The sequence below is a fragment of the Tardiphaga sp. OK245 genome, from assembly GCF_900108575.1.
GTDB classification, from domain to species: Bacteria; Pseudomonadota; Alphaproteobacteria; order Rhizobiales; family Xanthobacteraceae; genus Tardiphaga; species Tardiphaga robiniae.
In genome coordinates, this window is record NZ_FNWZ01000003.1 from 225,859 (window position 1) to 453,365 (window position 227,507).

A 227,507-nucleotide genomic window follows, 5' to 3' on the forward strand; every position below is an offset into this window, starting at 1 on the left:
GATCCCCCTGGCGAATTCCGCCAGTCGCTGCTCGACGGCTGCACGCAGTTTGACCGTGTTGGCGACCTGGGCCGGATTGTCGTTGGCGAGGGCCACCAGTCTGTCGACGGCCGGCAGGATCGCGGTCGCCGAGGTTTCATATTCGGAAAGGAATTGTGGACCGCTGGACAGCAGATAGGCGCGGGTCGCGCTTTCGGTCCGGCGGATTTCCAGCAGCAGGTTCGATATCTGGTTCTGGACTTCGACGGTGTGGACCACCCACCTGGAATCGTCACGTGCCTGGTTCACCAGGATAACGGAGGCCGCGCTGATGGCGGCAAGCACCAGCAATCCCGCCAAGAGCACCAGGATTTGCCATAGCGCTCGCCTGCGGGCGGCGTCAGCGGTCACGTAATACTCGCTTGGATTGCCGATTGGACTTCAATATGGCCCCCGCCGCCGGACGTCTCCCGGCAGCACAAAAAACGCGGATCGAGGCGATTGGTTCCAGACTGATCCCAAATGTTTCAGGTCTTGGGAGGCTTGCCCGCGAGATACTGTTCCAGCCAGTGGATGTGGTAGTCGCCCTCGATAATGTCGCTTTCCCGGGCCAGAGCCCGGAACAGCGGCAGGGTCGTCTCGACGCCGTCCACCACGATCTCGTCCAAGGCCCGGCGCAGCCGCATCAGGCATTCCGGCCGGTTCTTCCCGTGAACGATCAGCTTGCCCACCAGCGAGTCGTAATAGGGCGGGATCTTGTAACCCTGATAGACCGCGGAATCGATGCGCACGCCGAGGCCGCCGGGGGCGTGATACTGGGTGATCGTACCGGGCGAGGGCCGGAAGGTCTCCGGGTTCTCGGCATTGATGCGGCACTCAATGGAATGGCCGATGATGTTGACCTCTTCCTGGGTGCAGGGCAGGTCGCCGCCGGCGGCGATGCGGATCTGCTCCAGCACAAGATCGATGTCGGTAATCATCTCGGTGACGGGATGCTCGACCTGGATGCGGGTGTTCATTTCAATGAAATAGAACTCGCCATCCTCGTAGAGGAATTCGATGGTGCCGACGCCGAGATACTGCATGTCCTGCATCGCCTTGGCGCAGATGCCGCCGATCCTGGCGCGCGCTTCCGGTGACAGGATCGGCGAAGGGCCTTCTTCCCAGACTTTCTGGTGACGGCGCTGCAGCGAGCAATCGCGCTCGCCGAGATGCAGCGCGCCGCCGCGGCCATCGCCCAGCACCTGGATTTCGATGTGGCGCGGCTTCTGCAAGTACTTTTCGAGATAGACCGACGCGTCGCCGAACGCGGCCTTGGCCTCGTTCGAGGCAGTGGACAGCGCCATCAGCAGATCGGCTTCGGTCTGTGCGACCTTCATGCCGCGGCCGCCGCCGCCGGCGGCTGCCTTGACGAGGACCGGGAAGCCGATCTCGCGGGCGATGGCTATGGCATCGTCTTCGGGGCCGACGCCGCCGTCGGAGCCGGGCACCACGGGAATGCCAAGCCGCTTGGCGGTCTTCTTGGCTTCGATCTTGTCGCCCATCAGGCGGATGTGCTCGGCCTTGGGGCCGATGAACTTCAGATTATGGTCGGCGAGGATCTCGGCGAAGCGCGCATTCTCGGACAGGAAGCCGTAACCGGGATGCACCGCATCTGCGCCGGTGATTTCACAGGCGGCGAGCAGCGACGGGATGTTGAGGTAGCTGTCTTTCGACGCTGGCGGGCCGATGCACACGCTCTCGTCGGCGAGGCGCACATGCATGGCGTCGGCGTCCGCTGTTGAATGCACGGCCACGGTCGCGATGCCGAGCTCCTTGCAGGCCCGCAGGATGCGCAATGCGATCTCGCCGCGGTTGGCGATCAGGATTTTCTCGAACATGGCGTTCCGAAGTCAGAGGACGTTGTGGTGTTACTCGATGATGACCAGTGCTTCACCGTATTCGACCGGCGAGCCGTCTTCGATCAGGATCTGCGTTACGGTACCGGCCCGCGGCGCCGGGATCTGGTTCATGGTCTTCATCGCCTCGATGATGACCAGAGTCTGTCCGGCAGCAACCTTGGTGCCGACTTCGATGAAGGCCGGCTTGCCGGGCTCCGGGGCACGGTAGACGGTGCCGACCATCGGCGAGGGCACGGCGCCAGGATGCTTGGTCATGTCGGCGGCGGCCGGTGCGGCAGCAGCTGCGGCGACAGGCGCGGGTGCAGCAGCCGGGGCGGGCGCATAAGCCGGCACAGCGGCAGCAACGCTGATGTTACGCGCGACGCGCACGCGCAGTCCGGCGCGCTCGACCTCGATCTCGGTGAGGTTGGTTTCATCCAGCAGCAGCGCCAGTTCGCGGATCATGCCGCTATCGTTGCTGGCTTTCGGCGTTGCGGTCTGTGTGTCGTCAGGCTTGCGGGCCATGGGCAATCCAATGTCTGAAGTGAAAGACGAATAATGAGCGAGGCGGGCGCGTCACGCGATGGCGTTGGCACCGATTTTTGCGGCCAGGCCGCTGATGGCAAGGCGATAGCCTTCGATGCCGAAGCCGCAGAGGCTGGCAAAGGCTGCCTTGGCGATGAAAGAATGGTGGCGGAAGCTTTCGCGGGTGTAGACGTTGCTGACATGCACTTCCACGGTGGGAATGCGCACACCGACAATGGCGTCATGCAGGGCGATCGAGGTGTGCGAATAAGCGCCGCCATTGATCACGATGCCGGCCACGTGTTTCTCGCGGGCCTGATGGATATAGCCGATGAGCTCGCTCTCGCTATTGGACTGCCGGCAATCTGCGGTCAGGCCATATTGCGCGGCCGTGGTCACGCACAACTTCTCGACATCGGCCAGAGTTGCATGCCCATAGGTGTCCGGCTCGCGGATTCCCAGCAGGTTGAGGTTGGGGCCGTTGAGCACGTAGATGGTGTTGGTCGTGGTATTGGCCATCGGACATCCCGGGCAATCGCGATGGGCGCGGATGGGCGCCGTTCTGCGGGGGTTATAGGTAACCTGACTGCGGAGGGGAAGCCTCTAGACCCCCGGTTCCCCCAGCCAAATACCTCACCCAATTCATAAAAATCCCGATGGAACCTATGGAAAATGCTTATTAACCAAGGTTAAAGCCACTGGCGCCATTTCCGGCAATCTGCCGGATCACGACAGGGGCGGAGCGTCCCGGATAGCAAACGGGCGGACCCTTTCGAGCCCGCCCGGTGTCACATCAGATGCGCCGCCTTAGGCGTCGAGCACTGCGACGATCTCGAGTGTTCGCGGGTTCACGACGATGATCTCGTTGCGAACCAGGAAGAACTCATAGCCGCGCCAGTCCGGATAGACGGTGATGATCTCAGCCGGAAGCGGGTGGAAGCGAACCTCGCGCGGCACACGGGTGCCGACCGAGATCGAGAAGTTCACATTGGTCACCGGCTGGATATTTTGCTGCTTGATGACCGTGGTGACCTTGGTGCGCTGCTCGGTGGTCAGCTTGGCGCCCGCGCCGGCCTGACCGGTGGTCGTGGTCGACTTGGAATCGGCCTTCATGTCCTTGCCGGCTTTTCCGCTGTCACGGGTCGAGTCGGTCGTACGCTTGTCGTCACGCTGCATCTTGTCGTCGGACTGCGTCGACTTCACCGCCGGCTTCTGCTCGGACTTGTTGGTAGTGTCGGTCGCTTCGTCCTTGTTGACTGGTGCGTTGCGTTCGGCCGGCGCAGCACGATCGGCAGCCGCGCCGCCTGCGGGCGCGCTCGTTGCGCCGCTACGTGCAGCACCGCCCGCCGGCGCCTCACGGGTCATTCCGGCACCTCCGGCGCCGCCACCCGATGTTGCAGCTCCTGCGCCGCCGGGATTTTGCGCGCTAGCCAAACCCGAACCTGCAATCAGTGCAGCGGCGGCGACGCTCATCAATAAACGGTTGTTCATCTTGGTTCTCCTCGCGATGCATTGCCCGCCGTACAACGGCATCGGCGGAGGGATGTTCCTGAGAAAGTGTAGTTCCATTGCTTTTGTTATGCTTGAGTATACGTCACGCCGCGTCAGGGCTTGATCTTCGTCTTGTAGACTTCATCGCCGTTGTCATCGATGACGACGACCTTCCGGTCACAGTCGCCTGCGATATCAACTGCGATTTGATGAGCAATATTCTTGGCGACATCCCTGGCTTGCGTGTCGTCGCTACAATCCAGACCTACGGGGTCCTCAAGCCGGAAACCATCGACAATCTCGAAATGATATTTTGGCATTGCTCTTTCTCCTCCTCCGTAAAGGGCAATCCACCACCGTTGGGGATGTTCCTAAGTCGGAAATGGAATGAAGACGGTCTCAGCCGGAACCAAATGGCAGCACGTGCATTGCACCATCGAATAAGGAAAATGCGATGCCAGCCTTTGTGGAGATGATCGTTCAGAAGATTGCGGAAGCGGGGCCGATCGAGAATTCGGTGTCCGATTTCATCGCCGGCGTCCTGGAAAATACGGCAAACAAGCTATCACGCTTTGAGCAGCGCCCGGAGGACGGCGAAACGACAATCGAGAACATCGCGTAACTATCGCTGTAATATTGATCAGGTTTCAAAGAGGCCGGCTGTTACGCAGCCGGCCTCTTTACGATGCGTTCGACATGGACAGGGCGGCCTCAACGACTAACATCAGATCGTATCGGTCGGGATCTGCGGAGCTGTGCTTCGATGAGGAATTGGATTGGAGGAATCCTGGCGCTCGTAGTCCTGTCGGTAGCACCTGCTCTTGGATGGGAGCATTGGGGTAGCGACCGTGGTGGCTCTCGCTTTGCGCCGCTTGACCAGATCACCTCCGACAATGTCGGCCGCCTGATCGAGGCCTGGCGCTTCCAGACTGGCGATCTCCTGCGTCGCACACCTGCACAGATGGCACGCACCAAATTCGAAGCGACGCCCCTCCTGGTTGAAGACAGCCTCGTCTTCTGTACGCCATTCAACGAGGTGATTGCACTCGATCCCGCCAGCGGTCGGCAGAAGTGGCGTTTTGATGCGCGGGTCGCAGCGGATGTGCGTCCGGCCAATCGATGGGTGTGCCGCGGCGTTGCCTATTGGCGTGACGATCGCGCAGCATCTGGCGCTACTTGTCGCAGCCGCATCTTCATGGGTACCAACGATGCCCGTGTCATTGCGCTGGATACCGCGACCGGACTGCCATGTGCCGACTTCGGCGCGCAGGGTGAGGTCAAGCTCGACCCGGGAATGCCGCTTGATGGCCCCGGTGAATTTCAGATCACATCGCCGCCGGTGGTCGGGCGCGACGTCGTCGTGGTCGGTTCTGCACTCGCCGACAATCGGCGTGTGAGCGCGCCCAAGGGGACCGTCCGCGCGTTCGATGTGCGAAGCGGCGCGCCGCGATGGTCGTGGGATCCGCTGGTCCATGACGGTATCGAAGCCGGCCACGCCAATGTCTGGGCGCCGATGTCGGTGGATGACGAACGCGGATTGCTGTTCTTGCCGACGTCGTCACCCAGTCCGGATTTCTGGGGCGGCAAGCGGCCCGGTAACAATGCGCACGCCAATTCGGTCGTTGCGCTGAAGATCGACACGGGTGAACTGGTCTGGTCGTTCCAGACCGTGCATCACGATGTCTGGGACTACGACGTGCCGGCGCAGCCGACGCTGGCCCGTATCGATCTGGCAAGCGGTCCCCGCGATGTCGTCATCCAGGCCACCAAGCAGGGCTTTCTGTTTGTGCTGGATCGCAGCAGCGGCACGCCGATCTGGCCGGTGGAGGAGAGGGCCGTTCCGCAAGGCGGCGTTGAGGGCGAAGCGCTGTCGCCCTCTCAGCCCTTTCCCACGCATCTTCCGACGCTGGTGCCGCAACGCGTAACACCGGATGACGCCTTTGGCGTGACATTCTGGGATCGCGGCAAGTGCCGGGATGAACTGGCCAGTGGACGCAACGAAGGCCTCTACACGCCACCTGCGACGGGGGGCGGCACCTTGCTGTTTCCGATGACCGGTGGCGGCGTCAACTGGGGCGGTGTTGCCTTCGATCCCGTCAGGCAGGTGCTCTATGCCAATACGAGCCGCGCTGTGCATCGGGTGACGTTGATCCCACGCGCCGAGGCGCAGAACTACAGGCCGCCGGCCGGTGCCGATTTCGGCGCGCAGCGCGGTGCGCCCTTTGCCATGACGCGGGCGCTTGTGACGTCGCCGCTCGGCATGCCCTGCAACAAGCCGCCATGGGGCGCGATGGTTGCGGTGGACCTCAAGGCCGGCAAAGTGCTGTGGGAGTCGAAGGTCGGCACCAGCGAGGACACCGCGCCACTGGGGCTCGCACTGGCCACCGGCATGCCGCTGGTCAATGGTCTGCTGGCGACGCGCGGCGGCGTGATCTTCACCGGCGCGATGGACGCCTACCTGCGTGCGTATGATGCGAAGACCGGCGCCGAACTCTGGCAGGGGCGGCTACCGGTGCCGGGCGTCGCCAATCCGATGACTTACGCCGCGAATGGAGAGCAGTATGTGGTCATCGCCGCCGGCGGTCATTCGGAAGTAGGCACCTCGATCGGCGACAGCGTCGTGGCGTTTCGTCTTGCGCACGACGGAGAGGCGCCATCGCTGCGCTCGCTTTACATCGATCGTCCCGGCGGCCGGCTTCGCGCCGACGCGATCGTGCTGGGCGTGGTGCTCGTCCTGTCTCTTGCCTTTGTTCTAGCCTGGCGTGTTCGGCACAAAGCGCGGGCGTGACTTACACCCAGCGCTTGTCGGCGGTGAAATCCACCGTCAGCCAATAACCCGGGCTGAGGCCGCCCATGGCCAAAGCGATCTCGGCGCGGATGGCGTCAAGTTCGGCGAAGGTCTTGCTGATCTCGCCGGACGGTGCCACCAGCCCGATCTCGATGAATTGCTGGCGGCCGGAGCGCATCACATGCGAGCTGCAGTCGCTGAAGCCATGCTTGTGCGCGATCGATTGCGCGAGCTCGCGAACCTCCTCGTCGAGATCGCTCGGTGCGACCTGCAGGATGTCGCGGCCGGCATTCCAGATCGTCGAAAGCGGAAACGGCAGCAGGCAGATCGCAACCACCAGCAGGATCAGCGGATCGACCAGCGGTGCATAGGCCGCTGCTGGGGTCGTCGCCATCACCGCTCCGAGCAGGAAGCTGATGCAGACCGCCAGACTGAGGACACCGCCCATCAGCCAGGCACGGGCATCGATGTCGAGCAGTTGCGAGCCGTGTTCGCCGGCCGAGCGGCGGATATAGATGCTCATGCCGAAGCTGATGGCACCCGCCACCGCGGCGAAGATAGCGCCGGGGCCGAATTCGATGGCGCGACCGCCGGTGATCAGCCCGTTAAGGCCGTCGATGAAGGCATAGGCGCAAGCGAAGCTGAGCACCGAGCCGTTGATCAGCGCGAGGATCGGTTCAAGGTGCCAGTAGCCATACTGGAAGCGGTCGTCTTCGCCTCTGCTGATCAGTCTTGCGGTCAGCAATGCAACGCCGGTCATGGCTGCGTCGATCAACGTGTAAAAACCGTCGAAGGCGATGGCGCGCGAACTGATGGCGAGCCCGAAAGCGATGCTGGCAAATGAAATGAGAAGCGTGACGTAAATCGAAATCTTCAGGAGCCGCTGCTCCTGTTTGGTATCGGTCAACATTGGGAACTTAGGCGGGGTGTCCGCTGCATCCTTTTACCGTTGGGGATAGGTTACCCTATCACAGATGGCGTTCAGCCGCTTTGACCGCTACCGCAAGATAAATAAAAAACCGGCTGCGATGCAGCCGGTTTGTCATATTTCCGAGATGTTCGTGTCGGCGCGGGCGACGGTATGAATCACTCTGCCGGAGTCTGGATTTACGAACAGAGCGCCTTGCCGCAGCGGGCCTGGTTGATCTTCTCCTTCAGCGCGTCTGCGCCGACGGCACCGATGATCACCTGCTTGCCGATGACGTAGCTCGGCGTGCCGTTCATGCCCATGGATTCCGCGAGCTTGAAGTTCTCTTCGATGGTCGCGCGCACTTCCGGGCTCGCCATGTCCTTTTCCAGTCTGGCGACGTCGAGACCTGCTTCCTTGGCCGCTGCCAAGGCGCGGGCCTTGTCGGCCTGACCGCGGCCGCTCAACAGCTTCTGGTGGAAGTCGAGATACTTCTTGCCGGTCGGGTCCTGCATGCGCACGGCGACAGCAACCTGGGCGGCTTCAACCGAGCCGGGCCCGAGCACCGGGAATTCCTTCAGCACGACCTTGAGCTTCGGATCGTTCTTCATGATGCCGACCATGTCGTCCATGGCGCGCTTGCAGTAGCCGCAATTGTAATCGAAGAACTCGACGAAGGTGACGTCGCCATCCTTGTTGCCGACGACGACGCCGCGTGGCGAGTTGAAGATGGTGTTTGCGTTCGCGGCGATCGCAGCCTGGTGCTTCTCGGCTTCGGCCTGGGCCTGACGCTTGGTGAGTTCGGCAGAAACCTCTTCGAGGATTTCCGGATGGGTGATCAGATAGTCCTTGATGATCTTCTGGATCTCGCCGCGCTGGGCGTCATTGAACGTCTGCGCCGATGCGACCGCGGGCGCGCCACACAGCGCGAGGGCCAAAGCCAGGGCCGGGCCGGCGGAGGCGAGAAAACGGAACGAAGGCATGGGCAAATTATCCTTTGGAAAAGGCCGAGTCAGAAAGCCACGTGTCATTCGGGAAGCTGCTTAGCATTTTGGGGGCGAAATACGCGTTATTTGTGAAGGCGTTCACGCGCAATTCATCCTGGCGCCGCAGGTCTCAGAAGCCGGAATGGTGGTGATCCGGCCCGGTCATTGCAGTGAGGGCATGCGGTGCCGGCAAGGGAGCGCTTCCGATCTCGTCATCGAAGATCGGTGCCAGCGGTGGTGCGGGCTCATAGAGCACGACCCGGTTCTTGCCGCTGTGTTTGGCCTGATACAGGGCGTGATCGGCAGCCGCCATCAATCGCTCTGGGGAGGCGATGAGGTCGGGGGACCACTGCGCGACGCCGATGGAGGCGGATAGAGTCCTCACTGTGTGTCCGGCATTGCCAAATTGTCGCGGGCAGGCCGCCAGCACGCGCCGCGCGATCTCGCCTGCCTGCTGCAGGTCGGTGTCGGGCAACACGATGCAGAACTCGTCGCCGCCGCATCGGGCCAGCGTATCGCCGGGGCGCAACTGATCTTGCGCTGCTTGGGCGAATTGCCTCAGGCAGTCGTCGCCGGCGCTGTGACCGAAGCCATCATTGACCGCCTTGAAGCCGTCGAGGTCGATCGCCAGCAGTGCGTATGGGCGTGCGGTCCGCCGCGCCATCGCACATTCCTCGTCCATCCGCTGCAACAGGCGGCGGCGATTGCCAGCGCCGGTCAGATCGTCGATCAGCGCCAGTTCGGCTGCGTCGCCGCGCAGGCGGTCGATCGCCATCATCAGCAGTCCGTAATTCCATGTCATGGCGAGGAATGCCGCCACCAGCATGAAGCCGGCCTGTACCGCATCGACCGTCACCATGGTCGTCTCGCTGCCGCCCAGATGAAGCAGCGCGGCGATCGCGCGGCAGGCAAAAGCAACAAGCAAGAGAATCGAGAGGTAGCCGGCCATCCGTGCGCCGTGATTGCTGCGCCGATGATCGCGCGACAGTAGCAGCGGTAGCGTCAGCGCCACGGGAACGCCCTGGCTCAGCGAGTAGACGACAACGCGCATCGCATAATCGTCGATGACCAGTCTGAAGAACATGAAGCCGGCGAGGCTCGCGGAAATTACCAGGGCGGTGGCGATCCAGGATGTAGGCCTGTCGTAAAAGCGGCGGATACCGACCTCTGACAGACAGTAAGCGAGAACTGTCATCTGCGCGGCGAACAGCAGGCCGACGGGATTGGGAAACAGCAGGCCGAGAGCAGGGCCGATCGACGCGCTCAGTGAAGCGGCGCTCCAGTAGCGGGCCGGGACGAAGTTCGGATAGCAGCGTGCGACATAGGCCCAGACGAGACCTGATGACAGGAAGTTGGCGAGCGTGAACCAGAAGATGGTCGTCGTGCTCATTGCCGCCGGCCCCACGTGCGTGTGACGCCGCTGTGTGCGGTTTCGTGCTCCGATGGCTGCATTGGTCTCCCCGCCGGACGCGATGAGCGCATCCATTTTCACTAAATGCAGCGAGTTCCGTTAACGGAACCTGACCGCTGCCGGCGAGAAGCTTGGGGTGGTTGTAAAAGGATGAAGATCATATCGGCGTGGACGGCAGCGCTCGGCGAGGCCACGCATCGGTCTGCTGGCGGGCAACCTTTGCCATCGGCCCGTGTCAGCCCTCCCTCGGACGATCTGATATACCCCCCTCCCGTCGGCTGTGCCGGTGGGAGGGACCATGAACGCCAGGCTTGAACGGAAACTAAGGGTCCTCACGACGATTATGGCCGCTGGCGCCGCCGCCGGCGTGGCGTTCAGTGCCACCCACGATCTGCCCATTCTGCCCGGGCTCGTGATCGGATTGGTGATCAGCACGGTTCTGGGCGGCTTCGAAATCATGGTGGCCGATGGTCCGATCCGGATCTGGCTGAGCGGTCGCTCGTTCACCGCCAACCTCCTGATCAAGAGCGCGTTCTACGCCGTCGTGATTTTGGCCGTGCAATGGTTTCGGCTTGCGGATGTGCTGATCGGGCGGACGGTCGAGATCGCGGAGGATACGTTCTGGTCGAGCCTGGTCTATTCGGTCGTCGTCTCCATCGTCGTCAATCTGGCTTTGGCAATCACCAATCTCGTCGGCGGACGCGCTTTGTTGAACTTCTTCACCGGGCGCTATCACACGCCGGTCGAGGAAGAGCGTTTCGTCCTGTTCGTGGATATTGCGGGCTCGACCAGCCTGGCCGAGCAACTTGGTGGCGTCGGTATCCACCGTTTCCTCGATCGGACCTTTCGCCTGCTATCGCTTCCGGTTGTCGACTATCGCGGCGAGGTACTTGCCTATGTCGGCGACGAGATGATCGTGACCTGGACGAAGCGGGACGGTGCGGTCGATTGCCGTCCGTTGCGCTGCTTCATCGCCATGCGCGACGAATTGGCACGCAAAGCGGGGCAGTTTGAACGTGAGTTTGGCGCAGCGCCCCGCATTCGCGGTAGCCTGCATTTCGGGCCGGTGATCATCGGCGAAATCGGCGACGTCAAACGTGCGATTGTCTTCAATGGCGACGTCATGAACACCGCCTCGCGGCTGGAAGAGCTCAGTCGTGGTGTAGAGGGCGGTTTTGTCGCATCGAAGGCGGCGATGGATTGCTTTGCCTCGGCACCGCCATTCACGGTCAGTGCACTCGGTCATCTTCCCATTCGTGGACGTGTGGATGGAATTGTCGCATTCGGTTTGCAGCCGCCGCGCGAAACATAATGAAATAAACGCGCAAACAAATGGCAAATCAACCGTGCAAGAGTTTCCGGACATGGAAACCCGCATGGCCCAGTTTTCAAGATTCACTTTGATCGTTGCAGAGCTCGCGTGATGCCTCGCGCGACGCTTACCATTATTTGCACGGCGCTGCTGCTGTCGGCCTGTGCGTCGCTGCCGCGCGCGCCGCTGATCGCAAGCGCGCGCGCGACGATCCCGCAGATTCCGTTGGCCAGGATATCGCCCGACGAAGGCTATCGCATCTTCGCGGGATCGCGGCGCGGTGCCGCACCGCTCACCATCCTTGCCTTGTCCGGCGGCGGCGCTGACGGCTCCTATGGCGCAGGATTCCTGAAAGGCTGGTCCGACTCCGGGCTGCGCCCCGATTTCGATATCGTCACTGGCTCCAGCGTCGGCGCCCTGATTGCGCCATTTGCGTTTCTCGGCCCGGGCTATGACGGCCGTCTCGAAGCGATCTTCACCAGCGGCGCTACTGAAAATCTGATGCGTATCGCGGGGATCAACGCCGTTGTTGGATCGGGCGTCTTCAAGGCGGGACCGATGAAAGACCTCATCTCAAAATATGCCGATGATCGGATCATCGATGCGGTCGGCGCACGGTATCGCAAGGGCAAGATGCTCATCGTGGCCACCACGAACCTCGACACCCAAGGGACGACGCTCTGGAATATGGGGGAGATCGCAAGCAGCGATAGTCCTGGCCGCTACGAGTTGTTCCGGAATGTTCTCGCTGCGTCAGCCGCTATCCCCGGGATTTTCCCGCCGGCCTTGATCGCCGTCGAGTCCGGCGGAAACATGTATTCCGAGATGCATGTCGATGGCGGCGTGACATCGAATATTCTGGCTGTGCCGGAAAGCGTGTTGACGGCCCATGCGGGATCGCTGGCTACGAAGTCTCGGGTCTTCGTGATCGTTAACGGCAAGCTGTCGCCCGACGCTTCCTATACGTCGGATCTGACGCTTCCGATCGTGGCGCGCTCGTTTCAGACCTCGGTGAAGGCCAATACGCGCAATGCGATGATCGCGACATACGATTTCTGCAAACGCAACAACTGGGATTTCAAAGCAACGGCCATCGACGCGGGCAAGCTCACCACGAGCGATCCAACCAATTTCGATACCGATTATATGAAAGAGCTCTATGCCTACGGTCGTGCCAGGGGCGGTTCGGCGAGTGGATTTCAATCCAACCTGGAAGGGTTGAGGGGGCAGGGTAGCTAGATGTGTCGCATCGCTCCAACAGCGTCCTGGGAACGCGCCCGAATACGGATATCCGTTCGGCGCCTCTGGTCTCGCACAAAAGACTTCGCATTCCTGAGCGTGGAGGTTGCGTATTATCCGTTGCTCGTCTTCGGGATCGCGATGATCCTGTGGTCCGGCTGAACAGGTGTTGCTTACGAAGGATCATTCTTCAGTGATGGTCTGCAGCGGCACCGTGTGGTCGCACGGCGAGCGCGTCGTTCAGGCTGCGACCGATGATACGTTTGCGATATCGATCTCGATGGAAAGCGTCTGCCTTAACCCGTGAGGCTGCCGGTTCTCGATTCCGAGCGTGCCACCCTGCCGCTCGACAATTTCCTTGGCGATGGCTAGGCCGAGCCCGGCGCCGGGAATGGACTGGCGGCGGGCTGGATCGACGCGAAAGAACGGTTCGAAGGCACTTGCCAGGAATTGTTCGGGAATGCCGGGACCGTTGTCATCGATCAGGACGACAGCGCGGCGATCGCGAACTCTCAGGCTTACGATGGCGCCGCCGCCATGGGTTGCAGCATTGATGATGAGATTGCGCAGGGCGCGCTTGAGTGCGAGAGGCGAGATCTTGACGATGCTGTGATCGAGTCCGGCAATTGTCACCCGCATCTTGATCAGGGTGAGTTCGGCGCAAACGTCCCCGACGAGTTCGTCTAGTCTGACGTGCTCGGTGCCTTTTCCGACGGTCTCTTCCCGAACGAGCTGGATGGCGCTGTCGGCAATGTGATCCATTTCATCGAGGTCATGCAGCCACTCCTCACGCTCTCGTTCGTTGAGAAATTCGGCGCGCAGACGCATGCGTGTCATGGGTGTCCGCAAATCGTGCCCTGCGGCAGCCACAAGTCTGATCTTGCTGTCCATCGCTTTTTTCAGACTTGCGCCCATCATGTTCAGTGCCTGAGCGGTTGCCTTGATTTCGATAGACCCTTCTTCTTTGAGCACGGGCAGCACGCCGTTCTTGCCAACGGACATCGCCATGCTCTGCAGCAATTTAAGCTGGTTCGTCGTCTGATGGGCGACCGTAAGAGCAACCCCGATGACGCCAACCGTGATCAGTACCATCCAGCCGGCGAGGCCCCACCACACTTCAGGAGGCGGCGCGTGCTCGCGTATGGGCCAGCTCAGCCAGCCGGGGCCCATCTTGATGGACGCCCATCGTTGGCCATCCGGCGTTTGCTTGACGAAAATGTCGAAATTGGCTTGCGATTTTTGAAATGCTTCCTGCAGAAGCTTGGTCGGCGCTTCCAGAAGCTTTCCCTCGATGGGCGCCGGCTGAAGATGAAAGACTGCATCGTTTCCGCGAAAGGTGATGCTGTTGGAAAATGCAGCGACGCGAGACGTCAATCCGTCACGAAAATCCTTTTCGACCAGCCCGAGTATCATTTGCGACATCACGGCGCTGGCCAGGATCACCACACAAAGGACCGAGCCCACCAGCATCAAGGAAAATCGAATGCGTATGGAGTTCATGTGTCTGCACCGATCGTTTCAACGCGTGCCGAGAAAATGTAACCGCCGTTGCGCACGGTTTTGATCAACTGGAAATCATCATTGTCGCCAAGCTTCTTGCGCAACCGGCTCATCAACACGTCGATCGAGCGATCGAACACGTCGTCGGAGCTGCGGTTCGTCAGTTCGATCAGTTGATCACGCGAGAGCAGGCGGCCCGGCCGTCTGACCAGCACGAGCAACAGTTCGAATTCAGCTGTCGTGAGATCGAACGGCTGCCCGTTTTCGTCCAGCAACTGCCGCGCGCCGGGATGGAGTTTAAATCTGCCGAAGTGATGTTCGAGTACCTGGGAGAGCTGGATATCCTGCGTCACCTTGCGGCGAAGCACCGCGCGGATGCGGGCGAGCAACTCGCGCGGATTGAACGGTTTGCCGAGATAGTCGTCCGCGCCGATTTCGAGACCGATGATCCGGTCGACATCCTCCTTCAGCGCCGTCAACAGGATGACGGGTATCTCAGAGCCCTCCCGCCGAAGATCGCGGCAGATATCGAGCCCCGACCCATCGGGGAGCAGGACATCGAGAACGATCAGGCTGACCTCGTTGGTCTGCAGCGCTTCCTTCATCGTTCGCTGGTCGGAGGCGATGGATACGCGGTAGCCTTGTTCGGTCAGATAGCGTCCCAGCAGTTTTCGTATGGCAAGATCGTCATCGACGATGAGGATGTGAGACATGGTCTGCATTGGGCGGCATCCGGCTCCAGGCGGTTGTTCGTTCAACGTGACTGCTGATGTCGTAGCATAGCTGTCTTGGGCGGAGGGACGGTAATCACTGTCATGCATGTCCGGTCATTCCGTCACCGGCATCGCGTCGTCGTTCCACTCGGGAGGTGCTCCCATTTTCCCGCCGATGAAGGCGGAAACGCCGGTGCGCCCGAAAGCGTCGCAGGCGGCGTATTTGGGCTTCCCCCCAAAGGCCGAGTTCACGCGCTGCATACTGGGCGCGGACAACTTCTTGTCGAATGGGTTTTCGCCGGTAGTCAGAAGCTTGCTGAAATCTGCGCCGAACTCGCCTGCCAGATCGTAAGCGTCCCCGGACGCGGCGACGCGCGGTGTGCTCGTCAACATGTCGGCATCGCGGGCCCAGACGAACGCGGCTTTCTGCTGGCCTTGTACGTCGCGGGCTTCCGCCTCGACCGACAGGCCGCCCATACCGTACGGGATTCTGGGCACGACGATGGGAAAGCCTGCACTGATGAACATAGGTGCGGCGGAGGCAACCTTGGCGGCCCCCGCGACATTCGGATCGGTGACGGTCACACGCGTCACGGTGACATGCACCGTCAGGTCGGCGGGTTGCCCGGATGGGACCACATTGAAGCGGTCGCTCAGTCCGATACAGACGGAACGGTCGACAGCATTCGCGATGACGCGACGTTGCTTGTCGGTGAGGGCGGCTCGAGATGCGGCATGAGAGAAGGACGTGGGTATGATGCTGACACTCCTGGCCGCCAGGACACCGGCCTTGTCGACGCGCATCTTGGATTTGGTAGTGATGCCGTCGGCCGGCGCGAGGTCGTTATACGAAGCGAGAGACCCTGATGTCTCCAACTGCGCCGTGGCGCATCCAGCGACAGTTGCTGTCAGAGCGTGCAGGCATATCAGTTTCAACACGTGGTTGATGGCGTTCGCGCGCATAGAGATGTCCCCCAATAGTCAGGGACACTGCGTACGGAGACAAATTGTCAGCCACATTGCGAAAGATTACGGATCGGCCGCCATTTGTTTCAGAACATTGCAGAGGGAGGCGCGCTAGTTCTTCCCCGGCATTTTCGCGGCGATGATGTCATCGGCCTTCACCCAGCCGGGCGTGCCCACGGCAAACCGGGCCTTGGCGCGCGAGGCAAGATCGCGGGCAGTCTTGTTGTCGCCGCGCAGGAAGGCCGCCTGGGCCGAGGCCAGGTCGGCCTCTGCGAGTTCGCCCTTGCGGCCATAGGCCATGGCTAGCTGCATGTAGCCGACGGGCGCTTCACTCTCACGCGCCACAGCAGTGCGCAGGATGCGGATCGCCTCGTCGGTATAGGCCTTGTTGTCGGAGGCGACGAGCGCCTGGCCGAGCATCATCTCGATCAGTGGCGCGTTGTTGGAGAGCTGCACCGCGCGGCGCAGCGGCGCGATCGCCTCATTGGGCTTGCCGCCTTCGAGCAGCGCCTGGCCGCGTAACTCGTAGAAATATGGATTGTTAGGCTGCGCCTTGATCAGCGCATCGATCTGCTCGACAGCCACGCGCAGATCGCCATGGCGATAGGTGGCGATGGCACGGGCATATTGCGCGGGCAGGCTGGTGTCGGATGGCGGATAGCGCCGCAGCACCGTGTCGCGCTGCTCCATGAAACCGGCGGTCTTGGCGCGCATCAACTCGTGGCGCAGCATCAGCGCCGGATCGTCCTTCTTGTCCCAATAGGGACTCGACTTCGCAAGCTCCTCGAGGGCGGCAACGCGCTCCCGGGGCATCGGATGCGACATCATATACGGGTCGCTTCCGCGTGCTGCGAACAGGCTGTCGGTGCCGAAGCGCTGGAACGTCTCGTACATGCCCTTGGACGACTGGCCGGTCTGGTTCAGGAATTTGACGCCGGCGCGATCGGCGTTTTCTTCCTGCTGCCGCTGATAGGACAGCATCGTATTCATCATCATCGCTTGCGGCGCGGCGACCGCTGCGGCGCCGATATTGCCGGCAGCACCATTGGAGTTACCGCCGCGCGCTCCGGCCGCCATGGCGCCGACGCCGAGCAGCATCGCCACGATCATCTGGGTCTGCGCCTGCGCCATGCGCTCGCGCAGCTTTGACAGATGGCCGCCGGCGAGATGGCCGGTTTCGTGGGCGAGCACGCCGATCAGCTGGTTCGGCGTCTGTGACTGCATCAGCGCGCCGTGATTGACGAAGATGCGGCGACCGTCAGCGACAAAGGCATTGAAGCTGGCGTTGTTGATGATGACGACCTGGATGTTTTGCTTTTCCAGGCCCGCAGCGCGCAGGATCGGGCGCGTATAGTCACGCAGCAGCTGTTCGATCTCGGCGTCGCGCAGCAGGCGCGGAGCGTCGCCTTGCTGCGCATGGGCGGCCATTGGCGTCAGCGTCAATGCCGCCGCGGTCAGCAGCGTGGTCAGCTTCGAGAACAATCGAGATGCAGCCCTTTTAGGCTGCAGCTGCAGGTCTTTCATCATTGGCCGAGGTTCGGATTCGATATAAGCCCTAACAAGTCAAATATTGCGGCGGGAGCGCGGCGTTGCTCCCATGCCGTAACGTGCATAACGCCGCGCAGATAGCAGATTTCCATGCCAGATACGATCCTCAAAACCCGGGCACACAGCCTTCTTGCGGCGTCCGGACGCAGCGATGTTCCCCCGTTCATGGTGATGGATGTGATGGCCGCCGCGGCGCGGATCGAGGCCGCTGGCGGGCATGTGATTCACATGGAAGTCGGGCAGCCGGCAGCGCCCGCGCCGAAGGTGGCCATCGAGGCTGCACAGGCCGCACTGGCGCACGGGCGGATCGAATATACCGCTGCGCTTGGCACCCCGTCGCTGCGCGCGCGGATCTCCAGGCATTATCGCGACGTCTATGGCTGTACGGTCGATCCGGAGCAGATCGTGGTGACTACCGGCTCCTCCGGCGCGTTCATCCTGTCCTTCCTGGCCCTGTTCGAGCCCGGCGACCGCGTCGCCGTCACCGTGCCTGGCTATCCGCCGTATCGGCATATTCTGACTGCGCTGGGCTGCGAGCCGGTGCTGATCGAAACCCATGCCGACAAGCGGCACGCTCTGACCGCCGAGGATCTGCTCGCCGCGCATCGCGAAAAGCCGCTGAAGGGCGTGCTGGTCGCGAGTCCGGCCAATCCTACGGGCACCATGATGTCGCGCGAAGCGCTGACCAGCCTGATCCACGCGGCCGATGACGCCGGCATCCGCTTCATCTCGGATGAGATCTATCATGGGCTCGATTATGCATTTCCGGCCGTGACCGCAGCCGAGCTGTCGCCGAACGCGCTGGTGATCAATTCCTTCTCGAAATACTTTTGTATGACCGGGTGGCGCGTCGGCTGGATGGTCGTGCCGAAACCGCTGGTGCGGTCCATGGAACGGCTGCAGCAGAACCTGTCGATCTCGGTGCCGACACTGTCGCAGATCGCGGCGGAAGCAGCCTTCGACGGCCATGCGCAGATGGAAGACATCAAGCATGGCTATCAGGAGAACCGCCGCATCCTGACCGCAGGATTGCCGCAAGCCGGCCTCACGGACTTCCTGCCGGCCGATGGCGCCTTCTATCTCTATGCAGACGTGTCGAAATTCACGTCGGACAGCTTCGATTTCGCCAAGCAGATGCTGGAACAGGCGCATGTCGCCGCAACACCCGGCAGCGACTTCGATCCGATCCATGGCAAGTCCTATATTCGCTTTTCGTATGCGAGCTCGACCGAGGACATGCATGAGGCGGTCGCGCGGATCAGCAAATGGCTCGGGCAGGGTGGTCCGAAGTGAGCGAGCCCATCTTGTCGGATGCATCCACCGCGAACGCGCGTCGTGTCCCCATCGCCGACGTGTGGTGGCCGGCCCGCCGCAAAGGCTTCGCCGTCGTACGGCGTGCCATAGTGCTGGCGGCGTTTGGAGTCGCGTTGTTGGCGGTTTCGGCGAAGATTAGTCTGCCACTGCCCTATGTGCCGATGACCCTGCAGACGCTCGTCGTTTTGATGGTTGGCGCCGTCTATGGCTGGCGCCTCGGCACGTTGACGATCATCGCCTATCTCGCCGTCGGCGCATTGGGATTGCCGGTGTTCGCCGGGCCCGTTGGCGGTCTCAAACCGCTCACGGGGGCCACGGCCGGCTTCCTGTCGGGCTTTGTCGTTGCTGCGTTCATCACGGGCTGGTTCAGCGAACGCGGATGGGATCGCTCGATGGTCCGCCTGTTCGTTGCCATGGCCATCGGCCACATCGTGATCATGGCCATGGGCTTTGCCTGGCTGGCTTACGGTATCAAGCTCGGCGCCGAGAAAGCCTGGTTGGTCGGCGTCATGCCGTTCCTGGCGGGGGCATTAGTGAAGAACACATTGGGCGCGATCCTGGTGCCCGTCCTGCGCGGAATGGTTGATCGCCGGTATCGCTGAACGCTCGGCGCGATATTTGTTCGTTAATCGCCCAAGTAATTCCGCGTGGCGGCTTGCAAGAGGCCGCCCATGTGACTAATGACCGCGGCAGTAAAAATGCTCAGGGAGTTGAAGCGGAATGTCTGCGGTAACGGCAACGGCGGGTCCGGGAGTGGCCGCTCCGGTCAAAAAGCCCTGGTACAAGGTTCTCTATATTCAGGTGCTGATCGCCATCGTGATCGGTGTGCTGGTCGGGTGGCTGGAGCCTCAGTTCGCCACCAATGAATGGATCAAGGCGCTCGGCGACGGCTTCATCAAGCTGATCAAGATGGTGATCGCGCCGATCATCTTCTGTACCGTGGTGTCTGGCATTGCACATATCCAGGACGCCAAGAAGGTTGGCCGCGTCGGCATCAAGGCGCTGGTCTATTTCGAGATCGTCTCAACCTTCGCGCTGATCCTCGGCCTTGTGATGGGCAACCTGTTCCAGGTCGGCCATGGTCTGGTGACCAAGACCGAAGGTAGCGCAGGCGCAGTCGCCAATTACGTCAAGCAGGCTGAAGCAACGAAGTCGGTCGATTTCGTGCTCAACATCATTCCCGACAGTGTCGTTGGCGCCTTCGCCAAGGGCGACATCCTGCAGGTGCTGTTGTTCGCGATCCTGTTCGGTTTTGCGCTGATGGCGCTGGGCGAGCGTGGCCACAGGTTGCGCGACATGATTGATGAGACGTCGCATGCCGTGTTCGGCGTGATCGCCATTGTCATGAAGGCAGCCCCCCTCGGCGCATTCGGCGCGATGGCCTACACCATTGGCAAGTTCGGCCCGGCGGCGCTCACCAACTTGCTGAGCCTGATCGTGCTGTTCTACGCGACCGCAGCGCTGTTCGTGGTGGTCGTGCTCGGCATCATTGCCCGCATCGTCGGCTTCAACATCTTCAAGTTCATCGTCTACATCAAGGATGAGCTTTTGATCGTGCTCGGCACTTCTTCGTCGGAAAGCGCGTTGCCGCAGCTGATGGAGAAGCTGCAGCGTCTGGGCTGTTCGAAGTCGGTCGTCGGCCTCGTGGTGCCGACCGGCTATTCGTTCAACCTCGACGGCACCAACATCTACATGACCCTGGCGACGCTGTTCATCGCCCAGGCGCTCGGTGTGGATCTGTCGTTCGGCCAGCAGGTGACTATCCTGATCGTGGCGATGCTGACCTCCAAGGGCGCTTCGGGCGTCACCGGCGCCGGTTTCATCACGCTGGCAGCCACGCTGTCGGTGGTTGATCCGCGTCTGGTGCCCGGCATGGCGATCGTGTTCTCGATCGACAAGTTCATGAGCGAGGTGCGCGCTCTGACCAACATCACGGGCAACGGCATTGCTACGGTGTTCGTGTCGTGGTGGGAAGGCGAGCTTGATCACGACACGATGCACGCCAATCTCAACAAGACCATCGATCCATCGGATGTCGAAACGGCAATCACCACGGACTGATCCGCAGGAGATCGCAGCACTAAAAAAGCCGCCCGGTTTTGCCGGGCGGCTTTTCGTTGTTGCGTTGGAAGGCGCTTAGTCGCTGCCGAGGACGCGTGACCACCAGCCGGCTTTGCGCGGCTGGGCTTCGACCGCAGGAGCCGGTGCAGCGGCTGGAGCAGGTGCCGGCTCCGGGGCTGTAGCGACAGGCGCTGCCGCGGGCTGTGGCTCCGGAGACGTCGAACCGAAGTTGACCTTCTCGCGCACCGTCGAGCGACGACGTGCTGCAGCCTTGTCATCTTCCTGCGGTGCCGCGGCTTCCTGCACGGGGGGAGGTCCTGCGACAGGAGCAGGGGCAGCCGGCGCCGGCTCAGGCGCTGCCGGAGCGAACATCGGCACGGCGTTGTGACGGCTCTGTTCGGCCTCTGGCTGTGGTGCGGCATAGGACGTCACGGCGTCCGGAGCTGCGTGCTGGTGCGGCTGTGCGTCGTTACGCGTGTCCTGACCTTCGAGATCGGCCACGGCATCGCTGGCTTCCGAGGTCTGCGTCGGTCCGAGTTCATCGGAGATCGATCCGGCCAGACCTTCGTCGTTACCACCACGCCGGCGGCGTCCGCCGCGACGGCCACGGCGACGCGGGCGACGCTCGCCATCGGCCGGCTGATCGGCACGGGCCTCACGAGGCTGATCGTCGGCCTCGTCGTCTTCGCCTTCGCTGTCGTCGCCAACGGTTTCGACGTTACCTTCAACCGCGCCTTCAGCGGCGTTCTGGAGATCGCCGCCCTCGCGACCGGGAGCGCCGCCTTCGCGGGTTTCACCGGAGCGACCGCGACGGCGCCGACGGCGCTTGCGCTTGCGGCCATCGCCGTCTGCATCGCCGGTGGCGCTTTCACCCGAGGTCTCGTCGTCGGTGAGACCTTCGGTCTCCTCGGTTTCGATTTCGGCTTCCGTCTCGAACAGGTCTTCGTCGTCGAAGGGTTCTTCTTCCAGCGGCGGCGGGAAGGCCGCAACCTGAGCCGCGAGAAGCGCCTTGGCGGCTTCCAGCGTATGGACCTGTTCGCCGCGGTCGATCACGAAGGACTGCTGACCGCTGACATTCGGATCGGCGATGACGGCGAGCGTCACCTTGAAGCTATTTTCGAGATCGCGCAGATGGCCACGTTTGTGGTTCAGCACATAGAGCGCGACATCGGTGCGGGTGCGCACGATCAGGTTATGCGTGGCGCCCTTCATAAGGGTCTCTTCGAGGCCGCGCAGCAACTGCAGGGCCACCGACGACACCGAACGAACGTGACCGCTGCCGCCGCAATGCGGGCAGATATCCGTGGAGCTTTCCAGCACGCTGGCGCGGATGCGCTGGCGCGACATTTCGAGCAGGCCGAAATGCGAGATGCGGCCGACCTGGATGCGCGCGCGATCCTGCCGCAGGCAGTCGCTCATCTTGCGTTCGACAGCGCGGTTGTTGCGCTTCTCGTCCATGTCGATGAAGTCGATCACGATCAGGCCGGCGAGATCGCGCAGGCGGAGCTGACGCGCCACTTCCTCGGCCGCTTCGAGATTGGTTTTCAGCGCGGTATCTTCGATGTGGTGCTCGCGGGTCGAACGGCCCGAGTTCACGTCGATCGAAACCAAGGCTTCGGTCTGGTTGATGACGATATAGCCACCGGAGCGCAGTTGCACGGTCGGCGAGAACATTGCGTCCAACTGGCTCTCGACGCCCATGCGCGAGAACAGGGGCTGGCCGTCGCGATACTGCTTCACCGCGCGCACATTGCTCGGCATCAGCATGTGCATGAAATCGCGCGCTTCCTGGTAGCCGGCTTCGCCCGCAACCTGGATTTCGTCGATTTCCTTGTTGTAGAGGTCGCGCAGCGAACGCTTGATCAGCGAGCCTTCCTCATAGACGAGGGTCGGGGCCTGCGACTTTAGCGTCATGTCGCGGACGGTTTCCCACATCCGGATCAGGTATTCGAAATCGCGCTTGATTTCCGGCTTGGTGCGCGAGGCACCGGCGGTGCGCAGGATGATCCCCATGCCTTCCGGCACGTCGAGGTCCGACACCACTTCCTTGAGACGCGAACGATCCTGTGCCGAAGTGATCTTGCGCGAGATGCCGCCGCCACGGGCAGTGTTCGGCATCAGCACGGCGTAACGGCCGGCAAGCGACAGGTAGGTGGTCAGTGCAGCGCCCTTGTTGCCGCGCTCTTCCTTGACGACCTGCACCAGCATGACCTGGCGGCGCTTGATGACTTCCTGGATCTTGTACTGGCGACGCGGACGGAAGGCGCGCTCCGGGACTTCCTCGAGAACGTCGTCACCGCCGACGGATTCGACCTGATCCTCTTCGGCTTCTTCCTCGCCGTCGTCTTCGTCTTCCTCGTCGTCGTGTTCGTCGCTGTCAGCGGCAGCGGTGTGCTCGCCCTCGGCACGCTCTTCGTGGTGAACGTCCTCGGCATGCGCCGCGTTCTCTTCGGCGTGAGCGGCCTGAATCTGTTCGTCATGCGCGTGATCATCATGCGCCTCGGCGGCGACTGGCGCCGGCGTCTCCGCAACGGCTTCGACCGGAGCAGGCGAGAAGCCTGCCGAAACAGGCTGTTCGGTCACAGGCTCGGATGCAACGACCTCTGACACGAGGACCTCGGGAGCCACAGCTTCGGCAGCGACGCTCTCGGACGCGACCGGTGCGGCGGCATGATCGTGATGATCATGGTCGTGCGCATGATCGCCTTCGGCGTGCTCATGCGCGTGGGTGTGCTCGTGACCGTCATGGTCATGATGGTCGTGATCGGCAGCGTGGTGTCCGTCATCATGGGTATGGCTGTGGACCTCGAAGGCCGGATCGCGCGGCTGTTCGGCCTGCGACGGATCGATCGCCGTCGTATCGACGACATCGCTCTGCACCCGCTCGCCACGGTCGCGGCGACGGGAGTTGCGATGACGCGAGCGCTTACGGTTGGAGCGGTTTTCGGTCTCTTCCTCAGCTTCGCGATGGGCCCGTTCATCCGCCTCGATCAGCGCCTGACGGTCGGCGACCGGGATCTGATAGTAGTCCGGATGGATTTCGCTGAAAGCGAGAAAGCCGTGGCGGTTGCCACCGTATTCGATGAAGGCGGCCTGCAGCGATGGTTCGACGCGCGTGACCTTGGCGAGGTAGATATTGCCGCGGAGCTGCTTGCGCTGCGCAGTCTCGAAATCAAACTCTTCGACGCGATTGCCGCGAACCACGACGACCCGGGTCTCTTCCGGGTGAGTCGCATCGATCAACATTTTGTTTGGCATTTGGAAGCTCATGGAGGCGGACGGCGTGCGTGGCGGCAAGCGCGTATCGCGCAGCCGGGTGACGCAACGGTCCACCTGATTCGGGGGTGAGGGGAAGGCCGAAACACAGCCCTGAACGCCGTGCCGATCGCGAGGTCAGTGCGGGGCGACGCGCGAGGCTTGGGCCTCGCATCGGCATAGTTCCCACCTGGGTCTCGGTCGGCATCACAGTCTGGCGCATCAAGCGTCGGCCCGTCTGAACATCTTGGCGGCAAAGGCGCCGCCTTTTGCTGACGTCCGGCGCGCCGCAGAACGCGGTCACCGGCTGTCGCATACTCCGCCCGTAAGGCCGGAATAATCGGTCATGAAGTGTCTAAAGCCGCCCCGGGAGCGAGAAAGGACCTGGGACCGGACACCGCCTGGGCTAAGACCGCCTCTCTGGGCAACCGCGCGCTGCGCTGGTTGTAGAGAGGAAGCCGGAAAACGCTGGATCCACCGATAGATGGTCGGGGGAACGAGCGTTGCACCGGGAGGCTGAACGCGACACAACCGGGAGTTAAACCGTCAGCTCTTCGTACATACGAGGAATGGGGGTCGCATGCAAGGGAAGCGTCACAAGGCTGCAACACTCAGGCTTATTCGATATGGCCGACTTAAGCTCCGGTTAACCCTGCAATCCTATTGGGTTAATGAGGGGCTGCTTCGGAGGCAGTGGATTCGTTGACGAGCCGCGCAAACCACATCGTCAGGCTGGCCACGGTGCTCTTCAGCGCCGGTTTCGGGCTGTTTTGGTGCCCGAATTCCGCCCAGGCCGCCGGCGAGACGCCACGCGCGGAAGTCGAGGGCGTTTTCCCGATCGCCTCCGACGTGCGCATCGCCGGTGACGAGAAACAGACCCGTTTCATTCTCGATCTCGACCGGAAGATCCCGCTGCGGGCCTTTGCGCTGGCTGACCCATATCGGGTGGTCATCGATCTTCCCCAGGTCAATTTCCATCTCGATCCCGGCGCCGGGACGGTCTCCCGCGGCCTGATCAAGGCGTTCCGCTACGGTCTGGTGATGCCGGGCGGGTCGCGCATGGTGTTTGACCTGACCGGACCTGCCAAAATCAAGAATTCCTACGCGCTCGATCCCGCCAACGGGCAGCCGGCGCGGATGGTGATCGAGCTCGAATCGGTCGATCGCACCACATTCGTACAGGCGCTGGCGGTTGAGAATCGCCCAGATCTGCGACCGGCCGTCGGAACGACTGCTGCGGCATCTCCGGTTGCCACCAAGGTGGTCGCCAGCGCCGCGCCCGATGCCGCGCCGGACGCCCGTCCAGTCATCGTGATCGATCCCGGTCATGGCGGCATCGACAACGGCACCCAGGCTGGCGGCGAGAGCGAGAAGGGGATCGTGCTGGGTTTCGGTCTGGCCCTGCGTGATCGTCTGGAGAAGCTCGGCAAATACCGCATCGTCATGACCCGTGCCGACGATACGTTCATCCCCCTGGATGAACGGGTGAAGGTGGCGCGCAACCAGTCGGCTGCTTTGTTCGTCTCCATCCATGCCGACGCATTGCCGCGCGGCGAGGGCGATGCGCAGGGCGCCACTGTTTACACACTATCCGACAAGGCCTCCGACGCGGAGGCGGAGCGGCTGGCAGACTCGGAAAACAAGGCGGACGCCATCGCCGGCGTCAATCTGACGGAAGAGCCAACTGACGTTGCCGACATCCTGATCGACTTGGCGCAGCGCGAAACCCGGACCTTCTCGAACCGCTTTGCCCGGCTGGTGGTGGGCGAGATGAAGACCACGGCGCGGATGCACAAGCATCCCCTGAAATCGGCAGGTTTCCGCGTGCTCAAGGCCCCGGACGTCCCCTCGGTGCTGATCGAACTGGGTTACGTGTCCAACAAGGACGATCTCCAGCAACTGATGTCCGAGAACTGGCGCTCCAAGACGGTCGGGGCGGTCGCCAAGGCGATCGACGGGTTCTTCTCCAAGCGGATGGTCTCTGCCGGCCCGGGAAACTGACGACCGGAACTGAAAATGACAAATCTTTCAGTACGAAAGCCCTGGCCTTCAGTATGAAAGCCCTAGTTTGGCCACAGCCGGAGCTCTATAAAAATTTCCGTGTGGCTGTCAGAATCGGTCAAGACTGACGGCCATTTCGGGTTGTCTCCTTGCTGATTTTTGCCGCGGGACTTGTTGCTGACTTCGCGCCCATGGGGGCCGCCGTATGCTATATTGCGGCACAGCGATTGAAACGGATCGTCGATAATGCGTCTGCTGGTGCGGTTTCTGGGTTTCTTGTTCGCTGCAGGAACCGTGGTGTTCCTGGTGGGCGTCGCCGCCGCAGCCGGGCTGATCTGGCATTATTCCAAGGACTTACCGGACTATTCGCAGCTTCAAGATTATGAGCCGCCGGTAATGACGCGCGTCCATGCGGCGGACGGTGCGTTGCTCGGCGAATACTCCAAGGAGCGCCGACTCTATCTGCCGATTCAGGCCGTGCCGAAGCTCGTGATCAACGCGTTCCTCGCGGCCGAAGACAAGAATTTCTACGAGCATGGTGGCCTCGATTATTCGGGCATGGCGCGCGCGATGGTGCTTTACGCGCAGAACCTTGGCTCCAACCGCAGGCCGCAGGGCGCGTCGACGATCACACAGCAGGTTGCGAAGAACTTCCTTCTGACCAACGAGGTCTCCTTTACCCGCAAGATCAAGGAAGCCTTGCTGGCGATGCGCATCGAGCGCACTTATTCGAAGGACAAGATTCTCGAATTGTATCTCAACGAAATCTATCTCGGCCTCGGTGCCTATGGCATCGCCGCCGCCTCGCTGGTCTATTTTGACAAGTCGGTGAACGAACTGACCGTGTCGGAAGCGGCATATCTCGCAGCTTTGCCGAAGGCGCCGTCGTCGCTGCATCCGATCAAGAACCGCGACCGTGCCATCGAGCGCCGCAACTATGTGGTTGATCGTCTGCTGGAGAACGGCTGGATCAAGCAGGCCGATGCCGACAAGGCGCGCAAGGAGACGCTGAGCGTCACCGGCCGCAACAGTTCGGGTCACATCTTTGCCGGCGAGTATTTTGCCGAGGAAGTGCGGCGCGACATCCTGGAACGCTACGGCGAAAAGAAGCTCTATGAGGGCGGCCTGTCGGTCCGCACCACACTGGATCCCAAGCTGCAGGTGATGGCGCGCAAGACCATGACCAACGGCCTGATCAATTTCGACGAGGTGCGTGGCTGGCGCGGGGCGACCAACAAGATCGATATTTCCGGTGACTGGGGCGTGAAGCTCGCCGAGGTCAAGGCGCTATCCGACATCGCGCCGTGGAAGCTCGCGGTCGTGCTGGATGTCAGCGATCAGTCGGCACGGATCGGCTTTCAGCCGGGCCGTGAACTCGGCGGTGCCGTGCTCAAGGATCGCCAGACCGGCATCCTGACGCTGGACGGCGTGCGCTGGGCCAAGCCCGCGGCCGGACCGACGAAGGGCAAAACACCTACGGCCGTGTCGCAGGTTTTGGCCGCGGGCGACGTGATCTATGTCGATCCGCTTACAAACAAGGACGGCTCGGTCGTCGAAGGCCAGTTCCGGCTGCGGCAATATCCGGAAGTGTCCGGTGCCATGGTTGCGATGGATCCCTTGACCGGACGTGTGCTCGCCATGGTCGGCGGCTTCTCGTTCGACCAGAGCCAGTTCAATCGCGCCACGCAGGCCTATCGTCAGCCCGGCTCATCCTTCAAGCCGCTGGTCTATTCGGCAGCGATGGACAATGGCTACACGCCGTCCACCGTCGTAGTCGACGCGCCGATCGAGATCGATCAAGGGCAGGGCGCCGGGGTGTGGCGTCCGGAAAACTATTCGACCGGCAAGTATTACGGCCCGGTGACGCTGCGTAATGCATTGATGCGCTCGCTGAACACCGTGACAGTGCGACTGGCGCAGGACGTCGGCATGCCGCTGATCGGCGAATATGCCAAGCGATTCGGCGTCTATGATGAATTGCCGAACTATCTCTCCTATGCGCTCGGCGCCGGTGAAACGACCGTCATGCGGATGGTGACGGCCTACTCGATGTTCGCCAATGGCGGCCGCCGCGTGAAGTCGACGCTGATCGACCGTATTCAGGACCGCTACGGGCATACGATTTTCAAGCATGACCAGCGCGAATGCCGCGGCTGCGACGCGCCGGAGGGTTGGAAGAACCAGGCCGAGCCGCAGCTCGTCGATCGCCGCGAGCAGGTGCTCGACGCCATGACCGCCTACCAGATCACCTCGATGATGGAAGGCGTCGTGCAGGGCGGCACCGCGACCGTGCTCCGCGAAGTTGGCAAGCCGATCGCCGGCAAGACTGGCACGACCAATGACGAGAAGGATGCATGGTTCATCGGCTTTTCGCCTGACGTCGTGGTCGGTATCTATGTCGGTTACGACAAGCCCCGGAACCTCGGCAACAAGGCCACCGGCGGTGCGCTGGCGGCGCCGATTGCGAAGGACTTCATGAAGCTTGCGCTCGCCGACAAGCCGGCCGTGCCGTTCCGCGTGCCTGCCGGTATCAAGCTGATCCGCGTCGACGCCAAGTCGGGCATGCGCGCCGGACCGGGCGATGGCGGCCGCACCATCCTCGAGGCCTTCAAGCCGGGCACCGCGCCGCCGGACAACTATTCTGTGATCGGTGTCGCCGATGCGGATGGTCGTTCGCTCTCGGTGTCGCCGGAAACCGACCGCAGTTTCATGCGACCGGGAACGGGCGGGCTGTATTGAGGCTCATCTGACCCACAGCAGATCCTTGCGGATTGCGCTTTGCCGCGCACGCCGCTACATCCCGATCACCATTCGTATTGCGGCTGATGCCGCCAGATCAGAGTTTCCATGCGCGCTGAAATCGAACGCCTCGTAGAAGAGATCAAGCAGTCAGTCGGGCTGCTGAGGAGGCATCTTTGACGTCGATGCATCCACGGCACGACTTGCAGAGCTGAACGCTCTCGCCGAAGACCCCAATCTCTGGAACGACCCGCAAAAGGCCCAAAGGCTGATGCAGGAGCGCACCTCGCTAGAGGATTCGCTTCAGGGCATCGGCAAGGTCATGCGCGAACTCGACGATAATATCGAAATGATCGAGCTCGGCGAGGCCGAGGGCGATCAGGGCGTGGTGACCGAAGCCGAGAATGCGCTCAAGGCGCTGAAGAAAGAGGTGGCGCGCCGCGAGCTGGAAGCGCTGCTCTCTGGCGAGGCCGATCGCTTCGACACCTATCTCGAAGTCCATGCCGGCGCCGGCGGCACCGAGAGCCAGGACTGGGCCTCGATGCTGCTGCGCATGTATACGCGCTGGGCTGAAAAGCACGGTTTCAAGATCGAATATCTCGAAGAGACGCAGGGTGAAGAAGCCGGCATCAAATCGGCGACCATCCAGATCTCCGGTCACAATGCCTATGGCTGGCTGAAGACCGAAGGCGGCGTGCATCGTCTGGTGCGTATCTCGCCTTACGACTCAAACGCCCGTCGGCACACGTCGTTCTCGAGCGTTGCGATCTTCCCGGTCGTGGACGACAGCATCAAGATCGATATCAATGAGTCCGATGTGCGCGTCGATACGATGCGTTCAGGCGGCGCCGGCGGTCAGCACGTCAACAAGACAGAGTCGGCCGTCCGTCTCACGCATATTCCGAGCGGCGTGGCCGTGGTCTGTCAGGCTGGCCGTTCGCAGCACAAGAACAAGGCCCAGGCCTGGGACATGCTGCGCGCGCGACTCTATGAGATCGAGCTGAAGAAGCGCGAAGAGAAGGCTGCTGCCGATCAGGCTGCCAAGACCGATATCGGCTGGGGTCACCAGATCCGCTCTTACGTGCTGCAGCCCTATCAGATGGTGAAGGACCTGCGCACCGGCGTGCAGACGTCGGACACCTCAGGCGTGCTCGACGGCGATCTTGATGAGTTCATGGCGGCGACGCTGGCGCAGCGCGCCTTCGGCACGTCGCCAGGTGCCATCGACGACGTGGACTGAGCCATGCCCCATGTTGCGTTCATCGGTTTGGGACGCATGGGGCACGGCATGGCCGGCTGCTATCTCGAAGCCGGCTTCAGCGTTGCCGTCTGGAATCGCAGCAGGGCGAAAGCAGAAGATCTGATCGCACGTGGTGCACGCTGGGCAGCTTCACCGGCGGATGCAGCCGAAGGCGCCGATGCCATCGTCACGATGGTCGCCGATGACGAGGCTTCACAGACTGTGTGGCTCGGCATTGATGGTGCCGGGCGAACCGCGAAGGCGGGCGCGCTGGCGATCGAATGTTCGACCGTGTCGCACCAGCATGCGCTCGACCTTGCCAGGGCGCTGCAGGATCGCGGCCTGATCTATATCGATAGTCCGGTCACTGGTCTGCCGGACGCGGCTGCGAGCGGCAAACTCACGCTGCTGGTCGGCGCGGATATTGCGGACCTCGACAAGGCCCGGCCGTTCCTCGCGCCGCTCGGATCGACGATCCGGCATTTCGGCCCCGTCGGATCGGGTACGGTTTACAAGCTGATCAACAACCTGATGGGCGCAATCCATATCGCTGGGCTCGCCGAAGGTCTGGCCATCGCAGAACATGCCGGGCTGGACATGAAGCTGGTGCTGGAGTCCATCGCGAGCGGCGTCGCGGCAAGCCCACAGGTGCTGCGACATGCGCCGCGGATGGTGGCCCGCGATTATTCAAGTGCATCCTTCACCGCTGCATTGCGCTATAAGGATGCGGCCTATGCTGTGAGATTGGCGGAGCAGCTTTTGCAGGCGAGGCCCCTGGTCGGCGCGGCGGCTGTTGAAGCCTATGAAAAGGCAAAGGCTTTCGCGCCCGACGATGACGAAGCCAAAATGATCGAGCTCATCTCGCAACCGAGAGACGGCTGAGCAAGCTAACCGCCCGCCAAAGTCTGCGGCGTCTTGAAACAGTCGCGTCGCTGCGTGGCCGCTTCCGTTCTTCCTTTCACCCGATATCATCCCGATGCCGGAACTCAATATCCGGCGCTGGCTTATCCTGACGCCGCATGTCGCGGTGTCACGAATTCAACGGGGTGTGGGGCATGAAGAAGATCATTCCAATTCTTGCTGTTGGCGTTGCATTGATGCTGGGCGGCTGCGGCCGCGATCCCGGACCAGCAGGTCCGAAGGGCGAAACCGGCGCGCAGGGGCCGGCCGGTCCGCAGGGTGCGCAAGGCGTTCAGGGCATTCCCGGCGCGCAGGGGCAGGCGGGTGCACAGGGACCTCAAGGTCCGCAGGGCACGCCCGGCGCCAAGGGTGACAAGGGCGATGCGGCACCAGTGAGCTTCCGCGCGGTGCAGGCAGATGGCGCGATTAGCTGCGAGGCGACGGAGACGCTGGTGTCCGTTGTCTGCCCGAGTGGCGGCGCACCGGATGGCACGAAGTGCACCACGACGCCAACCGTTGGTCTCTGCCTGAAGAAGTAATCGTGTGGCAGATTGAAATCGGCTGCTAGCCAACAGGTCCCTCGCTCGCAGGTGAGCGGGGGCCTTCAAACTTGCGGACGCGTGCTAGGCCTTGCCGTCGCTGCGTCGTCCGTAACTCGGAGGCACCGAAATCACGAGGTAGTATTCACACCGGCGCGCGGTCTTGTTCTCGAACCAGTGCTCGACATCGACTTCGAAATACAGCGAGTCACCCTCGTCCAGAACCGTCTCGGTATCCTTGGTGCGCACGGTGACGCGTCCGTGCGTGGCAAGGACGTGTTTGGATGTGCCCTGCGGGTAGGCGGGCAATTTGCCGGTCGAGGTTTTCGGGGGCAGGTGATGCAGGACGACTTCCACTGCCATGCCGGCCATGACGGGCGACAGCAGGAAGCGCTCGAAGCCCGTCTTTGAATCGCGAAAGATCTGGCGTTGATCCTTGCGCACCACAGCGAAGGCCCGGCGCGGCGCGTCGTCGTCGCCCATCAGCGTCGAGAACGATGTTTCCAGAGCCAGCGCGATACGTCGCGCGACCCCGATCGTCGGGCTCTTCTCGCCGCGCTCGACTTTCGACAGCATCGCCCGACTGACACCGGACTGCTTGGAGAACTGCTCCAGGGTCAGGTTGGCCTGTTCACGCAATATGCGAACCCGATCGCCGAATGCGCGACTGACGGGGTCTTCACGAACGACCTTCCGCGTCGCCGGTTTCGCCATATCGGGTGCTGCTCCAATGTCATTCGCGGATGTATCCGCCGGTGATTCCATCTTAGGCGCCGTTGCCCGCCATGTCACATCCTGCTGCGGCAGATGACCGCGTGCGTCTTCTAAAGAATAAATAGCCGGGATGATCAGCTTGCCAAAATCTTCTATCGAAGATAGGTGTATCTTTAGAAGATGCTGGCGATCCGTTCGCCGGACAAGCAGACATATCAGGAGGAAGAATGCACCTTGTTACTTTCCTGCATGAGGGCCGGGCCACGGTTGGCATTGCAGATCAGGCGCTCACTCAGGTCTCGCCGCTGCCGCGCGACGTTGCCCCCGATATGATCGCGCTAATTGCCAATTTCGATAGCCTGAAGGGTACGCTTACCGCTTCAGCGGGCGCGCCCCTTCCTATCGCCAGCGTTGAGCTTCTTGCGCCAATCCCGCGCCCGGCACGCAACGTGTTTTGCGTTGGCAAGAACTACCATGAGCACGCGAAGGAATTCGCGGGCAGCGGTTTCGACTCCTCGGCAAAGGAAGTCGTGCCGGAAGCGCCAGTCATCTTCACGAAGCCGTCGAGCACGGTGATCGGTTCCGGCAAGTCGATTCCGAATTATCTCGATCCGACCGACAGCACCGACTACGAAGGCGAGCTGACGGTCGTCATCGGGCGTGGCGGCCGCGGCATCAAGAAGCAAGACGCGCTGGCGCATGTGTTCGGTTACACGATCATCAATGACGTCACGGCACGCACGCTGCAGCACAAGCATCGTCAGTGGTTCATCGGCAAGGGCATCGACGGTTTCTGCCCGATGGGCCCGGCGATCCTGACCGCTGACGAGATGCCCGACCCGACGAAAATGCGACTGACGACATCCGTCAACGGCGAAAAGCGCCAGGATGCGTCGGTGACCGATCTCATCTTCGACATTCCGACGCTGATCGAGACGCTCTCGGCAGGGATCACGCTGGAGCCGGGCGATCTGATCGCGACCGGAACGCCGGCTGGCGTCGGCCTCGGTTTCACGCCGCCGCGCTTCCTGAAGAAGGGCGACGTGGTTACGATCGAGGTCAGCGGCATCGGCAAACTCGAAAACCCGGTCGGCTGATTAAGCCTACACAGGTTGCGGTTTTGATGAAGAGGCGCGGGGCATCATCTGCCCCACGCTCAATTCTGCGAGCTTCAGCAACTTAGAGCTTTGAAAGAGCTCCAAGGCGCGCAGGCGCTGTCTCCCGAGATGGTGCGTCGTCCCCTGGATGCGACTGAAACCAATGCGTTGCTCAAAAACAAAACGGGAGACAAATATGAAACGTCGTGACTTCATTGCCGGCCTCGGGGGCTTGTCGACGCTCGCTTTGACCGGTCAGGGTGTACGCGCGCAGGAAGCCTGGCCGAGCCGCAACATCACCATGGTCGTGCCATTTCCGGCTGGCGGGCAGGCCGACATCGCCGCACGTCCGGTCGCGAGCTATATGCAGAAGGTCCTCGGCAAGCCGGTCATCATCGACAACCGCAGCGGCGCTGGCGGCTCGCTCGGCAACGCGACCGTTGCCCGCGCCCAGCCTGATGGGCATACGCTGCTGATGACGCTGTCGTCGCTTGCGGTGCTGCCTGAGTCGGATCGCATCTACGATCGGCCGGTCGCCTATGAAGTCGATCAACTGCAGCCTGTTGCGCGCGTGCTCGCAGATCCAACCCTGTTCGCCGTGCCGGCCAGCGCGCCGTGGAAAACGATTCAGGAATTCGTCGCCGACGCCAAGGCGCGACCCGGAGCGATATCATACGGATCGTCGGGCCCGTTCGGTACGTTGCACGTCTCGATGGAGATGTTTGCGATCGCCGCTGGCATCAAGCTGCTCCACGTCCCTTATCGCGGCGCAACGCCTGCGATCAGCGATCTCCTGGGCGGCCAAATCCAGGCGCTGGCCTCGGCGCCGGGCACGCTCAAGCAACATGTCGATGCCGGGACACTGCGTGTTCTCGCGAACTTCGGCGGTGAACGCCTCGCTGCCTTCCCGAATCTGCCGACGTTCAAGGAACTGGGCTATCCCGATGTCGAGTTCTACATCTGGGCCGGTCTGTTCGCGCCGAAGGGAATGCCAGCTCCTGTCGTGACCAAATTGCGCGAGACCATGAAGCAGGCGATGAGCGATCCGGAAGTCACTAAGACATTCGAGGCTGCCGGCAACATGCCCGCCTATCAGGACTCGGAAGAGTTCGCGGCGTTCGTGGCCAAGGACAGCGCGCGTCTGGTTGCCGTCGCAAGGAAGATCGGCAAGGTCTAACTGCGGCTGCGTGTCCACTCCGACAGCCAGGCCGTGAAGCGGCCGCTGTCGCGGGTGCCGCCATGCCAGGCGGCAGTCATCTGACCGTCGCTCGCAACCATCAGCACCACGTCGAGACCCGCCGAACGGCGCAGGGTCTCGACGGCCTGCTGCGGCGTCTGTGCGATCGGGCCAGCGACGTTGAATGAGGTATTCACCGACAGCTCGACGCCGATATGGCGACCGAGCGCCTTGAGATAGGCATAGGTTAGTGGATCGTCCTCGGCGCGGACGATCTGGATACGTCCGGTGCCATCGGCATGGATAACGGCCGGAATTCTCTCCCGTGCATGCGGCTTCGATTGCGCCGTCAGCACCATGTAATTGTAGGCGTTGTAGTTCGCGTCAGACGCGCCTTCCAGCAAATCGAAATACTCGTGCGCCGCGTCAAGTGTCGCCATCGGCGCCAACGGGCGGATCGCCTCGCGATATTTCACGCGTTCATTGAGCCGTTCGCGCGTACCGGCATCGCAGGGATTGGCGAGGATCGAGCGATGGCCGAGCGCACGTGGGCCGGTCTCCGCCGCGCCTTGATAGAGCGCGATGATACCATTCTGCGCGACCATGAAGGCCATCAGGTCGGCAATTGCATCGCAGCCCTCAGGCGTTGAGATATTGCCGATCGTCTGTGTCTTGATGTCATCAGCCTGCAGTGCCGCGGTGATGTCGCCCTGCGTCGGCGCATCACCGCAATAGAAAGCATGCGTCATAGGGGCGCCGCGTGGTGCACCGACAAGATGCGCGAACATCCAGGCCGCGCCGATGGTCACACCGGGATCACCGGGTGTCGGCGGGATCCAGAGATGCAGTCGTTTTGCACGCCCCTGAGCCTGGGTGAACCAGTTCTCGTCGAAATGCTGCAGTAGTCGCATGTTGCCGAGCGCGTTCAGTGCCACGCCGCCGGTGAGCACCAGCCGATGCGCGCCGGTACTGCGCAGCAGATGATCGACGACGTGCTTCATCGCGTCCTCGAACAAAAGCTGCGTCGCTGCCGCTTTATCGAGGCGGTCCTGCGTATCCGGCCGGTGCTGGATATCTTCGACGCGCAGCACGGCGTCCGGATTCCAGAGCTGATCTGGTTTGAGCGGCTCGCCGAGAATCTTGATCAATGCGGACTTATAAGGCGCCTCGAACGGGTCGCAGTACCAGTTGCCCATGGCGCGGTTGAGCTGGATCTCACCATTTGCACCGAAATGCAGCACCTCGCGCAAGCGTGCGTAATACGGATTGCTGGCGCGGTCCATGTCGCCCCAGGCGGCCGCGCCCATATAGCGGCCCTCGCTGGAGAGCCAAGTCCAGCCGCCCTGTGTCGACGAGATGACGCTGTAGAACGCACCCAAGGAGTCGAAGACGCTGTTATTGCAATAGAGCCGCTGCATCTCGCCATGCTTGGCGACATAGAGCGAGACCGAGCCCAGATCCCCTGTACCGTCCAGCACGGCGATCGCGACCGGTTCGTCATCGGGGAAGGGCGATGCGGCAAAGGAGAACCAGGCGTGGTTGTCGTGATGGGGCACCATCAGCAGCGGGACACGCGCGGGCAGGCCGAATTGCTTGCGGAGCAGCTTCGGGGTCCGCGTCATCTGCTCGAGGCGCCGTGCGTCGAAGCTGACGGAGTTCTTGGTGCGCAGCAGCTTCAATCCGTCGGGAAGTTCTTCGACGATGCTTCGCACCAGCGTGCCGAGCAGATCGGGATAGTCCCAGGTCGTCATCCATGCATCGATATCGGCGACGTCACGGCCCATCGCTTGCAGCGTGACGCGCATCGCATCGAGTGCTGCGCGCGGATATTGCGTGGTGTGCTTGTCGCCCGAGAAGCGCTCTTCTTCGTTGTTGATGATGAGGCGCGGACCGTGAGCCTGCGTGACTTCGACCAGCGCCACGCCGGAATTGTGCGTGCCGGGCAGTCCGAGGCCGGCGAGCAGAACCGTTTCGCCGCGCGCCAGCTTGGCGCGGAGCTCCGAGATGCGACGGACCGTAAAGTGGGAGTCGTTGGCGTGAAATCCTGCCAGCGTCATCGCCCAGGTCGCGACCCGACGTGTGGCGCGGAAACAGAACCGGCCGAGGCGGGGGAAACGGGGACCGATGCGTTGGGGGGATTTCAACGGGCTGCCTCGGATTGACGGAGACCCGCTTCAATCACATCAAGGGCAGGGCAACAATGCCCCGCATGCCGCAATTAGCCTGCGTTGAGGCGCACGCCGGCGCGGAGAAATTTCTGCGGGTCGACGGCCTCGCCGTCAATCCGGGTTTCATAGTGCAGATGCGGACCGGTGGAGCGGCCGGTCGAGCCCACTTGGCCGATCACCTGGCCGATCTTGATGACATCGCCGACCTTGACGTTGATCACGGACATATGGCCGTAGCGGGTCGACAATCCGTTGCCATGGTCGATCTCGACCATGCGGCCGTAGCCGCCGGCGTAGGCCGCGGAGACGACGCGGCCATTGGCGGTGGCACGGATCGGATCCCCGGTAGCACCGCGGAAATCGAGGCCGGTATGCATCGCAGGACGGCCGAGGAACGGATCGCTGCGCACGCCAAAGCCTGAGGTGAATTCAACTTCGCCGACGACCGGCTTGCGGTAGGGCACCAGCGCCATCGTCCGGTTGAGCTTGTCCATCTGCGCGCGGGTCACGTGGATGCGGTAGAGTTGGCGTTCGAACGGATCCGCGCTCGATGACAATTTGACCGGCACAAACGGGCCGCCCATGGGCGCGCGCGGTGTGGCGGATTCGAGTTTCGCCATATTCAGCCCGAGGTCCGAGATCGCGCCGCGCATGCGACGAACCTTGGAGTCCATGGATTCTTCGGCCGCGGCGAGTGTCGCAATCTGGCGGCTCTCGACCTGATCGAGAGAGGCCTGCAGGCGACCAATCACGTTGTCGACGCCGCCTAGTTTGGCGAACTGGTTAGGTTGCTGGGCCGTGAGCGCAGGGGTGCGGGACTCAAGCCGCGCTTCGCGATCCGGCGGCGCCACGAAGGTCACCGTGTCGCTGATCGGCGACGGCTTGGGGATCGATGTCGTAGGCTCGATCGCGGCGCCACGGGCCGGCGGCTTGCCGATCGAACCTGTAACAGACAGATCGGGCATGGTGCCGAGCGCCGTGGCGCGCGATTCCAGCGTGGTCTGCCGGCGCATGACCTGATCGAGCTTTTGGTCGAACTGTTCCTGGTCCAGCATCTGGCGGCTGGTGGTACGGTCGATCTTTGCGCGGAGTTCGGCGATGCGATCTTCGTAGGCATATTGCATGTCCGCCTGGCGCGCGATGAGCTTGGTCAGCACGTCGTCGCGAAAGGCAAAGTAAGTGGCTGTGGCCGCAGACCATGCCCCCAGCACGGTCACCGTGCCGACGACGATCCAGAACACCACAGGCCCGATGCGGACCTGCTTGCCGCCATGAGCAATCGTATAGTCGCTTTGATTGGCTTTCGGGGGCGGCGCCTTGACCGGCCCGACGCGGCGCGCCTGTGGCCGTCCATGGTCATGTGCGTGGTGCTGAGGGTACTCGGCATATTGGGTAGGGCGGTTCGACATCAGCACTCCTGATGCCAGCCGGAGACTCGTCGGCTGGCTCAACGGAGGCGATTTGAGCCCTTCATGGTTAATTTTGAGCAAATGACATTGATCAAATCCGACGTGCCTCTTCGAGCACCGCGTCTGCGTGTCCGTCCACTTTGACGCTGTGCCAGATCTTCGCAACGTTGCCTTTTGCATCGATCAAAACCGTGGTGCGAAGAACGCCTTCGAAGGTCTTGCCGTACATGGATTTCTCGCCCCAGGCGCCATAGGCTTTCAGCATCGATTGTGTCGCATCCGACAGCAGCGGAACTCCCAGCGCGAACTTGTCGCGGAACGACTCCTGAGCCTTTAGCGGGTCGGCCGAGACGCCAAGCACGGCGGCGTTGGCTGCCTGAAAGTCGGCGGACAGGCGGGTGAAGTCGATGGCTTCCTTGGTGCAGCCCGGAGTGCTGGCGCGGGGGTAGAAGAAGATCACGAGCTTCTGGCCGGCATAGTCTGACAGCGAGACCGTGGCGCCGCCATCGCGGGGCAACTGGAAGGCCGGAGCCTTGGCCCCCTCGGCCGCGACACTAGGCGCCGGTGCGCTTTTCTCGCGAGTTGCTTTCGGTGCCGCCACGGAGGGCGGCGCAGGCTTCGCAACTGCTTTGGGCGACGCCTTCGCGGCGATCGTCTTAGTCGCTGGAGCCTTTTTGGCGACAGGAGCTTTCGCGACTTTGGCGGCTGGCTTGGCTAGCGCCTTGGACACGGCTTTCGCCACAGGCTTGGCTTGCTTGGCGGCAGCCTTTTTGGCTGGGGACTTTGTCGCAGCCTTGGCAGGCTTCTTCGCCTTCGAGGGAGAAGCAGTCTTGGCCGTTTTCTTGGCGGCGGCCTTGGCGGGTTTCTTGCTGGCTTTCTTGGCCATGGATGTTCCTTTCTTCGCGTTCAGCGGTTCAATTGCGCGGCGCGCCCGACGAGGCGCTTGGCCGCAGTTTCCAGCGTCAATCCGGCTTTCGCGCCCGATGCGTTTTCTGCCACTGTACAGATGGCTCGTTTCGAGGGATTCTTGCGCGATTTCTTGGACATACGCCTTCCTTTCGTCGCTTTCAGCGGCTCAGTGTGATGACATTGCAAAGCACCGGCGATCGGGTGGCGGCACGTTGCGGTGCAAATGCGCTGGCCCAAATATGCTGGTCTCGGAGTATGGTTACAAAGGATTCGACGCAACACACGTTCCGTGCGCCATAGGGGCGCCGCAACGACCGCACGACGAGTTATAATTCAAACCGAGGATTGGCAGCGATGCCGGCAGAAGAGCGCTCATCGGTTGTCGATGCGCGAAGGGCCGGTGACGATCATTCTCATAGTCAGCGCCAGCACCGAGAGGCAATGGCCAGAAATAAGCCGCCACAAGCGTATCGATCGCGCGCCGATGACGAGTCCTTGCAATGGGATGATGCCGATTGGGATCATCAGCATGACGAGGCCGGGCATCACCGTGCACGTCGCTTGCTGTCCAAGAAAGATAGTGGCTGGCACCGTTTCGGCGATCGACTCGTTGCGGTTCGCGATTGGCTGTTCGGCGGTCGATGGGTCAAGCGGATCGCGGCTGTTCTCGGCATCCTTCTGATTATTTTTGGCGTTTGCTTTGGCGCCTTGTGGGTCCGGCTGGGCGCAGGCCCGATCAATTTCGACATGGCCACACCGTGGCTGGTCGAGGCGATCCAGGACAATATCGGGCAGGGTAATACGGTCGAAGTTGGCGGCACGCAGATCGAACGCGCCGGGCGGGTCCGGATGGCTGTGCGAATCCGCGACATCGTCGTCCGCGATCGTGATCACGCCGTCGTGGCTAGTGCTCCGAAAGCCGAAGTCCGGCTCTCCGCTGCTGCCATGATGATGGGGCGCTTGCGTGCCGAAAGCCTCAACCTGGTCGATGTTGTACTGGCCGTGCGCATTACGCCGGATGGGCAGGTGACCGTGTCGACAGGCGAGAATGCTCGCCCGATCGCGACGGGCGTCGCATCGCCGCGCACACCAGGGTCGTGGCTCGGTCCGGGCAGGCAACCGGAACTGACCTTCCCGCGGCAGCCGCAGCCGCCAGTGGTCCAGATTCCGCAGCCCCCTGCTGACAAGCGCGAGGCCTCCACCGGCTTGCTTGCGGGTCTCGATTGGCTCGACAGCCTGACCCTGTCGGGCCTCGACGGACAGAACCTCAACGAGATCGGTCTGAAGAACGGCAAGCTGGTGGTCGATGACCAGCAGCGCGGCAATACGTGGGACTTCAACAATATCAGCCTGACCCTGCGGCGACCGAGCGGCGGCGGCGTCATGATGACAGTGGGCGAAGGCGGCAAGGCCCCGTGGACACTCGGCGTCACAGTCGGTGCGCCAGCCAATGGCGTGCGTGCGGTCAGTCTGCGGGCCGACAAGGTCTCGACCCGGAATATCCTGCTCGCGCTGCGCATGAAGGATCTGACTTACAGCGCCGATCTGCCGCTGACCGGTGAGTTGAGGGGCGAAATCGGGCGCGACGGCCTCCCGACCTATTTCCGCGGCAAGCTCACTGCAGGCGCCGGCAACATCATCGATAATGACACGCCGGATTATCCGATGCCGATCGATCAGGCGGAGCTGAGCGTCGAGTGGGATGCCGGCCGCCGCGTGCTGCTGGCGCCGTTCAAGTTCGTGTCCGGCGAGAACCGCATCACTTCGCTTGCCCATGTCGAGCCACCCAATGGCGCGACCGACTCGTGGCAGGCAGGGATCAGCGGCGGCACCATCGTATTGGGTGGAGGTCCGGGTGAAGCGCCGCTGATCTTCAACAGCATCGACATTGGCTTGCGTTTCGATTCCGACAACCGCCGGGTTTTGCTGACGCGGGCGAATATCAGCAACGGCGAGATCGGGGTCGCCGGCACAGGCAGCATTGATTATGCGGGCGAGCCGCGCATGACCCTCGGTTTTGCGGGCACGCCGATGTCCGCCTCGGCGCTCAAGCGCATGTGGCCGATCCTGATCGTGCCTGAAGTACGCGAATGGGTTACCGAACGCATCGAGGGCGGGCAGCTTCAGAGCATCGAGATCGGGGTCAATTCGCCGACCAAGAACCTGACACGGCGTGGGCCGCCAATCCCCGATGAGGGGCTGTCGGTGAAGATCCTCGCCAATGGGGTGGCGCTACGTCCGGTGGATGGTATGCCGGTGATCCGCGACGGCGATTTGCGCGCGCGCGTCACGGGACGGACCGCGACCGTGACCATCGGTCAGGCAAACTCCGAGACCGCGGGCGGACGCAAGCTCAATCTCAGCGATATCGTGTTCGAAGTTCCGGATATGGCGCCGAAGCCATCGCCAGCTCGCGTGCGTTTCAAACTGGAGGGACCGGTGGCGGCCGTGGCCGATGTCCTCAACTCCAACCGTCTGAGCGAAGTCACCGGCAACATGCTCGACCCGGCGACCACCAAGGGCAATGTGACCGCTCAGGTCGCCATGGGCATGCCGATCCAGCACGAACTGACCAAGGCCGATACGACCTACAACATCACCGCGGATCTGACGGCATTTTCCGCCGACAAGCTGGTGATGAACCAGAAGCTCGAAGCCAATTCGCTGAAGGTCACAGCGAACAATCAGGGTTATCAGGTCAAGGGTGACGTCAAGATCAACGGGCAGGCGGCATCGCTCGACTATCGCAAGCCAACCGATGGCGATGCCGATGTGCGTCTCAACGCGACGCTCGACGATGCAAGCCGCGCGCGGCTCGGTGTGGACCTCGGACCGGCGGTGGTCGGCAATCTCCCGATCAAGGTTGTCGGCAAGATTGGCTCCGGGGACCGTGACAGCAAGCTCGGGGTCGACGCCGATCTGACGCCGTTGAAGCTCGACAATATCCTGCCGGGCTGGATGAAGCTGCCCGGCAAGAGCGCTCGCGCTGTCTTCAACGTCGTGAAGAAGGGCGACACAACGCGTCTGGAAGATATCGTCGTCGATGGCGGTGGGGCTTCGATCAAGGGCTCCGTCGAAGTCGATCAGAACGGTGACCTCGTCGGTGTGAACTTCCCGACCTATTCGCCGTCCGAAGGCGACAAGACGTCGTTGAAGGCAGACCGTGGTCCGGATGGCGTATTGAAAGTCACGATGCGTGGCGACGTGTTCGACGGCCGCGGCTTCCTGAAATCGGCGATTTCAGGCAAGGATGGGGATCCCAAGAGCAAAACCAAATCGGTCGACTTCGATATTGACGTGAAGCTCGGCGCTGTTGCCGGTTACTACGGCGAGGCGGTTCGCAGCGTCGATGCCAAGATTTCGCGACGCAACGGTACGATCCAGAAATTCTCCCTGAGCGGAAAGCTCGGACGCGACACACCGCTGACGGGCGACATGCGCGGACGCTCCCAGGGCGCCGGCCGTGATGTCATCTATATCGAGACCAACGATGCCGGCGCCTTCCTGCGCGCGACCGACACCTATTCCAAGATGTCGGGGGGCCAGCTCGCACTGGCAATGGATCCGCCATCGTCGGACGCCCGCGCCAAGGAAGGCCTGATCAACATCCGCGACTTCAACGTCAAGGGCGAGGCGCAACTGGCCAGCGTCGCCGGGGGCGGGCAGAACGCGGCGCAGAGCAGCGTCGCGTTCTCGCGGTTGCGTGCCGAGTTTACGCGGCAGAACGGCCAGTTGACCATTCGGGACGGCGTCGTCAAAGGCCCGACCATCGGTGCGACCATCGAAGGCAGTATCGACTATCCGCTCAACCAGGTGCGCATGAGCGGCACCTTCGTGCCGATGTATGGGCTGAACAACATGTTCGGCCAGATTCCTGTGGTCGGTCTGTTCCTCGGTGGCGGCAGCAATGAAGGCCTGTTCGGTGTGACCTATGAAGTCGTCGGCACGCCGGGCGCGCCCGTCCTGCGTGTCAACCCGCTCTCGGCCATTGCGCCGGGTATCACGCGCAAGGTCTTCGATTTCGGCACCGGCAAGCAGAACAATTCGATCGAATTCCCGAACCAGAACAACAACAGCAACTAACGACGTCTGTGGCTTAAGCGCAGCGCTCGCCACATTGGGCAGTGCTTAGCTTGACGCGAGTTCGGATGCGAATCTCTGTATCAGCTTCTGGATGATGGCTGCCGTTTCGGGACGCCGTGTCAGGCAGCGCGACGTCGGACCGGCAACCACCAGCGACAACCGGCGATGTTGCACCGGCAAGGGCACGGCGACGCCCGCGAGGTCGGCGATATATTCCGATGAACTCTGCTGATAACCGCGCTCGGCCGCCTGCCTGAGTTCGTCCTCGATCGCTTCTGCCGTTGTCGGCGTGGTGTGGGAGAAGGCTTCGAACTTGATCTTGCGGTAGATCGCCTTGCGTTCCTCGGGCGAATGCTGCTCGAGAATGGCGCGGCCCACCGAACTCGCATGGACCGGAACGCGGTCGCCTATCTGCGCGAAGTAGCGCACCGAATGCGTGGACTCGACGACATCCAGGAAGATTGCTGACGTTCCGGCGAGGGCGGCGACGCCGGTCGTTTCGCCGGTCTGGTCGGCGATTTCGGTCACCAGCGCATGGGCCGCGTCCGGGAGCGGCTCGGCATCTGCGACAGCGCGGGCAAGCATTAGCCAGCGGGGGCTGGGATAGTAGCCGTTGCGCGCACGGGGCTCATAGAGCCAGCCCTTGTCGGCGATGGTGCCGACGAGATTGAACGTGCTGGAGCGCGGCCAGCCGAGGTCGTCCGAAATTTCGGCGAGTGTCGCGGGGCGTTTGCGCCGGGCGAAATATTCCATAAGTTCCAGGACGTTGGCAGCTTGTCTGACCAGCATTGGAATTCTCATTCTTCCTTGTTGGCACGTCACGCGTCGCGACACGCTTGCGATTCTGCGCGTTCTGGTTGGCCCCTGTATCGCCGAAACGTCCTTGAAGCCATCCAGATCGGCGGCGGCGGTCTTGACTTACAATTCACGTATAGGTCTTATAAATTCATAAACAAGAATTATTCACGTGATTGCCGGGCTGGCGCCTTGCCAGGGTGAATCACGGAATTTGTCAGGGGAGGAATAGATGACCATTCGCAATACTGTTGCCGTGTCAGCCGTGGCGCTGTCGCTCGGATTGCTGTCCGCGCAGATGGCGTCGGCACAGACGCCGGTGAAGCTCGGCGTCCTCGCCGACATGTCCGGCATTTTCTCTGATATCGGCGGCATGGGTTCGTTCGATGCCACCAAGATGGCCGTCGAGGATTTCAACAAGCTTCCGGGCGCCGACAAGTTCAAGGTCGAGGTGATCCAGGGCGATCCGCAGAACAAGCCGGACATCGCGCGCAACATCGCGCGCAAGTGGTACGAGACCGAAGGCGTCGACGTCCTCGTCGACATTCCGACCAGCGCCACCTCGCTGGCTGTCGCGCCGCTCACGGCGGAGCTCAACAAGGTCGCGCTGTTCACGGCATCAGGCACGTCGGACCTGACGGGCAAGGCCTGCACGCCGAACTCGGTGCATTGGACCTATGACACCTGGGCACTGGCGCACGGTACGGCCGACGCCATGACCAAGGCCGGCGGCAAGAGCTGGTTCTTCCTTACTGTCGACTTCGCGCTGGGCGCTTCGCTAGAGCGTGATGCTACAGCCGTCATCAATGCCAATGGTGGCAAGGTGCTCGGCAGCATCAAGCACCCGACCGATTCGAACGATTTCGCGTCCTATCTGCTGCAGGCGCAGGCCTCCAAGGCCGAGGTCATCGCACTGGCGAATGCCGGCGGCGATACCATCAAGGCGATCAAACAGGCCTCGGAGTTCGGCATCGTGCAGGCAGGCCAGAAGCTCGCCGGCATGCTGATGTTCATTTCGGATATCCATTCGCTTGGTCTCAACACGGCGCAGGGCCTGCAGCTCACTGAGGGCTTTTATTGGGATCTGAACGAGCAGACTCGCACCTTTGGCGAGCGCTTCGCCAAGCGCAACAACGGCCGTTATCCCAGTATGAACCAGGCCGGCGCTTATTCGGCGTCGCTCACCTATCTGAAGGCGGTCGCCAAGGTTGGCTCGCCGAAGGATGGCGCGGCGGTCGTGAAGGCGATCCGCGAGATGGGTACGTTCGACGATCCGCTGTTCGGCAAGACCACGCTGCGTGACGACGGCCGCGTGCTGCACGACATGTATCTGCTCCAGGTCAAGAAGCCCGCTGAGTCGAAGAAGCCGTACGATTATTACAATGTTCTGGCGACAATCCCGGCCGACACGGCCTTCCGTCCGCTCAAGGACGGCGGTTGCCCGCTGATCAAGTAACGGCTGCAGCAACGAACGATGAGAACGCGCAGATGTCGGTGACCCCGCGCTGCGCGTTTTTCTTTTTCTGAACCGCGATATCAAAACCATCACAAGGACAACAGAATGCGTCTCGCCAATAAACTCGCCGCCGTCACCGCCGCTGCATCGGGCATGGGACGCGCCGGCGTCGAACTGTTCCTCAAGGAAGGCGCCAAGGTCGCCGCCATTGACGTCAATGCGGACGCGCTCGCGGAGCTCAAATCCGACATGAAGAAGCTGGGTTATGAGCTCACCACCATCCAGGCCGATCTGTCGAAAACCGAACAGATGAAGAGTTCAATCAACGACGCGGCTGCCGCGCTTGGCGGTATTGATATCCTCTGGGCTCATGCCGGCACGCCGGGTCCGGCCGGCGTCGAGAATCTCGACCTCACGGCCTATGAATTTGCGATGGCGCTCAACGTCACCTCGGCGACGCTGGCGGCCGGCGAAGTGATCAAGCACATGCGCAAGCGCGGCGGCGGCTCGGTGATCTTCACCTCGTCGGTGTCGGGCATTGTCGGCTCCATGATGAGCCCGATCTATTCGGCTGCTAAGTTCGCTGTGGTCGGCCTCACCAAGTCGCTGGCACAGGCATTCGCTTTCGATCAAGTCCGCGTCAACGTGATCTGCCCGGGTCTTGCGGATACGCCGATGAAGCTCGGTTTCACCGGCCGCTCGGGCGTCGCAGTGGAAGCTGCGGCCAACGAGGCCAAGCTTTTGGCGGCGGTGCCCATGGGCCGTCTCTGCAAGGCCGAGGATGTGGCGCATGCCGCGCTGTGGCTTGGTTCGGACGATGCTTCCTTCATCACGGGCATCGCGCTGCCGGTGGATGGCGGCTTTACCGCGCGCTGATCTGCGATCACCGCAAAAATAGAGAAGGGCGCGGTCATGGCTGACCGCGCCCTTCTTGTTTGGCGGCAATGCGTATCAGGCGGCGCGTACGCCGGCGAGGAAGGTTTTGACTTCGCCGGAGAGTTGCTCGGCCTGTTTCGACAGGCCGGTTGCCGCACTCAGCACCATGCCCGCAGCGTTGCCGGTCTCGTGCGCTGCCGAGCTGACACCGCCGATATTGGTGGTGACGTTCTGGGTCGCCTGCGCCGTCTGCGTCACGTTGCGAGCAATTTCCGCAGTCGCCGTACCTTGCTCCTCGATGGCAGAGCCTATCGTGGTGGCGATGGCGCTGACTTCTTCGATCGTGGCGGTGATGCCCTGGATGGCATCGACGGCTTCCTTGGTCGCGCTCTGGATTTGCGCGATGCGCGTGCTGATCTCCTTGGTGGCATCGGCGGTCTGCCCGGCGAGGCTCTTCACTTCGGTGGCGACCACCGCGAAGCCGCGGCCGGCATCGCCAGCGCGTGCAGCTTCGATGGTGGCGTTCAGAGCGAGGAGGTTGGTCTGGGCGGCGATGGTTTGGATCAGCTCGACGACATGTTCGATCTGCTGTGCGCCATCCGCCAGCGCCCGCACGATGGTATCGGTGCGGCGTGCACTATCCACCGCGTGCGACGTGATCTTGGCGGACTGGGCCATCTGGCGGGCGATCTCGGTGATCGACGACGACAGTTCTTCGGCGGCAGATGCGACTGTCTGAACGCGTGTGCTGGCTTCGGTCGCAGCCGAGCTGACCATGGTGGCCTGCTGGTTGGTGCGATCGGCTGTGCCCGTCATGGACTGTGCGGTGGCTTCGAGCTCGGTCGACCCCGATGCCATCAGTCCGACAAGCTGGCCGACGGATGCGTCGAAGCGATTGGCAAGGGCGATCAACGCCTCGCGCTTCTCGGCTTCGCTCATCTGCTTCAGCTTGGACTGCTCGGCTTCGAGAGACCGTGCCGTGAGTGAGGTCTGCCGAAGCATTTCCAGCGTTTCCGCCATGCGGCCGATTTCGTCGCCGCGATCGGTTTCCTCGACCTTGGCGTCGAGCGCGCCGTTGGCGATGTCATGCATGCGTGACTGCAACCGGCGAAGTGCACCGAGGATGTCGCTGGAAATCAGCCAGGACAACAGCGCCATCAGCGCGAGGACGCCAGCACCGATAGCGCCGAGGCGCATCAGCAGCGCATTCATGTCGGCATCGAGGTCGTCCACATAGACGCCGATGCTGATGACGACGTTCCACGGCGCAAATTTGCGCGCGAACACGACTTTCGGCCGAGGCTCATCCTGTCCAGGACGTGGATACAGATAGGTCGCGGTCGCACCTTCAGGCTTGCTGTTGGCGGCGGCGATGACGGCGGAGGCGATCAGGACGCCGTTGGAATCCTTGCCGTTGGTGATGGTGCCTTCGAGTTTCGGAAGCGTGCCGTGGACCATCACGGTGGAGTCGGCGCGATAGGCGAGCACGTAGCCCTGTCCCTTGTCGAACAACATGCGCCGGCTGCGCAGGCGAAGCTGATCTTCAGCTTCCGGCAGCTTCATCTTGCCCGCTTCAACTTCGTCCTGGAGCGATTGCGCGAGGCCAGTGACGAGATCGACGGCGGTGCGGAGCTGCAAAATCCGATCCTCCATCATCCGCTTCTGACTAAGCGAAGCGGCGACCGCGATGACGGCGCAGACCGCAATGGCAGAGACCGCGACCATGCTGACGAGCTTGGTGCGGATCGTGAAGTTACTGAGCAGACTCATCTGGACCTCGGCATGAGAGTGACCAGACAATAATACCGTCAACCTGCTTACCAATGGTAAATCACGGGTTGCAATGCGCATCTTGAAGCGAGTTCAGCATGCGTCGCTTCGTCAGGTCCTGAAATGAAAAAGGCGCAGTCATTGCTGACTGCGCCTTTCATTCAATGGGGTTTAGTTCGTCATGCTTAGGCGGCGCGCACGCCCGCGAGGAAGGTGGTGACTTCGCCTGACAGTTGTTCGGCTTGTTTCGACAGGCCGGTCGCAGCACTCAACACCATGCCGGCGGCATTGCCAGTCTCATGCGCTGCCGAGCTGACACCGCCGATATTGGTGGTGACGTCCCGCGTCGCCTGCGCGGTCTGGGTGACGTTGCGGGCGATCTCTGCGGTCGCGGCACCTTGCTCCTCAATGGCCGAGCCGATCGTGGTGGCGATGGCGCTGACCTCTTCGATGGTCGCGGTGATGCCCTGGATAGCGTCGACCGCTTCCTTGGTCGCACTCTGGATCTGCGCGATGCGGGTGCTGATTTCTTTGGTGGCGTCGGCGGTCTGACCGGCGAGGCTCTTCACTTCGGTCGCCACGACGGCGAAGCCGCGGCCTGCATCGCCTGCGCGGGCGGCTTCGATCGTGGCATTCAGCGCCAGCAGGTTGGTCTGGCCCGCGATGGTGGAGATCAGTTCAACCACGTGTTCGATCTGCTGCGCGCCGTCAGCGAGGGCGCGAACGATGGTGTCGGTGCGGCGGGCGCTATCGACGGCGTGGGTGGTGATCTTGGCCGACTGCGCCATCTGACGCGCGATCTCGGCGATCGACGACGACAGCTCTTCGGCGGCCGCGGCGACCGTCTGCACGCGGGTGCTGGCCTGCGAGGCCGCGGTGCTGACGATATCCGCCTGGTCATTGGTGCGGGCGGCGGTGCCGCTCATCGACTGCGCGGTGGCTTCGAGTTCGGTGGAACCGGACGCCATCAGGCCGACCAACTGACCGACGGAGGAGTCGAAACGATCGGCGAGGGCGATCAGCGTGTCGCGCTTCTCGGCCTCGCTCATCTGCTTCAGCTTGGCCTGTTCGGCTTCCAGCGTACGTGCCGTGAGCGAGGTTTGGCGCAGCATCTCCAGCGTCTCGGCCATGCGGCCGATTTCGTCGCCGCGGTCGGTTTCGCCGACGTTCTCGTCCAGCGAACCATTGGCGATTTCATGCATGCGCGTCTGGAGTCGGCGCAGTGCACCGAGGATATCGCTGGCGATCAGCCAGGACAGCAGCGCCATGATGGCGAGAACGCCAGCGCCGACAGAACCAAGGCGAACAAGCAGGGCGTTCACGTCGGTGTTGAGGTCATCGACATAGAGCCCGATGCTGAAGGTGACGTCCCAAGGAGCATAGTAGCGTGCGAAGACCATCTTGGGGACAGGTTCTGTCTGACCCGGTCGTGGATAGTAATAGAAGGTGCTGCCGCCGGTCGGCGTCTGACGCGCGGCTTCGATGACGGCCTTGGACATCACGACGCCATTCGAGTCCTTGGCGCCCCTGTTCGTGTCTTCGAGCTTTGGGTTACCGCCATTTACAAACTGGACGCCATCAGATCTGTAAGCGAGGAGATAACCTTGCTTGTTGCCGAAGGTCATGTTGCGGGCCAGCTGGCGATAGCGCAACTGGGCGTCGGCCAGGCTCGTCTTTCCGGCGGTGACATCTTCCTGCACGGCATCTGCCAGGGTCACCATCAGTTCAGCCGCGGTCTTGAGCTGCTCCATGCGGTCCTGCTGCATGCGCTTCTGGCTGAGCGAAGCGGCGACGGCAACAACGGCGCAGACCGAAGCGACGGACACCAGCACCATACTGGTGAGCTTGGTGCGGATGGTGAAGTAACTGAGCAGACTCATCTGAACCTCTGAATGTGGCAGGCCGGACAATAGTACCGCAAATCTGCTTACCAATGGTGAATCACGGATTGCGACGCGCATCTTAAAGAGGGGCAGTGAGTGTCACTTGGTGGCAGGCGCTCAAAGCAGAAAGGCGCGGTCATCGCTGACCGCGCCTTTCATACAAGGATGTAGCTGCGTTTTAGGCAGCCCGCACGCCGGCGAGGAACGTCGTGACTTCGCCAGACAATTGCTCGGCTTGCTTCGACAGGCCGGAAGCGGCGTTGAGCACCATGCCGGCAGCGTCGCCGGTCTCATGCGCGGCAGCGCTGACGCCGCCGATATTGGTGGTGACGTCCTGCGTAGCCTGCGCGGTCTGGGTGACATTGCGGGCGATCTCCGCGGTCGCGGCACCTTGCTCCTCGATCGCCGAGCCGATCGTGGTGGCGATGGCGCTGACTTCCTCGATGGTGGCGGTGATGCCCTGGATCGCGTCGACAGCTTCCTTGGTCGCACTCTGGATCTGCGCGATGCGGGTGCTGATTTCCTTGGTGGCGTCGGCGGTCTGGCCGGCGAGGCTCTTCACTTCGGTGGCCACGACAGCGAAGCCGCGGCCTGCATCGCCGGCGCGGGCGGCTTCGATCGTAGCATTCAGCGCCAGCAGGTTGGTCTGGCCCGCGATGGTGGAGATCAGCTCAACGACATGCTCGATCTGCTGAGCACCGTCGGCGAGGGCACGCACGATGGTGTCAGTGCGGCGGGCGCTGTCGACGGCGTGGGTGGTGATCTTGGCCGACTGCGCCATCTGACGCGCGATCTCGGCGATTGACGATGACAGTTCCTCGGCGGCGGCGGCGACCGTCTGCACGCGGGTGCTGGCTTGCAAGGCGGCAGTGTTGACGATGCCCGCCTGGTCATTGGTGCGGGCGGCGGTGCCGCTCATCGACTGCGCGGTGGCTTCGAGCTCGGTCGAACCGGATGCCATCAGGCCGACCAACTGGCCGACCGAGGAGTCGAAACGATCGGCGAGGGCAATCAGCGCGTCGCGCTTCTCGGCTTCGCTCATCTGTTTCAACTTGGCCTGCTCGGCTTCGAGGGAGCGGGCGGTCAGCGAGGTCTGGCGCAGCATTTCCAGCGTTTCGGCCATGCGGCCGATTTCGTCGCCGCGATCGGTTTCGCCGACATTCTCATCGAGCGCGCCATTGGCAATCGCGTGCATACGAGCCTGCAGCCGGCGGAGTGCGCTCAGGATGTCGCTGGCCATCAGAAAGGACAGCAATGCCATCACAGCAAGGACGCCGGCGCCGAGCGAGCCGAGGCGGACGAGGAGAGCATTAACGTCGGCGTCGAGGTCATCGATATAAAGGCCGGTGCTGAACGTGATATCCCATGGGGCATAGTAACGAGCAAAGACCATTTTGGCGGTCGGCTCGGTCTGGCCGGGACGCGGATAGAGATAGTAAGTGCTGCCGCCATTTGCGGTCTGGCGTGCGGCGTCGATGATGGCCCTTGAGATCAGAATGCCATTGGAATCCTTGGCGCCCGTATTCTTGTCTTCCAGCTTCGGGTTGCCGGCATTCACCAGGAGAACGCCATCAGGTTTGTAGGCGACGAGATAGCCTTGCTTGTTGCCGAAGGTCATGTTGCGAGCCAGTTGGCGGTAGCGCATCTGGGCGTCGGCCAAGGTGATCTTTCCGGCTGCAATTTCTTCCTGCATGCTGTCGGCCATGCCAACCATCAGATCGACGGCAGTGTGAAGCTGCTCCATGCGGTCTTGCTGCATGCGCTTCTGGCTCAGCGAAGCGGCCACCGCGATGATGGCGCAAATAGACGCAGCAGAGACCAGCACCATGCTGGTGAGCTTGGTGCGAATGGTGAAACGGCTAAGCAAACTCATGTCGACCTCTGATCGGAGCACTACTGGCAAAGAGATACCAGCGAGTCGCTTACCAATCGTGAAAGCTGACAAACTCAGTGAGTTCGCTGTGCGAACGCGCGTGTAGCGATTTAGCGGCGCAAGGCAGGGACGACGAGAAACGGGATCATGCCGATCACGACGCTGACCAAGGCAAAGGCGAGCAGCGAGTTGTAGCTCTGGGTCCAGTCATGCAGCAGGCCACCGGTCCATGAACCGAGCGCGGATCCAAGCCCGCTGCCGAAGGTGATTGTCCCATAGATGGTGCCGACCCGCTTGCCGCGAAAGATCTTCATCGCAGTCGCTGTCAGCAGCGGGCCGCGCGAGCCGATCATGCTGCCGAAGCAGACGACGAAGCCAGTAAGCAGCGCATAGTTCGGATACCATTGCAGCAGCCAGAGCATGACGATGCCGAGGAGCGACAGGCTGTAGCTGAACAGAATGGACGGCCGTCGACCGATCACGCCGTCCAGCCAGCTGACACCGAGCATGCCGAATAGCAGCACCACGCCGCTGAAGCCCCAGGCGGTCGCCGCCTGCAGCGGCGGGAAACCGACGTCGATCAGATAGGCGACGACCTGCGGCGAGATCGCATACATGCCGATGGCAGTGAAGAAGAAGGTTCCGAACAAAGCCCAGAATGCGTGATGGCGCATGGCGCTAATCAGGGTCCAACCCTCGTCGATAAGCGTCTCGCTTGTCTGCGGCTTCTCGAGATGCGGTGAGCCTGCGCCGAACCTGCGCCATGGCAGAAACAGCAAGGGCACCAGCAGCGCCAGGACGCCAAAGCCGAAGATGCGATAGGCGCCGCGCCATTCGACGTGATCGATCAGCAACTGGGCGATAGGTAGCATCAACAACACGCCGGCGCCGGTTGCCGAATACACGACGGACATCGCGGTCGGCAACCGTTTGCCGAACCAGCGTCCGAGCAGCAGGGAGTTAGGCACATTGCCGATACAGGCGATTGCGAAACCGAGACAGAGGCCGAGCGCGAGTTGAAATTGCCAGAGTTTCTGCGCATAGGCTGCCGCGAGCAGCGAACCACCCAGAAGAGCTATGCCGGTCAGAAACACGGTGCGCGGACCGGACCGGTCGAACAGCCGTCCCACCAGCGGTCCCGCAAGGCCGACGCAGAGTGCGATGAGGGAGTAGATCGAGACGACCTCGGCCCGGTCCCAGCCGAAAGATTGCGAGATCGGGAGCAGAAAAACAGTGAAGCTTTCCTGCAGGCCGCGTCCCAGCACGGACAGTGTGAAACAGACACCGAGAACAGTCAGTCCGGTGCGTTGGGACGTCTTCAAATCCATCTGGCTCTTCTTCACGGCGTTTGCGACAGCTGCGCCATGGAGCGCGTTTCGGTCGCTGTGAACAAGTGCGCTGGATGAATGCGGCTATGCAGGCTTGAGCAGGATGTGACGTTTCTTGCCCATCGAGAGCTTGATGACACCTTCTATCAGCAAAGCCGGCGTCAGCATCATCTTCTCGTCAGTGACCGCGACATCGTTGACGCGCAGTCCTCCGCCCTTGATCTGGCGGCGTGCCTCGCCATTCGACGCGACGAAACCGGCATTGACGAAGGCAGCGAGGACGCCGACGCCTGCATCCAGTTCGGCGCGCGGAATATTGACGGTCGGCAGGCTGTCGGCGAGCGCGCCTTCTTCGAAGGTCTTGCGTGCCGTCTCCGCAGCGGCATTTGCTGCATCGCGGCCGTGCACCACCGCCGTCGCTTCGGTGGCGAGAATCTTCTTCGCCTCGTTGATCTCCGAACCGCCCAAGGCCGCGAGCTTGGCGATTTCGTCGAGGGGCAGGCGCGTGAAGACCTTGAGGAAACGGCCGACGTCTGCGTCCTCGGTATTGCGGAAGTACTGCCAGAAGTCATAGGGGCTGAAGAGATCGCCATTGAGCCAGACGGCGCCGGAGGCCGACTTGCCCATCTTCTCGCCGGATGACTTGGTGAGCAGCGGCGTTGTCAGTGCGTAGAGCTGCGGGCCGCCCATGCGGTGGCTGAGATCGACGCCATTGATGATGTTGCCCCACTGGTCGGAGCCGCCCATCTGCAGCAGCGTGCCGTAGCGGCGATTGAGCTCGACGAAGTCGTAGCCCTGCATGATCATGTAGTTGAATTCGAGGAAGGACAGCGACTGGTCGCGGTCGAGGCGCAGCTTCACGCTGTCGAAGGACAGCATGCGGTTAACCGAGAAGTGGCGGCCGACATCGCGCAGGAATTCGACATAGTTCAACTTCAGCAGCCAGTCGGCATTGTTGACCATCAGTGCGTCGGTCGGGCCGTCGCCATAGGTCAGCATCTTGCCGAAGATCTTCTTGATGCCTTCGATGTTCTCCGCAATCTTCTCGACCGTCAGCAATTGTCGCTGGTCGTCCCGGAACGATGGGTCGCCGACCATCGAGGTGCCGCCACCCATCAGCGTGATCGGGCGATGGCCGGTCTGCTGAAACCAGTACAACATGGTCACCGAGATCAGATTGCCGATATGCAGACTGGTCGCCGTGGCGTCATAACCCACATAAGCCGTGACCGGTCCCTTGCAGCAGGCGGCGTCCAGCGCCTCGGCATCCGAGACCTGATGGATCAGGCCGCGGCTCTGCAGGACGTTGAGAAAATCGGACTTGTAGGTGGTCATCGGTTTACGGCTCGGTTGGATAATTTTACGCTGTCTCAATGGATTGGCGGCAAGGTGGGGGCGTGCTGGCTGCCCCAAAGTGCCTGTGGCATTATAAGATTGGACGCTTCGACACAAGTTTTGACCGGAAATGAGGGCTTTGCCGTGTGCCTGATATGCTGACCGCGATCGGACTAATGAGCGGAACCTCGCTGGACGGGGTCGATGTCGCCCTGATCGAGACTGATGGCGAACGGGTCGGGTCGTTTGGCCCGTCGGGGTATCGGCCATATAGCGAGGCTGAGCGTGCCGTGTTGCGCCAGGCGCTGGCTGAGGCCGTGCAACTGAGCCGGCGCGATATCAGACCGGGCAGTCTGGCCGAGGCGGAGCGGGTGGTTACATCGGTCCATGCTGAGGCGGTCGAGGCGTTTTTGACTGATCATGGCATCGCACGAGGCAGCATCGACATCATCGGCTTTCACGGCCAAACCGTGCTGCATCGTCCCGCCGATCGACTCACCGTGCAGATTGGCGATGGGGCGAGTCTTGCCGGGATGGTCGGCCTGCCGGTGATCCACGACCTGCGCGCGGCTGATGTGGCTGCGGGCGGGCAGGGAGCGCCGCTGGTGCCGGTCTATCACCGTGCCTTGGCGCAGGGACTGCATCGTGACGGGCCCATGGCCGTGGTCAATATCGGCGGCGTGTCCAATGTGACTTACATTGATGGCGATATCGCGTTGATTGCCTGCGACACCGGTCCGGGCAATGCGCTGCTCGATGATTTCGTGTTGCGTGCAACGGGGCAGCCGTTCGATGCGGATGGCGCACTGGCGGCGCAGGGCCGTGTCGATGACGCGTGGATCGCAAGGGGGTTGCAGAATCCGTTCTTTGCGGCAGCGCCGCCGAAGTCGCTTGATCGCAATCACTTCGCTGCATTGCAACTGAGCGATACGACTCCCGCTGATGGTGCAGCGACACTGACGGCGTTCACCGCGGCGACCATCGCCAGCATTGCGCCGCTGTTACCAAAGCCGCCGCGCAGCTGGATCATCACCGGCGGCGGCGCACGCAATCCGACGATGCTGCGCATGCTGCGGGAGCGATTGCCGGCCGCTAGCGTCGAGAGTGCGAATGACCTGGGCTGGTCGGCCGATGCGATGGAAGCGCAGGCCTTCGCGTTCCTGGCGGCGCGCTCGCTTGCGGGCTTGCCGTTGAGCTATCCGGCAACGACTGGTGTGCCGGAGCCGATGACGGGCGGTGTGAGAGCGGACTACCTCGCGAGCTAGTGCGAAGTTCGCCATAGCTAAGGCGATTCGACTCACTCAACGAATCAGGTTGATCGCGAATAACGGCGTCGATGCCTGTGGTAGGCGGCAAGCTGCCGCGGACACGGATGCGTGATGACATCACCAAATCTCGTGATGAGTTCGGTACGGAAATGCCGCGGCTTGCCGATTATGTTGCCGAAAGCACACAGCCGGAAAATGATGCTGCGACAATCGACCGCGCGCATTGTTTCGCAACATGATCTTCCACAACTCTGCCTCATGAATGGCACGCCCGGGGCAATCGCGCGTGCCGATACGATCGGTACGGAGGCGACATGACCACCACGATGAAGCAAATGATACTTGGTTCCGCTGCAGCGTTGCTGGCAGCGGGCACTGCCCAGGCGGCGGACCTTCCGGTGAAGGCCAAGGCTGTCGAATACGTGAAGATCTGCTCGATCTACGGTGCCGGCTTCTACTACATCCCGGGCACCGACACCTGCATCAAGATCGGCGGCGCGATCCGCCTTGATACGACTTTTAACGGTGGCCCGTACGACGCGCCGTTCTGGCAGGGCGGCGCCGGTGGCAACAATCTCTGGACCAAGGATAACTTCCTCACACGCGAACGTATCAACATCACGACCGATACGCGCACGGCGTCCGAATACGGCGTGGTGCGTACCTATGCGAACATGCAGCTCGACTTCACGCAGAACCGAGACAGCATCGCCGGCGGCTTCACGGAAGTGGATTTCGCATTCATCCAGTTCGCCGGCTTCACCTTCGGTAAGGCTGTGTCGAATTTCGATCCGCAATGGGCGCTGACCAAACCCTGGATCTCATCGGGCTTCCTTGCGGGTTCGAGCAATACGACCGGCATTCCCCAAATCGCTTACACAGCTGAATTCGGCAACGGCTTCTCGGGCACCATCGCGCTTGAGAACGCATCGCCCTATCGCAATGCCGGCCTCTACAACACCGCGAATTTCATCGTGGCGCCGGGCGCGGGCTCGTTCACCGGTGCCTTCTACGGCACCAATTCGAACACGTTCTTCGGCAACGCCACGGGCGGCAACCATATTCCTGATGTCGTCGGCAACCTTCGGCTCGATCAGAAGTGGGGCTCGCTGCATTTCGCTGCGGCCATGCACACGTCGACGGCCGGCTTCTACGGGGCAAATGAATCCTTCGGGCATCCTGACGATGTCTACGGCTTTGCCGTCAGTGGCGCGGTGGAATTCAAGGTCTTGCCGACCGGTGCAAACGACAGCCTGAAGATCGAAGCGTCTTATGCCAAGGGCGCTGCGCGTTACGCCTTCACCGGCGGCTCGCTCGAAACGTCCGGCGGCGGTCGTTTTGCCAAATTCGATGGCAACACGGTTGGCTTCGGCTACGTGCTCGATGGTGTGTATTCGCCGGGAAGCTCGATCCAGCAGAGTGATGCCTGGGAAGTCAGTGCCTTCTATGAGCACTACTGGAACACGGCATGGCGCACCTCGGTGTTCGGCAACTACAGCCATATCTCCTATGGCGATGCCGGCAACGCGATGCTCGCCGCGGCATTCAGCCCGGCCGGCGGTCGCCTGGGAACGAGCAGTTCGTCCAACCCGGGCTCTACGGCTGGCAGCATTACTGGCACGACCAACAATTTTGATTTCGGAATTGCCCAGGTCGGTACACGTACTGCATGGACCCCCGTCAAGAACCTGACCCTGTCGGCTGAATTCACCTATAGCCGCCTCGATCAGAATCTCGACGGCACCTATACCGGCACGGCAACTGGCAAGCCCAATCAGGCCTACCAGATCAAGGATCAGAATCTTTACAACGGCTCGGTCCAGATCCTGCGCTCGTTCTGATCCCGATCAGGACCTAAAACTGAAACTGAAAAGCCCTCGGCCGATCCGGCCGAGGGCTTTTTGTTAGGTTGACATGAAGCGGCCGGCGTGAGGCCGATCGACGCCTCAGCGTACGTTGGCGAGGCGCATGTCGAGATAGCCGGTGACCGATTCCATCAGCGGCTCGAGCTTGTTATCGAAGAAGTGATTGGCACCCGGAATGATGTGCTGATCGATCACGATGCCCTTTTGGGTCTTCAGCTTCTCGACCAGCGTGTTGACGTCCTTCGGCGGCACGACCGCATCCTTCTCGCCGTGCACGATCAGGCCCGACGACGGGCAGGGTGCGAGGAACGAGAAATCATAGAGATTGGCCGGCGGTGCGATCGAGATGAAGCCTTCGACCTCGGGGCGACGCATCAGGAGCTGCATGCCGATCCAGGCGCCAAACGAGAAACCGGCAACCCAGCAGGCGCGCGCTTCGGGATTGATGGTCTGCGCCCAGTCGAGCGCTGCGGCTGCATCCGACAACTCGCCGGTGCCGTGGTCGAATGAGCCCTGGCTGCGGCCGACGCCGCGGAAGTTGAAGCGCAGCACGGAGAAACCGCGATGCACGAAGGCGTAATAGCACTGGTAAACGATCTGGTGGTTCATCGTGCCCGCAAATTGCGGATGCGGATGCAGCACCATGGCGATCGGCGCGTTCTTCTGCTTGGCCGGATGATAGCGGCCTTCAATACGGCCTGCGGGACCGGTAAAAATAACTTCGGGCATAGTGATCCTTAGGTCCCGTTCTTGGCGTGATCAGCCGGTTTCGCGCAGGGCTCAGCGAGAATGGCTCGGAGGGGACCCTGCGAGGAAAGGGCGATCGGGCACCGTCAGGTTGATGGCGGGCGGCACCGGGTGAAGTTGAGGCCGCGTTCTACCATGAGCGCAGGGGCGAAAAGCAAGCATATTGAACGTGTCCGCGGCCGTGACATGCGTTGCGCGGGCGCATTTGGTGAGCAATTGGGGTAAGAGAGACGGCGCGCGGCACCGGACGACGTCCGATGCGGCTATCGAGGCTCCAAGTCCCTCAAGGTAAAGCAGAATTGGCCAAAGACCGGGTCTATCTCGACTGGAATGCGACGACACCGCTACGCCCTGAGGCGCGGGCGGCGATGGTGGCCGCGTGGGATTTGGCTGGTAACCCGTCATCGGTTCATACCGAGGGCCGTCAGGCCCGCCGGATCGTTGAGGACGCCCGTGCGGCGGTCGCAGGCGCCTTGGGCGCAGATTCGCGAAACGTCATATTCACCTCAGGCGGAACCGAAGCCAATGTGCTGGCGCTAACGCCCGGGCTGGTGCGCAATCCAGGCGCGGCCGTGCGGCGGCTGATCGTCTCTGCGGTGGAGCACGCCTCGGTGCTGGCGGGAGGCCGCTTCGCCGCGGGAGACCTCCAGGTGCTGGGCGTGGACCGGGATGGGGTCGTGAAACCGGATGAGTTGCGGGCGCTCCTGGCGGGGGGGGAGCCGGCGCTGGTTTCCGTGATGTTGGCCAATAATGAAACCGGCACCCTTCAACCGATTCCTGAGCTTGCGGCCATCGTGCATGACGCCGGCGGCTTGCTGCATGTCGACGCTGTGCAAGCGTTCGGAAAGATACCAATAGATATCAAATTATTGCAGGCTGATCTTCTATCAATTTCTGCGCACAAGATCGGCGGCCCAAAGGGCATTGGCGCGCTGGTCTTGGCCAATGGCGTCGCCGGGCTCAATGCGCTGCTCAGCGGCGGCGGGCAGGAACTGGGGCGTCGGGCGGGAACCGAGAATGTGCCCGGAATCGCCGGCTTCGGCGCCGCCGTGACGGCCGCTATCGCGTCGCTTGATGACATGAAAGGGGTCGAAAAACTGCGTCAGCGGCTTGAGGCGGGCTTGCGGCAATCCAGCAACGGACTTGTGTTCGCCCAGGATGTGCCGCGTCTGCCCAATACGGTCCTGTTCGGCGCTCCCGGATTGCGCGCCGAGACCGCTGTGATTGGATTTGATCTCGAAGGTATTGCGGTATCGTCTGGTTCCGCCTGTTCGTCTGGTAAGGTGCAGCCGTCCCATGTGCTGGAAGCCATGGGTTTCGGGCCGGAGCTGACCCGGGGTGCTGTGCGTCTCAGTCTGGGCTGGTCGACCACCGAAGCGGACGTCGATCGGTGCCTGGAGGCTTGGCGAAAGCTCTCGGGTACACTACTTAAACATAGCGACGAAACACAGCTTGAACGGTTCTAAGAGGGGTGATTTCCCCGCGGGAACATCGTAAAGAACCCCGACAAGCTTTGAGTTTCACGTTTCTGGATTGATCCACCGCGGTCCTTGAAACCGCGAGCGGAGGATAAAATGGCTGCCGTACAAGAGACCGTCGATCGGGTTCGCCAGATCGACGTCGATCAATATCGTTATGGATTCGAGACCATCATCGAATCCGAGAAGGCCCCGAAGGGCCTTTCCGAAGATACCGTCCGTTACATTTCCGCCAAGAAGAACGAGCCGGCATGGATGCTGGAATGGCGTCTTGAGGCGTATCGCCGCTGGCTGACCATGGAAGAGCCGAAGTGGGCGCGGGTCGAGTATCCGAAGATCGACTTCCAGGATCTCTATTACTATTCGGCGCCGAAGCCGAAGAAGACCATCGGCTCGATCGACGAGATCGATCCCGAAATTCTCGAGACCTACAAGAAGCTCGGCATTCCCCTCCGCGAGATCGAGGCGCTGGAAGGTGTCGTGCGTCCGGAAGGCGAGCGCAGGATCGCCGTCGATGCCGTGTTCGATTCGGTGTCGGTCGCGACCACGTTCCAGAAAGAGCTGAAGCAGGCTGGCGTGATCTTCATGCCGATCTCGGAAGCCATCCGCGAACATCCCGATCTGGTGAAGCAGTATCTCGGCACGGTCGTGCCGACCTCCGATAACTTCTATGCCACGCTGAACTCCGCGGTGTTTTCCGACGGCTCGTTCGTCTATGTGCCGCCGGGCGTGCGTTGCCCGATGGAGCTGTCGACCTATTTCCGCATCAATGAGCGCAACACCGGCCAGTTCGAACGAACGCTGATCATTGCCGACAAGGGCGCCTATGTCAGCTATCTCGAAGGCTGCACGGCGCCGCAGCGCGACGAGAACCAGCTCCATGCGGCTGTCGTCGAGCTCGTCACCCATGACGATGCCGAGATCAAGTATTCGACGGTCCAGAACTGGTACCCCGGCAATTCCGAAGGCAAGGGCGGCATCTACAATTTCGTCACCAAGCGTGGTGACTGCCGCGGCGACCGCTCGAAGATTTCCTGGACCCAGGTCGAGACTGGCTCCGCCATCACCTGGAAATATCCGAGCTGCATCCTGCGCGGCGACAATTCGCGCGGCGAGTTCTATTCGATCGCGATTTCGAACGGCTATCAGCAGGTCGATAGCGGCACCAAGATGATCCATCTCGGAAAGAACACCACGAGCCGGATCATCTCGAAGGGTATCGCTGCCGGCAAGTCGCAGAACACCTATCGCGGCCTCGTCACCGCGCATCGCAAGGCGACGAACGCGCGTAACTTCACGGCCTGTGACTCACTCCTGATCGGCGATCAGTGCGGTGCGCATACCGTGCCGTATATCGAGGCGAAGAACGCCTCGACGCTGTTCGAGCACGAAGCAACGACGTCGAAGATCTCCGAAGACGTGCTGTTCTATTGCGTCCAGCGTGGCCTGTCGCAGGAAGAAGCCGTCGGCCTCGTGGTCAACGGTTTCGTGAAGGACGTGTTGCAGCAACTGCCGATGGAATTCGCGGTGGAAGCGCAGAAGCTGATTTCGATCTCGCTTGAGGGATCGGTGGGCTAAGTCCCGCCATCGCGGATGCCCGCACAGCGGCGCTTCCAGGATGTCGGCAAGATTGAAAACCATCCTTAGAGGCTCGCCGCGAATGGCGAGCACTCCAGGCTGAACCCAAGTGCGTTCAGGCGAGGATGACGATGATGATCAAAGGATAGAGACTGATGACCGCATTGCTTGAAGTGAAGGACCTGCAGGTTCGTGTCGAGGATCGCGAGATTCTCCATGGGCTGACGATGACCGTGAATGGCGGTGAAGTGCACGCCATCATGGGACCGAACGGTTCGGGTAAATCGACGCTCAGCCACGTCATCGCCGGCAAGCCCGGTTATGAGGTGACCGGCGGCGAGATCCTGTTCAAGGGTGAAGACCTGCTGGAGATGGAGCCCGACGAGCGCGCCGCCAAGGGCGTGTTCCTGGCGTTCCAGTATCCCGTGGAAATTCCTGGCGTGACGACGATGAACTTCCTGCGCACTGCGGTGAACGCGCAGCGCAAGGCGCGCGGCGAATCCGAATATCTGGTGCCGGACTTCCTCAGGAAGGTCCGCGAGGTCGCTGCTTCGCTGAACATCCCGATGGATATGCTAAAGCGCGGCGTCAATGTCGGCTTCTCCGGCGGTGAGAAGAAGCGCAACGAGGTGCTGCAGATGGCGCTGTTCCAGCCGAGCCTGTGCATCCTCGACGAGATGGACTCCGGTCTCGACATCGATGCGTTGCGCGTGGCTGCCGACGGCGTCAATGCACTGCGCAGCCCGGATCGCGCCATGGTCGTCATCACGCATTATCAGCGCCTGCTGAACTACATCGTGCCGGATCATGTGCATGTGATGTCGAAGGGCCGCGTCGTGAAGAGCGGCGGCAAGGAACTGGCGCTGGAACTCGAAGAGTCCGGTTATGCGCAGTATGAAGACGCGGCGGCCTGAGTGAGACAATCATGAATGTAGCTCTCGCAAAGACAACAACGGGCGCGGTGCTGGACGGCACATTCGCCGCTGCGCGCGGCCGGCTGCCGGGCGTCGGCACGGTGGCGGAAACGCGCCAGCAGGCGTTCGACGATTTCGCGCGCACGGGTCTGCCGACCCGGCGCATCGAAGAATGGAAATATACCGACCTGCGCAACCTGTTGCGTGACGTGGCGCCGCTGGCGCCCGCGCCGGATCAGGCCGCGCTGGCCCAGGCCGCGAAGCTCGTCGAAACGCTCGGTACGGGTGATACGCAGAAGCTGGTCATCGTCGATGGCGTCTTCGTGGCAGGTCTCTCCGATCTGACGTCGGGCGGCGGCGTGACCGTGCATGCGCTCAGCGCCATGCTCGATGACGCGACCAGTGCGACGCGTGCCGACCTGCTGCGCTCGCGCATTGTCGATCCGATGATCGCGCTGAATGCCGCCTTTGCGACCGATGGCATGCTGATCGATATCGCGGACGATGCCGTTCCGGCCCGGCCGCTGCATATCGTGCATGTCGCGACACGCCCGAGCGTGGCCGCATTCACGCGGTCGCTGGTGCGTATCGGCAATCGCGCGCGTGTGACGCTGGTCGAAAGCTTCGTCGCGACAGAATCCGCGAAGGCGTATCAGGCCCATGATGCTGTCGTGATCTGGATCGGCGACGATTCCGATCTGCAGCATGTGCGCGTGATGGAAGACGCCGGCGATGCAGCGAATATCGCAACGGCCATCGTCACAGTCGGTGCGCGCACCAAGTTCAACACCTTCAGCCTGACCACTGGCGGCGGCGTCAGCCGCTATCAGAGCTTCATCACGCTGGCTGGTGTGGATTCGGAGCTGTCGACCAACAGCGTTCATCTGCTGCGCGACAAGCAGCATGGCGACTGTACCTTCGTGATCGAGCATGCGGCGCCGAATTGCCTCAGCCGTGAGCTGTTCCGCGCCGTGCTCGACGATCGCGCGCATTCGGTGTTCCAGGGTCGCATCAACGTCCATCAGATCGCGCAGAAGACCGACGGCAAGATGATGTCACGGGCGCTGCTGCTGTCCGACGAGGCCGAGATCGACAACAAGCCCGAGCTCGAGATCTTCGCTGACGACGTGCAGTGCGGCCACGGCGCGACCATTGGCGCGCTGGATGACAGCCTGCTGTTCTATCTGCGGGCTCGCGGCCTGCCGGAGAAGGCGGCACAGGCGCTGCTGATCCAGGCATTCGTGGGTGAAGCGCTGGAGTCGATCGTGAATGACGATCTGCGCGACGTCGCGATATCGGCCGCAGAGCGTTGGCTGGAGTCGCGCGCATGACATTGCATCCCGCGGTCTCGAACGGGTCATATGACGTCGCTCGCGTCCGCGAGGATTTTCCTGCGCTCGAGATGAAGGTCTATGGCAAGCCGCTGGTCTATCTCGACAACGCTGCATCGGCGCAGAAGCCCTATGCTGTGCTCGACCGCATGACCGAGGCCTACAAGTCCGAATATGCCAATGTGCATCGCGGACTGCATTACCTCGCCAATGCCGCGACCGAAGCCTATGAGGGCGCGCGCATCAAGGTGCAGCACTTCCTCAATGCCAAGCGCCCCGAGGAAATCATCTTCACCCGCAATGCCACCGATGCGCTCAATGCCGTCGCAGCATCGTGGGGCGGCGAGAACATCAAGCCGGGCGATGAGATCGTGCTCTCGATCATGGAGCACCATTCCAACATCGTACCGTGGCACTTCCTGCGGGAACGTCAGGGCGCCGTCATCAAATGGGCGCCGGTCGATGACGAAGGCAACTTCCTGATCGACGAGTTCGAGAAGCTGCTGACCGATCGTACCAAGATCGTCGCCATCACCCAGATGTCCAATGCGCTGGGCACGCTGGTTCCGGTCAAGGACGTGGTGAAGCTCGCGCATGCGCGCGGCATTCCCGTCGTGGTGGATGGCAGCCAGGCTGCCGTGCACATGCCGATCGATGTGCAGGACATCGACGCCGACTTTTATATCTTCACCGGCCACAAGCTGTACGGACCGACCGGCATCGGCGTGCTGTATGGCAAATATGACCGCCTGGTCGCGATGCGACCCTATGCCGGCGGCGGCGAGATGATCCGCGAAGTGGCGAAGGAGTGGGTCACCTATGGTGATCCGCCGCACAAGTTTGAGGCTGGTACGCCCGCCATCGTCGAGGCCATCGGCCTCGGCGCTGCGATCGATTACGTCAATTCGATCGGCAAGGAGCGGATTGCCGCCCATGAGCACGACCTCCTGGCCTATGCACAGGACCGGCTGCGCGAGATCAATTCGCTGCGAATTATCGGAACTGCCAAGAACAAGGGCCCGGTGATTTCGTTCGAACTGAAAGGCGCTCACGCCCATGATGTGGCGACCGTGATTGACCGACAGGGCGTCGCTGTCCGTGCGGGAACCCACTGTGTGATGCCGCTTCTGGAGCGATTCAATGTCACGGCCACGTGCCGTGCATCATTCGGAATGTATAATACCCGCGAGGAGGTCGACCACCTCGCACAGGCGCTGATCAAGGCACGGGAGTTGTTTGCATGAGTGACATTGCAGAAGCCAAGACGCCGGACGCCACCCCCGAGGCTGAGAAGCCCGCTCACATGCAGACCACCTCGGCGCTCGATCCCGCCGAAACCGAACGCCTGGGCACCGAGATCGTCGCTGCACTGAAGACCGTGTTCGACCCGGAAATCCCCGCGGATATCTACGAGCTCGGCCTGATCTACAAGGTCGACATCAAGGACGATCGCTCCGTCCAAGTCGAGATGACGCTGACGACGCCGAATTGTCCGGCCGCCGAAGAGCTTCCGACGATGGTGGAGAACGCCGTGGCCAGCGTGCCCGGAGTCGGTCTGGTCAAGGTCGAGATCGTCTGGGAGCCGACCTGGACGCCGGACCGGATGACCGACGAGGCCCGTCTCGTTCTGAATATGTGGTGAGTTGCGTCTGGTTGCTGAATACGCCCAAGTCGCTTGAATTCCTATGGCGGCCTTGAACCGCCGAAGGGACTGAACACATGACTGAGATGACACCAACGCCAACCGCACCGGCTGCGAAGCCGAAGCCGCGTCCCCGCCCGCAGGTGATGCGCCTGACCGATGCTGCCGCAACGCGGATCCGGGAGCTGACGGAGCGTGCGGATTCCGAGATCGTCGGCCTGCGCGTCGGCATCAAGAACGGTGGCTGCGCCGGCCAGTCCTACACCGTCGAATATGCCCACGACATCAAGCCGACCGACGAAATCGTCGAGGACAAGGGCGTCAAGATCCTGGTCGATCCTAAGGCCGTTCTGTTCCTGCTCGGCACCGAGATGGACTACAAGACCGACCGCATGCAGGCCCAGTTCGTGTTCAACAACCCGAACCAGATCTCGGCCTGTGGCTGCGGCGAGTCCGTGCAACTGACGCCGGCGAAGATCGACGGCTGAGGGCGTTAGCCTTCGATCTCTCAATTTAAAACGCTGTCGTGCCCAGGCAAAGCGCGAAGCGCGGCTTCGCTAGATGTCCCGGGCATTCAGTTTGGGGCCTTGCTAAAGGGAAGATGGATGGCCGGATCAAGTCCGGCCATGACGTGGGGAGAGGGCATGTAGTAGTCGCTTCCGTAATTGCGCGGCTCATCCTACACTTCCGCCATGGACCGCGATTTCCTCAGTGAACTTTTCGCCGGCTTTGGCCCGGTAACGATCCGCCGGATGTTTTCCGGCTTTGGCATTTCCGCCGATGGCATCAACTTCGCGCTGGTGCTGCGCGGCGCGGTCTATCTGCGTGCCGATGAAATCTCGATCCCGCGTTTCGAGAGTGAGGGCTCGCAGTGTTTTCAGTATGAGATGCGCGGCAAGCTGCGGATGATCGGATCCTATTGGCAGCTGCCGGAACGGCTCTATGACGATCCCGATGAAGTCACCGAATGGGCGAGGGTCGCGCATGCCGCAGCGATCCGTGCATCGCTGGCAAAAGCAAGCAAGAAGCGGGCAACGAAGAAAGCGAAGGTCGTGAAGAAGACCGCGGCGAAAAAGAAGGCCGCCAAGAAGGCTGCGGTTAAGACGGTCGCCAGCAAGAAAGCCAGTAAAGCCGCAAAGAAGCGGAAATCCTCATCCTGAGGAGCCGTGCGCTTGCGCGGCGTCTCCTTGCGAATGGTGAAGCCAAGTGTGGGGCGTCATGCCACCTGAAACTGCAGCTCCGCAGAATATTCCGGATCGACTTCGCAGATCACGCGGTTGCGGCCGCTGCGCTTCGCGGCATAGAGACAGGCGTCGGCACGGCCGATGAGCGATTCCATATCGTCGCCGATCTGCAGCATCGAGACGCCGACGGAAATCGTGACGCGTCCCAGGATCTCGCCAGTCGATTTTTTCTTCAGCTCCTTTGACATCACGGCGCGGCGGATGTGATCGGCAACGGTGAGCGCCTGACGCAGCGGCGTGTTCGGTAGCACCACGGCGAATTCCTCGCCGCCATAGCGCGCGGTGATATCCTGGCCCTTGATGGTCTGCTTCAATGACTGGCCGACAAGACGCAGCACCTGGTCGCCGGTGAGATGGCCATAATTGTCGTTGAAGGACTTAAAGTGATCGATGTCGAGCATCAGGAGCGACAACGGTTCGCCGCGCTTCACCGCGGTATCGATTGCCGCCATCAGCGCACGGTCGAAATATTTGCGGTTGCCGAGCGCGGTGAGGGGATCAGTCAGGCTTTCGGCGCGGATCGCTTCGAGGCTCTGTTGCAGCGTGTAGACCTCGCTCTTCGAGGACAGTAGCCGCTCTTCCAGCGCCTTGTTGGTGTCATGCACTTCACGGGTGGATTTGACGAGCCTTTCGATCACGGCTTTCACCGCAGCGGGATCGTGCGCCCGCGACAAATCCTTGCTGGCACCATCCAGACTGGCATTGAAGTTCGTGGTCATGCCCAGAGCATCGGTGATGAGCGCCATCACGTCGTCGATCTCGCCGATGACGCGGGCGCCGACCTGATCGATGCGATCAGTGGTGCGAATTTGTGAGAGATAAGTGTCGTGGATCAGGTCGAGATCGGCTTCGGTCAGCCGGCCATTGCGTGCCAGCGTCTCATTGATGACTTTGTTGAGCGCCGAATTGTAGCCAGTCGCGTAGACGTACCAGATCTCATAATTGCGCGGAATCGCCGTCTGGCGGAGCGAGCGAATTTGGCCCAGCGCGACTTCGGCAAAGGCCAAAGTCCGCTCTTGTTCGTCCAGGATGCCGGTCACGTTCTGTGCCCTCGTGGACAGCGTGTATACGCGGTCCTCTGAAATGCAAATTCGTTAAAAATATCGCATTCAGATTAGGGGACGAGAGTGAACGGCAAGTAAACGTTCCTGGCGCGATACTACCTATGCGCGTGCCCGGATCGGACGCAACAGAAAGGCCGGCAGGTGCGAATGATCCGCCGGTTCGTTGTCTTCGCGGCGCGAACGTGGCGCTTCGGCGCGGCCGATGGAGGGGGGACGCTGCGCCTGCGGGGCTGCCGCTGCCACGACCGGTGCTGCCAAAGCGGCTTCCGCGGGTTGCGCCTGCGGGCTGCGCTCGCCGCCTTCCGAACGACCACCTTCACGGCGCGGGCCACGCTCACGGCGCGGTTTGCGATCCCGTCCGCCTTCGCGGGGCTGATCGTTGCGGCTGCTGCGCGGATGTTCGGCATTGGCTTCGCGATTGCTGGTGCGGTTGCGCGACTGGCGCGACGCCTCAGCGGTTTCGCCTTCGACAGGCTCGGAGATCGCTATGGAAGTTTCGACCTTGGGGATCGACTGGCCGATCAGTTTTTCGATCGCCAGCATGGACTTCTGGTCGGATGGGCACACCAGCGAGATCGCGGAGCCGGTGCGGCCGGCGCGGCCGGTACGGCCGATGCGGTGCACGTAGTCGTCCGAATGATGCGGGACGTCGAAATTATAGACGTGGCTGACGGCGGGAATATCGAGACCGCGGGCGGCGACGTCGGAAGCCACCAGGATCGGCAGCTCGCCCTTGCGGAACTGGTCCAGCGCGGCTGTGCGGGCCGACTGCTCCATGTCGCCATGCAGGGCGCCGACACTGAAGCCGTGCTTCTGGAGCGACTTGGCGAGCAACGCGACTTCACGTTTGCGGTTGCAGAAGATGATCGCATTCTTGAGGTCGGTGGCTTCGCGGAGAAGGGCCCGGAGCACTTCGCGCTTCTCGTGCGGCTCGCGGCCGACGGCCACTTGCGACTGGGTCACGGTGACGGCGGTGGAGGCGGGCTTGGAGACTTCGATCTTCACCGGATTATGCAGGAAGGTCTCGGTGACGCGGCGGATTTCGGCGGGCATGGTCGCCGTAAAAAAGAGAGTCTGACGGGTGAACGGCACCAGCTTGCAGATGCGTTCGATGTCGGGGATGAAGCCCATGTCCAGCATGCGGTCGGCTTCGTCGATGACCAGCAATTCGACGCCGGTGAGAAGCAGTCCGCCGCGCTCGGTATGGTCGAGCAGGCGACCCGGCGTGGCGATCAACACATCGACGCCGCGGGTGAGTTTGCTGTCCTGATCACCGAACGAGACGCCGCCGATCAGCAGCGCCACGTTGAGCTTCTGGCCGACGCCGTATTTGTCGAACTGCTCTTTGACCTGTGCGGCCAGTTCGCGGGTCGGTTCGAGAATGAGCGTGCGGGGCATGCGGGCGCGGGCTCGGCCCTTTTCCAGCATGGTCATCATCGGGAGAACGAAGGCAGCGGTTTTGCCGGTGCCGGTCTGGGCGATGCCGAGCACGTCTTTGCGCGCTAGCACATGAGGAATCGCTTGTTCCTGAATGGGGGTTGGGGTGGTGTAACCGGTGGCCGCAACGGCGGCGAGAACCTTGTCGGACAAGCCGAGATTGGAGAAGGACATTGAGCCTCTGTATGGGGGCATGATCTGATCCGGTATCCGGATGATCACCGTTCGGAATCACGCCTCAGGTCGAAACCGCCGCTTGGATTCTCGGGAAATACTGCAGCGCTTATCCCCGGAGCGGCACGCAAACATGCACGGAGACGCTGGGCGCTGACAGGCGGCTTACTCAAGATATCGCGTTTCGATACCGGGCCGCGTCGAGCCGGAACATAGGCTGGAATCGGCCAAAGTCAATCCGCCACACCCTGGAACATCCCAAAAAGCTTAATGTTTTAGCGGAAAAGGGCCAAAATCGGGATATTGGCGGGGGCTTGGGGCCCCGCCGGACGGCCGCTACGCGACGTTGCGTGTGACGTCGATGCAGCGCTGACTGTTAGTCGACCGGCCTGCGTTCGCGGCCGGGTGGACCGGCAATGGCGATGAGCGCGCCGCTCAGTAACAGCGCGGTCGAGATCACCATGAACATCGCGATCGGACCGTGGCTGCCGAGCAGCGGCAGCAGCGCGATCGGTACCAGCGCCGATACGACGCGGCCGAGGCCCCATGCGCCAGCGGTGGCCGAAGCGCGCAGATGCGTCGGCAGCAGCTCGACAGCGTAGAGGCTAAGCACGGCGCTGTAGACGGCACTGGCGAGGTTGAACACGATGCCGGTGACGATGAGCGGCGTTAGCACCGTGCTGACAGCGAAAGTCAGCCCAGTTGCGATCATCACCACGGCACAGGCGACCAGAGCGAGGCGCCGCGGGATACGATCGACGAAGGCCGATGCCGCCGCGATGCCGATCGATGGACCGAACATCGTAAGTCCCGCGAACAGCAGGGACTCGCTGACATGAAATCCCTTCTGCACCATCACCGCGGCGCTGAGCAGCGGGAAGCCAATGGTGGCCCAGGGTCCGAGTACATAGAGCGCGGCAAGGAGCGCTGTGCGCCGCAGGCTGATCCGATCGCGGGCGAGCGCTCGGAAGCCGCTGGATCTGGTCGCAATAGTTTCGGGAGCGGAGATCGCCGGCGGTGATGGCTGACGCGCGGATGCCTCGAAGCGGCGGCAGGCGGCATCAGCCTCGGCGTCGCGTCCGACCGATGCGAGCCAGCGCGGCGATTCCGGCACCAGGAAGAACAGCAGGGCTGTCAGGGTCGAGCACGCGCTGCCGAAGATCAAAGCCCAGCGCCAGCCCTCGATGCCCCATGGCGCGATGGGCGTCAGCCAGCGGATCATCAGGATGATTGCCGGTGCGCCGAGAAAGGCGAGCGCGCCGCACAGCATCATCAAAAGGCCGCGGCGCCGGGGCGGCAGTAGGTCTGACAGATAGGCCGATGTCAAAGGCGGATAGCCGCCGATGGCGAGGCCGGAGATGAAGCGGAAAGCCGTCATGGTTGCCACATCGCGACTGGCGGCGACGGCGAGCGAGCTCAGCGCCAGGACGGCAAGCGCGCTCTGCAGCGCGATCTGGCGGCCATAGCGATCCGCAATCCAGCCGAACACAGGCGCACCAACGGCGCCGCCGGCAAAGACCGATGCCAACAACAGCGAGAGCTCGCCGCGCGAGATGCTGTAGGGCGGCGCGAGGAAGATGCCGGAAAAGGCATTGCTGAGCGCCACTTCGGCGATGTCTGCGAACAGGCCGAAGGCACAGAGCGCGAAGATGCCGAGGTGAAGCGGCGAGACTGGCAGCCCGTCCAGGCGTGCCGCAATAGTTGGCACGGCTGCGCCCGCTGGCGCCCCGTGCGTCCGCACCTGGTCGTTCATCTGACGCCCCGCATCTCATAGCGGCAACGCAATGCGCGTCCTCCGCTGCCCGCGCGGACCATATGTCGATGGAGCTGGATGAGTCGAGAGGAGGGTATGTGGCGGCGAACCGCAGCGTCTCAAATCTGCGTCGGCGTTGCCGCGCAGCCATACAGGATCATCTCGCAGGTCTGGCGATAGCGCGCCGAGAAGTCATTCGCTGCGATCGGAGGGAGTGCCTGATTGACAGCCCGTCCGCCGTCGGCCAGCGCCTGCGCGATCTGCGCGGCCGTAAAACGGCCGGTCAGGATCAGCAGCTTGCTGTAGTGGAAATCGATAATCAGCTTTTCCAGCTCGGCCTGGAAGGCGATTGCGGACTCGATCATGAGATCGCGGCAGCGCCGAAAGGCTTCCGCATTGAGCTCGACGGTATGCGGTGAGAATGTCAGCATCCGACGGGTTTCGCCGTATCTCAGGTCGATGATCGTCGCAAAGATGTCGAGTGCGCTGCCGCCACTTTCCCGGATATTCTGGCCGGCCTCGAGTGCCTGCGCTATCGCGACTTCATTGCGATGGCCGATCGAGGCACGAAATGCCTCTTCCTTGTTGCTGAAATAGTAATAGAGCGCGCGCTGCGTGAAGCCGCACTCTCTCGCGAGACCGACCATCGACAGGCCGGCATAGCCGTGGTCGAGAAATGCCTTGTTGACCCGAAGCAGCAACTCGTGCCCGGGCGTAATCATCTTCTTTGCCATTGGTCGTCAGGTATCCAGTCGTAGCGGGCTTCGGGCGGGTGATTAAAACTGCCTGAAATCTTACAGTCTAAAAAATCCCATCCTCAAATCGCCAAGCTACGAGGAACGCAAAGTTCCTGAAGCGCGCTTCCTGACATTGGTTGCCTGTAGCAGGAGCCGGTTTTAGCAATTGCTCCCCGGATTGGCTCCGGACCTGATGAATTGTCACATAGCACATGTCGGGGCAATCATGTCGATGATTGGCCGCGTAACCCTTATCCACAGGACTTCGCGACATGTGGTACCTCATCACCCCTGATCGAGAGCGCACGCCGAGCCGTCCGGAAGTCGACTTATTCCGGCGCGCGTGAGAGGGATACCGCAGGCTGACTATTTGCCGTAAGTGCCTAGCTGCATCCCGAGATTCTGCATCACGAAAGCATTCATGCGCAGATGCACCTCGCTGCCGCTCTGTAGACGGGCATCGACCTCATACGTCGCCGGATCGACCTGGCGGATCCCGATGATCTGGTTGATATCCAGCACTTCCGGGGTGGTCTGTGCAGGCTTGGCGGCTACCGGGGCGCGCTTCGGTTTGGCGGCGGCAGCCGGCGGTTTCGCCGCGGTAGCGGGGGCCGCATCCTGCGCGAGTGCCATGGTGGGAAGCAACAGCGCGGCTGCGAGGACGAGTGATTTCACAACGATCTCCTGACTCTGATTGGGGCTCGGGCTAGCGGAGATTAAGGCGGAAAATGTGGCAGCGGGGCTGCAATCGGCAGGCAGATGATCTGCCTGAGCAGGCAGGACAAAATGGGTGGTAACGGCTAGACCTCGGTTTGAACCGGCCGCAGTTCTGCCTCGACCAAGGCAGACAATGACGCGGTCGAGCCACACGGATATATGTGCTGGCGGGGCGGGGATAGAACAATGCGACGGCTTTTGATTCTGCTGGCAACGCTGGCAGCGGCGGCACTTTCGACAGCGCCGGCTTTTGCTGCAAAACGCGTGGCGCTGGTCATCGGCAATAACGACTATCGCAATGTGCCGAAGCTGCAGAAGGCCGTGAATGACGCCCGCAGCATAGGGGACGCACTGAAGAATCTCGGCTTCAGTGTCATGGTGGCCGAGAACCAGACCCGACAAGCCTTCAGTCAGTCCTTGCTCGCTTTCGATTCGACGATTGAAAAAGGCGACACGGCCTTTTTCTTTTTTGCAGGGCACGGCTTTGAGATCGCCGGCCAGAACTTCCTGCTGCCCACGGATGTCCCTGCCGCCACGGAAGGGCAAGAAGAGCTGGTGCGCGACTCAGCGATTCTCGCCGACCGGATTGTAACGCGGCTGCAGATGCGCGGCGCGCGGACGTCGATTCTGGTGTTCGACGCCTGTCGCAACAATCCGTTCGAGCGCGCTGGCACCCGCGCTGTGGCCGGCAGCGGTGGCCTCGCTCCGATGACGACGCTCCCGGAAGGCGTGTTTTCGATCTTCTCGGCCGGGCCGCGGCAGACCGCGCTGGATCGTTTGTCGAACAACGACACCGATCCGAATTCAGTTTTCACGCGCGCCTTCATCAAGGAGCTGCAGGAGCCATCGCTGAACCTCGTGCAGGTCGCGCAGCGCACCCGGCGGACCGTCAGCGAGATGGCAGAGACCGTGAAGCACCGTCAGGTGCCGGTGTATTTCGACCAGATGGTCGATGACGTCTTTCTCAATGGTGTGGCGCTCAAGCAGGCCGATGCGCGGCCGGCCGAACCGCTGCAGCAGGTCGCTGCGCTGCCGCCTGTCAACGTTCCGCAACTGCCGCCGGCCAACGATGCGGTGAACGCGCCGATCGCCAGCTTCTCGCGCCACAATGGGGGCTGGACCGTGATGTTCTCGATCGCCGATCCGACGCTGGGTATCTCCTGGCGGATGGGCGAGGGAGGTAATTTCCGCGAGACCGGCTTCATGGACACGCTCGATCCGCGCACGCGCAAGCGAATGCCGAATCCGGCGGTCCAGCTCGACGCCGATGCAGCGGCGACGACGATCTATCTGCGTTACGTCGACGCGAACGGCGAGATGCAGGGCCCGTTTCCGATCCGCTTCGATCCCGAGGCGGCGCTGGTTCGCGACCAGCGCAAGATCCTCGATATGACCGCTGGAAGCTGGCTTGCCTTCGGTGGCTACAACACGCCCCTGATGTATTATACGCATCTGATGTCGTATCGCTGTGCCATTCGCGAGGCCCGCGTCGGGATCGATAGCGCCGTGCCGGACAAGCTGCTGAAATTCCCGCCCTGCGACCTGCGCGACCCCATTGCGACGCCGTCGGATGCCGAGACCTACATCAAAATCCCGGCCTCGACGAAGTTCGTATCGGTCGAATTGACGTTCCGGGACGGCAGCATCTCCGAAACCAAGAGCTTCCGACGTTCGGGAAATCGATGAGCATGATCGACACCGCCCTGCGAACCACGGCATTTCGACTATCGCAAGCTCGCATTCCTTGATCAAGAAATTCGACTCGCCGGAGGAGTAGCGAATGGCTGCAGGCGCGAACGAGAACTCGCTGACCGCGCGCTGCTGCATCGTTGGCGGTGGCCCTGCCGGAATGATGCTCGGCTATCTGCTCGGCCGCGCCGGCGTCGATACGATCGTTATCGAGAAACACGCCGACTTCTTCCGCGATTTCCGCGGCGACACCGTGCATCCATCGACGCTGCAGGTGATGGACGAGCTTGGCCTGATCGACGACTTCTTGAAGATCAAGCACGATCGTATCCAGAAGATGGATGGCTTCTTCGGAACGCATAAGCTGCGCATTGCGGATATCAGCCGCACCAGCGCGAAGTATCCGTTTATCGCCTTCATGCCGCAGTGGGATTTCCTCAATTTCCTGCGCGACAAAGCGCAGCGCTATCCGCATCTCAAGGTGATGATGAACACCGAGGCGACCGATCTCATCTGGTCGGGCGAGCAAGTGGTCGGCGTCAAGGCCATCACGCAGCAGGGGCCGGTCGAGATCCATGCCGATCTGACAGTGGCCTGCGATGGCCGGCATTCGATCGTGCGGCCGGCGGCGAAGCTGGAGGTCGAAGACATCGGTGCGCCCATGGACATCTTGTGGTTTCGCGTTGCCAAGGGCGCAGAGACCGAGAGCGTGTTCGCGCGGCTCGAGCCCGGCAAGATGATGGTGACCATCGATCGCGGGGACTACTGGCAATGCGCTTATGTGATCGCCAAGGGGCACTATGAGGAGATCAAGGTGCGCGGCCTTGAGGCTTTCCGTGCCGAAACGTCACGTCTGGCGCCGATCCTGACCGCGCATATCGAAGAGCTGAAGAGCTGGGACGACGTCAAACTACTGACCGTCGCGATCAATCGGCTCAAGCGCTGGACCCGGCCGGGGCTGTTGTGCATCGGCGACGCCGCGCATGCGATGTCCCCGGTTGGCGGCGTCGGTGTGAATATCGCGGTGCAGGACGCCGTCGCGACCGCTAACCTGCTGGCGGCGAAGCTGGCGAAGGGACCGGTGACCGAGGACGACCTCGGCGCGGTGCGTCGCCGCCGCGAATTCCCGATGCGCGCGACACAGGGCATGCAGGTCGTGATGCAAAACAACATCATCAGCCGTGCACTGGCCAAGGGCGGCGAGCCGCTGACGCCGCCGCTGATCATGCGCCTGGTCAGCGCGTTTCCGCTGCTGCAGGGACTGACCGCGCGCTTCCTGGCCATTGGCGTACGACCGGAGCACGTGCAGTCGCCAGAAGCCTAAGACAGATTATCCCTGCACCGAGAAGCCGCCGTCCACGGGGATTGCCGTACCGGTGACGAAGTCCGAGGCGCGCGACGACAGGAACACGGCAATGCCCGCGAAATCTCCCGACGCGCCCCAGCGGCCGGCGGGCGTTCGTGCCAGGACCTTGTCATGCAGGCCGTCGATTTCACGGCGCGCATTCTGTGTCAGTTCGGTATCGATCCAACCCGGCAGAACGGCGTTGCACTGGATGTTGTGCGGCGCCCATGCGACCGCGCAGGAGCGGGTGAACTGGACGATGCCGCCTTTGCTGGCGGCATAGGCTGGCGCGAAAGACGCGCCGAAGATCGACAGCATCGAGCCGATATTGATGATCTTGCCGCCGCCCGCGACCTTCATCGCGGGATGCGCCGCCTGCGAACAGACGAAGGCGCTGGTGAGATTGGTCTTGATCACGCTGTCCCATTCGTCGAGTGCGATCTCGTGCGGCGGCTTGCGGATGTTGATGCCGGCATTGTTGATGAGGATATCGATGCGGCCCAGTTCTTTCAGCACGCGTGCGATCATTCCATCGACAGCGGTCTTGTCGGTCACATCGGCCGCAATGGCGACCGCTCTGGCGCCGCTCTCGGTCAGCTCCGCGACGGCATCCTTGGATTTCGTCTGGTTGCGTCCGACCACGGCGATGGCGGCGCCGGCCTGCGCCAGACCCCGCGCCATGCCGAGCCCGATGCCGCCATTCCCGCCGGTGACGATGGCTACTTTGCCGGAGAGATCGAACAGTCCTGCAGTCATGGTGTTGTCCTCATTGCATCAGCCTTGAATTGAAAAGCCGCCATCGACCGTGAGCGCGGCACCGTTGACGAAGTCGGAAGCCGCGCTGGCCAAAAACACGGCCGCGCCCGCAAGATCATCAGGCCTGCCCCAGCGCTGTGCCGGTACACGCCCGAGAATGCGATCGTGCAGTTCGGGTCGGATGTCCTTGGCGCGCTTGGTCAGGTCGGTGTCGATCCAGCCGGGGAGAATGGCGTTGGACTGGATGTTGTCCGCAGCCCAGGCAGTCGCCAGCGCGCGGGTGAATTGCAGGATGCCACCTTTGCTTGATGCGTAGTTCGCCGCGCCGCCGGCGCCGAGCGTGGCCAACACCGAGGCGATATTGATGATCTTGCCGCGGCCTGCGGCTTTCATCGCCGGGTAGACAGCCTGCGCGCAGATGAAAGGCGCGGTCATGTTGACGTCGATGACCTGCTGCCAGTCGGCCAGCGTCATGTCTTCGATTGGCGCTGAGATGCTGATGCCGGCATTGTTGACGAGGATGTCAATGCGGCCGAACGCGTTCAACGTTGCGGACACCGTCTGCGCGATCGAGTTCGGGTCGGTAACATCGGTCGTCAATGCGAGTACCGGATGTCCTGACGTCTCCAGTTCGGCTTTTGCCTGAGCGGCATTATCGCTGTTGCGATCGGCGATCGCGAGGGTGGCACCGGCATTCGCGAGCCCACGCGCCATGCCGAGGCCAATTCCGGTGTTGCCGCCGGTGACGATGGCGACCCTGCCGGTGAGGTCGAAGAGATTGCTGGTCAAAAGATGTCCGCCCCCGCCATGCATTGTGTCCGACGCGTTCTATGGCGCGTCTGGGACGGATCATCGCAAGACTGGCGGGAAGATGGAAGGGGGCGTCAGCGCCGCACGAGCGCCAGTCCCATCAGTCCGACGCCAAGCGCGGCGAGGGCAGCGCCGTAATAGGCCCACTGCATCTGGCTGATCATGAAACTGGATTTCGGCCAGTTCACGAGCCCGGTGCCCTGGCCGATCCAGAGGGTGCCGATCAGAAAAGCGAGAATGCCGAGGGTAAGGAATGGTGCGCGCATGGGATAGATACGATGAATGGAGCCAAAGGTTTCAAGCGCCAGCTGTGGCGGTGACGAACCAACTGTTTGGTTCATCACCGCAGTTTCATTTCGGCAGGGCGATCAGAAGCGCTCGCCAACCACTTCCTCACTCTTGGCCCATAGCGCCTTGGCGCGTTCGGCATCGAGCGCGTAAGCGCGCACGCCTTCGCTGGCCGGATTGATCAGCCCGTCGACGATCTCCGAGACGTGACAGTTCTCGCAATAGCGGCCGCCGATCTCGTCCGCGCTGGCGACCACGCCGGCCCACACCGAAGTTGCAGCGCCTTGCGGAATGGTCTTCCATTGAAACAGCGGTTTACCCTCGGCAGCGAGCTCGGCATTGATGCCGTCGAGCATGGCATCGATCGTTGCTTCGCCGATATGGCGGCCGAGTTCTGTCTTGATGCCGCCGGGATGCAGCGCGGTGGCGCGCACGCCGCGCGCCCGATGCCGCCGGTCGAACTCGACGGCGAACAGGATGTTGGCGGTCTTCGAGCGGCCATAGCCGATGACCGGCTCATAGGACCCCTTGGTGAAATTGGGATCTTCGAGATCCACGTCGGCGAAGCGATGGCCGGACGAGGCGACGTTGACCAGCCGCGCGGTAGGCGACAGCAGTGACGCGATACGGTTGACCAATACGAAGTGACCGAGATGGTTCGTGCCGAACTGGGTCTCGAAGCCGTCTACAGTGAGGCCGAACGGCGGCGCCATCACACCGGCATTGGCGATCACCAGGTCGAATGGGCGGCCCGCCGCGACCAGCGCATCGGCGCAGGCGCGGACACTGGCCAGCGAGCCGAGATCGAGTGCAATCAGTTCGAGGCCACCGCCGCCAGTGGCATCGGCGCGCACTTGCGCGGTCGCCGCTTCCGCCTTGGCGAGGTCACGGGCGGCACCGACCACCTGCGCGCCCCGGGCGGCCAGGCTGCGCGCCGTCTCGACGCCGAGCCCGGCCGAGACGCCGGTGACCAGAATGCGCTTGCCGCGGAGGTCGACACCAGCGAGCACGTCGTCGGTGGTGGAAGTGGCGCTGAAAGGTCCTGCCATGATAGCTCCTTGTGTTTGGCACGACGCGCCTCCGAGCGGATCGAGCTTTGTCGAACGGCGCTTTGAGGGTATAAATGGAGGCCGTCTCCGTTTAAATACGGAGGCACCCTCCGTTTATCAAGAGGTGACCCGTAAAATGGCACAGGAGGCCAAGCCGAAGGCCGTTCGCGGACCACGGATCGATGCGCAGCGCAATCGTCAGCGGCTGTTGGAAACGGCAAAGGCGACATTTGCCGAAAAGGGCGAGGCGGCCGGTCTCGAGGAGATCGCGCGGCTCGCGGGTGTCGGAATCGGGACGCTATATCGCCACTTCCCCACCCGCGACGCATTGGTCGATGCGGTCTATCGCAACGAGACACAGCAGCTTGCCGAGGCCGCTGCGGAACTTGCGACCACACATGCCCCGGTGGAGGCCTTGCGCGCCTGGATGCGAATCTTCGTCGATCACATTGCGACGAAGCAACTGATGGCGGGTGTGCTGGGTTCGATTGTTGGCGACTGTTCGGACCTCTATGCCGATGCTGGCACGCAGATCAAAACTGCGATGGCAATGCTGGTCGACCGCGCCGTTGCCAATGGCGATATCCGCCTCGATCTCGATCCGCTCGACATGTTGCGCGCACTGGCCGGCGTGGCCAGTGTCAGCGCAGGTCCGAATTGGGAAGCCAGCGCCAAGCGGCTCGTCGATATCCTGATCGCCGGCGTTCGCACGCCGGGCGGCGAGGGGCAATGACTAAGTAGGGAATAAAAGATCGCTCCCGGCACGCGCCCGATGATTTCTGAAGCGTGAGCGCGTCCGAGAAACGAGCTTTTAAACGTCTAGCAATTCCTCGTTGGCGAATTCCGCCTTGTCCGAGATGAACGCAAACCGCGCTTCGGCCTTGGTGCCCATCAGGCGCTCAACGGAGTCAGCAGTGCCGTCGCGGTCTTCCGGCAGCAGCTGCACGCGCAGCAAGGTGCGGCGCGCCGGGTCCATGGTGGTTTCCTTAAGCTGCGCCGGCATCATTTCGCCGAGGCCTTTGAAGCGACCGACATCGACCTTGGCATTGGCGTTGAATTCGCTCTTCAGCAACGCGTCCTTGTGCGCATCGTCGCGCGCATAGACCGTCTTGCTGCCATGGGTCAGGCGGTAGAGTGGGGGGACTGCGAGATAGAGATGCCCTTCATCGATCATCTTTGGCATCTGCCGGTAGAAGAAGGTGATCAGCAATGACGCGATGTGGGCGCCGTCGACATCGGCGTCGGTCATGATGATGATGCGTGAATAGCGCAGGTCTTCTTCGCGGTAATGCGCGCCGGTGCCGGCGCCGATCGCCTGCATGAGGTCTGATATCTGCGCGTTGGCCGTCAGCTTTTCCTTGGTCGCCGAGGCGACGTTGAGGATTTTGCCGCGCAGCGGCAGGATGGCCTGGGTCTTGCGGTCACGCGCCTGCTTGGCGCTGCCGCCTGCCGAATCGCCCTCGACGATGAACAGTTCGGAGCCTTCGGTCGCGGTATTGGTGCAGTCGGCGAGCTTGCCGGGCAGGCGCAGCTTCTTCACCGCGGTCTTGCGCGAAGTCTCCTTTTCGGCGCGGCGGCGCAGACGCTCGTCGGCGCGCTCGAGCACGAATTCGAGCAGCTTGTTGGCCTGGACGGGATTGCCGGACAGCCAGTGGTCGAACGGATCCTTGATGGCCTGTTCGACGATCTTTTGGGCTTCGGCGGTGGCGAGACGATCCTTGGTCTGGCCCTGGAATTCCGGCTCGCGCACGAATACCGAGAGCATCACGGCGGCGCCGACCATCACGTCTTCCGAAGTGATGGTGCCGGAGCGCTTGCCCTGGCCGACGCGTTCGGCGTGGTCCTTCAACCCGCGCAGCATGGCGCTGCGCATGCCGGCTTCATGGGTGCCGCCGTCTGGCGTCGGCACGGTGTTGGTATAGGACGACATGAAGCCGTCGGCATCCGCGGTCCAGGCCACAGCCCATTCGCAGGCGCCATGGGCGCCGTTGCGGCCGGATTTGCCGGAGAAGATCTCCGGATGCACCAGCGTATCGGCATGGATCGCCGCGGCGAGATAGTCCTTGAGGCCGCCGGGGAAGTGGAATTCGTCCTCGGCCGGAGTGTCCTCGAGGCCCTTGAGCAGTTCCGGATCGCACTTCCAGCGGATCTTCACGCCGCCAAACAGATAGGCCTTGGAGCGCGCCATCTTGAACAGGCGCTGCGGCTTGAAGGCTGCCTTGGCGCCGAAGATGTCGGTATCCGGCTTGAAGCGCACGCGGGTGCCGCGGCGGTTATGAACCTTGCCGAGATCCTCAAGCTTGCCCTGCGGAATGCCGCGGGCAAACGTCATCTTGTAGAGCTGCTGATTACGCGCGACCTCGACCTCAAGCAGCGAGGAGAGGGCGTTGACCACGGAGACACCGACACCGTGCAGACCGCCTGATGTCTCATAGACCTTGGAATCGAATTTGCCGCCGGCATGCAGCGTGCACATGATGACTTCGAGGGCGGATTTCTTCGGATGTTTCGGATGCGGATCGACCGGGATGCCCCGGCCGTTATCGGACACCGAGAGGAAGCCGTCGGCGGTGAGTTCCACCTCGATGAAGGTCGCGTGGCCAGCCAGCGCCTCGTCCATCGAGTTGTCGATCACTTCGGCGAACAGGTGATGCAGCGCCTTTTCATCGGTGCCGCCGATATACATGCCTGGGCGACGCCGGACCGGCTCGAGGCCTTCGAGGACCTCGATGTCCGCGGCCGTATAGCCGTCTTCGGCATTGGCGGAGCGGGTAGACGCCTTCGGTGCCGCAGCCGATTTTGGCGCGCTGGCGCCACCAAAAAGATCAGCTTTCGCGTTTGATTTCTGTGCCTTGGCCATATGTCTTAAAGTTTTGTCTCGGTTGGCGCCGCGGGCGGCGCGGCGAATCGTTGCTGTGACTATGCCACGTTCAGGTTGGCAATGTGGCTGCGACCTCGGGGCTCATGCGGCCGTGCCGGAGCGCTCGGTGCGTAGCACAATCACAACGAAGAGGGCCATGGCCGCGAGCATGATCAGTGAACCGATGATCGGAATGGCCATATAGGCGTGGTTGGCGAGCAGGGTGATGCCGATGCCGACAGGGAACATGATGCCGCCGACGATGTGCAGCGTGCCCTGGACCTTGGCCAGTAGCGAGCGTCCGGCCAGGGGAATCAGGCGGTAATACAACCCGAACAGGAACAGCAGCACGCCGCCGACAAGGTTGAGATGCGCATGCGCGGGGCTCAGCAGGAAGTCCTGGCGTATGCCCATCACGATGCCGGCGACCATGCCGATCAGCAATACCAGCGCACTCACGCACATCATCAGCGATCCGATCATCTTCAGTCCTTTGCGTTCTTGATTTTGACAGCCGGGCGGGAAGTCAGCCCAACGGCGGTACTGAGTTGCCATTGGGTAAGCCGGCCTCTGACCTTGGACGCAGAGGCCTGGAAAAGGTTCAAATTTACCGGTGGGCACCCGCACCGCGGCTATCGGCCCTCAGATGTTGTGACTTGATGTGATCGGTGCCGCCGGATTACCTGTCCCGGGCGTTTGAAGGTTAAAGCGGTTCGCGGCCAATCAGGCCGGGCCAGAGCCGTAAAGGGACACTCTCCATATGGAAGGCTGGATGCACGGGCTGATCGAATTCGTGCGCCAGAACCAGGTCTGGGCGGCGCCGATCGTCCTGCTGCTGGCCTTCGGGGAATCGCTCGCTTTCATCTCCCTGCTGCTGCCGGCCTGGGGCGCGCTGGTGGCCATCGGCGCACTGGTCGGCGCGAGCGGGATCAGCTTCTGGCCGGTGTTGATCGCTGGCGCTCTCGGCGCGGCGCTCGGCGACTGGCTCTCCTATTGGTTCGGCTTCAGATACAAGGACCAGGTGGCGCAGATCTGGCCGCTGTCCAAATTTCCCGACCTGCTTCCGCGCGGTGAAGCCTTCGTCAAGAAATGGGGCGTGCCCAGCATTTATATCGGCCGCTTCTTCGGCCCATTGCGGGCTTCGGTGCCGCTGGCCGCCGGCATTTTCGAAATGCCCTATTGGCGCTTTCAGGTCGCCAACTTCACCTCGGCCTTTATCTGGGCGGGCGTGCTTCTGCTGTTCGGCGACGGCCTGTCCGTCGCTGTCGAATGGCTCTGGAAGCTGAAGTAGTCCGGTGGGGAATAACCGCTGCGCCCGGGTGTTCAACGGGCTGACATGTCGCGGTGTCTGAATGCCGCGATATCTCGCAGAAGTCATCGAACGCTGGTAGATAGTTCCGCCAGTCCCCGCCTGTCACTGCTTCACCCCGGAGAACATCATGGACTTGTCACGCCGCCACGCCCTTGCCGGAGCCGCCGCGCTCGCCGCATCTCCATTGCTCACCGCAGGCTCTGCCAAGGCGTCTGCTCCACCTGCCGACAAGCAGGCGCCGAGCTTCTATCGCTACAAGGTCGGCGATGCGCAGGTGAATGCAATCTCCGACGGCGCAAGCACTTTTCCGCTGGCCGACACCTTCGTGCTCAACGCCAAGAAGGATGAGGTCAACGCCGCGCTCGACAAGGCCTTCCTGCCGAAGGACAAGATGACCATCCACTTTGCGCCGCTGGTCATCAACACTGGCGGCAAGCTGGTGGTGATCGATACGGGCAACGGCCCCGGAGCCCTCGCGGCCACCAAAGGCAATGTCGGCCAGTTCGCCAACAACATGGCCGCCGCCGGCATCGACGCCAAGAACGTCGATATGGTCGTGATCTCGCATTTCCACGGCGATCACGTGAACGGGCTTCTTGCCGCCGACGGCACGCCGGCTTTTCCGAATGCCGAAGTGCTCGTCCCGGCCGCCGAGTGGAAGTACTGGAACGACGACGGCGAGATGGCCAAGGCCGCCAATGACCGCATGAAGGGTCTGTTCGCCAGCAACCGCAAGCTCTTCAACGATGGGCTGAAGAAGAAGGTCACGCCCTATGAATGGGGCAAGGACGTCGCGCCAGGCCTGCTCGCCGTGGAGTCGGTCGGCCATACGCCGGGCCACACGTCGTTCGTGCTGTCGTCCGGCAGCGACAAGCTGTTCATTCAGTCCGACGTCACCAACCATCCGTCGCTGTTCGTCACCAATCCCGGCTGGCACCTGATGTTCGACCAGGACCCGGCACAGGCGGAAACGACGCGCCGCAAGGTCTATGACATGCTGGTGGCCGAGAAGATGCGGGTGCAGGGCTTCCACTATCCATTCCCGGCCAACGGTTTCGTCGAGAAGGATGGCAGTGGTTATCGGCTGGTGCCGGCCCCATGGAGCCCGGTGATCTAAACGAAGCCTGGCAAATTTCCCGGCCTGCGCTGCAGTGCAGGCCGGCTGGCCTCGTAAACACCCATCGCCTCCGTCGGTGCGTCGTGCCAGTCTCTGCGCCGGAGTCGCGCCAACAGCGACCATGCAGAGCAAGGGGAGAAGACTTCATGGATCTGTCACGACGACACGCACTGGCGGGTGCCGCCGCGCTCGCAGCGACGCCACTGCTTTCATCGGCTCTGGCAAAGGCATCCGCACCGCCGGCCGATAAGCAGGCGCCGAGTTTCTATCGCTACAAGGTCGGCGATATCCAGGTGAACGCCATTTCCGATGGTGCGGCGACGTTTCCGCTGGCCGATACCTATATTTCCAACGCCAAACGCGATGATATCAATGCCGTGCTCGCCAGGGCATTTCTGCCGAAAGATCAGATCACCAACTTCTATGCGCCACTGGTGATCAACACCGGTGGCAAGCTGGTGGTGATCGACACCGGCAACGGGCCGGGCGCCTATGCCAGTAGCAAGGGCAATGTCGGTCAGTTCATTACCAACATGACGGCGGCAGGGATCGATCCAAAGATGATCGACATGGTCGTGATCTCGCACTTCCATGGCGATCATGTGAACGGCCTGCTGACGGCGGACGGCGTGCTGGCGTTTCCCAATGCCGAAGTGCTGGTGCCGGCAGTAGAGTGGAAGTTCTGGATGGACGACGGCGAGATGAGCCGTGCCACCGGCGATCGCATGACCGGTCTGTTCAAGAACAATCGGCGGGTGTTCGAGGCCGGCTTGAAGAAGAAGGTTACGCCCTATGAATGGGGCAAGGACGTCGCGCCCGGGCTGCTGGCTGTCGCCTCGATCGGGCACACGCCGGGCCACACGTCCTATGTGCTGTCGTCCGGATCGGACAAGGTCTTCATCCAGTCGGACGTCACCAACCTTCCGGCGCTATTCGCCGCCAATCCCGGCTGGCACGTGAATTTCGACCAGGATCCGGTGCAGGCCGAAGCCACCCGCCGCAAGGTCTATGACATGCTGGTCGCCGACAGGATGCGGGTGCAAGGCTTCCACTATCCGTTCCCGGCCAACGGTTTCGTCGAGAAGGATGGCAACGGCTACCGCGTCGTGCCGGCGCCGTGGAGCCCAGTTCTCTGAGGTCTGCGCTCTGGTGATCTTGACGGATCGCGGGTGCGGCCCTATGACCGCGCCCATGATCAACCTTGCGACCAGCATCATCGCCCGCCGCCGCCGCATTCTCGCGGCAGGTGGAGATATGCGCGCATAAGCGTTTCGATCTCTCACTGCCGCCGGATATGGTCCGCGGCAGTCTTTCTCCCAAACAGCAGCGCGACCCATCCGGCGGCCTTCACTCAGGAAGGAGCCCGTCATGTATACGCCGCCCAAATTTCAGACCGACCGGACCGACGCACTTGCGTTTGCGGACGCGCGCGGCTTCGGCACGGTCTGCGCCTTCGATGGCAGGAAGCCGATCGCCTCCGCGGTGCCTTTCTGCCTCGACTACGGCAATGACGGCACGCCGCGTCTGGCCTTTCACCTTGCGCGACAAAATCCGCTGCTCAAGCTTGCAGACGGCGTGACGCCATGGGCCATGGCCATCCTGGGCGCTGATGCCTATGTGTCGGCCGACTGGTACGTATCGCCCGATCAGGTGCCGACCTGGCTCTATCAGGCGGTCCATCTCACCGGACCGGTGCGCATCCTGTCGGGTGGTGAACTGGGCCCGCATCTTGACGCGCTGAGCGCAAGGTTCGAAACACGGCTGGCGCCGAAGAAGCCCTGGACCTCCGATAAGATGGCGGCGGGGCGGCTTGAGGCGATGAAGAAGGCGATCGTCGGTGTGGTGATGACAGTGGACGAGGTGGAGGGTAGCTCCAAGCTCAACCAGCACAAGTCAGATGCCGATCATCTGGCGGTCATGAGCGCACTGGCGCTGCGGCCGGAGCCTGCCGCGTTCGAGATTTCAAATGCGATGCGCAAATTGCGGCCGCATTTGTTTGCGGAAGAGACGACACAATTGACTGCTATGGCTGAGGCCGAAGGATTTATGGGATGAGCACGAAGAAGAAAATCGGCATTCTCGGTGCGTCCGGTTACACCGGAGCCGAACTGGTGCGGCTGCTGCTGCGCCATCCCAAGGTCGAGCTCGTGCTGCTGACGGCCGACCGGCGCGCCGGGCAGGCGATGGGCGATGTGTTCCCGCAATTCGCACCCTATGAACTGCCGACGCTCGTAAGCATCGACTCTGTCGACTGGACGACCATTGGCCTCGATCTGGTGTTCTGCGCGCTGCCGCATGCGACCACGCAGAAGGTGCTGCAGGATTTGCTGGCAAAGGCGCCGGAGACGAAGGTGGTGGATCTGTCGGCCGACTTCCGGCTCGAGGACGCAGCCGCCTATGCGAAGTGGTATGGCCACGAACATCATGCGCTGGAGCTGCAGAAGGAAGCCGTCTACGGCCTCGTCGAGCTCTATCGGCGCGACATCAAGAAGGCGCGGCTGATTGCCAATCCCGGCTGCTACACCTCGTGCGCGATCCTGCCTTTGGTGCCGCTCTTGAAGGCGCGCGCCATCGAGACCGACGAGATCGTCATCGATGCCAAGTCCGGCATGACGGGTGCAGGGCGTTCGGCCAAGGAAGAGATGCTGTTCTCCGAAGTGTCCGAAGGCTTCAACGCCTATGGCGTCGGCCATCACCGGCACATGGCGGAGCTCGATCAGGAGTTCTCCAAGGCTGCCGGCAAGGAGGTTATTGTCAGCTTCACGCCACATCTCTTGCCGCAGAACCGCGGCATTCTCTCGACCATCTATGTGCGGGGCCGGCGCGGCAAGACGGCGCAGGATCTCCACGAGGTGCTGGTTAAACAGTATGAGAAGGAGCCGTTCGTTCACATCCTGCCATTCGGCAAGACGCCGCATTCGCGGCATGTGCGCGGCTCCAACATGACCTTCATCGGCGTTGCCGCTGACCGTATCCCGGGCCGCGCCATCATCGTCTCGACGCTCGACAACCTCACTAAAGGCGCATCGGGGCAGGCGGTGCAGAACATGAATCTGGTGCTTGGTTTCGTCGAGACGCTCGGCATCGATCAGCCGGCGATGTTCCCGTAGAGCGCGCGCATACACCTTGGCCCGCATTACAGGCCGGGCGACGACAGCGAGAGACAACAGAAAAGGCCCGAATTTGCGTTCGGGCCTTTTTTCTATGCTCTTGTCACTTCGCCGATCCTGGCTTTTGTGCGCGCTCCTTGAACAGCTCACTCAGTGTCTGCGCCGCCTCAATGGCGCGCGGGAAACCGGCATGGACCGTCGTCAGATAGACGATCTCCTTCAGCTCTTCCTCTTTCACGCCAGCGTTGAGCGCGTAGCCCGCATGGATCTTCATGAACGGCCGATGTCCCAGCGCCGCGAAAGCGGCGACGGCTGCCAGCTGTCGCGTGCGCGCGTCGAGAACCGGCCGTGCCCAGACGTCGCCGAGTGCGTAACCCGTAATAGCATCGGCGAGAAAGGGAAACTCGGCGCGCAGGCCTTCGAGGGTCGGCTGGCTGCTGCCGGCATTGAGCGATCGAACAACCTCGTCGCCGCGTCGCAGGCGTTCTTCCGTCGTCTCCGCGCAAAGACTTGCTGCAGATGCCAGCATGCAGAATGCCGCAACGAAAGCGGTCGTTCGATATGACATGATCGCTTCTCCCTGTTTTCCTCGCCGCGCGAATGTTGCGACAGCGGACAAGCATTGGGGCATGTGGCGCGCTCGGCGTTAGACCGATCCTGCCGATCTCTTGTCCAATCCTCTAAGGCGGCGAAAGGACGCAGGGGCGAAACAAAACGGCCCGAACTTGCGTTCGGGCCGTTCATATTTGATCTGAAGTCAGACGCTTACGCGGCAGCCGACTTGGCGGTTGGGACTTCCGAGATGGTCTTCAGGATCTGCGAAGCGATCTGGTAGGGGTCGCCCTGGGAGTTCGGACGACGGTCTTCCAGATAGCCCTTGTACTCGTTCTTGACGAAGGAGTGCGGGACGCGGATCGAGGCGCCGCGGTCCGCGATGCCATAGCTGAACTTGTTCCACGGAGCGGTCTCGTGCTTGCCGGTCAGACGCTTGTCGTTGTCCGGGCCGTAGACGTTGATGTGGTCCATCAGGTTCTTGTCGAACTGGGCCATCAAAGCTTCGAAGTAAGCCTTGCCGCCGACCGTACGCATGTATTCGGTCGAGAAGTTGGCGTGCATGCCCGAGCCGTTCCAGTCGGTATCGCCGAGCGGCTTGCAGTGGAATTCAATGTCGATGCCATACTTTTCCGTCAGACGGAGCAGCAGGTAGCGCGCGATCCACATTTCGTCAGCGGCCTTCTTGGAGCCCTTGCCGAAGATCTGGAATTCCCACTGGCCCTTCGCCACTTCGGCGTTGATGCCTTCGTGGTTGATGCCGGCTTCGAGGCAGAGGTCGAGATGTTCTTCGACGATCTCGCGGGCAATTGAGCCGACGTTCTTGAAGCCGACGCCGGTGTAGTAGGGGCCCTGCGGCGCGGGATAGCCATCCTCGGGGAAACCGAGCGGACGGCCATTCTCGTAGAAGAAGTATTCCTGTTCGAAACCGAACCAGGCGCCGGCATCGTCGAGAATGGTGGCGCGCTTGTTGGTCGAGTGCGGGGTGACGCCGTCCGGCATCATGACTTCGCACATCACCAGGGCGCCGTTCTCACGGGCCGCATCCGGATAGATCGCAACCGGCTTCAGCACGCAATCGGAGCTGTGGCCTTCGGCCTGCATGGTCGACGAACCGTCGAAGCCCCACAGCGGGAGCTGTTCGAGGGTCGGGAAATCTTCGAATTCCTTGATCTGCGTCTTGCCACGCAGGTTCGGAACCGGCGTGTAACCGTCGAGCCAAATATACTCGAGCTTATACTTTGTCATGCGGGTCTCTCATGAGTTGGCGATGCGTAGGGCGTGAGCCCTGAGCTTGCCGGCGGGCGGACGCAAAATCCGCCCCCAGCGGCGCTGCATATAAAGCACGTAGTATGCCAACTTGTCGCGGTGCAACGCTTTTGTGACGAAAAGTGCGGCGCGTCCCCAGTGAGGCTGTCATTCGCTGTCTGGAGAGCGCATCGGAGGCCGGGAATCGGTCCGGATTCGTGGATTTTTCAGAGGAATTCGGCCGCGCGCGAAAATACCGGCTGCCCAATTCCCTTGCAGGCTATTTTTGACCGGAACTTTTCTGCCTTTCAGACGCTCAAATGAGAGGTCAGGCGCTGCGTAGGCGGCTTCAAAACCTGCGCGCCCAAAGCGCACGTCCATCGAGTGCGCATATTGTAGCCATTTGGATGCTTCTTACGAGGCAGTCGGCACAAAAGAAGGGCGCCTCTGTTACAATGATGATCCGAAAGGAAAAAACAGATCAGAGGAAGGAAGAGAAGCGATGCCGACGTCTCAAACGCATCACCCCCATACCGCTAAAATCTACCAATTCCCGGTTGGTGGCCGTGGATCGGTCGGCCCGCGGGGACGGCTCAGCAAGCCGTTGGACCTGCGTGCCTCGACCGTGAAAACCGTGGCCGACTATGACAGCTGGTACCACGAGGCTGCCATCCAGGAAGCCAACCGGACCTACGAACATTGACGGTGCTTGGCCGGACGCAAGGTTCACTGCCCCGGGCGCGGTTTATCGACGACGATCAAGGGCTGAAACAGCGATGTTTCAGCCCTTTTTCATGACCGGAAACCGGGTTGGCGTCAGACGCCGAAGATCGACCAGCCGAGCCGCTTCGTGAGCGCTTCGAGCGCAATGCGGCCGAGATGCGAATTGCCGTGCTTGTCGAGGCCTGGGGCCCAGACAGCGATCGACGCCTTGCCGGGCGCCACCGCGACGATGCCGCCGCCGACGCCGCTCTTGCCGGGCAGGCCGACCCGATAGGCGAATTCACCCGAGCCGTCATAATGACCGCACATCAGCATCAGCGCATTGATGCGGCGCGCGCGCTCCGAGGAGACGACCGAGAGGCCGGTCGAGGGATTGCGGCCGGAGTAAGCGAGATAGCGCGTGGCCATTGCCAGTTGGCGGCACGACATCGCGATGGCGCAGTGATGAAAATAGACGCCGAGCGTGAAGTCGACGGGGTTTTCGACCACGCCAAACGACTTCATGTAATTGGCGAGCGCGGTGTTGCGAAAGCCGGTGCGTTTCTCGGACGCGGCGACGGTTTCATCGATCACGATGGAGCTGTCGCCAGACAGAAACTGCATGAAACGCAGGATTTCGCCGATCGCCTCGCGCGGCTGATGGCCGGACAGGATGACATCGGTCACGGCGATGGCGCCGGCATTGATGAAGGGGTTGCGCGGCACGCCGCGCTCGCGTTCGAGCTGGACGATGGAGTTGAACGGATTGCCCGAGGGCTCGCGGCCGACATGTTTCCAGAGCCGGTCGCCGACCATGCCGAGCGCCAGCGTCAGCGTGAAGACTTTCGAGATGCTCTGGATCGAGAACGGCACATCGGCGTCGCCGCCGGCCGCAATCTGGCCATCGGCATCGATAACCACAAGGCCGAACTGGTTGGGATCGACACCCGCCAGTTCCGGAATATAGCTCGCGACGTCCCCGCGATCCGTTCGCTGCGCCATCTCGTCGGCAATTTCCTTGACGACGAGAGGGAGACTTGGGGCAGCGTGGTTCATTGCAGATCAATCTGGCGAGAAGAAGTGTTAGTACGGAATCCGCAGGATCGCGATGGCGAGCACCGCCTGGGCGATGAAGCCGACCACGAAGGCCAACGTGCGGAAAATCGGCAGGCCGAGCGTGTAGACGATCAGATGCACCACGCGCGACCAAAAATAGACCGCGCAGGCCAGAACGGTGGTCGGGGTCGAGACATCGGCGGCATTCAGGATCAGCACCAGCGGCGCGAAGATGATGAGATTCTCGACGGCGTTGTCATGGGCGAACATCATCCGGTTAGCCCATTCAGCCTGCGGCCTGTCGGTTCGCGTCGGATTGGCCATGACGCCGGTGACACCGCGGACCATGATGCGGTTCAGCATATAAGGCACCCAGAGTAGGCCGGTGAGAATCACGGTCAGCGTCAGCCAGAACAATTCGCGCGTCATCCGGGTATCCTTTCAGTCGAAATTCCCGCGGAAAACGCGGAGATGGTCATGCAAAACACACGCGCCGCAAGCGGATGCGACGCGTCCTAGCTGAAATCATAGACGTTTGCTGTGACGACGCCAAGCAAGCGCGGAGGAGGCGGGCCGTTACGCCCGCACCCGCACATAACTGCCCGGGGCGTCTTCCAGTGCGGGGAATGCGTCGGTGCCGACATGGCGGGCAGGAACTTCCTCACCATCGATGCCGGAGAGCCACTCCCGCCAGTTCGGCCACCACGAGCCAGCATGTTCCTGCGCGGTCTTCATCCAGTCGACAAGATCGGTGGCGTGGGCGTTGTCGTTGGTCCAGTACTGGTACTTGCCGGAGGCTGGCGGATTGACCACGCCGGCGATATGGCCGGAGCCGGACAACACGTATTTCACCGGGCCGCCGAAGAATTGCGAGCCGTACAGCACCGATTGCGCCGGCGCGATGTGGTCCTCGCGGGTGGCGAGATTGTAGACAGGCACCTTGACCTTGGAGAGATCAAGTCGGGTGTTGTCGAGGATCATGTTGCCGGTCGAGAGCTTGTTCTCGAGATAGCAGTTGCGCAGATAGAACGAGTGGTTTGCCGCCGGCATCCGCGTCGCATCTGAATTCCAGTGCAGCAGATCGAAGGCCGAAGGCGGCTTGCCCTTGAGGTAGTTGTTGACCACGTAGGACCAGATCAGGTCGTTGGAGCGCAGCATGTTGAAGGCCATGGCCATCTTGCTGCCTTCCAGCACGCCTGCCGCCTGCATGTCCTTTTCCAGCGCCGAGATCTGATCCTCGTCGACGAACACCATGAGGTCGCCGGCATGGGTGAAGTCGACTTGCGCGGCCAGGAATGTTGCCGATGCCACGCGGACGCGGCGCTTCTCGGCGAGCCAAGCCAGAGTCGAGGCGAGCAGGGTGCCGCCGACGCAGTAGCCGATGGTGTGGACGGTCATCTCGCCGGTGACCTGCTCAATGACGTCCATCGCGGTCAGCGGGCCTTCCTTCATGTAGTCGTCGAAGGTCTTGGCGCCGAGGCGCTTGTCGGGGTTGACCCAGGAGATCACGAACACCGAGACGCCCTGATCGACGGCCCACTTGATGAAGGATTTCTCGGGCTTGAGATCGAGGATGTAGAACTTGTTGATCCAGGGCGGCACGATCAGGAGCGGCGTGCGCAGCACGTTCTCGGTTGCCGGCTGATACTGGATCAGCTGCATCACCTCGTTCTGGAAAATCACCTTGCCCGGCGTCGTCGCCATGTTGACGCCGACTTCGAGGTTTTTCGGATCGGACTGGCGAATGCGCAGCGAGCCTTTGCCGGCCTCGATATCCTCGGCAAGCATGGTCATGCCGCGCATCAGGTTGCTGCCGTTCGACATCACGGTCTCGCGCAGTACTTCCGGATTGGTCAGCACGAAATTCGATGGCGCCATCGCATTGGTGATCTGCTGAACGTAGAATTCCGCCTTCTTGCGGGTATGCGCATCCAGACCTTCGGCATTCTTGACGAGATCGTGCGCCCATTGCGTGGTCAGCAGATAAGCCTGCATGACGAAATCGAAGAACTGGTTCGATTTCCACTCGGGATCGCTGAAGCGCTTGTCGCGCGGCGGTGCCTCGATAGCGGGCAAGCCGGCTTCGCCGACCATCCGGCGCATCGCCGAGCCCCAGAGGTCGAGATAGGCCTTGCCGAGCTTCATCTGCAGTTCGGCGGCGCGCTTGTCGTCGGACAGCCAGTAATTGGCGACGATGCTGAAGGTCTTGATCAGCTCCGTCAGCTCGTTCGGCGGCTTGTCGACGGTCTCGCCACTTTGGCGCGGTTGCAAATAGGCGGCCAAGGCCTTGCCGCCATTCTCCATCGCCTTGGCCATGTTGAGCGCAAAAGCTTCGGGATTGAACGGTTTGGCGGACGCGTCGCCCGAGATTTTGTCGTTAGCAGCTTTGGCGTCGGCGGCAACTTCGGTCATGGCGCAACAACAGCTTCATTCCAGTCGGGCAACGGTACGTCACCACGCAAATCGATGATGGCACAGTTCGCGGATTGCCGCAGGATTCGATGTGCTGCACCGCGTCATGTATTCGGCTTTGGGTCTTGCTTCCGTCATATTGAAGATCCAAGCCTTTAGCGTCTTCTCCCGGCATTAATCGTTTGTGACCAGATTGGTTGAATGGTGCGCTGCGATAGGGATGAAATCGATTCTAATGCGATGTAGGGTTGTGGCGTGACGCGTAGAGGCACATTCAGGGCAATTGGTGGTCGCAGCGGGCGGGCGGCGACAGCGGCCGCCTTGCTGGGGCTTGGCTTGCCTCTGGGCGGCTGCGCCTCGACCATCGCCGACATGCCCATGGTGGGGACGCCGGCGGGCGCTCCGGCGCGTCCGGCCGAGGTGGGCACCTATCTGCCGGTTCATGATCTGCCGACCACCCGCGAAGGCACCGCCATGGCGCCGGCGGATCAGGCCAAGATGCAGGCCGAACTGACTGCCGCCCGCGACCGCCAGGCCGTCGTGCTGCCGGCCAAACCGGCGGCCAAATAGTCAAAACTGCCCGTCGTGACTGGTGTCACCGGGCTTCCGTGATAAAAAGAAGCGATTCAACCGCATGATGAAGCGGTTCTGGAGCCCGATCCCATGGAAGAATTCTACCGCATCCGCCGATTGCCGCCCTATGTGTTCGAACAGGTCAACCGGGCCAAGGCCGCCGCGCGAAACGCTGGCGCCGATATCATCGACCTCGGCATGGGCAATCCGGATCTTGCGACCCCGCCGCATGTGATCGAGAAGCTCAAGGAGACCCTGGGCAAGCCGCGCACCGACCGCTATTCGGCCTCGAAGGGCATCACCGGCCTGCGCAAGGCCCAGGCCGGCTATTACGAGCGCCGCTTTGGCGTGAAGCTCAATCCGGACACCCAGGTGGTGGCGACGCTGGGCTCCAAGGAAGGCTTCGCCAACGTCGCCCAGGCGATCACCGCGCCCGGCGACGTCGTGCTGTGCCCGAATCCGAGCTACCCGATCCATGCCTTCGGCTTCTTGATGGCCGGCGGCGTGATCCGCTCGGTGCCCTCCGAGCCGACGCCGGATTTCTTCGCGGCTGTCGAGCGCGCCATCATCCATTCGATCCCGAAGCCGATCGCGCTGATCGTCTGCTATCCGTCGAACCCGACGGCGCAGGTGGCGACGCTCGATTTCTACAAGGACCTCGTCGCCTTCGCGAAGAAGCACGAAATCTACATCCTCTCCGATCTCGCTTATGCGGAGGTCTATTTCGACGACAAGAACCCGCCGCCCTCGGTGCTGCAGGTGCCGGGCGCGATGGACGTCACCGTCGAATTTACCTCGATGTCGAAGACATTCTCCATGGCCGGCTGGCGTATGGGCTTTGCGGTCGGCAACGAGCGCATCATTGCCGCGCTGACGCGGGTGAAATCCTATCTGGACTACGGCGCGTTCACGCCCGTGCAGGTCGCGGCGACTGCCGCGCTGAACGGCCCGGACGACTGCATTCGCGAGATGCGTGACGTCTATCGCAAGCGTCGCGATGCAATGGTGGAGTCTTTCGGCCGTGCCGGCTGGGACATTCCGCCGCCCTCGGCGTCGATGTTCGCCTGGGCGCCGCTGCCGGAGAAATTCCGCGAAGTCGGCAGCATGCAGTTTGCAACGCTTCTCGTTGAAAAGTCCGGCGTGGTGGTATCTCCCGGTGTCGCCTTCGGCGAGCATGGCGAAGGCTATGTCCGCATCGCGATGGTCGAGAATGAACAGCGCATTCGCCAGGCTGCCCGCGGCATTCGCCGCTTCCTTGAAAGCGGTCTCGAAACGTTGCACAACGTGGTTCCTCTCGCCAACCGGCGATAGGCGTGATCCCCGAAAACCGGCAACCGGTTTTCGGACCGGTCATCGCTCAACAAGAATTCCGACAGGTCTGAAGCTTAATGGTCGCACCCCTCAAAGTGGGTATCGCGGGACTCGGCACCGTTGGTGCCGAAGTTGTCCGTCTCATCGAACAGCAGAACTCGATTTTGGCCGCTCGCTGCGGTCGTGGCGTCAAGGTGGTTGCTGTCACCGCGCGCTCCAAGACTAAGAAGCGCAGCGTTGATCTGCGCGGCATCGACTGGATGAAGGATCCGATCGCGGTTGCGCAGCATCCCGATGTCGAGTGCTTCGTCGAATTGATGGGCGGCGTTGGCGATCCCGCGCTGTCGTCGATCGAGGCGGCGCTGCGCGCCGGCAAGTCGGTCGTGACCGCGAACAAGGCACTGATCGCCAAGCATGGCCTGAAGCTAGCCGCATCGGCTGAGAAGCACGGCGGCGCGCTGAACTACGAGGCCGCCGTCGCTGGCGCCATTCCGATCGTCAAGACCATCCGCGAAGGTCTCGTCGGCACCGATATCAATCGCGTCTACGGTATTCTCAACGGCACCTGCAACTACATCCTGTCCCGGATGGAGCTGGAGGGCCTGTCCTTCGAGGAATGCCTTAAAGACGCGCAGCGGCTTGGCTACGCCGAGGCCGAGCCGTCCTTCGACGTCGATGGCCACGACACCGCGCAGAAGCTGGCCATTCTCGCCAGCCTCGCATTCGGGACCAAGGTCGCGCAGAGCGCTGTTTCGGTCGAGGGCATTTCGTCCATCGCCGCTGAAGATCTGCGCGCTGCTGCAGAGCTCGGCTATCGCGTGAAGCTGCTGGGCGTTGCCATGCGCACCGCGACTGGCATCGAACAGCGCGTGCATCCAACCATGGTGCCGCTGTCGTCCTCCATCGCGCAGGTCATGGGCGTCACTAACGCCGTCACGGTTGATGGCGCAGGCATTGCGCCGATTACACTGGTCGGTCCCGGCGCTGGCGGCGCCGCGACGGCGTCTGCGGTTCTTGCCGATATCGCCGATGTCGCACGCAATGTGCGCGCGTTGCCGTTTGGTCGGCCGGTTGAGAAGCTCAAGACCACCACCAAGGCGCCGATGGAACGCCATGAAGGTGGTTATTACATCCGCCTGATGGCGCGTGATCTTGCCGGCACGGCCGCACGCATCGCAACGCGTCTGGCCGAGCAGAAGATCTCGCTGGAGTCGATCGTGCAGCGCCATCCGAATGGCGGCATCGAGCCGGTTGGCAAGAGCACGAAATCGTCACCAGTGCCTGTTATCCTGATCACCTACGCCACCACCGAGGACGCGATGCGTCGCGCCCTGCAGGCGGTGCAGAGCGACAAGGTGATATCAGGCAAGCCGCAGGTTATTCGCATCGAGAAGAACTAAATCCACGCGTTGAGAGTTGTACGGGGACATTCGTCCCACCGTAGAAGGAGCCCGCCAATGTCGACCCATATTACCGTCCCGCCGCAGCAACTGCTCGAGCGCATTCTGACGCTGGAGATCGTTCGCGTGACCGAGCGCGCGGCAGTGTCGGCTGCGCGGCTGCGTGGTCATGGGCAGGAGAAGGCGGCGGATCAGGCAGCGGTTGATGCGATGCGCCGCGAGCTCAACAAGATGCCGATCGATGGCACCATCGTGATCGGCGAGGGCGAGCGCGACGAAGCGCCGATGCTCTATATCGGCGAAAAGGTCGGCATCAATGCCGGCCCGAAGGTCGACATTGCCGTCGACCCGCTGGAAGGCACGACACTGTGCGCCAAGGACATGCCGGGCTCGATCGCCACCATGGCGATGGCCGACGGCGGCACGCTGCTGCACGCGCCCGACGTCTATATGGACAAGATTGCGATTGGTCCGGGCTACGCCAAGAACGTGATCGACATCGACGCATCGCCGGAAGAGAACATCAAGCGCCTCGCCAAGGCCAAGGGCGTGCCGGTGTCGGCGATCACCGCCCTCGTGCTTGAGCGGCCGCGGCACGAAGCATTGATTGCAGCGATCCGCTCGACTGGGGCGGCGTTGCGTCTCATTCCGGACGGTGACGTCGCCGGCGTCATCCACACCACCGATCCCGCCAAATCTGGCATCGACATCTATCTTGGCATTGGCGGCGCACCGGAAGGCGTGCTGGCAGCTGCAGCACTGCGCTGCATCGGCGGCCAGATGCAGACCCGATTGATCCTCGATACCGACGAGAAGCGCGAGCGTGCGCTGAAGATGGGTGTCACCGATCCGAAGATGATCTATGGCATCGAGGACATGGCGAAGGGCGACTGCTTGTTTGCCGCCACCGGTGTCACCGACGGCGCATTGCTGTCGGGCGTCAAGTTCCGCGGCGACGTCATCGAGACCGAGACCATCGTGATGCGTTCAGTGACTGGCACCGTGCGCATCATCAAGGGCGAGCACCGCCAGCTCGAAAAATTCCACCTGGATTGAGTTCGGTCACATGGCGAAGGCGAATGTTGACATCCACCCGGTCGACCCCGACGAGCGGGCTGCCTGGGAGCCGCTGTGGCAGGGCTATCTGACGTTCTACAAGGCGACGCTGCCACAGGCCGCGACCGATACGGCGTGGAAGCGTTTCCACGACGCCAATGAGCAGATGTTCCTGCTCGGCGCCTATGTGGACGGCAAGCTCACCGGCATCGTGCAGTTCCTGTATCACCGCTCATCCTGGACGCCCGGCAATTACTGCTATCTGCAGGATCTGTTCGTTGACAGCAATGCGCGTGGGCTCGGCGTCGGCCGCGCTTTGATCGAAGCGGTTTATGCAAAGGCCAAGGCTGATGGCTGCAGCCGCGTGCATTGGCTGACACAGAACGAGAATGCGCAGGCCAGAATTCTCTACGATCAGGTCGCGGACAATTCCGGATTTATGCAATACCGGAAGATACTCTAATTAAAGGCAATCCGAGCGCGCCAACATGCGCTCCGATTATTCGAATTAAAAACCAAGAAAACAAAACGGGGATGAGACCATGAGCGAGACCGATAACGTCAAGGCTCTGGTGTTCGACGTGTTCGGCACCGTGGTTGACTGGCGTTCCAGCCTGATTGCTGACTGTACCGCGTTCGGCAAAGCGCGCGGCATCACCGCAGACTGGACTGCGCTCGTCGATGCCTGGCGGCAGGCCTATATGCCGTCGATGGATGTGGTGCGCGATCATCCCGAACGCGGTTTCGTCAAGCTTGATACGCTGCATCGGCAGTCACTCGATGTGCTGGTCGCCAAGTTCGGCATCAACGGGCTCTCGGACAACGATCTGCATCACATGACACTCGGCTGGCACCGGCTGTATCCGTGGACGGATTCGGTCAGCGGTCTGACGCGCTTGAAGACCAAATACGTCATCAGCCCGTTGTCGAACGGCAATGTCGCGCTGCTGACCAACATGGCGAAATTCGCCGGCCTGCCATGGGACCTGATCATGAGCGCGGAACTGTTCGAACACTATAAGCCAGATCCGCAGGCCTATCTCGGCGCGGCCGCACTGCTCAATCTGAAGCCTGCGGACGTCATGATGGTCGCCGCCCATAACAGCGATCTCGATGCCGCACACAAACTCGGCCTCAAGACCGCCTTCGTGCCGCGGGTCACTGAATACGGCCCGCACCAGAACCGCGATTTCAAGGCCGAGGGCCCGTGGGACGTGGTGGCCGACGACTTCAACGATCTGGCGAAGCGGATGGGCTGCTGACCGGCTTGGGATTTGCCGAAAGCGGCTGCGCGGCCTATTGCTGATGCCATGACGCCACCGACCATCATTCCCGTCGAATCCCAGCAGGCCTTTCTCGGCGTTACCGAATCCGCCACCGGGCGGATCTGGCGCGACCGGGTGGATCAGCGCGGGGCGGCGCGGGCGCTGGCCATGGTGCAGCGTTTCCAATTGCCGGAAATGCTGGCGCGGGTCATCGCCGGCCGCAATATCGAGCTCGACGCGGTCGAAGACTTTCTCGATCCCACCATCCGCAAGCTGATGCCGGATCCCTTCACTATTACGCAGATGGAAGCGGCAGCGAAGCGTATCGCGGATGCCGCGCAGCGCCGGGAGAAAGTGGCGATCTTCGGCGACTACGACGTCGACGGTGCGACATCGTCGGCGCTGCTGGCCTGGCACCTGCGCCATTGCGGGCTCGACCCGCAGATCCACATTCCCGATCGCATCTTCGAGGGCTACGGCCCCAATGTGGATGCCATCAAGACGCTGGCGGGCAAGGGCGCCACGCTGCTCGTCACCGTGGATTGCGGCACGACCAGTTTTGAGCCGCTGGCCGAGGCCAAGAAGCTCGGCATGTCTGTGGTTGTCATCGATCACCATCAGACCGGCGAGGAATTGCCTGAAGTCGATGCCGTCGTGAATCCCAATCGGCTCGACGATATTTCCGGTCTCGGTCATCTCGCTGCCGTGGGCCTCGTGCTGATCACGCTGGTCGCGGTCAATCGCGAATTGCGCAAGCGCGGCTTCTGGACCGCGGAGATGCCGGAGCCGGATCTTCTGGGCATGCTGCATCATGTGGCCTTGGGCACCGTGGCCGACGTAGCGCCGCTGATCGGCCTGAACCGCGCCTTCGTCGCCAAGGGTCTCATCGCATTGCGCCGCCGCGATCACATCGGGCACACCGCACTGATGGATGTGGCGCGTTTGAACGGCCCGCCGGAAGCATGGCATCTCGGCTTCATGCTGGGACCGCGTATTAATGCCGGCGGCCGTATCGGGCGCGCCGATTTGGGCGTGCGGCTGCTGCTCGAAGGCGATATTTCCGAGGCTGCGAAGATCGCTGCCGAACTCGATCGGCTGAACATCGAACGCCGCGTGATCGAGCAGGCCGCGGAAGCGCAGGCCGAAGCGGAGGCGCTGGCGTCACTGGGGCTCGAAGACAAAGGCTCCGTAGTCGTGACCGCGTCTGAAGGCTGGCATCCCGGCGTCGTCGGTCTGGTCGCCTCGCGGCTCAAGGAGAAATTTGCGCGTCCGGCTTTTGCCATCGCGCTGGAGCCTGGCGGAATTGGCACGGGGTCTGGCCGCTCGATCTCCGGCGTCGATCTCGGCAAAGCCGTGCGGCAAGCTGTTGCCGATGGGCTTCTGATGAAAGGTGGCGGCCACGCCATGGCCGCGGGCATCACGCTACGCAAGGAACGGCTCGGCGAATTCCGCGCCTATATCGAAAGCGCGCTGGCTGCGGATGTCGGCAAGTCCCGCAACGAGAAAGAACTCTTCATCGATGGCGCTATCACTGCGCGCGGTGTGACGACGGATCTCGTGAATACGCTCAATCGCGCCGGGCCGTTCGGGCAGGCCAATCCCGAGCCGGTGATTGCGCTGCCGGCGCATCAGCTCGTCTATGTCGATGAAGTCGGGCAGGCGCATCTGCGGCTGCGCTTCAAGGCGTCGGACGGCGCCATCGTCAACGGCATCGCGTTTCGTTCAGTGGGGCAGAAGCTCGGCAACGCGTTGCAGGAGTTGCGTGGTCAGCCTGTCCATGTGGCGGGCTCGCTGACCGTCGATCGCTGGCAAGGTGCCGAGCGCGTGCAGATGCGCGTGATCGACGTGGCGGCGCCGGATCCCGGGCCGAAGATGATCAGGTAGCGTGATGTCGGAAGAAGCGCCGTCTTATGTGGGACCTCATGAAGGACGCGAATTCGATCTGATGATCGCCGGGCAGAAGCATCTCAGCATGTTTGTGTTCGAAGGCAGTGAAAAATACACGGACTATCCCGACCCTCGCTTCGATGAGTTCGTGGCGAATGGGCGCTTCGTCAAAGCCGAGAAGATTGAGAAGTATACGCTTTCAAACGGCAGAGAACTTTCCACGCGTTACGTACTCTATGCCGACGCCCAAGAGGCATGGCGCATTCCGGCGATGCTCATGGTGCAGAGCCTCTATCTCACCTTGCTGCCGGGGCGGCGCCCGGATCTGGAACGCGTGATTGGCGAATTGCTCGGATACGATCGGGCTGATGTCGAGCAGTTCATTACATGGCTTCGCCAGCCGTAACGTGACTTCAGCTGCATTCTCCCACTTTACTCCTGCACGCGTTCTCGCCTTAGCAGCCGCGTCGAATACCGATACCGGTCCGCCGGATGAATACTGAGCGAGACTTCAGCCAGCTCGTTTGACGCGAACAGATACTGCCGCCGAATGGACAGCGCATGCGCGCCAGCCGTTGCCTTCAGCGGCTCCGCCATCGCGTCCGACACGCCAACCGCAGAGATGTCCTGGCGGATCTCAACGAAGCGTCGTCCCGAGATTTTCTCGACGAGCGTGCCGAAGATTTCGTGATGCCCGCCCATCTTCGCGCGCACCTCGTCGGCGAAGGCGCCGTCGATATAGACATCGGTCCAGCAGATCGGCGTCTGTGTGACGTCGCCGGGAATCGTGCGCAGACTTGAGATACACAGCCAGCGGCGACCCGGTCGGCATCCGAGCTGGCTGGCCAGCTCGCTGTCCGCAACAATGTCGGCGACATGCTGCACGTGTCGTTCGGTCTCGGTGCCGAACTGCTGTACCGCCTCGATTGTATTGAGTGCCTGAGTAAAGCCATCACGGCCCTTGGCGGGAGAGGCCGCCTCGACGCGCGTGCCCGCATTACGTTTTCGGCTGACCAAGCCGGACGCCTGAAGCTCCTGCATCGCCGCGCGCACGGTTGATCGGCTCACGGCGAACTGGTCCGCCAGCTCGAACTCTGTCGGCAGCACGGACCCGACCGGATGCCGTCCGTCTGCAATGGCCTCGGTCAGTGCTCGGGCCACGAACGCGTAACGCTTTTCCACCGTCGTCCCTCGACCCCTAAGTCCCTGATCGCAGGATGGAAGCCTGATTGGCGACCATCCCGTCAAGGAAGGAGATTGACACACAGTTTATGTTCGGACAATTTAATATGTACGAACATAATAAGAGGAAGCGTTATGGGCAGCACGGTTTTCGATTCGGTCCTGTTTCGGGACATGTTCGGCACCGCGGAAATGCGGGCGGTCTTCGCCGACGTAGCCCTGGTCGGCCGCTACATCGAGGCCGAAGTCGCGCTGGCCCGCGCCCAGGCCCGTCTCGGCGTTGTCCCCAAGGAAGCCGCGCAGGCCATCGAGGCCGCCGCCAAATCGATCCGGATCGATTTCGACAAGCTCCGAGCTGAGACCGAAATCGTCGGCTACCCGATCCTGCCGCTGGTCCATCAGCTCTCCGAAGCCGCAGGAGAGGCGGGCCGCTACGTCCACTGGGGTGCGACCACCCAGGACATCATGGATACCGCCAACGTCTTGCAGATCCGCGCGGCCTTGCAGATCGTTGCGCGCGATCTGTGCGAGGTCCGCGACATCCTCGCTACCATGGCGAAAAAATATCGCGACACGCCGATGGCCGGGCGCACCCATCTGCAGCAGGCGCTGCCGGTGACCTTCGGCTACAAGGCTGCCGTCTGGCTGTCCTCCATCGATCGGCACATTGAGCGCGTCGATCAGGCATTGCCGCGCATCCTGCTCGGCGAGTTCTCCGGCGCCGCGGGGACGCTCGCATCGGTGGGCGAGGGCGGCCTGGAGATGCAAAAGCTGTTCTGCGAGGAGCTCGGCCTGCATCAGCCCTCGATCACCTGGCATGTCGCCCGCGACGGCATCGCCGAGGCGGTCACGCTGCTTGGCCTGATCACCGGTACGCTCGGCAAGATCGCTACCGACGTCATGCTGTTGTCATCGTCCGAATTCGGCGAAGTGTCTGAGCCTTTCGTGCCCGGTCGCGGGGCGTCATCGACGATGCCGCAAAAGCGTAACGCGATTTCAAGCGAACTGATGCTCGCCGCTGCCAAGGCGGTGCGCCAGCATGTCGCGACCATGCTCGACGGCATGATCCATGATCTGGAACGTGCAACGGGGCCTTGGCATCTCGAATGGGTGTCGTTGCCGGAGAGCTTCCTGCTCACTGCCTCGTCGCTGGCAAATGCCAAATTCATGCTGGCCGGACTCGTGGTTCACGAAAAGCGCATGCTGGAGAATTTGGATCTGACACGCGGCCTTATCGTCGCCGAAGCTGTGATGATGGCAGCGGCGCCGAAACTCGGCCGCCAGCATGCGCATGACGTCGTCTACGACGCCTGCCGCAAGGCGATCGAAGGCGGCGGACAGCTTGCGGATATCCTCGCCGAGGTTCCGGAAATTACCGAAGCGCTTGGCGGCAAGGATGCCATCCGGCGTCACTGCGACCCGGCCAACTATCTCGGCCTCTGCGGTCCGATGGTCGATCGCGTGCTGAGCATGAGCGGACACTGAAACAACACACACACAACAGGGGAGGAATTTCGATGACGAGGAACATTTTGACGACCACATTCGTGCTCGCCGGTGCACTGCTGGCCGGCCCAAGCCTGGCGCAGGATTATCCGACCCGTACCATCACCATGAACATGCCGTATTCGGCAGGTGGCCCCGGCGACACCATCGCGCGGCTGCTGGCGCAGGGCATGAGCGGCCCGCTGAAGCAGCAGGTCATCGTCGAGAACACGACGGGTGCCGGAGGCTCCATCGGCAGCGCCAAGGTCGCCGCCTCGCCGCCGGACGGCTACAATCTGCTGCTGATCCATATCAGCCACGCGACCAATCCCGCGCTGTATCCCAAGCTCAAATACGATCCGATCAAGGACTATGAGCCGATCGGCCTCGCTGTCGATCTGCCGTCAGTATTCGTGGCACGCAAGGATCTCCCGGCAGCCAATCTCGCCGAGCTGATCGCCTGGATGAAGACGAACAAGGAGAAAGTGAACTACGCGCATGCCGGCATCGGATCGGCGTCGCATCTGTGCGGTCTGCTGCTCAATGCAGCGACCGGTACGCAGCCTACCCAGATCGCCTATCGCGGCGCTGGTCCGGCGATGAACGACATGATGAGCGGACAGGTCGATGTCATGTGCGACCAGATCGTCAACGTGGTCGGCAATGTCGACGGCGGCACGATCAAGGGCTACGCCGTCACCAGCACCGAGAAGGCGCCGGCGCTGCCAAAACTGCCCACGACAGCCGAAGCCGGCTTGCCGGGCTTTACCTACACCGTCTGGTACGGCCTGTTCGCGCCGAAGGGCACACCCAAGCCGATCATCGACAAACTCGTTGCGGCGTTGAACGTGGCGCTGAAGGACGAGACTGTGAAGAGCCGGCTTGCCGGGCTCGGCGTGCAGCCAGTGGCGCCGGAACGGGCGACGCCCGATGCGCTGGCCGCGCATCTGAAATCCGAGATCGACAAGTGGACGCCGATCATCAAGGCGGCGGGCGTTGTCGGCGCGCAGTGAGCCAGACTCGTGAGTGACGTTCGCACGGAACATGACTCCTTCGGCACCATCGCGGTGCCGACGGACCGCTATTGGGGCGCGCAGACCCAACGCGCGCTTGAGGTCTTCCAGGTTAGCGATGAGCGTTTCCCGGTCGCGCTGATCCGTGCATTCGCCCTGCAGAAGATCGCGGCCGTTCGCGCCAATCTGCAACTCGGGACGATCACGCCGGAGATCGCAGCGCCGATCGAAACAGCGGCACTCGAACTTCAGAAAGGCCGTTTCGACGATCATTTCCCGTTGCCGATCTGGCAGACTGGCTCCGGCACCCAGACCAACATGAACGCCAATGAGGTGATCGCAAACCGCGCCAATGAATTGCTGGGCCAGCCGCTTGGGACCAAATCACCCGTTCATCCCAACGATCACGTCAATTGCTCACAGTCATCGAACGACAGCTTTCCGACCGTGATGCATGTGGCAACGGCGCTGGAGTTGCGCGGGCGCTTGCTCCCGGCCTTAAAGACGCTACGCGATGATCTTCGCGCCAAGGCGGACGCGTTCTCTGACGTCGTGAAGATCGGACGCACGCATCTGATGGATGCCGTGCCGATGACCATGGGGCAGGCCTTCGATGCCTTCGCCCGTCAGATCGGCCATGCGATTGACCGCATCGAAGCAGTGTTTCCGCGTCTGCTGATGCTGCCCCAGGGCGGCACGGCCGTCGGCTCGGGGCTCAATGCGCCAAAGGGATTCGACAGCGCCTTTTGCGAGCACCTGAACGCACTGACCGGCGTTGCATTCGTCCCGAACCCGAGCAAGTTCGAAGGCATGGGTGCACATGACGCGCTTGTCGAAGTGTCAGGCACGCTTAACGGCCTGGCTGTGACGCTGCTGAAGATCGCGAACGACGTGCGCTTCCTCGGTTCGGGTCCGCGCTGCGGACTCGGTGAGCTTGTCATCCCGCATGACGGGCTGACGTCGTCGATCATGCCAGGCAAACGCAATCCCACCATCGCTGAGATGCTTGCGCAGGTGTGTTTTCAGGTGACGGGTAACAACGCCGTCGTCACCGCAGCCAGCGCATCCGGCAATTTCGAGCTCAACGTTGCCAAGCCGGTGATCATCTACAATGTTCTGCAGTCGATCCGCATCCTCGCCGATGGCATCGATGTCTTTACGTCCCGATTAATCCGCGATCTCGACGTCGATCGGCGACAGCTCGCCGCGAATGTCGCCAACGCGCCGCTGCTCGCGACAGCGCTCAATCCGGTGATCGGCTACGACAAGGTCGCGCTCATCACAGCCAAGGCGCTGGACGAGTCCATCACACCGCGCGAAGCAGCGATCGCGCTAGGACTGCTCTCGGGTGAAGACTACGATCGTTACGTCGATCCGCAGCGGATGGCGTGCATTTGACGGAACGGCTCAGCCGCCTTGCCGCAACCGCGCGAGCACCTTCAGCCCGCCATAGCCATCCGCCGGCAGCAGTCCCGCCTTCGTCTGGAAATCACGCACCGCCTTCATCGTGTCGTTGCCAACGCGGCCATCCGTGCCGCCGGTATCAAAACCGGCGCGGGTGAGGCGTGTCTGCACTTCCTGCACTTCGGCGAGTGTGAGCGCGCGTTCCGAGCCGGGGAACGGCTGGATGAAAGGCGGCGCGCCGAGAATGCGATCGCCGAGATGGCAGATCGCCAGCGCATAATTCATCGACGGGTTATAGCTGCGCACGGCGTAGAAGCCCTGGCCGAGCAGGAAGGCCGGACCGCCCTGCACAGGCACCCAGAGCTTGGCATTGGCAGTGGCCTGCGGGAACGGCTGTCCATCGGCGCGCGTAACGCCGGCTGCGGACCATGCTGCAAAACTGCGATTGCTATCCGATGAGCTGGCGCCATTGGCGCGGACTTCATAGCCCCAGTGTTCGCCGCGCGGATATTTGCCGCGATTAACGAGGAAGCGTGCGCTTGAGCCCAGCGCATCGTCAGGCTTGCCGAACGGCGAGACGCGGCCGTCGCGGTCATAGTCGATGCCGACATTGAGCCAGACTTCCGGCATCCATTGCGTGTGGCCCATTGCACCGGCCCAGGAGCCGCGCATCTCGTCGGGCGTACCCCAGCCCTTATCGACGATCTTCAGCGCGTTGATGAGTTCGGTTTCCCAATAGGCGCGGCGGCGCGGCTCGTTCCACGCCAGTGCGGCCAGCGACGGAAACACCGGGCGCATATGGTTCTGCTGCACGATGGGATCGCCATAGGCGGACTCGACGCCCCACAGCGCCAGCAACGTGCCGCGCTCGACGCCGAAGTCGCGCTCGATACGGTCGAACACGGCTTCGTTCTTGCGCAGCGCGTCCTTGCCGGCGGCGATGCGCCAGTCGGAGGCGCGGCGGTTGATGTATTGCCAGAGCTGCTCGTGAAATTCCGGCTGCTTCTGCATCTTGGTGAACACGGACATGTCCGGCTCGATACGGCCCATCACGCGCGAATAGGTCGCGTCGGAGACGCCTTTGGCAATTGCCTTTGCACGAAAGCCGTCGCGCCACGCGTCGAAGCCCGCGGGGGCCGCAGAGGCGGTCCCGGGCATGGCCAGCAGCGCGCCAGCACCCAGGCCGGATCGGAGCAGGCGGCGTCGGTCGATCAGGGAATCGCGCGTGGTCATGCCCCATTGTAGCCGCATGATTTGCGCGGCGGCAGGGGCAATGCGTCGCGGCGCGGGGAGGCCGTCAACATATTGAAGTCACGCATGAAAAAGACCGCCGGGGGCCTTTTTTGGCTTCCGGCGGTCTTGCGAAAAAGGTGAGGCCGACTTGCGGCAATCTTGCGACGGCGGGAGCTGTTAGTCCTTGGCGCGTTCGATGTAGGAGCCGTCCTCGATCAGCACCACGATGCGGGTGCCGGTACCAACATGCGGCGGCACGTTGGTGCGGACGCCGTTGGACAGCATGGCAGGCTTGTAGGACGACGACGCGGTCTGGCCCTTGGTCACCGGCTCGGTATCGACGACTTCGAGGGTCGCGCGCTGCGGCATCTGGATCGCCACCGGAACGAGGCCGTGCAGCGACAGCTTTACGGTCATGTTCTCCTGCAGATAGGGCTCGGCATCGCCGATGACGTCCTTCTGCACCTGAACCTGGTCGTAATTGTCGTTGTTCATGAAATGGAAGCCGTCGGCATCCTTGTAGAGGTAATTGAAGTTCTGGTCTTCAATCGTCGCCTTTTCCACCTGGTCAGTGGTCTTGTAGCGCTCCGAGATCTTCACACCGTCGCTGATTCGGCGCATTTCGATCTGGCTGACCGGGGTTCCCTTGCCGGGGTGGATGTTCTCCGCGGACAGAACCACGTAGAGCTTGCCTTCCTGCTCGATGACGTTGCCCTTGCGAATAGAACTGGCGATGACTTTCACAGATATGTTTCCTAGATTTCAGGCCCGGGACCGATCCGGACGTGTGTGTCCTGTGGCCAGCGAAGCGGTTTCGGGGGGCAACATACTGATTTCACGCGGCGATGCCAGCGTTTTGCAACCCAAAAGGGCCGTTTGCCGATGACTGGAACCGACCGTCCGTCGCCCTGGTGGAGCCCGGCGCGGCACCAGGACCGCCGGGGCTTCCTGCTGGCGCGGGGAGCGATCACGAAGAGTATCCGGACGTGGTTTGAGGCTCAGGGCTTCCTGGAGGTCGAGACTGGCGTCCTGCAGGTCTCACCGGGCAATGAGACCCATCTGCATGCGCCAAAGACGACATTGATCGACCGCGACGGCGAGCGGTTCTCGCGGTATTTACGAACATCGCCGGAATTCGCCTGCAAGAAGCTGCTGGCGGCGGGCGAGACGAAAATCTTCGAATTCGCCCGGGTGTTTCGCGACCGGGAGCGCGGTGACAAGCACCTGCCTGAATTCACGATACTGGAATGGTATCGTGCCGAGGAGAGCTATGAGGCTGTGATCGCCGATTGCGTAGCGATCATTGCATGCGCGGCGCAGGCGACAGGCATCACGCAGTTTACGTTTCGCGGTCAGGTTGCCGATCCGTTTGCCGAGCCGGAGATGTTGACCGTGGCAGCGGCCTTCACGCGTTTTGCGGATATCGATCTGCTTGCGAGCATCGATGGCGCCGAGGGCGATCGCGCTAAGCTGGCGGCGGCTGCAACTGGCAAGGTGCGGATCAGCGATGACGATACGTGGTCGGATATTTTCAGCAAGATTCTGGTCGAACATGTCGAGCCGCATCTCGGGCTGGGACGGATGACCGTGCTGTTTGAATACCCGTCGCCGGAAGCGGCATTGGCGCGCACCAAAGAAGGTGACCGACGCGTGGCCGAACGCTTCGAGGTCTATGCCTGCGGCGTCGAACTCGCCAACGGTTTTGGCGAGCTGACGGATGCTGACGAACAGCGCCGCCGCTTCACGGAAGCCATGGACGAAAAAGAGCGTCGCTATGGCGAGCGCTATCCGCTCGATGAGGAGTTTCTTGAGGCCGTCGCAACGATGCCGCCTGCATCCGGTGTTGCACTCGGATTCGACCGGCTGGTGATGCTGGCGTCGGGCGCGACGCGGATCGATCAGGTGGTGTGGACGCCGCCGGCAGGTGTGTCATGAACCGTCACGTGAAAGTTGCGACGACCCTGCGGCAAGCCAGCGACCTGATCGAAAACGGTCTCGCGCCAGCCTCGACGCTGGCCGATCTGGAGAAAGTCGCCGCGCGTTATGCGGTCGCGGTGACGCCGGCCGTAGCCGCACTGATCGACAGCAGCGATCCCGACGATCCGATCGCGCGCCAGTACATTCCGAGTGTGGATGAACTGAACGCGCAGCCCGAAGAGAACGCTGATCCGATCGGTGATCACGCCCATGCGCCAATCGACGGCATCGTGCATCGCTATCCCGACCGTGTACTGTTCAAGCTGGTACATGTCTGCGCGGTGTATTGCCGGTTCTGTTTCCGCCGCGAGATGGTGGGGCCGGGCAAGGAGACCGCGCTGTCGCGTGAGGCTTATGCAGCGGCGCTGGATTACATCCGCAGCCATGACGAGATCTGGGAGGTAATCCTCACCGGCGGCGATCCCCTGATGCTGTCGCCGCGGCGATTGAGCGAGATCATGGCGGATCTCGCTGATATCCCGCATGTAAGGATCATTCGATTGCATACGCGGGTCCCCGTGGCTGATCCCGGCCGCGTGAGTGCGGAAATGGTGGATGCATTGAAAGTCACGGGCGCTAGCACATGGGTGGCGCTGCATGCCAATCATCCGCGCGAGCTGACGGATGCTGCACGTGCGGCCTGCGCGCTGATGGTGGATGCCGGCATTCCCATGGTGAGCCAGTCGGTATTGCTGCGCGGCGTCAATGACGATGCGGCGACGCTGACGGCACTGATGCGCGGTTTCGTCGAGTGCCGCATCAAGCCCTATTATCTGCATCACGGCGACCTCGCGCCTGGCACCGCACATTTGCGCACCAGCATCGCGGAGGGACAGGCCTTGATGCGCGCTATTCGAGGCAATGTTTCCGGATTGTGCCAGCCGGATTATGTGCTCGATATTCCCGGCGGTTATGGCAAGGCGCCGATCGGTCCCGAATATTTGTCCGAGAATTCTTCAGTCAACCTCAAGCCTGACGGTGAAGCTTCTGCGGAATCGGTCTATCGTGTTGTGGATTACTGCGGCGACGTTCATATCTATCCACCGAAGCCGTAGCGATCGGCTTACACGCGCCACCTGGTGTCGGAGACAAAAAATGAAAACATTGTTCGTGATGACGGCAGGCCTGTTCGTTCTCGGCCATTCGCTGGCTCTGGCGCAGGATTCGTCCCGCAACCTGCCACCCAAGGGCCTGCGCTCGCAGCCGACCACACAGACCAACAGCGGCGGTGCTCTGCCAGAGGCTCCCGTCGGCCATCGCCAGCCGCGCCCGGGCGATTTGCCGCCGGAGACCGGCAAGAACGATCCGTCCCGCATCGACGCGCAGGATCGCGAGCTTGATCGCATGATCAAGAATATCTGCAAGGGCTGCTGAGTCCCTGCAGACAGTTGGCGGGGTCAGGCCTTCTTGCGGGCGGCCATCGCCAAGCCGATCAGCGAAGCGCCGCCGATCACCAGATTGATGCCGACCATCAAGCCGATGGCCCAGGCTGCCGTGCCGGGCAGGCCCGAGATGATGATGAAGGCGATCACGATATCCATCAGGCCGGAGAAGGCCATCCAGCTCCAGCGCTCCGACAGTTCCTTGCGATGCTGGAGCGCGTACATGATGGTCGCTACGCCCTCGGCGAGGAAATAGACGCCAACCACGAATGTCAGTGTCAGCGTGCTTTCGGCCGGGCGCGTAAGCAGAATGATGCCGGCGCCGATGCCGAGGATTGCTGAAATCAGCGACCAGATGAAGCCTGGTGTCTGACGGGCCCAGAAAGTCATCAGCAGCGCGGCAACGCCCGAGATGAAGAACATCCAGCCCAGCATGACGGTGACGGCGATGCTGGCCACCTGCGGCACGATCATTGCGGCGAAGCCGAGGATCACCAGCACTATGCCCTCGATTAGAAATGCCTTCCAGTGCGCGCGCACGGCGTCGCTCATCTTCGATTGCAGCTCGGCGAGGTTGGGCGGCATGGTCATGGCGGCAATGTCCTGATCGGGCCGGCAGCATGCTGGCCGTAGCTTGCATTTATCCGCTCACACGCGGAAGCGTGCAAGTTTGTTGATCGGGAATAGCTCGAATGTCGCGTGAGGTCTTGAACGTTACGACTGCGCGGTCATGGCTGGCGCGGCCGTGCGCATGCGGTTGCGCCCGAGAATATAGGCTGTCGTCGTCAGCACCAGCAGCACGGCGCCGATGGCGATGGATGCCAGACCGAGTGGGATCAGCACCATGGTGACGTTGCGCGCCGGGTTCGTAAACCAGTGATGAATCGAGGTCAGCAAAAAGGCTGTGCCGGCAAAGCCCGCGCCGCCGCCGGCGACCAGCAGCGCCCACATGCCGCGCAACTGGCTGAGCCGCTCGCGTGACACCTCGGTATGTGGCGCATGATGCGCGCCGATCCGCCTGACCAGCCGCGCCGCCAACGCAATGGTGCCGAAGCCGATCACCACGCCGGCGGCCTCGAGCACGCGGCGCATCACGCCGACGATCTCCGGATGTCGCTGCAGCGTCAGCAAAGGAAGATCGAAACAAGCATGCAGCGTCACTGGCGCGAGAACAATGAGCATGGGCGTGCGAATGAAGGCCCAGCCGTCGCGGCGATGGGCGCCGAGCGCACGGCCGGAGCGGGTGATGGCGATGTAAGCGCCGGCGATGACGCCGAGCGCGCCGTGAAATGGTACGGTCAGTACGCTGCGCAGCACCGCGAGCGTCCGCCACATCTCGGGATATTGCAGGAGATAGACGAGATTCTCGTAGGCGGCGAAGCCGAGGCCGGCGGCGGCGCCATAAACCACCGTGTCCATTGGATCGGCCGTCCGGGCGCGCTGGGTGGACACCGCGATGATGACGAAGATCTTCACGATCTCCTCCGGCGCGGCGACGCCAAACACAGCGTGGAGCACCATGGCCAGGGTCGGGTTGTCCGTAAGACCCGGAATTGCTGCGAACAGCGCGCGGGCATAGCCGAGCAGGGAGATGCTGGCGGCCCCCAGCAGGAATGACGCCCAGACCAACCCGGGCGGCCCCGGCCGTTCATCGGCAGCAATCACCAGCCACAGCAACAGCAGAGCTGGTGCCACGGCGGCGATACCGATCACGGTGGGGAGCGATTCGAGCAGGTTCATGGAACTTAATTATAGACGGCCGGGCAGACCGAAAAGAGTGACTCTTGCGGGAGCCGCCTGCGACAAAAGAGAAGCTAGCGGGCCCGGGCCAGGGCCGGAACCAATCAGTGTTCGGTCGATTGGGCTGACACAGCTCATGCCGCACGGGAAATGACCATGGCCGACGACGCAAAGACACCCCCCTACATCTACGAAGGCGTCGAGCCCGTGCCTGAGGCCAGGTCGACAATCACAGAAACGATCACGGATGTGAAAGAGGCGGTGACCGAGACCGCGCACCGCATCGGCGGTGCCATCGAGTCCGGCAAGAAGCCAGGCATGCCCTTGAGCATCCTGGCCAATGTTGCGCGTGAAGCGCCGCTGGGGTCGCTGCTGGTTGCTTTTCTGCTCGGCGTCGCCGTGGCGCGCCGGCGCTAGGCGTCAGCGAATCCGGGCCGGCACCAGATTGACCGGCTTCGTGGTCCGTAGCGATGCCGGCTGATAGGCCGAGGCAGGCGCAAAGACCGACTTGCAGCCATCGCTTAGCTGAGACTTGTTGCGGATCATGCAAGCCGTGACGCGATCGACATCCGGGATTTCCGAACTGCACAGTCGCATCGCATCGCCCGTGCAAAGCTGTTCCTGTTCGGCGCTGTAGGCGTGGCAGACGGTGGTCAGCATGCCGAATGCAAGAACAGTGGCGGCGGCGAGCTTCGCGGTGGTGAATGTCATCGTGTGTCCCTCGATCTTGTGTCCATCCGTGCGCCGATCGGCGCGTCGTTGGAGCAATGGGATAGAGGGCGTTCGCTTCAGGCAGTTTGCGCGGAGGCGAGGAAACGGTTTCTTCGACCGCGGTTTTGTTTCATTGCTGGTGATGGACGAAACACAGCGCGCCGGTTCGGAATCTCCTCCCTGATGGACATCATTCAGAAAATCTCGGCGCTGATCGCGGCGCAAGCCGATTGGGCTGGGCCGCTTGGCTTCGTCATCGCCTTCTTCGGATGTCTGGTCGGCTCCAGTTTTGTCGTTCCGGCTGCGGCCATCGTGACGGCGACCGGCGTGCTGATCGGCGCCGGCGTGGTATCCTGGACTTTCGTCCTTTGGGCCATCGGCGGTGCGGTGCTCGGCATGAGCGTGTCCTATGAGCTCGGCAAACGGTGCGGGCCGAGGCTGCTGGAGATGCGGATGCTCCAATCGCGTCAGCAACTGGTGGCGCGGGTACGCGGGCTATTCGAGCGCTACGGCATCGCGGCGATCATGGTCGGTTATCATATCGGGCCGGCGCGCGCGCTGGTCACCAGCGTCGCGGGCATCGCCGGCATGCCGCGTCTGAAGTTCGAAACCGCCAGTATCGTGTCCGCAATGGTCTGGATCGTCGATCATGCCTTGATCGGCGTCATTCCCGGCACACTCATCGACGCCGACAGTCCATGGTTGCTCCCGGTGACACTGGGAGCGCCGGTCGTCGTGATCGTCCTCACCGTGTTGTTGCTGCGCAAGGCGTTCTAGCCACAGCGCCAACGCGTCGCATCACGCCGCCTTCGAGATCTTCTTCTTGAGATGTCCAGTGTCGTGATCGCGGCGGAGCTGACTGAGCGACGTGTCGTTGAGCTTCGGCAGCACTTCGCTGAGCGTGAGCGTGTCGGGATGCCCGGCTGCGAAGAACTTGCCGTAGATCTTGCGGAGTGTTGCCAGTGTGGTGCTGCCGTATTTCTCGGTCATCGCGCTGTCGTGCGCGTGAAGGTGATCGCCGCCGTCATGCTTCATGTCTCGCTCCCTGCCGGTATCGCATGATCTCGCACCTTGAGCAGTGCAGATTGCGTTCGGCCAGACAGACTAGGCGCGGTGCTGTGGAGAGTACAAGCAGTTCACGTGTGCTCGGGAACAATCGCGCGGGATGGCTTAGCCGCGCGCCCCGGGGCGCTTGCGCTGCACAACGATCTTCATCTTCTGACGGCCCTTGTTGGCGGCAGCGCGGGATCGTGAACGGCGCGGCTGCTCACGCGCGGCAGGCTTGTCGTCAGTCGCCGAGGTGCTGGCAAAAGACTGCCGGAGAGTGTCGAGCGTGGAGGTGAGGGCGCCGACCTGCTCGTTGAGCTTGCGCGCTTCGTTCTGCTGCGCTGTCATCAGACGCTGCATGGTCTGCAACTGATCCTGCACGACCTGAAGCTGATCGATCGACTGCTGCTGCGTGGCCTCGATGCCTTTGGTCTTTTCGATCAGCTGTTCGGACGCCTGCGCCACACGGGCCTGTTGCAGGCGCGATGCGGTGAGCCGCTCCGGCTCCGGCGTTGCGCCGCTATAGCTGCGCCACGTAAAGATGCCGCCGATGCCGATCACGACCAGAAACAGGGCCGCAGCCGCAACCATGATCGGCTGCTGGCTAATGCGCCAGGTGTGACTGGGTTCGGACGCGTAACTGTGCTGGGAAGCGCTCGGCATGATTTCGACCATGAAGCTCGAAGTCCTATGGCGTGTGATCGTTCCAATCCGCGACAAAACCATCCAGAACGCGTGAATTTCGGGAGGTTCGCGGCCAAGTTCAACGAAAATAAGGCTCGGGTGGCAATAACGTGGCCTAACCCAGGGCAGTGCGCGAATGGCGCTCCCTAGCAGTGCCAACGGGGGTGTGCATAACATCTTGAAGTAGCGAAGAAAAGTGCGAATTGTTTGACATTTTTTGGGTCTTCGCCGACAAAAACGTCCAACAAAACGTCCAACATGGGGCAGGGATGGGCGAACATTTGACTAAGCGCAACGGGACCTGGCACTTCGTGCGCCGCGTGCCGGAGGAGTTCGCGAGTTATGACAAACGCGGCATCGTGAAGCTGTCCACGAAGGTGCGCATTGCTCGTGACAGGCACGGACGGCGCGCCTCCCTGATCGCCGATCGGATGAATCTGGACCTCGAAGCCTACTGGCAGAAATGCGCCGCCGGTGAAGCTGGCAGAGCGGCTACGGACCACGCCGAAGCCGTCCGGCGGGCGCGCATCCTCGACCTTTCATATCGCCCCGCTGCGGTCGTGGCATTGGAAGCGCCGGCCGAGCTGAAGCGACGTATCGAAACCCTGGCTGAGGGCGACCGGCTGCATGATCCCGCGACGCGCGCGGCCGTGCTCGGTGGTGTCACTGAGCCGCTTATCAAGCTTTCGACCCTGTTCGCCGAATTCGAGGCGGCCACGGCAACTGAGCGGATGAACTATTCACCGAAGCAGCTTAAGAAATGGAAGGCTGGCAAAGAGCGCGCTATCGATATCCTGATCGAAGTGGTGACCGATAAGGCGCTGCAAGAGATGACCCGCGACGATGCCCTTAAGTACCGCGATCACTGGCAGGCCCGAGCCGTGAAGCGCGAAGTTGCCATCGGCACCGCAAACAAAAACATCACTCATATTCAGCGCATGGTTCGAACCGTCAGCCAGCGGCATCACCTGGACAAAGAGAGTTTGTTCGCCGGCCTGCGCCTCAGCGGCGGTGAGCGCGGGCAGCGCAAGCCGTTCGAGACCGCTTTTATCGTAGACACGATCCTGCGTTCGGGAGGCTTCGACGCGCTGAACGATCAGGCGACGGCAGCGGTGCATATCCTAATCAACACCGGCGCGCGACCCTGCGAGGTGCTGAACCTATTGCCGGCGAATATCGTGCTCGATGCCAATATTCCCTATATCCGAGTGGTTCCCGACGGACGCGTGCTGAAGACGGAATCGTCGGAGCGCGACATTCCTCTGGTCGGCATCGCTCTCGAAGCGATGCGACGCTTTCCGAAAGGCTTTGCGCGCTACTTTGACAACGAGGACAGTTTCTCGGCGGCGGTCAATAAACACATGAAGAAACACGGCATGAAGCCGTCGTCGCGCCATTCTGTCTATTCGTTCCGGCACAGCTTCAAGGATCGGCTGCGGGCGCTGGAATGTCCAGACGAATTGACGGACGAACTCATGGGACATTCTAGCGGTAAGCCACAATATGGCGACGGGCACGGCCTCCATCTCAAGCTCAAATATCTGCTGATGACCGCGCTTGCGCCTACCGAAGCGAGCGCCCCTTTGGAGGCGGTCGGCTGACCTCCACGTCGTCTGTACTAAAGTTTATAAGGCACACCGAATTCTGACTACGACGTCCTTGTTTTACGCGACGGCGGAGATCCGTCGCGAAAGCCGCGCTCAATGGCGGCGCAATGCTCTGAAGCATCGATGAGGTTCCTGATGCAGGCTAGGGGAGTACGTCAGTGTTTGTGTTTATCTCTGCGGCCCCGATAGGTTCACCTCACGCTCAGCCCGAAAAACATTGCTGTGCAGGCTGGCGATCCATTGTCGGCCGCTAGAGGTAACATTGAGATACCGGATCGCGAGCTGGATCTGCGGTGCAACGTTAGTCCAGTAGAACTGAGGAAATTTATAGACGATGTCAGCTGGCGTTGCATAGCCGAGTGCCTTGTTCAGTCCGATCTCCTCGAACTCATGGAATAGGGCGTTTGATTTCCTTATGTAATTGGGATCGCCGAGCTGACCGATCAGATCCGCAGCACGCAACAGCAATCCTTCTTCCTCGTCGAGGTCATCACCTTCTCCGTTTATCGCGTCGACGTAGGGAAAGCGCGTGTATTCAATGGCCCGGGCAATCCGGGCGGCGTCGACTTCCTCTACGGCATGGAGCCGCTCAATTACGAAGAGCTTTGAGCGGTCGACATGGTAGGGTGCGAGCGCGGCATCGGAGGATCCAACCGGCAATTCAATTTTGCGCCCAGTAAGGTCCGCAACATAAGCGCCGTCTTCATCGCCTTGGATAACGCCCCGCACATATCCAATGTCATGGGTAAGGCAGGCCATAATGAAGTTCGCATAGTCGGTTGCGGTGGTGGTACGTTGCAGGGCACGCCCAGCCAGGATGTCGTTCCCGACCAGCGTAACCAGCATGGTATGTTCGATATTGTGATAGAGTGCGTCACTATTCCCGATGCACTCCAATGCCAGCCTAGCTGCAAAGGGCAGCAATTTTGTCAAATCGGAATGCGAGGAGCGGAAGCGGTCTTCGGTTTCCCGCGCGAGAAATGAGCCAAGGGCTTGCGCCGTCAGTTGAGGAATTGTGATCATCTCGGCTCCCTATCTTGCCTAGTTGTTGTTGCACCATAATCGCCGGGTCCTCAGCGGTATCCTTCAGCATCGGCAAAGCCCTGAGTGCCTACGGATTTCAACGGATGCTGCTAGCGAGAGTCCCCTGAGAGTTGATTTCAATCAATGCTCTGAAAGTCAGGATCCGAAGCGTTCGATGTCAAATAGAGCTGAGCGCTAGCGCCCCGCTGTCCCCACCGAGCGCGTACTTCACCCCGCCCCTTGGCCCGTCGGCGGGACTACATACAGCGTCAGCGCAAAAACTGCATAAATGAAGATGAGCAGGGCGCCGACGAACCAGGCCGAGCGGCCACTGCTCGTAATGAAGCTCGCCGTCACGGTCGCAATCATGACCATGGTGACGGCGCCGGGCCAGAATTGCAGGCTCATCGGCATTGGCCCGACGACATAGCTGAGTAGCACCAGGGCGGGGGCGACGAAGAGCGCAATCTGGGAGGCGCTGCCAAGCGCGATGCTAACGCTCATGTCGAGGCGGTCCTTGCGTGCCGCAGAAAAGGCTACGGCAAACTCGGCGGCGGCCCCGACCATTGAGACAATGATAAAGCCAACGAAGGCCGGACTCATTCCAAATGTTGCTGCGGCCTTCTGCACTGACTCGACGAAAATCTCACTTACAAGTGCAACCAGCAGAGTGACAACAAGCAGTGTGCCCACCGCAAGGGCAATCGGCCAATGTTCCTCGCCTTCGCTATGCGCGGCGCCTGCGAACAATTCCTTGTGGGTCTTCAGCGAGAATAGCAGGCCGAGTGCGTAAGCAATGATGAGCAGGATGGCGAGGCCGATGCTGAGCTTCTGCATGACGGTCTCACCCTGCACAAGATCCAGGTCGGCGACTGCGGATGGGGCAAGCAGGGCGACGGTCGCCATGAGTAGGAGACCGGAGTAGAGCCGCGCGCCGGAGCGATTATATTCTTGGACATGGTAGCGCAGGCCGCCGAGGAGCAGACAGGCACCGAGCATGAAGAGGGCATTGGTGACAATCGCACCAGCAATTGACGCCTTCACCAGCATGTACTGGCCGGCACGTAGCGCGGTGATCGCAATGATCAGCTCCGTTAAGTTTCCCAGCGTCGCATTGAGCAATCCGCCGACGGCGTCACCGGTCTTGGCGGCAACCGCTTCGGTCGCGTGGCTGAGCAGGGCGGCCAGCGGCACGATGGCGAGAACCGAAAGCATGAACAGCAGCGTATGGGAATGCGGCGCTATTGCTTCCGTGACGAGTACGGCAGGCACGAAGATTAACATCCAAAGCAGCGGTGTGTGCTGAATTTGCTTGAGCAGGGGTTTCATGGCGGCGCCGTCTCCATATCGAATGCGACGGCGGAAACTCCGATCCCATCGCCGGACCGGTATTGATCTAGCTCAACAAGACCTCGAAGCTGGAAAGGCGCGGCCGCATCCGCGTTGCGTCAGAAGCAGTCGGAAGGGCCAGATTTCTTCTGACCGCGCGAGGGCGGCGCACGTCATTAATATCTGGATGGGTCAAGACTTGTCGATTTTAGATCTTAAGTGAGCTTGAGCACCAGACTGACGATCTGGGGGTCCTTTCGCGGCGCTGCCTTGAAGCCAAACCTGGTGAAAATCTTTCGCATCGCGGTGTTTTCCGGTAGAACTTCCGCGGTCAATTCTTTGAGCCCGGCGTCGCTACCCAGTTTGATGAGATGACGCATCAAAATCGAGCCTACGCCACGCCCCTGCCAGCCATCGACCACCATGAAGGCCATCTCGGCGCGGGCTGGCTCGGAAACGATATATCGGCAACCGCCCACCAGGACATTCCCGCCTGCTTCCTCGGCACGCGCAATCAGCGCGACATGATTCTCGAAGTCGACGTCCATGAAGAAAGCCCGCTCTTTGTCAGAGAAATGGCGCTTCATGACGAAGAAGCGTCGTTGCAGCGATTGTACGCTGGCCTGAGCCAGAGCGGCGAGCATGTCGGGCTCGTCCTCGTGCCGAAGTGCACGGATATTCACTGGGCTGCCATCGCGTAAGAGTTCATGCGCGGCAAAGGTGGCGGCGTCGGACATGGGAACTCCGCTGGCATAGTCGTGTAGACCGGCTCGGACTAGCGCAGAGCAAACGGCGGTAGTCGGACGGGTGCTTGATCTGGATCAAGACCAGGGGGGGAATGCAGCGGCAACGCTCTCGCAACCTGAACAGATCAAGGCGTGTCCGTGAGAAACGTCCGGCAACTTCTATCCGGAGACGACGTCATCCAGCTTGTAGTCCGGCTGGGACTGCTGGCGCTGCTGGCGATCTGGACATTTATCGTGATCCGTCCATTCGTGCCAATTCTGGCCTGGAGCGGTGTCCTCGCAGTCGCCTTCTATCCCGCCTTCAACTGGCTGACCAAATTGCTTGGCGGTCGTCCAAAGACCGCCGCGGTCATCCTCACCGTCGTCAATCTTGCAATTGTCGTGGGGCCGGCGACATGGCTTGGCTTGAGCGCAGTGGAGGGGGTGAGGCAACTCGCCGGTGAACTGACCGCCGGGAATTTGGCCATTCCGTCACCGCCCGAACAGGTCAGGGAATGGCGGATTGTCGGGCCCAAGCTCTACGAATTCTGGGGCCGGGCATCCAGTAACATCCGGACAGTCTTGCGTGAGGTAGCACCGTATTTGAAGCCCTTGGCAGGGACGATGCTCACACTTGCGGGCAGCGCTGGCGTTGGGACGCTCAAATTTCTCCTGTCCGTCCTTATAGCCGGGTTCCTCTTTCCCTATGGCCCTCAACTGGTCTCGGGCGGCAGGCGCCTTCTGTCACTCATCGTTCACGAGCAGAGCGAACATCTGCTGGATTTGGCGGGGGCGACAATCCGCGCCGTCTCTCAAGGCGTGATCGGCGTCGCGGTCGTGCAGGCCTTATTGGCCGGCATAGGCTTCAAGATGGCCGGCATTCCCAGCGCCGGCCTTCTGGCTTTCGGGGTCATGTTGCTGACCATCGTTCAAATCGGTGCGGCAATCGTCCTCTTTCCCGTGATCATCTGGATCTGGATGGATAAGGATTTCACCACAGCGCTGCTGCTGACGTTATTTCTCACCGCCGTTGGCATTCTCGACAATATACTGAAACCACTCGTGATGGGCCGTGGACTTACCACGCCAACAATCGTCATCTTCATCGGAGTGATAGGCGGAACACTCGCGCACGGAATTGTCGGTCTCTTCATCGGGCCGATTATTCTATCGGTTGCCTGGGAGTTGATCGCCGCATGGATTCGTGAAGATCGCTCCCAACCGGCGCCGAACTCACTGTAGACCCTTGACCTAGATCAACGTTGCGCGCCGGGAAGCCCCTTGAATGAGCTTGCGCGACGATGAGGTCGGAACATGTCGACGGAAACGCCAAACCTGCCGGGCGGCCCCATGTCCGGGCTTGTTGCCTCGGCAGTGGAATACATGGTCGATGCGGGGCAGCGGAGTATGCTGTTCCTGGACGTCATGCGCCAACGCGGCGATCAGTATCGTGAGCACGTCGCACAGACAGCGCCGCATGTATTGCAATATGCAGCCGAATTGATCATCGATGGTCGCGAACTGATCGAACCCGTCAACTATGCACTGGTCCGCATCGTTCCGCCAGACGACGTCGAAATCGATATCGAGCGGCGCCCCTTCATCGTGATCGATCCTCGTGCTGGTCACGGTCCGGGAATCGGCGGATTCAAGGCTGACAGTGAGATCGGCGTAGCGATGAGAGCGGGGCACTCCTGCTATTTCATCGGCTTTCTCCCCGAACCTATGCCGGGACAGACCATCGAGCGCATTGCGCGCGCCGAGGCGCAGTTCATCGAGAAGGTCATCAGCCTGCATCCCAAGGCCGACGGCAAGCCCTGCGTCATCGGCAATTGCCAGGCCGGTTGGGCCGTCATGATCCTGGCGTCACTGCGACCCGAGCTATTCGGGCCTCTGATCATTGCAGGGGCTCCGCTGGCTTATTGGGAAGGCGTGCACGGCAAATATCCGATGCGTTATTCGGGTGGCCTCATGGGCGGCAGTTGGCTCACCGCAATGACCAGTGATCTCGGTGCGGGAAAATTCGATGGCGCGTGGCTGGTGCAGAACTTCGAGAGTCAGAACCCTTCGAACACACTGTGGACCAAGCAGTATAACGTCTACTCCAATATTGATACCGAGGCGGATCGCTATCTCGAGTTTGAGCGCTGGTGGGGTGGGCACGTTAATCTGAACGCCGAGGAAATCCAGTTCATCGTCGACGAGCTTTTCATCGGCAACAATCTTGCCGCCGGTAAGGTCGAGATGTCAGACGGACAAAAGGTGGACTTGCGCAACATCAGGTCACCGATCCTGGTGTTCTGTTCCGAGGGTGACAACGTTACGCCGCCGCAACAAGCGCTGAATTGGATACTGGATTGCTATGCTGATGTGGATGAGATCAGGGCGTATGGGCAGACGATTGTCTATACCGTTCACCAAAGCATCGGCCATCTCGGCATTTTCGTTTCCGGTGGCGTCGCCAAGAAGGAACACGCCGAATTTTCTAGCAATATTGATCTCATAGATGTGCTGCCACCGGGTCTCTATGAAGCGACCTTCGAGGCGAAGGGCGAGGAGACCACGAACTCCGACCTTGTCGTAGGCCAATGGGTGATGCGCTGCGAGGCGCGGACGCTCGATGATATCAGGGCCATGGGTGGCAATTCGCCTGAGGACGAACGGCGTTTCGCTGCGGCTAAGCGCGTCTCTGAGATGAATCTCGCAGCCTACCAAAAATTTGTTCAACCCTGGCTTAAGAACGCAGTGACGCCGCGGATGGCGGAGATGATGCGTAATCTGCACCCGTTACGACTGCAATATGAAGCCTTCAGCAGCAAAAATCCGTGGATGAGCGCCGTAAAGTCCGTAGCCGAAGACATTGAGGATAACCGTAAACCGGTTTCGAAGAGCAATCCCTTCCTCGCATTCCAGGAGCAGATGGGAGAGCAAATCGTTCATCTGCTGGATAGCTGGCGTGACTCTCAGGAGGCGCTGAGCGAAGCCATGTTCCTCAACATCTATGGTTCGCCGGCGTTGCAGGCGGCCGTCGGCATTGATCCGAAGTCCGAGCCGTCGCGTCGTCGGGAGATGTCGGATGAACACCGCGCGATGCTCGACAAGAGGATCGCTGAGTTAAGATCGAAGATTTCCCAAGGGGGCTTACGCGAAGCGACCTTGCGCTCATTGCTCTATGTGGGTTCTGCGCGGGGAATGGTCGATGAGCGAAGCATCGAGGCACTGCGTCAGGTTCGGAGCGATCACGCTGGAGCACGACTGACGCTGCCTGAGTTCAAGATGTTGGTGCGCGAGCAGTTCTTCATGTTGTTGCTCGATCCCGAAGGGGCGCTGGCCGCTATTCCGAAGTTGTTGCCCGCGGACAGTGCTCAAAAGCGCTCGGTCTTTACGGCAATGCGTGAGGTTTTGTCCGCCAGCGGTGACATCACTGGCGAACGTGCGGGCCGTTTGGCGCGGATCGCCGGGTTGTTCGGTGTCGACGCAGGAGAGGCGGGAGCGTCAAACGTTGGCACATTCGACCCTGAGACACGAGCGTCGTAAAGAAAGTTCAAAAGAGATTGGGAGCAACACTATGTCAACCGATGCGAACCAAGCACGATCTCCCAGTAAATATGATCGATTGATCGCGTCGGCGAAGGCCGTGCCACCGGTTCCTACCGTCGTTGTGCATCCTTGCGACGAAACCTCACTGCGCGGGGCGGTCGACAGTGCGCAGGCCGGCATCATCCGGCCGATCCTGGTCGGCCCGGAGCAAAAGATCAGGGACACCGCGGCACAGGGTGGGTTTGACATCACGGGCTTTGAAATCGTCAATGCCGCGCATAGCGAAGATGCTGCCGCCAAAGGCGTTGAGCTGATTCATGCAGCTAAAGGAGAAATGCTGATGAAGGGCAGCCTGCACACCGACGAGCTCATGCGCGCGGTAACGGCAAAGACAGGCGGCCTGCGCACCGATCGGCGCATCAGCCATGTTTTCGTGATGGACGTGCCGGCCTATGCCGAGACTATTTTCGTCACAGATGCTGCAATTAACATCTTTCCGGATCTCGCAGCCAAGCGGGACATCATCCAGAACGCCATCGACCTCTATAATCAGGCCGGGTTCGGCCAGTCTCCTCGCGTGGCGATTCTGTCCGCGGTAGAAACCGTCACCGCCACGATTCCTTCGACGATCGAGGCGGCAGCGCTGTGCAAAATGGCAGACCGAGGTCAGATCACCGGGGGATTGCTCGACGGACCGCTGGCATTCGACAACGCCATCGATGTTGACGCGGCGCGGATCAAGGGCATCAAGTCCGAGGTCGCAGGCCGTGCGCAGATACTGGTTGTTCCTAACCTTGAGGCCGGCAACATGTTGGCAAAGAACCTGGCGTATTTCGCCAAGGCCGATGGTGCGGGAGTTGTGCTCGGTGCCCGAGTGCCTGTTGTGTTGACGTCACGAGCCGACACGGCACGCGCGCGGATGGCGTCTTGCGCCATCGCGTCGCTATATGCGCATGCTAGGCGTCAACGCGCGCCAACAGTTGCTGGGTGATGGCCATGGACACAATCCTTGTCGTCAATGCTGGCTCGTCGAGCGTCAAGTTTCAGGTCTTTTCGGTCGAGGGAGAGGGGAACTTATACAGGCGGATCAAGGGCCAGATCGATGGAATCGGCAGTCGTCCGCGGTTACGTGCGAACGGGCCTAATGGTGAGCCGATGGCCGATCGTGCCTATCCGATCGAGGCCGTGGCTGACGTGCCAGCTGCGATGTCCGTTGCCGGCGCGTGGCTCCGCGAAGAACGCAATATCAACCCCGTCGCCGTCGGCCATCGCGTCGTCCATGGCGGGCCGGATTATGCAAATCCGGTATTGATTGATCACGGCGTCGTGGGGCGCCTGGAGCGATATGTTTCGCTGGCCCCGCTACACCAGCCGCATAACCTGGCGCCGATAAAAACGATCCTGAACAACTTCCCGGCTCTGCCGCAGGTCGCCTGTTTCGACACCGCCTTTCATCGTGACCATAACGCTCTCGCGGATCACTACGCGATCCCTTACCAGCTCCATGCCGAAGGCATCAGGCGTTACGGTTTCCACGGCCTCTCGTACGAATATATCGCCAAGCGCCTGCCGCAGGTTGCGCCCGACGTCGCTGGCGGGCGCGTGATCGTCGCTCACCTCGGCAGTGGCGCCTCGATGGGCGCGATCAAGAATGGAAAGAGTGTCGAGAGCACAATGGGCTTTACGGCGCTCGATGGGCTCGCGATGGGAACGCGTGTCGGCCAGCTCGATCCCGGCGTCGTTCTGTATTTGATTGCAGAGAAAGGCATGTCGATATCGAAGGTACAGGATTTTCTCTATCGGGACTGCGGCCTGAAAGGGCTATCCGGCGTCAGCAATGACATGCGTGAACTTGAAAGCAGCGAAGATCCGCGCGCAGCGTTTGCGATTGAATACTTCGTCTACCGGGTGGGGCTCCACGCCGGCATGCTCGCTGCCGCGCTGCAGGGCCTCGACGCCTTCGTGTTCACGGCCGGAATCGGTGAGAACTCGGCATCGATCCGCGCACGTATTGGCGAGAGGCTTGCCTGGCTCGGAGTCATGCTTGATCCGGGAGAGAATGCTGGACACGCCAGCAGGATATCGCGAGTCGACAGCCGTGTTCCCGTCTATGTCATTCCCACCGATGAAGAGCTGATGATTGCGCAGCATACGCTGTCGTTGTTGGTGAATCCGAAAACGCACGATCAGAAACATGAGAGAGTGTCATGAAGATTCCGGTATATCCCGAGACCAGTATCGCGTTGAAAGGCAAGAAGGGACTCGTCGTCGGTATAGCCAACGACCAATCTATCGCGTGGGGCTGCGCCAAAGCGTTTCGAGCGCTCGGCGCCGACGTTGCCGTTACATATCTCAACGAAAAGGCCAAGAAGCACGTCGAGCCGCTTGCGGAGGCGCTGGAGTCTCCAATCTTCATGCCGCTTGATGTGATGGTTGAAGGAGAAACCGAAAAGGTGTTTGAGCGGATCGGCAAGGAATGGGGGCAACTCGACTTTCTTTTGCACTCCATTGCTTTCTCACCCAAGAATGCATTGCATGGCCGTGTGGTTGACGTGGATCGTGAGGGCTTTCAGAAGACCATGGACGTTTCCTGCTGGTCGTTTATGCGGATGGCGCATCTGGCAGAGCCGCTAATGAAGAGCGGTGGCACGATGTTTACCATGACCTATTACGGTAGTCAGATGGTGGTGAAGAACTATAACGTCATGGGTGTCGCGAAAGCGGCTCTGGAGGCCGCAGTGCGCTATATAGCAGCCGAGCTTGGTCCAAAGGGCATTCGCGTACACGCGATCTCGCCGGGGCCGCTGGCAACGCGCGCAGCGTCCGGCATTCCCGAGTTCGACGAATTGATGGACAAGGCGCAGTCGCAAGCGCCGTCGCGCAGTCTTGTCAGCATTGACGATGTGGGGAGGGCGACTGCATTCCTCGCGCTCGACGGCGCCAAGCTGATCACTGGAAGTGTGCTTTATGTCGATGGCGGATACCACATTATCGATTGACGCGTGGCCTTCTTGCTTCAGCTGAAGTGTAGACCGATCACCTCAGCGACGCAGGCAGGGCGCCTGCCGCCCTCGATCTCGATTGTTACGCGATAGTGGGTGCGCAAGCCGTTGGGTGGTACTTCCTCGGCTTCCGCTATGCTGACGCGGCCACGCAATTTTGAACCGGCCGGCACAGGCGAGAGATAGCGGACGCGGTCCGCGCCATAGTTCAGGGTATTCTTCAGCCCCTTCAGACCCATCACTGAGCGGATAAACATCGGCGTCAAGCTCAGGGACAGCAGGCCGTGAGCGATAGTCTTACCACCCGGCATCTCTGTCTCCGCGCGCTCCTGGTCGACATGAATCCATTGCTCGTCGCAGGTCGCTTCCGCGAACTTGTTGATGCGATCCTGCGTTACCTCGATCCAGTCGCTAACGCCGACCTCTGTCCCGACGGCGGCCTTCAGCTCTTCGAATCCGTTGAAAATTCGCATGGATTTGATCCGATTCTGCATTAGTTACAGTTTCATTTCGGCAACTTTGTCTGGAACGGCAAGCTCGGCCTCCGTGACCGCCAGCACCTCGGCGACGGTGACGCCAGGCGCTGTCTCCTGCAAAGTTGCGATGCCACCGGGAAAGGCGATGACCGCCATATCGGTGACGACGAGATCGACTGGCCGAGCCGACGTGAGGGGCAGGTTGCATCGGGCGACGATCTTGGACTTTCCCTTCGCCGCGTGCTGCATGGCGACGATTACACGTTTGGCGCCACTAACGAGGTCCATCGCGCCGCCCATACCTGGCACCATCTTGCCGGGGATCGTCCAGTTGGCGAGGTGCCCGCCGGCATCGACCTGCAGACCACCAAGTACAGTGATATCGACATGGCCGCCGCGGATCAGACCGAACGACATCGCACTGTCGAAAGTGGCGGCGCCGGGCAGCGCGCTGATCGGCTTGCCACCGGCATCGGTCAGCAGCGGGTGGGCCATCCCCTGCTCGGGGATGGGACCCGTGCCAATCAATCCGTTCTCAGACTGAAAGAAGATGCTTAATCCCGGCGGCACATAGTTTGCGACCAGCGTCGGAATGCCGATGCCTAGATTGACGAGGTTGCCCGGTCGAAGCTCTTGCGCCACGCGGCGGGCGATAATGGTTTGTGCATCCATAGATCACCCGTTCGCGACGAGGTAATCGACCAAGGGGCCGGGGGTAATAACGTGGTCGGGCGCAATGACGCCGACCGGGACGATATGTTCCGCGGTGACGATGACGGTGTCCGCGGCCATCGCCATGACCGGATTGAAGTTGCGGGCCGTGAGGGCGTAGGACAGGTTGCCGGCATAGTCGGCAAGAAATGCATGCACAAGCGCAAAATCGGCGCGTAGGGCGGTCTCGAGCAGATAGGTCTTCCCGCCCACATCGATCTTTTGTTTGCCTTCCTCGACCAGCGTCCCGACGCCAGTCGGCGTCAGTACGCCACCCAACCCACAGCCCCCGGCGCGAATGCGCTCGACGAAAGTGCCCTGCGGGATCAGATTGACGGTGATTTGTTTGCCCAACATTTGCTGTTGGGCCATCGGATTGAGGCCAATGTGGGTCCCGATCATATGGGTCACCTGTGCGCCATCGAATAGTTTCCCGACCCCTTTACCGGGGGTGGCTGCGTCATTGCTAATGAGAGAAATGTTCGACTTCTTCTGCCGCACTAGTTCGTCAAGCAGGCGTTCCGGCGTTCCCACACCCATGAATCCGCCGACCATGATGCTTGCGCCGGTCGGGATCATCGCAATGGCTTCTTCCAGAGAAACAGCCTTCATAATGAAGCTCCGGTCAACAGTTGATCAGGAAAGCCGACGGTGAAGAAATGTTGGTGTATGAAGCCGGGGCTCCTTTGATCTGCGTCAAGACTTGTCATTATTTCCTTCGCGAACAGAGACTCCCACGCCTTCGAGGGCTTCCGCCCAGAGCTTGCGAACCTCTGCGTGGCGCTGTTCGAGGGTAGCGCTCACGGCTTCACGGAAGGGCGTTAGAGTCGGGCTTTTCAGAAGAAGTATCTGTGCTTGCAGCAGGCGGCCGCTTTCAAATTCGATACGGCGCAGTGCCGTAACGAATGGATCATGCGTGTCGGCTTCGAGGGGCAGGAGGGCGGCGGGCCGAATTCCAGCATGTATGGCATGCGCGCGGGCGGCCAAATCACCCGCCAGTGCCAGGGGGTGATCGTCAATGCCTTCGATGGGCCTTGGGAGCCATGTGGTTTCCCAAGACGCTGCCAAATAGCTCAGTGCAAGATCGGGTATCCATGATGTCGCGCGCAGCAACAGGGAAACGATTTCGGCTTCTCGATAGAATTGCGCATTCAGTTCGGTCTGCCAGGCGGATTCGAGCTTGAGTGGCACGGCGAACGCGAAGTGTCGCGCCAACGCGGCGTGGGCCGAGATCAAGAATGCTGCGACGCGTGTTTGCTGATGTAAGGGCACGCGGCCTTCGGGGTCGAGTGGTCCGAGGTACGCCCTCATCGTTTCGTTTCCTGTACCGGTATCGCTCGGAGATGGTCGTAGCCGGCCGGAAATGGAACGAGCTGCCCGCCGGCTTCTTCCGGAGCAATCCAGACTTCTTTGTTGCCTTGCCAGCCCCCCGCCAGCACATCCTCTGCAAAGCGTGCGAGCAGGTCGGCCGTGAGCGCGGGTTTCTCCAGCGTAAAGGCGTGGTAGGCGCGTTGAACGATGACAAGCGAGCTGTCTGGAATTTGGATACGCAGGGTCTCGTGGAGTGCACGTGGCGTCAGAAAGTCGAATTCGCCGTTAAGGATCATCGTTGGTACGCCGATTAGAGGGAGTTGCGGCGTCAAAGGCTGGAAGTCGAGGAAAGACTCCATCAGATTCTGCAGGGCGTAAACGTCATTGATAAGCCAGCCTTGCCGCTTGACGTTGTCGAGCGTTTCCAAAACCGGCTTCAGCCACTGGTCGCTGACGTTCATAGGCAGCAGTAGGTCCTGAAGATAGCCGGTGCCGCCAAGGATCAGCCCGGTTCGCAAGGCATTGCCGAGCAGATACAGTTGAGGCGGTAGCTCGGCAAAGCAGCTCATCGGCACCAGACCGGCCAGCCGATGGCCGTGTTCGATCGCATAGCGCAGTGCGATAAGGCCGCCGAAGCTGATGCCACTCAGAAAAATGGGACCGTCGCCGAGTTCTCCAATCAGGAGATGCAATGCGGCGACGTGGTCGTCCTGACGGATAAACAGCGCGGGCTTATCGGACGCACCTTGGCCGAGCAGATCGAACGTCGCGACGCGGAAGTGACGCGCCACCAGTGCGTCGCGATAGGCCGTCCATAATTCAGCGTATTGCGTCAGTCCGTTGACCAGAACGTAGACGGGCGCGTCCGTCGGTCCGTCGAGCTCATAACGTATCCGATATGAACCGTAGCTTAGGAAGGGCATTGCGCTGACCGGTTGGCGATTTGATCGTCGCAATGATCAGTGGTCGAAGACGAATTCTATTGAGCTAGATCAAGCATTTCCTGATTGAGCCCCTCAAGATATGCACAAAACATCATCGGGAGGAGACCGTCATGACCGGTAGAGCTGCCATGAAACGTTGCCTCGTAAGCCTGATCCTGTTGCTGGTTGGCACTGCAATCGCGGTTGCGCAACCCTTCACACGCCGGTCGTCGCAAGTGCAACATGATGGGCTGAAGAAGTACTATGAGGTGCCAAACTTCAGGTTGGGCGGTAAGTATGATCTGAACGATCCGACCAAGTGGGAGAACGGCGGAGAGGGCGGGGTCACGCTGGAGTCGCTCGGTGGCGGACAACTGCGCACCGCGTATGTCGCGATTGGGAAGGCACGCCGCAATGCGGCGGGCGAGATCACCAACGCCGTTGTCATCAATTCCTATTATTCCGGTGACTCCACTGACATGTATGAGCAATGGGTCAAGGGCGCTGCCCTGTCGGGCGGCGTGCCGATTATTGGTCCGGGTCGACCGATCGATACCGACCGGTACTATGTCATTATGGTCGATCCGCTGGGGACTTGGGGTGCTAGTAAGCCATCAGACGGTCTAGGCATCAAATTTCCGCAATACAGCTATTTTGATATGGTGCAGGCTAACTACCGCATGTTGCGTGATCACCTGAAGGTCGCGCGCGTGGCGCTTGTTGCTGGCGTCTCGATGGGCGGCACGCAGACCTACGTTTGGGGTGTGCTGCATCCAGAGTATATCGGCGCACTTATGCCGATCGGCGGAACGACCCAGTCCGACGCCGAGGACCCCGTCGGTAATTGGACTTTTCAGTTGATGACGGCCGCGATCCAATCTGATCCGGTATGGCAATCCACCAAAGGTGATTACTACAAGCTTCCCAAGGAGAAGCACCCCTTGCCGGGCATGGCCTTCGGCTGGTCGGTGCTCGGCCTGACCGGATATGATTTCGGCTTCAGGACTACTCAGAGTTTCGCATCGGTACAGCCCGAGGTCTTCTATTGGGATCCACCGAACGAGAAGGCCGGTCTCAGTGTCAACAATCGCTCCAAGATGTATGATGCGGTCGACCTTGTCTGGCGCAATCGAGTTGGTGAAACCTACAACGTCAATCCGTACCTCGGCCGAATTCAGGCGCGCACATTGGTGATGCACATCACCAATGATCTCTGGCTGAACTTCAAGCTCGCCCAGCGCGCCGTCGATCGCGTGCCGGGCGCGGACCTCATTTCCGAGGAGAGTCCGGTCGCACATTACGGCGTGTTCCCGATTATCAACAATCGCAAGAACGATCCGAAGTTCGTGGCTTTCATGGACGACGTGGCGAGCCTTGATCGGGCGCAGAAGTTCGTCGACAAGAATTATCGTGTTCCTGGTGTTGCCGAGAATGTGGATAAGACAAAATCATTCTGGAAAGATCATGTGACCTATCCTTATCCGGTCAAATACGCGACCGCGAAGGACAAGCGTGGAACGCCCTGGCAGATCGGCTACATGGACGAATATGCTGGCACCGACAGGGAACCGAAAGTTCTTGTCGTCATTCACGGGAAGGGCGCGTTTGGCGGGCACTACGGCAATATCATGCAGTATGCGCTGCGCAGCGGACTGCGCGTGATCGTTCCGGATTTACCTCATTACGGCATGTCAGGGCCCGGCAATCTCGATAAGAGCCCGGCGCGGACCATGCAGGACATGCGCGAGGTGATTTACGATCTCGTTGTCAATCAGCTCGGCGTCAAAAAGGCGCATTACCTTGGACACTCGCTTGGTGGTCAGTTTGTGATGGGTTACGCGCTCACTTGGCCGGATGCAGTGCAGGGCCTTGCGCTTGAAGCGCCGTCTGGTCTTGAGGAGTATCCGCGCGACATCACGATCGCCAAGGACAAGAAAGCGCGCTTGTTCGATGAGGCCTTCGGCCGCGATTTCGACAAGTGGAAGCAGAGCTGGGAGCAGACCGGAATTCTTAAAGCGGAAATGGGGCGATCTGAGCCGAACATCCGCGACTTCTTTTACTTCAAGAAACGTGACCCTGAGACCGGCGTGGTGTCGGCAGCCAAGAGCGGATACTTCTTTAGCGACAGCGAATATGCCCGCTTCCATACGGAGCAGCGTGTTGGGTTAACGAAGGGAAATCCCAAGGAGCTCGAGCAGTGGTGTAACGTCTTCATTTTCGACGTCTACACGATCGGGGCGGAGTTGCAGCAGGACGATCCGAAGAACCTTTACGACCGGCTGACGGAGATCAAGGCGCCGATCTTCCTCGCGTTCGGGGACAAGGAGCCATTTATCCCGACGCCTGCTTTTAACGGGCTAACCGACCTGGGACGTGACGTCATTACGCCGTTCATGTCGCGCATGACCAATGCCGGCAACAGGCCGTTGCTCAAGATATATCCGGAGACGGGACACTTCATCCACACGGATAACCCGGTTGAATATTCCGCCGACGTGGTGGATTTCGTCACCAAGGGAGTGGTCGATACCAGCTCCCCGCTGGGCACCGACCGGATGATCAAGGGAGCCGTTGTATCGGCGTTGCCGGTGGCGCCCACGCCGGCTGGTTCGGCGCCAACCGCTGGTCTCAACAAATAGGTCTATCTCATGTCACGAGTGCAGGCGGGCGAGGTTTCGTTGGGGTGGCGGGAATGGGGGCGGGGCGATGTTACTGTCGTCTTCATTCACGGCAATCTCGCCAGCAAGGACTGGATCGAGCTCGCTGCGCCGCTGTTTCCCTCGGGGCTGCGCGTGATCGGAATCGACTGGCGTGGCTGCGGCGAAAGCGATCAGCCGAAACCGATGGCCGACTATAGTAACTACTCCATGCAGCAGCATGCGGAGGATATGTTAGCCGCGCTCGACGCTCTAGGCGTTAAATTCGGCCATCTCGCTACGCACTCGACGGGCGGCATTATTGCCGCGCGTATGTTGTTGATGCAACCGGAGCGCTTTGGGAGCGTATTCGCTTTAGATCCGGTTTCACCACTCGGTATGGCCTTCAATGCCGATCAGATCAACGTTTTCCGGGCGATGATGGCAAGCAAGCAACTCACACGGACGGTAATGGCAAGCGCGGCGTCCTCACTATTCTTGCCGGAGAGCTTGGCGCCAAATGCGATCCCAAGTTTTCGCGAAGGGCTCGAGGAGATTCAGGCGCTGTTTGAACGCATCATTGAGCAGACCTTTGGCGTTTCTGAGGGGATCTGGATCGGCACGCCGCTCAATCTCACCCGCGAACGAGAGAGTGGAGAACTCAAGCGCCGCATGCCGGATATCCGGCATCCCCATCTGGTGTTGTGGGGGGAACAGGATGGCTGGATTCCGCCAGCCGATCTCTGGGCGATGGCTGCGGTAATGCCAGATTGCCGGCTCGTGTTTGTGCCCGGTATCGGGCATTCGATGAATCTTGAACTGCCCGCGCTCTACGCAGGCTATTTTGGCGCATGGTTCGGAGGGCGTTCGAAATAGCAGGGATCTGGGCAGGCAATGGCAATTCAGTTTTTCGTCGGTACGATCGTTACCGTGATCACCATCATGGTTCATGCGCTGGTCACCGTTGGTGCGGTGGGCATCGCCCGCTCAGCAGGGCTACGGCACACCACGCGACCGAGAGTTCACCTGATGGCCGTGATGGTCGGGGTCGCTGCCGTGCTCATGATTGCACATACGCTGGAAATGCTCGCTTGGGCGCTCGCCTATGCAATAGTCGGCGCAGCCCCAGACGACAGCGACCTTCTTTATTTCGCGTTCGTTAATTACACCACCCTCGGCTACGGCGATATAACGCCGGTGCAAGCTTGGCGGCTGATCGGGCCGATGACCGCCATGAATGGCATTCTGATGTTTGGCTGGTCGACTGCGGTCCTCTTCGAAGTGTTGCGTAAGACGCTGGATCATCTTGCCGCGATCGGTGCGCGCGGCTTCAGTCCTGTAAATCCAGACTAGCGAGTCTGCTTCGGTCCAAGAGTATAATCTGACGCTGAGTGTTGCCGATGAAGCCGAGAGTCCTCAGTTCGTGCAATCGCGACAGGACGCGGGAAACAGTTTCCAGCGTCAAGCCCAGGTAGTCGGCGATATCGCGGCGCGACATCGGCAGGGCCATAGTGCCCGCGGCAGACAACCGCTTGTCCATCTCAAGCAGGAAGGCTGCGACCCGCTCTAGCGAGGTCTTGCGGCCAAGCAGAAGCATATGATCCTCCGCGTGTTGCAGATTGCTTGTGGTCATACTGAGCAAGTTGCGCGCGACCATGGCGTCGCTTTCGGCCACGTTCTCTAAACTTTGTCGCTTAATGAGGCGAACAGTGGTGTCTACAATCGCTTCCGCAGTGAACCGATGCTCGCCACCGTTCTCAAGCCCGAAGATGTCTCCGGCGAGGTGAAATGCGCCGATCTGACGGCGGCCGTCGGAGAGCAGCTTGTAGCTTCGCACGGCACCGGATTTCACCTGATATACGTATTCTGCAGGCTCCCTCTCCCCGTAGATCTCGGTGCTCTTTTTGTAAGTAAACTCATTCAAGCTGACGATGGGATTCGAGTCACTAGCCATGCCGAACTCTCGGAGGGAATTTGGGCGAGACGTCGGATTCGTAGTCGTGCGAGCAAACATGGGTCAACTCCCCTCACCAAATGATTGCCAGAACAACGTTGCATTGCAGGGAAGTGTTGAGCTTTTCGCTTCCTCTAGAGCTGATCTAAGACTAGGGTGGAACCTTAGGCTATTGGTCCAAAGGTCATTGTCCCAAAGTACAATGCGCGAGACCTTACGTCGCCAAAGGCATTACGCTTGGAGTGAATCATTTGAGCGGATGGACGGCGCACTCGCATGGTCGATAAGCGACAATGCGAAGGTCGGTCGGGCAAAAAAATTCAAGGCTGTCTGTCATTAGAGAAACTTGATCTCAGAGGGCAAAATGCCTGGTTTGATCCATGTAGTGGATGACGACGCGTCCTTTAGAGCTGCGATCGAACGTCGGCTCAGGGTGGCCGGGTATGAGGTTGCGGTATATGCTTCGTCACAGCAGTTTCTGGATCGATCGCCAGATGTTAATCCGCGTGCCTGTATCGTGCTGGATGTTCAGATGCCGGCACTTAACGGCCCGCAATTGCAGAGCCGCTTGGTCGAGCTAGGCTCGAGTATGCCGATCATCTTCGTTACGGGACATGTCGATACCGCGATAACGGTGCGAACGATCAAGGCCGGCGCGGAAGACTTTCTGACCAAGCCCGTGACATCACAGCAGTTGATTGATGCGATTGAACGTGCGTTAGCGCGTCAAGATTCTACGGGAGGTCAGCAAGAGAAAACCGCTTTATGTCGCCAGCTGGTTTCATCTCTTACGCCACGTGAGCGACAGGTGTTCGATTTAATGGTGCGTGGAAAGATCAACAAGCAAATCGCCATCAGTCTGGGAACGACGGAGCGCACGATAAAAGCGCACCGCCATCAGGTAATGGAGAAAATGCGTGTCCTTTCATTCGCAGAACTCGTTTCTATCGCTGAGCGGCTGGGGATGTGCGACCGAGTTTGAATCGCAGCGGCCGCAGCCTTCGCTACTCATCGATATCCTGATTAAACATCTGCGTGGGCGGGCCTTCATGAGCGGTGGCGAAGCGACCGAGAGCTAGCGAGGTCGTCAGTCGTAACAGACTGGAATCCACAAACTGCAGATACAGAATCTGCCCCTCAGCCATGCGTTTTACCAAATTTGGTTCGGCGATAGTTCCTGCGATGCAGGCATTGGTAAGACACCAAGTGTACGGAACTCTGTAGGTCACGCCTTGATCGATCGTGAGTTCGACCGGATTTTGCAGGTACATACCTACTGGGGAGAATATTTGTATCCGCTTGGCGGCATCGCCTTCGCGTTCGATGATGTCCAGCCGAACCGCCATTTGACCAGTCGGGAAAGTACCGGTGATCGATGTGCGACAAAGTGGTTTTGCCCCGCCAGGCTTGAAGCAGACTTTGCTCCAGTCCCCGAAGGTGATGTCCTTCACTTGGCGCTGACCGCGGGGGCGAACTTCTCCTCCAGGAGCGGTGGCCGCCGGGTCTTGTTGTGATACTGCGGGTTTGTTGAGCGTGAGGCTGGCCAGCGCCGCAAGTAGGAGCGATCGGAAGGCGTTCAACGGATGCTTGCGTTGTGGTTTATTGGGATCGGAATATGTCACAGCTGACCTCCGGCATTCGTCTCATTTCTGGTCATCCAAAAACTTCGCTACAATTGGCGACCAAATCGGGATAGCTTCCGGCGATCCGATGAGAAAGTGCCCCTCATCACCAAAAGGCGGTATCAAGCGGTACTCTGCTTTACCGCCGGCGGCCGTGAAGGCCTCGTGCATACGTTTCGATAGTGCCGGTCCGAAGAACGTATCGTTTTCGATGTAGATCCACAGCATTGGCATGCGTGATGTGCGGCCGAAATTTGCCGTCGCTTCGACGAGCCTGTCCGGCGCGCAGTTGTTGTTTGGCTTGCCGTCGACGCGGCCACCGCGGCCGGCGGCGAAAGTAATGACCGCTTTAACCTGTGGCGGATTTACGCTCGATAGCGCAATGGATGCCCAACCTCCGGCGGATTGTCCAACGACGATGACATCTTTCGGCACGATGCGGTTTTCTGCGATCAAATAGTCAATAATCCAGAGGTTAACTTTTGCGACTGCAAGCCCGGCGTCGTGGAAGTTTGGATTTTCGCATTTTCCGATCTTGGAGAAGAAAGGGCCGTAGATGGCACGCTCCGGAATGTCGATGGCGGAAGCCCCATATCCGGTGCCGACCGGCGCCACCACCAGATAACCGCGCCTCGCAAACCATTTGGCCGCATCGCGGAATTCAACCAGGGGAAAGAAGCCGCGGTCGGTCGGATTGAGCGAGACGCCGTGGTTCATGATAACCAGCGGGAAGGGGCCGTTGCCTATCGGGCGCACCAGATAGGCAAACATCGGCAACGGCAGCGGCAGCACCCAGAGCTCTTCCTGGATTCGCGCAGCGTCGGGCTTGTCGGCGGCTTGCATCGGCGCGGCAGGGGCCATGGATATAAGGAGCGCCGCCGTGACGAACGCGTGAATGGCATGCATGGTAGGTGCCTTTCCGGATCGCTTCATATCGCGATCCGACAGCCAAAATTCTGAAGGGAGTTGATTCAGATCAATCGTCATTACCGGAGCCAGCGCCTGTTGGCCCGATGAGCTCGAATATTTCTGCGATACGTGCGGTTAATGTGCCGATGCGCCGCGAAGAGACCCTGCTGGTCGCGTTGCTGCTGGGCTTCGCAGGCGGCTACCTCGATGCCTATACGTGGATTACGCATGGCGTTCTGGCGAATGCGCAGACAGCCAACTTGGTATTCTTATGGGTAAAAGCGACTGCCGGGAAGTGGACGGAGGCATTTCACTTCGTGCCATCGCTCTTCGCTTTCGTCGTCGGCGTGGTGATCGCCTCATGGCTGCGGCGTGCAGCCGGAGATCGAGCCGGCCCGATCAGCATTCTCGTAGAAGCTGGCGTTCTGATCCTTGTCGGTGTGCTGCACAATCGCGTGCCTGACGTTGCGGGCACGCTGGGCGTCTCGATGGTGGCCGCAATGCAGACTTCGATTTTCACCAAGGTTGAGGGTTCAAACTACAGCTCCGTGATGATCACAGGAAACTTTCGCCAGGCGATTGAGGGAGCAGTCGCACTGGTTGCTGGAGATATCCAGGTCGGTCTGTTGCGTAAGTCCTGTATATTCATGGGGGTTTGCGCTGCATTTGGCACAGGCGCCGCTGTCGGTTCTTTCATTACAGAGCGGGCGCCAGCACTCACTCTAACCGTTCCTGTCGGTGCGTTGCTGCTGGTTCTTTTATGCTGCGCCGGATTCCGAGGTGTGATGCGGGATCGCGTTGATCGAAGGGAGGGGGCATGACGTCGCACGGGATCTTTCCGCCGACGCGCTGGCTTGCCGAATATCGCGCTGACTGGCTTCGCTGTGACATGATCGCTGGCGTCACGCTGGCCGCCTATGCGATCCCGGTGTCGTTGGCCTATGCTGCGCTCGCCGGCATGCCGCCCCAGATCGGGATCTATGGCTACATGCTGGGCGGCATTGGCTATGCCCTGTTGGGCTCTTCGCGGCAACTTGCTGTCGGCCCGACTTCGGCGATTTCGCTGATGATCGCCGCTTCGGTCGGGGGTCTAGCGGCAGGCGATGCGCTTCGCTATGCGCAGATTGCGAGTGTAGCCGCCCTTGGCGTGGCGGCTCTCTGCCTGATTGCCTGGGTCTTTCGACTAAGCATGCTGGTACGCTTGATCAGCGATACCATTCTGGTCGGCTTCAAGGCTGGCGCGGGTCTCACCATTATCATGACGCAGCTGCCCAGCCTATTTGGCGTTGCTGGTGGCGGGCGAAATTTCTTCGATCGCCTTGTCGTGCTTGTTGGGCAGATCGGTGGTGTTCACTGGATCGTGCTTGCGATCGGACTTGTTGCGATCCTGCTGCTCCAGGGCGAGCGTCTATTGCCCGGCAGGCCGGTAGGACTTGCAGTCGTCATCCTATCGATCGTTGTCGCAACAGCGCTCGGCTTGCCGGCGCTTGGCATTCCCGTCACCGGCGAAATTCCGAAGGGCTTGCCGAGCCTTGCCATGCCGACCTTCGGGCTTCTTGAATTCGATGAACTATTTCCTCTCGCTGCCGGCATCATGTTGCTCGCCTATGTCGAAGGCGTCGCAGGTGCGCGAAGTTTTGCGGCGAGGCACGGCTACCCCATCGACGTTCGGCAGGAGTTTCTGGGGTTGGGCGCCGCCAATCTGGCGGTAGCGCTCGGCCATGGTTACCCTGTTGCGGGAGGATTGTCACAATCCGCCGTTAATGATCAGGCCGGCGCGAAAACGCCGCTCGCTCTGATCATTTGTTCAGCCACGTTGGCGATCTGTCTACTTTTCCTCACGGGGATATTGACCAATCTGCCTAAGGCAGTACTTGCTGCGATCGTTTGCACGGCTGTCTACAAACTAGTTGACATCGCCGCGCTCATGCGGATGTGGCGTATCAGTCGGATCGACTTCTATGCTGCGGCGATCGCCCTTGTCTCCGTGCTGATGCTGGGCATCCTTCAGGGCATCCTGCTGGCTACGCTAGCGTCCATATTTCTGTTACTGGCGCGTGCCTCGCAGCCAAACGTCGCGATTCTCGGGCGCTTACCAGGAACAGGCCGATATGCCGATAGTGCGCGATACCCTGACGTAGAGCCCCTTGCTGGTGTTCTCGCTTTCCGCCCAGAAGCCTCGTTACTTTACATCAATGCGGAAACGGCGATGGAGAACGTGATGGCAAAGGTTCGCGCATCACCGGACACCAAGGTTGTGGTCTGCGGGCTCTCTTCCTCACCCTTTATCGATCTTGCGGGCGTGAAAATGCTTCACGACCTCCATGGCGAACTTGTCTCGCGCGGCATCGCTTTTCAGATCGTCGGCGCCCGCGGGCAAGTCCGAGATGTTCTGCAGGCTGATGGCCTTGCGGAGAAGACCGACAGCGCCAACTGGACCCGAAGGATGGATAGTGTACTCGACGATCTGAGGAAACGTTGACCGTGTTGCGGTGCCAAGCGGGGCGTTGTTCACAACATCACGTTGCATTGACTTGGATCAACAGGCGCCACTGGGAACGGCTTCAGCATTGCCTACACGCCATCAACTTCCCGGATTTTTTACATGCCGAAGGACGGCAACGCCGCAACAACCGATCTGCCGATATTGGCCGCGGGAACGATTATCGGCTTCCTCGGCATGAGATCCGGAGTTCGGTACCGTGGATTGGCTTCCCGGTCGGCCATGCCATGTCCGGCATACTTTTCACCGTGTTCGGATACTTCGCGATGATCTTGGCCCAAGAAGTTAGTTTCACAACCAGAAGGGAATGAACCATGCGAAAATTTAACGTCTTTGCCGTTGCAGTCGCGGTGCTTGCTGGGGTCGCTGGCTTCGCCACGCCATCAAGCGCGGATATGGGCCAGGTTGCTGTTATATTTACCAAGGGCGGCTTTATTGTCGGGGTCGGCGGCGGCGAGGGCGTGTTGAGGTACCGCGGAAAAACCTATCCCTTTACCGTCTCGGGCATGAGCGTGGGTTTCACGATTGGTGCATCTACCACCAAGCTTGTCGGTCGCGCGATCAATTTGAAGGGGCCCACATCAATTGAAGGCACCTACGGAGTGGTCGGAGCAGGTGGGGCGGTGGTGGGTGGCGCTGGAGGCGTGCAGTTGCAGAATGGCAATGGCGTGATCCTGCAGCTCAGCGGCCCCAAAGTTGGCGCTGAACTATCCGCCGCTGTTGGCGGCGTCACGATACGGTTGAAGTAAGCTAGCGTCGAACGGGGCCGCGCACGCGCGGCCTCGTTTCTTTCAGTAACGATTTTCGACGAACTTCATCCGACGGAGGCTGACCTGATCGTTGTAGCGGCCCTTGTTGGAACGCTTCGACAGCCTAATCTTCTTTCGCGCAATCTTCTTGTATGGGATCGTCTTGAGGATATGCGATATGATGTTGAGCCGAGCCCGCCGCTTGTCGTCGGAGCGGACCAATCGCCATGGCGCATGCCTTGTATCGGTCGCCTTGAACATCATGTCGCGCGCTCGGGAATAGTCATACCAGCGCCCAAATGACTCGGTGTCCATCGGGCTTAACTTCCATTGACGGAGAGGATCCTCGATGCGTGCCTTGAAGCGCAGCTCCTGCTCCTTCATGCCGACCTCAAGCCACAGCTTGATCAGGATGATGCCAGCATCCACCGCGAATTTCTCGACCAGCGGGCACAATTCCAGGAAACGTTTGTGTTCAGCCGGGCTGCAGAAGCCCATGACATATTCGACGCCAGCGCGGTTGTACCAGCTGCGGTCGAAGATCACGATCTCACCGCTTGCCGGGAACTGCTCGATGTAGCGTTGAAGGAATAATTGAGACTTTTGGCGGTCAGACGGTGTGGGCAGGGCGCAGACGCGGAAAACCCGCGGGCTAACCTTCTCCGTGAGGGCCTTGATGGCGCCGCCCTTGCCAGCGGCATCGCGTCCCTCGAATAGAACGATGACCTTCAGACTTTTGACCTTAACCCATTCCTGCAAATGGCAGAGTTCGACCTGGAGCTTTCCTAGCTCCTTCTCGTAGTCCTTGCGCTTCAATCGCTCCTTTGGCACGTCAGGTGACATCTCACAGCTCCAACAAGAATCCGATGCGAACCACGCTCAATCTCCCCAAGAAATTGTGATGGCAATGTCGCCGGGTATGCCTCCCGGATAATCGATGGTCTGGTAGCCTATGCGATAGCCGCGTGGCCGCAGATAATCGCTCCAGAGCTGGAAGATCTCGCTTGGAATTCCCGTTAGCGTTTTCTCCCACCCCTTTTCTTGTTGATTGATCGCGCGACCCTTGTCGGTGCACAGCGAGTTGGGAAAGCGATAGACCTGAACTTCCGTCAAGCCATTTCGCACCGCCCTCTGGATTACGGTCGACGCAAGCTGGACCTTTTCGGCTTCGCTCTTGCCGGAAGGTTGGCTGAGCCGTTCGATCAGCGCGCGCTTCTCAGCCTCAGCCGCTGCAGCGAGGCGTGCATACTGTTCCGCCGCCTCGGCTTCCTTCAGGGCGGCCTCCTTGCGGATCTGCGTGGCGTTAGGGATGAGATCGTCGATGCTGCGGGACATGATTGATGGCTCCTGGTCGTTGTCGGCGCTGCCACAGGGTGATGTAGGCCCGATCGAGTTTTATTGATCCAAATCAAGCAAACCGCGCCGTGAGGAGGCACGGTGCAGCGCATAGCTGCGGAGCGCCCCGGGGCGTCCGGAAGGGAGAGAGGACTTGAGCGAACAGTTGCACCCCGCGGCCCCTCATCACCTGCCATTCTTCGTGCCCGGTGCCGATGGAGCGGATACACTGATGGTGGTGATGGGCGTTTTTCTCGTAGCGACGCTGCTATGGGCGGGTACGATATACTGGAGACTGCACAGCCTGCCTGAGCGCATGGCGCACAAAACGCAGAAACTACAGATGGAGATTGTTGCAGTCCTCGGTCTGATCTCGCTGTTCACTCACAGTCATATTTTTTGGATCGCGGGCTTGTTGCTCGCCATGATTGACCTGCCGGATTTTGGTACGCCGATGCGCAGCATCGCGGAGTCTGTGGAGCGCATTGCGAATGCGACGCCGGGTGCGCTTCCCGCTGACGTCGTGGTTAAATCTGAAACTGACGCCAAGCCCGATATTCAGCCCTCGATGAGGCAAGGGGTGCACGACCATGCTTGAACTCATGATCTGTTCGCTGGTTACCATCCTTCCTGATTATCTCTACCGCCGCTATCGGCAAGGAAAGCGGTTCGGCAAAGAGATCACGTTCTTCTCTGTCTGGTATGAGCTGAGGTGGGGAATCACCGGCTGCCTGATGCTGACGATCGGGTTGATCACGATGATCTTCTATTTTCATCCGTCCACAACGTCGGCGGCCATCTACTTCCGGACGGTACCAATTCTCCCCGAAGGCTCGGGCCGTGTGGCGGAGGTGAATGTCGGATTCACTGCTGATGTTAAAAAGGGCGACGTTCTATTTCGGCTGGATAGTTCGAAGCAGGACGCGGCACTGGAGACCGCCAAGCGAAAGATCGCCGAAGTGGAGGCATCTCTCATCTCGGCGCGCACCGACATTGCCAAGGCGGACGCCCAGATCGGTGAAGCGAGAGCGTCACACCAGCAGGCCAAGGATGAGCTGGAGGTCAAGACCGAACTGCAACGCCGAAATCCGGGGATCGTGCCGCAACGCGATATTGAGAAGCTGCAGGTGCTGGTCGATCAACGACAGGCCGGTATCGATGTCGCGACTGCTGCGAGAGAATCTTCGCTACTGCGTGTTTCGACGCTCTTGCCGGCCGAGAGGGCGAGCGCTGAGGCCGCGCAGGCGCAAGCGCAGGTGGATGTCGACAAGACCTATGTGCGTGCAGGCGTCGATGGCCGTGTCGAGCAATTTCTCGTTCGCACAGGCGACGTCGTCAATCAACTAATGCGACCAGCCGGAGTGTTGATACCCGACGGAGCGGGCAGGCGCAGCGTGCAGGCCGGCTTCGGCCAGATCGAGGCTCAGGTCATGAAGCCTGGCATGGTCGCGGAAGCCACCTGCATCTCGAAGCCGTGGACCATCATTCCGTTAGTCGTCACAAGTGTGCAGGATTTCATCGCAGCAGGGCAGTTCCGGACTGGAGAGCTGCTGATTGATCCGCAGAACTTGCAAAGACCCGGTTCGATTCTCGTCTTCCTGGAGCCGCTTTACAAAGGCGGCCTGGAGGGGGTCACGCCAGGCAGCGCCTGCATCGTTAATGCCTACACCAGCAATCATGACATAATTTCCGATCCAAAAACTGGCGCGTTGAAGGGGGTTGCCCTGCATGCGGTAGATGCGACCGGACTCGTGCATGCATTGCTGCTGCGAATCCAGGCGCTGCTGTTGCCAATCAAGACACTGGTTCTGAGCGGTCATTGAGAGGAAAGAATATGGCCATACTGCAGAGACTTGTCGTTGCTGTCGTGATTTTTGCTTCCTCAGTAGTGTTGTCACCGCGAAGCGCAAAGGCAATCGAGCTTGCTGGTGCATGGGCGACAAGCGCGGACCAATGCAACAAAGTGTTCACGCGCAAGGGTCGTGCGAAACAGATCGCGTTCACGAATTTCTCCGGCGTATACGGCGGCGGTTTCATCGCTGAAGCAGATCGTCTGAGGGGAAAACACGAGATCTGCAAGATCAAGTCGAAGAAGGAAAGCAATGAAACGATCAACCTGATCGCGGCTTGCGCCTCGAGCATTATGCTTTCACACGTCCAGTTCATCCTCAACGTGGTCGATGAAAATACGATCTCTCGAGAGTTTCCGGGAATGGTGGATATGAAAGTGTCCTACCATCGTTGCGATATATAGCGGATTAGCATCCGACGGTGCGATTGCCTGGATCACAGAAAGTGCCGCGCGGGGTGGCTGGATAGAGTTGACCAATGGAGTTACGCCATGAATGAGAGAAAGTCAGCGAGTAACAAGCCCAATAACCTAGTAAATGTGGCGCTGGTCGCTGCTGTCGCATTTGCGGCGCAGCCGGCGAGGGCGGACGATCCGGCGAAGTTGCTCAAGGCGATGGCCGACTACACGGCCGCGCAAAAGTCGATCTCCGCAACGTTCGAAAGTGATATCGAGGTCGTGACTCCCGAGCTGGAGAAGATCCAGTTTGCGAGTTCCGGAAGAATGCAGCTCTCGCGACCGGACAAGCTTCGGATCAGCCGAACGGGAGGCTATACCGACGTCGACTTTATCTACGACGGAAAGACTGCGTCGATCTATGGCAACAATGCCAAGGCATATGTGCAGGCCGACCTTGTAGGATCGATCGATCAGCTTGTCGATCTGATCCAAGCGAAATCGGGTGCTGCGATGCCGGGCACGGACTTGCTGCTCACAAATACCTATGACGTGTTGATGTCCAATGTCGTCCAGGCCCAACACATCGGGCAAGGTATGATCGATGGCGTCGAATGCGAACATCTTGCGTTCCGTGGCGCGGATATCGATTGGCAAATCTGGATCGAGAGTGGAGCGCGGCCTGTTCCTCGAAAATATGTGATCACCAGCAAGACAGTAACCGGGGCACCGCAATACACGCTCAGGATCAGGGACTGGAAGAATGACGCCGTCGTTGAAGCCGACACATTTGTATTCAAGCCACCGACCGGTGCGACAAAGGTCGATCTCGATTCCGGCGCAATGGCAGAGTTCGACGAAATTCCCCCCGGCACGCCATCAGGAGCAAAAAAATGAAATCAATGCGAAAAGTGCGCATGGTAGCGGTCGCGCTCATGTCTTTTGTAGCGGGATGGTGCTGGAGCGGCAGTGACGTCACAATACATGGGGTGTTCTCCGTCGCTGAAGCGAGGGTTGGGCGGCCGCTGACACCGATGAGCTATGCCGGGGTTGCGCGCCGGACCACCCGCCGAGCCGTTGCAGTGGGGGCTGCGGCCGGCGCCGCGGGCGCCTATTATGGCTCGTCATGCAGGCAGGTCGTGGATGCCTACGGGCGGGTCACGACGGTCTGTTGACGTCAGCGCTGCCTAGCCGGGCTGTTGCGGAAATGCGCACACGCTGACACTGTGTCGTAGCGACTGTTCGCGAGTCTCCGACGGTTGGGGAAGAGGATGAACCGCTGCATCCCCGTTGCTGTCATGGATCGGTTGCGCCTAGTCGTGGGTCTCTGCGTCTGTGCGCTGCTCTGGACGTCCGTCCCGGTCGACATCGCCGGAGCTACTGAACGTAGTGATGTGAAGCGCGTGCTGCTTCTTCACTCGTTTGGTCGGGAATTTCGACCCTGGAGCGAGCATGCAAGGAGCATTAAGGCTACGCTCGAGCGGCTATCGCCGTGGCCGCTGGACATCCAGGAACATGCGCTACTCACAGCGAGGTTCAATAACCCGGGTCCGGAAGCGCCGTTCGTCGACTATTTGAACTCGCTCTACCATGGCCGTCCACCCGATATCGTGCTGAGCATCGGGGCGCCAGCGGCAAGGTTCGTTCAGAAGTATCGCGAGGAGCTTTTTCCTGAGACGCCAATGATTTTGACGGTGGTAGAGCAGCGGCTGGTGAACCGCGTGGACCTCACAGACAATGACACCGTCATTTCGGTCCGCAATAATTTTCTGGCCGCGTTCAAGAATGTTCTTCAGGTCATGCCGGAGACTCAGACGATCGCCGTTGTGATCGGTGCCTCAGCGTTAGAGAAATTTTGGCTTGAGGAGCTAAAAAGGGAACTGAAGCCGTTAGAGAACCGCGTTGCCTTGGTCTATTATGCCGATCTTCCGTTCACGGAAATTCTTAAGAGAGCGTCTGCGCTTCCGCCGCACACCGTCCTGTTCTGGGGCTTGATGTCTGTCGACGCTGCCGGTGTCAGCCATGAAGGCGACCTTGCCTTGCGTAGCCTTCATGCCGTCGCCAATGCGCCGATCTTCTCCTACCAGGAAGCCTTTTTCGATCCAGAAACGGTCGGCGGCCCGATGCATTCGATCGCCGAAACCAGCGAGCAGACTGTCAACGCTGCGATTCGAATCCTTGGTGGCGAGAAACCGGGGAACATCAAAGTCGAGCCGATTGAATTCTCTGCTCCGAAATTCGACTGGCGGCAAATGCGGCGCTGGGGCATCAACCAGAGTAATCTGCCGCCAGGCAGCGAGGTCCTGTTTCGTGAGCCCGATGTTTGGGAGCAGTATCGCTGGCCGATTCTGCTGATTGCAGCCGTGATTCTGATCCAAGCGGGGTTGATCAGCGGCTTGTTGCACGAACGTCGCCGGCGGCGTCTTGCTGAGGTCGAGTCCCGGCAGCGGCTGGCGGAACTTGCGCACGTCAACCGCTATTCAGCTGCCGGAGAGTTGACGACCTCTATTGCGCATGAGTTGAGCCAGCCACTTGGCTCCATTCTCACAAACACAGAGACAGCAGATCTGTTGCTGAAGGGCACCTCTCCAGATCTCGCCGAAGTTAGGGAAATCCTTGCCGACATCAGGCGTGACGATCAACGGGCCAGCGAAGTGATCCGCCGACTTCGCAGCGTACTGAAGAAAACACCGTTCGAGGTCCGGGACATCGATTTGAACAATACGGTGCGGGAGGCGATCGGGCTTGTAGAAGCAGTGACTGATCGACGCGGCATTGCGCTAAGGTTCGCTGCCGCTTCGGGCGATTTGTACGTCAAGGGCGATCCGGTTCAGCTGCAACAGGTCATTCTCAACCTGATCATTAATGCAATGGACGCAATCTCCGATGCCGACGATAAAGAGCGCGAAGTCAACATATCGACGGCCCGGCTGAACGCGCACGCCGAAATCAAGATTAGCGACACCGGTCCAGGTATCGTGGTCGCGGATATCCGGTGCATCTTCAACCCATTCTTCACGACCAAGGCGCAAGGCTTGGGTATGGGACTCGCCATCGCCCGTACTATCGTAGAGGCGCACCGAGGGGAGATCTCTGCTGCAAATCAAGTATCAGGCGGCGCGCTGTTTGTGATCAAAATCCCACTCGCTCTCGCGCAGTCGTCCACCGCATGAAGTCAGAGATCCGCTAACGTCGCGGTCACTGGAAATTCGGCTTTCCTTGATCTTGATCAAAGGACCTTCCTCCCTTCCGTCGATGCTTGCTGCAGGGAACCCCGAAGGAGGGTGTGATGTTCTGCTGCCGCAAGATTCTGTTCGCGCTCGCACTGGTGACGGCGATCCCTGTCGCGGTCTCGGCCCAGACGGTTGATAAGGTAGCCGCTCCAGAAGTTCCGGCGAGCCAACCAATGCCGAGCGTCGAGCTGCTCAAGCCAGAGCAACTTGAGGCGCTGGTCGCACCCATTGCGCTTTATCCCGACGAACTGCTCGCGAATGTCCTGGCAGCATCGACCTACCCGCTTGAGGTAGTGCAGGCGGATCGTTGGGCCAAGGAACGCAAGTCGCTCAAGGGTGATGCGCTGAAGGAAGCGGTCGACAAGCAGGCGTGGGATGACAGCGTCAAGGCTCTGGTCAGCACTCCGGACGTCCTGGCGATGATGAGCGACAAGGTCGATTGGACAAAGAGCCTCGGCGATGCGGTGCTCGCGCAACAGCCGGATGTCATGGATGCGATCCAGCGGCTGCGGGCGAAAGCCTATGACAACAAAAAGCTCGTGACCACCAAGCAGCAAAAGGTCAGCGTTAAGACCCAGGAGAGCAAGCAGGTGGTCGTGATCGAACAGGCGGATCCCGCGGCGGTTTATGTACCGTATTACGATCCGGCAACGGTGTACGGGACCTGGCCCTATGCGGAATATCCACCGTATTACTTCGGGTACCCGTCCTATATCGGCGCGGGTGTTGTTGCTGCAGGTGTCGCCTTCGGCACCGCATGGGCAATCGGGCGTTGGGGCAACTACTGGGGCGGTGGCTTCAACTGGGGTAACCGCAACGTCTATGTCAACCATCGCACGACCAATGTTGGAAACGGTTGGCAGCACAATCCGGCGCACCGCCAGGGCGTGCGCTACAACAACGCCAGCGTTCAGCAGCGCTTCAGCAACAACAATCTCAAAGCGGGCGCCTCCAACCGGATGGATTTCCGTGGTCGCGACGGGCAGCAGGTGCTGCGTCCGAACCAGGGCGCTGGCGATCGCGCGGGAGATCGAGGCGGCGGTGGCGCCGGCACACGAGATCGGCCGGGAGGTGGAGATCGCGCCGGCGTCGCGGACCGGGCCAAAGGCGGCGCCGATCGCACGAAGGCTGGCAATCGCGCCAAAGGCGGCGGTGATCGTGCGAAGACTGCCAACCGCGGCGGGGCCGGCGCGGCCGGGCGTGGCGGTGGAAATCGTGGCGGCGCAATGAATGTGTCGTCCGGCCGCGCGGCGGCGGCAGCGTCTGCACGCGGGCGAGCCAGCATGGCGAGCATGCCGCGCGGCGGCGGCACAAGCTTCGCTGGTGCCCGCGGAGGCGGCGGCTTTCATGGCGGTGGCGGAGGTGGTTTCCGTGGCGGTGGTGGCGGCGGTTTCCGAGGCGGCGGCGGTGGGCGGCGGTCTGACATCGCTCTGAAGCATGGCGTTGTTCTGCTCGGCCATCTCGCCAACGGTCTCGGCTACTATCGCTTCAGCTATCTCGGCGGCCAGAAGGCCTATGTCGGCGTGATCGCGCAGGAAGTCGAAAACGTGGTGCCAGATGCCGTGAGGCGGGGCAGCGACGGCTACCTGCGGGTGAAGTATGAGGCGCTCGGTCTGACGTTCCGCACCTATCGCGATTGGCTTGCAAATGGCGCAAAAATCCCTTCGGAGGTGTCGCCATGATCGTTTGGACGTCAATCCATCGCGCTGCATCGACAACTGTGGCGGCTGTCGTGGCACTGGCTCTTATGGGCTCGGTGTCGGAAGCGCAGCAATCCTTTCCAACACCGGAGGCCGCTGCAGGGGCGCTCGCCGTCGCGGTCAAGGGTGGCGCTAGCGATATTCTAAAGGTCCTCGGCAAGGCAGCCGATGACATCGTGTCGTCCGGTGACGAGGTGGCCGACGCTGACACGCGTCTGCGCTTCACGTCCATGTATGACGCCAAGCATGCGATCAAGACGGAGGGCAACAAGAGAGCTACCTTGATGCTCGGCACGGACGACTTTCCGTTCCCGATTCCACTCATCAACACCAAGAAAGGTTGGGAGTTCGATACTGAAGAGGGCCGCATCGAGGTCCTGTATCGCCGGATCGGCCGTAACGAACTCGATGCGATTCAAACCAGTCTCGCCTATGTCGACGCCCAGAACGAATATGCCGAGAAGGATCGCGGCGAGGGCGCTGGCGTTTATGCACAGCGGATTGTATCGACGCCGGGCAAGAAGGACGGGCTGTTTTGGCGTGATGATGGCGATCCGAGCCCGATGGGTGCGTTGGTCGCAGAAGCTTCAACTGAAGGCTACCAGGTCGGTGAAAAGCCGCAGCCGTATCACGGCTACTACTTCCGCATACTGAAAGGACAGGGGGCCAATGCTCCCGGCGGCGCGCTGATCTATTTGATGAAAGGCAAGATGATCGGCGGCTATGGACTAATCGCCTGGCCTGCCGAATACGGAAATTCCGGCGTCAAGACGTTCGTGGTCAATCATGGCGGGACGGTTTACGAAAAGGATCTCGGACCGCAGACCGACCGGATCGTGAAGCGCATGTCCTTGTTCGATCCGGACCAGACCTGGAAGAAAGTCGATGCAGAAAAGCCCTGAGCACAGGTGGTCTGCGCTGCGTCTGTTCGCAATGCACATGACGGCGGTTGTACTGCTCACATTGACCGTTCCGGTGACGCCTTCCCGGGCTCAGGCATCCGGCTATGTTCGGGTGAAGTTGGTCAAGGCGGGACTGATCCTGGGAGCCGGCGGGGGAAATGGCATCGTGACATATCGCGGCCGCGACTATCCATTCAGAGTATCCGGCCTGAGTCTCGGCTTTGCAGCGGGAGTGTCCGTCATTCGACTGACAGGATGGGCCTCGGGCATAAGGCAGATCAGGGACTTTGCCGGCACCTATAGCTCTGTTGGGGGCGGGGGCGCCTTCGTTGGCGGGATGGGCGGCGTTCAGCTAACGAATGGGCAGGGTATAAGGATTACCTTGCGCGGCCCCCGCGCGGGAGTGGAGCTTGCTGGAAATATCGGCCAGATCACGATTTCCCTGAAGGAGTGACAAGCGGATAGTCACGACCTAATCGGCGTGATTTCGTATGAGGTGCGCACTCAGCATGAATTTATCGAAAGCGCCTAGAAGACTTTATCCGTTCTTGGAGTCGTTCGCAGAAATTGGCTGGGGACTAGTGCTGTCACGTAGACTGTCCCCTATTCGCGGCAACGCCTTGATCTGCCGACAGTGCCTCTGCGTGTTCCCATTTCTGCTGTTCGCGCCATCGGCTGTCACTGCTCTTCCGCTTACTTCGTTTCGCTATGAGACGCAGGCGCGGGAGCATTGCCATGAAGATACTGTTGCTTGGCTCGATTATCGCAGGGGGGTCTATTACCTCAAGCGGCAGAAAAAGTACGGGCGAGGCATGACGGGAAGTTTCGGTTGCGAGAAAGAAGCTCGGGGTAGTGGTTTTCGACGATCGCTTCTTGGGAGACGGTGAACGCCGATTCGCCGGGACGACCGACTACAGCGGGACGAGTATAAAATCTATCCTACTGGCGATTCAGACGCGTGCGGCGGGCGCTGACGGTTCTCGTCCAAACCTCATGAAATTTCCTGGCTGAAATCTTGTCGATATGCGGACCGATCAAGGCCGTCATAGCGAATGTGAGATCGTCGTAGTCGATCTCGCAGGTTTCGGCTCGCTGCTTGGGCAGGATGTCGTTCGCGACGATATCGGCAAACAGCTTCTTGTCCGCGCCGTAAGCGATACACAAAACATTGAAAGCTCGCTGGGCCGGCATAGAATGCTCGTCCGAGAACTTATCGCGAGAGGACAGGGGCTCCGGTTCCGGAAGCTCCTTTGCGCGAAGATAGGCTGCGCCGAGGATCATTCTGCGGGCCTCGGCTTTGCTGAGCCGGAGCATGACGTAAGCGGAGAACTGATCTGCCGCATCCTCCTCCCGGCCGAGGACAGGGATTTGCAGCATGTCGAAAACAGCATGGCCGGTCTCGTGTAGGAAAACATCGAACGCTGGACCGAGAATTGTGTCGGCTTTGGAGACCCCAGCAGGGAGATCGCGCGTCGTCGCGTTCTTCAGAATCTCTGCCAGCAGTTCGTAGCACAACGTGACGACTTCATTTCCGTACCAGGCATCGGGAACGCCGTCGCAACTCGCGACTTTGAGTGTGAGTGGATGGGGAAGGCGGAGAGGGCTCAGCAATTGCTGGAGGAGCTCAAGGGCTCGGCCTTGCTTGATCTGATCGTAGATCGCTTGGTGCGACGGATCTGTTGGCCGAACATACTTATATCGAATCTGGTCAGGCTTGGCTCGCGGCGCAGCATCTGCACTGCCGATGGCGGCCATGGCGCCGAGGAGTATTGCGGTCACTGCGGCAAGCGTTCGGCTCAACAAGCCGCTCCGCGTCTCATCCGAGGCGGTCGTCCGATAGGATTGCCGATGGTTGGGCTGAGGCGACATGTTGGTAGGCCGATTCGATTTTGGAAATTTCGCCTGCTATTTCTGATCTCGATCTGATGCGCCGAACGCGGCGCGGTAGATTGCCCAGTAGGCCGCACCGACAAAACCGGCGCCGCCTACGATATTGCCGAGCGTTACCGGCAATAGATTGTGAAACATCCCCGAAATGGTGATGGATGAGGCATCAAAATTCGGTGGCACATGGCCCGTCTGGACCAGCAGCCATGCCAGGGGGAGGAAGTACATGTTAGCAACACAGTGCTCGAACCCTGCTGCTATGAAAGCCGACACAGGCAGGATGACTGCAACGATCTTGTCGGTGACGGAACGACCGGCGTAAGCAAGCCAAACGGCCGCGCAAACGAGCACGTTGCAAAGAATGCCTTTGAAGAACAGTGTCATCATATCAGGCCGAATCTTTCCGGCGGCCGTATTCAGGATCGAAAGGCCGACGCGGCCATCATTCATGTCCGGGTGATGTGAGAGCAAGACCAGCATAACCAGGCCAAGTGATCCGAGGATATTTCCGAAATAGACGATAGCCCAGTTGCGGATCATCGCTGCCGTAGAGACCTTACCGCTCGCCCAGGCCATGACGATCAAGTTGTTGCCTGTGAACAGCTCAGCGCCTCCAACTAGAACAAGCACCAGTCCAAGGGAAAACACTAACCCTCCGACGACGCGCACAGTGGCGAAGCTGAGATCTGCGTCACTGGCAATGATCGTATAGTAAAGGGCGCCGAAGCCGACGCTGCCGCCTCCGATGACGGCGAGCATGAAGGAGGCCAGAAATGGCAAGGTGGCCTTCTTTATCCCGACCTTCTCGACAGCCTCCTTGATCTCGGCGGGGCTGTAAGCCTGCAGATTGAAGATAGGTGGCTGCGGCGCGGGTGCTCGATCAGACATCTCTGTGGTCCTCGCCGGCAGTTGTCCGCGTTACTGCCCGCCCGTGCTGCCTGTCGCCATAAGTCCGACGATTTGCGCTGCAATGACCTTCACAAGCGTCATGGACGGAAAGATCATGGCGTAACCGATGTCCGGGCGTTCGGTGGGCGCCATCTTCGTTGAGTAGACCAGGATGGCGGGATTTCCCGTTGCCCCTGATGCCACGCCGACCAGATCGTCGTATGGAATTTTCATAATGTAGTGACCGACAATGAGCACGATGAACACCGTCGTCAGAAGTATGGCGACGCCGATGAACAGCATTGTGAACCCCGATTCCGCTACAGTGCGGACAAATGGCTGTCCGGAATTTACCCCAACGGTCGCGAGAAAAATCGCGAGACCAAAGTTCCGAAGAACGATATTCGCGGGCAAAGGCATGGTCCACAGCATAGGTCCGGTGCGGCGGAGCTTGCCAAGAATGAGAGCCACGATCAGCGGACCGCCGCCGATTCCGAGCGTTACAATACCCACGCCCGGAATTGGTATGGGAATTAGACCGAGAAGGACGCCCATCACCATACCGAGACCAAGCGAAACATAGCTGAAATCCGCGGTCGCTTTGATTGAGTCACCAAAGTGTTTGCGGATGTCTTCTTTCTTGTCAGGCGGCGTCAGGACTCCGACACGGTCGCCAAACTCCAGCATGAGGTCGGGGGACGGAACGAGGTCGGCATCGTAGCGCCGCACGTGCAAGATATGCGCTGGCACGCCGGGCGGCATCGGCAGCTTGGAAAGTGGTACGCCCACCGTGCTGGCCTTTCCAACGAAGACCCGGATGTAATCGAGGTCGGCGCGGTCGCTCGCGAGCCGGCCCGGTTCGAGTCGGCCAAGACGTTCAGCCGCCAGTGCGATTTCCTCTTTGCGATCGGCGACGACGAGCAGCGCGTCTCCCGCATTCAGAATGGTGCCGTCGGTCGGAACGACGTTGCGGCCGTTCTGGCGGACCATCGTGATCTGCAGCTCGGCGAGAGAGTCAGCGGCGAGGTCTCCAAGCGTCACACCGGAAAAGTTCTCGCCGATAGTGATTTCGCCCATATGAAAATGCTTGGCCTTGGCCGGGAACTTGGGCTTAACGAGCCTGGTCATGAAATAGATGCAGAGAATTGGACCGATGACGCCAAACGGATATGCGATTGAGTATCCGATCGACGGGTCCTTGTTCTTCATGACGTCGAGCGCGGCCTGTAGTGATGCTGTGCTTGTCATCGATCCCGCATAAAGCCCAAGGGTATGACCAATTTTGATGTTAAATATGTGCCCCAGCCCGAGCGCTACGGCCAAGCCGGTCAGGCACGCAACGAGGGCGAGCAGATTGTATTTCTGCCCAACTCCACTCATGCCTTCGAAAAACTGACGGCCGTAGAGGATGCCGATCCCGTAGAGGAACATGATCAGACCGGTCAGTCCGATCGGACCAATGATCTGGGCTTTTGGCGCAAAGGCTCCGATCCCGAGGCCGACAAAAAGAACGGCTCCGACGCCCATGGAAAATCCGGCGATGCTGATCTGGCCGACGAGGTAGCCTAATCCAATCGCCAGAAAAGCCGTCAAGATTGGCTGGCTGCCGATGATGTCGCGCGCAAAATCCAACATGTGTCTTACTCCCAAATCTGCCGAACAATTGTTTGATCAGCGTGCTTGACATCCCGCAGCACGGAACTGTCCGAGCACCCGGTTCACCAGATCCGGACTGGGCGGTAGCGTGTCAGCAAGTTTGTATTCGAGACCCATCGCTTTCCACTTGAACGCGCCCATCTGGTGGAAAGGTTGCACTTCCACCCATTCGACATTCTTCATCGGCGCGACAAATCGCGCGATGCCATCGACATTCGCCGGATCGTCATTCTCGCCGGGAACGAGGGTGAAGCGGACCCAGACCGGCTTCGACATCGACGCCAAGCGCTCGGCAAAACGAAGCGTTGGCGCGATGTCGCGGCCGGTAGTTCGACGATATGTTTCGGGATCCGAACTCTTGATGTCGAGAAGAACGAGGTCGATCTCGGACAGATAGGTATCGTCCGCGTGATCGCCGAGGAAGCCGGAGGTCTGCACAGCCGTGTGCAGGCCCATCTTCTTGGCGCCGGCAAATATTTGCTGGGTAAACGCGCGCTGTACCATCGGCTCGCCACCCGAGATGGTTAGTCCGCCGCCAAGTGCCCGAAGGGAGGGCGCGAAATCGGCAAGGCGGCGGAGCACGTGGGCGGCCGAGACGTAGGTGCCGTCCTTAAGGTGCCAAGTGTCCGGATTGTGACAATAGGTGCATCGCAGAAGGCAGCCCGAGACGAACAGCACGGTGCGCAAGCCGGGCCCGTCGTAGCGAGAGGACGTCTCATAAGAATGGCAGTATCCGAACGTGCCTTCCTGGTCCTTGAATTTGTCTTCATCGGGCGCGTCGGGTGAAATCCCGACCCGGAGGTCATGACGACTTCCCGGCTCCAGTGTCTGCACCGTTGACATGGTGCACCTCGCTCAGATCTGGCCGTGGAAGGTGCGGCTGATCACGTCGCGTTGCTGCTCTGGCGTCAGTCGGACAAAATTCACGGCATAACCCGAGACCCGGATCGTAAGTTGCGGATACTTGTCGGGGTTTTTCATCGCGTCCTCGAGCGTCTCCCTGTCGATGACGTTTAGGTTCATATGGAAGCCGCCTCGATCGAAGTACACGTCGAATGCCTTGACTGCTTCATCCACGAGTTGGTCTTCCGACAGATGAGCCTTCTGGGGAGCGACCGAAACTGTGTAGCTGATGCCGTCCTGCGCATCCTTGTAGGGTAGCTTTGCGACCGAGAGGCAGGACGCGAGCCAACCGTGGCTATCGCGTCCATGCATTGGGTTCGCGCCAGGTCCGAACGGCTCTCCTTTCCGCCGTCCGTCCGGGGTGTTTCCGGTGGCTTTGCCGTAGACGACGTTGGACGTAATCGTGAGCACGCTCTGGGTGTGTGTCGCGTTCCGGTAGGTCGGATGCTTACGGATTTTCTCCATGAAACGCGTGACGAGGCTAGAGGCGATCTGATCGACCCGGTCGTCGTTGTTACCGAACTGCGGCGTCGACTTGTTACCCTCGTTCTGGTAGTCAACCACAAGTCCCGTCGCGTCTCGCACGACGCGTACTTTCCCGTACTTCATAGCGCTGAGACTGTCGGCAACCACCGAGAGGCCTGCTATGCCGAACGCCATCGTCCGCAGGATGTCGCGGTCGTGAAGCGCCATCTCCAGACGCTCATAGAAGTACTTGTCGTGCATATAGTGGATGCAGTTCATAGCGTGGACGTAGATCTTGGCGAGCCACTCCATCGTCGTATCGAACTTGCCCATCACATCGTCGTAGTCGAGGAAATCACCCGCAACGGGCTGCGACTGAGGCGCGACCTGCTCGCCAGATACTTCGTCTCGGCCGCCGTTGATGGCATAGAGCAGTGCTTTCGCCAGATTGACCCGCGCTCCAAAGAATTGCATCTGCTTTCCGAGGCGCATTGCCGAAACACAGCAGGCAATGCCGTAATCATCCCCCCAGAAAGGTCGCATCAAATCGTCATTCTCGTACTGAAGTGATGAGGTGTCCTTGCTGACTCTCACGCAGTATCGCTTGAAGGGCGCGGGCATCTTGGTCGACCAGAGCACCGTAATATTCGGCTCGGGCGCCGGACCGAGATTGTAGAGCGTGTGCAGCATCCGGTAGCTGCTTCGGGTCACCAGAGCCCGCCCGTCCAAATCCATGCCGCCAACGCATTCGGTCGCCCAGTAGGGGTCGCCGCTGAACAACGCATCGTAGTCAGGGGTACGGAGGAAGCGGACGATGCGGAGCTTCTGGACAAGCTGGTCCCAGAGCTCCTGGGCCCCGGTTTCGTCCAGAATGCCGCCTTTCAGGTCGCGCTCGATGAAGATATCGAGGAAGCTCGATATACGGCCGATCGACATCGCGGCGCCGTTTGCCTCCTTGATCGCGCCAAGATAGGCGAAATACGTCCACTGGAATGCTTCATGTGCATTCGCTGCTGGCTTGGATACGTCGCTCCCGTAGAGCTTCGCCATGGCAGCCAGATCGCCGAGCGCACGCATCTGCTCCGAGAGTTCTTCGCGCATCCGAATGATTTCGTCGGTCGGCCACATGTCGTCGATCTGGGCGCGTTCTGCCTGCTTGACCTCAAGGAGACGGTCGATCCCGTAAAGAGCCAAACGGCGATAATCACCAATGATGCGGCCGCGCCCGTAAGAGTCGGGCAGACCGGTAACGATCCCGGATCTCCGACAGTTCATGATCTCGGGCGTATAGGCGTCGAACACGCCATCATTGTGCGACTTACGATATCTCGTGAATGCCTCGTGCACGCGCGCGTCAGGTTCGAAGCCGGCAGCTTGCAAACCGTTCTCAACCATCCTCAGGCCGCCAAACGGGAAGATCGCTCGCTTGAAGGGCTCATCCGTCTGCAGGCCGACAATGACTTCGTTGTCGCGATCGATATAGCCAGCCTTGTGTGCCAGCATAGTGGAAGGAGAGGCCGCATCTACCGCAAGCACGCCCTTCTTTCTCTCATTCGAAAAGTAAGGCTGCAGTTTCGCCCATACCGCCTTTGTGCGCTGCGATGGAGCTGCCAGGAAAGTCTCGCTACCGGTATAAGGCGTAACGTTCCGGACAATAAAATCGCGCACATTGATCGAAGTCTGCCAGTCTCCTGGCCGGAACCCCTTCCAGCAATCTTTGGTGTCAGCTTCCTTCCTGAGAGCAGCACTTGCTTTCATGGTTTCCTCCGGTGCTTCCTCGGTTGCTGTGCCGATGGGGTGAATTTTGCGCGAGCAAGTGTCTCGGATGTTGGTCCAGCCGGGCTACCGATGCTTGATCTAGATCAAGCCAACGCTGAGCCAAGCGCAGTTGTGTCCACAGAGTTCTTGCCTCTCCGTCGACCCGCCCGAGCGGTCACTCAGTTTAGGGGGGCTGGTCTTGCAGCGATGCGGCGGGACCGCCTGATATGTGCTGCGAACTTGTAGGGGAGAAACGGCTCTTGGCGTTGTGTGAATTGAAAGAGGGTTCCGAATGGCTGAAACACCCAAACTCTCCGTAGAGAAAGCGTTGAGTAAACTGCGTGAGAACGATGCAAAATCGGATAGCGCAGTACGCGACGAAAAGAGCGATGCGCTGAATGAAGAGATAAAACGAATGAGAGCGCAGCGTCTGCGGCTAGGTCAGCAGCCGCCCAAGCGCGACTAGTGCGTGCGAGACAAAGACTTTCGATCTCTTCCTTCTCGGGAGCTTCGCTGTGATTCCGAGCGAGCCGCCTTTAACGGACGCCTATCTGAGAACGCCAAAGGCCGCGGCGTTTGCCGGGATCATATTCTCGGTCCTGTTGTTTGCAGTGTTTGGGCTCATGCGACTCTCAGTCCCCTCCGATCCTTTTGAACGGGGAGCTTGGCTTGCGGGAGACACCGGTTATGTCACGCTGGCCATGAACCTAGTGCCATTCGCCGGGATAGCTTTTCTATGGTTCGTGGGAGTTCTTCGCGATCGACTCGGGGCACGGGAAGATCGTTTTTTTGCTACTATCTTCTTAGGAAGCGGATTTCTGATGTTGGCCATGCTCTTCGCCGCGGCCGCGGTTGTTGGTGCGATCATCATCGCGTTCCGCGCGGCGCCCGATTTGCTCATTCACTTTGCGACGTTTCACTTCGGGCGCGGCTTAGCCTACGGGATGGTCAACATCTATTTGGCGAAGACGGCGGCCGTCTTCATGATCACGACATCGACTATTGCTATCTATACCCGTTTGACGCCGCGTTGGCTGGCGGTCGGCGGATATATCATCGCAGCTCTTCTTCTGCTTGGAAGCAACTACTTCGATGGAAGCTTGCTCGTTTTCCCACTGTGGGTCTTGGTAGTCGGCGCGTCGGTCTTGTACGACAGGCGGCCCGTTCCTAGTTCGGAGGCGCTGCCGCCGCAAAATTAAGGCGTATTGGGTTTATTGATGGTAGCACAGACGCAAGGTCATCATCGCTATCACATCATAGATGGAGCACGTCGATGTGGATTTTGATGTACGTCTTTTCCTACTCAGTTAGCCCTGCGGTGACAAACGACAGATCGGAATGGAGACTTCTTCCAACTGTCGTGTTTCAGGAGTTCTCCAACGAGGAACGATGCAAGAGGGCCAAGCTGATGCTTGAAGGCAGCTTAAAGGAGGCGGGAGCCAAGTTGAAAAGTGGGCTTGAAGACCTTAAGAGTGTCGGTAAGGCGGACCCTGCGCAGATCATCATTGCATTTAATGTGGAATGCCTTCCGAAATAGATTGTGCCGCCACGATATCGGTATCGTCTTACTCGACAGCCAATACCGGCGATGAATAGATGAGCTCCACGAAATCATGACGTGCCTAAGGCGGTCACTCGATTCTCACTTCTTGTCCGTGCTTAGGTGTCAGCAGCGATACTCTCTACCGCGGTCGTGGCATCTTGATGCCGAGCGCTCGTTCAACGCCGGACACCACCGTTGCGCTCGGGTTTGTCGAACAATAGTCTTTCACCACCTTAGCGGCCTGCGCGAATTGATAGAGGTCGATGGTGGTATTGCGAACGCTCGCATTGTAGTAGCCGCTCAGCCACATGGCGATGCCGGAGAAATCCTGGAAGCCGAGCTTGGCCAATTTGCTGCAGCTCATCTTGCTCATGTCGACGACCATCTTGTCTTCTGCAGCGGCTGGCGCAGCCAATAATGATATGATCGTGGTCGCAACCAGTAATTTATTCATGCAGCCCTCTGCGTCATTTCATTCGCGACCAAGCGGCCGCGTTGTGCCTCGGCGGCCAGATTCCGCTGGTTGCGGCTACCCGGACTTGATCTGAATCAATGGGCGGCCTGGTCAGGAGTCCATTAGTGTCGGTCATTTCCTGGCAGCAGGCTGACATTCCTCTTTTTACGGTCACAGAGCCGCAGCGGAGGAGTTTTTGTGCGAGACACGCAGCATGGACGCGATCAGGCTACCCATCTGGCTGCGGATCACTTTGGTCGCAGGCGCTGTCGTTCTGATGACGAGCGCCGGGCTATTTGCCTGGCACTTGCATGGCCGGCCTACAACCCTCTCCATCGCGGCGGGGTCACTGGATGGCGAGGCGAGCAGATTGGTCGCTGCATTGGCTAGCAAGCTGGCGCAGCAGAAGGCGCCGGTGCGGCTCAACATCGTTGAGGCAGCGGGCGCTGCCGAAGCGGCCGATGCCTTTTCTTCCGGCACGGTGGATCTAGCCGTGGTCAGGGGGGACGTTGGCGACCTCTCGCATGCGCAAGCGGTCGCCGTTGTGGCGCATACGGTGGCTCTGCTGGTAGCCCCGTCCGGCTCTCCTATTGCTGACATCGCAGGCCTGAAGCGCGCCAACGTCGGCGTGGTTGGCGGCGATATTAATCAGCGGCTCGTAAAGGTCTTGATCGACGAATATGACCTCACGCGATCAGGTGTCGTCTTCAAGAATATTGGGTTGGCTGACGCGCGACGCATGATCGACTCCAAGGAAGTGCGCGCGATACTGATCGTGATGCCACTTGCGGAAAAGTATCTGTCGCTTCTGCGCAGTCTGTTCCCGCAGGCCGGGAAATCCGGCCCAACACTGATCCCAATCGAATCGGCTCCGGCTATTGCCCAGAAGGAGCGGGCGTATGAGTCCTTCGACGTCCCAAAAGGTACGTTGCGAGGCGCTCCGCCCAATCCGGCGGAAGACGTCACGACGCTGCGGACCTCATTCTATCTGGTTGCCCAAAAGACGTTGAGCAGCGATCTCGTGGCAGACCTCACGGAATCCGTGATGAAAGCGCGGCGTGACTTATTGGCCGAATTGCCGATCATGGCTCAGGTCTCGGCGGCCGATACAGACGCGTCTGCCTATCTGCCGGCCCACCCGGGGGCGGCGGAATTCTACAACGGGACGCAGGTGAGTTTTTTGGACAAATGGGGCAACATAATCTTTTTGGTGCCTATGATCGTGGGCGCGCTCGCGTCCGTGTTCGCCGCATCCTGGAAATTCCTGTGGGCGAAGCCGCCGCTGACCCAAGAGGAAGCGCTGGATGTACTCTATGCACTCGGACGGCGTATCCGTGGCAGCAGCGATGAGGCCGAACTCGACGAAATCGAGCGCGAGATCGACGGCGTGCTTCAGACGCAACAATTAAAGCGCGCGTCGAGCGATGAGGAGGCCCGCGATGTTGTTGCGCTAAACGTGGCAGCCCATCGGCTGGAAAACCTGATCCATGATCGCAAGCTGTTGGTGGGGGCGCAGCGAACTGGCGCGTCTGGAGAACAGGCTTAATGCAAATCCGCCCGCGTTGCCCGAGCGCACGCCGCTCTCGAGGTTGCCTGCCATGTGCGGCGTACCGCTCGTAGCTTCGGTCGACCGAACGCAATCAGGAAAAATTGCTAGCAGGGCGAAAGGTAGTCGACTTCCATCGTTTCAAGAACATGAAAATGCGGGGGGCCTCGCTGGCATCACCTCAGCCAGACCCCGTGGATTTCGTGACTCCGGTTTCAGAATTCGGGAACGTCTCGGGCAGCGCCATAACTGCCGTCGGCCCGGTCGAGAATGATCCAGAACGAATGTCGCGACGTATTTGTAACTGGCGCTCTAGCTGGGGATTGCCTCCCATGCTTTGATGTTAGGGCAGGGATCGTTCCAAGACGGAGGCGCTTTTGACTGGCAATGGCGTGGGGCGGCTAGGGGCAGTTGATCCGACCCGGCAATGGGTCACCGCGATTGGCGTGACCGTGGCGGTTGGCTTCGCGTTTTTTCTAGCGGCGCGGCTCGGTCTTACTCTGCTGACAAAGCCTGATGGCGTGGCCGTGTTCTGGCCGGCTTCCGGTGTTGCCACCGGAGCCCTGATAGCGCTTGGTCCCCGTGCCAAATTGCCAGTTGCGATCGGGACGGCCGCGGCAACGATTGCAGCCAATATGTCAGGAGACAGAACCTTGGCAGGCTCTGTCATCTTCGCTCTGTGCAATGCCGGTGAGGCATTGCTTGCCGCTGGCCTTATTGAGCACAGATTTGGTTCGGGTTTCGCTCTCGACCGGTTGCGACATGTCCTCGAATTGCTCGCGGCAGCGGTTTTCGCGAGCGCTATCTCGGGGATCGGCGGGACCTTGGGGTTCAAATTATTCCAGGATTCGACAGCACCGATCTTGACCATTTGGGAGCACTGGTTCGCGTCAGCCTCGCTCGGCATCGTAACCTTTGCGCCGTTGCTGATCGGAACGGGCGCGGCCGTGCGCAATCCGCCGTCGGCAAACGAGGCTGTGGAAGGATCATTACTGCTCTTGGCAATAACTGTGCTGGGCGCCCTTGTAGTCTTTCCGCCGCACGGATCATGGGCGCATTTGGTGCCCATCGCGCTGCTGTTCCCGCTATTGCTGCTGCTGACGGCCCGTTGCCAACCGATGTTCGCCGCGGCAGCAGCATTCATCTTTGCGCTGACAATCGTGTGGACCATAGCCTTTGACATTGGATATTTCGGCACCCCTTATCTGCCGATAGACGAACGCGTCGTGGGCGCGCAAGCCGCCATCCTGACAACGTCGCTCTGCGCGCTGGTTCTTGCCTCTCTGTTCGCAGAGCGGCGTGAGCACGAGGCAGCGGTCAGCGAGGTTGCGGCCCGGTTGGAAGAGGCGTTGGAGGCCGGTGCGGTAATGGCCTTCGAATGGGACGCTCGCACCGGCTTGTCGCGTCACAGTGAAAACGCTGCGAACGTACTTGGCTGCGACCCACAAGTTCCGTTAACAACAATTCGCTTTTTCGCGCTGGTTCACCCTGATGACCGCGCTGCCTTCAAGTCGCAGGTGAAAAATGTCCGGCCGGACAAACCTTCGTATGCAATCACCTTTCGAGTGATGCACCCCGACGGTCGGGAAATGTGGCTTGAAGAAACGGCAACGGCCGAGTTCGACCAAGCCGGGGAATGTATATGCATCAGGGGCCTGACCCTCGATGTAACGGAACGCAAGCGAGCTGAGGAACACCAACGATTGCTGGTGGCAGAGCTTGATCACCGCGTCAAAAATGTGCTTGCGCGGGTCGGGGCGGTCGCCATGTGCACGAGACAGGGCAGCAGTACGATGGATGAATTTGTCCAATCCCTCGATCAGCGCATTCAAAGCATGGCAATTGCCCACGAGTTGCTAAGCCAGAATAAATGGGAGCGAGTTCGCGTCGCGGATATTGTCCGCCTCCAGTTGGCGCCCTATGCGACAAAAGCAAACACGACGACTTGCGGACCCGATATCGCGCTCAACGCCGTGGCAGTTGAGGCGCTGGGGATGGTGTTGCACGAGCTTGTGACGAATGCGTCCAAATATGGCGCACTGTCGATCCCGGAAGGCCGGGTGTCCGTAAGCTGGGCCTCCCGCAGTAATGGAGGCGCCGCCAAACTTTTGAACATCGCGTGGCGCGAGACAGGGGGGCCACCGATAGAGGCTCCGCCTCCGCAAGGATACGGAACAAGCCTCATTTGCAGTCTCATCCCGCATGAGCTCGGTGGTACGGTCAACCTTGCATTTTCGTCCGAGGGTGTATCCTGTACAATCGAGATACCGCTCAAAACAGGCATAGCCGATGTCACGTGAAAGGACCTCTCATCGTTCTTTCTGCCTATTAAGGATAGGGCGCAACGTCGCGAGAAGTGTTTCCGCTCTCACAGGTTTCGTCAGAATGGCCTCGGCCTTGCCGGGAGGTAGCGAGACGGTCGAGTAACCTGTGACGACGAGAACGGGAATACAAAGTTCGTGCAGGCGATCAATCAAGTCGTTAGACCGTTCGCCGTCTCGGAGATTGATATCGATGATGCCTACGTCGGGAGTATCTTCGGCAATCAGGCGCTCGGCGTCGGCTATGGTAGCAGCTGGACCGGATACATCCGCTCCCAATAAGCGAAGCAGTCGTTTCATAGCATTGCCGAGTTGCCAAGAGTCTTCAACCAATAGGATATGCGTGCCTTTCAGTTCCGACGATCCGCTTGCAATGGGTTGGTGACCGATCAGTGCCATGCTGGATCCCTGCGCAATGGTAAATGTTGTGACCTGTCTTCAGGCGGCCAGCATTCCACACGTCTCGTCATCGTTCAGAGCGTAATCCGCTTCGATGACGTTGTTGAAAGATGTCGTCGCCAGCGAAGCGTCGGGCACGGAGCGCGTTAAAGTCTCTTGTATCGCAATCGTCGGGATCAGGCCGCCGTTCTGGCAGAATATGTCAGCCTGGAGCCCGACGTTCCAGCTATTGTTCGTGAATGCGCTCTAGGCGTCAGCGCCTGCATGGGTGGCGGCCGCGCACCGCACCAGGCGCATCCGAGTCACGTCACGGTCACGAACAAGAGAAGCGGGCGATCGGCCCGAGCCCGGATCACGGACCGGGGGCAGTTTATCAAGGGGCGCTGCATTTATCTGTCTCGAGCAGCCGCCAGCGCAAATCGGCTGGCGGCATCGCCAACGTGACCGTTCTGCGGGAGGTCACGGGAGGCTCGGTCAGAGTTATACGTGGAAACACACGTGTGAATGCGTGCACGCGTGTACCGCTTGCGAGGTAATCTACTGACAAAATGCTAGGGGCTGCGACCCCGTGTAACACGAAAAACCGGGCATACGGTCCCTACACCGGGGGGGGCGTCTGCGCAACATGCTAGCAGGCTCTGTCCAGTCGCGCGATGCGGGAGCGGTGGAAGCCCACGTTCGACATCAGAAGGGGTGTGGAACCGACCAGCTCGCTGATGCGCTAGCACTCACGTTCCGCCCAATCGCCTACTTCGTCAGCGCACGTCGGTCGCTGCGGATCAGGTGGGGCAGGACGAACCACCACCCGCATGACGGTTGACTTTTCCGCTTGCCACGCATCGAGCAGCGTCAGACCGAACTGAGCATTGACGTGGTCAGCGATGAAGCTGGTCGGTGCAGTCAGCGTGACAACATCCGCCCTCTCGCCTTGGAAATTCAGCTTCGCGATCCACGCGCGGCACACCTCATCGCCAAGCCTCTTCCGTAGACGCGCCACCACTGCGGCCAGCAGTGGATGCATGTCCGGCCGATGGAAAGGATTGGGTTGAGTGGCGGGCGCCGCGTCTGACTGGGCCGGGTTGGATGAGCGCACGGCATCGTCGATGACGTGCACGAAACCCTTGATCAACTTCGCCAAGAACTTCGCATCGGCATCATCGACCTTGTGAAGGGTGTCTGCCAGGCGCGATAGTCGATCCATTGAAATGCTACCCTTCATGCCGGTGTCCGACTCATCAATTCGAGACGCACCCTTGCGAGGCTTTCTTCGGAAAGGCTGCCAGATCGCTGTTGTGCGGTCAGTTGGTCCAACCGGCTTGGAGCGAGTTCGCCGAGCAATTCCCAGCCAAGGGCAACGTCACCGCGACCCAGACGGCCAGCAATTTGAGACTGCAGCGCCTCAGATCGGACAGGAGGCGGTGTTGAAGGAGGTCGCGCGCGTGCAGCAGTAGAGCTCTCGGTATAAGAAGAAGGTTTAGTATAATCAGTATTTAGTATCTTCATTCCTTTATATGCAGCCGCCCTAGCCGGCGCCGGGTCGGCCGGAGCCGGGTATTCAGGCTGCGGTGGAAATGCCACAGCGTGTCTTGCAATATCGCCTGCGTCATCATCGGCGTCCGTCACGGGTGCGGGCTTGTCACGGATCACATACTCGAGGGCGACGAACGAACCATTTTCATTGCGGATCGTTTCGCGCGTGACGTAACCGGCAGCAATCAGGGTGCGAAAGATTCGCTGCATGCGATCCTTGCCAACACCCATGACGCGTCCGACCTGCGACAGATGCACACTCCAATTCGGAGGTCGTGACAGCAGATATCCCAGGACGCCTTTTTCATCGACGCCGATCCTGCCGTCTTCCCAGATCGAATTTGGAAACGACGCGTAGCGGGAACTGTGCTTTCTTCTGATTATAGTCATCGACGCTCGTTCCGATTGAGCAGTTTTTGGGATTTCCGGCCGTTGCGTGACGCATTCAGAGGCGGCGCCCGTAATAGGGGCCGCGACGTCCACGCAGGAATGACCGAGAAGCGTGGAACAGAGCCCACACACCATGCTCTAGAAACGCGAAAGCCCGGCGATGAGCCGGGCTTGAGCGAAATGCATTTTGTTTCGCCAAGCTCATGGAGCCTTGGCGTTGCGCCTGGATCTTTATCTGATCCACGTTGACCTGTCCTTCGTACCGGTCGGCACGTCTTCCAGCTCAACCTGACTCTCTTCCAGTTGGAAAAGGCGTCTCGCGCGAGAATGCGTGGATGAAAATACTGAGTCCGTCCTTCGTGTCAACGCTGTTGATAGCAGCAGCTGAACGACATGCGGGATCAGCACGCTTCACAATGAAGTTGCATTCTGCAGGAGAATTCACGGCGCGCTTCGCGCGTCTCATTGCCTCCGCGAGGCCGATGAGTGCGCCGAAGCCGTATGGCTCCTCACGATCCGTTCCGACATCCGTGGGATGTAAGACCGGATAGATCTGCTCCTCGGTGACGATGACCGGTTGCAGGCGTCCGAGGTCGGATGAAAACACTGATTCGGCGCTTTTTGTCGAGCGCCGTAATACCTAAAGGTTCATTTGCAGATTGCCGTCATGCGCATCGAAAGGGCCGCCCGAGATGCTCGCTAATGAATGAATTTTTGCAGCGCTAATCCTGGCCGGAGAAAAGAATTGTTCAATTGAGGAACATTTCTTGGAGCGATAGCGAGCGATATCGGCCGAAACTGTTCCGGGAGGAGTTTTATTGCGTGAATCCGGGCAGGGGTGGCGGTTCAGTAGTGTGCTCCGTTCTAAGCTGCAAACCAATGCGGCCTGTCACCTCTGCGGGAAAGCAAAAGGCCCGGCACGATCGCCGGGGTTTTTGCGATACTGCTTGGGGTACTTCACCGATTTTGCAGAGAATCGGTTTGCTCCAATCCACCATCTGCGAGACTCGCTTTCGAAGAAGAGCAACGAGAAGAGGCGCACGGATCATCCCGGTCAGCCGTTCCCTCGGACCTTAGAGAAGGGCAATTATGACAGGCCGTTGTCGTACTTCGAATAACGCGAAGAACTGATCGGGGGTGCAGGAACTGCGCGGCCATCGCCACCCTGCATTACGACAAGATCGGCTTTTACCCGTTCCGCAACGGAACAGGTAATTTAGGAAATGAGGGCGGCGAGCTGCGACCCGGCCGTCACTCGACCATAATAGACCCACGTGAACAAGGCGAGAACAAAGTTCGCTGAAAACGTCCAACAAAACGTCCAACATGGCAAACGGGCGTCGGCTGCGTGCTTGATTTTGTTGGTGAATTTCTTAGGAACAAGAGCTTTGGCGCTCCCTAGCGGAATCGAACCGCTCTCTCCACCGTGAAAGGGTGGCGTCCTAACCGATAGACGAAGGGAGCAAAAAACCCCGGCCGATCCAGCGGCCCGAAATCAGGCCAAGGATACCGCGGTTCTGCACGGCTATTTCTAAAATCGCCGCAACATCAAAGCTTTAGAGCTGATCTATCGCGGGCGGCACCGACCGAAAGCAAATCAGTTTGGTGCCAGCGGCCGAACGTATAGTGACGTTTGTTCAGGTCGGCAAGTGGGCGGTGAGGGATCAGGTGGATGATCCCCATGCGCGGCGCACGGACCTTGTGCACAGGACATTTCGAACTCTTCTGCACCTCTCAACGGTTCTTAAAGCATGCGGGCTTAAGGCTCTCTCCCGGGGGCGTGGAGTGATGCGATGGCAGTGACGAAAAAACGCGACACACGCCGGTCCGTACACCAGGCCGCATGGATCACGCTGGACGGTGGATTCGCGGCCCGGCAATGCAATGTACTGGATCTCTCGACTTCCGGCGCGAAAGTCGTCGTCGACGATCCCACGTCGGTCCCCAACAAGATGAAGCTGGCCTTCTCGCGCGACGCACGCACCGGGCGTATGTGTGAAGTGGTCTGGCGCCGCGGCAAGACGCTGGGCGTTCGCTTCATCGCGTAGGGCCCCACGATCGTGCGCCCCGATATCGTCATTCCCGTGTTGATGGGCTGCGCGCTGCTGTGGTGGATCGGCCGTGGCATGAACTGGACCATGCGCCTGGTCGTGGCCGGGATCACGCTGGTGGTGATCATGGGCATCCTGCTGCTCGAACGTTCGTTGAACTAACGTTCAAGCGAACGCCTGCGCTCAGGAGAGCGGCGGCGCGACATAGGTCTGGAAGCCAGGCCGTGCCGAGATCACCTGATACCAATGTTGCAGATGCGGAAATGCAGGGCGCGTGACACCCTCGACGCCGAACCAGCGCCGCGCGTAGCAACCGATGGCGATATCGGCGAGGCTGAAATCGTCGCCTTCCATCCAGGTCTGACGGGAGAGCTGCCGGTCGACCATCTCCCACAGCGCCGCATTGGCGTCCGCGGCTTTCTGCAGCGCGGCCATATCGCGGTCGGCGACGGGCGTCCGCACCAGTCCCCAAAACAACGGGCGCTCGGCCGGCTGCAATGTCGTCAGTGTCCAGTCGAGCCAGCGCTCCATCCCGGCGCGCACTTTTGGCGTGGATGGGTAGAGGGGCGATGTAGCGCCATAGGCCAGGGCGATATAGCGCATGATGGAATTGGATTCCCACAGCACGAAATCGCCTTGCACCAAGGTGGGTACGCGGCCGTTGGGATTCATCGCCAGATAGTCGGCCTCGCTGTTGCGGCCAAATTGCATGCCGGCATCGATGCGCTCATAGGCGACGTCGAGTTCATGGCAGCACCACAGAACCTTTTGCACATTGACCGAATTGGCGCGGCCCCAGATCTGCAGGGATGGAGTGGGAGTCTGTGGCACGATGAACCTCGCTGGCGAATAAGCGCCGCAGGTTTAGCCAGCAACGCGCCGCCATCGCAAGGCCGGTCTGGTGCCGACCTCTCACAAAGGAGCGAGCCCGCAAACAAAACAGGCCCCGCGTGAGCGAGGCCTGTTCATGGGTTCAGCTTGGGAGGCGTCAGCGACCGAAGAAGAGCCACAGCAGAATGATCACCGGAATCGGTACACCCAGCAGCCAGAGCAGAATTCCACGTCCCATTGTCTCAGCCTCCATGAAATCAGTATCGCATCAACAACGCGGCACTGCTCATGGCGTTCCACCGCTGCACCTGCAGCGATGCGTTTTGTGAGTTACCAATGTCCGGTGTTGGGCATTGATGACCACGGCTCCTGCGGCGGCAGTGCGTCGCCTTTCTGCAGAAGCTCGATGGAGTGCAGATCGGGCGAGCGCACGAAGGCCATCTGGCCATCGCGCGGCGGACGATTGATGGTGATGCCGAGCTTCATCAACCGGTCGCAGGTCGCATAGATGTCGTCGACTTCGTAAGCGAGATGGCCGAAATAGCGATCCTCGCCGTATTTCTCTTCGTCCCAGTTGTAAGTGAGTTCGACCAGCGGCGCGCCGCGTCCCTTGGTCTTGGCAAGCAACGCCTCGTCTTCGGCGGCGCACAAGAACACCAGAGTGAATTTCGCCTTGTCGTTGTCGACCCGGCGGACTTCCTTGAGCTCGAGCGCATCGGCATAGAATTTCAGGGCCGCATCCAGATTGCGGACGCGCAGCATGGTGTGAAGGTAGCGCATTGGGATTGTCTCCATGGGATCGACACAAGCGTGCAACCACTAGGGCAGCGGCGCTTGCCATAGCAGCTAAACAAGACAAATGGCAGATGTCGTCTTGAGAAAGAGGGCGCACCATCTGAATTGTGAAGAGCGTTGCCCTCAGGCGCTGACATCCACGATGGCGGGCGTATCGATTTCCCGCTTGTGCCAGACGGTCAAATCCTTGCGCGGCTTCACCCACGCATATTCGTCACCGTTTTTTTGCAAATGCTGAATGGCCGCCACATGGGCGTCATCGGCGCTCTTGGCTTCCACGACGATCTCCACGGATTCCTCGACGGAGCGAACGACGACGACGCTAAAAAATTTCCTTGCCATGCGGGCATAACCGGCAGCGCAAGGCTACGTTCCCGGCGACGATGTATTAAGCCGTGACCGCAGCATTTTATCGGCAACGCTGTCGTAAAGGGCAATCTCGAACCGTGCGGGATTAGGTCGGGACGATGCTGAAATGATGGTCATCGATCTTCTCCCGCGTGATGTCGACGATGGCGCCGGGAAACCGAACCGCCTTGCCCGACGAATCGAGCGTGCACTTGCCGCGCGCATAGACCCAATGCGTGTCGCCGTGAGAGACGACGCGATATTCACGGGAGAACACCTGACCGGTCGTCAGTGCGCGATTGATAGCGGCGGCGACATCATCGATGTCGTCTGGATGAATGGCATCCAGCCAGTCTTGTAATGGCGTGCCCCGCGAGGCCAAATCCGCATTGACGCCGAACAGACGGGCGAATTTGCTGTCTGCATAGACGCGGTCATTGGCGATGTCCCAGTCCCAGGTGCCGACCAATCGATCCTGGATACTGGAATCGCCTTCATGATGACGCACGCCGCTCTGGGCGGCTTCGAGCGAAGCCATCCGCAGGATCTGCGCGAGAACTGTCTGATGGCTCGCCTGCGCCGAGATGGCGAGCTCCCTGCAGATCTCCGAGATGGGCCGACCGACAATCATCACCGCTCCCGGAACTTATTGGCCAACTGATCGTAATATTGCGTATATTGATGGGCATTCAATTCAACGTACAGGGAAAAGGTTCCGAAACCTTTCTGTACAACTTGGGAGTGTTACTCGTGTGGCGGTTTGGAAGGGCTTCGGACGAGGAGGCCTTAAAAATGGTTGTGACTTACCTCACGATTAACGAGCCGGAGCGCCGTCGCGAAATATTCGAACTCGCTGAGAAGTATGCGAAGGAGACCTGCGCTCCCCCGATCTCGCAGGACAACGTCGATAAGAAGTAACATGCCGAGGAAGTAACGAACCAGGCAGCAACGCTTCACGATGCGGCCTGTAGTTTAGTTTGATCGCGGGAGCGCCGAAATTAACAGTCCACAACGGCTTCGTTAAAATCCGAGCGGCCAAGTAACCTTCATCGGTTAGGTTAAAACCAGAGTATGATTGCGCGGAAATAAGAGTGAGCTATTCATTCCCCATCGAGGGAGTGACCATGTCCGCTTCGTTTCACAATGCCGACAAGCCGACGCATCGACGGGTGATGCTGGTAGGATTTTTGTTCTGCACAGCCTTTGTCGCCGTGAGCTTCTTTGCACGGCCGCAGCCGACAACCGACCATGTCCTGCTGAAAGCCGACAAGCTCACTCGCACCGCCGGCCAGCCCGTGGCTGCCAACTAGCCAAGCAAACCGTCAACGCTGGCTTGGCGTGGTGTTTGGGGTGAAGGGTACGATCACGCGTACGGGCTCTGGCAATGTGGGTCGCTCATAGGCGACATGCTGGGCGCCTTTATCGGCAACAGCGGGTGTCGGCTTGAGGAGCCACGGTACGAAGGCGATCATTCCGCAGACAAGCGCGACCGCGCTGAGCAGGAATACACCATTATCTTCTTCTCTCGGTCCCATGCCATGGAAACACCGCACTGCAGCGTTCGTTCCAATGAGCTATGCGACCGCATGCAAGCGGCGAGGGAAGACCATGAGAATTGTCGCTGTTGGACTGCTGATCGCTGTCATCCCGCTGCAGGCCTTCGCTGCGGCGTCGAAGAAGCCAGTGGCAACGAAGCAGAGCATGACGCCGGCACCACGAAAAGCAGATCCGTGTAAGCAATACGGCGCCGGCTTCGTCCAGGTTGAGGGGACGTCGACCTGCATCAGGGTCGGCGGGAGCGTCGGCATTGGTGGGGGTGTTTCGCACTAGAGCGTGGATCGCCGCGGACTGCTGGCTACCTCAGACCTTCTTGTCGAGCTCGACCGGCGCCTCCGGCGGCTCGTGATGGTCGTCATAGGCCCGTTTCGCCTGCAACTGGTCCCATGCCCCCGTGCGCAATGACAGCCGACCGTAAGGCGGCGGGTTCGGCCTCAGTTCGACGGTTTGAACGACAAGGGCTGTGGACATCATCTCCCATAATGCCGCGGGTGCGATTGGGTTCTCCGAGCTCTGGAAGTGCAGTTAAAGCCGGGTTGGCGGAATCTCCGGCATTTGAACAATTGCTTGTGTGGCAGGTGAGCGGCGCCCGGAACAACTCACGATCGTGCATGTTTTGCACTCACCAAACGGCATATGGGACACCTTGCGTGGACGAAGATTTCAATGACGCCGGCGAGCAGCTCGCCATGTACATCAACCAGTTAATTGAAGAGGCCGACGACGATGGACGACCGGAAGAACAAGGGTCAGCCGGATCGCAGCAAGATCAACATGCACGAGGCGCATGAGGTGAAATACTGGACCCATCAGCTCGGCGTTTCCCGCGAGCAGCTGCAGGCGGCGGTGGAGAAAGTTGGCAATGCGGCTGCGGCAGTGCGCAAGGAACTGGCGCACTAGAGCCGATGCATCGGACTGGGTGAACAAACAAGAACGGCACCCGATTGGGTGCCGTTCTGCTGTGTGGTATATCCCGGGCGTCAGATGCTCATGGGAACGCCGTAGTAATCGTTCACCGCGCGGGCCCGCGATGTGTCAGCCCAATTCCAACTATTGTCGTTGCCATATTTGGGAGCGTTCTCCAGCTGCTGCTGCGTTACGCCAGTGCGATAACCGCCCAGTGCGGTATCATATTTCAGCGACTGCCATGGCAGGGGATAGTGATCGTCGCCGATGCCGAGAAAGCCGCCAAAGCTGAGCACAGCGTAGGACACCCGGCCACTCTTCTTGTCGATCATCACGCGCTCGATTGAACCGATCTTCTGGTCGTCAGCGCCGAACACTGCGGTGCCTTCGACCTTGTCGCTGCCAATCAGGTTACCTTGTTCACTTGCTTCGATGGGCATGTAGAGCCTCCCTTTTGGTTGTGTCTGGCCAACAGGTAAAAGGGAGAAACGTTCCTACGTCGTTGCCCTGCAAATGTTCTGGGACGTCCAGCGTTGTCAGCGACTGGCCACGAGACGCAGGCGCGGCTTCAGCGTATTTTGCAAGTCGTCAGCAAGCTTGAGGACCCGCGGATCGCTGGAGCGGGCTGCGCAGGTTGAGAACTGATTGACTGAGCGGACAAGAGCCTCGCGTTCCTCGCGCGTACGCGTGACATGCGGACTCGACAGGCGCAGCACCATCTGGCCAAGGCCGACGAGCAATTCATCGAGCGCCTTGTCGATCTTTGCGATCTGTTCAATCATCGCCATTACTCCACTGCTCGCACGCGTGTCCGTGCGACACCACGTACATTCATGGAGAGGAAAGCGTCGGCTTTGCGAGCCGTTCCGATAACCGGCCCCTCATGGTGAATGAAACGTGAAGGCGGTATGGGGCGCGTTAAGGCTTCACCCCGAGCTAATCGGCGCCTTGTCGCGGGGGAGCGTAGCCAAGCGACGCGTATAGGGTGACGGTTTCATTTTGCGATGCGTCACGGGAATCATCTTGTCGCGTCCGTTGTGTTCATCGAAAGCGCGAAGCCGCTCTCTGATGAATTCGGGGTGCGCCGCGTGAAAGGCCTGAAGCTGGCGGGCGAGCTGCGCACGGCGATAGCGAATGGGCATCATGACGCACCTCCGGTCTGGAACCCGAGCGGTGAAATCTTACAGGCCCTGAAACCAACAAAAAAGCTTGGCGTTATTTGGCCGGTGGTGAACAGAAAGGGTATCACATGAAAAAGGCAGCATTGATCCTGGCCACTGTCGCAGCCATCGGCACGACCGCCGTTACGGCGCCTGCTGAAGCGCGCGGATGGGGTAGAGGTTGGGGACCGGGTCCCGCAATCGGCTTTGGTATTGCCGCAGGTGCGCTGGCCGCGGGGGCCTATGGTGCGTACGGGCCGTACGGATACGGATATGGCCCACGCTATTATGGCTACGGTCCCGGCTACGGCTATTACCGACCGCGCTATTACCGTCCGGCTTACTATGGCGGTTACTATGGTCCCGGCCCCTATGCCTATGGCCTGCGTTACTATCGCAGCTATGGCTATTGGTAGGGCCGAACACGGCCCGGAGCATTGCTTCGGGCCTATTGCGCTGCACGCGCGTGACGCGCATTCAATAAAAAGCCCGCCAGAAATGGCGGGCTTTTTATTGGTCGCTGCTGCGAGCAGATCGTAGCTAGTGCCGTACACGGCGCTCCTGACGGGGTGTCACGAACTCGTTCCAGTCGGTTGCCCGTACCTTTTCGATCGTGGTCTCGTAATAGTCTTCACGTTCGCGCTGAAACTTCGCCTGTTTCTCGCGAAATTCTGCCACCCGGCGTTCCATGTCGGCGCGTGCCGCTGAAATTCTTTCTTCGTTCATTCTCTTCTCTTCGTTTCGCTCCCCAAGGAGAGCATCGATGCCGAATGCGGCATCAATCCGATCTTTGCAAGGCAACCAGTGGATAAGTCGCAGCGCGCGACGCTCACGCAAGCTGAGATCTCCCGCGCCGAATCACCGGCAAAACAAAACCTCGCATCACCGCTGTGAAGCGAGGTTGGATATTCCAGCGCAGACGTAACGCCGCCGACGCCAAAGGGTTCCGTTATTCAGCACTCTCCAACGCGAGCGCCTGTTCGAAATCCCGCATCCGCGCGTTGACCCAGTCTTCGTCCTGACAACTCAACAGCAGCATTTCTCGTTCTGCCTTGCGGCAGAATTCCGGATCCGGATCGATGCTTTTCCAAAGGTCGATACGTGCCTGCAAATCCATGTCAGTCTCCCTGTTCTCCAGCCGCGTATGCCCCGCCAACCCGGCGGTTCCTGTGACGTCCCGATAAAACATTGGCGAATGATGTTCGCTATTTGTTCTAGTTCAGGTCAGCCATTCTGTCCATCGGGATCTCGCTGCGGCAGATTGGAATACACGGAAATTCTGCAGGGGAATGGTGCGATCCGGGGCTCCCGATTTTGATCGCGATGGAGAGTGTCATCGTCATCGGTTATAAGGCCGCTCGATCGGGGCCTTTTGCTTCGGCGTCTGTCAGGAGAGCTGCATGAGCAAGCAGGCAATGCGCGAAGAGGCCGAGCGTCTGATCCGCGAGACCATGGAGCGCAAGGCGCTGGTGGTGAAGCAGGGCGACACACGGATTATGACGACCTGCGGCAAGTGCGGCGCGGCGAACAAGGTCTCGGCGCCAAAGGGCGTCGCGCGGGTGTCTTTCACCTGCAAGGAGTGCGGTCACGAGCAGGTCACGCTCTGACCCTATGCTGAGACCGGAAATCGGCGCGAAAATTGCTTTGTGTTTCGCGGTGGTCGGGGCAATAGTTGCGGTAACGGCTCGGGGAGAGCTGACTGCAAAAATTGAAGGGCGTGAACGATTACCCTTGGACCGGTGCGTATTTGCTGTGTTGGGGACGACCATGCGTTTTTGGGTTTTGGGGACTTTCGGAATTTCTCTGGTGGCGTTGGCCACACCTTCCGCCGCTCAGTCCATTCGGACAGCTGAACCGCTCATTCTGGCGCCTTACGAGAGCGCGCTGGTCCAGGACGGGTCATGTGCGGCCGGCAAGATCTTGAAGGTCACCGGCGCCATTCGCGGCCTGCGCCGCAAAAAGCTTTGCATCCCGCTCAATGAGATCCAGGCCTCGCTGGGCTCGGTGGTTCAGTAGCCGCTCGCGGCAAGGCTTGCTTTGGCTGGACGACTTTCCGAGATCGCATCAATCGCCTGTTAACGTTGGAGCGAGCGCTCGCTTGGGCTGTGCGGGCGACGTGTTACCCTGCCGGCATGATCAGTCTCGTCCCAGTCGCCGTCGTCCTGGCGTCCGAACGCGGCGTCCGGCCGGCGCCGGTGATCGATTCCAGTGATGCTTCCCAACGCGACTATTGGGCCTATCGGCTGAGCGTCTCGCCGACCGAATTGAACGCCGCGATCGAAAAGGTCGGCTCGTCGGTTGCCGCCGTGCGGCGACACCTCGGCAAATAACCCGAACCGACAGACCGTCTCCTCACGTTGAAGCCCGCAAGGCGAAAGCCCCGCCGGGGGAGGACGGGGCTTTCTGAAAACAGAGCATCGGGGAAACTGCTCCGGCTTTACAACCGGTCGCGCCCGGAATCGTTCCGCAGCGTTGTTCGGATACGCGTCTGCATGGCTTCGTAGTAGACGTCGCGCTCATGGATCATCTGGGCCTGGCGAGCCTTGAACGAAGCAACGCGCTTGAGGATCTCGGCCCGCTCGGATGGGCCCGAATAAAGCGGATCTCTCCGGGCAGGAGATGGTGTGTTGGTTGGACCTGCAACAGGAAGGTCCTGCGAACTACGCTCCGAGGTTTCAATTGCCGCGTTCGCCGCATGTACAATCAATGTAGGGGCCGTCAAGCGATCGGCGCCCGCGATGGCGGGCGAGGTGACGGTTTCCGTTGGATCGGATGCGTGCGACGGCGCGTGGCTCGGCGGTTGCCAGATGTTCAGTCGCTGGGCCGCGACCGGATGCGCGGCGGCGACCTCCTGTACGAATGCGAGCGTCTGCGCGACCAGTCGGTCACGCTCTTCTTTCCAAGATGCCATGACGCGTTTCCCCAATCCCGCATCCATTCTCTGCGAAGCGTGAGCTCGACGTCAATTGAATTGCATCCATCATGATGTCTTCGGTGGATGATCCCGCTGCCGCGCTTGCGGCGCATGGGCGTTACCGCTAGTTCGGAACAAACGGAGATTTCCATGGCCAAGATCGATCTGGACTCACTGAGCATCGAGGAACTTGCTGCACTGCGCGATCATGCATCCGACAAGCTGGCAGAAAAAGTTGCTGCGCGTCAGGCTGAGCTCGAAGCCGAGCTGGATAAGCTCGCGCAGTACGGCAAGTCCGTGAAGAAGTCTCAGGCAACGCCGGTGGCAAAGCCGAAGAAGGACGATCTGCCGAAGAGCGAGCTCTCCGCCGATGTCTCGCGGGCTGCATAAAGATTTCGCAAATCGGTATTTAATTACTTAAGGGCGGAGCTCATTTCAGCTTCGCCCCGATATTTGATTTTGATGTGGTGTTTTGACACCGCCCGCATTTCATTTAATTGACGCACGCTGGCGCGTATTTTGCGCGCCTTGGGAAGGAGTGCGGACGCATTTGATCGGAGCTTGTTTATGCCGGCCCTTGATATCAAGTCTCTTTCGGTTCCCGAACTCCTCGCATTGCGGGAGGATATCGACAAGCAACTGCAAGCCCACCGTGCCGAATTGCAGGCGCAACTCGCACAGATCAGAAGCGTCGATGGCAAAACCAGCCGCGTCAAAGGCATCAAGGTTCCGGCGAAGTATCGCCATCCCAAAACGGGAGAGACCTGGACCGGGCGCGGCGGTGTTGCGGGCTGGCTCGCGAAGGAGATCGCCGCCGGTCACAAGCGGGAAGACTTTTTGATCGACAAGCCCGCCAGGAATGGACGCGCCAAAGCGAAATAGATCCTGGAAACGTGGCGACGAAGCAAAACATGCGTTGATCCCGGCATGGCACCGGATCCCGGTCTGCGGCATTGTCGTCGGATCACTTCCTCTCGGACCTTCCAATGATTGCAACTGACCTTCGCACTGGCGTGGATCGTCTTGGCGAGATGATCGCCGAAGCCAGAACCATCGTGCCGTTCACCGGCGCGGGGATCTCGACCGAAACGGGCATTCCCGATTTCCGTTCGCCTGGTGGCTTGTGGACCCGTAACCGGCCAATTCCGTTCGACGAGTTCGTCGCCAGTCAGGATGCGCGCGATGAAGCCTGGCGCCGGCGCTTTGCGATGGAAGAGACATTCGCTGCGGCCAAGCCTGGTCGCGGGCATCGCGCACTCGCCTCGCTCTACAAGGCTGGCAAGATTCCTGCTGTGATCACCCAAAACATCGACAACCTGCATCAAGCGTCCGGCTTCAAGGCTGACGCTGTGATCGAGCTGCACGGCAATACGACCTATGCGCGCTGCATCGGTTGCGCGAGGCGCTATGAGCTCGATTGGGTGAAGAGCAGATTCGATTCCGAAAGACAGGCGCCAGACTGCACGGTATGCGGCGAGCCCGTGAAGGCTGCGACGATCTCATTCGGTCAGGCGATGCCTGAAGATGAGATGCGTCGCGCAGCTGAGCTATCGCAGCACTGCGATCTGTTCATTGCGATTGGATCGTCGCTCGTCGTGTGGCCCGCAGCGGGATTCCCGATGATGGCGAAACATGCCGGTGCACGCCTTGTTATCATCAACAATGAGGCGACCGAGCAGGACGATCACGCTGACCTTGTCATTCGCCATGATATCGGCGAAACGCTCGGACCATTCGTCGGAAATTGATGCGCATCTGATTCGTTTGAGCGCAAGCTGTTCATAGCTGTCACTGTGTTCGTTTTTTGTCTTTGCTGATCAGGCGACAGTGTTATCTTCGAATCGAAAGATTCGCACCGCGCCATCGTGAATTAGCTTCGATGGGGCATGTGAGATGGCGCTGACAGGGCTGACAGCGCAAATGATAGTGGGATCCGGGGCCATGGGGTCGGACGCATTTGAGTCCAAGCGGTTGGGGGGACTGATTCCCGGAGCGGGTGGTCCGCGACCAGGGAATGAGCTTTCAGGCAACGCAAGCCGCGACGCACTCGACCCCTTTGCGGGTGTCGGCGAAGGCAACGCCGTCGATCTCGTCGAGATCAGCGGTGTTATCAAGTGGTTCGATGCTTCCAAGGGTTATGGCTTCATCATTCCTGACAATGGCGCAGCCGACGTGCTCCTGCATGTGACCGTGCTTCGCCGCGACGGCTACCAGACGGCCTATGAAGGTGCCCGTGTGGTCGTTGAATGCACCCAGCGGTCCAAGGGCTATCAGGCTTTCCGCGTTGTTTCGATGGACGAGTCGACTGCCATCCATCCCGCGCAGATGTTGCCGCCGCGCACTCATGTCAGCGTGACGCCTACCAGTGGCCTCGAGCGGGCGCAGGTGAAGTGGTTCAACCGGCTGCGTGGCTTCGGCTTCCTCAGCTGCGGCGAAGGCACGCCGGATATCTTCGTCCACATGGAAACCCTGCGCCGCTTCGGCATGACCGAGCTGCGTCCCGGCCAGTATGTGCTGGTGCGCTTTGGGCCCGGCTCCAAGGGCATGATGGCTGCCGAGATCCAGCCCGAAGGGGGTACGCCGGGTCTTTCGTCGCACTAAGCCGTCTACGGTTTTCCAAGTTTCTTGCGGGTTTCCTGCCAGCCTTACCGTCCGAGGGCCATCACGCGGCTGTGCATCACGACCGTCTGGCGCTGGCACGCGTCGTCAGGCTAGGGTCGCGCCGCCCGGCGTCGTGACCGGGCTCTTTGCGTGGATTGCCCTTCATGAGTCTGTTTCGCTTCGCCGCCCGCTGCCGCCTCTCGATGCTGGCGGTGATCGCCGCTCTGGCCCTTGTCGGCCCTTACAAGCCAGCCGCAGCCGCCGAATTCCAGCCGCTCGAAATCGTCACCAAGTCAGGTGTGCGGATGTTCTCCGTCGAAATCGCCAAGACCGACGAGGAGCGGGCGACCGGTCTGATGTACCGCAAGGAGCTCGCGGACGGCCGCGGCATGCTGTTCGACTTCACGCCGGAGCAGCAGGTCTCCATGTGGATGAAGAACACCTTCGTTTCGCTCGACATGGTCTTCATTACCGGCGACGGCCGGGTGCTCCGGATCGCGGAGAATACCGAGCCACAATCCCTCAAGATCATTTCATCGGGAGGCCCCGCACGGGCTGTTCTCGAAGTGGTCGCAGGCACCGCCAAAAAATATGGAATCGCGCCCGGGGACCAGGTGGTCCATCCGCTGTTCAAGAAGCGCTAAGTCATTGAATATAATGGGGGATGGTCGGGGCACTAGGATTCGAACCTAGGACCTGCGGTACCCAAAACCGCCGCGCTACCAGGCTGCGCTATACCCCGACGATGCGGTGTCGATACACGCTTAGGCCGGGGGCAGCAAGGCATCTGCCGGCGATTTCTCGCCTGTCCCGCACCATGTTCGACAACGGGTCTATTCTGCGGCTTTCGACGGCGATGCCTGCTGTTCTGACGTTGCTGGAGCTGCCGGCTTCGGCAACGGCTTGTCCTGCTTCTTCGACCACGAGATGTAATAGGCCACGCCGGTCATGATGCCGATGCCGGCGGCGCTGACGAATATTTGCGCCAGCAGCGAGCCCGACGACATCATCAGCTGGAAGTGGCCGACGAAGGACAGGAACACGCCGACGCAGAATACGGCGAGCGACTGCTGGCCGCATTTGATGAGCGGCTGAAACACCGGCCACTCCAGGCCTTTCCATTCCTTCGGCACGAAGCGGGTGACGAAGAAGGCGATGATCACGAAATGCAGCACGCGATAGGGCGCGAGGTTGGTCTTGTCGTTTGGATTGAACGCGTCGAACAACCAGTCCGGCATGATCATGTGGCCGGTGTCCGGGAAGCGACCGGCCATGGTCATGACAAGCGAGAACAAGAGATAGGCGATGCCAAAATACAGCAGCACCTTGGAGCGGATCACCGAGCGTGACTCGAGCGCGCCGCCGAGCGCGAACCAGGCGCCGAACACAAACAGTAATTGCCAGGTGAACGGGTTGAAGTACCAGACGCCGTAGGGATAGGCGGGCAGATTCCAGCCGAACTGGCGTGCCGCGAAATACAGCGCCAGCGACGCCAGCATCGTCAGATCCGGCTTGCGCAGCATCATCCACAGCACCGGCGGGAACAGGCCCATCAGCACAATATAGAGTGGCAGCACGTCGAGATTGAGCGGCTTGAACTTGAGCAGCAGACCTTGCGTCAGCGTCTGGATCGGATTGTCGACCAGACCGGCAACGTTGAACTCGTTGATGATGTCGGGGTCGTTATAGCGCTGCGCCACATAGCCGATGGCGGCGATGTAGATCACGAACAGGATAACGTGGGCGACATAGAGCTGCCAGACCCGCTTGGTGAGGCGCGTAGCGCCGACGATGAAGCCGCGCTCCAGCATCATCTTGGCGTAGACGAAGGACGCCGTGTAGCCGGAGATGAAGACGAACAGGTCGGCGGCGTCGGAGAAGCCATAGTTCCGGGTGGTGACCCAGTTCACCACATTGTCGGGGATGTGATCGAGGTAGATCGCCCAGTTGGCGATACCGCGGAACAGGTCCAGCCGAAGGTCTCGGCCTTTGGGGGGAAGGATGGCGTGAATATCCATGGGTGCCGCTTCAGGAGCCCTTCGTGATGCCGAATTGCGAGATCAGATAGACCGCTTCGTGCCCCGATTGTCACGACGCCGTAGAACGAATATACACAATAACGAAGCCGCCAAACGACGGAATCACGGATCAAATTCGTGACAATTGGATATACCAGCCCCGCCGTTTTCACCAATTTGTCGCAGTGTCGCAGCTGACCAAGGCCGATCCCGAGACGCTAATCCCGAGACGAAGGCCCATCCTTAAAAGGCTATCGCATTCCATGACCGCACGTATCTTCAAAGCCCCCAAGAATGCCATGCAGGCAGGCCTCGCCAAGACCAAGGACTGGCAGCTCGATTATGAGCCGGAGCAGGCGCGGGTGATCGAGCCCCTGATGGGCTGGACGTCGTCCGGTGACATGAAGCAGCAGCTGTCCATCCACTTCGACAGCAAGGAAGAGGCGGTCGCCTACTGCGAGCGCGAAGGCATTGCCTATCAGGTGATCGAGCCCAAGGTGCGTGCGCCCCGGACCATCGCCTATGCCGACAATTTTGCGTTCCGCCGCTCGGAGCCATGGTCGCACTGACGACCGGTTTGCGGGCAAATCAGCCTCCGTAACGCTCCAAATCTCACCCTGACCAGCACCGAAAGTTAGGGTTGCGTCCCGCCACGACGGGGTGACACCATCATGGCAGGCCCGTTGCCGGGCCGCCGTGCAAACAAGAAACAGACCCTGCAGGAAACGGAAGCCGATGTCGCTTCGCTCCACGATCGATCCCACCTCGGCCGAGTTCAAACGCAATGTCGATGTGATGAAGGCGCAGGTTGCCGAGCTCAAGGACAAGCTCGGTGCGGTCGCCGGGGGCGGCGGCAAGGCGTCCCGCGCCAAGCACACCGCGCGCGGCAAGATGCTGGCCCGCGAGCGTGTCGATCTGATGATCGATCCCGGCACGGCCTTCCTCGAACTCTCGCCATTGGCCGCCAACGGCCTCTATGGCGGCGATGTCCATTCCGCCAGCGTTATCACTGGCGTCGGCCGGGTGTCGGGCAGGGAGTGCATGATCGTCGCCAATGATGCGACCATCAAGGGCGGCACTTACTATCCGATGACGGTGAAGAAGCATCTGCGCGCGCAGGACATCGCGCGGCAGAACAATCTGCCGTGTATCTATATGGTGGACTCCGGCGGTGCGTTCTTGCCGCAGCAGGACGACATCTTTCCGGATGAGCGCCATTTCGGCCGCATCTTCTACAATCAGGCGCAGATGTCGGCGCAGGGCATTCCGCAGATTGCTGTCGTGATGGGCTCGTGCACTGCCGGCGGCGCTTATATGCCGGCGATGTCCGACGAGAGCATCATCGTGCGCAATCAGGGCACGATCTTCCTCGGCGGTCCGCCGCTGGTGAAAGCAGCAACCGGGGAGGTGGTCACCGCGGAAGAGCTCGGCGGTGCCGACGTCCATTCACGACAATCGGGCGTCACCGATCACTATGCGCAGAACGATGGTCACGCCATCGGCATCGCGCGAAAAATCGTCGCGACACTGAAGCCACCACAGCGGGCCACACTGAACATGCAGGCGCCCCGCGATCCTGTATACGCGGCTGAAGAACTCTACGGTGTCATTCCTGCCGACGCGCGCAAGCCGTTCGACATGCACGACATCATCGCGCGCATTGTCGACGGCTCCGAATTCGACGAATTCAAGAAGCTCTACGGCACGACTCTAATCTGCGGCTTCGCGCATATCTGGGGCTTCCCGGTCGGCATCATCGCTAACAACGGCATCCTGTTCAGCGAGAGCTCGCTGAAGGGCGCGCATTTCATCGAGCTCTGCTGCCAGCGCAACATCCCGCTGGTGTTCCTGCAGAACATCACCGGCTTCATGGTCGGCAAGAAATACGAAGCCGGCGGCATTGCGCGCGATGGCGCCAAACTGGTGACAGCTGTCGCCACGGCCAACGTCCCGAAATTCACCGTGGTGGTCGGCGGCTCCTATGGCGCCGGCAATTACGGCATGTGCGGCCGCGCCTACAGCCCGCGCTTTCTGTGGATGTGGCCCAATGCCCGTATCTCGGTGATGGGCGGTGAGCAGGCAGCGATGGTGCTGAGTCAGCTGCGCCGCGACAATATCGAAGCCAAGGGCGGCACCTGGTCGACCGAAGAGGAGGAAGCGTTTCGCAAGCCGACACGCGACCAGTTCGAGACCCAGGGCAGCCCGTATTACGCAACGGCGCGCCTCTGGGATGATGGCGTGATCGATCCCGCAGATACGCGCCTGGTGCTCGGACTTGGTTTGTCAGCATCGGCCAATGCGCCGATCGAGCCGACGCGCTTCGGCCTGTTCAGGATGTGATGATGGCCAAAGCCGAAATCTCAAAAGCTTTATATCGCCGCTTTCGCACGCTCCTGATCGCCAATCGCGGCGAGATAGCCTGTCGCGTCATCCGTACCGCGCGGGCCATGGGCTTGCGCACCGTCGCGGTCTATTCCGAGGCAGATGCCAATGCGCTGCATGTCGCGGAAGCCGACGAGGCCGTGTTGATCGGCCCGGCGCGTGCGCGCGACAGCTATCTCAATATCGAGCGCATTCTCGAAGCTGCAAAGAAGACCGGCGCCGAGGCGATCCATCCCGGCTACGGCTTTCTCTCCGAGAGCGCCGAGTTCGCGCAGGCTTGTGCCGATGCCGGCCTGATCTTCGTTGGACCTACTGCGGAGATGATCACTGCGATGGGCTCGAAGTCGGGCTCCAAGGCGCTGATGGAGAAGGCTGGCGTGCCGCTGGTGCCGGGCTTCCATGGCGAAGCGCAGGACGACGCGACATTGGCCAAGGCAGCCGACAAGATCGGCTTCCCGGTTCTGGTGAAGGCCTCAGCGGGCGGCGGCGGGCGTGGCATGCGCGTGGTGCGCTCGGCTGTTGAACTGGCTCCGGCCATCGTCAGCGCCAAGCGCGAAGCCAAAGCAGCGTTCGGCGACGACCGCATGCTGATCGAAAAGTATGTCGACAATCCCCGCCACATCGAGGTGCAGATCGTCGGCGACAGCCACGGTAATCTGGTCTCGCTGTTCGAGCGCGAATGTACGTTGCAGCGACGGCATCAGAAGGTGATCGAAGAGGCGCCGTCGCCGACGTTGAACGGCGCGCAGCGTGAGGCGGTTTGCGCGGCTGCACGCAAGGCCGCAGGCGCGGTGAACTATGTCGGCGCCGGCACTATCGAATTCGTCTCTGACGGCAAGGACGTGTTCTTCATTGAGATGAACACGCGCCTGCAGGTCGAGCATCCCGTCACTGAACTGATCACCGGCATTGATCTGGTCGAATGGCAGCTCCGCGTGGCGTTCGGCGAAAAGCTGCCGCTGTCGCAGGACCAGATCAAACTCAACGGCCACGCCATCGAGGCGCGGGTGTACGCCGAGAACCCGCACAAGAATTTCATGCCGTCGGTCGGCAGGATCCGCACCTGGCGCACGCCCGCTGAGACGAACGGCTTGCGCATTGATGCTGGCTATCGCGAGGGCGATGCGGTGTCGCCGAACTACGACGCCATGCTCGCCAAGGTGATCGCCTGGGCGCCGACGCGCGATGCGGCGATCAACCGGCTCAATCGTGGGCTGGAAGAAACTGATATTCGCGGCATCGTCACCAACACGCCGTTCCTGTCGGCGCTTGTGACGCATCCGGATGTGCGTGCCAACACCATCGACACCGGCTTTATCGAGCGTGAATTAAAAGTGTTGACGCCGGACTCGGCGGTGCCCGGCGATCTCGAACTATGCGCGGCCGTCGCCGCCATTGTCTCGAGCGAAGAGCAGGCAGCACGGGCCGCCGGTGCCTCGCCCTGGCTGACGGCTGGCTGGATGCCGGTCGGGCGTCGCCAGCGGGTGTTCAAATTCAAGCATGGTTCGGACGAGCAGCGCGTGACGTTGAATTACGGCAGCGGTCCTGCAACGATTTCGATCGGCACTCGCGAACTGGGGTTTGAGACGGCTGCGGCCGATGACGGGCATTTCGATCTGACACTGGACGGAGCACGCTCGCACATCGTTTCGGTGATCGAGGGCCACGAACTCTACCTGCGTACGCGTCACGGCCGTTTCGACATGCATTGGGTCGATCCGTTCGGCGGCGACGATGAAGAGCAAGTCGGCGAGGACAAGATCGTTGCGCCGTTGCCGGGCACTGTGGTGGCGCTGCTGGCCGAGGAGGGCGCGACCCTTGAGAAGGGCGCGGCCATCCTGACCTTGGAAGTCATGAAGATGGAGCAGACCTTGCGCGCGCCGTTCGCAGGCGTGCTCAAGCGCATCAAGTGCAAGGTTGGCGATATCGTTGGAGAAGGCGTCGAGCTTGCGGAAGTCGAGCCGAGCGCCTGATCTTCTGAAAGACGTGTGAGATTGAAACAAGCATGAGTGATCAGGTTCGTATCGTCGAGGTCGGTCCGCGCGACGGTCTGCAGAATGAAAAGACGCCGGTGTCGGTCGAAGACCGCATCGCCTTCGTGAAGGCTTTGGTCGGGGCTGGCCTGCATACGGTCGAGGTCGGCTCGTTCGTGTCGCCCAAGGCGATCCCCAAAATGATGGGTTCGGATCAGGTATTTCTCGGCGTGCGCGATTTGCCCGGTGAATTCCATGTGCTGGTGCCGAACGAGAAGGGCTATGAGGGCGCGAAGGCGGTCGGCGCGAAAGTCATCGCGGTGTTCGCCTCGGCCTCGGAAGGCTTTTCGCGTGCCAACATCAATTGCTCGGTCGCCGAATCCATCGAGCGCTTCAAGCCGGTGATCGAGCGCGCCAAGGCCGACGGCATCCGCGTGCGGGGTTACGTGTCCTGCGTTCTCGGTTGTCCCTATGATGGCGACGTCGCGCCGCAGGCGGTCGTCGATGTCTCGAAGACGCTGTTTGATCTCGGCTGCTACGAAGTCTCACTCGGCGACACGATCGGTGTCGGGACGCCGTCGAAGGCGCGGCAGATGCTGCGCGCCGTTGCTGGCTCGGTTCCCATGCCAAAGCTCGCTATGCACTTCCACGACACTTATGGTCAGGCGCTGGCCAATCTCTATGCCGGGATGGAAGAAGGCTGTCGCGTTGTCGACAGCGCTGCCGGCGGTCTCGGCGGCTGCCCCTATGCGCCCGGTGCGACCGGCAATGTCGGCACCGAAGATGTGGTCTACATGCTGGAAGGCATGGGGATTGCGACGGCCGTCGATATGAACAAGCTGCTCGCTGCGACCAACACCATCAGTGCTCTGATCGGCCGCCCGCCGGTCAGCCGTGTCGCTTCGGCACTCAACGCGAAGACGCGCTGAGAGCCAGTTGGCGGACGACAGGATGGGTCAGGCCGGGACGTCCAGCGCGAGCTTGAGGAGGTTCGCGGTGAGCGGCGTCTTGGCGACATAGTCCTTCCACGCCGTATCGCGCGCGATATCGCGCCACTTGCCGACGGTCGCAGCGTCGAGCGCGCTGACCTGGGCGCCGGCCTTCTCATAGACCCTGGACACTTCGACATCGTCTTGCTGCGCGCCCGCCTTGCCGAAGGCTTCCATCTCGGCGCCGACCGAGACCAGAATATCCTGGTGTGCTTTCGGCAATTTGTCGAACACAGCCTTGGACATCATCAGCGGCTCAAGCATGAACCAGTAGGACGCACCCGCGCCGGAGGTCAGATGCTTGGCGACTTCGCTCAGCTTGAATGAGATGAGGCTGGTCGATGAGGTGATGCCGGCATCGCAGGCGCCGCTCTTCATCGCCGCGTAAATTTCGTTGGACGGCATTGAGAGCACGCGTGCGCCGGCAGTCTGCAACATCATGTTCATCTCGCGCGAACCGCCGCGTACCGTGAGACCCTTGGCGTCCTCGGGGACAACCAGCGGGCGCGAGCGGCTAGCCACACCGCCGGCCTGCCAGACCCAGGTCAGCAGCACGATGCCCTTGTCGGCGAGAATGTCGCTCAGTGCCTTGCCGATCGGCAGGTTCTTCCAGCGCAAGCCCTGATCGTAGGTCGAGACCAGACCGGGCATCAGGCCGATATTCGCTTCCGGCAATTCATTGCCGGCATAAGGCAAGGGATAAAGGCTGAGATCGAGAGTCCCTTTGCGCATGGCGGAAAATTGCGCATCTGCCTTGATCAGCGACGAATCCGGATAAACCTCGGCAACGAGGTCGCCGCCACTCTGCTTGGCAATGGCGGCGGCGAAAGTCCGGACCAGACGGTCGCGGAAGTCGCCGTTATCGATGGTGCCGCCGGGAAACTGGTGCGAGATCTTCAGTGTAGTCGCTGCCTGCGCCGTACCGATACCGCAACGAAGGATCGCAGGCACGGCGAGGGCCGATCCAAGGATGTGGCGGCGAGTCAGCATGCGTAACTCCTGAAAGTGTTCGTCTGGTGCCGGGCGGGACAAAATGCGCCCGCGTCCTGTTGCTCCGTCACCGCGCGTCCCTTCGTTTATACAATCCGAACCGGCGGGCAAGTGATGTTGCGTCGCACGCAATGGCTATCGGATGCATCATCAAGACTTTTTTGATGCGACGTAACAAACCGCGACCTCCGTACGTCTGGTTCATAGCGACAGACGTCGCGCTTCAGAAATGGATCCGAGGAAAAACATCATGACCATCTCCACCAAGTTTGCGCTCGGCGTGTCCGCCGCGCTCGTCTCGCTCAGCCTTGCGCTGGCACCTGCCGCGTTCGCTCAGGACAAGATGAGCAAGGATGACGGCATGAAAAAGGACACTATGTCGAAGGGCGACGGTATGAAGAAGGATGCCATGTCTCACGACGGTATGAAGAAGGACGATGGCGTGAAGAAAGACGGCATGATGAAGAAGGAAGACGGAATGATGAAGAAGTAACGTCTTCACCCGCATCGCTGTGACGGGCCCGTCCGTGCGGCGGGCTTGTCATGTTGCGCTGCTCGTTGCTGGATCTGAAAACTCGGCATAGCCTCCGCGCACAAGAAAATGCCTGGGAGGCCATGATGAAAAAAGAACGACGCCTCGTCGTTGCGGCGACTTGTCTGATCGCGGCAACGCTCTTTCCAAGCGCGACGACATGGAGCGCCACTGACGAGATGGGCTTTGTGCGCATCAATCAGGGCGAGGAAGTCTGGAAGAATCCGTTCGGTGTCGGCGTTGAAGTTGCGACGCTCTATGGCGATCCCTCGAAGCAGGGCATCTATGTGCTGCGGATCAAATGGCCGCCCGGCATCATGAGCAAGCCGCACAAGCATCCCGAAGATCGTCACGTCGTGGTGCTGTCGGGCACCTGGTACACCGGCACGGGCGAAGCCTTCGTGCCCGAAAAGTCGATCCCGATGAAGACCGGCGGCTACATGGTGCATCCCGCCGGTGCGGTGCATTGGGACGGCACACGGGAAGAGGGCGCGGTGATCCAGATCACCGGTTACGGCCCGAGCGGCAACAAATTCGTCAAACCCGACGAGCCGCAATTCGGCAAAACGAACTGACCTCGGACAATCAATTCAGGCAGCGTGCCATCGGATGATGGCACGCTGATCTCGTGCTTATTTACGCTTCTTGCGGGCGGCGTAGCGGGCGTCGCGGGCAGCTTTCTGCTGGGCTTCCAGCGCGGCCTGGGCAAGCGCGGCTTCTTCCTTCTCGCGCGCAGCCTGGACTAGAGCAGCGGCGGCTTCCTCGGCTTCGCGGGCCTTCTGGACGGCCTTCTCAGCGTCGCGGATGGCCTTGGCTTCCGCGCGTGCGACGGCAGCGGCTTCGCGCTCGGCGGCGCGCGCCTTCACGGCAGGATCATCGGGCCCCGGTGCTGCCTTGAATTTGTTCAGAATGTTCTTCTTGGCTTCGATCGCAGCCTTCTGGCGATCCGCGAAGCTGGGTTCCTTAAATGACATGAACGAGGCCTTGTCGCTTTCTTTGGTTTGGGGTGGGTCATTGTCGGGTGCGGCAGCCGGGCAAACACCCAGGCAATGGCCGAAACTCCGCTGCGGTTTACAGCCGACAGCGCGGCAACGCATCAACTATCTGCGATTTACGGCAATCTTACGCATGATTTGCCGGCAAGGAGGCCTGCGCGAGGCTGGGGCGGAGCTTGTGCCGGGGTGATCCGCGTATATCCGCAAATCCCGGGAATCGGGCATGTTTTGGTCATCCGGCGATTTGGAGCGCGCGGAGCAGGCCGCCTGTGCGGCGCGAGGACCGATATGGATGCCCAGAAGACAGCCGTCGATGCCGTGGTCATTCTGACCGGCTGTGATCGCGACATGGTGACCCACTTCATTCGCGGCCTGTATCTGGCGGGCGTTCGCGACCCCAAGCGACTGACTTTCAAAGGGCTGCAATTCGCAGCAGAAGCAGGCGCTTAGCAACATTTGTAGCCAAAATGGCCATGTTGCGGCTTTCCAGCGGCCGTGGTGCTGCCTTGAACCTGCGGTGCCCTCCGGCTGACTGATCAGGAACTTTCCGCGAAATGCGGAGTTCCTGTCGCCATCGGGAGTTATCCATGCAAGCAGCCATCGATCGCGTCATCCGCTCGTTCAGCTTCAAACATCCGGCCTCGCTCGCAGAGCCGATGTCGGACAGTCGCTCAATCCAGGCAAGCGATGAGGCGACAGAGTTGGCGACCCGGTTGCTTGAAAATTACAAGGGTCAGCTGGCCCGACGCAGCTCGAAGCCTGACTGAGGGCCGATTCAAGCATCCTCATTGAGCGATTTCCATGGATCGCGGCTTCGGGATTCGGCATTGCCAGGACTTGCGTTGCGGTGCGATGAGGGGGCATGACTGCGCCGCTCGCAGACCCAACCATCCAGGAGACATGATGCGAAACTCCCAGCGTGCCGTTAGAGCCACGGCCGTCGCGCTCAGTGCGGCCATGATCGTGGCCGTGTCCGACGTCTCCCTTTCTTCCGCCATGGCGCAAGCGCCTCAAAAACAAGCGCCGCAGAAAATGGCGCCAGCCGCAGGAAAAACCATGACCACAGCTTCAGGCCTCCAGATCGAAGACACCATCGTTGGCACCGGCGCCACGCCGGCCAAGGGACAGACCTGCGTGATGCATTACACCGGCTGGCTTTATGAGAACGGTGTCAAGGGCAAGAAATTCGACTCGTCGGTCGATCGCAACGAGCCGTTCGAGTTCCCGATTGGCATGTCCCGTGTCATCAAGGGCTGGGACGAAGGCGTCGCCACCATGAAGGTCGGCGGCAAGCGCACGCTGATCATTCCGCCGGATCTCGGCTATGGCGCGCGTGGTGCTGGCGGCGTGATCCCGCCAAATGCGACGTTGATCTTCGACGTCGAACTGCTCGGCGTCAAATAAGCCCGATCAAACGACCTATGCCTGCGCGATTCTGCGCAGCAACGTCCGTGACGCTTCCTCGCCGGCATAGATGTCGGCGAGGGGCGCTGCCTTTGCGATGAAGGGGGCCTTGTCCGGCGTGACGAATGTCACGCCCATCGCTTCGACCTGCAGGCGCGTTTGCGCCTCGAATGCGGTCCACAGCTTGTTCATGTGATGATAGGACAGGGCGGCGGCTTCGCGGATGATCTCCCGCTGTTTCGGCGTCATGCTGTTGAGCCGGCCGGCGCCTACCAGCAGTACATCCGGGATCATGGTGTGTTCGTCGAACGAGTAGTGCGTCGCGACTTCGGCATGTTTGCCGACGATCAGCGCCACCACGCTGTTCTCCGCGCCATCAACGAGTCCCGACTTCAGCGCGACATAGACATTGCTCCATGACAGCTCGATGCCTTCGGCACCGAACAGCTGCATCAGCTTGACCATCGTCTCGGACGGTTGGATGCGGATCTTCATGCCCTTGAGATCATCGGGATGCAGAATCGGTTTTCGGCCATAGAAGCTGCGCGCGCCGGCATCGTAGAAGGTCAAGCCGGTGAGGCCCTTCGATGTGGTCGAGCCCAGAACGTCGCTGCCGATCTCGTTGCTCGTCACCTTCAGCCAATGGGAGCGATCGCGGAACGTGAAAGGCAGGTTGAGAACCTTGTAGGCGGGATGGAAGCGCTCGAGCACGCTGGCGCTGACTTTCAGGAAATCCAGTTTACCGGCCTGCACCTGCGACAGCAGGTCGACTTCCTGACCGAGCTGCCCGTCCGCAAACAGCGCGATGTCGAGTTCGCCCTGCGAACGCTCGCGTGCCAGATCGGCAAAGTGCTGCATGGCCGGGTGGACGGGATGGGTGGTCGGCAGGCTATGGGCGAGGCGCATCTTCAGCGGCTCGGCGCGCAGGACTGCAGGGCAGGCGATCGCCATTCCCGCAGTCAGCAAAAGTCGGCGCCGAGAAAGCATTGTCTGCCCCGTGTCCTGGCTGGAATCTGATGCAAGCGTCGGCGCGTCCCCTGCGCCGGACACCATGTTACGTCGGAACCGGAGAAGTTTAAAGTCTGCCGCCAGCTACTTTGGGGCGATTGGCCTGGAGCAGGGCGACATAGCGGTTCTTGGCATCGGGCGCGACCGCACCGCGGCTGGTGAGATGATGCACGCAATTCAGCGCCAGATCGAACGAGCCGTAGCAATGATGCGCGATCAGTGCGAGGTGCTTGAGCTGCTCGCTCTCCATCGCCTCGGCCTGGATGAAATCCCGGACATAGACGACGTCGGCCTCGACGAGTTGATTAATGGCAGCAGCAGGGTTGGGGCCCATCATCGGCGCGATCATCTTCTTGTTGATGGCCGCGAACATGTGCGGAATGAAGCCGAGGCTGCGCAGTTCGAGATCGATGTCGCCGAACACCGGCTGCTTCTCATAGAGCGGCACGAAGGAGACTTCGGTCTGAATGGCGACGGCCTTTGCCAGTTTGCTGCGACCGTTCCTGAACACCGACAGTTCGCCACCCTGAATGTCGATCTTCAAGAGATCGATGTGCTCGATCTCGGCGATATCGTCGAGCCGCCGTGTATCGAGCGGGAGCCTGTCGAGGATACGTCCGAGTTCGGTAAAATTCGGAAAGTGCGTGAGTGTTTTCGGCTCAGGCTGCAGCAGGCTGGCAAAGCCGATGCCGCGGCAGATGTTCAGCGTATGGCTGCCGCCATCGCCGACGGCATAAGGAAGATAGGTCTCAAACGCGCCCTTGCGCGCCTGCAGTTGCGCCAATGCCTGCGGATGCGGATCGAAACCGGTAACGCGGCAAAGTCCGCTTTGCAGCATCGGCTTGTAGGGCGGATCGCCATCGATGGGATTGGCGCCGATATCGACGACATCGGTCAGCTGTGCTGGCTGGAGCAGCGCGGATAAACCATCATCGTTGCGTCGAATCGCGCCGTGCATGCGTACCTTTCCTGCGAATGGTGCGACAATGCGTGCTTCAGCGAGCCTGATCTGTGTGTCAGAACGTCGCGCGACAATTCGGACGGTCTGGGCGCTTGCGCCGAAAATGGGGGATGGAATGAAGCACGAACAGAGAGACGACACCGCGCGCCGCCGCCCCATCCATCATTCGCCACTGTTCTGGATTGGCGTGGTTCTGTGCCTGGCTGCGATCGTCATCTACGTGATGTCCTACGACCTGTCGTGGCCGGTCGCCAGATAACGACGCTCACGCTTTCTTTGGCTTCTTCTTTGTCGAGGTGTTCAGCGCCACCGCAGCGCGGATGAGCGCCTTCAGCGCCTTTTCATCCAGCTTCTCGCCTTCGTGAATATCGATGGCCCGCCGAGTGTTGCCGTCGAGGCTGGAGTTGAACAGGCCTGACGGGTCATCGAGCGATGCGCCCTTCGCAAAGGTCATCTTCACGACCGCCTTGTAGGTCTCGCCGGTGCAGATGATGCCTGCGTGTTCCCAGACCGGAACGCCGCGCCACTTCCATTCCTCGACCACGTCCGGGACAGCCTGCTTGATGACCTTTCGGACGCGAGCGAGCATCTCACCGCGCCAGTCACCCAGCTCCTTGATCTTCGTGTCGATCAGCGCGGAGGGAGAACCTGCCTCGTTGATCTCCGTCGATTTGCTGGACGTCTTTTTTGCCATGCGCTCCCCCTCAGACGTCCGGCGCCATATAGCCGTGTCGGTGGTGCTTATCTACGTGTCGTGAAAATAACCCCGGCCTGTTTCCGGCGTCCAGCCTTCCACCACAGGCGGACGAGAAATCGCTGCGTATTGCGTATTCCGGATCGCGAACCAATTCCGGTGTCACTAAATTGCGTATAGCCTTGAGTCGCCGGCGCTTTGCGTGATTCGTAGCGTTTTTCTTATCCAGTTCAGTCGCGTTCGAGAGCATTCCGCCCGTCACGGCGTGTTTGCTGTCGTCAACTATGTCGCGACCATTTCTGCTGAATGGAAAGGCAGATTTTTAAGATGTGCTGCGTTAGTCGTGACAGTAGCAGTCGCCAAGATGACTCGGAGGAGTCCGGATATGACGTATCGCCACGCTGTCGCTCTCGCAGCTGTCCTGTTGGGGGGCGTCGGCGCCGCCCATGCCCAGACGCTGCCATCCTATATGGCGCCGATTTCCGGGCTCACCGCGACAACGCCTGCCGAGACCGCCACCAAGGACATGCTCGCGCTCAACACCGGCATGTTCGAACTCTACGGCGATGCAGCGAAAGTCTTCCGCACCAATATTCTAGCCAAGCATCCCGTGATCCTCGGTCTGTTCTCCGGCGCCGGCGGCAAGTTCACGCTGTACCAGCCCGGCAAACCGCCGCTCGACGCGCCCTCGGTGCCCATAGTCTATCAGCTGCTCAAGTCGGTCGGTCATAGCACCATGGCGCTGGCCGAGGTGGTCGGCCCCTACGTCAACAATCCCGATAACAAATCCTGGCTCGGTTCGATGAAGGCCTATCGCAGCCGCATGCAGTCGGCGCTGGATGGCCTCGATCTCACGCCGATGCAGGCCGACTGGCGCGACAACAACCGTACCATCCTGCAGAATAACCTGACGTTCATGGACGAGTGCATCGCTAAGGGCGTCATCCCCTTCGATACGCTGGAGACATTTGGCAAGAAGCAGGCGCCGTTCCTTGCGAAGAACGTGACTTGGGCCGCGCAAACCCAGGTCAATCACTGGATGACCGTGCTGGGCGACTGGAAGAAGATGCTGGGTCCCGATTGGGACAAGGCCTATGCCGCGAGCAACACGATTTACGTGGCACGGCAGAACAACGTGCTGTTCAGCGTGCTGGCACAGTTCTTCCCGCCGGAAGCCATCAATGATCGCCTGCTGCTGATCGAGACGGTGTCGTTCACCACCACGCAGGCCGATATGCTGGAGTCGCTGACGCGCATCATCGCGGATCGCTCCGTGGGGTCGCTGTTCTTCGGCAACTATCACCTGATGGATTATGAATTGATGGGGGGCGACGCCCGCGCGGCCATCATCGCCGAGAGCGCCAAGCGCGGCATGACGCCGTTCCTGCCGCCCGTGGTGCCGTTCGGCTCCAACCAGTGGCCGACGCTGATCACGACCGGGCCGGGGCCGGCCACCATCGCCGATCTCAAGTAATAGGCGCAGCGGCGGACGGCTGTCGATCAGGGGTGGAAGCATGCGGACTTCGCGTCGCGAGTTCATGAAATGGGTGTCGGCGGGCGGTATTTCGCTCAGCCTGTCGCATCTGGCTGCGGCGGAGCCGGTGGCGTTCCCGGCACGCGAGACACTGCCGGGGCGGGGCAAGTTGAATCCCGCTATCGGCGGTGCCGGCCGTGTCGATGGCGTCGCCAAGGTCACCGGCTCGAAACTCTATGCGTCGGATTTCCGGGCGAATGACCTGCCGGGCTGGCCGGCCAAGACCTCGCACGCAATTCTGGTGCGCGCGCCCGATGCCACCCATGTCTATCTTGGCATGGACCTCGCGCGGCTGAGCGGCGCGCTGAAGCCGACGGTGATCGTCACCGCGGCGGATCTCGGCAAGATTAACATCCGCGTTCCCGCCTACTATGAAGGCGATCTGTTCTGTCCCGTCGGCAAGACGCCGCTCTATATGGGCCAGCCTGTTGCGCTGCTGATCTTTGAGCAGTTCGACACCTATGACCGCGCGCGGATGGCCTTGCGCGATGGTACCTTCGTGCAGTTTGGCGAGGAGACCGGCCCGATCGTAATGCCGAATTATGCGGCGTATCGTTTCACCCGCGTTGCCGGCGCCACGCCCGATGCGCCCGATGTCTACTCGCCGGTCCTTGCCGGCTGGGTCACGCCCGGCCGTACCCAGGCGTCCGCGCTGCCGGTATGGTCCTCGACCGCGCACAAGAACGAGGCCGGTTACGAGAAGGCTGCGGTCTATGGCGACCAGATCCGTGCCGAGATCGCCGCCAGCGAGTCTTCGGCTCTGGTGCTGGACCGCACCTTCGATACGCAGTCTGTCGATCCGATGTTTATGGAGCCGGAATGCGGGCTGGGCTGGTACAGCGCAAAAGACAAGGCGCTCGAACTGGTGCTGGGCGTGCAGTCGCCCTATGAAGCTGCGGAATCAATCGCGTTTCTGCTTGGCGAAACCAAGGCGCCGTTCAAGCCGAGTGCGATCAACGCGCAATTCGCTTATGTGGGGGGCGGTTTCGGCGGCCGCGACCATACGCCATTCATTTTCTATGTGACGCTGGCGGCGATATTCTTTCCGGACCGTCCGGTGCGGCTGGCGCACGATCGGTATCAGCAATTTCAGGCTGGCATCAAACGCCACGCCATCAAGATGCGCTCGCGCATGTCTGTCGATCGCGCCTCTGGCAAGATCACGGCCTTCGCCGCCGATCACGTGCTAGATGGCGGTGGTCTCGCCAATTTCTCGGCCAATGTCGCTACCTGCGCCGCAACGGCCGCGATTGGTATCTATGACGTGCCGAAGGTCGATGTGACGACTGTGGCAGAGCATACCCGCGGCGTGACCGCGGGCTCGATGCGCGGCTACGGTTCGCTGCAGACCATGACCGCGCTGGAAGTTCTGATCGACGAGGCGGCGCTTGCGCTGAAGCTCGATCCCATCGACTTCCGGCGACGCAATGCCCTGAAGCAGGATGGCCGCACCATGACCGGCAATCCCTATATCGTCTCGGTGCGGAGCTTAGAGGTTCTCGACAAGCTCGAGCAGCACGCGATCTGGAAGCAACGAGCTGCAGAGAAGGCGCGCGCGACCAGTGGCATACTGGTGGGCACCGGCGTCGCCTGTGTGACCAAGGACTACGGCACCGGCGGCGATAGTTCTAACGGTCGCGTTGAACTCAGCCCCGACGGCAGGATCGCGATTTTCTGCGACCATGTCGAGATGGGTAACGGCATCGGCACGGCGCTGGCCAATCGCGTCGCATTGCATCTCGGCAGCATCGCTGACGAGGTGGCGGTGTCGCAGGTCGGCGTGTTCGATGCGCTGGAGCTGGTGACCTCCGGCGATTGCTACACCATGGACCAGAAGACCCAGGACAAGGCCGAGAAGGATCCGCGCTGGGTGCCATCGATCAGTTCGGCCACGTCAGCCTCCATCGGCGCCCATGTCGGTACCCATGCCGCGGCGGAAGCTGCGCGGGTGATCTTCCGCTTCGGTCTGTGGCCGGCGGCGCTGGCGCTATGGAATATCGGCCCACGCGATCCACGCGCCAAGGACTTTGCCAAGGCGCAGTGGAAGGGCGGACAGCTCACGATGGCGGGCCTGCCGTCGCTGCCGTTGGACAAACTCGCCGCCGCGGCCCATGCACGCAATCTGGTCACCGGCGCCGTGGCGCACGGGTTCTCGCGCTGGTCGTGGGCACGCGCACGTTTCCCCATTAATGGCGAGCAGTATCGCGCCGAGATCGACGGGCTCGCGCTGCGTCGTGGCGCCGGCAAATTCACGCGCATCAACCGCGCCAGCGTGCTGTTCCCGCCAACCGATAACAACCGGATGGGCACGGCCTATACAGCGGCATGCGGTGCAACAGTCCGGGTCGAGATCGAGAAAGCGACCGGCGTGCTGCGCATCGCCAAAGCCTATACCGCATTCGAATGTGGGCAGGCGCTGGTGCCGGAGGTCGTGATTGGCCAGGCACAAGGCGGCTTCGCCATGGGCGTCGGTTACGCACTTTTGGAAACGCTGCCGCCGTTTGAGGGCGGACCCGGCAACGGGCAATGGAATCTCGGTCAATATCTGGTGGCGCGAGGATCGGATCTGTCGCTGCGCGACGTCGAGATTGAGCTGATGCCGCCGCTGACACCGGACGAATTGCCGAAGGGCATGGCCGAGGTGGTGATGATCCCCATCGTGCCGGCATTGCTCAACGCCATCCATGACGCCATCGGACACCGCTTCGCGGCGCTGCCGGTGACACAGGCCATGCTCAAGGGAGCGCTCGCGTGACGACACTGGGCATCACCATCAACGGACAGGTCCATGCGCCCACCGAGGTGCGCGACGATCTCTCCATGAACGACTTCCTGCGCGAATATCTGGGCATGACCGGCACCAAATTCGGCTGCGGCGCCGCGCAGTGCCTGAGCTGTGTCGTGATCGTCGACGAGCCCGACGGCACCTGCCACACCAATCCGACCTGCGTGACCTCGGCGGCAAGCTTCCACGGCAAGACCATCCGCACGGTCGAGGGCCACGCCAAGAACGGCGAGCTGTCGCCGTTGCAGAAGGCCTTCATCAGGCATTTCGCGTTCCAGTGCGGTTACTGTACCGCCGGTTTTCTCAATGAAGGGCAGGTGCTGCTCGAGCAACTGGCCAGGACGCCCGTGCCGCGCGCGGGCCTTGAAGAGAGGATCGCCGAGGCGCTTGACGGGCATCTGTGTCGCTGCACCGGCTACTTCAAGTATCATGAGGCCGTGCTCGATGTGATCCTTAGCGACGCGAAGCGCTATCTCATTCAGGAGCCGCGCGGATGAGAGCCGAGACACGCGTCAAGACTCTGGTTGTCGTCGCGACGCTCGGGATGAGCATACTCACGGCCTATGCGGCCGGGCAGGGCGCGTCGAAAGGGCTGGCGAGCCCGGAGAGTTTCAATCGCATCGCCGATATCAATGCACGCTCGGCGGCGATCTTCACCGAACTCGGCAAGGTGCTGACGCATCCGCGCTGCGTGAACTGCCATCCCGCCGGTGACGTGCCGCGGCAGGGCGATGCGCGACGTTTGCATCAGCCGCCAGTGACGCGTGGGTCCGATGGCCACGGCACCGCGGCGATGCGCTGCAACTCCTGTCACAAGGATGCCAACTTCGAACCCGGCCGCATCCCCGGCCATCACGAATGGCACCTCGCGCCGCGCGAGATGGCATGGGAAGGCAAGACCGTCGCCGAGATCTGCGCGCAGATCAAAGACCCCGCGCGTAATGGCGGCCGCAAGGTCGAGGATCTCATCGACCACATCGGCAAGGATACGCTGGTCGGCTGGGCCTGGGCGCCGGGTTACGGACGTGCGCCTGCGCCGGGCACACAGGCGGAGGCGGGTGCTCTCGTCGAAGCCTGGGCGAAAACAGGCGCAGCCTGTCCGGGCTGATGCCACGACGTCATTTCTGACCCAGTCCCGTTTGTCTCTGTAGAGTGGCCAACAGATTGTATGTTCGTTACGCGGGAACTCTCTGAACAGAAATCCATTATCCGGTCTGAAAAAACCGGAGGTGTGTCATGAAGCAAGTGCCCGACGCTGAAGAAAACCGCCGGCTGGGGAAAATCCAGTCTGACAAGGCTGGCAAGCTACCCGAGGGCGATGCCAAGCAGGCTCACTTGAAGAAAGCTCGAGACTACGAAGCGGATGCTCGTTCGAGGGCTTGGCGGGACTCCAATCTCAAGTCTCCGAAGTGATGATCGGGAACGATTGTACGCTGACTAACTTAGGAGGAGTGCCATGTTGGCTCTCGAGGTTTCGGAATGCCGACGGTGCTGGTTGTTGAGGATGAAGCCCTCATTCGGGATTTGATCAGCGAAGAATTGGTCGAATCAGGCTTCGATGTTTTGCAGGTCGGCGACGCCAATCAGGCAATTGCCGTCCTAGAGGCCCGCCAGGATATCCACCTCGTGTTCACGGATATCGATATGCCCGGCTCCATGGATGGCCTCAAGCTAGCTGCTGCTGTTCGTGACAGGTGGCCACCGATCCACATCATTATCACAACTGGGAAGGCGAGGCCCATGACGATTCCGGCCAACGCGCTTTTCATTCCGAAGCCCTACCTGACCACGGCGGTGATATCTGCGATGCGGACGTTCGAGAACATGCGTTAGGTGGCTGGCGTCGGCAATTCGATTCCGGTACCGCAGCGTCTGCTGCGCTGGTGGAAGCCTCTGCCTAAATCATACGGATAACCTTCTCGGCATCCGTATAAGCCTCTTCTTCTGATGGGAAATCCTCAGACGTGACAACGCTTTTCAATGCAACGCCATTCATGGTCAGGACGGCTCCATCTTTGCGGGAAATAGCTGCACGCCAGAATCCTGGCCGTCGCTGGTAAGCGAGAATGGAGAACTGAGCTTTATTTGCCATTGTAATGTTCGGCGCCTCAAAGGCGGCCGTGTCAAGGCCGGCTAATTTGGCGAAGTCGCGCGCGCCGCAGCTGGGCTTGATGTGAGCTAAGTGAACTCTCCTAAGGGCATATGATCGTGCGGAAAAGCGACGCATCTGGCGCGTCGCCTCAGGCTCTTTATCAAGAAGGTATTCGCGGCCTTAGTTTCCGAGCGAGTTCGGAACTTGGCGTCATCGGGCCGGTTAAGGCAAAGGCCGGCCTCCTCGCGAGGGCGTGGCTATGCCGGCCTTACCCAAGGGAGAGGCAGATGAAAGTAACACGCCAAGTTGTACTAGTTTGTGCAGCCACGCTGGGTCTCGGTAGCGCGTCGGTCCAAGCGGGTCCATGCAACACCAGCAAAACGACTGAAATGCGCGACGCTGGTTCGGGCCCGACTCCAGGCAACACCGGCTCGACTGTCGGTGCAAATTCCAAAACTGATCAGCACCCGCCGACGAGCGCCATGAACCAGCAGTCCGGGAATATTCCTGCTTCATCTGAGGACGCCCAGAAGCAAATGCAAGGGAAGCCAACTGCGGCGCAGCAGGCCGAGGGGGCGAAGGCTCAAGGCAGCGACTGCTGATGTTCATGACGAACCGGCCTTCAGCACGCGGGGCATTCATCGCTTAGGCTGTCGAGCACGTTCTACTCTTGCCTAAGAACGTGCAGTGTTCCGCGAGCGACAGAGCGTAATCTACTTGGTGCTGTGTCGCGGCCACGTGTAACCGGCTCGTCGCATGACGCGATCGCTTGGGCTTCCATCAGTAAATCGGCCGCCGGCATTCCAGGCCATGGTCAGACCTTCTCGCCTGAAATCTATCCGCTCGAGGGCTCGTCGGGATCCCCTCCGTTCAAGTGCAGTCCAGCGCGTTCCTCAACCTGCCAAGCTTCTTCCTGGTATTTCGCCGCCAAAGTATTCAGCCGATCTGATACTGACCGAAATCCGACGAATTTGGCGAACTCTTTGCACCTTCGAGACATGGCCCTCAGTTGAACTGCTGTTGCGATCGCTTTTCGTTGGAGCTTTGTGGGAGCCATCGACGTTCTAGGTTTCACCGCGCGACAAACACTCCACCATTTCGCAAACAGCGGGCGCGTTGAACCAACGACAAGAAGATGAGTGTAGTTCCATGAGACAAAGTATCGCAAGGCCCGCGAAGAGCGGGCCTATCGATATCGGGCCGTCAGCTTTCGCGTGCTAGTTCGAAAGATGCGGCGCAGCTCGCATTGATACGCGAAGAAAAGTTCCAGCGTTGCCGAAATGAAAGACCTAGCGTGACGCGTGAATGTGAGAAGGTTCAGCAGCATCTGGCAGAGCTGGCTGGTTACAGTCAACGTGATGGTCGCTGATCAAATCAAGCGCCCGATGCTTCCACCTTTCGGCTTCGGCTAGAAATTTCCAACTTTCCTCGGGAAAAAACGAGGCGCGCTGTCGACACATGCTCTCCATTGCTCGTGCATGTAGAAGCTCTTTCATCGCTTCCTCCCCACTTCAGAACAGACCTCATTCTGCGCTCCACAAATCAGACGTAAAGAGCCTCGGAGAAATAAATCGCCCGAAATACCGTAGGGGATCTGCATCGGGAGCGCTGCTTTCGTGCCGGTATGATCAATCTCAGCAATCGAATATCGTTCCGAGCCGAATCCGGCGCCATAGGTCGCTCTGCGGCGCAACAAATTCGCGGTTGTGAAGGAGGTTACCTCCGAAGCCGGTTTGGCACAGAAAGCGGTGCCAGAGCCGGCCCGACCGGCGCGCTTCACATGGATGGTCAGAAGATGCTGTCAAGCGACACTGCTGCGAGCGGTCTCTAATGCATTGCTGAGCTCGTGAAGCTCGTAGGGTTTGCGCAATAGCAGAAACTCTGAACCTGATTTCCGGGAGGCGTCGCTATAGCCCGTCGCAAGCACCACCGGCATGTGCGGGTGACTCCGTCGGAGATTGCGAGCGAGGCCGAGACCATCCAACTTTCCCGGCATCACAATATCACTAAATACAATGTCGATGCCGTCGCGTTCAATCTCGCGCATTGCGGATTCTGCGTCAGTTACCCATTTCACGCGATATCCCAGCTCTTCCAAAAGAACGGTGCTGGAGGTTGCGACATCTGGATTGTCTTCAACGAGCAGAACGGTGCCGGCACCTTCGGCCAGAACCTCTGCTTCATGCACGCCAGCATGGCCCTCTCCGCGCGGGAGCCGAATGACGATTTCCGTGCCTGCGCCGAGCTTGCTTTTGATTTCTACACTGCCGCCAGCCTGGTTGACAAAGCCATGGACTTGCGAGAGCCCCAATCCCGTTCCCTTGCCGACAGGCTTGGTCGTGAAAAAGGGATCGAACACCTTCGCAATGACATCCTCAGGAATACCTGCGCCGGTATCGATCACTTTGATATTCACATGCTCGCCTATATCTTCTCCGTCCGCGACACGATGATTTTCTGCTGTGATCGTCAACGTGCCTCCGTCGGGCATGGCATCACGAGAGTTGATGCCGAGATTGATGATTGCGGTCTCGAGTTCGGTCGGATCCGCGAATACCGGCCAGACTCCGGCGGGCACGGAGATTTCGAGCTTTATCGCGCTGCCTAGGACTGTGGCCAAGACTTCGCGTACAGCTTGCACAGTCTCTCCAACGTCAAGCAGCACCGGGTCGACTTGTTGGCGCCGCGCAAAAGTCAGCAGTTGGCGTGTCAGTGCCGCCCCGCGGCGAACGCTTGCCTCAATCGCTTCTGCTGCCTTGACCACGCGAGGGTCAATGGCGTGGCGCTTGATAAGCCGAGCGTTACCGGTAACCGCCATAAGCAGATTATTAAAGTCATGTGCCACTCCACCGGTCAGCTGACCGAGCGCATCCATCTTCTGTGATTCAGCCAGCTGCCTTTGCATATTTTCAAGTTGCTGCGCCGCCAGGCGTCGTTCTGTGATGTCGCGCGTAATCTTGGCAAAGCCGATCAACTCGCCTGCATCATTGCGGACGGGATCGATGACCACACTCGCCCAGAAAAACGTGCCGTCTTTGCGAACGCGTAAGCCTTCCTCCTCGTAACGGCCGTTCTTACGGGCAGTCTCCAGAGCACGCGCCGGCTTTCCCGCTTCGCGATCACCAGGGGTGTAAAATCGCGAGAAGTGCTGTCCGATAATTTCTTCGGGAAGATAGCCCTTGATTCGCTGGCCGCCCAAGTTCCAGCTGGTGATCCGACCTTCCGGATCAAGCATATACAAAGCGTAGTCGGTGACATTTCCCACCAGCAGGCGAAAATGGTTCTCGCTCTCGTTTAATGCGACGCGCGCCTGCATCCGCTCGGTGATGTCCCGCGTGATTTTCGCGAAACCGACAAGCACACCATCTTCATAAATGGCATCAATGACGACGGAAGCGAAAAATCGCGAACCGTCCTTACGCATCCGCCAGCCTTCCGCTTCGAAGCGCTTGTCCCGCCGCGCGGCCTCTAGCGCAGCAGCGGGAAGTCCGGCTTCGCGATCCTCCGGGGGGTAGAAAACCGAAAAATGCTGACCCACGATTTCATCTGCGGAATATCCTTTGATCTTCTCGGCGCCTGTATTCCAATTTGATACAATGCCGTTCAGGTCCAGCAGATAGATCGCATAATCTGTGACGCCTTGAACGAGGAGCCGAAAGGCGCGCTCGCTTTCGAAAAGACCGCGTCCAGCGTTATTTGTCTCTGCCATCGTTCACTTCCCGCGAAACTACTAACGCGTGTCCGGTTTGGCGGTGCCCACAAGGCTGCACCGCTGTCGGCACGGCGACGGAGAGATCCGCAAGGTCTTCAGCGTAAGCCGTCATGCGCGGTACACAAGAAGACAGTTTTTGGCGGAGGCGGAACTAACGAAGTGCCAGGGAGTTAAGTGTTGTTTAGGCGAAGTCGACGCGGCGCCGAAGAAGGCCGCCGCAGCTTTGAAAAATTCGTCGCGATCTGTCCAATCCACGATCCGTATATGATCAGTGCGATCACAACCGCCAATCCTGCAAAGACCCACGACTGCGTCTCTGATTGAGGCACGTTGACCGTGAAAAAAGTTACCGCGTTATAATGTACGGCAAGTCATTGAAAGTATTGGAATCGGAAAATGACGTGGCGATCCCAGCAGGATTCGAACCTGCAACCCACGGAGTAGAAATCCGTTACTCTATCCAGTTGAGCTATGGGACCGGCGCGTCGTCATATCATCGTCGGTATGGCTTGGACAGACCGGGTAAGTTGGCCGGATTCGGACACGGTTTTCAAGCGTTTGGGCGGTTGGTGAGCTGGCCTTTCTCTTGCTGATTGAGCGGTGAACCCGCGATTTCAGCCAGAAAGTGTGCCGACTTGATCCGCTTTTCGTCCCAAAACCGAACGTCCGTCTGTGCCTTCGACGTCGCTTCGATACCTGTCCCGTTCGGGGATGCCTTCGCAGCTTCGGGGCCGGCAGATTGGCGGGCCCTAAGACTCCGACGGCGGGGGCCGCGATGGTGGCTTGTCGCCCTTGTTATCGTCACTGGAGATGCCGCGCTGGCCGGTCTCGCCTGGCTCGCCGTCGATGTGGTCCTCAAATAGCTGCTCCGGGAAGCCGTATTGCCTGGTCACGAAACGGCCGGCCATGTAGGAGATCTGGCACGCGATCAGACATCCGGTCGTGACCGCCACACCGCCCAGCGCCGGAAATCCCTGGCCCCAGGTCACGACGGCGGACAGGACAGCGACCAGCGCGGTCGTCACGACAATGACCCAGACGGGGCCGACGAGTCCGACGGCGAGGCCCGCCAGTGAACTTGTCGCCAACAGAAGTTCGATCATGATGCGATGCGCCCAGAACGACCGAACGGTCGGGCGATCGCCGTGATCGTCCTATGCCGCAAGGCGCACCCATCTGACCGCAGCTGGAAGACTTGGGTACCCGTGATCTCCGGTCGTCCCCAACAGGCTGCTTTTAGTCTTAACGTGTCGCGTTTGATTAAAACGCGTAGGGGGCGATCGCGGGCCGGGCCGGCCGTTCATGCGCCTATGACCCGTTGTAAAACTGTCACCAAAATCGTCGGCGCGTGCTCGAACCGTTTCCCACACAGGGGCGACCAATCGGCGGTGACGTGGCTTTGCTTTCGGCAGGGCCCGCCGCCATGATGCCCGCGGCTTGCGCGTGGGGCTGCGATTTGAGTTACCCGGGTTCGTCACATGATGTTGCCAGCAATCACCGTGTCTCGCGTTGCGCCGGTCGAGAGACTCGCGAACAAGCTGGCCATGAGTCCGTCACCGTTTTTACGCACATTTGAATCCAGGCGGCATTCGTCCGTGCAGGGGAGTTGTCCATGATTGGTCTGGTTCGCGCCGTCACTGTCTGCGCCACGCTGGCGTTCGGCCTCGTCTCGGCTCACGCGGCCGACAAGGCTTTCCGACGGGATGAGCTGGCGGATTCCGCGATCAAGCTCGAGGCGCAGATCAAGAGCGAGGCAGGGCCTGTCGCCAAGAGCGCGGCAACTTTGCGTACCGACGCGGACGCCGCGTTCAAACGCTCGGATTTCCGCGCCGGTTTGCAGACGCTGGGCCAGATCGTGGCGATTGCGCCCGATGACAGCGCCAACTGGCTGCGGCTCGCCAAGACGATCTTCCAGATCCGCCCGGCAACCTCGTCCGAAACCACCTTCCTGCGCGAGCGCGCTGCGACAGCGGCCTATATCGCCTATCAGCGCGCCGGTAATGCCGGCGAGGAGGCCGAGGCGCTGGCCGTGCTCGGCCGGGCCATGGAAGAACGCAAGCTGTGGCGCCCGGCACTGGACGCGCTGCGCCTGTCGCTCGAGATGCGCGAGGTCGCCGACGTGCGCGGCCAGTATGAAAAACTACGCGACGATCACGGCTTCCGGTTGCTCGATTACACCGTGGACTCGGATTCCGCCTCGCCACGGGCCTGTTTCCAGTTCTCGGAAGAACTCGCCAAGCGGGTCGATTTCGCGCCATTCCTGGCGCTCGCCGGCAGCGACAAGCCGGCATTGACCTCCGAGGAGAAGCAGCTCTGCGTCGAGGGCCTCAAGCATGGCGAGCGCTACAATATCAACCTGCGCGCCGGTCTGCCGTCGATGGTGAAGGAGAGCCTGCCGAAATCGGCCGAGTTCAACATCTATGTGCGCGACCGCAAGCCGTTCGTGCGCTTCACCGGCCGCGCCTATGTGCTGCCGCGCACAGGCCAGCAGGGCATCCCCGTGGTCTCGGTCAACACCCAGGCGGTCACCGTCAATGTGTTCCGGATCGGCGATCGCAACCTGATCAACACTGTCATCGGCAGCGACTTCCAGACGGCGCTGAGCAAGTACCAGCTCGACAGTCTCGGCGACGAGCGCGGCATGAAGGTCTGGACCGGCGAGCTGGCCACGGCGTCGACGCTCAATGCCGACGTCACCACGGCATTCCCCGTCGATCAGGCCATCGGCGAGCTGCAGCCCGGCGTTTATGTCATGACCGCGGCGGCCAAGGGTCCGGGGTCTGGCAGCGGCGATGACGACGGCTCGCTGGCGACCCAGTGGTTCATCGTGTCGGATCTTGGTCTCACGGCCTTCTCGGGCAATGACGGCATCCATGTCTTCGTCAATTCGCTCGCTTCGACCGATCCGATGGCCAAGGCCGACGTCCGGCTGGTCGCGCGCAACAACGAGATTCTTGCGACCAGGAAGACCGACGACTCCGGCCATGTGCTGTTCGAGGCGGGGCTCGCCAAGGGCGAGGGCGGTCTGTCGCCGGCATTGCTGACGGTAACCAGCGACAAGAACGACTATGCGTTCCTGAGTCTCAAATCGAACGCCTTCGATCTCAGCGATCGTGGCGTCTCCGGCCGCGCGGTTCCTGCCGGTGCCGATGCCTTCGTCTATGCCGAGCGCGGCGTCTATCGCTCCGGCGAGACGGTCTATCTCACCGCGCTGTTGCGCGACGGGCAGGGCAATGCCGTGACCTCGGGCCCAATGACTCTCGTGGTCGAGCGCCCCGATGGCGTCGAGTTCCGCCGCGCCGTCCTGCCTGACCAGGGCGCAGGCGGTCGCAGCCTGACGCTGCCGCTGAACTCTGCAGTCCCGACCGGCACCTGGCGTGTCCGCGCCTTCACCGATCCGAAGGCGCCATCGGTCGGCGAGACCACTTTCATGGTCGAGGATTACGTCCCGGATCGGATTGAATTCGACATATCTTCCAGGGACAAGCTGATCAAAGCTGATGCTCCTGTAGAACTTAAAGTGGATGGTCGCTTCCTCTATGGCGCGCCCGCGTCGGGCCTGCAGCTCGAAGGCGATATGCTTGTCAGCCCTGCCGCGAACCGCCCAGGATTCGCCGGCTACCAGTTCGGCGTTGCCGACGAGGAAAGCGCCAGCAACGAACGCACGCCGATCGAAGGATTGCCGGAAGCCGATGCCAATGGCGTCGCGACGTTCCCGGTCAGCCTCGCCAAGCCGCCGTCCTCGACCCGTCCGCAGGAAGCCCAGATATTCATTCGCATGACCGAAGCCGGCGGCCGTGCCGTCGAGCGCAAGTTCGTACTGCCGGTTGCGCCCAGTGCGCCGATGATCGGCGTGAAGCCGTTGTTCAAGGATAAGAACGTCGCCGAGGGAGATAACGCGGCTTTCGACGTCGTGGTCGTGTCGCCGGAGGGAACCTCGCTGGCCCGCAGCGGGCTGCGTTACGAATTGCTCAAGATGGAATCCCGCTACCAGTGGTACCGGCAAAATTCGTCCTGGGATTACGAGCCGGTCAAGTCGACCAAGCGCGTTGCCGATGGCGATCTCACCGTTGCCGCCAATGCTCCGGCCCGTATCTCGCTGCAGCCGCAGCCCGGCCGCTATCGGCTCGACGTGAAATCGAATGAAGCCGACGGCCCGATCACCTCGGTGCAGTTCGATGTCGGCTGGTATTCCGACGGCAGCGCCGATACGCCGGACCTGCTGGAGACCTCCATCGACAAGCCGGAATATCTGTCGGGCGACACCATAATTGTTTCGGTGAATGCACGCACCGGCGGCCTTCTGACAATCAATGTGCTCGGCGACCGCCTGCTGACGACCCAGAGCATCGGCGTCAAGGAAGGCCAGTCGCAGATCAAGATCCCGGTCGGCAAGGACTGGGGCACGGGTGCCTATGTGGTGGCCACGCTGCGCCGACCTCTCGATGCCGCCGCCAAGCGGATGCCCGGCCGCGCCATCGGGTTGAAGTGGTTCGGTATCGACAAAAGAGCACGCACGCTCGACGTCGCACTGTCGCCGCCCGCGCTGATCCGCCCGAGCTCGACGCTGAAGCTGCCGGTGAAACTCGGCGGGCTCAATCCCGGTGAGGACGCCAAGATCGTCGTTGCCGCCGTCGATGTCGGTATTCTCAACCTGACCAATTACAAGCCGCCGGCGCCGGATGACTATTATCTCGGCCAGCGCCGCATGACGTCGGAAATTCGCGACATCTATGGGCAGTTGATCGACGGCATGCAGGGTACCCGCGGCCAGTTGCGCACTGGCGGTGATAGTGCCGGCGCGCAGATCGAGGGCTCGCCGCCGACCCAGAAGCCGATGGCGTTGTATTCCGGCATCGTCACCGTGGCCGCCGACGGCACTGCGCAGATCGAGTTCGAGATTCCGGAGTTCGCCGGCACCGCGCGCGTGATGGCCGTGGCCTGGACCGCGACCAAACTCGGCCGCGCCACCGTGGACGTCACGGTGCGCGATCCCGTAGTCCTGACGGCGACGCTGCCGCGGTTCCTGCTGTCCGGCGACAAGGGCACCATGAGCTTCGATCTCGACAATGTCGAAGGCGCACCGGGCGATTACACCATCGCTGTAAAGACCTCCGGCCCCGTCAAGGTGACCGGCAATCCGGCCACGACGATCAAGCTCGCCGCCAAGCAGCGGACCTCGATGGCGCTGGCGATCGATGCATCCGGTGCAGGCACGGCGCAGTTCGACGTCGATATCAAGGGACCGAACGGGCTGACACTGGCTCGGCACTATGTGCTCGACGTCAAGGCGGCGACGCAGGTCTTGGCGCGGCGCTCGATCCGCACGCTGGCGAAGGGCGAGAGCCTGACGCTGACATCGGACATGTTCTCCGATCTCGTATCGGGCACCGGCGGCGTCTCGCTGTCGGTCAGCCTGTCCACGGCGCTGGATGCGGCAACCATCCTGAAGGCACTGGATCGCTACCCCTATGGCTGCTCCGAACAGATCACCAGCCGTGCGATGCCGCTGCTCTATGTCAACGACCTCGCCGCCGGCGCGCATCTGGCGATGGACACCGGCGTCGACCAGCGTATCAAGGACTCGATCGACAGACTGCTGGCACGTCAGGGCTCGAACGGCTCGTTCGGCCTGTGGTCGGCGGCCGGCGACGATGCCTGGCTGGACGCTTACGTGACGGACTTCCTGACGCGCGCTCGCGAGAAGGGGTTTGTGGTGCCGGATGTGCTGTTCCGTGCCGCTTTGGACCGCGTGCGCAATTCGGTCGTCAATGCTGACGAACCGGAGAAGGACGGCGGTCGCGATCTCGCTTACGGCCTTTATGTGCTGGCCAAGAACGGTACCGCGCCGATCGGCGATTTGCGCTATCTCGCCGACACCAAGCTGAAGAACCTGGCGACGCCCATCGCCAAGTCGCAGTTGGCAGCGGCGCTGGCGCTGGTCGGTGACCGCGCCCGGGCCGAACGCGTCTATGCGGCGGCCGTCGAAAGCCTCGCACCGAAGCCGGCCATCGAATTCGGCCGCGTCGATTACGGTTCGGCGCTCCGTGATGCCGCAGCACTGGTCTCGCTGGCCAGCGAAGGCAATGCGCCGCGTGCAACGCTGACGCAGGCGGTCCAGCGTGTCGAGGCCGCGCGCGGCCTGACGCCCTTCACCTCGACGCAGGAGAATGCGTGGCTGGTGCTGGCGTCGCGTGCGCTGGCCAAGGAAGCCAACACGCTGGCGCTGGACGTCAACGGTTCGCCGGTGAAGACCGCACTCTATCGCAGTTACAAGGCCGCGGAGATGGCGGGCCAGCCGATCAAGATCACCAACACTGGCGATACGCCGGTGCAGGCCGTCGTCTCGGTGTCGGGTTCGCCGATCACGCCGGAACCGGCTGCGTCCAACGGCTTCAAGATCGAGCGCAATTATTTCACGCTCGACGGCAAGCCCGCAGATGTCACCAAGGCGAAACAGAATGATCGCTTCGCCGTGGTGCTGAAGATTACCGAAGCCAAGCCGGAGTATGGGCACATCATGGTGGCCGACTATCTGCCGGCCGGTTTCGAGATCGACAATCCGCATCTGGTGTCGTCGGGCGACAGCGGCACGCTGGACTGGATCGAGGATGGCGAAGAACCTGAGAACACCGAATTTCGCGACGACCGCTTCACAGCGGCGATCGACCGGAAGAGCGACGACAAGGCGGTGTTCACCGTCGCCTACATCGTCCGCGCGGTGTCGCCCGGGAAGTATGTCCTGCCGCAGGCCTATGTAGAGGACATGTATAATCCGTCACGCTACGGGCGGACGGGGACGGGCAGTGTCGAGGTCGCGAAGGCGAAATGAGCGAGGGCACGTCCACACCACACACTCCGTCATCCCCGGGCTTGTCCCGGGGATCCATGTATTCTTGTGTGGATCGTGGGCAAGACGTGGATGGCCGGGACAAGCCCGGCCACGACGTGAGGAGAGGCTGGTGGCTTATCCGAAAGGCTGTCGCCGCTGCCACCGTAGTTGTGGTCCTGACTGGTGCAGCGACCGCCGCGTGGGTGGCCTCCCTCGGCCCTTTGCCGCTCGACCAGGCCCGCAAAATCTCCACCACCGTTATCGATCGCAACGGCAAGCTCCTGCGCGCCTATGCCATGACCGACGGACGCTGGCGGCTGCCGGTCGACGCGAGGACGTCCGTTGACCCCGGCTATCTCAACATACTGCTCGGCTATGAGGACAAGCGCTTCTACAGCCATCATGGCGTCGATCCACTGGCGCTCGGCCGCGCCGCGCTGCAGCTCGTCACCCGCGGCGAGATCGTGTCGGGCGGTTCGACCATCACGATGCAGCTTGCGCGGCTGATCGAACCACGGCAGCAACGCTCGATATCGGCGAAGATCAGACAAGCCGTCCGTGCGCTGCAGATCGAGCGGCAGATGAGCAAGGACCAGATCCTCGATCTCTATCTGGCGCTGGCGCCGTTCGGCGGCAATCTCGAAGGTATCCGCGCTGCGTCGATTGCCTATTTTGGCAAGGAGCCGAAGCGGCTGTCGTTGGCAGAGAGCGCGCTGCTCGTAGCGTTGCCGCAATCGCCGGAACACCGCCGGCTTGATCGCCATCCCGGCAATGCCCGCGTGGCGCGCGACCGCGTGCTCGAACGTATGGTCGGCGAGGGCAGGGTGTCGGCTGCCGATGCCATGCAGGCGAAATCCGTCAGCGTGCCAAAGCTGCGCAAGCCGATGCCGATCCTGGCGCCGCATTCGGCGGATCAGGCGACATCACTGCACAAGGATCGCCCGATTATCAGGCTCGCGCTCGATGCGGGTATCCAGCGTGCGCTTGAAGGCCTCGCGCGTGATCGCGCGGCGGCACTGGGCAACAATATCTCCATCGGCCTGATCGCAGTCGACAACGAGAGCGGCGACGTGCTCGCCCATGTCGGATCGCCCGATTATTTCGATGATCGTCGTGCGGGACAGGTCGACATGACGCGCGCGGTGCGCTCGCCCGGTTCGACGCTGAAGCCGTTTATCTACGGCCTCGCCTTCGAGGATGGCTTCGTGCATCCGGAAAGCCTGATCGAGGATCGGCCGGTGCGCTTCGGCAGTTACGCGCCGGAGAATTTCGACATGAGCTTTCAGGGCACCGTGCCGGTGCGCAAGGCGCTGCAGCTCTCACTGAATGTGCCGGCTATTGCGCTGCTGGATCGTGTTGGCGCGTCGCGGTTGTCGTCACGGCTCAAACAGGCGGGCGGCAATCTGGTGCTGCCGCCGGGTGAGGCGCCCGGTCTCGCCATGGGTCTCGGCGGCGTCGGCATTACGCTGCAGGACCTCGTCCAGCTCTATACGGGCGTAGCGCGGCTCGGCAGTTCGAAGCCGCTCCGGGAGATCATGCAGGCCAATGGCGGCGACGATCGCGAGTCGTTGCGGCTGATGGATCCGGTCGCAGCCTGGCAGGTTGGCAATGTCCTGATCGGCACGCCGCCGCCGGAGAATGCCGCGCATAACCGGATCGCCTTCAAGACCGGCACCAGCTACGGCTATCGCGACGCCTGGTCGGTCGGTTTCGACGGACGCATGACTATCGGCGTCTGGGTCGGCCGGCCCGATGGCGCGCCGGTGCCCGGCTTGGTCGGTCGTACGGCGGCGGCTCCGATCCTGTTCGATGCCTTTGCCCGGACCGGCAAGCTGCCGGCTTCGTTGCCGAAGGCGCCCAAGGGCGTGCTGATGGCCAGTAATGCAAAATTGCCGCTGCCGCTGCGTCGGTTCCGCCCGGTCGGCGAGTTGATCCGTACCGGCAGCGATCAGGCCCTGCACATCCAGTTCCCGCTGAACGGTTCCCGGATCGATGCCAGTGGCGGCGAGGGGCAGCTTTCGGCCGTATCGGTCAAGGTGGCCGGCGGGGTGCTGCCCATGACCGTTCTGGTCAACGGCATGGCCGCCGGGGAACTCGACAGCCGGCGCCAGCGGCTGGTCGATCCGCCTGGTCCGGGTTTCGTCCGGCTGACGGTCATGGACGCCATGGGCACAGCAGACACAGTTGTGGTCAGAATCCAATAAGCACGGGCTAACTGGTTGTCCGGTCGGCGGTTTCAGCGTATGCGACAGGCATGGCCGAGACCTATCCAAGACCCCGATTTGGCGCCCCGCGTGAGCCGAAAACCCGTGTCGATCCAGGCAGCAGACTGGTGCGCGTGCTGGATTTCGTCAGCTCCGGCCATGCCCGCGCAGTTGCGTTCCTGACCATTTGCGGGTTCCTGTTCTTCCTGCCGGGCTTCTTCACCATCCCGCCGATTGACCGCGACGAAGCGCGTTTTGCGCAGGCGACCAAGCAGATGGTCGAGACCGGCGATTTCGTCGACATCCGGTTCCAGGACGAGGTCCGCTACAAGAAGCCGGTCGGCATCTACTGGATGCAGGCGGCCGTGGTCGAGACCGCCGAGGCGCTGGGCTTGCAGAACGCCGAAGTCCGCATCTGGCTCTATCGCGTGCCATCGCTGATTGGCGCCATTGGTGCAGTGCTGCTGACCTATTGGACGGCGCTTGCTTTCCTGACGCGGCGCGGCGCCGTCTTGGCCGCCTTGATCATGTGCAGTTCGGTCTTGTTGAACGTCGAGGCCCGGCTCGCCAAGACCGATGCCATGTTGCTGCTGACTGTCGTCGCCGTGATGGGCGCGATGGCGCGGATTTACCTGGCGTGGCAGCGCGGCGAGGACGCCGACAAGTCGCGCTGGCAGGAGCCGGCGGTATTCTGGACGGCCATGGCGATCAGCATTCTGGTCAAGGGCCCGCTGATCCTGATGTTCGTCGGGCTGACGATCATTGCGCTGGCGATCATGGATCGCTCGGTCGCATGGCTGTGGCGATTACGGCCGCTGGTCGGCGTCATCTGGATGCTGTTCCTGGTGCTGCCGTGGTTCGTCGCGATCTTCCTGAAGTCGGGGCAAGCGTTCTTCTCCAATTCGCTCGGTGGCGACATGCTGAGCAAACTGGCTGCACAAGAATCCCACGGCGCGCCTCCGGGCATGTATTTCCTGCTGTTCTGGATTACCTTCTGGCCCGGGGCACCGCTGGCCGGTATGGCCACGCCGGCGATCTGGCGCGCGCGCCGCGAGCCCGGCGCACAATATCTGCTGGCCTGGCTGATCCCATCCTGGATCGTGTTCGAAGTCGTGATGACCAAGCTGCCGCATTACGTGCTGCCGCTCTATCCGGCGATCGCCATCCTCGTCATCGGCGCGCTTGAACGCCAGGTGCTGGCGCGCAATTGGCTGGCGCGCGGCGCGGCTTGGTGGTTCGCGATCCCGGCGCTAACCGCTGTGGTCGCCGAGATCGGTGCCGTCGCGATCGTCCGCCACCCGGTGTTTCTGGCCTGGCCATTTGCCGCCGCAGCACTGGTGTTCGGCCTGTTTGCCTGGTGGCTGTATGATAACGCCCGCGCAGAACGCTCGTTGCTGAATGCGGTTGTGGCCTCATTGTTCATGAGCGCCGCCTTTTATGGCGTGCTGCTGCCGTCGCTCCGACCGCTGTTTCCGAGTGTGCAGATCGCACGTGCACTGCGTAACGTGGTTTGCGTCGGTCCCAAGGCTGCGGCAGCGGGATATCACGAGCCGAGCCTGGTGTTCATGACCGGCACATCCACACAACTCACTGATGGTGCCGGCGCGGCGGATTTCCTCGGGCAGGGCAGCTGTCGCTTCGCGCTTGTCGAATTGCGTTCGGAGCGCCAGTTCGCGATGCGCGCCGAGGCCATCGGCCTGCGCTACAACATGGCAACCCGCATCGACGGCTATAACTTCTCGCAGGGCAAAGCGATTTCGGTGGCGATCTATCGCTCAGAAGGGACCGAGTAATGGTAGCCCCGGACAAATCGCAGCCACAGACCTATCTGTCGCAACTCGTTGCGCTTGTCTGGCAGTCATTCGCACAGCTTGTTCGCGCACCGTCGCATTCGCGGCGTGCCGAAGCTGCTCGTTATTGGGCGCGCCGTTCGCTGGCGCTTGGCGCCGTGACAGCCGTGATCATCATCGCGCTGATGTTCATCGTCGATGCCACCGAGATCGGACTGATGCCGGCGCGGGGCACGGCCGGCCTGTGGCCGCTGCGTATCTTCACTGACTTCGGCAAGGACGAATATGTCCTGCTGGCGTTGTTCGCGTTTATGATCGTTCTGGCCCTGCTGGCGCCGCTGCGGCACGGCACGTCGCGCGCCGTACTTGTCAGCTTCGGCACGCGCATTCAGTATATCTTCCTGTCGGTCGCGCTGTCGGTCTTCGTGGCTGAAATCATCAAAGGCATGCTCGGCCGTGGCCGACCTTTCGTCAGTGGCGCGGCAGACCCCTTTCACTTTTCGCATTTCGCCTGGACGCCGACCTATGCCAGTTTCCCGTCGGGTCATGCGACCACGAGTTTCGCATTGGCTTTCGCGGTCGCCGCGCTTTGGCCGCGGCTGCGCACGGTGATGATCGTCTACGCCGTCGCCATCTGTGCCAGTCGGCTCGTCCTGCTGGCGCATCATGCCAGTGACGTGGTCGGCGGCGGGCTGGTCGGCTGGATTGGCGCCATGACGGTGCGATACTGGTTTGCGGCCCGGCATCTGGCTTTCACCATCCACCAGGACGGCACGATCGACCCTCTGCCAGGGCCGTCCGCAGGCCATCTCAAAAGGGTTGCCCGCGGGACCGCGGCCCCATAATAAGCGGTCTTCGCCGGGCCGGCTGCGACAAGTTCCCGCAGGACCGCCCTCCAACCATGAGCTCCAATTTGTCCGCTCCCGAAGCTGCCCCCGTCGACGTCTCCATTGTCGTGCCCGTGCGCAACGAGCAGGACAATGTCGCGCCTTTGATCGCCGAGATCACCGCCGCGCTCGACGGCCGCTGGCCCTATGAGATCATCTACGTCAATGACGGCTCCACCGACGCCACGCCAGCACGGCTCGCCGAGTTGATGCAAACGCGCGCCAACCTGCGTCGCATCGACCACGCTGCGTCATCGGGCCAGTCGGCCGCCGTGCGAACCGGCGTGCGCAACGCCCGCGGCGCCATCGTGGCCACGCTGGATGGCGATGGTCAGAACAATCCGGCATTCCTGCCCAACCTGATTTCCGCGATCCAGGACGGTGGCGGCCGCGTAGGTCTCGCCGCCGGGCAGCGCGTTGGCCGCAAGGATACCGGCTTCAAGAAAGCGCAATCGAAGATCGCCAATGCCGTCCGCAACGCGATCCTCAAGGATGGTACCCGCGATACCGGCTGCGGTCTGAAGGCGTTCCGCCGCGATGTATTCTTGTCGATGCCTTATTTCGATGGTTTGCATCGCTTCCTTCCGGCGCTGGTGCGCCGTGAGGGCTTCGACATCGCCTATGTCGATGTCACCGATCGGCCGCGCCATTCCGGTGTGTCGAATTACGGATTTTTCGATCGGCTCTGGATCGGCATCATGGATCTCGCCGGCGTCTGGTGGCTGATCCGCCGCAAGCGTACGACGCCGGTCGCAACCGAGTTCAAATAAATGCTGATTCAATACGGTCAGGCGCTTGGCGACTACATCTACGACGTCTTCGTCGCGAAGTTCGATTTCTGGCTCGCCTTTGGTTTGATCGCCCAGCTGCTGTTTACCGCGCGCTTTCTCGTGCAATGGATTTCCAGCGAACGCGCCGGACAGAGCGTGGTGCCGATGGCCTTCTGGTTCTTCTCCATGGCCGGCGGCTTCATGACGCTGATCTACGGCATAGCCAAGCGCGAGCCGGTGATCATCCTCGGCCAGGCTTTTGCCACCGTAATCTATGTCCGCAACATCATGCTGATCATCAAGAACCGCGGCATCGGATCGAAGACGCTCGAGAGCTGAGCGTCTTCGTCTGGCGTCCTCGCCGATCAAAGCGCCGCGTTGAACGCCGCCAAGCCGCGCTCCAGATCAGCCTTCAGATCATCGACACTTTCCAGCCCGATATGAAACCGCAGCGCCGGACCGCCGGGCGCCCATGTCGTCGCGCTGCGATAATCCGAGCAGTCGAACGGGATGACGAGGCTCTCGAAGCCGCCCCAGGAATAGCCCATGCCGAACAGCTTGACGGTGTCGAGCAGGGCATCGACGGCCTTTTGCGGCGACGGCTTCAGGATGATGCTGAACAGGCCGGATGCGCCTGTAAAGTCGCGCTTCCAGATGGCGTGGCCGGGATGGCTGGGCAAAGCGGGATGCAGCACCTTCAGCACTTCGGGGCGGGTCTCCAGCCACCGGGCCATCTCCAGCGCCGAGCGCTGATGATGCGCGAGCCGGACGGACATTGTGCGTAGCCCGCGCAGCGCGAGGAAGACGTCGTCCGGGCCGGCGCATGTCCCGAGCAGCCTGATGCCTTCGCTGATCAGCGGCCAGGCTGCGTCATTGGCGGAGATGGTGCCGAACATGATGTCCGAGTGGCCGCCGATATATTTGGTCGCCGCCTGGATACTGATATCGACGCCCTGTTCGAGCGAGCGATGATAGAGCGGCGTGGCCCAGGTGTTGTCGTCGAGCACCAGCGCGCCGCGCGCATGCGCAATGCCGGCAATGAGAGGCACATCCGGCATTTCGAAGGATTGTGAGCCCGGCGCTTCGACCAGGACGGCGCGGGTATTCGATTTGAACAGCGCTTCAATGCCGGCGCCGATCAGCGGATCGAAATAGGTGGTCTCGATGCCGTAGCGTGCCAGCATGCCGTTGCAGAAATTGCGTGTCGGCCGATAGGCGCTGTCGCTGACGAGGAGATGATCGCCGGCCTTGAGCACCGAGAGCAGGGCGGTCGAGATCGCGGCGAGGCCCGATGGCACGAGCCCCACGCCGGCACATTTCGGGCCTTCCAGTGCCATCAGCGCTTCCTGCAATGCCTTGGTGGTCGGCGTGCCGTGGCGGCCATACTGAAACTCGCCGCGATGCGCGTGGAGGTCGTCGGCGGTCGGATACAGCACCGTGGAGCCGCGCACGACCGGTGGATTGACGAAGCCCCGCTGCGATTTGGTGTCGCGGCCGGCGGTGACGATCACGGTGTCCGTGTCGAGCGAGGTGGTGCCGTGATTATCGTTCGAAGCTGTCATAATGGGGCCGCCGGTCTGCAGGTGTTGCAAGGCCATTGGCATCTGGGTTGCCGAATGGCTGGTTCCGTCACTAAGAGGACACGGCGGATGGCCGTCAACCCCTTGACCCGGCTGGCTGATCGTTCTCTGTTGCGGACCTCGCGATCCCCCGCGGTACGTTGAGGGGCCTGCCGCGAAATCTGCGATTTCCTGCTGATTCGTACGGTCTTTTTAGATCGTCTCTGCTGTCGTTCGCCTTTCCGGTCGGGCCATTCACGGCTATGGAACTGATCCGTAGGCTCGTCATTCAATTCTTTGCGTCGACCGAGCGTCCTGACGTCCCCAAAGAGGCCTTACATGAAACGCGCAACCTTGATGTTCTCTCTCGCTCTTGCCGCTAGTCTGACCGCGCAAGGTGCATCTGCGCAGACGCTCAAGACCGTGAAGGACCGCGGCATGCTGTCCTGCGGCGTCACCCAGGGCTTGCCGGGTTTCTCGGCGCCGGATGACAAGGGCAACTGGGTCGGCTTCGATGTCGACCTGTGCCGCGGCATCGCGGCGGCGATCTTCAACGATGCCACCAAGGTGAAATATGTGCCGCTCTCGGCGAAGGATCGCTTTACTGCCTTGCAGTCCGGCGAGATCGACGTGCTGTCGCGCAATACGACCTGGACCCTGTCGCGCGATACGTCGCTTGGCGTGAACTTCGCCGGTATCAACTACTATGACGGCCAGGGTTTTCTGGTCCGCAAGGCGCTCAAGGTGAATTCGGCACTCGAGCTGAATAGCGCCTCGATCTGCCTGCAGACCGGCACCACCAACGAGCAGAATGTTGCCGACTATTTCAAGGGCAACAACATGAAGTATGAAGTGATCGCGTTCTCGACCGCCGACGAGACTATCAAAGCCTATGAGTCGGGCCGCTGCGACGTCTTCACGGCTGATCTCTCGCAACTTTATGCAGAACGCCTGAAGCTCACAGTGCCTGCAGATCATGCCGTGCTCCCTGAGGTGATTTCCAAGGAGCCGCTTGGCCCATTGGTGCGTCATGGCGATGATCAGTGGCTCGATGTGGTGCGCTGGACGCTGTTCGCGATGGTCAATGCGGAAGAGCTCGGGATTACCCAGAAGAACGTCGATGACCAGGCGAAATCCGACAAGCCGGAGCTGAAGCGTATCTTCGGCACCGACGGCAATCTCGGCGAAACGCTGGGCCTCACCAAGGACTGGTTTGCGCGCATCATCAAGGCGACCGGCAATTACGGCGAGGTGTTCGACCGCAATGTCGGCGCAGGCTCCAAGCTCGGGATCTCACGCGGACTGAACCAGCTCTGGAACAAGGGCGGCATCCAATACGCGCCGCCGATCCGCTGAGCGCATCATCGCCCGTGGCGACATCGACCGAAGCCAGAAAACCGCCGCTGCAACTCGTTGCAAAACTGCGACGTGTGCTGGGCGGGCAGGCGGGCTGGAGCGGCTTTGTGCTCCAGGTCGTGTTCGTCGCGGCGCTGGTCTGGATCGGCTATGAGATCGTCGAGAATGCACGCTCCAACCTGGCCGCGCAGAAGATCGCATCCGGCTTCGGATTCCTGTCAAACAACGCGGGCTTTGCGGTCAGTCAGGCGCTGATCCCGTATTCGGAATCCGACACCTATCTGCAGGTGTTCTTTGTCGGCCTCGTGAACACGCTGGTCGTGTCACTGATTGGCATATTCTTTGCGACCATCATCGGCTTCATCGTCGGGCTCGGCCGGATGTCGCCGAACTGGCTGCTGGCGCGGATCGCAGGCGGTTATGTCGAACTGATCCGTAACCTGCCGCTGCTGTTCCAGATCCTCTTCTGGTATCTCGCCGTGCTCGCGACACTGCCGCAACCGCGGCAGAGTATCTCGCTGCTGGACAGTTTTTTTCTCAGCAATCGCGGCTTTGGATTGCCGAAGCCGATCGGGACGGAGGCTTTCACGGCGTTCGCTGTCGCTGTGATCGTTGCGATCATCGCCGCGCTGGTCTTGCGCATTTATGCGCGACAGCAGCTCTTCGCCAAGGGGCGTGTGATAGCCGTCTGGCCGATGGGCTTGAGCTTGCTGGTCGGCTTGCCACTTCTGACGGCGCTCGTGCTCGGCAAGCCCGTGACTTTCGAGTATCCGGTATTGAGAGGTTTTAATTTCTCAGGCGGCCTGCGTGTGCTGCCGGAATTCGTTGCGCTGACACTGGCGCTCTCGACCTACACCGCCGCCTTCATCGCCGAGATTGTCCGTGCGGGAGTCCAGTCGGTGCATAAAGGACAGACCGAAGCGGGCGCATCGCTTGGACTTAGCCGGGGTGCAACGCTGCGACTGATCGTGGTGCCGCAGGCGATGCGCGTGATCCTGCCGCCGCTGACCAACCAGTATCTTAACCTCACCAAGAATTCGTCGCTGGCTGTTGCCATCGGCTATCCCGATCTGGTCTCGGTCTTTGCCGGGACGACCATGAGCCAGACCGGGCAGGCCATCGAGATTATCGCCATCACCATGGCGGTCTACCTCGTGATTTCACTGGTCACGAGCGCCATCATGAGCGCCTATGGCTGGCGGATCTCGCGGAGCATGGGCGCATGAGCGACACCAGCTTCATTGCAAAAGAACTGGTTACAGAGCGCGCCGCTCCAGTGCGCAGCACGGGTTTCGTCGGCTTTGTGCAGACACGGCTGCTGAATTCACCGACCAATATTCTGCTGACTGTCGTCAGCCTGTTGCTGCTGTGGTTCACCATTGCCCCCACGGTCAAATTCCTGCTGATCGACGCCGTCTGGCAGGGGCAGGACCGCACGGCGTGCCTGCCGGAAAATACTGGCCACGCCGTCGGCGCCTGCTGGCCATTCGTGCAGGCCAAATTCACGCAGTTTATCTACGGCTTTTATCCTGAGTCGGAACGCTGGCGCGTCAATCTCACTTTCCTGCTCGGCGCGCTATTGCTGTTGCCGCTGCTGATCCCGCGTCTGCCCGCGAAGAGCGTGAATGCCGGACTGTTCTTCCTTGCCTTCCCTGTCGTGGCGTTCTTCCTGCTGTATGGCGGTGGCATCGATGGCTTCGGAATCAGTTGGGCCGCGGATTTTCTGTCGACCGTCGCGGTCCACATCACGGATGTGGGTCGCCGGCTCAGGGGCATCGGCCTTATGTCCGATATAGCTGTCATCGGTTATCCGCTGACGCTGATAGGCGACGGCGTCGTAGCATTCGGCGACGGCCTGCAACTCGTCGCGCTGCCGTTTGAGTGGTTACGCAACGAAGGCGTCAATCATGGCAAACCTGTCTGGTTCGAACTGACGACAACCGCCATCATTGTCTCGCTGCTTATGTTCTTGTTGAACGGCCACTTCCGCAGCGGCTGGCGTGCGCTGGCCAACAGTATCTCCGTCTTCGCTGGCATCGCCGTCGTCATCGCCCTGCTGCGGCTTGATCGTGGCGGATTGCCCATCGTCGATACGCGGCTCTGGGGCGGATTGCTGGTGACGCTGGTGGTGTCGATCACAGGCATCGTCACGTCGATGCCGGTTGGCATCGCGCTGGCACTGGGGCGACGCTCGACCATTCCGTTGATCCGGCTGTTCTCGATTGCCTTCATCGAATTCTGGCGCGGCGTGCCGCTGATCACCGTATTGTTCTTTGCGACCTATATGCTGCCGCTGTTCCTGCCGGGCAATTTCACTGTTGATGGGCTGGTGCGCGCGCTGATCGGCATCGCGCTGTTTGCCGGCGCCTATAATGCCGAGGTGATCCGCGGCGGGTTGCAGGCGATCCCGCGCGGTCAGGCGGAGGCGGCAAGTGCGCTAGGCCTGTCCTGGTGGAAGACCACGCGTCTGGTGGTGATGCCGCAGGCGCTGCGCCATGTTATTCCCGGCCTCGTCAATAGCTTCATCGCGCTTTTGAAGGATACGTCACTGGTGTCGATCGTGGCGCTGTTCGATTTGCTCGGCCAACTCCGCGCGGCGTTCGCAGATCCGAATTGGTCGACGCCGACGACCCTGTTCACCGGTTTTGCCTTTACCGGCATCATGTATTTCGTGATGTGCTTTGGCATCTCGCGCTATTCGTTGTTCGTCGAGCGTCGGCTGAATGCGCATCGGCGGAGTTGAGGTGATATGTCCGTATCCGTAAATCCCATCGTCTCGATTGCCGGCCTCAACAAATGGTTCAGCGATTTCCACGTACTGCGCGACATCGATCTTGCGGTCGGCCGCGGCGAGCGCATCGTGATCTGCGGGCCGTCGGGCTCGGGCAAATCGACGCTGATCCGCTGCATCAATGCACTGGAGGAATTTCAGGAGGGCCGCGTCACCATCGACGGCATCGAATTCGGCCCTAACCTGCGCCGCGTCGACGATATCAGACGCGATGTCGGGATGGTGTTCCAGAGCTTCAATCTGTTTCCGCATCTGACCGTGCTTGAGAACTGCACGTTGGCGCCAATCTGGGTACGGCATATGCCGAAGAAGGACGCCGATGCTGCGGCGATGAAATATCTGGAGCGGGTGCGCATTCCGGACAAGGCCAATGCCTATCCCGGTCAGCTCTCCGGTGGCCAGCAGCAGCGTGTGGCGATCGCCCGGGCGCTGACGATGACGCCGAAGGTGATGTTGTTCGACGAACCGACATCGGCGCTGGACCCGGAAATGGTCAAGGAAGTGCTCGACACCATGGTCGATCTTGCCAGCGAGGGCATGACCATGCTTGTGGTCACGCACGAGATGGGCTTTGCCAAGGAAGTCGCCAGCCGCGTGGTATTTATGGATGCCGGTCAGATCATCGAGGCGAATACACCGGACAAGTTCTTCGCCAATCCGAAGCATGCGCGGACAAAGCTGTTCCTGAGCCAGATTCTCCGCTGAGGCCTTGCGCCTCAGACTTTCTCGAACGGCACCGAGATATCGCTCTTCGTCTCCAGCCATGCCGGCACCGGCAGGTTCTTGCTGCGCATGAAGTCGGGATTGAACAGCTTCGACTGATAGCGGCCACCGGAGTCGCAGAGAAGGGTGACGATGGTCTTGCCCGGGCCCAACTCCTTTGCGAGGCGGATCGCGCCGGCGATGTTGATGCCGGTCGAGCCGCCGAGACAGAGGCCTTCGTGCTGGAGCAGGTCGTAGATGACGGCGACGGCTTCCTCGTCAGGGATCAAGAAGGCGGTATCGACCTTCGCGGTCTCGATGACCGGCGTCACGCGGCCAATCCCGATGCCTTCCGTGATGGAATCGCCGGGCGTGGACTTGGCTTCGCCATGCTTGAACCAGTTATACATCGCAAAGCCATTTGGATCGGCGCAGGCCGTAACAATGTTGTTGTTCTTTTCCTTCAGGTAGCGGGTCGTGCCGGCTAGCGTGCCACCGGTACCGACTGCCGAAATGAAGCCGTCCACCTTGCCGGCAGTCTGCTCCCAGATCTCGGGGCCCGTCGATTCATAATGGGCTTTGGCATTGTCGAGATTGTTCCACTGGTCGGCAAACAGAACGCCGTTCGGTTCGGTCTTGCGCAGCTGATCTGCGAGCCGTCGTCCGACATGTTGATAGTTGTTCGGATTGGCGAACGGCAGCGCGGGCACTTCGATCAGCTCGGCGCCGTTGAGCCGCAGCATATCTTTCTTTTCCTGGCTCTGCGTCTCCGGGATCACGATCAGCGTGCGATAGCCGCGCGCGCTCGCCACCACGGCGAGACCGATACCGGTATTGCCCGCAGTCGACTCGACAATGAGACCGCCGGGCTTCAGATCGCCGCGCTTCTCGGCTTCAAGGATCATCCATTTGCCCGCGCGGTCCTTCACCGACTGGCCGGGATTCATGAATTCGGCCTTGCCGAGAATGGTGCAGCCGGTCAGTTCGGATGCGCGCTTCAGCTTGATCAGAGGCGTGTTGCCGATCGCCTCGACGACGTCTTTGTTGAAGGTCATGGTGCTGAAATTCTTCGCTCGGGTTGTCGATCTCGCGGCGACCCTAGTGGAGGCCGCCGGGCCAGACAAGGGAAGGGTCTGGCCTCAAGATCTGGTGCCGCAGTGCGGAAAGTCCAGAGCGCGGGCTATGGGGCTTTTGCGAATACGACCTGGCGAACGTCGATATTCCCCGACAGGAAACCGGCCTCGCAATAGGCCAGGTAGTATTCCCAGAGCCGCCGGAACCGGTCGTCGAAACCGAGCGGCGTCAGGCTTGGCCAGGCCGCGCGGAAACTATCTCTCCAGGTCGCCAGCGTCTTGGCATAATCCAGTCCGAATATGCGTTCCTTGATGACAGGAACGCCGTATCTGGCCCCGAGGGATTTCAGGATTTCCGGCGACGGCAGCATGCCGCCGGGAAAGACGTAGCGCTGAATGAAGTCGACCTCGCGCCGATAGGTCTGGAAGAACTTGTCCTGGATCGTGATGGCCTGGATACCGATCAATCCGCCGGGCAGCAGCCGGTCGCGCAATTGTGAGAAATACTGCGGCCAGAACTGTTCGCCGACGGCCTCGATCATCTCGATCGAAGCGATGCGGTCATACTGTCCACGTTCGTCGCGATAGTCCTGAAACTTGATTTCGACCTTGTCGCCAAGGCCCGCGTCCTGCATCCGCTTACGTGCGAAATCGCGCTGCTCGGTCGAGATGGTGAGACCGGTGACATGCGCGCCGTAGTTCTTCGCGGCATATTCGGCAAAGCCACCCCAGCCGCAGCCGATCTCCAACACCTTCTGGCCGGGCTTCAGATCGATTGCTTCTGCAAGCCGGCGATATTTGTTGTTTTGCGCGGCCGTGAGATCCTGCGTACCGTCTTCGAAAATCGCGGACGAATAGGTCATGCTCGGATCGAGCCACGCAGAATAGAACGCGTTGCCGATGTCGTAGTGCGCGTAGATGTTCTTGCGAGCTTGCCGCTTGGTGTTGCGATTGAACCAGTGACGAACGATCTGGACGAAGCGCATCAGCGGATTGTTGCCGAGCATCACCTGAATGAGATCGTGATTGACGCAGAACAGATACAGGAATTGCGTGAGATCCGGCGTGTCCCATTCGCGGTGTAGATAGGCTTCCGCGATGCCGATATCGCCGCCATTCACAAGACGCGACGCGAACGCATAGCTGGTGATCGTCATCTCCGCGGCAGGACCAGGTTCCATGCCGCCGAGGCGGACACGCCGGCCATCGGGAAGTGTCACGTCGAGCGTGCCGCGGCGCAGACGTGAGCCGAAGCCCAATGCCAGCCGGACGATGCGCGGCAGATCGGGCAGCGCCTTGTCGACATTTTCCGGAGTGAGAACGATCAGATCAGACATGTGCAGATCCAGGGGAGTTCGTGGTTCTGTGCCCGAATTCAAGTCGCATGGAAGGATGTGGCCGCCGCTCTTTTGTCGAACAGGATCGTCTTTGTGCGCTGCGAAATTCGGTCAACGCGCGGACGATTTTGCAGGAGTATAAGCGCGGCCTTGTTTGCTCGCCAAGCGGGTATTTCTTGCATGGTTTGCTTCACGCGGCACGATTGACGTCGAACGGCGGTGGCATCTGGTCCGCATCGTCAAGCCGATCATGATCGATCAACAGCTCTTCACGAGGCAACTGAAGCGATGGCCCATGGGCTTGAGCCGCGCATACATCACATCCCGGCGGGTTTCAAAACGCTGCCGGTGGCACAGGGGAACGCAATCCGGGCGTCAGCAACAAATGAACACATGAAATCTTCGTAAGCCTGACCTGCCGGCGCTTCTGTTAGGGACCAAAAAACCCCACAAAATCGGGAGAATCTGTGCAAATCCACTCATTTGCGGGCATCCAGCATTCGTGTCGCTTGCACGTTGCGACACGTAAGAACACTGTCCGCAGGATGATTGGGCCGCTAGAATGCGGGCTCGTTTCATTGACCAAGCATCACCCGGTGAACGTGTCTCAGGCTACATACTCCAACGCCTCGAATCTCGGCGCAAAGCGCGCGCGGCGGAGCCTTGTCCGGATGTCCGTGCGGTGAGTCTCCTGTTTGCGAAAAAGATTGGGCGTTCGGTCGTCGCCTTTGCCGTTGTTGCCAGTTCGGCAGGCTGCATTTTGACCAAAGATCTGCCTGATCCGGCCCTCGATATTCCCGGGGGCTATAAGGCGGCACGGCTGGCCAATCCGAACGGCGCCACGCCGACACTGGACTGGTGGCGCGGCTTTCGCTCCAGGGAACTGACGCAGCTGATGGAGGAGGCCCAGACGGTCAACCTCGATATCGCTGCGGCAACATCGCGAATCATGCAGGCCGATGCGCAGGCACGAATCACCGGCGCAGCGCTGCTGCCCAGCGTGAGCGGCGGCGGGCAGGAGACCTATTCGCGGACCTCGGGCTCCAGTTCCAGCGGTCTGACCAACGGCGGCCGCGAGGTGGTGACCTATTCGGCCTCGCTCTCGGCCAGCTACGAGGTCGATTTCTGGGGCAAGAACCGCGACGCGGCGCTGGCCGCGGAAGAAACCTCGACTGCCAATCGCTTCGACCGCGACGTGGTGGCACTGACCACCATGGCGGCCGTCGCCAATGCCTATTTTCAGGTGCTGACCTCGCAGGACCGCATTCGTACGGCGGAGCGCAACATCGCCAGCGCGCAGCGCATCCTTGATGCGATCAAACAGCGCTTCAGTGCTGGCACCGGCACCGATCTCGATGTCGCGCAGCAGGAAAGCGTGCTGGCCAATCAGCGCGCTGCGGTGCCGCCGCTGCGCACCACGCTCGCGCAGAACGTCAATGCGCTCGCGACGCTTGTGTCCCGCCCCCCTGAAAGCGTGCGCGTGGCCGGCGGCTCGCTGAACACTATCGCCGCGCCGCGCGTCACGCCCGGTCTGCCGTCAGAGCTCTTAACCCAGCGGCCGGATATCCGCCGGCAGGAGGCGCAATTGGCCTCGGCTACGGCGAATGTCGGCAGCGCCCGGGCGCAGTTCTTTCCGAGTATCCAGTTGACCGGCTCGGGCGGTTATCAGAGCGCAGCGCTGGCCTCGCTGTTCCAACCCAACGCCGCTTTCTTCAGCCTCGTCGGCGGCCTGACCCAGCCGATTTTCGATGGCGGGCGCATCCAGGGCAATTTCGAGCTGACCCAGGCACGGCAGGACGAGCTCCTGCAGACCTATCGCAAGACGGTCGTGCAGTCCTTTGCCGACGTGGACAACGCGCTGGTCGCGATCCGCCAGACCACAGAGCGGCTGCGGCTGCAGCGCGAGGTGGTCCGGGCGTCCCGGCGGGCCTTCGAACTGTCTGAGCAGCAATTGCGGGCTGGAACCGCTGACATCGTAACTGTGCTAAACACCCAGCTGACGCTGTTCCAGGCGGAAGATGTCCTGTCGCAGGCGCAACTGGCGCGGCTGCAGGCTATCGTCAGCCTCTATCAGGCGCTGGGGGGCGGCTGGGAGCCGAAAATGGAAAGACCGGTCAATGCTCTTTAAGCCGGAGTTGAAAGAGGCCGCGAAAGCGACGGGCGATGGTGTCGCCAAGGTCGCCGGCAAAGCGCGCCGACGCACGGTGTCGATCGCCGTGACGCTGCTGATCCTCGGCGGGCTCGGCTATATCGGCTGGAACGCCTTCCAGCAGCGTCAGACCGCCAACCGCGGCGGTTTCCGACCGGACATGATGACGGTGCCGGTGCTTGCGGCAACGCCGAAGATCCAGGACGTGCCGGTCTATCTCGATGGCGTCGGCTCGGTGAAGGCCTTGAACAATGTCACCGTGCGCGCACAGGTCGACGGCAAACTGATCAAGGTCAATTTCAAGGAAGGCCAGGACGTCAAGGCGGGCGATGTGCTCGGCGAGATTGACCCGGTCCTCTACAAGGCGCTGTACGATCAGGCTGTCGCCAAGAAGGCGCAGGACGAGGCGACGCTGGCCAATGCGCGGCTCGACCTGATCCGTTACCAGCAGCTTGCAACGTCAAACGCCGGCTCCAAGCAGCAGGCCGACACCCAGAAGTCTCTCGTTGCCCAGCAGGAGGCGCTGGTGAATGCCGATCAGGCTGCCATCGACAATGCTGCCGCGACGCTGAGCTACACCAAGATCATCGCGCCACTGTCCGGCCGTGCCGGCCTGCGTCAGGTCGATCAGGGCAACATCATCCACGCGTCCGATACCACGGGCCTCGTGGTGATTACGCAACTGCAGCCTATCGCAGTACTGTTCAGCCTGCCGCAGCAGCAAATCGTTCGCGCCAATGCCGCTGCTGCCAAGGGCACGTTGATGGTCGATGTATTCGGCAATGACGGCGTGACCGTCATCGACACCGGTACGCTTACCGGCATCGACAATCAGGTCGATACCACGACGGGCACCGTGAAGCTGAAGGCCGAGTTCCCGAACCCGAATTATCAGCTCTGGCCCGGTCAGTTCGTCAATGTGCGGCTGAAGGTCGAGACGCTGAAGGATGCGATGGTGGTGCCGACCTCGGCTGTGCAGCGCGGTCCCGCCGGCACGTTCAGTTACGTGATCGAGGAGGGCGACATCGTCAAGGCGGTGCCGGTCACCGTGACGCAGCAGAACGAGACCACGGCCGTCATCGCCAAGGGCCTGTCGGCGACCCAGCGTGTTGTCACCACTGGCTTTGCCAATCTCGCAGAAGGATCGAAGGTTTCTGTCGGCACCAACGATCAGGAGCCGACCGCCGATCTCGCGCCGCGCAAGCGTGGCGGGGGCAAGGGCAATGATGCCGGCGAGCGTCGTGGCAAGCGTGGCCAGAATTCGGGTGGCGCGGGCGGCCAGGGCAATCCGCAGGCACCGATTGGCCAGACGCCGCCTCCGGCCAGCCCGAGCGCTGCGCCATCGGGAGCGAAGTAGCCATGATGTTCGCACGATCGATCGCCTGAGTTGATGATTTCGATACCAAAGAGCGCACAGTCATGAGCGTCTCGGAACCCTTCATCCGCCGGCCCATCGCGACGTCGTTGCTCGGCATCGCGTTGCTGATCGGTGGCGCGCTTGGCTACTTCGGGCTTCCGGTATCGGCGCTGCCGCAGGTCGATTTCCCGACCGTGCAGGTTTCGACGCAATTGCCGGGCGCGAGCCCCGAAGTGACAGCGTCGCTGATCACCGCGCCTCTGGAGCGCCAGCTCGGACAGATTCCGTCGCTGTCATCGATGACCTCGACGAGCTCGTTCGGCGTCAGCCAGATCTCGCTGCAATTCGATCTCAACCGCGACATCGATGGCGCGACCCAGGACGTGCAGGCGGCTATCAATGCTGCCGCCGGCGTGCTGCCGAAGAACCTGCCATACCCGCCGGTCTATGCGAAGGTCAATCCGGCCGACGCGCCGGTGATGACGTTGGCGCTGACCTCGGACACCATCTCGCTGCGATCGATGAGCGATCTGTCCGATACACTCCTGGCGCAGCGGCTCAGCCAGATTTCGGGTGTCGGCAAGGTTGCCGTGCTTGGCGGCTTGAAGCCGGCGGTGCGTGTGCAGGCGGATCTGGCGCGGCTCGCTGCCTATGGCATCGCGATGGAAGACCTCCGTACGGCGATTGCCGGCGCCAACGTGTCAGGTCCCAAGGGCTCGCTCGATGGCGCGCAGCAAGCTTACACCATTGCCGCGAACGACCAGATTGCGGCGGCGGATCAGTATCGGCCGATCATTATCGCTTATCGCAACGGATCCCCTGTCACCATCGGCGACATCGCGCAGATCGTCGATGGGCTGGAAAACGACCGCACTGGCGGTTGGTATCAAGGCACGCCCGCCGTCATCATCGAGATCCAGCGTCAACCCGGTGCAAATGTCATCGAGGTCGTTCGCCAGATACGCGAGGAAATTCCGAAGGTGCAGCGCTCGATGCCGGCCGGTGTCAAGCTGACCATCGTGAGCGACCGCACCGTGACCATTCGCGCCTCGGTCCATGACGTGCAATTCACGCTGGTGCTGTCCGTGATCCTCGTGACTTTGGTGGTGCTGCTGTTCCTCCGGTCGCTGCGTGCAACGCTGATTGCCGGCGTAGCGCTGCCGCTGTCGCTGATCACGTCCTTCGGCGTGATGTATTTCGCCGGCTTCAGCCTCGACAATCTCAGCCTGATGGCGCTGACCATCGGCACCGGTTTCGTGGTCGACGACGCCATCGTGATGATCGAAAACATCGTCCGTCACATGGAAGAGGGCGAAAGCCCGATGGAAGCGGCGCTGGCGGGCGCGAAGGAAATCGGCTTCACGGTGATCTCGCTGACGGTGTCGCTGATCGCTGTCTTCATCCCCCTGCTATTCATGTCCGGCCTCGTTGGCCGCATGTTCCGCGAATTCGCGATGACGCTGACCATTGCCGTGGTGATGTCCGCCGTGGTCTCGCTGACTCTGACACCGATGATGTGCT

Annotated in this window: 220 protein-coding genes and 3 tRNA genes (2 of these 223 only partly in view); 124 read left to right on the top strand and 99 right to left on the bottom strand. The window is 60.9% G+C overall.

Features of this window, described 5'->3' with window-relative positions:
* The 6 genes from BLW80_RS13705 to BLW80_RS13730 all read right to left on the bottom strand — a co-directional run.
* Positions 1–390 carry the beginning of a sensor histidine kinase gene (locus tag BLW80_RS13705; protein ID WP_093758391.1) on the bottom strand. It extends 1,134 nt beyond the left edge of the window, so 390 of the gene's 1,524 nt are visible here — the first part of the coding sequence; its start codon is at positions 388–390; the stop codon falls past the left edge of the window.
* Between the two features lie 116 nt (positions 391–506).
* The gene (accC, locus tag BLW80_RS13710; protein WP_089264107.1) at positions 507–1,859 is read right to left on the bottom strand and encodes an acetyl-CoA carboxylase biotin carboxylase subunit; all 1,353 of its coding nucleotides are present in this window, start codon (positions 1,857–1,859) and stop codon (positions 507–509) included.
* 30 nt (positions 1,860–1,889) lie between these two features.
* A complete protein-coding gene (gene accB, locus BLW80_RS13715) occupies positions 1,890–2,384 on the bottom strand; it encodes an acetyl-CoA carboxylase biotin carboxyl carrier protein (RefSeq protein ID WP_093758392.1) in 495 nt (164 codons plus the stop codon).
* Between the two features lie 51 nt (positions 2,385–2,435).
* Positions 2,436–2,903, bottom strand: coding sequence for a type II 3-dehydroquinate dehydratase (gene aroQ / locus BLW80_RS13720; RefSeq protein WP_093758393.1), 468 nt, complete (start codon positions 2,901–2,903; stop codon positions 2,436–2,438).
* Positions 2,904–3,191: 288 nt separating this feature from the next.
* Positions 3,192–3,875, bottom strand: coding sequence for a DUF1236 domain-containing protein (locus tag BLW80_RS13725; RefSeq protein ID WP_093758394.1), 684 nt, complete (start codon positions 3,873–3,875; stop codon positions 3,192–3,194).
* 113 nt (positions 3,876–3,988) lie between these two features.
* On the bottom strand, positions 3,989–4,195 hold the full coding sequence (locus BLW80_RS13730) for a DUF6894 family protein (RefSeq protein ID WP_089264111.1): 207 nt from the start codon (positions 4,193–4,195) through the stop codon (positions 3,989–3,991).
* Between the two features lie 134 nt (positions 4,196–4,329).
* On the opposite strand from BLW80_RS13730, the gene BLW80_RS30285 reads away from it, so the two are divergent.
* Together BLW80_RS30285 and BLW80_RS13735 are read left to right on the top strand one after the other, a co-directional pair.
* Complete coding sequence (locus BLW80_RS30285) at positions 4,330–4,497, top strand: hypothetical protein (RefSeq protein WP_170849662.1); 168 nt, start codon at positions 4,330–4,332, stop codon at positions 4,495–4,497.
* A 141-nt stretch (positions 4,498–4,638) separates the two neighbouring features.
* Positions 4,639–6,663 (top strand): pyrroloquinoline quinone-dependent dehydrogenase, encoded by a 2,025-nt coding sequence (locus BLW80_RS13735; protein ID WP_093758395.1) that lies wholly within the window; start codon positions 4,639–4,641, stop codon positions 6,661–6,663.
* A gap of 1 nt (position 6,664) precedes the next feature.
* On the opposite strand, the gene BLW80_RS13740 is transcribed toward BLW80_RS13735, so the two are convergent.
* The 3 genes from BLW80_RS13740 to BLW80_RS13750 form a co-directional block, all read right to left on the bottom strand.
* Positions 6,665–7,573, bottom strand: coding sequence for a cation diffusion facilitator family transporter (locus BLW80_RS13740; RefSeq protein ID WP_093758396.1), 909 nt, complete (start codon positions 7,571–7,573; stop codon positions 6,665–6,667).
* Between the two features lie 197 nt (positions 7,574–7,770).
* The gene (locus tag BLW80_RS13745) at positions 7,771–8,553 is read right to left on the bottom strand and encodes a DsbA family protein (protein ID WP_093758397.1); all 783 of its coding nucleotides are present in this window, start codon (positions 8,551–8,553) and stop codon (positions 7,771–7,773) included.
* Positions 8,554–8,686: 133 nt separating this feature from the next.
* Positions 8,687–9,946 carry a GGDEF domain-containing protein gene (locus tag BLW80_RS13750; RefSeq protein ID WP_093759078.1) on the bottom strand — a complete coding sequence of 420 codons (1,260 nt, stop codon included), beginning with the start codon at positions 9,944–9,946 and terminating at the stop codon, positions 8,687–8,689.
* Between the two features lie 319 nt (positions 9,947–10,265).
* On the opposite strand from BLW80_RS13750, the gene BLW80_RS13755 reads away from it, so the two are divergent.
* Positions 10,266–11,279 carry an adenylate/guanylate cyclase domain-containing protein gene (locus tag BLW80_RS13755; protein WP_093759079.1) on the top strand — a complete coding sequence of 338 codons (1,014 nt, stop codon included), beginning with the start codon at positions 10,266–10,268 and terminating at the stop codon, positions 11,277–11,279.
* 111 nt (positions 11,280–11,390) lie between these two features.
* A complete protein-coding gene (locus BLW80_RS13760; protein ID WP_093758398.1) occupies positions 11,391–12,518 on the top strand; it encodes a patatin-like phospholipase family protein in 1,128 nt (375 codons plus the stop codon).
* A gap of 240 nt (positions 12,519–12,758) precedes the next feature.
* Here BLW80_RS13760 and BLW80_RS13765 read toward each other — a convergent pair whose 3' ends face one another.
* From BLW80_RS13765 to BLW80_RS13780, 4 genes are all read right to left on the bottom strand, one after another.
* The gene (locus BLW80_RS13765) at positions 12,759–14,018 is read right to left on the bottom strand and encodes an ATP-binding protein (protein ID WP_093758399.1); all 1,260 of its coding nucleotides are present in this window, start codon (positions 14,016–14,018) and stop codon (positions 12,759–12,761) included.
* On the bottom strand, positions 14,015–14,740 hold the full coding sequence (locus BLW80_RS13770) for a response regulator (RefSeq protein WP_089264118.1): 726 nt from the start codon (positions 14,738–14,740) through the stop codon (positions 14,015–14,017). Before BLW80_RS13770 ends, BLW80_RS13765 begins: the two co-directional genes overlap by 4 nt.
* Positions 14,741–14,845: 105 nt before the next feature.
* The gene (locus BLW80_RS13775) at positions 14,846–15,694 is read right to left on the bottom strand and encodes a DUF3313 family protein (RefSeq protein WP_093758400.1); all 849 of its coding nucleotides are present in this window, start codon (positions 15,692–15,694) and stop codon (positions 14,846–14,848) included.
* A 114-nt stretch (positions 15,695–15,808) separates the two neighbouring features.
* Positions 15,809–17,224 carry a M48 family metalloprotease gene (locus BLW80_RS13780; protein WP_093758401.1) on the bottom strand — a complete coding sequence of 472 codons (1,416 nt, stop codon included), beginning with the start codon at positions 17,222–17,224 and terminating at the stop codon, positions 15,809–15,811.
* A gap of 111 nt (positions 17,225–17,335) precedes the next feature.
* On the opposite strand from BLW80_RS13780, the gene BLW80_RS13785 reads away from it, so the two are divergent.
* The 3 genes from BLW80_RS13785 to BLW80_RS13795 all read left to right on the top strand — a co-directional run bounded on the left by BLW80_RS13785 (position 17,336) and on the right by BLW80_RS13795 (position 20,620).
* Positions 17,336–18,538 carry a pyridoxal phosphate-dependent aminotransferase gene (locus tag BLW80_RS13785; protein WP_093758402.1) on the top strand — a complete coding sequence of 401 codons (1,203 nt, stop codon included), beginning with the start codon at positions 17,336–17,338 and terminating at the stop codon, positions 18,536–18,538.
* Positions 18,539–18,549: 11 nt separating this feature from the next.
* Complete coding sequence (locus BLW80_RS13790; RefSeq protein ID WP_502688614.1) at positions 18,550–19,161, top strand: biotin transporter BioY; 612 nt, start codon at positions 18,550–18,552, stop codon at positions 19,159–19,161.
* A gap of 118 nt (positions 19,162–19,279) precedes the next feature.
* Positions 19,280–20,620, top strand: coding sequence for a dicarboxylate/amino acid:cation symporter (locus BLW80_RS13795; protein ID WP_089264122.1), 1,341 nt, complete (start codon positions 19,280–19,282; stop codon positions 20,618–20,620).
* Positions 20,621–20,695: 75 nt separating this feature from the next.
* Here BLW80_RS13795 and BLW80_RS13800 read toward each other — a convergent pair whose 3' ends face one another.
* A complete protein-coding gene (locus BLW80_RS13800) occupies positions 20,696–23,878 on the bottom strand; it encodes an Rne/Rng family ribonuclease (protein ID WP_093758404.1) in 3,183 nt (1,060 codons plus the stop codon).
* 699 nt (positions 23,879–24,577) lie between these two features.
* On the opposite strand from BLW80_RS13800, the gene BLW80_RS13805 reads away from it, so the two are divergent.
* The 5 genes from BLW80_RS13805 (at position 24,578) to BLW80_RS30915 (ending at position 31,294) form a co-directional block, all read left to right on the top strand.
* On the top strand, positions 24,578–25,876 hold the full coding sequence (locus tag BLW80_RS13805; protein WP_093759080.1) for an N-acetylmuramoyl-L-alanine amidase: 1,299 nt from the start codon (positions 24,578–24,580) through the stop codon (positions 25,874–25,876).
* Positions 25,877–26,122: 246 nt separating this feature from the next.
* Positions 26,123–28,615 carry a penicillin-binding protein 1A gene (locus BLW80_RS13810; protein ID WP_093758405.1) on the top strand — a complete coding sequence of 831 codons (2,493 nt, stop codon included), beginning with the start codon at positions 26,123–26,125 and terminating at the stop codon, positions 28,613–28,615.
* Between the two features lie 108 nt (positions 28,616–28,723).
* Positions 28,724–29,855 (top strand): peptide chain release factor 2 gene (gene prfB / locus BLW80_RS13815; RefSeq protein WP_139285829.1). Its coding sequence is split into 2 segments (ribosomal slippage): positions 28,724–28,792 and positions 28,794–29,855, totalling 1,131 coding nucleotides; the frame shifts between segments, so codons are not numbered across the junction.
* A 3-nt stretch (positions 29,856–29,858) separates the two neighbouring features.
* Entirely contained in the window at positions 29,859–30,737 is an 879-nt protein-coding gene (locus BLW80_RS13820) for an NAD(P)-dependent oxidoreductase (RefSeq protein WP_093758406.1), read from the top strand.
* 173 nt (positions 30,738–30,910) lie between these two features.
* Entirely contained in the window at positions 30,911–31,294 is a 384-nt protein-coding gene (locus BLW80_RS30915; protein WP_116662286.1) for a hypothetical protein, read from the top strand.
* An 84-nt stretch (positions 31,295–31,378) separates the two neighbouring features.
* Here BLW80_RS30915 and BLW80_RS13830 read toward each other — a convergent pair whose 3' ends face one another.
* A complete protein-coding gene (locus BLW80_RS13830) occupies positions 31,379–32,008 on the bottom strand; it encodes a helix-turn-helix domain-containing protein (protein ID WP_089264128.1) in 630 nt (209 codons plus the stop codon).
* A 227-nt stretch (positions 32,009–32,235) separates the two neighbouring features.
* Here BLW80_RS13830 and BLW80_RS13835 point away from each other — a divergent pair, with 227 nt between their 5' ends.
* A complete protein-coding gene (locus tag BLW80_RS13835) occupies positions 32,236–33,105 on the top strand; it encodes a fumarylacetoacetate hydrolase family protein (RefSeq protein ID WP_093758407.1) in 870 nt (289 codons plus the stop codon).
* 196 nt (positions 33,106–33,301) lie between these two features.
* Positions 33,302–34,282: a tripartite tricarboxylate transporter substrate binding protein gene (locus BLW80_RS13840; RefSeq protein WP_089264130.1), complete on the top strand. Its 981-nt coding sequence runs from the start codon at positions 33,302–33,304 to the stop codon at positions 34,280–34,282.
* On the opposite strand, the gene BLW80_RS13845 is transcribed toward BLW80_RS13840, so the two are convergent.
* From BLW80_RS13845 to BLW80_RS30765, 5 genes are all read right to left on the bottom strand, one after another.
* On the bottom strand, positions 34,279–36,426 hold the full coding sequence (locus tag BLW80_RS13845) for a carbamoyltransferase C-terminal domain-containing protein (RefSeq protein WP_210185327.1): 2,148 nt from the start codon (positions 36,424–36,426) through the stop codon (positions 34,279–34,281). The genes BLW80_RS13840 and BLW80_RS13845 overlap by 4 nt on opposite strands.
* 74 nt (positions 36,427–36,500) lie before the next feature.
* Positions 36,501–37,859 (bottom strand): M23 family metallopeptidase, encoded by a 1,359-nt coding sequence (locus BLW80_RS13850; protein ID WP_093759081.1) that lies wholly within the window; start codon positions 37,857–37,859, stop codon positions 36,501–36,503.
* Positions 37,860–37,950: 91 nt separating this feature from the next.
* Positions 37,951–38,745: a peroxiredoxin gene (locus tag BLW80_RS13855; RefSeq protein WP_093758409.1), complete on the bottom strand. Its 795-nt coding sequence runs from the start codon at positions 38,743–38,745 to the stop codon at positions 37,951–37,953.
* Positions 38,746–38,765: 20 nt separating this feature from the next.
* On the bottom strand, positions 38,766–38,906 hold the full coding sequence (locus BLW80_RS30290; RefSeq protein WP_158005733.1) for a hypothetical protein: 141 nt from the start codon (positions 38,904–38,906) through the stop codon (positions 38,766–38,768).
* Between the two features lie 234 nt (positions 38,907–39,140).
* A complete protein-coding gene (locus BLW80_RS30765; RefSeq protein ID WP_244528226.1) occupies positions 39,141–39,662 on the bottom strand; it encodes a hypothetical protein in 522 nt (173 codons plus the stop codon).
* Here BLW80_RS30765 and BLW80_RS13860 point away from each other — a divergent pair.
* Positions 39,618–42,851 (top strand): YhdP family protein, encoded by a 3,234-nt coding sequence (locus tag BLW80_RS13860; protein WP_244528228.1) that lies wholly within the window; start codon positions 39,618–39,620, stop codon positions 42,849–42,851. The genes BLW80_RS30765 and BLW80_RS13860 overlap by 45 nt on opposite strands.
* Before the next feature lie 45 nt (positions 42,852–42,896).
* On the opposite strand, the gene BLW80_RS13865 is transcribed toward BLW80_RS13860, so the two are convergent.
* Positions 42,897–43,640 carry an IclR family transcriptional regulator gene (locus BLW80_RS13865; RefSeq protein ID WP_093758411.1) on the bottom strand — a complete coding sequence of 248 codons (744 nt, stop codon included), beginning with the start codon at positions 43,638–43,640 and terminating at the stop codon, positions 42,897–42,899.
* Between the two features lie 238 nt (positions 43,641–43,878).
* Between BLW80_RS13865 and BLW80_RS13870 the strand changes: the two genes are divergently transcribed.
* On the top strand, positions 43,879–45,102 hold the full coding sequence (locus BLW80_RS13870; RefSeq protein ID WP_093758412.1) for an ABC transporter substrate-binding protein: 1,224 nt from the start codon (positions 43,879–43,881) through the stop codon (positions 45,100–45,102).
* A gap of 105 nt (positions 45,103–45,207) precedes the next feature.
* A complete protein-coding gene (locus tag BLW80_RS13875; protein WP_093758413.1) occupies positions 45,208–45,978 on the top strand; it encodes an SDR family NAD(P)-dependent oxidoreductase in 771 nt (256 codons plus the stop codon).
* A 75-nt stretch (positions 45,979–46,053) separates the two neighbouring features.
* Here BLW80_RS13875 and BLW80_RS13880 read toward each other — a convergent pair whose 3' ends face one another.
* The 5 genes from BLW80_RS13880 to tyrS all read right to left on the bottom strand — a co-directional run bounded on the left by BLW80_RS13880 (position 46,054) and on the right by tyrS (position 54,167).
* Positions 46,054–47,748: a methyl-accepting chemotaxis protein gene (locus BLW80_RS13880; protein WP_093758414.1), complete on the bottom strand. Its 1,695-nt coding sequence runs from the start codon at positions 47,746–47,748 to the stop codon at positions 46,054–46,056.
* A 185-nt stretch (positions 47,749–47,933) separates the two neighbouring features.
* The gene (locus tag BLW80_RS13885) at positions 47,934–49,628 is read right to left on the bottom strand and encodes a methyl-accepting chemotaxis protein (RefSeq protein WP_093758415.1); all 1,695 of its coding nucleotides are present in this window, start codon (positions 49,626–49,628) and stop codon (positions 47,934–47,936) included.
* A gap of 181 nt (positions 49,629–49,809) precedes the next feature.
* Positions 49,810–51,504, bottom strand: a complete 1,695-nt coding sequence (locus tag BLW80_RS13890) for a methyl-accepting chemotaxis protein (protein ID WP_093758416.1) — start codon at positions 51,502–51,504, stop codon at positions 49,810–49,812.
* 110 nt (positions 51,505–51,614) lie between these two features.
* Positions 51,615–52,832, bottom strand: a complete 1,218-nt coding sequence (locus BLW80_RS13895; RefSeq protein ID WP_093759082.1) for an MFS transporter — start codon at positions 52,830–52,832, stop codon at positions 51,615–51,617.
* A gap of 84 nt (positions 52,833–52,916) precedes the next feature.
* The gene (tyrS, locus tag BLW80_RS13900; RefSeq protein ID WP_093758417.1) at positions 52,917–54,167 is read right to left on the bottom strand and encodes a tyrosine--tRNA ligase; all 1,251 of its coding nucleotides are present in this window, start codon (positions 54,165–54,167) and stop codon (positions 52,917–52,919) included.
* A gap of 155 nt (positions 54,168–54,322) precedes the next feature.
* Here tyrS and BLW80_RS13905 point away from each other — a divergent pair, with 155 nt between their 5' ends.
* From BLW80_RS13905 to BLW80_RS13910, 3 genes are all read left to right on the top strand, one after another.
* On the top strand, positions 54,323–55,432 hold the full coding sequence (locus tag BLW80_RS13905; RefSeq protein WP_093758418.1) for an anhydro-N-acetylmuramic acid kinase: 1,110 nt from the start codon (positions 54,323–54,325) through the stop codon (positions 55,430–55,432).
* Between the two features lie 107 nt (positions 55,433–55,539).
* On the top strand, positions 55,540–55,674 hold the full coding sequence (locus BLW80_RS30920; RefSeq protein WP_283805447.1) for a hypothetical protein: 135 nt from the start codon (positions 55,540–55,542) through the stop codon (positions 55,672–55,674).
* A 75-nt stretch (positions 55,675–55,749) separates the two neighbouring features.
* Entirely contained in the window at positions 55,750–57,276 is a 1,527-nt protein-coding gene (locus BLW80_RS13910) for a porin (RefSeq protein ID WP_244528230.1), read from the top strand.
* A 105-nt stretch (positions 57,277–57,381) separates the two neighbouring features.
* On the opposite strand, the gene BLW80_RS13915 is transcribed toward BLW80_RS13910, so the two are convergent.
* Positions 57,382–58,029, bottom strand: a complete 648-nt coding sequence (locus BLW80_RS13915) for an alpha/beta hydrolase (protein ID WP_068736626.1) — start codon at positions 58,027–58,029, stop codon at positions 57,382–57,384.
* Between the two features lie 275 nt (positions 58,030–58,304).
* Between BLW80_RS13915 and BLW80_RS13920 the strand changes: the two genes are divergently transcribed.
* From BLW80_RS13920 to BLW80_RS13955, 8 genes are all read left to right on the top strand, one after another.
* A complete protein-coding gene (locus BLW80_RS13920; protein WP_093758419.1) occupies positions 58,305–59,513 on the top strand; it encodes a cysteine desulfurase family protein in 1,209 nt (402 codons plus the stop codon).
* Between the two features lie 108 nt (positions 59,514–59,621).
* Positions 59,622–61,103: a Fe-S cluster assembly protein SufB gene (sufB, locus tag BLW80_RS13925; protein WP_093758420.1), complete on the top strand. Its 1,482-nt coding sequence runs from the start codon at positions 59,622–59,624 to the stop codon at positions 61,101–61,103.
* 155 nt (positions 61,104–61,258) lie between these two features.
* Positions 61,259–62,017, top strand: coding sequence for a Fe-S cluster assembly ATPase SufC (gene sufC / locus BLW80_RS13930; RefSeq protein WP_089264143.1), 759 nt, complete (start codon positions 61,259–61,261; stop codon positions 62,015–62,017).
* Positions 62,018–62,028: 11 nt separating this feature from the next.
* The gene (sufD, locus tag BLW80_RS13935; protein WP_093758421.1) at positions 62,029–63,348 is read left to right on the top strand and encodes a Fe-S cluster assembly protein SufD; all 1,320 of its coding nucleotides are present in this window, start codon (positions 62,029–62,031) and stop codon (positions 63,346–63,348) included.
* On the top strand, positions 63,345–64,592 hold the full coding sequence (locus BLW80_RS13940; RefSeq protein WP_093758422.1) for a cysteine desulfurase: 1,248 nt from the start codon (positions 63,345–63,347) through the stop codon (positions 64,590–64,592). Before sufD ends, BLW80_RS13940 begins: the two co-directional genes overlap by 4 nt.
* A complete protein-coding gene (locus BLW80_RS13945) occupies positions 64,589–64,990 on the top strand; it encodes an SUF system Fe-S cluster assembly protein (RefSeq protein WP_170849663.1) in 402 nt (133 codons plus the stop codon). Before BLW80_RS13940 ends, BLW80_RS13945 begins: the two co-directional genes overlap by 4 nt.
* A gap of 86 nt (positions 64,991–65,076) precedes the next feature.
* Complete coding sequence (locus BLW80_RS13950; RefSeq protein ID WP_089264676.1) at positions 65,077–65,478, top strand: HesB/IscA family protein; 402 nt, start codon at positions 65,077–65,079, stop codon at positions 65,476–65,478.
* A 204-nt stretch (positions 65,479–65,682) separates the two neighbouring features.
* Positions 65,683–66,150, top strand: coding sequence for a TfoX/Sxy family protein (locus BLW80_RS13955; RefSeq protein WP_093758423.1), 468 nt, complete (start codon positions 65,683–65,685; stop codon positions 66,148–66,150).
* 56 nt (positions 66,151–66,206) lie between these two features.
* Here BLW80_RS13955 and BLW80_RS13960 read toward each other — a convergent pair whose 3' ends face one another.
* The 5 genes from BLW80_RS13960 to BLW80_RS13980 form a co-directional block, all read right to left on the bottom strand.
* Positions 66,207–67,274 carry a GGDEF domain-containing protein gene (locus BLW80_RS13960; RefSeq protein ID WP_093758424.1) on the bottom strand — a complete coding sequence of 356 codons (1,068 nt, stop codon included), beginning with the start codon at positions 67,272–67,274 and terminating at the stop codon, positions 66,207–66,209.
* 123 nt (positions 67,275–67,397) lie between these two features.
* Positions 67,398–68,909: a DEAD/DEAH box helicase gene (locus tag BLW80_RS13965; protein ID WP_093758425.1), complete on the bottom strand. Its 1,512-nt coding sequence runs from the start codon at positions 68,907–68,909 to the stop codon at positions 67,398–67,400.
* 376 nt (positions 68,910–69,285) lie between these two features.
* Entirely contained in the window at positions 69,286–70,662 is a 1,377-nt protein-coding gene (locus tag BLW80_RS13970; RefSeq protein WP_093758426.1) for an MFS transporter, read from the bottom strand.
* Positions 70,663–70,781: 119 nt separating this feature from the next.
* Positions 70,782–71,396, bottom strand: coding sequence for a TetR/AcrR family transcriptional regulator (locus BLW80_RS13975; protein ID WP_093758427.1), 615 nt, complete (start codon positions 71,394–71,396; stop codon positions 70,782–70,784).
* 369 nt (positions 71,397–71,765) lie between these two features.
* On the bottom strand, positions 71,766–72,074 hold the full coding sequence (locus BLW80_RS13980; protein ID WP_093758428.1) for a hypothetical protein: 309 nt from the start codon (positions 72,072–72,074) through the stop codon (positions 71,766–71,768).
* 228 nt (positions 72,075–72,302) lie between these two features.
* Here BLW80_RS13980 and BLW80_RS13985 point away from each other — a divergent pair, with 228 nt between their 5' ends.
* Together BLW80_RS13985 and BLW80_RS13990 are read left to right on the top strand one after the other, a co-directional pair.
* Positions 72,303–73,802: a caspase family protein gene (locus BLW80_RS13985; RefSeq protein ID WP_093758429.1), complete on the top strand. Its 1,500-nt coding sequence runs from the start codon at positions 72,303–72,305 to the stop codon at positions 73,800–73,802.
* Between the two features lie 94 nt (positions 73,803–73,896).
* Positions 73,897–75,129 (top strand): FAD-dependent oxidoreductase, encoded by a 1,233-nt coding sequence (locus BLW80_RS13990; protein ID WP_093758430.1) that lies wholly within the window; start codon positions 73,897–73,899, stop codon positions 75,127–75,129.
* 6 nt (positions 75,130–75,135) lie between these two features.
* Here the strand turns inward: BLW80_RS13990 and BLW80_RS13995 are convergent, their stop codons facing one another.
* The 4 genes from BLW80_RS13995 to BLW80_RS14010 all read right to left on the bottom strand — a co-directional run bounded on the left by BLW80_RS13995 (position 75,136) and on the right by BLW80_RS14010 (position 78,053).
* On the bottom strand, positions 75,136–75,906 hold the full coding sequence (locus tag BLW80_RS13995; protein WP_093758431.1) for an SDR family NAD(P)-dependent oxidoreductase: 771 nt from the start codon (positions 75,904–75,906) through the stop codon (positions 75,136–75,138).
* Between the two features lie 18 nt (positions 75,907–75,924).
* Entirely contained in the window at positions 75,925–76,695 is a 771-nt protein-coding gene (locus BLW80_RS14000; RefSeq protein ID WP_093758432.1) for an SDR family NAD(P)-dependent oxidoreductase, read from the bottom strand.
* Positions 76,696–76,790: 95 nt separating this feature from the next.
* On the bottom strand, positions 76,791–77,057 hold the full coding sequence (locus BLW80_RS14005; protein ID WP_502688601.1) for a hypothetical protein: 267 nt from the start codon (positions 77,055–77,057) through the stop codon (positions 76,791–76,793).
* 27 nt (positions 77,058–77,084) lie between these two features.
* Complete coding sequence (locus BLW80_RS14010; RefSeq protein WP_093758433.1) at positions 77,085–78,053, bottom strand: SDR family NAD(P)-dependent oxidoreductase; 969 nt, start codon at positions 78,051–78,053, stop codon at positions 77,085–77,087.
* Between the two features lie 136 nt (positions 78,054–78,189).
* On the opposite strand from BLW80_RS14010, the gene BLW80_RS14015 reads away from it, so the two are divergent.
* Complete coding sequence (locus BLW80_RS14015; RefSeq protein ID WP_093758434.1) at positions 78,190–78,786, top strand: TetR/AcrR family transcriptional regulator; 597 nt, start codon at positions 78,190–78,192, stop codon at positions 78,784–78,786.
* 78 nt (positions 78,787–78,864) lie between these two features.
* Here the strand turns inward: BLW80_RS14015 and parE are convergent, their stop codons facing one another.
* A complete protein-coding gene (gene parE / locus BLW80_RS14020; RefSeq protein ID WP_089264158.1) occupies positions 78,865–80,913 on the bottom strand; it encodes a DNA topoisomerase IV subunit B in 2,049 nt (682 codons plus the stop codon).
* 102 nt (positions 80,914–81,015) lie between these two features.
* A complete protein-coding gene (locus BLW80_RS14025) occupies positions 81,016–81,396 on the bottom strand; it encodes a hypothetical protein (RefSeq protein ID WP_093758435.1) in 381 nt (126 codons plus the stop codon).
* A gap of 277 nt (positions 81,397–81,673) precedes the next feature.
* Here BLW80_RS14025 and BLW80_RS14030 point away from each other — a divergent pair, with 277 nt between their 5' ends.
* The 5 genes from BLW80_RS14030 (at position 81,674) to argC (ending at position 86,452) form a co-directional block, all read left to right on the top strand.
* Positions 81,674–82,204, top strand: coding sequence for a DedA family protein (locus BLW80_RS14030; RefSeq protein ID WP_093758436.1), 531 nt, complete (start codon positions 81,674–81,676; stop codon positions 82,202–82,204).
* 148 nt (positions 82,205–82,352) lie between these two features.
* Positions 82,353–83,342, top strand: a complete 990-nt coding sequence (locus tag BLW80_RS14035) for an MBL fold metallo-hydrolase (RefSeq protein ID WP_093758437.1) — start codon at positions 82,353–82,355, stop codon at positions 83,340–83,342.
* 146 nt (positions 83,343–83,488) lie between these two features.
* Complete coding sequence (locus BLW80_RS14040) at positions 83,489–84,478, top strand: MBL fold metallo-hydrolase (RefSeq protein ID WP_093758438.1); 990 nt, start codon at positions 83,489–83,491, stop codon at positions 84,476–84,478.
* Between the two features lie 232 nt (positions 84,479–84,710).
* Entirely contained in the window at positions 84,711–85,397 is a 687-nt protein-coding gene (locus BLW80_RS14045; RefSeq protein WP_089264163.1) for an FMN-binding negative transcriptional regulator, read from the top strand.
* Entirely contained in the window at positions 85,394–86,452 is a 1,059-nt protein-coding gene (argC, locus tag BLW80_RS14050; RefSeq protein ID WP_093758439.1) for an N-acetyl-gamma-glutamyl-phosphate reductase, read from the top strand. Before BLW80_RS14045 ends, argC begins: the two co-directional genes overlap by 4 nt.
* Before the next feature lie 103 nt (positions 86,453–86,555).
* Here argC and BLW80_RS14055 read toward each other — a convergent pair whose 3' ends face one another.
* Complete coding sequence (locus BLW80_RS14055) at positions 86,556–87,020, bottom strand: carboxymuconolactone decarboxylase family protein (RefSeq protein WP_093758440.1); 465 nt, start codon at positions 87,018–87,020, stop codon at positions 86,556–86,558.
* Between the two features lie 197 nt (positions 87,021–87,217).
* The gene (locus BLW80_RS14060; RefSeq protein WP_089264165.1) at positions 87,218–88,252 is read right to left on the bottom strand and encodes a glutamine synthetase beta-grasp domain-containing protein; all 1,035 of its coding nucleotides are present in this window, start codon (positions 88,250–88,252) and stop codon (positions 87,218–87,220) included.
* A 502-nt stretch (positions 88,253–88,754) separates the two neighbouring features.
* Here BLW80_RS14060 and BLW80_RS14065 point away from each other — a divergent pair.
* Positions 88,755–88,955 (top strand): DUF2735 domain-containing protein, encoded by a 201-nt coding sequence (locus tag BLW80_RS14065; protein WP_093758441.1) that lies wholly within the window; start codon positions 88,755–88,757, stop codon positions 88,953–88,955.
* Positions 88,956–89,068: 113 nt separating this feature from the next.
* Here BLW80_RS14065 and BLW80_RS14070 read toward each other — a convergent pair whose 3' ends face one another.
* The 3 genes from BLW80_RS14070 to BLW80_RS14080 form a co-directional block, all read right to left on the bottom strand.
* Positions 89,069–90,010 carry a glutaminase gene (locus tag BLW80_RS14070; protein WP_093758442.1) on the bottom strand — a complete coding sequence of 314 codons (942 nt, stop codon included), beginning with the start codon at positions 90,008–90,010 and terminating at the stop codon, positions 89,069–89,071.
* 27 nt (positions 90,011–90,037) lie between these two features.
* Complete coding sequence (locus tag BLW80_RS14075) at positions 90,038–90,439, bottom strand: MAPEG family protein (protein ID WP_089264168.1); 402 nt, start codon at positions 90,437–90,439, stop codon at positions 90,038–90,040.
* 147 nt (positions 90,440–90,586) lie between these two features.
* The gene (locus BLW80_RS14080; protein WP_283805452.1) at positions 90,587–92,326 is read right to left on the bottom strand and encodes a PHA/PHB synthase family protein; all 1,740 of its coding nucleotides are present in this window, start codon (positions 92,324–92,326) and stop codon (positions 90,587–90,589) included.
* Positions 92,327–92,677: 351 nt separating this feature from the next.
* Here BLW80_RS14080 and BLW80_RS14085 point away from each other — a divergent pair, with 351 nt between their 5' ends.
* The 8 genes from BLW80_RS14085 to BLW80_RS14120 all read left to right on the top strand — a co-directional run bounded on the left by BLW80_RS14085 (position 92,678) and on the right by BLW80_RS14120 (position 100,320).
* Positions 92,678–92,992 (top strand): hypothetical protein, encoded by a 315-nt coding sequence (locus BLW80_RS14085; protein WP_502688602.1) that lies wholly within the window; start codon positions 92,678–92,680, stop codon positions 92,990–92,992.
* Between the two features lie 93 nt (positions 92,993–93,085).
* A complete protein-coding gene (locus BLW80_RS14090) occupies positions 93,086–94,306 on the top strand; it encodes an LL-diaminopimelate aminotransferase (protein WP_093758443.1) in 1,221 nt (406 codons plus the stop codon).
* A 77-nt stretch (positions 94,307–94,383) separates the two neighbouring features.
* On the top strand, positions 94,384–95,706 hold the full coding sequence (locus tag BLW80_RS14095) for a homoserine dehydrogenase (protein ID WP_093758444.1): 1,323 nt from the start codon (positions 94,384–94,386) through the stop codon (positions 95,704–95,706).
* Between the two features lie 57 nt (positions 95,707–95,763).
* A complete protein-coding gene (gene glpX / locus BLW80_RS14100; protein ID WP_068736567.1) occupies positions 95,764–96,762 on the top strand; it encodes a class II fructose-bisphosphatase in 999 nt (332 codons plus the stop codon).
* A gap of 10 nt (positions 96,763–96,772) precedes the next feature.
* Positions 96,773–97,225 carry a GNAT family N-acetyltransferase gene (locus BLW80_RS14105; RefSeq protein ID WP_093758445.1) on the top strand — a complete coding sequence of 151 codons (453 nt, stop codon included), beginning with the start codon at positions 96,773–96,775 and terminating at the stop codon, positions 97,223–97,225.
* Between the two features lie 79 nt (positions 97,226–97,304).
* The gene (locus BLW80_RS14110; RefSeq protein ID WP_093758446.1) at positions 97,305–98,024 is read left to right on the top strand and encodes a haloacid dehalogenase type II; all 720 of its coding nucleotides are present in this window, start codon (positions 97,305–97,307) and stop codon (positions 98,022–98,024) included.
* Between the two features lie 48 nt (positions 98,025–98,072).
* Positions 98,073–99,911 (top strand): single-stranded-DNA-specific exonuclease RecJ, encoded by a 1,839-nt coding sequence (recJ, locus tag BLW80_RS14115; protein ID WP_093758447.1) that lies wholly within the window; start codon positions 98,073–98,075, stop codon positions 99,909–99,911.
* Positions 99,912–99,915: 4 nt separating this feature from the next.
* A complete protein-coding gene (locus BLW80_RS14120) occupies positions 99,916–100,320 on the top strand; it encodes a hypothetical protein (protein ID WP_093758448.1) in 405 nt (134 codons plus the stop codon).
* Between the two features lie 26 nt (positions 100,321–100,346).
* Here the strand turns inward: BLW80_RS14120 and BLW80_RS14125 are convergent, their stop codons facing one another.
* Positions 100,347–101,096 (bottom strand): GntR family transcriptional regulator, encoded by a 750-nt coding sequence (locus tag BLW80_RS14125; protein WP_093758449.1) that lies wholly within the window; start codon positions 101,094–101,096, stop codon positions 100,347–100,349.
* Positions 101,097–101,231: 135 nt separating this feature from the next.
* Between BLW80_RS14125 and BLW80_RS14130 the strand changes: the two genes are divergently transcribed.
* Genes BLW80_RS14130 through BLW80_RS14140 form a run of 3 tightly spaced genes read left to right on the top strand, consistent with a single transcriptional unit; the run spans position 101,232 to position 104,992 of the window.
* Entirely contained in the window at positions 101,232–102,581 is a 1,350-nt protein-coding gene (locus tag BLW80_RS14130) for a class-II fumarase/aspartase family protein (RefSeq protein WP_093758450.1), read from the top strand.
* A 26-nt stretch (positions 102,582–102,607) separates the two neighbouring features.
* Positions 102,608–103,594: a tripartite tricarboxylate transporter substrate-binding protein gene (locus BLW80_RS14135; protein ID WP_502688615.1), complete on the top strand. Its 987-nt coding sequence runs from the start codon at positions 102,608–102,610 to the stop codon at positions 103,592–103,594.
* A gap of 9 nt (positions 103,595–103,603) precedes the next feature.
* Positions 103,604–104,992, top strand: a complete 1,389-nt coding sequence (locus BLW80_RS14140; RefSeq protein WP_093758452.1) for a class II fumarate hydratase — start codon at positions 103,604–103,606, stop codon at positions 104,990–104,992.
* A 9-nt stretch (positions 104,993–105,001) separates the two neighbouring features.
* Here the strand turns inward: BLW80_RS14140 and BLW80_RS14145 are convergent, their stop codons facing one another.
* Together BLW80_RS14145 and efp are read right to left on the bottom strand one after the other, a co-directional pair.
* Entirely contained in the window at positions 105,002–106,231 is a 1,230-nt protein-coding gene (locus tag BLW80_RS14145; RefSeq protein ID WP_093758453.1) for a lytic murein transglycosylase, read from the bottom strand.
* Between the two features lie 177 nt (positions 106,232–106,408).
* Complete coding sequence (gene efp / locus BLW80_RS14150) at positions 106,409–106,975, bottom strand: elongation factor P (protein ID WP_068736546.1); 567 nt, start codon at positions 106,973–106,975, stop codon at positions 106,409–106,411.
* 138 nt (positions 106,976–107,113) lie between these two features.
* On the opposite strand from efp, the gene epmA reads away from it, so the two are divergent.
* From epmA to BLW80_RS14165, 3 genes are read left to right on the top strand one after another with little or no spacing between them, the layout of a single operon-like run.
* Positions 107,114–108,166 (top strand): EF-P lysine aminoacylase EpmA, encoded by a 1,053-nt coding sequence (gene epmA, locus BLW80_RS14155; RefSeq protein ID WP_093758454.1) that lies wholly within the window; start codon positions 107,114–107,116, stop codon positions 108,164–108,166.
* Positions 108,163–109,263, top strand: a complete 1,101-nt coding sequence (locus BLW80_RS14160) for a lysine-2,3-aminomutase-like protein (protein ID WP_093758455.1) — start codon at positions 108,163–108,165, stop codon at positions 109,261–109,263. Before epmA ends, BLW80_RS14160 begins: the two co-directional genes overlap by 4 nt.
* A gap of 40 nt (positions 109,264–109,303) precedes the next feature.
* Positions 109,304–109,582, top strand: coding sequence for a hypothetical protein (locus tag BLW80_RS14165; protein ID WP_081422013.1), 279 nt, complete (start codon positions 109,304–109,306; stop codon positions 109,580–109,582).
* Between the two features lie 23 nt (positions 109,583–109,605).
* On the opposite strand, the gene BLW80_RS14170 is transcribed toward BLW80_RS14165, so the two are convergent.
* On the bottom strand, positions 109,606–110,181 hold the full coding sequence (locus BLW80_RS14170; protein WP_089264182.1) for an HdeD family acid-resistance protein: 576 nt from the start codon (positions 110,179–110,181) through the stop codon (positions 109,606–109,608).
* A gap of 123 nt (positions 110,182–110,304) precedes the next feature.
* Positions 110,305–111,330 carry a PrsW family glutamic-type intramembrane protease gene (locus tag BLW80_RS14175; RefSeq protein ID WP_093758456.1) on the bottom strand — a complete coding sequence of 342 codons (1,026 nt, stop codon included), beginning with the start codon at positions 111,328–111,330 and terminating at the stop codon, positions 110,305–110,307.
* A gap of 156 nt (positions 111,331–111,486) precedes the next feature.
* On the opposite strand from BLW80_RS14175, the gene BLW80_RS14180 reads away from it, so the two are divergent.
* Complete coding sequence (locus BLW80_RS14180) at positions 111,487–111,747, top strand: hypothetical protein (protein WP_068736902.1); 261 nt, start codon at positions 111,487–111,489, stop codon at positions 111,745–111,747.
* Positions 111,748–111,750: 3 nt separating this feature from the next.
* Here BLW80_RS14180 and BLW80_RS14185 read toward each other — a convergent pair whose 3' ends face one another.
* Entirely contained in the window at positions 111,751–112,041 is a 291-nt protein-coding gene (locus BLW80_RS14185) for a hypothetical protein (RefSeq protein ID WP_175368942.1), read from the bottom strand.
* A 183-nt stretch (positions 112,042–112,224) separates the two neighbouring features.
* Between BLW80_RS14185 and BLW80_RS14190 the strand changes: the two genes are divergently transcribed.
* Positions 112,225–112,818, top strand: a complete 594-nt coding sequence (locus tag BLW80_RS14190) for a DedA family protein (RefSeq protein ID WP_093758457.1) — start codon at positions 112,225–112,227, stop codon at positions 112,816–112,818.
* 21 nt (positions 112,819–112,839) lie between these two features.
* On the opposite strand, the gene BLW80_RS14195 is transcribed toward BLW80_RS14190, so the two are convergent.
* Together BLW80_RS14195 and BLW80_RS14200 are read right to left on the bottom strand one after the other, a co-directional pair.
* Complete coding sequence (locus tag BLW80_RS14195; protein WP_068736536.1) at positions 112,840–113,076, bottom strand: hypothetical protein; 237 nt, start codon at positions 113,074–113,076, stop codon at positions 112,840–112,842.
* A 135-nt stretch (positions 113,077–113,211) separates the two neighbouring features.
* Positions 113,212–113,763, bottom strand: a complete 552-nt coding sequence (locus BLW80_RS14200) for a hypothetical protein (protein ID WP_244528231.1) — start codon at positions 113,761–113,763, stop codon at positions 113,212–113,214.
* A gap of 212 nt (positions 113,764–113,975) precedes the next feature.
* Between BLW80_RS14200 and BLW80_RS14205 the strand changes: the two genes are divergently transcribed.
* Positions 113,976–115,373: a site-specific integrase gene (locus tag BLW80_RS14205; RefSeq protein WP_244528232.1), complete on the top strand. Its 1,398-nt coding sequence runs from the start codon at positions 113,976–113,978 to the stop codon at positions 115,371–115,373.
* A gap of 174 nt (positions 115,374–115,547) precedes the next feature.
* Here the strand turns inward: BLW80_RS14205 and BLW80_RS14210 are convergent, their stop codons facing one another.
* The 3 genes from BLW80_RS14210 to BLW80_RS14220 all read right to left on the bottom strand — a co-directional run bounded on the left by BLW80_RS14210 (position 115,548) and on the right by BLW80_RS14220 (position 118,468).
* Positions 115,548–116,402, bottom strand: coding sequence for a metal-dependent phosphohydrolase (locus tag BLW80_RS14210; protein ID WP_093758459.1), 855 nt, complete (start codon positions 116,400–116,402; stop codon positions 115,548–115,550).
* A 228-nt stretch (positions 116,403–116,630) separates the two neighbouring features.
* Positions 116,631–117,731, bottom strand: coding sequence for a calcium/proton exchanger (cax, locus tag BLW80_RS14215; protein ID WP_093758460.1), 1,101 nt, complete (start codon positions 117,729–117,731; stop codon positions 116,631–116,633).
* Between the two features lie 215 nt (positions 117,732–117,946).
* Entirely contained in the window at positions 117,947–118,468 is a 522-nt protein-coding gene (locus BLW80_RS14220) for a GNAT family N-acetyltransferase (protein WP_093758461.1), read from the bottom strand.
* A 147-nt stretch (positions 118,469–118,615) separates the two neighbouring features.
* Here BLW80_RS14220 and BLW80_RS14225 point away from each other — a divergent pair, with 147 nt between their 5' ends.
* The 5 genes from BLW80_RS14225 to fabI all read left to right on the top strand — a co-directional run bounded on the left by BLW80_RS14225 (position 118,616) and on the right by fabI (position 124,995).
* A complete protein-coding gene (locus BLW80_RS14225) occupies positions 118,616–119,698 on the top strand; it encodes an AI-2E family transporter (RefSeq protein ID WP_093759087.1) in 1,083 nt (360 codons plus the stop codon).
* Positions 119,699–119,770: 72 nt separating this feature from the next.
* Positions 119,771–121,993, top strand: coding sequence for a DUF3141 domain-containing protein (locus tag BLW80_RS14230; protein WP_093758462.1), 2,223 nt, complete (start codon positions 119,771–119,773; stop codon positions 121,991–121,993).
* Between the two features lie 31 nt (positions 121,994–122,024).
* A complete protein-coding gene (locus tag BLW80_RS14235) occupies positions 122,025–122,987 on the top strand; it encodes a phosphate acetyltransferase (RefSeq protein ID WP_093758463.1) in 963 nt (320 codons plus the stop codon).
* A gap of 5 nt (positions 122,988–122,992) precedes the next feature.
* A complete protein-coding gene (locus BLW80_RS14240) occupies positions 122,993–124,207 on the top strand; it encodes an acetate/propionate family kinase (protein ID WP_093759088.1) in 1,215 nt (404 codons plus the stop codon).
* A complete protein-coding gene (gene fabI / locus BLW80_RS14245; protein ID WP_093758464.1) occupies positions 124,204–124,995 on the top strand; it encodes an enoyl-ACP reductase FabI in 792 nt (263 codons plus the stop codon). Before BLW80_RS14240 ends, fabI begins: the two co-directional genes overlap by 4 nt.
* 17 nt (positions 124,996–125,012) lie before the next feature.
* Here fabI and BLW80_RS14250 read toward each other — a convergent pair whose 3' ends face one another.
* The 5 genes from BLW80_RS14250 to BLW80_RS14270 all read right to left on the bottom strand — a co-directional run bounded on the left by BLW80_RS14250 (position 125,013) and on the right by BLW80_RS14270 (position 128,419).
* A complete protein-coding gene (locus BLW80_RS14250; protein ID WP_093759089.1) occupies positions 125,013–125,471 on the bottom strand; it encodes a MaoC family dehydratase in 459 nt (152 codons plus the stop codon).
* A 24-nt stretch (positions 125,472–125,495) separates the two neighbouring features.
* The gene (locus BLW80_RS14255) at positions 125,496–126,146 is read right to left on the bottom strand and encodes a 3-oxoacid CoA-transferase subunit B (RefSeq protein ID WP_093758465.1); all 651 of its coding nucleotides are present in this window, start codon (positions 126,144–126,146) and stop codon (positions 125,496–125,498) included.
* A gap of 3 nt (positions 126,147–126,149) precedes the next feature.
* Positions 126,150–126,797, bottom strand: a complete 648-nt coding sequence (locus BLW80_RS14260; protein ID WP_093758466.1) for a CoA transferase subunit A — start codon at positions 126,795–126,797, stop codon at positions 126,150–126,152.
* Positions 126,798–126,881: 84 nt separating this feature from the next.
* The gene (locus BLW80_RS14265) at positions 126,882–127,496 is read right to left on the bottom strand and encodes a hypothetical protein (protein WP_093758467.1); all 615 of its coding nucleotides are present in this window, start codon (positions 127,494–127,496) and stop codon (positions 126,882–126,884) included.
* Complete coding sequence (locus BLW80_RS14270) at positions 127,493–128,419, bottom strand: alpha/beta fold hydrolase (protein WP_093758468.1); 927 nt, start codon at positions 128,417–128,419, stop codon at positions 127,493–127,495. Before BLW80_RS14270 ends, BLW80_RS14265 begins: the two co-directional genes overlap by 4 nt.
* A 131-nt stretch (positions 128,420–128,550) precedes the next feature.
* Here BLW80_RS14270 and BLW80_RS14275 point away from each other — a divergent pair, with 131 nt between their 5' ends.
* Genes BLW80_RS14275 through BLW80_RS14285 form a run of 3 tightly spaced genes read left to right on the top strand, consistent with a single transcriptional unit; the run spans position 128,551 to position 132,408 of the window.
* The gene (locus tag BLW80_RS14275; RefSeq protein ID WP_093758469.1) at positions 128,551–131,058 is read left to right on the top strand and encodes an alpha/beta hydrolase; all 2,508 of its coding nucleotides are present in this window, start codon (positions 128,551–128,553) and stop codon (positions 131,056–131,058) included.
* A gap of 9 nt (positions 131,059–131,067) precedes the next feature.
* Positions 131,068–131,931, top strand: a complete 864-nt coding sequence (locus tag BLW80_RS14280; RefSeq protein ID WP_093758470.1) for an alpha/beta fold hydrolase — start codon at positions 131,068–131,070, stop codon at positions 131,929–131,931.
* A gap of 18 nt (positions 131,932–131,949) precedes the next feature.
* Positions 131,950–132,408, top strand: coding sequence for a potassium channel family protein (locus tag BLW80_RS14285; RefSeq protein ID WP_093758471.1), 459 nt, complete (start codon positions 131,950–131,952; stop codon positions 132,406–132,408).
* Here BLW80_RS14285 and BLW80_RS14290 read toward each other — a convergent pair.
* A complete protein-coding gene (locus BLW80_RS14290) occupies positions 132,386–133,069 on the bottom strand; it encodes a helix-turn-helix domain-containing protein (RefSeq protein WP_093758472.1) in 684 nt (227 codons plus the stop codon). The two genes, BLW80_RS14285 and BLW80_RS14290, sit on opposite strands and share 23 nt — an antisense overlap.
* 304 nt (positions 133,070–133,373) lie before the next feature.
* On the opposite strand from BLW80_RS14290, the gene BLW80_RS14295 reads away from it, so the two are divergent.
* Entirely contained in the window at positions 133,374–133,991 is a 618-nt protein-coding gene (locus BLW80_RS14295; RefSeq protein WP_093759090.1) for a response regulator transcription factor, read from the top strand.
* Positions 133,992–134,013: 22 nt separating this feature from the next.
* Here the strand turns inward: BLW80_RS14295 and BLW80_RS14300 are convergent, their stop codons facing one another.
* A complete protein-coding gene (locus BLW80_RS14300; protein ID WP_244528233.1) occupies positions 134,014–134,631 on the bottom strand; it encodes an invasion associated locus B family protein in 618 nt (205 codons plus the stop codon).
* Between the two features lie 21 nt (positions 134,632–134,652).
* Entirely contained in the window at positions 134,653–135,492 is an 840-nt protein-coding gene (locus tag BLW80_RS14305; protein ID WP_502688616.1) for an alpha/beta hydrolase family protein, read from the bottom strand.
* A gap of 152 nt (positions 135,493–135,644) precedes the next feature.
* Here BLW80_RS14305 and BLW80_RS14310 point away from each other — a divergent pair, with 152 nt between their 5' ends.
* From BLW80_RS14310 to BLW80_RS14325, 3 genes are all read left to right on the top strand, one after another.
* Positions 135,645–136,361: a YoaK family protein gene (locus tag BLW80_RS14310; protein ID WP_093758474.1), complete on the top strand. Its 717-nt coding sequence runs from the start codon at positions 135,645–135,647 to the stop codon at positions 136,359–136,361.
* Positions 136,358–138,022: a SulP family inorganic anion transporter gene (locus tag BLW80_RS14315; protein WP_093758475.1), complete on the top strand. Its 1,665-nt coding sequence runs from the start codon at positions 136,358–136,360 to the stop codon at positions 138,020–138,022. Before BLW80_RS14310 ends, BLW80_RS14315 begins: the two co-directional genes overlap by 4 nt.
* A gap of 335 nt (positions 138,023–138,357) precedes the next feature.
* Positions 138,358–138,792, top strand: coding sequence for a hypothetical protein (locus BLW80_RS14325; RefSeq protein ID WP_093758477.1), 435 nt, complete (start codon positions 138,358–138,360; stop codon positions 138,790–138,792).
* A 42-nt stretch (positions 138,793–138,834) separates the two neighbouring features.
* Here the strand turns inward: BLW80_RS14325 and ppk2 are convergent, their stop codons facing one another.
* Positions 138,835–139,635 (bottom strand): polyphosphate kinase 2, encoded by an 801-nt coding sequence (gene ppk2 / locus BLW80_RS14330; protein ID WP_093758478.1) that lies wholly within the window; start codon positions 139,633–139,635, stop codon positions 138,835–138,837.
* Positions 139,636–139,671: 36 nt separating this feature from the next.
* Positions 139,672–140,127 carry a hypothetical protein gene (locus BLW80_RS14335; RefSeq protein ID WP_093758479.1) on the bottom strand — a complete coding sequence of 152 codons (456 nt, stop codon included), beginning with the start codon at positions 140,125–140,127 and terminating at the stop codon, positions 139,672–139,674.
* Positions 140,128–140,281: 154 nt separating this feature from the next.
* Between BLW80_RS14335 and BLW80_RS14340 the strand changes: the two genes are divergently transcribed.
* The 9 genes from BLW80_RS14340 to BLW80_RS14380 all read left to right on the top strand — a co-directional run bounded on the left by BLW80_RS14340 (position 140,282) and on the right by BLW80_RS14380 (position 148,661).
* The gene (locus tag BLW80_RS14340) at positions 140,282–140,725 is read left to right on the top strand and encodes a hypothetical protein (protein WP_093758480.1); all 444 of its coding nucleotides are present in this window, start codon (positions 140,282–140,284) and stop codon (positions 140,723–140,725) included.
* Positions 140,718–141,950 carry an HlyD family secretion protein gene (locus tag BLW80_RS14345; RefSeq protein WP_093758481.1) on the top strand — a complete coding sequence of 411 codons (1,233 nt, stop codon included), beginning with the start codon at positions 140,718–140,720 and terminating at the stop codon, positions 141,948–141,950. Before BLW80_RS14340 ends, BLW80_RS14345 begins: the two co-directional genes overlap by 8 nt.
* An 11-nt stretch (positions 141,951–141,961) precedes the next feature.
* Complete coding sequence (locus tag BLW80_RS14350; RefSeq protein WP_093758482.1) at positions 141,962–142,381, top strand: hypothetical protein; 420 nt, start codon at positions 141,962–141,964, stop codon at positions 142,379–142,381.
* An 87-nt stretch (positions 142,382–142,468) separates the two neighbouring features.
* Complete coding sequence (locus BLW80_RS14355; protein ID WP_093758483.1) at positions 142,469–143,269, top strand: DUF2092 domain-containing protein; 801 nt, start codon at positions 142,469–142,471, stop codon at positions 143,267–143,269.
* 38 nt (positions 143,270–143,307) lie between these two features.
* The gene (locus BLW80_RS30770) at positions 143,308–143,547 is read left to right on the top strand and encodes a hypothetical protein (RefSeq protein ID WP_244528234.1); all 240 of its coding nucleotides are present in this window, start codon (positions 143,308–143,310) and stop codon (positions 143,545–143,547) included.
* A gap of 96 nt (positions 143,548–143,643) precedes the next feature.
* On the top strand, positions 143,644–145,545 hold the full coding sequence (locus BLW80_RS14365; protein ID WP_093758485.1) for a sensor histidine kinase: 1,902 nt from the start codon (positions 143,644–143,646) through the stop codon (positions 145,543–145,545).
* 116 nt (positions 145,546–145,661) lie between these two features.
* The gene (locus BLW80_RS14370; RefSeq protein WP_093759092.1) at positions 145,662–147,287 is read left to right on the top strand and encodes a DUF3300 domain-containing protein; all 1,626 of its coding nucleotides are present in this window, start codon (positions 145,662–145,664) and stop codon (positions 147,285–147,287) included.
* Positions 147,284–148,207 (top strand): DUF2950 domain-containing protein, encoded by a 924-nt coding sequence (locus BLW80_RS14375; protein ID WP_093758486.1) that lies wholly within the window; start codon positions 147,284–147,286, stop codon positions 148,205–148,207. Before BLW80_RS14370 ends, BLW80_RS14375 begins: the two co-directional genes overlap by 4 nt.
* On the top strand, positions 148,191–148,661 hold the full coding sequence (locus BLW80_RS14380; protein ID WP_093758487.1) for a hypothetical protein: 471 nt from the start codon (positions 148,191–148,193) through the stop codon (positions 148,659–148,661). Before BLW80_RS14375 ends, BLW80_RS14380 begins: the two co-directional genes overlap by 17 nt.
* Positions 148,662–149,146: 485 nt before the next feature.
* Here BLW80_RS14380 and BLW80_RS14385 read toward each other — a convergent pair whose 3' ends face one another.
* From BLW80_RS14385 to pflB, 5 genes are all read right to left on the bottom strand, one after another.
* Positions 149,147–150,007: a DUF4344 domain-containing metallopeptidase gene (locus tag BLW80_RS14385; RefSeq protein ID WP_244528235.1), complete on the bottom strand. Its 861-nt coding sequence runs from the start codon at positions 150,005–150,007 to the stop codon at positions 149,147–149,149.
* A 105-nt stretch (positions 150,008–150,112) separates the two neighbouring features.
* The gene (locus BLW80_RS14390) at positions 150,113–150,982 is read right to left on the bottom strand and encodes a formate/nitrite transporter family protein (RefSeq protein ID WP_093758488.1); all 870 of its coding nucleotides are present in this window, start codon (positions 150,980–150,982) and stop codon (positions 150,113–150,115) included.
* Positions 150,983–151,012: 30 nt separating this feature from the next.
* On the bottom strand, positions 151,013–152,617 hold the full coding sequence (locus tag BLW80_RS14395; RefSeq protein WP_093758489.1) for an aspartate:alanine exchanger family transporter: 1,605 nt from the start codon (positions 152,615–152,617) through the stop codon (positions 151,013–151,015).
* Between the two features lie 36 nt (positions 152,618–152,653).
* Positions 152,654–153,481: a pyruvate formate-lyase-activating protein gene (pflA, locus tag BLW80_RS14400; protein ID WP_093758490.1), complete on the bottom strand. Its 828-nt coding sequence runs from the start codon at positions 153,479–153,481 to the stop codon at positions 152,654–152,656.
* Positions 153,482–153,493: 12 nt separating this feature from the next.
* Positions 153,494–155,764, bottom strand: coding sequence for a formate C-acetyltransferase (pflB, locus tag BLW80_RS14405; RefSeq protein ID WP_093758491.1), 2,271 nt, complete (start codon positions 155,762–155,764; stop codon positions 153,494–153,496).
* Positions 155,765–156,056: 292 nt separating this feature from the next.
* On the opposite strand from pflB, the gene BLW80_RS30295 reads away from it, so the two are divergent.
* Both BLW80_RS30295 and BLW80_RS14410 read left to right on the top strand, forming a co-directional pair.
* The gene (locus BLW80_RS30295; protein WP_170849664.1) at positions 156,057–156,230 is read left to right on the top strand and encodes a hypothetical protein; all 174 of its coding nucleotides are present in this window, start codon (positions 156,057–156,059) and stop codon (positions 156,228–156,230) included.
* Positions 156,231–156,279: 49 nt separating this feature from the next.
* Positions 156,280–156,963, top strand: coding sequence for a hypothetical protein (locus BLW80_RS14410; RefSeq protein ID WP_093758492.1), 684 nt, complete (start codon positions 156,280–156,282; stop codon positions 156,961–156,963).
* 483 nt (positions 156,964–157,446) lie between these two features.
* Here BLW80_RS14410 and BLW80_RS14420 read toward each other — a convergent pair whose 3' ends face one another.
* Positions 157,447–157,761, bottom strand: coding sequence for an HdeA/HdeB family chaperone (locus BLW80_RS14420; protein ID WP_093758494.1), 315 nt, complete (start codon positions 157,759–157,761; stop codon positions 157,447–157,449).
* A gap of 214 nt (positions 157,762–157,975) precedes the next feature.
* Here BLW80_RS14420 and BLW80_RS14425 point away from each other — a divergent pair, with 214 nt between their 5' ends.
* Positions 157,976–159,307 carry a TAXI family TRAP transporter solute-binding subunit gene (locus tag BLW80_RS14425; protein WP_093758495.1) on the top strand — a complete coding sequence of 444 codons (1,332 nt, stop codon included), beginning with the start codon at positions 157,976–157,978 and terminating at the stop codon, positions 159,305–159,307.
* 377 nt (positions 159,308–159,684) lie between these two features.
* On the top strand, positions 159,685–161,607 hold the full coding sequence (locus BLW80_RS14430; protein WP_093758496.1) for an HWE histidine kinase domain-containing protein: 1,923 nt from the start codon (positions 159,685–159,687) through the stop codon (positions 161,605–161,607).
* A 9-nt stretch (positions 161,608–161,616) separates the two neighbouring features.
* Here the strand turns inward: BLW80_RS14430 and BLW80_RS14435 are convergent, their stop codons facing one another.
* From BLW80_RS14435 to BLW80_RS14445, 5 genes are all read right to left on the bottom strand, one after another.
* Entirely contained in the window at positions 161,617–162,027 is a 411-nt protein-coding gene (locus BLW80_RS14435) for a response regulator (protein WP_093758497.1), read from the bottom strand.
* 721 nt (positions 162,028–162,748) lie between these two features.
* Positions 162,749–163,246 carry a DnaA N-terminal domain-containing protein gene (locus tag BLW80_RS14440; protein WP_093758498.1) on the bottom strand — a complete coding sequence of 166 codons (498 nt, stop codon included), beginning with the start codon at positions 163,244–163,246 and terminating at the stop codon, positions 162,749–162,751.
* Entirely contained in the window at positions 163,243–163,947 is a 705-nt protein-coding gene (locus BLW80_RS29895; protein WP_139285831.1) for a helix-turn-helix domain-containing protein, read from the bottom strand. The genes BLW80_RS14440 and BLW80_RS29895 overlap by 4 nt, the downstream gene beginning before the upstream one ends.
* Before the next feature lie 283 nt (positions 163,948–164,230).
* Positions 164,231–164,554 (bottom strand): hypothetical protein, encoded by a 324-nt coding sequence (locus BLW80_RS29900; protein ID WP_139285832.1) that lies wholly within the window; start codon positions 164,552–164,554, stop codon positions 164,231–164,233.
* Between the two features lie 782 nt (positions 164,555–165,336).
* Positions 165,337–165,411: transfer RNA gene (locus BLW80_RS14445), tRNA-Glu, on the bottom strand.
* A gap of 329 nt (positions 165,412–165,740) precedes the next feature.
* Between BLW80_RS14445 and BLW80_RS14450 the strand changes: the two genes are divergently transcribed.
* Both BLW80_RS14450 and BLW80_RS30300 read left to right on the top strand, forming a co-directional pair.
* Positions 165,741–165,995, top strand: coding sequence for a PilZ domain-containing protein (locus BLW80_RS14450; protein ID WP_068736534.1), 255 nt, complete (start codon positions 165,741–165,743; stop codon positions 165,993–165,995).
* Between the two features lie 12 nt (positions 165,996–166,007).
* Positions 166,008–166,160: a hypothetical protein gene (locus tag BLW80_RS30300; protein ID WP_093758499.1), complete on the top strand. Its 153-nt coding sequence runs from the start codon at positions 166,008–166,010 to the stop codon at positions 166,158–166,160.
* A 21-nt stretch (positions 166,161–166,181) separates the two neighbouring features.
* Here BLW80_RS30300 and BLW80_RS14460 read toward each other — a convergent pair whose 3' ends face one another.
* The 4 genes from BLW80_RS14460 to BLW80_RS14475 all read right to left on the bottom strand — a co-directional run bounded on the left by BLW80_RS14460 (position 166,182) and on the right by BLW80_RS14475 (position 168,603).
* A complete protein-coding gene (locus BLW80_RS14460) occupies positions 166,182–166,829 on the bottom strand; it encodes a glutathione S-transferase family protein (protein WP_093758500.1) in 648 nt (215 codons plus the stop codon).
* A gap of 330 nt (positions 166,830–167,159) precedes the next feature.
* The gene (locus BLW80_RS14465; RefSeq protein WP_093758501.1) at positions 167,160–167,609 is read right to left on the bottom strand and encodes a VOC family protein; all 450 of its coding nucleotides are present in this window, start codon (positions 167,607–167,609) and stop codon (positions 167,160–167,162) included.
* A gap of 138 nt (positions 167,610–167,747) precedes the next feature.
* Entirely contained in the window at positions 167,748–167,915 is a 168-nt protein-coding gene (locus BLW80_RS14470; RefSeq protein ID WP_244528237.1) for a hypothetical protein, read from the bottom strand.
* A 163-nt stretch (positions 167,916–168,078) separates the two neighbouring features.
* Complete coding sequence (locus BLW80_RS14475; RefSeq protein ID WP_093758503.1) at positions 168,079–168,603, bottom strand: PAS domain-containing protein; 525 nt, start codon at positions 168,601–168,603, stop codon at positions 168,079–168,081.
* Positions 168,604–168,764: 161 nt separating this feature from the next.
* Between BLW80_RS14475 and BLW80_RS30925 the strand changes: the two genes are divergently transcribed.
* The 3 genes from BLW80_RS30925 (at position 168,765) to BLW80_RS14490 (ending at position 169,802) form a co-directional block, all read left to right on the top strand.
* Entirely contained in the window at positions 168,765–168,890 is a 126-nt protein-coding gene (locus tag BLW80_RS30925; protein ID WP_283805494.1) for a hypothetical protein, read from the top strand.
* 206 nt (positions 168,891–169,096) lie between these two features.
* Positions 169,097–169,282 carry a hypothetical protein gene (locus BLW80_RS14485; RefSeq protein ID WP_093758505.1) on the top strand — a complete coding sequence of 62 codons (186 nt, stop codon included), beginning with the start codon at positions 169,097–169,099 and terminating at the stop codon, positions 169,280–169,282.
* A gap of 298 nt (positions 169,283–169,580) precedes the next feature.
* Positions 169,581–169,802 carry a hypothetical protein gene (locus BLW80_RS14490; RefSeq protein ID WP_139285833.1) on the top strand — a complete coding sequence of 74 codons (222 nt, stop codon included), beginning with the start codon at positions 169,581–169,583 and terminating at the stop codon, positions 169,800–169,802.
* A 30-nt stretch (positions 169,803–169,832) separates the two neighbouring features.
* On the opposite strand, the gene BLW80_RS30305 is transcribed toward BLW80_RS14490, so the two are convergent.
* Positions 169,833–170,000: a hypothetical protein gene (locus BLW80_RS30305; protein WP_170849665.1), complete on the bottom strand. Its 168-nt coding sequence runs from the start codon at positions 169,998–170,000 to the stop codon at positions 169,833–169,835.
* 255 nt (positions 170,001–170,255) lie between these two features.
* On the opposite strand from BLW80_RS30305, the gene BLW80_RS14495 reads away from it, so the two are divergent.
* Positions 170,256–170,429 carry a DUF3606 domain-containing protein gene (locus BLW80_RS14495; RefSeq protein ID WP_081422012.1) on the top strand — a complete coding sequence of 58 codons (174 nt, stop codon included), beginning with the start codon at positions 170,256–170,258 and terminating at the stop codon, positions 170,427–170,429.
* Positions 170,430–170,509: 80 nt separating this feature from the next.
* Here the strand turns inward: BLW80_RS14495 and BLW80_RS14500 are convergent, their stop codons facing one another.
* Both BLW80_RS14500 and BLW80_RS14505 read right to left on the bottom strand, forming a co-directional pair.
* Positions 170,510–170,875, bottom strand: a complete 366-nt coding sequence (locus BLW80_RS14500; protein WP_093758507.1) for a PRC-barrel domain-containing protein — start codon at positions 170,873–170,875, stop codon at positions 170,510–170,512.
* Between the two features lie 96 nt (positions 170,876–170,971).
* A complete protein-coding gene (locus tag BLW80_RS14505) occupies positions 170,972–171,217 on the bottom strand; it encodes a hypothetical protein (RefSeq protein WP_081422011.1) in 246 nt (81 codons plus the stop codon).
* Between the two features lie 255 nt (positions 171,218–171,472).
* Between BLW80_RS14505 and BLW80_RS30310 the strand changes: the two genes are divergently transcribed.
* Both BLW80_RS30310 and BLW80_RS14515 read left to right on the top strand, forming a co-directional pair.
* Entirely contained in the window at positions 171,473–171,688 is a 216-nt protein-coding gene (locus tag BLW80_RS30310) for a hypothetical protein (RefSeq protein WP_170849666.1), read from the top strand.
* Positions 171,685–172,011, top strand: a complete 327-nt coding sequence (locus BLW80_RS14515; RefSeq protein ID WP_093758509.1) for a hypothetical protein — start codon at positions 171,685–171,687, stop codon at positions 172,009–172,011. Before BLW80_RS30310 ends, BLW80_RS14515 begins: the two co-directional genes overlap by 4 nt.
* A gap of 124 nt (positions 172,012–172,135) precedes the next feature.
* Here the strand turns inward: BLW80_RS14515 and BLW80_RS14520 are convergent, their stop codons facing one another.
* Together BLW80_RS14520 and BLW80_RS30315 are read right to left on the bottom strand one after the other, a co-directional pair.
* Complete coding sequence (locus BLW80_RS14520) at positions 172,136–172,432, bottom strand: hypothetical protein (RefSeq protein WP_093758510.1); 297 nt, start codon at positions 172,430–172,432, stop codon at positions 172,136–172,138.
* 112 nt (positions 172,433–172,544) lie between these two features.
* Positions 172,545–172,712, bottom strand: coding sequence for a hypothetical protein (locus tag BLW80_RS30315; RefSeq protein WP_158550333.1), 168 nt, complete (start codon positions 172,710–172,712; stop codon positions 172,545–172,547).
* Positions 172,713–172,995: 283 nt separating this feature from the next.
* On the opposite strand from BLW80_RS30315, the gene BLW80_RS14530 reads away from it, so the two are divergent.
* The 3 genes from BLW80_RS14530 (at position 172,996) to BLW80_RS14540 (ending at position 173,925) form a co-directional block, all read left to right on the top strand.
* Positions 172,996–173,202, top strand: a complete 207-nt coding sequence (locus tag BLW80_RS14530) for a hypothetical protein (protein ID WP_089264246.1) — start codon at positions 172,996–172,998, stop codon at positions 173,200–173,202.
* A gap of 4 nt (positions 173,203–173,206) precedes the next feature.
* Positions 173,207–173,611 carry a DUF6719 family protein gene (locus BLW80_RS29905; protein WP_139285834.1) on the top strand — a complete coding sequence of 135 codons (405 nt, stop codon included), beginning with the start codon at positions 173,207–173,209 and terminating at the stop codon, positions 173,609–173,611.
* Between the two features lie 116 nt (positions 173,612–173,727).
* On the top strand, positions 173,728–173,925 hold the full coding sequence (locus BLW80_RS14540) for a DUF3606 domain-containing protein (RefSeq protein WP_093758513.1): 198 nt from the start codon (positions 173,728–173,730) through the stop codon (positions 173,923–173,925).
* Between the two features lie 107 nt (positions 173,926–174,032).
* Here BLW80_RS14540 and BLW80_RS14545 read toward each other — a convergent pair whose 3' ends face one another.
* Entirely contained in the window at positions 174,033–174,506 is a 474-nt protein-coding gene (locus BLW80_RS14545) for a hypothetical protein (protein ID WP_093758514.1), read from the bottom strand.
* A gap of 153 nt (positions 174,507–174,659) precedes the next feature.
* On the opposite strand from BLW80_RS14545, the gene BLW80_RS14550 reads away from it, so the two are divergent.
* The 5 genes from BLW80_RS14550 (at position 174,660) to BLW80_RS14570 (ending at position 177,754) form a co-directional block, all read left to right on the top strand.
* Positions 174,660–174,899, top strand: a complete 240-nt coding sequence (locus BLW80_RS14550) for a hypothetical protein (RefSeq protein ID WP_093758515.1) — start codon at positions 174,660–174,662, stop codon at positions 174,897–174,899.
* A 177-nt stretch (positions 174,900–175,076) separates the two neighbouring features.
* Positions 175,077–175,391: an H-NS histone family protein gene (locus tag BLW80_RS14555; RefSeq protein WP_093758516.1), complete on the top strand. Its 315-nt coding sequence runs from the start codon at positions 175,077–175,079 to the stop codon at positions 175,389–175,391.
* A gap of 104 nt (positions 175,392–175,495) precedes the next feature.
* Positions 175,496–176,257 carry an SIR2 family NAD-dependent protein deacylase gene (locus BLW80_RS14560; RefSeq protein ID WP_089264251.1) on the top strand — a complete coding sequence of 254 codons (762 nt, stop codon included), beginning with the start codon at positions 175,496–175,498 and terminating at the stop codon, positions 176,255–176,257.
* 193 nt (positions 176,258–176,450) lie between these two features.
* Complete coding sequence (locus BLW80_RS14565) at positions 176,451–177,110, top strand: cold-shock protein (RefSeq protein WP_170849667.1); 660 nt, start codon at positions 176,451–176,453, stop codon at positions 177,108–177,110.
* Between the two features lie 164 nt (positions 177,111–177,274).
* The gene (locus BLW80_RS14570) at positions 177,275–177,754 is read left to right on the top strand and encodes a DUF192 domain-containing protein (protein ID WP_093758517.1); all 480 of its coding nucleotides are present in this window, start codon (positions 177,275–177,277) and stop codon (positions 177,752–177,754) included.
* Positions 177,755–177,775: 21 nt separating this feature from the next.
* On the opposite strand, the gene BLW80_RS14575 is transcribed toward BLW80_RS14570, so the two are convergent.
* Positions 177,776–177,852: transfer RNA gene (locus BLW80_RS14575), tRNA-Pro, on the bottom strand.
* Between the two features lie 91 nt (positions 177,853–177,943).
* On the bottom strand, positions 177,944–179,128 hold the full coding sequence (locus BLW80_RS14580) for an OpgC domain-containing protein (protein WP_093758518.1): 1,185 nt from the start codon (positions 179,126–179,128) through the stop codon (positions 177,944–177,946).
* Positions 179,129–179,391: 263 nt separating this feature from the next.
* Here BLW80_RS14580 and BLW80_RS14585 point away from each other — a divergent pair, with 263 nt between their 5' ends.
* The 4 genes from BLW80_RS14585 (at position 179,392) to BLW80_RS14600 (ending at position 184,412) form a co-directional block, all read left to right on the top strand.
* Positions 179,392–179,697 (top strand): ETC complex I subunit, encoded by a 306-nt coding sequence (locus tag BLW80_RS14585; protein ID WP_089264254.1) that lies wholly within the window; start codon positions 179,392–179,394, stop codon positions 179,695–179,697.
* 166 nt (positions 179,698–179,863) lie between these two features.
* A complete protein-coding gene (locus BLW80_RS14590) occupies positions 179,864–181,468 on the top strand; it encodes a carboxyl transferase domain-containing protein (protein ID WP_089264255.1) in 1,605 nt (534 codons plus the stop codon).
* A 2-nt stretch (positions 181,469–181,470) separates the two neighbouring features.
* Positions 181,471–183,483: an acetyl/propionyl/methylcrotonyl-CoA carboxylase subunit alpha gene (locus BLW80_RS14595; RefSeq protein WP_093759094.1), complete on the top strand. Its 2,013-nt coding sequence runs from the start codon at positions 181,471–181,473 to the stop codon at positions 183,481–183,483.
* Positions 183,484–183,515: 32 nt separating this feature from the next.
* On the top strand, positions 183,516–184,412 hold the full coding sequence (locus BLW80_RS14600; RefSeq protein WP_093758519.1) for a hydroxymethylglutaryl-CoA lyase: 897 nt from the start codon (positions 183,516–183,518) through the stop codon (positions 184,410–184,412).
* 27 nt (positions 184,413–184,439) lie between these two features.
* Here the strand turns inward: BLW80_RS14600 and dctP are convergent, their stop codons facing one another.
* Positions 184,440–185,462 (bottom strand): TRAP transporter substrate-binding protein DctP, encoded by a 1,023-nt coding sequence (gene dctP / locus BLW80_RS14605; protein ID WP_093758520.1) that lies wholly within the window; start codon positions 185,460–185,462, stop codon positions 184,440–184,442.
* A gap of 250 nt (positions 185,463–185,712) precedes the next feature.
* Between dctP and BLW80_RS14610 the strand changes: the two genes are divergently transcribed.
* Positions 185,713–185,955, top strand: a complete 243-nt coding sequence (locus tag BLW80_RS14610; protein ID WP_093759095.1) for a pentapeptide MXKDX repeat protein — start codon at positions 185,713–185,715, stop codon at positions 185,953–185,955.
* A gap of 125 nt (positions 185,956–186,080) precedes the next feature.
* Positions 186,081–186,569 carry a cupin domain-containing protein gene (locus tag BLW80_RS14615; protein ID WP_139285835.1) on the top strand — a complete coding sequence of 163 codons (489 nt, stop codon included), beginning with the start codon at positions 186,081–186,083 and terminating at the stop codon, positions 186,567–186,569.
* Positions 186,570–186,626: 57 nt separating this feature from the next.
* Here the strand turns inward: BLW80_RS14615 and BLW80_RS14620 are convergent, their stop codons facing one another.
* Positions 186,627–186,968 (bottom strand): DUF6481 family protein, encoded by a 342-nt coding sequence (locus BLW80_RS14620; RefSeq protein ID WP_093758522.1) that lies wholly within the window; start codon positions 186,966–186,968, stop codon positions 186,627–186,629.
* A gap of 309 nt (positions 186,969–187,277) precedes the next feature.
* On the opposite strand from BLW80_RS14620, the gene BLW80_RS30320 reads away from it, so the two are divergent.
* The 3 genes from BLW80_RS30320 to BLW80_RS14640 all read left to right on the top strand — a co-directional run bounded on the left by BLW80_RS30320 (position 187,278) and on the right by BLW80_RS14640 (position 188,393).
* Entirely contained in the window at positions 187,278–187,439 is a 162-nt protein-coding gene (locus BLW80_RS30320; RefSeq protein WP_170849668.1) for a hypothetical protein, read from the top strand.
* 137 nt (positions 187,440–187,576) lie between these two features.
* Complete coding sequence (locus BLW80_RS14630) at positions 187,577–187,756, top strand: hypothetical protein (protein ID WP_089264262.1); 180 nt, start codon at positions 187,577–187,579, stop codon at positions 187,754–187,756.
* A gap of 136 nt (positions 187,757–187,892) precedes the next feature.
* Complete coding sequence (locus tag BLW80_RS14640) at positions 187,893–188,393, top strand: FKBP-type peptidyl-prolyl cis-trans isomerase (protein WP_244528239.1); 501 nt, start codon at positions 187,893–187,895, stop codon at positions 188,391–188,393.
* Positions 188,394–188,408: 15 nt separating this feature from the next.
* Here the strand turns inward: BLW80_RS14640 and BLW80_RS14645 are convergent, their stop codons facing one another.
* The gene (locus BLW80_RS14645; RefSeq protein WP_170849669.1) at positions 188,409–189,344 is read right to left on the bottom strand and encodes a TRAP transporter substrate-binding protein; all 936 of its coding nucleotides are present in this window, start codon (positions 189,342–189,344) and stop codon (positions 188,409–188,411) included.
* Positions 189,345–189,468: 124 nt separating this feature from the next.
* Entirely contained in the window at positions 189,469–190,359 is an 891-nt protein-coding gene (locus tag BLW80_RS14650) for an FkbM family methyltransferase (RefSeq protein ID WP_093758525.1), read from the bottom strand.
* Between the two features lie 118 nt (positions 190,360–190,477).
* Here BLW80_RS14650 and BLW80_RS30325 point away from each other — a divergent pair, with 118 nt between their 5' ends.
* A complete protein-coding gene (locus BLW80_RS30325; protein ID WP_170849670.1) occupies positions 190,478–190,621 on the top strand; it encodes a hypothetical protein in 144 nt (47 codons plus the stop codon).
* Positions 190,622–190,627: 6 nt separating this feature from the next.
* On the opposite strand, the gene BLW80_RS14655 is transcribed toward BLW80_RS30325, so the two are convergent.
* The gene (locus BLW80_RS14655; protein WP_093758526.1) at positions 190,628–191,056 is read right to left on the bottom strand and encodes a DUF1801 domain-containing protein; all 429 of its coding nucleotides are present in this window, start codon (positions 191,054–191,056) and stop codon (positions 190,628–190,630) included.
* Positions 191,057–191,441: 385 nt separating this feature from the next.
* On the opposite strand from BLW80_RS14655, the gene BLW80_RS14660 reads away from it, so the two are divergent.
* The 6 genes from BLW80_RS14660 (at position 191,442) to BLW80_RS14680 (ending at position 197,208) form a co-directional block, all read left to right on the top strand.
* Positions 191,442–192,530, top strand: coding sequence for a hypothetical protein (locus BLW80_RS14660; protein ID WP_093758527.1), 1,089 nt, complete (start codon positions 191,442–191,444; stop codon positions 192,528–192,530).
* Between the two features lie 40 nt (positions 192,531–192,570).
* Positions 192,571–195,345 carry a xanthine dehydrogenase family protein molybdopterin-binding subunit gene (locus BLW80_RS14665; RefSeq protein ID WP_093758528.1) on the top strand — a complete coding sequence of 925 codons (2,775 nt, stop codon included), beginning with the start codon at positions 192,571–192,573 and terminating at the stop codon, positions 195,343–195,345.
* Entirely contained in the window at positions 195,342–195,872 is a 531-nt protein-coding gene (locus BLW80_RS14670; RefSeq protein WP_089264269.1) for a (2Fe-2S)-binding protein, read from the top strand. The genes BLW80_RS14665 and BLW80_RS14670 overlap by 4 nt, the downstream gene beginning before the upstream one ends.
* The gene (locus tag BLW80_RS14675; protein ID WP_093758529.1) at positions 195,869–196,483 is read left to right on the top strand and encodes an Isoquinoline 1-oxidoreductase subunit; all 615 of its coding nucleotides are present in this window, start codon (positions 195,869–195,871) and stop codon (positions 196,481–196,483) included. Before BLW80_RS14670 ends, BLW80_RS14675 begins: the two co-directional genes overlap by 4 nt.
* 128 nt (positions 196,484–196,611) lie before the next feature.
* Complete coding sequence (locus BLW80_RS30330; RefSeq protein WP_170849671.1) at positions 196,612–196,788, top strand: hypothetical protein; 177 nt, start codon at positions 196,612–196,614, stop codon at positions 196,786–196,788.
* A gap of 66 nt (positions 196,789–196,854) precedes the next feature.
* Entirely contained in the window at positions 196,855–197,208 is a 354-nt protein-coding gene (locus tag BLW80_RS14680) for a response regulator (protein WP_089264271.1), read from the top strand.
* 64 nt (positions 197,209–197,272) lie between these two features.
* On the opposite strand, the gene BLW80_RS30335 is transcribed toward BLW80_RS14680, so the two are convergent.
* The 4 genes from BLW80_RS30335 to BLW80_RS14705 form a co-directional block, all read right to left on the bottom strand.
* A complete protein-coding gene (locus BLW80_RS30335) occupies positions 197,273–197,602 on the bottom strand; it encodes a hypothetical protein (RefSeq protein ID WP_170849672.1) in 330 nt (109 codons plus the stop codon).
* 1,666 nt (positions 197,603–199,268) lie between these two features.
* Entirely contained in the window at positions 199,269–201,176 is a 1,908-nt protein-coding gene (locus tag BLW80_RS14695) for a hybrid sensor histidine kinase/response regulator (protein ID WP_093758530.1), read from the bottom strand.
* Between the two features lie 405 nt (positions 201,177–201,581).
* Positions 201,582–201,658: transfer RNA gene (locus BLW80_RS14700), tRNA-Arg, on the bottom strand.
* Positions 201,659–201,928: 270 nt separating this feature from the next.
* Positions 201,929–202,282, bottom strand: coding sequence for a hypothetical protein (locus BLW80_RS14705; protein ID WP_093758531.1), 354 nt, complete (start codon positions 202,280–202,282; stop codon positions 201,929–201,931).
* Positions 202,283–202,791: 509 nt separating this feature from the next.
* Here BLW80_RS14705 and BLW80_RS14710 point away from each other — a divergent pair.
* The 6 genes from BLW80_RS14710 (at position 202,792) to BLW80_RS14735 (ending at position 214,001) form a co-directional block, all read left to right on the top strand.
* Positions 202,792–208,011: an alpha-2-macroglobulin family protein gene (locus BLW80_RS14710; RefSeq protein ID WP_093758532.1), complete on the top strand. Its 5,220-nt coding sequence runs from the start codon at positions 202,792–202,794 to the stop codon at positions 208,009–208,011.
* Positions 208,012–208,097: 86 nt separating this feature from the next.
* Positions 208,098–210,215, top strand: coding sequence for a penicillin-binding protein 1C (gene pbpC, locus BLW80_RS14715; RefSeq protein ID WP_502688603.1), 2,118 nt, complete (start codon positions 208,098–208,100; stop codon positions 210,213–210,215).
* 50 nt (positions 210,216–210,265) lie between these two features.
* Positions 210,266–212,008, top strand: coding sequence for an ArnT family glycosyltransferase (locus BLW80_RS14720; protein ID WP_093758534.1), 1,743 nt, complete (start codon positions 210,266–210,268; stop codon positions 212,006–212,008).
* Entirely contained in the window at positions 212,008–212,850 is an 843-nt protein-coding gene (locus BLW80_RS14725; protein WP_093758535.1) for a phosphatase PAP2 family protein, read from the top strand. The genes BLW80_RS14720 and BLW80_RS14725 overlap by 1 nt, the downstream gene beginning before the upstream one ends.
* Positions 212,851–212,906: 56 nt before the next feature.
* Entirely contained in the window at positions 212,907–213,662 is a 756-nt protein-coding gene (locus tag BLW80_RS14730; protein WP_093758536.1) for a glycosyltransferase family 2 protein, read from the top strand.
* Entirely contained in the window at positions 213,663–214,001 is a 339-nt protein-coding gene (locus BLW80_RS14735) for a lipid-A-disaccharide synthase N-terminal domain-containing protein (protein WP_093758537.1), read from the top strand.
* A gap of 26 nt (positions 214,002–214,027) precedes the next feature.
* Here the strand turns inward: BLW80_RS14735 and metC are convergent, their stop codons facing one another.
* Complete coding sequence (metC, locus tag BLW80_RS14740; RefSeq protein ID WP_093759098.1) at positions 214,028–215,224, bottom strand: cystathionine beta-lyase; 1,197 nt, start codon at positions 215,222–215,224, stop codon at positions 214,028–214,030.
* Between the two features lie 336 nt (positions 215,225–215,560).
* Between metC and BLW80_RS14745 the strand changes: the two genes are divergently transcribed.
* Genes BLW80_RS14745 through BLW80_RS14760 form a run of 4 tightly spaced genes read left to right on the top strand, consistent with a single transcriptional unit; the run spans position 215,561 to position 220,073 of the window.
* Positions 215,561–216,577 carry an amino acid ABC transporter substrate-binding protein gene (locus BLW80_RS14745; RefSeq protein WP_093758538.1) on the top strand — a complete coding sequence of 339 codons (1,017 nt, stop codon included), beginning with the start codon at positions 215,561–215,563 and terminating at the stop codon, positions 216,575–216,577.
* A 14-nt stretch (positions 216,578–216,591) separates the two neighbouring features.
* Positions 216,592–217,803, top strand: a complete 1,212-nt coding sequence (locus BLW80_RS14750; protein ID WP_093758539.1) for an amino acid ABC transporter permease — start codon at positions 216,592–216,594, stop codon at positions 217,801–217,803.
* Positions 217,800–219,320, top strand: coding sequence for an amino acid ABC transporter permease (locus BLW80_RS14755; RefSeq protein ID WP_093758540.1), 1,521 nt, complete (start codon positions 217,800–217,802; stop codon positions 219,318–219,320). The genes BLW80_RS14750 and BLW80_RS14755 overlap by 4 nt, the downstream gene beginning before the upstream one ends.
* Before the next feature lie 6 nt (positions 219,321–219,326).
* Positions 219,327–220,073, top strand: coding sequence for an amino acid ABC transporter ATP-binding protein (locus tag BLW80_RS14760; RefSeq protein WP_093758541.1), 747 nt, complete (start codon positions 219,327–219,329; stop codon positions 220,071–220,073).
* 11 nt (positions 220,074–220,084) lie between these two features.
* Here the strand turns inward: BLW80_RS14760 and BLW80_RS14765 are convergent, their stop codons facing one another.
* Positions 220,085–221,125 carry a cysteine synthase A gene (locus BLW80_RS14765; RefSeq protein ID WP_093758542.1) on the bottom strand — a complete coding sequence of 347 codons (1,041 nt, stop codon included), beginning with the start codon at positions 221,123–221,125 and terminating at the stop codon, positions 220,085–220,087.
* Positions 221,126–221,250: 125 nt separating this feature from the next.
* The gene (locus tag BLW80_RS14770) at positions 221,251–222,480 is read right to left on the bottom strand and encodes an SAM-dependent methyltransferase (protein ID WP_093758543.1); all 1,230 of its coding nucleotides are present in this window, start codon (positions 222,478–222,480) and stop codon (positions 221,251–221,253) included.
* A 691-nt stretch (positions 222,481–223,171) separates the two neighbouring features.
* Between BLW80_RS14770 and BLW80_RS14775 the strand changes: the two genes are divergently transcribed.
* The 3 genes from BLW80_RS14775 to BLW80_RS14785 all read left to right on the top strand — a co-directional run.
* Positions 223,172–224,608: an efflux transporter outer membrane subunit gene (locus BLW80_RS14775; RefSeq protein WP_502688617.1), complete on the top strand. Its 1,437-nt coding sequence runs from the start codon at positions 223,172–223,174 to the stop codon at positions 224,606–224,608.
* Entirely contained in the window at positions 224,598–225,986 is a 1,389-nt protein-coding gene (locus tag BLW80_RS14780; protein ID WP_093758545.1) for an efflux RND transporter periplasmic adaptor subunit, read from the top strand. The genes BLW80_RS14775 and BLW80_RS14780 overlap by 11 nt, the downstream gene beginning before the upstream one ends.
* A 62-nt stretch (positions 225,987–226,048) precedes the next feature.
* Positions 226,049–227,507 carry the start of an efflux RND transporter permease subunit gene (locus tag BLW80_RS14785; RefSeq protein ID WP_093758546.1) on the top strand. The gene runs 1,664 nt beyond the window's last position, so 1,459 of the gene's 3,123 nt are visible here — the first part of the coding sequence; the start codon lies at positions 226,049–226,051; the stop codon falls past the right edge of the window.

Coding starts and splice junctions, on each gene's coding strand:
- accC (WP_089264107.1), bottom strand. CDS start 1,859: ATGTTCGAGAAAATCCTGATCGCCAACCGCGGCGAGATCGCATTGCGC.
- accB (WP_093758392.1), bottom strand. CDS start 2,384: ATGGCCCGCAAGCCTGACGACACACAGACCGCAACGCCGAAAGCCAGC.
- aroQ (WP_093758393.1), bottom strand. CDS start 2,903: ATGGCCAATACCACGACCAACACCATCTACGTGCTCAACGGCCCCAAC.
- BLW80_RS13725 (WP_093758394.1), bottom strand. CDS start 3,875: ATGAACAACCGTTTATTGATGAGCGTCGCCGCCGCTGCACTGATTGCA.
- BLW80_RS13730 (WP_089264111.1), bottom strand. CDS start 4,195: ATGCCAAAATATCATTTCGAGATTGTCGATGGTTTCCGGCTTGAGGAC.
- BLW80_RS30285 (WP_170849662.1), top strand. CDS start 4,330: ATGCCAGCCTTTGTGGAGATGATCGTTCAGAAGATTGCGGAAGCGGGG.
- BLW80_RS13735 (WP_093758395.1), top strand. CDS start 4,639: ATGAGGAATTGGATTGGAGGAATCCTGGCGCTCGTAGTCCTGTCGGTA.
- BLW80_RS13740 (WP_093758396.1), bottom strand. CDS start 7,573: ATGTTGACCGATACCAAACAGGAGCAGCGGCTCCTGAAGATTTCGATT.
- BLW80_RS13745 (WP_093758397.1), bottom strand. CDS start 8,553: ATGCCTTCGTTCCGTTTTCTCGCCTCCGCCGGCCCGGCCCTGGCTTTG.
- BLW80_RS13750 (WP_093759078.1), bottom strand. CDS start 9,946: ATGAGCACGACGACCATCTTCTGGTTCACGCTCGCCAACTTCCTGTCA.
- BLW80_RS13755 (WP_093759079.1), top strand. CDS start 10,266: ATGAACGCCAGGCTTGAACGGAAACTAAGGGTCCTCACGACGATTATG.
- BLW80_RS13760 (WP_093758398.1), top strand. CDS start 11,391: ATGCCTCGCGCGACGCTTACCATTATTTGCACGGCGCTGCTGCTGTCG.
- BLW80_RS13765 (WP_093758399.1), bottom strand. CDS start 14,018: ATGAACTCCATACGCATTCGATTTTCCTTGATGCTGGTGGGCTCGGTC.
- BLW80_RS13770 (WP_089264118.1), bottom strand. CDS start 14,740: ATGCAGACCATGTCTCACATCCTCATCGTCGATGACGATCTTGCCATA.
- BLW80_RS13775 (WP_093758400.1), bottom strand. CDS start 15,694: ATGCGCGCGAACGCCATCAACCACGTGTTGAAACTGATATGCCTGCAC.
- BLW80_RS13780 (WP_093758401.1), bottom strand. CDS start 17,224: ATGATGAAAGACCTGCAGCTGCAGCCTAAAAGGGCTGCATCTCGATTG.
- BLW80_RS13785 (WP_093758402.1), top strand. CDS start 17,336: ATGCCAGATACGATCCTCAAAACCCGGGCACACAGCCTTCTTGCGGCG.
- BLW80_RS13795 (WP_089264122.1), top strand. CDS start 19,280: ATGTCTGCGGTAACGGCAACGGCGGGTCCGGGAGTGGCCGCTCCGGTC.
- BLW80_RS13800 (WP_093758404.1), bottom strand. CDS start 23,878: ATGCCAAACAAAATGTTGATCGATGCGACTCACCCGGAAGAGACCCGG.
- BLW80_RS13810 (WP_093758405.1), top strand. CDS start 26,123: ATGCGTCTGCTGGTGCGGTTTCTGGGTTTCTTGTTCGCTGCAGGAACC.
- BLW80_RS13820 (WP_093758406.1), top strand. CDS start 29,859: ATGCCCCATGTTGCGTTCATCGGTTTGGGACGCATGGGGCACGGCATG.
- BLW80_RS30915 (WP_116662286.1), top strand. CDS start 30,911: ATGAAGAAGATCATTCCAATTCTTGCTGTTGGCGTTGCATTGATGCTG.
- BLW80_RS13830 (WP_089264128.1), bottom strand. CDS start 32,008: ATGGCGAAACCGGCGACGCGGAAGGTCGTTCGTGAAGACCCCGTCAGT.
- BLW80_RS13835 (WP_093758407.1), top strand. CDS start 32,236: ATGCACCTTGTTACTTTCCTGCATGAGGGCCGGGCCACGGTTGGCATT.
- BLW80_RS13840 (WP_089264130.1), top strand. CDS start 33,302: ATGAAACGTCGTGACTTCATTGCCGGCCTCGGGGGCTTGTCGACGCTC.
- BLW80_RS13850 (WP_093759081.1), bottom strand. CDS start 37,859: ATGTCGAACCGCCCTACCCAATATGCCGAGTACCCTCAGCACCACGCA.
- BLW80_RS13855 (WP_093758409.1), bottom strand. CDS start 38,745: ATGGCCAAGAAAGCCAGCAAGAAACCCGCCAAGGCCGCCGCCAAGAAA.
- BLW80_RS30290 (WP_158005733.1), bottom strand. CDS start 38,906: ATGTCCAAGAAATCGCGCAAGAATCCCTCGAAACGAGCCATCTGTACA.
- BLW80_RS13860 (WP_244528228.1), top strand. CDS start 39,618: ATGGCTGTGCGAATCCGCGACATCGTCGTCCGCGATCGTGATCACGCC.
- BLW80_RS13865 (WP_093758411.1), bottom strand. CDS start 43,640: ATGCTGGTCAGACAAGCTGCCAACGTCCTGGAACTTATGGAATATTTC.
- BLW80_RS13870 (WP_093758412.1), top strand. CDS start 43,879: ATGACCATTCGCAATACTGTTGCCGTGTCAGCCGTGGCGCTGTCGCTC.
- BLW80_RS13875 (WP_093758413.1), top strand. CDS start 45,208: ATGCGTCTCGCCAATAAACTCGCCGCCGTCACCGCCGCTGCATCGGGC.
- BLW80_RS13880 (WP_093758414.1), bottom strand. CDS start 47,748: ATGAGTCTGCTCAGTAACTTCACGATCCGCACCAAGCTCGTCAGCATG.
- BLW80_RS13885 (WP_093758415.1), bottom strand. CDS start 49,628: ATGAGTCTGCTCAGTTACTTCACCATCCGCACCAAGCTCACCAGTATG.
- BLW80_RS13890 (WP_093758416.1), bottom strand. CDS start 51,504: ATGAGTTTGCTTAGCCGTTTCACCATTCGCACCAAGCTCACCAGCATG.
- BLW80_RS13895 (WP_093759082.1), bottom strand. CDS start 52,832: ATGGATTTGAAGACGTCCCAACGCACCGGACTGACTGTTCTCGGTGTC.
- tyrS (WP_093758417.1), bottom strand. CDS start 54,167: ATGACCACCTACAAGTCCGATTTTCTCAACGTCCTGCAGAGCCGCGGC.
- BLW80_RS13905 (WP_093758418.1), top strand. CDS start 54,323: ATGCTGACCGCGATCGGACTAATGAGCGGAACCTCGCTGGACGGGGTC.
- BLW80_RS30920 (WP_283805447.1), top strand. CDS start 55,540: ATGCGTGATGACATCACCAAATCTCGTGATGAGTTCGGTACGGAAATG.
- BLW80_RS13910 (WP_244528230.1), top strand. CDS start 55,750: ATGACCACCACGATGAAGCAAATGATACTTGGTTCCGCTGCAGCGTTG.
- BLW80_RS13915 (WP_068736626.1), bottom strand. CDS start 58,029: ATGCCCGAAGTTATTTTTACCGGTCCCGCAGGCCGTATTGAAGGCCGC.
- BLW80_RS13920 (WP_093758419.1), top strand. CDS start 58,305: ATGCGGCTATCGAGGCTCCAAGTCCCTCAAGGTAAAGCAGAATTGGCC.
- sufB (WP_093758420.1), top strand. CDS start 59,622: ATGGCTGCCGTACAAGAGACCGTCGATCGGGTTCGCCAGATCGACGTC.
- sufC (WP_089264143.1), top strand. CDS start 61,259: ATGACCGCATTGCTTGAAGTGAAGGACCTGCAGGTTCGTGTCGAGGAT.
- sufD (WP_093758421.1), top strand. CDS start 62,029: ATGAATGTAGCTCTCGCAAAGACAACAACGGGCGCGGTGCTGGACGGC.
- BLW80_RS13940 (WP_093758422.1), top strand. CDS start 63,345: ATGACATTGCATCCCGCGGTCTCGAACGGGTCATATGACGTCGCTCGC.
- BLW80_RS13945 (WP_170849663.1), top strand. CDS start 64,589: ATGAGTGACATTGCAGAAGCCAAGACGCCGGACGCCACCCCCGAGGCT.
- BLW80_RS13950 (WP_089264676.1), top strand. CDS start 65,077: ATGACACCAACGCCAACCGCACCGGCTGCGAAGCCGAAGCCGCGTCCC.
- BLW80_RS13955 (WP_093758423.1), top strand. CDS start 65,683: ATGGACCGCGATTTCCTCAGTGAACTTTTCGCCGGCTTTGGCCCGGTA.
- BLW80_RS13965 (WP_093758425.1), bottom strand. CDS start 68,909: ATGTCCTTCTCCAATCTCGGCTTGTCCGACAAGGTTCTCGCCGCCGTT.
- BLW80_RS13970 (WP_093758426.1), bottom strand. CDS start 70,662: ATGAACGACCAGGTGCGGACGCACGGGGCGCCAGCGGGCGCAGCCGTG.
- BLW80_RS13975 (WP_093758427.1), bottom strand. CDS start 71,396: ATGGCAAAGAAGATGATTACGCCCGGGCACGAGTTGCTGCTTCGGGTC.
- BLW80_RS13985 (WP_093758429.1), top strand. CDS start 72,303: ATGCGACGGCTTTTGATTCTGCTGGCAACGCTGGCAGCGGCGGCACTT.
- BLW80_RS13990 (WP_093758430.1), top strand. CDS start 73,897: ATGGCTGCAGGCGCGAACGAGAACTCGCTGACCGCGCGCTGCTGCATC.
- BLW80_RS13995 (WP_093758431.1), bottom strand. CDS start 75,906: ATGACTGCAGGACTGTTCGATCTCTCCGGCAAAGTAGCCATCGTCACC.
- BLW80_RS14005 (WP_502688601.1), bottom strand. CDS start 77,057: ATGAACCAAACAGTTGGTTCGTCACCGCCACAGCTGGCGCTTGAAACC.
- BLW80_RS14010 (WP_093758433.1), bottom strand. CDS start 78,053: ATGGCAGGACCTTTCAGCGCCACTTCCACCACCGACGACGTGCTCGCT.
- BLW80_RS14015 (WP_093758434.1), top strand. CDS start 78,190: ATGGCACAGGAGGCCAAGCCGAAGGCCGTTCGCGGACCACGGATCGAT.
- parE (WP_089264158.1), bottom strand. CDS start 80,913: ATGGCCAAGGCACAGAAATCAAACGCGAAAGCTGATCTTTTTGGTGGC.
- BLW80_RS14025 (WP_093758435.1), bottom strand. CDS start 81,396: ATGATCGGATCGCTGATGATGTGCGTGAGTGCGCTGGTATTGCTGATC.
- BLW80_RS14030 (WP_093758436.1), top strand. CDS start 81,674: ATGGAAGGCTGGATGCACGGGCTGATCGAATTCGTGCGCCAGAACCAG.
- BLW80_RS14035 (WP_093758437.1), top strand. CDS start 82,353: ATGGACTTGTCACGCCGCCACGCCCTTGCCGGAGCCGCCGCGCTCGCC.
- BLW80_RS14040 (WP_093758438.1), top strand. CDS start 83,489: ATGGATCTGTCACGACGACACGCACTGGCGGGTGCCGCCGCGCTCGCA.
- BLW80_RS14045 (WP_089264163.1), top strand. CDS start 84,711: ATGTATACGCCGCCCAAATTTCAGACCGACCGGACCGACGCACTTGCG.
- argC (WP_093758439.1), top strand. CDS start 85,394: ATGAGCACGAAGAAGAAAATCGGCATTCTCGGTGCGTCCGGTTACACC.
- BLW80_RS14055 (WP_093758440.1), bottom strand. CDS start 87,020: ATGTCATATCGAACGACCGCTTTCGTTGCGGCATTCTGCATGCTGGCA.
- BLW80_RS14060 (WP_089264165.1), bottom strand. CDS start 88,252: ATGACAAAGTATAAGCTCGAGTATATTTGGCTCGACGGTTACACGCCG.
- BLW80_RS14065 (WP_093758441.1), top strand. CDS start 88,755: ATGCCGACGTCTCAAACGCATCACCCCCATACCGCTAAAATCTACCAA.
- BLW80_RS14070 (WP_093758442.1), bottom strand. CDS start 90,010: ATGAACCACGCTGCCCCAAGTCTCCCTCTCGTCGTCAAGGAAATTGCC.
- BLW80_RS14075 (WP_089264168.1), bottom strand. CDS start 90,439: ATGACGCGCGAATTGTTCTGGCTGACGCTGACCGTGATTCTCACCGGC.
- BLW80_RS14080 (WP_283805452.1), bottom strand. CDS start 92,326: ATGGCCAAGGCGATGGAGAATGGCGGCAAGGCCTTGGCCGCCTATTTG.
- BLW80_RS14090 (WP_093758443.1), top strand. CDS start 93,086: ATGGAAGAATTCTACCGCATCCGCCGATTGCCGCCCTATGTGTTCGAA.
- BLW80_RS14095 (WP_093758444.1), top strand. CDS start 94,384: ATGGTCGCACCCCTCAAAGTGGGTATCGCGGGACTCGGCACCGTTGGT.
- glpX (WP_068736567.1), top strand. CDS start 95,764: ATGTCGACCCATATTACCGTCCCGCCGCAGCAACTGCTCGAGCGCATT.
- BLW80_RS14105 (WP_093758445.1), top strand. CDS start 96,773: ATGGCGAAGGCGAATGTTGACATCCACCCGGTCGACCCCGACGAGCGG.
- BLW80_RS14110 (WP_093758446.1), top strand. CDS start 97,305: ATGAGCGAGACCGATAACGTCAAGGCTCTGGTGTTCGACGTGTTCGGC.
- recJ (WP_093758447.1), top strand. CDS start 98,073: ATGACGCCACCGACCATCATTCCCGTCGAATCCCAGCAGGCCTTTCTC.
- BLW80_RS14120 (WP_093758448.1), top strand. CDS start 99,916: ATGTCGGAAGAAGCGCCGTCTTATGTGGGACCTCATGAAGGACGCGAA.
- BLW80_RS14130 (WP_093758450.1), top strand. CDS start 101,232: ATGGGCAGCACGGTTTTCGATTCGGTCCTGTTTCGGGACATGTTCGGC.
- BLW80_RS14145 (WP_093758453.1), bottom strand. CDS start 106,231: ATGACCACGCGCGATTCCCTGATCGACCGACGCCGCCTGCTCCGATCC.
- epmA (WP_093758454.1), top strand. CDS start 107,114: ATGACTGGAACCGACCGTCCGTCGCCCTGGTGGAGCCCGGCGCGGCAC.
- BLW80_RS14160 (WP_093758455.1), top strand. CDS start 108,163: ATGAACCGTCACGTGAAAGTTGCGACGACCCTGCGGCAAGCCAGCGAC.
- BLW80_RS14165 (WP_081422013.1), top strand. CDS start 109,304: ATGAAAACATTGTTCGTGATGACGGCAGGCCTGTTCGTTCTCGGCCAT.
- BLW80_RS14170 (WP_089264182.1), bottom strand. CDS start 110,181: ATGACCATGCCGCCCAACCTCGCCGAGCTGCAATCGAAGATGAGCGAC.
- BLW80_RS14175 (WP_093758456.1), bottom strand. CDS start 111,330: ATGAACCTGCTCGAATCGCTCCCCACCGTGATCGGTATCGCCGCCGTG.
- BLW80_RS14180 (WP_068736902.1), top strand. CDS start 111,487: ATGGCCGACGACGCAAAGACACCCCCCTACATCTACGAAGGCGTCGAG.
- BLW80_RS14185 (WP_175368942.1), bottom strand. CDS start 112,041: ATGACATTCACCACCGCGAAGCTCGCCGCCGCCACTGTTCTTGCATTC.
- BLW80_RS14190 (WP_093758457.1), top strand. CDS start 112,225: ATGGACATCATTCAGAAAATCTCGGCGCTGATCGCGGCGCAAGCCGAT.
- BLW80_RS14195 (WP_068736536.1), bottom strand. CDS start 113,076: ATGAAGCATGACGGCGGCGATCACCTTCACGCGCACGACAGCGCGATG.
- BLW80_RS14200 (WP_244528231.1), bottom strand. CDS start 113,763: ATGGTCGAAATCATGCCGAGCGCTTCCCAGCACAGTTACGCGTCCGAA.
- BLW80_RS14210 (WP_093758459.1), bottom strand. CDS start 116,402: ATGATCACAATTCCTCAACTGACGGCGCAAGCCCTTGGCTCATTTCTC.
- cax (WP_093758460.1), bottom strand. CDS start 117,731: ATGAAACCCCTGCTCAAGCAAATTCAGCACACACCGCTGCTTTGGATG.
- BLW80_RS14220 (WP_093758461.1), bottom strand. CDS start 118,468: ATGTCCGACGCCGCCACCTTTGCCGCGCATGAACTCTTACGCGATGGC.
- BLW80_RS14230 (WP_093758462.1), top strand. CDS start 119,771: ATGTCGACGGAAACGCCAAACCTGCCGGGCGGCCCCATGTCCGGGCTT.
- BLW80_RS14235 (WP_093758463.1), top strand. CDS start 122,025: ATGTCAACCGATGCGAACCAAGCACGATCTCCCAGTAAATATGATCGA.
- BLW80_RS14240 (WP_093759088.1), top strand. CDS start 122,993: ATGGACACAATCCTTGTCGTCAATGCTGGCTCGTCGAGCGTCAAGTTT.
- fabI (WP_093758464.1), top strand. CDS start 124,204: ATGAAGATTCCGGTATATCCCGAGACCAGTATCGCGTTGAAAGGCAAG.
- BLW80_RS14250 (WP_093759089.1), bottom strand. CDS start 125,471: ATGCGAATTTTCAACGGATTCGAAGAGCTGAAGGCCGCCGTCGGGACA.
- BLW80_RS14255 (WP_093758465.1), bottom strand. CDS start 126,146: ATGGATGCACAAACCATTATCGCCCGCCGCGTGGCGCAAGAGCTTCGA.
- BLW80_RS14260 (WP_093758466.1), bottom strand. CDS start 126,797: ATGAAGGCTGTTTCTCTGGAAGAAGCCATTGCGATGATCCCGACCGGC.
- BLW80_RS14265 (WP_093758467.1), bottom strand. CDS start 127,496: ATGAGGGCGTACCTCGGACCACTCGACCCCGAAGGCCGCGTGCCCTTA.
- BLW80_RS14270 (WP_093758468.1), bottom strand. CDS start 128,419: ATGCCCTTCCTAAGCTACGGTTCATATCGGATACGTTATGAGCTCGAC.
- BLW80_RS14275 (WP_093758469.1), top strand. CDS start 128,551: ATGACCGGTAGAGCTGCCATGAAACGTTGCCTCGTAAGCCTGATCCTG.
- BLW80_RS14280 (WP_093758470.1), top strand. CDS start 131,068: ATGTCACGAGTGCAGGCGGGCGAGGTTTCGTTGGGGTGGCGGGAATGG.
- BLW80_RS14285 (WP_093758471.1), top strand. CDS start 131,950: ATGGCAATTCAGTTTTTCGTCGGTACGATCGTTACCGTGATCACCATC.
- BLW80_RS14290 (WP_093758472.1), bottom strand. CDS start 133,069: ATGTTTGCTCGCACGACTACGAATCCGACGTCTCGCCCAAATTCCCTC.
- BLW80_RS14295 (WP_093759090.1), top strand. CDS start 133,374: ATGCCTGGTTTGATCCATGTAGTGGATGACGACGCGTCCTTTAGAGCT.
- BLW80_RS14305 (WP_502688616.1), bottom strand. CDS start 135,492: ATGGCCCCTGCCGCGCCGATGCAAGCCGCCGACAAGCCCGACGCTGCG.
- BLW80_RS14310 (WP_093758474.1), top strand. CDS start 135,645: ATGAGCTCGAATATTTCTGCGATACGTGCGGTTAATGTGCCGATGCGC.
- BLW80_RS14315 (WP_093758475.1), top strand. CDS start 136,358: ATGACGTCGCACGGGATCTTTCCGCCGACGCGCTGGCTTGCCGAATAT.
- BLW80_RS14325 (WP_093758477.1), top strand. CDS start 138,358: ATGCGAAAATTTAACGTCTTTGCCGTTGCAGTCGCGGTGCTTGCTGGG.
- ppk2 (WP_093758478.1), bottom strand. CDS start 139,635: ATGTCACCTGACGTGCCAAAGGAGCGATTGAAGCGCAAGGACTACGAG.
- BLW80_RS14335 (WP_093758479.1), bottom strand. CDS start 140,127: ATGTCCCGCAGCATCGACGATCTCATCCCTAACGCCACGCAGATCCGC.
- BLW80_RS14345 (WP_093758481.1), top strand. CDS start 140,718: ATGCTTGAACTCATGATCTGTTCGCTGGTTACCATCCTTCCTGATTAT.
- BLW80_RS14350 (WP_093758482.1), top strand. CDS start 141,962: ATGGCCATACTGCAGAGACTTGTCGTTGCTGTCGTGATTTTTGCTTCC.
- BLW80_RS14355 (WP_093758483.1), top strand. CDS start 142,469: ATGAATGAGAGAAAGTCAGCGAGTAACAAGCCCAATAACCTAGTAAAT.
- BLW80_RS30770 (WP_244528234.1), top strand. CDS start 143,308: ATGTCTTTTGTAGCGGGATGGTGCTGGAGCGGCAGTGACGTCACAATA.
- BLW80_RS14365 (WP_093758485.1), top strand. CDS start 143,644: ATGAACCGCTGCATCCCCGTTGCTGTCATGGATCGGTTGCGCCTAGTC.
- BLW80_RS14370 (WP_093759092.1), top strand. CDS start 145,662: ATGTTCTGCTGCCGCAAGATTCTGTTCGCGCTCGCACTGGTGACGGCG.
- BLW80_RS14375 (WP_093758486.1), top strand. CDS start 147,284: ATGATCGTTTGGACGTCAATCCATCGCGCTGCATCGACAACTGTGGCG.
- BLW80_RS14380 (WP_093758487.1), top strand. CDS start 148,191: ATGCAGAAAAGCCCTGAGCACAGGTGGTCTGCGCTGCGTCTGTTCGCA.
- BLW80_RS14390 (WP_093758488.1), bottom strand. CDS start 150,982: ATGTCTGATCGAGCACCCGCGCCGCAGCCACCTATCTTCAATCTGCAG.
- BLW80_RS14395 (WP_093758489.1), bottom strand. CDS start 152,617: ATGTTGGATTTTGCGCGCGACATCATCGGCAGCCAGCCAATCTTGACG.
- pflA (WP_093758490.1), bottom strand. CDS start 153,481: ATGTCAACGGTGCAGACACTGGAGCCGGGAAGTCGTCATGACCTCCGG.
- pflB (WP_093758491.1), bottom strand. CDS start 155,764: ATGAAAGCAAGTGCTGCTCTCAGGAAGGAAGCTGACACCAAAGATTGC.
- BLW80_RS30295 (WP_170849664.1), top strand. CDS start 156,057: ATGGCTGAAACACCCAAACTCTCCGTAGAGAAAGCGTTGAGTAAACTG.
- BLW80_RS14420 (WP_093758494.1), bottom strand. CDS start 157,761: ATGAATAAATTACTGGTTGCGACCACGATCATATCATTATTGGCTGCG.
- BLW80_RS14425 (WP_093758495.1), top strand. CDS start 157,976: ATGGACGCGATCAGGCTACCCATCTGGCTGCGGATCACTTTGGTCGCA.
- BLW80_RS14435 (WP_093758497.1), bottom strand. CDS start 162,027: ATGGCACTGATCGGTCACCAACCCATTGCAAGCGGATCGTCGGAACTG.
- BLW80_RS14440 (WP_093758498.1), bottom strand. CDS start 163,246: ATGAAGGGTAGCATTTCAATGGATCGACTATCGCGCCTGGCAGACACC.
- BLW80_RS29895 (WP_139285831.1), bottom strand. CDS start 163,947: ATGACTATAATCAGAAGAAAGCACAGTTCCCGCTACGCGTCGTTTCCA.
- BLW80_RS14450 (WP_068736534.1), top strand. CDS start 165,741: ATGGCAGTGACGAAAAAACGCGACACACGCCGGTCCGTACACCAGGCC.
- BLW80_RS14465 (WP_093758501.1), bottom strand. CDS start 167,609: ATGCGCTACCTTCACACCATGCTGCGCGTCCGCAATCTGGATGCGGCC.
- BLW80_RS14475 (WP_093758503.1), bottom strand. CDS start 168,603: ATGATTGTCGGTCGGCCCATCTCGGAGATCTGCAGGGAGCTCGCCATC.
- BLW80_RS30925 (WP_283805494.1), top strand. CDS start 168,765: ATGGTTGTGACTTACCTCACGATTAACGAGCCGGAGCGCCGTCGCGAA.
- BLW80_RS14485 (WP_093758505.1), top strand. CDS start 169,097: ATGTCCGCTTCGTTTCACAATGCCGACAAGCCGACGCATCGACGGGTG.
- BLW80_RS14490 (WP_139285833.1), top strand. CDS start 169,581: ATGAGAATTGTCGCTGTTGGACTGCTGATCGCTGTCATCCCGCTGCAG.
- BLW80_RS30305 (WP_170849665.1), bottom strand. CDS start 170,000: ATGTCCACAGCCCTTGTCGTTCAAACCGTCGAACTGAGGCCGAACCCG.
- BLW80_RS14495 (WP_081422012.1), top strand. CDS start 170,256: ATGGACGACCGGAAGAACAAGGGTCAGCCGGATCGCAGCAAGATCAAC.
- BLW80_RS14500 (WP_093758507.1), bottom strand. CDS start 170,875: ATGCCCATCGAAGCAAGTGAACAAGGTAACCTGATTGGCAGCGACAAG.
- BLW80_RS14505 (WP_081422011.1), bottom strand. CDS start 171,217: ATGATTGAACAGATCGCAAAGATCGACAAGGCGCTCGATGAATTGCTC.
- BLW80_RS14515 (WP_093758509.1), top strand. CDS start 171,685: ATGAAAAAGGCAGCATTGATCCTGGCCACTGTCGCAGCCATCGGCACG.
- BLW80_RS30315 (WP_158550333.1), bottom strand. CDS start 172,712: ATGGATTTGCAGGCACGTATCGACCTTTGGAAAAGCATCGATCCGGAT.
- BLW80_RS14530 (WP_089264246.1), top strand. CDS start 172,996: ATGAGCAAGCAGGCAATGCGCGAAGAGGCCGAGCGTCTGATCCGCGAG.
- BLW80_RS29905 (WP_139285834.1), top strand. CDS start 173,207: ATGCTGAGACCGGAAATCGGCGCGAAAATTGCTTTGTGTTTCGCGGTG.
- BLW80_RS14540 (WP_093758513.1), top strand. CDS start 173,728: ATGATCAGTCTCGTCCCAGTCGCCGTCGTCCTGGCGTCCGAACGCGGC.
- BLW80_RS14545 (WP_093758514.1), bottom strand. CDS start 174,506: ATGGCATCTTGGAAAGAAGAGCGTGACCGACTGGTCGCGCAGACGCTC.
- BLW80_RS14550 (WP_093758515.1), top strand. CDS start 174,660: ATGGCCAAGATCGATCTGGACTCACTGAGCATCGAGGAACTTGCTGCA.
- BLW80_RS14555 (WP_093758516.1), top strand. CDS start 175,077: ATGCCGGCCCTTGATATCAAGTCTCTTTCGGTTCCCGAACTCCTCGCA.
- BLW80_RS14560 (WP_089264251.1), top strand. CDS start 175,496: ATGATTGCAACTGACCTTCGCACTGGCGTGGATCGTCTTGGCGAGATG.
- BLW80_RS14565 (WP_170849667.1), top strand. CDS start 176,451: ATGGGGTCGGACGCATTTGAGTCCAAGCGGTTGGGGGGACTGATTCCC.
- BLW80_RS14570 (WP_093758517.1), top strand. CDS start 177,275: ATGAGTCTGTTTCGCTTCGCCGCCCGCTGCCGCCTCTCGATGCTGGCG.
- BLW80_RS14580 (WP_093758518.1), bottom strand. CDS start 179,128: ATGGATATTCACGCCATCCTTCCCCCCAAAGGCCGAGACCTTCGGCTG.
- BLW80_RS14585 (WP_089264254.1), top strand. CDS start 179,392: ATGACCGCACGTATCTTCAAAGCCCCCAAGAATGCCATGCAGGCAGGC.
- BLW80_RS14590 (WP_089264255.1), top strand. CDS start 179,864: ATGTCGCTTCGCTCCACGATCGATCCCACCTCGGCCGAGTTCAAACGC.
- BLW80_RS14595 (WP_093759094.1), top strand. CDS start 181,471: ATGGCCAAAGCCGAAATCTCAAAAGCTTTATATCGCCGCTTTCGCACG.
- BLW80_RS14600 (WP_093758519.1), top strand. CDS start 183,516: ATGAGTGATCAGGTTCGTATCGTCGAGGTCGGTCCGCGCGACGGTCTG.
- dctP (WP_093758520.1), bottom strand. CDS start 185,462: ATGCTGACTCGCCGCCACATCCTTGGATCGGCCCTCGCCGTGCCTGCG.
- BLW80_RS14610 (WP_093759095.1), top strand. CDS start 185,713: ATGACCATCTCCACCAAGTTTGCGCTCGGCGTGTCCGCCGCGCTCGTC.
- BLW80_RS14615 (WP_139285835.1), top strand. CDS start 186,081: ATGAAAAAAGAACGACGCCTCGTCGTTGCGGCGACTTGTCTGATCGCG.
- BLW80_RS14620 (WP_093758522.1), bottom strand. CDS start 186,968: ATGTCATTTAAGGAACCCAGCTTCGCGGATCGCCAGAAGGCTGCGATC.
- BLW80_RS30320 (WP_170849668.1), top strand. CDS start 187,278: ATGGATGCCCAGAAGACAGCCGTCGATGCCGTGGTCATTCTGACCGGC.
- BLW80_RS14630 (WP_089264262.1), top strand. CDS start 187,577: ATGCAAGCAGCCATCGATCGCGTCATCCGCTCGTTCAGCTTCAAACAT.
- BLW80_RS14640 (WP_244528239.1), top strand. CDS start 187,893: ATGCGAAACTCCCAGCGTGCCGTTAGAGCCACGGCCGTCGCGCTCAGT.
- BLW80_RS14645 (WP_170849669.1), bottom strand. CDS start 189,344: ATGGCGATCGCCTGCCCTGCAGTCCTGCGCGCCGAGCCGCTGAAGATG.
- BLW80_RS14650 (WP_093758525.1), bottom strand. CDS start 190,359: ATGCACGGCGCGATTCGACGCAACGATGATGGTTTATCCGCGCTGCTC.
- BLW80_RS30325 (WP_170849670.1), top strand. CDS start 190,478: ATGAAGCACGAACAGAGAGACGACACCGCGCGCCGCCGCCCCATCCAT.
- BLW80_RS14655 (WP_093758526.1), bottom strand. CDS start 191,056: ATGGCAAAAAAGACGTCCAGCAAATCGACGGAGATCAACGAGGCAGGT.
- BLW80_RS14660 (WP_093758527.1), top strand. CDS start 191,442: ATGACGTATCGCCACGCTGTCGCTCTCGCAGCTGTCCTGTTGGGGGGC.
- BLW80_RS14665 (WP_093758528.1), top strand. CDS start 192,571: ATGCGGACTTCGCGTCGCGAGTTCATGAAATGGGTGTCGGCGGGCGGT.
- BLW80_RS14675 (WP_093758529.1), top strand. CDS start 195,869: ATGAGAGCCGAGACACGCGTCAAGACTCTGGTTGTCGTCGCGACGCTC.
- BLW80_RS30330 (WP_170849671.1), top strand. CDS start 196,612: ATGAAGCAAGTGCCCGACGCTGAAGAAAACCGCCGGCTGGGGAAAATC.
- BLW80_RS14680 (WP_089264271.1), top strand. CDS start 196,855: ATGCCGACGGTGCTGGTTGTTGAGGATGAAGCCCTCATTCGGGATTTG.
- BLW80_RS30335 (WP_170849672.1), bottom strand. CDS start 197,602: ATGCGTCGCTTTTCCGCACGATCATATGCCCTTAGGAGAGTTCACTTA.
- BLW80_RS14695 (WP_093758530.1), bottom strand. CDS start 201,176: ATGGCAGAGACAAATAACGCTGGACGCGGTCTTTTCGAAAGCGAGCGC.
- BLW80_RS14705 (WP_093758531.1), bottom strand. CDS start 202,282: ATGATCGAACTTCTGTTGGCGACAAGTTCACTGGCGGGCCTCGCCGTC.
- BLW80_RS14710 (WP_093758532.1), top strand. CDS start 202,792: ATGATTGGTCTGGTTCGCGCCGTCACTGTCTGCGCCACGCTGGCGTTC.
- BLW80_RS14720 (WP_093758534.1), top strand. CDS start 210,266: ATGGCCGAGACCTATCCAAGACCCCGATTTGGCGCCCCGCGTGAGCCG.
- BLW80_RS14725 (WP_093758535.1), top strand. CDS start 212,008: ATGGTAGCCCCGGACAAATCGCAGCCACAGACCTATCTGTCGCAACTC.
- BLW80_RS14730 (WP_093758536.1), top strand. CDS start 212,907: ATGAGCTCCAATTTGTCCGCTCCCGAAGCTGCCCCCGTCGACGTCTCC.
- BLW80_RS14735 (WP_093758537.1), top strand. CDS start 213,663: ATGCTGATTCAATACGGTCAGGCGCTTGGCGACTACATCTACGACGTC.
- metC (WP_093759098.1), bottom strand. CDS start 215,224: ATGACAGCTTCGAACGATAATCACGGCACCACCTCGCTCGACACGGAC.
- BLW80_RS14745 (WP_093758538.1), top strand. CDS start 215,561: ATGAAACGCGCAACCTTGATGTTCTCTCTCGCTCTTGCCGCTAGTCTG.
- BLW80_RS14755 (WP_093758540.1), top strand. CDS start 217,800: ATGAGCGACACCAGCTTCATTGCAAAAGAACTGGTTACAGAGCGCGCC.
- BLW80_RS14760 (WP_093758541.1), top strand. CDS start 219,327: ATGTCCGTATCCGTAAATCCCATCGTCTCGATTGCCGGCCTCAACAAA.
- BLW80_RS14765 (WP_093758542.1), bottom strand. CDS start 221,125: ATGACCTTCAACAAAGACGTCGTCGAGGCGATCGGCAACACGCCTCTG.
- BLW80_RS14770 (WP_093758543.1), bottom strand. CDS start 222,480: ATGTCTGATCTGATCGTTCTCACTCCGGAAAATGTCGACAAGGCGCTG.
- BLW80_RS14780 (WP_093758545.1), top strand. CDS start 224,598: ATGCTCTTTAAGCCGGAGTTGAAAGAGGCCGCGAAAGCGACGGGCGAT.